160 protein-coding genes, 5 tRNA genes, 1 rRNA gene and 1 pseudogene are annotated in these 192,023 nt (G+C 63.5%); 63 read left to right on the top strand and 104 right to left on the bottom strand.

From position 1 onward, the window contains the following. Nucleotides 1-120: 120 nt before the first annotated feature. Nucleotides 121-232: ribosomal RNA gene (gene rrf / locus BMY67_RS00005) — 5S ribosomal RNA — on the top strand. Between the two features lie 247 nt (nt 233-479). Here rrf and BMY67_RS00010 read toward each other — a convergent pair. Both BMY67_RS00010 and hemW read right to left on the bottom strand, forming a co-directional pair. Further along, nucleotides 480-1,013, bottom strand: a complete 534-nt coding sequence (locus BMY67_RS00010; RefSeq protein WP_092767106.1) for a hypothetical protein — start codon at nt 1,011-1,013, stop codon at nt 480-482. A 95-nt stretch (nt 1,014-1,108) separates the two neighbouring features. Beyond that, the gene (hemW, locus tag BMY67_RS00015; RefSeq protein WP_092767108.1) at nt 1,109-2,245 is read right to left on the bottom strand and encodes a radical SAM family heme chaperone HemW; all 1,137 of its coding nucleotides are present in this window, start codon (nt 2,243-2,245) and stop codon (nt 1,109-1,111) included. Between the two features lie 242 nt (nt 2,246-2,487). Between hemW and BMY67_RS00020 the strand changes: the two genes are divergently transcribed. Continuing rightward, complete coding sequence (locus BMY67_RS00020; protein ID WP_092767110.1) at nt 2,488-4,359, top strand: BamA/TamA family outer membrane protein; 1,872 nt, start codon at nt 2,488-2,490, stop codon at nt 4,357-4,359. A 64-nt stretch (nt 4,360-4,423) separates the two neighbouring features. Here BMY67_RS00020 and BMY67_RS00025 read toward each other — a convergent pair whose 3' ends face one another. Continuing rightward, nucleotides 4,424-5,581, bottom strand: a complete 1,158-nt coding sequence (locus BMY67_RS00025) for an alpha/beta hydrolase (protein ID WP_245744811.1) — start codon at nt 5,579-5,581, stop codon at nt 4,424-4,426. Nucleotides 5,582-5,811: 230 nt separating this feature from the next. Between BMY67_RS00025 and BMY67_RS00030 the strand changes: the two genes are divergently transcribed. Further along, nucleotides 5,812-5,884: transfer RNA gene (locus tag BMY67_RS00030), tRNA-Met, on the top strand. Between the two features lie 161 nt (nt 5,885-6,045). Here the strand turns inward: BMY67_RS00030 and BMY67_RS00035 are convergent. Next, complete coding sequence (locus BMY67_RS00035) at nt 6,046-6,528, bottom strand: GAF domain-containing protein (protein WP_092767112.1); 483 nt, start codon at nt 6,526-6,528, stop codon at nt 6,046-6,048. A 304-nt stretch (nt 6,529-6,832) separates the two neighbouring features. On the opposite strand from BMY67_RS00035, the gene BMY67_RS00040 reads away from it, so the two are divergent. Beyond that, nucleotides 6,833-7,360, top strand: coding sequence for a dihydrofolate reductase family protein (locus BMY67_RS00040; RefSeq protein WP_092769504.1), 528 nt, complete (start codon nt 6,833-6,835; stop codon nt 7,358-7,360). A gap of 66 nt (nt 7,361-7,426) precedes the next feature. Then, nucleotides 7,427-8,362, top strand: coding sequence for a carboxypeptidase-like regulatory domain-containing protein (locus BMY67_RS00045; RefSeq protein ID WP_092767114.1), 936 nt, complete (start codon nt 7,427-7,429; stop codon nt 8,360-8,362). A 70-nt stretch (nt 8,363-8,432) separates the two neighbouring features. Here the strand turns inward: BMY67_RS00045 and BMY67_RS00050 are convergent, their stop codons facing one another. The 4 genes from BMY67_RS00050 to BMY67_RS00065 all read right to left on the bottom strand — a co-directional run bounded on the left by BMY67_RS00050 (nt 8,433) and on the right by BMY67_RS00065 (nt 13,002). Further along, nucleotides 8,433-9,113 (bottom strand): phosphatidylserine decarboxylase family protein, encoded by a 681-nt coding sequence (locus BMY67_RS00050; RefSeq protein ID WP_092767116.1) that lies wholly within the window; start codon nt 9,111-9,113, stop codon nt 8,433-8,435. Between the two features lie 311 nt (nt 9,114-9,424). Further along, nucleotides 9,425-10,720, bottom strand: a complete 1,296-nt coding sequence (locus tag BMY67_RS00055) for a Glu/Leu/Phe/Val family dehydrogenase (RefSeq protein WP_092767118.1) — start codon at nt 10,718-10,720, stop codon at nt 9,425-9,427. Nucleotides 10,721-10,856: 136 nt separating this feature from the next. Next, nucleotides 10,857-11,765: a phosphatidate cytidylyltransferase gene (locus tag BMY67_RS00060; protein WP_143069636.1), complete on the bottom strand. Its 909-nt coding sequence runs from the start codon at nt 11,763-11,765 to the stop codon at nt 10,857-10,859. Between the two features lie 187 nt (nt 11,766-11,952). Beyond that, nucleotides 11,953-13,002: a CPBP family intramembrane glutamic endopeptidase gene (locus tag BMY67_RS00065; RefSeq protein WP_092767122.1), complete on the bottom strand. Its 1,050-nt coding sequence runs from the start codon at nt 13,000-13,002 to the stop codon at nt 11,953-11,955. A 158-nt stretch (nt 13,003-13,160) separates the two neighbouring features. Here BMY67_RS00065 and dusB point away from each other — a divergent pair, with 158 nt between their 5' ends. Together dusB and BMY67_RS00075 are read left to right on the top strand one after the other, a co-directional pair. Then, nucleotides 13,161-14,150 (top strand): tRNA dihydrouridine synthase DusB, encoded by a 990-nt coding sequence (gene dusB / locus BMY67_RS00070; protein WP_092767124.1) that lies wholly within the window; start codon nt 13,161-13,163, stop codon nt 14,148-14,150. Between the two features lie 159 nt (nt 14,151-14,309). Next, nucleotides 14,310-15,266, top strand: a complete 957-nt coding sequence (locus BMY67_RS00075) for a DMT family transporter (protein ID WP_092767126.1) — start codon at nt 14,310-14,312, stop codon at nt 15,264-15,266. Nucleotides 15,267-15,275: 9 nt separating this feature from the next. On the opposite strand, the gene BMY67_RS00080 is transcribed toward BMY67_RS00075, so the two are convergent. From BMY67_RS00080 to BMY67_RS00100, 5 genes are all read right to left on the bottom strand, one after another. After that, nucleotides 15,276-15,860: a hypothetical protein gene (locus BMY67_RS00080; RefSeq protein WP_143069637.1), complete on the bottom strand. Its 585-nt coding sequence runs from the start codon at nt 15,858-15,860 to the stop codon at nt 15,276-15,278. Nucleotides 15,861-15,905: 45 nt separating this feature from the next. Then, entirely contained in the window at nt 15,906-16,493 is a 588-nt protein-coding gene (locus tag BMY67_RS00085) for a hypothetical protein (protein WP_092767130.1), read from the bottom strand. Nucleotides 16,494-16,694: 201 nt separating this feature from the next. Beyond that, nucleotides 16,695-18,974 carry a M3 family metallopeptidase gene (locus tag BMY67_RS00090; RefSeq protein WP_245744812.1) on the bottom strand — a complete coding sequence of 760 codons (2,280 nt, stop codon included), beginning with the start codon at nt 18,972-18,974 and terminating at the stop codon, nt 16,695-16,697. A 527-nt stretch (nt 18,975-19,501) separates the two neighbouring features. Then, on the bottom strand, nt 19,502-25,066 hold the full coding sequence (locus tag BMY67_RS00095; RefSeq protein ID WP_092767134.1) for a DUF3320 domain-containing protein: 5,565 nt from the start codon (nt 25,064-25,066) through the stop codon (nt 19,502-19,504). A 153-nt stretch (nt 25,067-25,219) separates the two neighbouring features. Further along, nucleotides 25,220-26,887 (bottom strand): amino acid permease, encoded by a 1,668-nt coding sequence (locus tag BMY67_RS00100; protein WP_092767136.1) that lies wholly within the window; start codon nt 26,885-26,887, stop codon nt 25,220-25,222. Between the two features lie 278 nt (nt 26,888-27,165). On the opposite strand from BMY67_RS00100, the gene BMY67_RS00105 reads away from it, so the two are divergent. The 5 genes from BMY67_RS00105 (at nt 27,166) to BMY67_RS00125 (ending at nt 31,253) form a co-directional block, all read left to right on the top strand. After that, nucleotides 27,166-27,882: a carboxypeptidase-like regulatory domain-containing protein gene (locus BMY67_RS00105; RefSeq protein WP_143069638.1), complete on the top strand. Its 717-nt coding sequence runs from the start codon at nt 27,166-27,168 to the stop codon at nt 27,880-27,882. Between the two features lie 82 nt (nt 27,883-27,964). Continuing rightward, nucleotides 27,965-28,699 (top strand): peptidase associated/transthyretin-like domain-containing protein, encoded by a 735-nt coding sequence (locus tag BMY67_RS00110; RefSeq protein ID WP_092767139.1) that lies wholly within the window; start codon nt 27,965-27,967, stop codon nt 28,697-28,699. Between the two features lie 231 nt (nt 28,700-28,930). After that, complete coding sequence (locus BMY67_RS19525) at nt 28,931-29,641, top strand: carboxypeptidase-like regulatory domain-containing protein (RefSeq protein ID WP_092767141.1); 711 nt, start codon at nt 28,931-28,933, stop codon at nt 29,639-29,641. 32 nt (nt 29,642-29,673) lie between these two features. Next, complete coding sequence (locus BMY67_RS00120; protein WP_143069639.1) at nt 29,674-30,138, top strand: carboxypeptidase-like regulatory domain-containing protein; 465 nt, start codon at nt 29,674-29,676, stop codon at nt 30,136-30,138. Nucleotides 30,139-30,188: 50 nt separating this feature from the next. Further along, a complete protein-coding gene (locus BMY67_RS00125) occupies nt 30,189-31,253 on the top strand; it encodes a lipocalin family protein (RefSeq protein WP_092767145.1) in 1,065 nt (354 codons plus the stop codon). A gap of 140 nt (nt 31,254-31,393) precedes the next feature. Here BMY67_RS00125 and BMY67_RS00130 read toward each other — a convergent pair whose 3' ends face one another. Beyond that, on the bottom strand, nt 31,394-32,587 hold the full coding sequence (locus BMY67_RS00130; RefSeq protein ID WP_177189626.1) for an ATP-binding protein: 1,194 nt from the start codon (nt 32,585-32,587) through the stop codon (nt 31,394-31,396). Between the two features lie 261 nt (nt 32,588-32,848). On the opposite strand from BMY67_RS00130, the gene hemA reads away from it, so the two are divergent. After that, on the top strand, nt 32,849-34,120 hold the full coding sequence (hemA, locus tag BMY67_RS00135; protein WP_092767148.1) for a glutamyl-tRNA reductase: 1,272 nt from the start codon (nt 32,849-32,851) through the stop codon (nt 34,118-34,120). Nucleotides 34,121-34,297: 177 nt separating this feature from the next. Here hemA and BMY67_RS00140 read toward each other — a convergent pair whose 3' ends face one another. After that, nucleotides 34,298-34,606, bottom strand: a complete 309-nt coding sequence (locus BMY67_RS00140) for an ArsR/SmtB family transcription factor (protein WP_019948990.1) — start codon at nt 34,604-34,606, stop codon at nt 34,298-34,300. Between the two features lie 230 nt (nt 34,607-34,836). On the opposite strand from BMY67_RS00140, the gene BMY67_RS00145 reads away from it, so the two are divergent. Both BMY67_RS00145 and BMY67_RS00150 read left to right on the top strand, forming a co-directional pair. Beyond that, on the top strand, nt 34,837-36,066 hold the full coding sequence (locus BMY67_RS00145; RefSeq protein WP_092767150.1) for a Glu/Leu/Phe/Val dehydrogenase dimerization domain-containing protein: 1,230 nt from the start codon (nt 34,837-34,839) through the stop codon (nt 36,064-36,066). A 162-nt stretch (nt 36,067-36,228) separates the two neighbouring features. Then, nucleotides 36,229-37,395 carry a mechanosensitive ion channel family protein gene (locus tag BMY67_RS00150; protein ID WP_092767152.1) on the top strand — a complete coding sequence of 389 codons (1,167 nt, stop codon included), beginning with the start codon at nt 36,229-36,231 and terminating at the stop codon, nt 37,393-37,395. Between the two features lie 289 nt (nt 37,396-37,684). Here BMY67_RS00150 and BMY67_RS00155 read toward each other — a convergent pair whose 3' ends face one another. Next, nucleotides 37,685-38,584: a TerB family tellurite resistance protein gene (locus tag BMY67_RS00155; protein ID WP_092767154.1), complete on the bottom strand. Its 900-nt coding sequence runs from the start codon at nt 38,582-38,584 to the stop codon at nt 37,685-37,687. A 168-nt stretch (nt 38,585-38,752) separates the two neighbouring features. Beyond that, entirely contained in the window at nt 38,753-41,257 is a 2,505-nt protein-coding gene (locus BMY67_RS00160) for an AsmA-like C-terminal region-containing protein (RefSeq protein WP_177189627.1), read from the bottom strand. Between the two features lie 163 nt (nt 41,258-41,420). Here BMY67_RS00160 and BMY67_RS00165 point away from each other — a divergent pair. The 4 genes from BMY67_RS00165 to BMY67_RS00180 all read left to right on the top strand — a co-directional run bounded on the left by BMY67_RS00165 (nt 41,421) and on the right by BMY67_RS00180 (nt 44,624). Beyond that, a tRNA-Val gene (locus BMY67_RS00165) sits at nt 41,421-41,498 on the top strand. A 23-nt stretch (nt 41,499-41,521) separates the two neighbouring features. After that, nucleotides 41,522-41,596 (top strand) — tRNA-Val (locus tag BMY67_RS00170). A 72-nt stretch (nt 41,597-41,668) separates the two neighbouring features. Then, nucleotides 41,669-43,354, top strand: a complete 1,686-nt coding sequence (locus tag BMY67_RS00175) for a glycosyltransferase family protein (protein WP_092767158.1) — start codon at nt 41,669-41,671, stop codon at nt 43,352-43,354. A gap of 97 nt (nt 43,355-43,451) precedes the next feature. Then, nucleotides 43,452-44,624: a GNAT family N-acetyltransferase gene (locus BMY67_RS00180; RefSeq protein ID WP_092767160.1), complete on the top strand. Its 1,173-nt coding sequence runs from the start codon at nt 43,452-43,454 to the stop codon at nt 44,622-44,624. A 122-nt stretch (nt 44,625-44,746) separates the two neighbouring features. On the opposite strand, the gene coaE is transcribed toward BMY67_RS00180, so the two are convergent. The 9 genes from coaE to BMY67_RS00225 form a co-directional block, all read right to left on the bottom strand. Beyond that, nucleotides 44,747-45,349 (bottom strand): dephospho-CoA kinase, encoded by a 603-nt coding sequence (coaE, locus tag BMY67_RS00185; RefSeq protein WP_092767162.1) that lies wholly within the window; start codon nt 45,347-45,349, stop codon nt 44,747-44,749. 36 nt (nt 45,350-45,385) lie between these two features. Further along, nucleotides 45,386-46,630: a hypothetical protein gene (locus BMY67_RS00190; protein WP_092767164.1), complete on the bottom strand. Its 1,245-nt coding sequence runs from the start codon at nt 46,628-46,630 to the stop codon at nt 45,386-45,388. 554 nt (nt 46,631-47,184) lie between these two features. Further along, entirely contained in the window at nt 47,185-48,147 is a 963-nt protein-coding gene (locus BMY67_RS00195) for a YbbR-like domain-containing protein (RefSeq protein WP_143069641.1), read from the bottom strand. Between the two features lie 153 nt (nt 48,148-48,300). Further along, nucleotides 48,301-48,621, bottom strand: coding sequence for a preprotein translocase subunit YajC (gene yajC / locus BMY67_RS00200; RefSeq protein WP_092767168.1), 321 nt, complete (start codon nt 48,619-48,621; stop codon nt 48,301-48,303). 56 nt (nt 48,622-48,677) lie between these two features. Continuing rightward, the gene (locus BMY67_RS00205) at nt 48,678-49,208 is read right to left on the bottom strand and encodes a DUF1573 domain-containing protein (protein WP_092767170.1); all 531 of its coding nucleotides are present in this window, start codon (nt 49,206-49,208) and stop codon (nt 48,678-48,680) included. Nucleotides 49,209-49,329: 121 nt separating this feature from the next. After that, a complete protein-coding gene (locus BMY67_RS00210) occupies nt 49,330-50,340 on the bottom strand; it encodes an isocitrate/isopropylmalate dehydrogenase family protein (protein ID WP_092767172.1) in 1,011 nt (336 codons plus the stop codon). A gap of 211 nt (nt 50,341-50,551) precedes the next feature. Continuing rightward, nucleotides 50,552-50,863, bottom strand: a complete 312-nt coding sequence (locus BMY67_RS00215) for a YtxH domain-containing protein (RefSeq protein ID WP_092767174.1) — start codon at nt 50,861-50,863, stop codon at nt 50,552-50,554. Between the two features lie 254 nt (nt 50,864-51,117). Beyond that, nucleotides 51,118-52,302, bottom strand: coding sequence for a transcription antitermination factor NusB (gene nusB / locus BMY67_RS00220; protein WP_092767176.1), 1,185 nt, complete (start codon nt 52,300-52,302; stop codon nt 51,118-51,120). Nucleotides 52,303-52,398: 96 nt separating this feature from the next. Continuing rightward, nucleotides 52,399-53,490, bottom strand: a complete 1,092-nt coding sequence (locus BMY67_RS00225; protein WP_092767178.1) for a Glu/Leu/Phe/Val dehydrogenase dimerization domain-containing protein — start codon at nt 53,488-53,490, stop codon at nt 52,399-52,401. 387 nt (nt 53,491-53,877) lie between these two features. On the opposite strand from BMY67_RS00225, the gene BMY67_RS00230 reads away from it, so the two are divergent. Further along, entirely contained in the window at nt 53,878-55,662 is a 1,785-nt protein-coding gene (locus BMY67_RS00230) for an ABC transporter ATP-binding protein (protein ID WP_092767180.1), read from the top strand. A 94-nt stretch (nt 55,663-55,756) separates the two neighbouring features. On the opposite strand, the gene BMY67_RS00235 is transcribed toward BMY67_RS00230, so the two are convergent. Next, on the bottom strand, nt 55,757-56,149 hold the full coding sequence (locus tag BMY67_RS00235; RefSeq protein ID WP_092767182.1) for a T9SS type A sorting domain-containing protein: 393 nt from the start codon (nt 56,147-56,149) through the stop codon (nt 55,757-55,759). Between the two features lie 287 nt (nt 56,150-56,436). Here BMY67_RS00235 and BMY67_RS00240 point away from each other — a divergent pair. Further along, nucleotides 56,437-56,510: transfer RNA gene (locus BMY67_RS00240), tRNA-Pro, on the top strand. Between the two features lie 53 nt (nt 56,511-56,563). Continuing rightward, nucleotides 56,564-56,637, top strand: a tRNA-Pro gene (locus BMY67_RS00245). Nucleotides 56,638-57,010: 373 nt separating this feature from the next. Here BMY67_RS00245 and BMY67_RS00250 read toward each other — a convergent pair. The 6 genes from BMY67_RS00250 to BMY67_RS00275 form a co-directional block, all read right to left on the bottom strand. Beyond that, a complete protein-coding gene (locus tag BMY67_RS00250; protein ID WP_143069642.1) occupies nt 57,011-58,579 on the bottom strand; it encodes a hypothetical protein in 1,569 nt (522 codons plus the stop codon). A gap of 341 nt (nt 58,580-58,920) precedes the next feature. Continuing rightward, the gene (locus BMY67_RS00255) at nt 58,921-59,445 is read right to left on the bottom strand and encodes a hypothetical protein (RefSeq protein WP_092767186.1); all 525 of its coding nucleotides are present in this window, start codon (nt 59,443-59,445) and stop codon (nt 58,921-58,923) included. A gap of 132 nt (nt 59,446-59,577) precedes the next feature. Beyond that, a complete protein-coding gene (locus BMY67_RS00260; protein ID WP_092767187.1) occupies nt 59,578-61,338 on the bottom strand; it encodes an ABC transporter ATP-binding protein in 1,761 nt (586 codons plus the stop codon). 207 nt (nt 61,339-61,545) lie between these two features. Further along, entirely contained in the window at nt 61,546-62,334 is a 789-nt protein-coding gene (truA, locus tag BMY67_RS00265; protein ID WP_092767190.1) for a tRNA pseudouridine(38-40) synthase TruA, read from the bottom strand. A 151-nt stretch (nt 62,335-62,485) separates the two neighbouring features. Next, nucleotides 62,486-63,028, bottom strand: coding sequence for a GNAT family N-acetyltransferase (locus BMY67_RS00270; RefSeq protein ID WP_092767191.1), 543 nt, complete (start codon nt 63,026-63,028; stop codon nt 62,486-62,488). Nucleotides 63,029-63,181: 153 nt separating this feature from the next. Continuing rightward, entirely contained in the window at nt 63,182-64,381 is a 1,200-nt protein-coding gene (locus BMY67_RS00275) for a thiolase family protein (RefSeq protein WP_092767193.1), read from the bottom strand. A gap of 90 nt (nt 64,382-64,471) precedes the next feature. Here BMY67_RS00275 and BMY67_RS00280 point away from each other — a divergent pair, with 90 nt between their 5' ends. Beyond that, a complete protein-coding gene (locus BMY67_RS00280; RefSeq protein ID WP_092767195.1) occupies nt 64,472-64,954 on the top strand; it encodes a DUF4293 domain-containing protein in 483 nt (160 codons plus the stop codon). 37 nt (nt 64,955-64,991) lie between these two features. Here BMY67_RS00280 and BMY67_RS00285 read toward each other — a convergent pair whose 3' ends face one another. From BMY67_RS00285 to fumC, 7 genes are all read right to left on the bottom strand, one after another. Then, the gene (locus BMY67_RS00285; protein WP_245744813.1) at nt 64,992-65,492 is read right to left on the bottom strand and encodes a porin family protein; all 501 of its coding nucleotides are present in this window, start codon (nt 65,490-65,492) and stop codon (nt 64,992-64,994) included. Between the two features lie 320 nt (nt 65,493-65,812). Then, nucleotides 65,813-66,442, bottom strand: coding sequence for a thioredoxin family protein (locus BMY67_RS00290; RefSeq protein ID WP_092767198.1), 630 nt, complete (start codon nt 66,440-66,442; stop codon nt 65,813-65,815). A gap of 147 nt (nt 66,443-66,589) precedes the next feature. Further along, entirely contained in the window at nt 66,590-67,093 is a 504-nt protein-coding gene (locus tag BMY67_RS00295; RefSeq protein WP_092767200.1) for a DinB family protein, read from the bottom strand. Between the two features lie 128 nt (nt 67,094-67,221). Then, nucleotides 67,222-67,695 carry a DUF6970 domain-containing protein gene (locus tag BMY67_RS00300; protein ID WP_245744814.1) on the bottom strand — a complete coding sequence of 158 codons (474 nt, stop codon included), beginning with the start codon at nt 67,693-67,695 and terminating at the stop codon, nt 67,222-67,224. Nucleotides 67,696-67,807: 112 nt separating this feature from the next. Continuing rightward, the gene (locus BMY67_RS00305; protein WP_092767202.1) at nt 67,808-68,215 is read right to left on the bottom strand and encodes a diacylglycerol kinase family protein; all 408 of its coding nucleotides are present in this window, start codon (nt 68,213-68,215) and stop codon (nt 67,808-67,810) included. Further along, nucleotides 68,199-68,795: a GNAT family N-acetyltransferase gene (locus BMY67_RS00310; protein ID WP_092767204.1), complete on the bottom strand. Its 597-nt coding sequence runs from the start codon at nt 68,793-68,795 to the stop codon at nt 68,199-68,201. Before BMY67_RS00310 ends, BMY67_RS00305 begins: the two co-directional genes overlap by 17 nt. 119 nt (nt 68,796-68,914) lie before the next feature. After that, complete coding sequence (fumC, locus tag BMY67_RS00315) at nt 68,915-70,312, bottom strand: class II fumarate hydratase (RefSeq protein WP_092767206.1); 1,398 nt, start codon at nt 70,310-70,312, stop codon at nt 68,915-68,917. Nucleotides 70,313-70,525: 213 nt separating this feature from the next. On the opposite strand from fumC, the gene BMY67_RS00320 reads away from it, so the two are divergent. After that, nucleotides 70,526-70,825 carry a hypothetical protein gene (locus BMY67_RS00320; protein WP_092767207.1) on the top strand — a complete coding sequence of 100 codons (300 nt, stop codon included), beginning with the start codon at nt 70,526-70,528 and terminating at the stop codon, nt 70,823-70,825. Between the two features lie 109 nt (nt 70,826-70,934). On the opposite strand, the gene BMY67_RS00325 is transcribed toward BMY67_RS00320, so the two are convergent. From BMY67_RS00325 to radA, 4 genes are all read right to left on the bottom strand, one after another. Continuing rightward, entirely contained in the window at nt 70,935-72,320 is a 1,386-nt protein-coding gene (locus BMY67_RS00325; protein ID WP_092767209.1) for a TonB family protein, read from the bottom strand. Then, a complete protein-coding gene (locus BMY67_RS00330) occupies nt 72,307-72,945 on the bottom strand; it encodes an RNA polymerase sigma factor (RefSeq protein ID WP_092767210.1) in 639 nt (212 codons plus the stop codon). Before BMY67_RS00330 ends, BMY67_RS00325 begins: the two co-directional genes overlap by 14 nt. Before the next feature lie 127 nt (nt 72,946-73,072). Next, nucleotides 73,073-74,527 (bottom strand): TlpA family protein disulfide reductase, encoded by a 1,455-nt coding sequence (locus tag BMY67_RS00335; protein WP_092767212.1) that lies wholly within the window; start codon nt 74,525-74,527, stop codon nt 73,073-73,075. A 271-nt stretch (nt 74,528-74,798) separates the two neighbouring features. Further along, complete coding sequence (gene radA / locus BMY67_RS00340) at nt 74,799-76,187, bottom strand: DNA repair protein RadA (protein ID WP_092767214.1); 1,389 nt, start codon at nt 76,185-76,187, stop codon at nt 74,799-74,801. A gap of 657 nt (nt 76,188-76,844) precedes the next feature. Between radA and BMY67_RS00345 the strand changes: the two genes are divergently transcribed. From BMY67_RS00345 to BMY67_RS00380, 8 genes are all read left to right on the top strand, one after another. Next, on the top strand, nt 76,845-77,624 hold the full coding sequence (locus tag BMY67_RS00345; protein ID WP_245744815.1) for a metallophosphoesterase family protein: 780 nt from the start codon (nt 76,845-76,847) through the stop codon (nt 77,622-77,624). Beyond that, nucleotides 77,624-78,292 (top strand): hypothetical protein, encoded by a 669-nt coding sequence (locus BMY67_RS00350; RefSeq protein WP_092767218.1) that lies wholly within the window; start codon nt 77,624-77,626, stop codon nt 78,290-78,292. Before BMY67_RS00345 ends, BMY67_RS00350 begins: the two co-directional genes overlap by 1 nt. Nucleotides 78,293-78,346: 54 nt before the next feature. Further along, nucleotides 78,347-78,802 (top strand): SRPBCC family protein, encoded by a 456-nt coding sequence (locus BMY67_RS00355; RefSeq protein WP_092767220.1) that lies wholly within the window; start codon nt 78,347-78,349, stop codon nt 78,800-78,802. Nucleotides 78,803-78,897: 95 nt separating this feature from the next. Next, nucleotides 78,898-79,440: a hypothetical protein gene (locus BMY67_RS00360; RefSeq protein ID WP_143069643.1), complete on the top strand. Its 543-nt coding sequence runs from the start codon at nt 78,898-78,900 to the stop codon at nt 79,438-79,440. Nucleotides 79,441-79,589: 149 nt separating this feature from the next. Further along, the gene (locus BMY67_RS00365; RefSeq protein WP_092767223.1) at nt 79,590-80,777 is read left to right on the top strand and encodes a class I SAM-dependent rRNA methyltransferase; all 1,188 of its coding nucleotides are present in this window, start codon (nt 79,590-79,592) and stop codon (nt 80,775-80,777) included. 241 nt (nt 80,778-81,018) lie between these two features. Next, nucleotides 81,019-82,488 (top strand): 1-hydroxycarotenoid 3,4-desaturase CrtD, encoded by a 1,470-nt coding sequence (gene crtD, locus BMY67_RS00370; RefSeq protein WP_092767225.1) that lies wholly within the window; start codon nt 81,019-81,021, stop codon nt 82,486-82,488. 101 nt (nt 82,489-82,589) lie between these two features. Continuing rightward, nucleotides 82,590-83,282, top strand: a complete 693-nt coding sequence (locus BMY67_RS00375; protein WP_092767227.1) for a carotenoid biosynthesis protein — start codon at nt 82,590-82,592, stop codon at nt 83,280-83,282. A 54-nt stretch (nt 83,283-83,336) separates the two neighbouring features. Next, complete coding sequence (locus BMY67_RS00380) at nt 83,337-83,948, top strand: TetR/AcrR family transcriptional regulator (protein ID WP_143069644.1); 612 nt, start codon at nt 83,337-83,339, stop codon at nt 83,946-83,948. A 94-nt stretch (nt 83,949-84,042) separates the two neighbouring features. On the opposite strand, the gene rpiB is transcribed toward BMY67_RS00380, so the two are convergent. The 3 genes from rpiB to BMY67_RS00395 all read right to left on the bottom strand — a co-directional run bounded on the left by rpiB (nt 84,043) and on the right by BMY67_RS00395 (nt 86,913). Further along, nucleotides 84,043-84,471 (bottom strand): ribose 5-phosphate isomerase B, encoded by a 429-nt coding sequence (rpiB, locus tag BMY67_RS00385; protein WP_092767231.1) that lies wholly within the window; start codon nt 84,469-84,471, stop codon nt 84,043-84,045. Nucleotides 84,472-84,576: 105 nt separating this feature from the next. Next, nucleotides 84,577-85,437, bottom strand: coding sequence for a twin-arginine translocase subunit TatC (gene tatC, locus BMY67_RS00390; protein ID WP_317040314.1), 861 nt, complete (start codon nt 85,435-85,437; stop codon nt 84,577-84,579). 183 nt (nt 85,438-85,620) lie between these two features. Beyond that, on the bottom strand, nt 85,621-86,913 hold the full coding sequence (locus BMY67_RS00395; protein ID WP_092767236.1) for a serine hydroxymethyltransferase: 1,293 nt from the start codon (nt 86,911-86,913) through the stop codon (nt 85,621-85,623). A 162-nt stretch (nt 86,914-87,075) separates the two neighbouring features. Between BMY67_RS00395 and BMY67_RS00400 the strand changes: the two genes are divergently transcribed. Both BMY67_RS00400 and BMY67_RS18710 read left to right on the top strand, forming a co-directional pair. Next, complete coding sequence (locus BMY67_RS00400) at nt 87,076-87,579, top strand: hypothetical protein (RefSeq protein ID WP_143069645.1); 504 nt, start codon at nt 87,076-87,078, stop codon at nt 87,577-87,579. A gap of 82 nt (nt 87,580-87,661) precedes the next feature. Next, entirely contained in the window at nt 87,662-88,462 is an 801-nt protein-coding gene (locus BMY67_RS18710) for a hypothetical protein (RefSeq protein WP_143069646.1), read from the top strand. Nucleotides 88,463-88,502: 40 nt separating this feature from the next. On the opposite strand, the gene BMY67_RS00410 is transcribed toward BMY67_RS18710, so the two are convergent. The 3 genes from BMY67_RS00410 to BMY67_RS00420 form a co-directional block, all read right to left on the bottom strand. Beyond that, nucleotides 88,503-89,201, bottom strand: a complete 699-nt coding sequence (locus BMY67_RS00410; protein WP_092767240.1) for a metallophosphoesterase family protein — start codon at nt 89,199-89,201, stop codon at nt 88,503-88,505. 118 nt (nt 89,202-89,319) lie between these two features. Then, nucleotides 89,320-89,547, bottom strand: a complete 228-nt coding sequence (locus tag BMY67_RS00415) for a hypothetical protein (RefSeq protein WP_092767242.1) — start codon at nt 89,545-89,547, stop codon at nt 89,320-89,322. A gap of 82 nt (nt 89,548-89,629) precedes the next feature. Beyond that, a complete protein-coding gene (locus tag BMY67_RS00420) occupies nt 89,630-90,130 on the bottom strand; it encodes a hypothetical protein (RefSeq protein WP_092767244.1) in 501 nt (166 codons plus the stop codon). A gap of 139 nt (nt 90,131-90,269) precedes the next feature. On the opposite strand from BMY67_RS00420, the gene BMY67_RS00425 reads away from it, so the two are divergent. Then, nucleotides 90,270-90,848: an NADAR family protein gene (locus BMY67_RS00425; RefSeq protein WP_092767246.1), complete on the top strand. Its 579-nt coding sequence runs from the start codon at nt 90,270-90,272 to the stop codon at nt 90,846-90,848. 163 nt (nt 90,849-91,011) lie between these two features. Here the strand turns inward: BMY67_RS00425 and BMY67_RS00430 are convergent, their stop codons facing one another. Next, nucleotides 91,012-92,484, bottom strand: coding sequence for a hypothetical protein (locus tag BMY67_RS00430; RefSeq protein WP_092767248.1), 1,473 nt, complete (start codon nt 92,482-92,484; stop codon nt 91,012-91,014). Between the two features lie 189 nt (nt 92,485-92,673). On the opposite strand from BMY67_RS00430, the gene BMY67_RS00435 reads away from it, so the two are divergent. The 6 genes from BMY67_RS00435 (at nt 92,674) to BMY67_RS00460 (ending at nt 97,268) form a co-directional block, all read left to right on the top strand. After that, nucleotides 92,674-92,928 (top strand): 4a-hydroxytetrahydrobiopterin dehydratase, encoded by a 255-nt coding sequence (locus BMY67_RS00435; protein WP_092769508.1) that lies wholly within the window; start codon nt 92,674-92,676, stop codon nt 92,926-92,928. A 179-nt stretch (nt 92,929-93,107) separates the two neighbouring features. Continuing rightward, nucleotides 93,108-93,872, top strand: coding sequence for a 16S rRNA (cytidine(1402)-2'-O)-methyltransferase (gene rsmI, locus BMY67_RS00440; RefSeq protein WP_092767250.1), 765 nt, complete (start codon nt 93,108-93,110; stop codon nt 93,870-93,872). Beyond that, nucleotides 93,862-95,553: an apolipoprotein N-acyltransferase gene (gene lnt, locus BMY67_RS00445; protein ID WP_092767252.1), complete on the top strand. Its 1,692-nt coding sequence runs from the start codon at nt 93,862-93,864 to the stop codon at nt 95,551-95,553. The genes rsmI and lnt overlap by 11 nt, the downstream gene beginning before the upstream one ends. Nucleotides 95,554-95,706: 153 nt before the next feature. After that, nucleotides 95,707-96,525 (top strand): inositol monophosphatase family protein, encoded by an 819-nt coding sequence (locus BMY67_RS00450; protein ID WP_092767254.1) that lies wholly within the window; start codon nt 95,707-95,709, stop codon nt 96,523-96,525. A gap of 62 nt (nt 96,526-96,587) precedes the next feature. Continuing rightward, entirely contained in the window at nt 96,588-96,791 is a 204-nt protein-coding gene (locus BMY67_RS18715; RefSeq protein WP_143069647.1) for a FeoB-associated Cys-rich membrane protein, read from the top strand. A 132-nt stretch (nt 96,792-96,923) separates the two neighbouring features. Next, nucleotides 96,924-97,268 (top strand): hypothetical protein, encoded by a 345-nt coding sequence (locus BMY67_RS00460; RefSeq protein ID WP_092767256.1) that lies wholly within the window; start codon nt 96,924-96,926, stop codon nt 97,266-97,268. Between the two features lie 68 nt (nt 97,269-97,336). Here BMY67_RS00460 and BMY67_RS00465 read toward each other — a convergent pair whose 3' ends face one another. Together BMY67_RS00465 and BMY67_RS00470 are read right to left on the bottom strand one after the other, a co-directional pair. Then, a complete protein-coding gene (locus BMY67_RS00465) occupies nt 97,337-98,227 on the bottom strand; it encodes a mechanosensitive ion channel family protein (protein WP_092767258.1) in 891 nt (296 codons plus the stop codon). A 112-nt stretch (nt 98,228-98,339) separates the two neighbouring features. Beyond that, nucleotides 98,340-99,362 (bottom strand): SPASM domain-containing protein, encoded by a 1,023-nt coding sequence (locus BMY67_RS00470; protein WP_092767260.1) that lies wholly within the window; start codon nt 99,360-99,362, stop codon nt 98,340-98,342. A gap of 321 nt (nt 99,363-99,683) precedes the next feature. Between BMY67_RS00470 and BMY67_RS00475 the strand changes: the two are divergent. Further along, a pseudogene (locus tag BMY67_RS00475) lies at nt 99,684-101,651 on the top strand (YfbK domain-containing protein). Nucleotides 101,652-102,030: 379 nt separating this feature from the next. Here the strand turns inward: BMY67_RS00475 and BMY67_RS00480 are convergent. Next, the gene (locus tag BMY67_RS00480) at nt 102,031-102,780 is read right to left on the bottom strand and encodes a porin family protein (protein ID WP_092767262.1); all 750 of its coding nucleotides are present in this window, start codon (nt 102,778-102,780) and stop codon (nt 102,031-102,033) included. A gap of 319 nt (nt 102,781-103,099) precedes the next feature. On the opposite strand from BMY67_RS00480, the gene BMY67_RS00485 reads away from it, so the two are divergent. After that, nucleotides 103,100-104,191, top strand: a complete 1,092-nt coding sequence (locus BMY67_RS00485) for a chorismate mutase (protein WP_092767263.1) — start codon at nt 103,100-103,102, stop codon at nt 104,189-104,191. A gap of 47 nt (nt 104,192-104,238) precedes the next feature. Here the strand turns inward: BMY67_RS00485 and BMY67_RS00490 are convergent, their stop codons facing one another. Next, the gene (locus BMY67_RS00490) at nt 104,239-105,498 is read right to left on the bottom strand and encodes a tetratricopeptide repeat protein (protein WP_092767265.1); all 1,260 of its coding nucleotides are present in this window, start codon (nt 105,496-105,498) and stop codon (nt 104,239-104,241) included. A gap of 157 nt (nt 105,499-105,655) precedes the next feature. Between BMY67_RS00490 and BMY67_RS00495 the strand changes: the two genes are divergently transcribed. After that, nucleotides 105,656-107,029, top strand: a complete 1,374-nt coding sequence (locus BMY67_RS00495; protein ID WP_092767267.1) for a lysophospholipid acyltransferase family protein — start codon at nt 105,656-105,658, stop codon at nt 107,027-107,029. A gap of 14 nt (nt 107,030-107,043) precedes the next feature. Here the strand turns inward: BMY67_RS00495 and BMY67_RS00500 are convergent, their stop codons facing one another. The 5 genes from BMY67_RS00500 to BMY67_RS00515 all read right to left on the bottom strand — a co-directional run bounded on the left by BMY67_RS00500 (nt 107,044) and on the right by BMY67_RS00515 (nt 110,074). Beyond that, the gene (locus BMY67_RS00500) at nt 107,044-107,337 is read right to left on the bottom strand and encodes a hypothetical protein (protein WP_092767269.1); all 294 of its coding nucleotides are present in this window, start codon (nt 107,335-107,337) and stop codon (nt 107,044-107,046) included. A gap of 230 nt (nt 107,338-107,567) precedes the next feature. Further along, complete coding sequence (locus tag BMY67_RS00505; protein WP_092767274.1) at nt 107,568-107,828, bottom strand: hypothetical protein; 261 nt, start codon at nt 107,826-107,828, stop codon at nt 107,568-107,570. 140 nt (nt 107,829-107,968) lie between these two features. After that, entirely contained in the window at nt 107,969-108,109 is a 141-nt protein-coding gene (locus BMY67_RS19225; protein WP_177189628.1) for a hypothetical protein, read from the bottom strand. Between the two features lie 83 nt (nt 108,110-108,192). Continuing rightward, on the bottom strand, nt 108,193-109,389 hold the full coding sequence (locus BMY67_RS00510; RefSeq protein WP_092767276.1) for a S1 family peptidase: 1,197 nt from the start codon (nt 109,387-109,389) through the stop codon (nt 108,193-108,195). A gap of 103 nt (nt 109,390-109,492) precedes the next feature. Continuing rightward, complete coding sequence (locus tag BMY67_RS00515) at nt 109,493-110,074, bottom strand: RNA polymerase sigma factor (RefSeq protein ID WP_092767278.1); 582 nt, start codon at nt 110,072-110,074, stop codon at nt 109,493-109,495. Nucleotides 110,075-110,208: 134 nt separating this feature from the next. Between BMY67_RS00515 and BMY67_RS00520 the strand changes: the two genes are divergently transcribed. Further along, nucleotides 110,209-110,451 carry a hypothetical protein gene (locus BMY67_RS00520; RefSeq protein ID WP_092767280.1) on the top strand — a complete coding sequence of 81 codons (243 nt, stop codon included), beginning with the start codon at nt 110,209-110,211 and terminating at the stop codon, nt 110,449-110,451. A 174-nt stretch (nt 110,452-110,625) separates the two neighbouring features. On the opposite strand, the gene BMY67_RS00525 is transcribed toward BMY67_RS00520, so the two are convergent. From BMY67_RS00525 to BMY67_RS19230, 18 genes are all read right to left on the bottom strand, one after another. After that, nucleotides 110,626-112,437 carry a hypothetical protein gene (locus BMY67_RS00525; protein WP_092767282.1) on the bottom strand — a complete coding sequence of 604 codons (1,812 nt, stop codon included), beginning with the start codon at nt 112,435-112,437 and terminating at the stop codon, nt 110,626-110,628. Nucleotides 112,438-112,532: 95 nt separating this feature from the next. Beyond that, a complete protein-coding gene (locus BMY67_RS00530; RefSeq protein ID WP_092767284.1) occupies nt 112,533-114,842 on the bottom strand; it encodes a hypothetical protein in 2,310 nt (769 codons plus the stop codon). Continuing rightward, nucleotides 114,839-116,425: a BatA domain-containing protein gene (locus BMY67_RS00535; RefSeq protein WP_092767286.1), complete on the bottom strand. Its 1,587-nt coding sequence runs from the start codon at nt 116,423-116,425 to the stop codon at nt 114,839-114,841. The genes BMY67_RS00530 and BMY67_RS00535 overlap by 4 nt, the downstream gene beginning before the upstream one ends. Before the next feature lie 178 nt (nt 116,426-116,603). Further along, complete coding sequence (locus tag BMY67_RS19680; RefSeq protein WP_092767288.1) at nt 116,604-117,479, bottom strand: DUF58 domain-containing protein; 876 nt, start codon at nt 117,477-117,479, stop codon at nt 116,604-116,606. Between the two features lie 128 nt (nt 117,480-117,607). Next, complete coding sequence (locus BMY67_RS00545; protein WP_092767290.1) at nt 117,608-118,585, bottom strand: AAA family ATPase; 978 nt, start codon at nt 118,583-118,585, stop codon at nt 117,608-117,610. A gap of 45 nt (nt 118,586-118,630) precedes the next feature. Continuing rightward, complete coding sequence (locus tag BMY67_RS00550) at nt 118,631-119,257, bottom strand: DUF4159 domain-containing protein (protein ID WP_092767292.1); 627 nt, start codon at nt 119,255-119,257, stop codon at nt 118,631-118,633. Between the two features lie 187 nt (nt 119,258-119,444). After that, a complete protein-coding gene (locus BMY67_RS00555) occupies nt 119,445-119,861 on the bottom strand; it encodes a hypothetical protein (protein WP_092767294.1) in 417 nt (138 codons plus the stop codon). Further along, nucleotides 119,861-121,201, bottom strand: a complete 1,341-nt coding sequence (locus tag BMY67_RS00560; protein ID WP_092767296.1) for a phosphatase PAP2/dual specificity phosphatase family protein — start codon at nt 121,199-121,201, stop codon at nt 119,861-119,863. Before BMY67_RS00560 ends, BMY67_RS00555 begins: the two co-directional genes overlap by 1 nt. Nucleotides 121,202-121,325: 124 nt before the next feature. Further along, on the bottom strand, nt 121,326-123,161 hold the full coding sequence (locus BMY67_RS00565; protein ID WP_092767297.1) for a bifunctional alpha/beta hydrolase/class I SAM-dependent methyltransferase: 1,836 nt from the start codon (nt 123,159-123,161) through the stop codon (nt 121,326-121,328). Between the two features lie 166 nt (nt 123,162-123,327). Beyond that, nucleotides 123,328-124,083: a lysophospholipid acyltransferase family protein gene (locus BMY67_RS00570; protein WP_245744817.1), complete on the bottom strand. Its 756-nt coding sequence runs from the start codon at nt 124,081-124,083 to the stop codon at nt 123,328-123,330. 171 nt (nt 124,084-124,254) lie between these two features. Further along, a complete protein-coding gene (locus BMY67_RS00575; protein ID WP_092767299.1) occupies nt 124,255-125,187 on the bottom strand; it encodes a phosphatidate cytidylyltransferase in 933 nt (310 codons plus the stop codon). A 172-nt stretch (nt 125,188-125,359) separates the two neighbouring features. Then, nucleotides 125,360-125,956 carry a CDP-alcohol phosphatidyltransferase family protein gene (locus BMY67_RS00580; RefSeq protein ID WP_092767301.1) on the bottom strand — a complete coding sequence of 199 codons (597 nt, stop codon included), beginning with the start codon at nt 125,954-125,956 and terminating at the stop codon, nt 125,360-125,362. Nucleotides 125,957-126,262: 306 nt separating this feature from the next. Beyond that, nucleotides 126,263-127,588 (bottom strand): TldD/PmbA family protein, encoded by a 1,326-nt coding sequence (locus tag BMY67_RS00585; protein WP_092767303.1) that lies wholly within the window; start codon nt 127,586-127,588, stop codon nt 126,263-126,265. A gap of 191 nt (nt 127,589-127,779) precedes the next feature. After that, on the bottom strand, nt 127,780-129,429 hold the full coding sequence (locus BMY67_RS00590) for a TldD/PmbA family protein (protein ID WP_092767305.1): 1,650 nt from the start codon (nt 129,427-129,429) through the stop codon (nt 127,780-127,782). A 175-nt stretch (nt 129,430-129,604) separates the two neighbouring features. Then, nucleotides 129,605-130,939 (bottom strand): TldD/PmbA family protein, encoded by a 1,335-nt coding sequence (locus BMY67_RS00595; RefSeq protein WP_092767307.1) that lies wholly within the window; start codon nt 130,937-130,939, stop codon nt 129,605-129,607. Between the two features lie 101 nt (nt 130,940-131,040). Beyond that, the gene (locus tag BMY67_RS00600; protein WP_092767309.1) at nt 131,041-132,690 is read right to left on the bottom strand and encodes a TldD/PmbA family protein; all 1,650 of its coding nucleotides are present in this window, start codon (nt 132,688-132,690) and stop codon (nt 131,041-131,043) included. Between the two features lie 197 nt (nt 132,691-132,887). After that, nucleotides 132,888-133,919, bottom strand: coding sequence for a 5-methylcytosine restriction system specificity protein McrC (locus tag BMY67_RS00605; RefSeq protein WP_092767311.1), 1,032 nt, complete (start codon nt 133,917-133,919; stop codon nt 132,888-132,890). A 110-nt stretch (nt 133,920-134,029) separates the two neighbouring features. After that, complete coding sequence (locus BMY67_RS19230; protein ID WP_177189629.1) at nt 134,030-135,385, bottom strand: AAA family ATPase; 1,356 nt, start codon at nt 135,383-135,385, stop codon at nt 134,030-134,032. A gap of 219 nt (nt 135,386-135,604) precedes the next feature. Between BMY67_RS19230 and BMY67_RS00615 the strand changes: the two genes are divergently transcribed. Further along, nucleotides 135,605-136,993, top strand: a complete 1,389-nt coding sequence (locus BMY67_RS00615) for a thioredoxin domain-containing protein (protein WP_143069648.1) — start codon at nt 135,605-135,607, stop codon at nt 136,991-136,993. Between the two features lie 6 nt (nt 136,994-136,999). On the opposite strand, the gene BMY67_RS00620 is transcribed toward BMY67_RS00615, so the two are convergent. Further along, the gene (locus BMY67_RS00620; protein ID WP_092767315.1) at nt 137,000-139,108 is read right to left on the bottom strand and encodes a sigma-54-dependent Fis family transcriptional regulator; all 2,109 of its coding nucleotides are present in this window, start codon (nt 139,106-139,108) and stop codon (nt 137,000-137,002) included. A gap of 216 nt (nt 139,109-139,324) precedes the next feature. Between BMY67_RS00620 and BMY67_RS00625 the strand changes: the two genes are divergently transcribed. The 3 genes from BMY67_RS00625 to BMY67_RS00635 all read left to right on the top strand — a co-directional run bounded on the left by BMY67_RS00625 (nt 139,325) and on the right by BMY67_RS00635 (nt 142,480). After that, nucleotides 139,325-140,659 carry a TolC family protein gene (locus BMY67_RS00625; protein ID WP_092767317.1) on the top strand — a complete coding sequence of 445 codons (1,335 nt, stop codon included), beginning with the start codon at nt 139,325-139,327 and terminating at the stop codon, nt 140,657-140,659. Nucleotides 140,660-140,819: 160 nt separating this feature from the next. Then, a complete protein-coding gene (locus BMY67_RS00630; protein WP_092767319.1) occupies nt 140,820-141,236 on the top strand; it encodes a universal stress protein in 417 nt (138 codons plus the stop codon). 146 nt (nt 141,237-141,382) lie between these two features. Next, the gene (locus BMY67_RS00635; RefSeq protein ID WP_092767321.1) at nt 141,383-142,480 is read left to right on the top strand and encodes an HlyD family secretion protein; all 1,098 of its coding nucleotides are present in this window, start codon (nt 141,383-141,385) and stop codon (nt 142,478-142,480) included. A gap of 138 nt (nt 142,481-142,618) precedes the next feature. On the opposite strand, the gene BMY67_RS00640 is transcribed toward BMY67_RS00635, so the two are convergent. After that, nucleotides 142,619-143,002 carry a four helix bundle protein gene (locus BMY67_RS00640; protein WP_092767323.1) on the bottom strand — a complete coding sequence of 128 codons (384 nt, stop codon included), beginning with the start codon at nt 143,000-143,002 and terminating at the stop codon, nt 142,619-142,621. Between the two features lie 87 nt (nt 143,003-143,089). Between BMY67_RS00640 and BMY67_RS00645 the strand changes: the two genes are divergently transcribed. Together BMY67_RS00645 and BMY67_RS00650 are read left to right on the top strand one after the other, a co-directional pair. Continuing rightward, nucleotides 143,090-144,658, top strand: coding sequence for a DHA2 family efflux MFS transporter permease subunit (locus BMY67_RS00645; RefSeq protein WP_092767325.1), 1,569 nt, complete (start codon nt 143,090-143,092; stop codon nt 144,656-144,658). 200 nt (nt 144,659-144,858) lie between these two features. Further along, nucleotides 144,859-145,296: a BLUF domain-containing protein gene (locus BMY67_RS00650; protein WP_092767327.1), complete on the top strand. Its 438-nt coding sequence runs from the start codon at nt 144,859-144,861 to the stop codon at nt 145,294-145,296. 189 nt (nt 145,297-145,485) lie between these two features. Here the strand turns inward: BMY67_RS00650 and BMY67_RS00655 are convergent, their stop codons facing one another. From BMY67_RS00655 to BMY67_RS00665, 3 genes are all read right to left on the bottom strand, one after another. Next, on the bottom strand, nt 145,486-146,523 hold the full coding sequence (locus BMY67_RS00655; protein ID WP_177189630.1) for a hypothetical protein: 1,038 nt from the start codon (nt 146,521-146,523) through the stop codon (nt 145,486-145,488). A 289-nt stretch (nt 146,524-146,812) separates the two neighbouring features. After that, nucleotides 146,813-148,561 carry a TonB family protein gene (locus BMY67_RS00660; protein WP_092767328.1) on the bottom strand — a complete coding sequence of 583 codons (1,749 nt, stop codon included), beginning with the start codon at nt 148,559-148,561 and terminating at the stop codon, nt 146,813-146,815. Next, nucleotides 148,512-148,949, bottom strand: coding sequence for a BlaI/MecI/CopY family transcriptional regulator (locus BMY67_RS00665; RefSeq protein WP_092767331.1), 438 nt, complete (start codon nt 148,947-148,949; stop codon nt 148,512-148,514). The genes BMY67_RS00660 and BMY67_RS00665 overlap by 50 nt, the downstream gene beginning before the upstream one ends. 236 nt (nt 148,950-149,185) lie before the next feature. Between BMY67_RS00665 and BMY67_RS00670 the strand changes: the two genes are divergently transcribed. After that, nucleotides 149,186-150,439, top strand: coding sequence for an alpha/beta hydrolase family protein (locus tag BMY67_RS00670; protein WP_092767333.1), 1,254 nt, complete (start codon nt 149,186-149,188; stop codon nt 150,437-150,439). Nucleotides 150,440-150,542: 103 nt separating this feature from the next. On the opposite strand, the gene BMY67_RS00675 is transcribed toward BMY67_RS00670, so the two are convergent. The 7 genes from BMY67_RS00675 to BMY67_RS00705 form a co-directional block, all read right to left on the bottom strand. Then, the gene (locus BMY67_RS00675) at nt 150,543-150,887 is read right to left on the bottom strand and encodes a hypothetical protein (RefSeq protein WP_092767335.1); all 345 of its coding nucleotides are present in this window, start codon (nt 150,885-150,887) and stop codon (nt 150,543-150,545) included. A 162-nt stretch (nt 150,888-151,049) separates the two neighbouring features. Beyond that, nucleotides 151,050-153,545 carry a penicillin acylase family protein gene (locus BMY67_RS00680; RefSeq protein WP_092767337.1) on the bottom strand — a complete coding sequence of 832 codons (2,496 nt, stop codon included), beginning with the start codon at nt 153,543-153,545 and terminating at the stop codon, nt 151,050-151,052. Between the two features lie 201 nt (nt 153,546-153,746). Further along, nucleotides 153,747-154,325 (bottom strand): acyloxyacyl hydrolase, encoded by a 579-nt coding sequence (locus BMY67_RS00685; RefSeq protein ID WP_092767339.1) that lies wholly within the window; start codon nt 154,323-154,325, stop codon nt 153,747-153,749. 149 nt (nt 154,326-154,474) lie between these two features. Next, nucleotides 154,475-155,914, bottom strand: a complete 1,440-nt coding sequence (locus BMY67_RS00690) for a TolC family protein (RefSeq protein WP_092767341.1) — start codon at nt 155,912-155,914, stop codon at nt 154,475-154,477. Continuing rightward, the gene (locus BMY67_RS00695) at nt 155,907-159,104 is read right to left on the bottom strand and encodes an efflux RND transporter permease subunit (RefSeq protein WP_092767343.1); all 3,198 of its coding nucleotides are present in this window, start codon (nt 159,102-159,104) and stop codon (nt 155,907-155,909) included. Before BMY67_RS00695 ends, BMY67_RS00690 begins: the two co-directional genes overlap by 8 nt. A gap of 84 nt (nt 159,105-159,188) precedes the next feature. Continuing rightward, nucleotides 159,189-160,271: an efflux RND transporter periplasmic adaptor subunit gene (locus BMY67_RS00700; protein ID WP_092767345.1), complete on the bottom strand. Its 1,083-nt coding sequence runs from the start codon at nt 160,269-160,271 to the stop codon at nt 159,189-159,191. 399 nt (nt 160,272-160,670) lie between these two features. Further along, on the bottom strand, nt 160,671-161,486 hold the full coding sequence (locus BMY67_RS00705) for a septal ring lytic transglycosylase RlpA family protein (protein ID WP_092767346.1): 816 nt from the start codon (nt 161,484-161,486) through the stop codon (nt 160,671-160,673). Nucleotides 161,487-162,027: 541 nt separating this feature from the next. Here BMY67_RS00705 and BMY67_RS00710 point away from each other — a divergent pair. Together BMY67_RS00710 and BMY67_RS00715 are read left to right on the top strand one after the other, a co-directional pair. Then, a complete protein-coding gene (locus BMY67_RS00710; protein ID WP_092767348.1) occupies nt 162,028-162,942 on the top strand; it encodes a DUF72 domain-containing protein in 915 nt (304 codons plus the stop codon). 174 nt (nt 162,943-163,116) lie between these two features. After that, nucleotides 163,117-164,142: an Atu2307/SP_0267 family LLM class monooxygenase gene (locus BMY67_RS00715; RefSeq protein ID WP_092767350.1), complete on the top strand. Its 1,026-nt coding sequence runs from the start codon at nt 163,117-163,119 to the stop codon at nt 164,140-164,142. 97 nt (nt 164,143-164,239) lie between these two features. Here the strand turns inward: BMY67_RS00715 and BMY67_RS18720 are convergent, their stop codons facing one another. Beyond that, nucleotides 164,240-164,590: a hypothetical protein gene (locus BMY67_RS18720; RefSeq protein ID WP_143069649.1), complete on the bottom strand. Its 351-nt coding sequence runs from the start codon at nt 164,588-164,590 to the stop codon at nt 164,240-164,242. Then, nucleotides 164,587-164,733 (bottom strand): hypothetical protein, encoded by a 147-nt coding sequence (locus BMY67_RS18725; protein WP_177189631.1) that lies wholly within the window; start codon nt 164,731-164,733, stop codon nt 164,587-164,589. The genes BMY67_RS18720 and BMY67_RS18725 overlap by 4 nt, the downstream gene beginning before the upstream one ends. A 169-nt stretch (nt 164,734-164,902) precedes the next feature. On the opposite strand from BMY67_RS18725, the gene BMY67_RS00725 reads away from it, so the two are divergent. Next, nucleotides 164,903-166,996 carry a matrixin family metalloprotease gene (locus tag BMY67_RS00725; RefSeq protein WP_177189632.1) on the top strand — a complete coding sequence of 698 codons (2,094 nt, stop codon included), beginning with the start codon at nt 164,903-164,905 and terminating at the stop codon, nt 166,994-166,996. Between the two features lie 119 nt (nt 166,997-167,115). On the opposite strand, the gene BMY67_RS00730 is transcribed toward BMY67_RS00725, so the two are convergent. Further along, on the bottom strand, nt 167,116-168,063 hold the full coding sequence (locus tag BMY67_RS00730; protein ID WP_092767356.1) for a 3-oxoacyl-ACP synthase III family protein: 948 nt from the start codon (nt 168,061-168,063) through the stop codon (nt 167,116-167,118). A gap of 160 nt (nt 168,064-168,223) precedes the next feature. On the opposite strand from BMY67_RS00730, the gene BMY67_RS00735 reads away from it, so the two are divergent. Then, nucleotides 168,224-168,814, top strand: coding sequence for a hypothetical protein (locus BMY67_RS00735; protein ID WP_092767358.1), 591 nt, complete (start codon nt 168,224-168,226; stop codon nt 168,812-168,814). A gap of 51 nt (nt 168,815-168,865) precedes the next feature. Here BMY67_RS00735 and BMY67_RS00740 read toward each other — a convergent pair whose 3' ends face one another. From BMY67_RS00740 to BMY67_RS00750, 3 genes are all read right to left on the bottom strand, one after another. After that, a complete protein-coding gene (locus tag BMY67_RS00740) occupies nt 168,866-170,152 on the bottom strand; it encodes a hypothetical protein (protein WP_092767360.1) in 1,287 nt (428 codons plus the stop codon). A 164-nt stretch (nt 170,153-170,316) separates the two neighbouring features. Further along, nucleotides 170,317-171,033: a head GIN domain-containing protein gene (locus BMY67_RS00745; RefSeq protein ID WP_092767362.1), complete on the bottom strand. Its 717-nt coding sequence runs from the start codon at nt 171,031-171,033 to the stop codon at nt 170,317-170,319. A gap of 118 nt (nt 171,034-171,151) precedes the next feature. After that, nucleotides 171,152-173,203: a M13 family metallopeptidase gene (locus tag BMY67_RS00750; protein WP_092769515.1), complete on the bottom strand. Its 2,052-nt coding sequence runs from the start codon at nt 173,201-173,203 to the stop codon at nt 171,152-171,154. Nucleotides 173,204-173,341: 138 nt separating this feature from the next. Here BMY67_RS00750 and BMY67_RS00755 point away from each other — a divergent pair, with 138 nt between their 5' ends. Then, entirely contained in the window at nt 173,342-173,770 is a 429-nt protein-coding gene (locus tag BMY67_RS00755; RefSeq protein WP_092767364.1) for a hypothetical protein, read from the top strand. A gap of 190 nt (nt 173,771-173,960) precedes the next feature. Further along, on the top strand, nt 173,961-174,368 hold the full coding sequence (arfB, locus tag BMY67_RS00760) for an alternative ribosome rescue aminoacyl-tRNA hydrolase ArfB (RefSeq protein ID WP_092767366.1): 408 nt from the start codon (nt 173,961-173,963) through the stop codon (nt 174,366-174,368). Between the two features lie 516 nt (nt 174,369-174,884). Here arfB and BMY67_RS00770 read toward each other — a convergent pair. After that, the gene (locus tag BMY67_RS00770) at nt 174,885-175,247 is read right to left on the bottom strand and encodes a hypothetical protein (protein WP_092767370.1); all 363 of its coding nucleotides are present in this window, start codon (nt 175,245-175,247) and stop codon (nt 174,885-174,887) included. Between the two features lie 174 nt (nt 175,248-175,421). After that, entirely contained in the window at nt 175,422-176,807 is a 1,386-nt protein-coding gene (gene mgtE / locus BMY67_RS00775; RefSeq protein WP_092767372.1) for a magnesium transporter, read from the bottom strand. 325 nt (nt 176,808-177,132) lie between these two features. Here mgtE and BMY67_RS00780 point away from each other — a divergent pair, with 325 nt between their 5' ends. From BMY67_RS00780 to BMY67_RS00790, 3 genes are all read left to right on the top strand, one after another. Continuing rightward, complete coding sequence (locus tag BMY67_RS00780; protein ID WP_177189633.1) at nt 177,133-177,951, top strand: cyanophycinase; 819 nt, start codon at nt 177,133-177,135, stop codon at nt 177,949-177,951. Between the two features lie 174 nt (nt 177,952-178,125). Continuing rightward, complete coding sequence (locus BMY67_RS00785; protein ID WP_092767376.1) at nt 178,126-179,373, top strand: OmpP1/FadL family transporter; 1,248 nt, start codon at nt 178,126-178,128, stop codon at nt 179,371-179,373. Nucleotides 179,374-179,400: 27 nt separating this feature from the next. Further along, complete coding sequence (locus BMY67_RS00790) at nt 179,401-180,825, top strand: SGNH/GDSL hydrolase family protein (protein WP_218144586.1); 1,425 nt, start codon at nt 179,401-179,403, stop codon at nt 180,823-180,825. Between the two features lie 76 nt (nt 180,826-180,901). Here the strand turns inward: BMY67_RS00790 and BMY67_RS00795 are convergent, their stop codons facing one another. The 3 genes from BMY67_RS00795 to polA form a co-directional block, all read right to left on the bottom strand. Then, nucleotides 180,902-181,933 carry a YpdA family putative bacillithiol disulfide reductase gene (locus tag BMY67_RS00795; RefSeq protein WP_092767380.1) on the bottom strand — a complete coding sequence of 344 codons (1,032 nt, stop codon included), beginning with the start codon at nt 181,931-181,933 and terminating at the stop codon, nt 180,902-180,904. A 31-nt stretch (nt 181,934-181,964) separates the two neighbouring features. Then, complete coding sequence (locus tag BMY67_RS00800) at nt 181,965-182,396, bottom strand: DoxX family protein (RefSeq protein ID WP_092767381.1); 432 nt, start codon at nt 182,394-182,396, stop codon at nt 181,965-181,967. 836 nt (nt 182,397-183,232) lie between these two features. Further along, a complete protein-coding gene (polA, locus tag BMY67_RS00805; protein WP_092767383.1) occupies nt 183,233-186,151 on the bottom strand; it encodes a DNA polymerase I in 2,919 nt (972 codons plus the stop codon). A gap of 241 nt (nt 186,152-186,392) precedes the next feature. Between polA and BMY67_RS00810 the strand changes: the two genes are divergently transcribed. Together BMY67_RS00810 and BMY67_RS00815 are read left to right on the top strand one after the other, a co-directional pair. Next, nucleotides 186,393-186,920, top strand: a complete 528-nt coding sequence (locus tag BMY67_RS00810; RefSeq protein ID WP_092767385.1) for a DUF1684 domain-containing protein — start codon at nt 186,393-186,395, stop codon at nt 186,918-186,920. Between the two features lie 74 nt (nt 186,921-186,994). Then, on the top strand, nt 186,995-187,585 hold the full coding sequence (locus BMY67_RS00815) for a ferritin-like domain-containing protein (RefSeq protein WP_092767386.1): 591 nt from the start codon (nt 186,995-186,997) through the stop codon (nt 187,583-187,585). A gap of 159 nt (nt 187,586-187,744) precedes the next feature. Here the strand turns inward: BMY67_RS00815 and BMY67_RS00820 are convergent, their stop codons facing one another. From BMY67_RS00820 to BMY67_RS00830, 3 genes are all read right to left on the bottom strand, one after another. Then, on the bottom strand, nt 187,745-190,195 hold the full coding sequence (locus BMY67_RS00820; protein ID WP_143069651.1) for a hypothetical protein: 2,451 nt from the start codon (nt 190,193-190,195) through the stop codon (nt 187,745-187,747). Between the two features lie 18 nt (nt 190,196-190,213). Continuing rightward, a complete protein-coding gene (locus BMY67_RS00825) occupies nt 190,214-191,416 on the bottom strand; it encodes a DUF4249 domain-containing protein (protein WP_245744819.1) in 1,203 nt (400 codons plus the stop codon). Between the two features lie 67 nt (nt 191,417-191,483). Next, nucleotides 191,484-192,023: DUF4249 family protein (locus BMY67_RS00830; RefSeq protein WP_143069712.1), on the bottom strand; the 540-nt coding region annotated here is incomplete at its 5' end.

Below are 192,023 nucleotides of genomic sequence, written 5' to 3' on the forward strand. Positions count from 1 at the left end.
TACTAAGGGCTCGAACACTTCTGTAGCAAATAAGCTCACCGCTTGCTTTTTCTTTCACTCTGCCTCTATGTCGAATTTCACAGCTGTTGTGTGCGAACACGCATAACACGCTGAATTGATAATGGTGGCTTTAGCCCGGGTGTTCACCTCTTCCCATTCCGAACAGAGTCGTTAAGCCCCGGAGCGCCTATGGTACTGCCTTCATCGGTGGGAGAGTCGGTCGCCGCCAACCTTATCAAGCTTGCTGCCCCGCAGCGTCCTGTGCCCGCAAGGCAGAAGGATGCGCGGGGCAGCTCGCGTTTACGGCCAGGCCAACGGTAACAGGAGTGCCAACCGGCACCGGGCTATCGCCTCTGTCTGGTCTGATGCCAAAAGGCCCGCATCCTCCCATGAGGAAGCGGGCCTTTCTCGTTTATGGGTTTTATTAGCTTCGAAACGAATGTAACTTCTCGCCTGACTTCCTGCGAGAAGTCGTCTGACTATACTACTCGCAGGAAGACGTCTTCCAGATAGAAGATATTATGCGGGAGGTCGGCTTCGTACTCAGCCGCCTCTTCCTCCTCCTGATCTTCCTCCACCTGTATATCGAAAGGCTGCTCCTCTTCCTCTTCGCCAAACAGATCATCGGCCGGATAGGTGCAGGAGAGCTTCAGGGCGACGTTTGGCAGCGAGATGGGCGACTTGTCTTCGGTGGTGTATTCGAGCAGGCAGGGCCAGTCCTGAACCGTGGCCAAGGCCTCGGCAACGTCTTCCTGTAGCATGGCCGAGCGGGGGCCCGCCAGGCGTAGGAGCCGGTCGAGCTGCTGGAAGGGCAGGCCGAGGTGGAAGAAGTGCGCATCCCCGTCGAAATCAGTCGTTGCCCAGATGGTCACGTCATCAGAGTTATCGAAAACGATGGCGGTCAGGTGGACGTGTTCGATAAAGAAATCCGTGTCGTCGGCCAGCGCATCAATCAGTCGTCTCATCGTTTTGGGGTTGGCGGAAAGGAGCAGCCGGGCGTTGTTGCCGGTCATTGCTTTCAAAGAAATAACAAAAGACGCAAAGCGGTGCTACCAGCTACCCGGAATATCCGGGCAGAGCGTTCCAGGCCTCGCCAACGTGTGCGTTATCAGGCCGCCTGAAACAACTCCAGCGTGATATGGTCGGCCAGGAGTTTGCCGGCATCGGTCAGCCGCAGCCAGCCATCCAGCAGCGTTGCCATACCCGTCGTCTGGAGCTGGGCCAGGTAGGTGGCTTGGGTTGCCGGAAGGTCGATGCCCAACTGGTCGCGTAGCTTGGTCAGGTTGCAGCCCTGGGCGGTGCGCAGGCTGGTCATGAGGTACTCGTTGGCCTGGTCCAGCGGGCTCAGTACCTCTACGGTGGCCGGCACGAGACCTTCTTCGAGCACGGCGGCAACGTAGCGCGGGTTGTTAGCCAGCGTGGCATGGCGGCTGTGGCCATTGAAGGAGTGGGCGCTGGGGCCCAGGCCCAGGTAGGGCACGCCGGCCCAGTAGGCCGAGTTGTGGCGCGACTCGCGGCCGGGCCGGCAGAAGTTGCTGATTTCGTACTGCTCGTAGCCGTGGCGGGCCATTTCGGCCAGCAGCAGCTCAAACTGCCGGGCCACGAACTCATCGGGTGGCGGCCGGAACTGACCTTTGCGCAACTGCCGGCCAAATACGGTGTCGGGCTCGATGGTGAGGGCGTAGCAGGACAGGTGCGGTACCTGGAGCGCGAAGGCCGCCGCCATATCGGCCTGCCAGATGCGGTGGTCGGGCGCGGGTACGCCGTATATCAAGTCCACCGATATGTTCTCGAAGCCCGCTTCCTGGGCCCGCCGCACGGCCTCGCCCGACTCCTGGGCCGAGTGGGCCCGGTTCATGAGGCGCAGGTGGGGCTCGTGGAAGCTTTGCAGGCCGATGCTGAGCCGGTTGATGGGAGAGGCCGCCAGCTCGCGCACTTTGGCGGGCGTCAGGTCGTCGGGATTGGCTTCGAGCGTGATTTCGGCATCGGCGGCCACCGAGAACCGGGCGTTGATAGCCGTGAGCAGCTGGTCCAGCTCGGTTGCCGTAAGCAGCGAGGGCGTACCGCCACCGAAGTAAATGGTTTCAATAACTGCGCCCGGCTCCAGGTAAGCGGCCCGCAGCTCCATTTCGGCTACCAGCGCATCCACCAAACGACTCTTCAGGCCCATGCTGGTGCTGAAGTGAAAGTCGCAGTAGTGGCAGGCCTGCTTACAGAAAGGAATATGGAGGTAGATGCCGGACAAAGGAAATGGCTGTAGCTGGGGCACGGAACGTGAGTCCGTAGCGCAAGACTTGGAGATAGGAAGCAGGGATACCACATCGGAACCCTACTGACTGGAGCTCTTTACGGTAACCGGTGGGCGGCTACTCGCCCGACAGAGGAGGGCAACAGAAGGCTACGGACTAAAGTCTGTGCCCCAGCCTTTCGTTCACGAAAACTACCTTCGGGAAATTAAATGCCGCGGTTCGCGTTGCACTGGCACAAATGTACGTCCGCATCCTCGCTTTCTGGTGTTTGTTGCTGAGTCCGGCCGGCTGGGCAGTGGCGCAGGGCAGCACGCCACTGAACCCGGCTGCTCCGCCCGTCTCGGCCGTGCCAGCCGTGTCGCTGCCGCCCGATTCGGCTGGTAAGGTCCTGCCAGCCCCACCTCGCCCGGGGCGGCCCGTGGTGCTGCGCCTCCAAACGGAGGCTGCCGACCAGGCTACCCTGCGGCCCTACCGCTACCGCCGGCAGCTGCCCGATTCACTGGCCGCGTTGCGTGAGGTGCGTACGCTGGTGCTGGCGTTGCAGGCCGATGCCTACCTCACGGCCTCGGCCGATGAACTGCGTTGGTCCCCGGCCGCCGACACGCTGCAGGTACGCGTGTACGTGGGCGAGCAGTTTCGCTGGGCCCGGCTGCGTAATGGCAACCTCGGCGACGCACTGCTGGTGCGGGCCGGCTTCCGCGAGAAGCTCTATCAGCAGCAGCCGCTACGGCCCCAGGAGTGGGTGAAGTTCCAGGAAAACGTGCTGCGGGAAGCCGAAAACCAGGGCTACCCTTTCGCTACCGTTGGCCTCGATTCGCTGGCGCTGCGCGGAGCAGACATCGAGGGCCGGGTGGTACTGCGCCGGGGGCCAGCCATTGTGTTCGACTCTATCCAGATTGTCGGCCAGACCAAAACCAAGGCCCGCTTCCTGAGCCGCTATTTGCAAATAGAACCCGGCGAGCCATTCAGCCAGCAGCGCCTGCTGGAAGCCGACCGCCGCCTGCGCCAGCTGCCTTACCTACAGGTGAAGGCGGCGCCCGAAGTGCGGTTTGCCCGGGGCCGGGCGCGGGTATATTTCCTGCTCGACGACCGCACGGCCAACCAGTTTGATGCCATTGTGGGCGTGCTGCCCAACCCTAACCCCGGCCTGGGCCAGAAGAAAGTGCAGATAACCGGCGACGTAACGCTCAACCTGCGCAATATCGGGGGCGGGGGCAAGGGGCTGGGCGTGCAGTGGCGCAAGCTCGATGCCACCTCCCAGCTGCTCGATGCCCAGTACCTGCACCCCACGTTTTTTGGCACTCCGCTCGAAGTCAGCGCCTCGTTCAATCTGCTCAAGCAGGCAGAACTGTTCCTGACGACCCGGCCGCGTCTTCAGGTGGCCTACCCCACGGCCCGAGCGGGGCGACTGGCCGTGTTCTTTGAGCAGCGCAATTCCCGCCTGCTCAACCAGAATTCCAGCCTTCAGCAAGCCGGCCGCCTGCCCGATAACATCGACTCGCGCTTCGCCTCCTACGGCCTCGACTACACCTGGAACACGCTCGACGACCCTTATTTCCCGCGGCGGGGTTTGCTGCTGAGCGGACAGGCAGCCATCGGTACGAAGCGCCTCAGTCCCAACTCCGATGTGAAGCCCGAGTTTTACGACGGCCTGGCCCTGCGCACCCGGCAGGTGAGCCTGGGCCTGCGGGCCGAGCGCTACTTCCGGCTGGGCCGGGCCGGGGTGCTGCTCACGCGGCTGCGGGGCGAGGCCTTGCTTAACGACCGGCTGTTTCTCAACGACCTGTTCCGGCTGGGCGGGCTGGCCACGCTACGCGGCTTCAACGAGTTGAATTTCTACGCCAGCCAGTACGCGGTGGGCACGGCCGAGTTCCGCCAGTTCACCGGCCCCGACATCTACCTGTTCGTATTTGCCGACCAGGCCTACCTGCGCCGCGACCTGCCTAACGACCCCTACCCGCGCGACACGCCAACCGGCCTGGGAGCGGGCCTGAGCTTTCGGACCGGCGCGGGCCAGTTTCAGTTCGTGTACGCGCTGGGCCGCAGCGAGCAGCAGCGCTTCGGCCTGAGTTCGGGCAAGATTCACTTCGGCATCACCAGCCGGTTCTAGCCCATAAAAAGAGCGGCCATCCTACCAAGGACGGCCGCTCTTTTCAGGAACGCTAAGAAGGAGGTTATTTCAGCGCCTTTTTCAGCTCGTTGGCAGCCAGGTCTTCGGCTTCGCGGGCCTGGGGCACTACGGCGCCCATCCCGAAGAATTCGTGCGTTACATCCGGGTAGAGCTGGTAGGTAACGGGTACCCCGGCGGCTTTCATGTTGTCGGCCAGCGTTTTGCCCTCGCTCATCAGCGGGTCTATGCCAGCACCGATGATGGTGGCGGGCGGCAGGTTCTTTAGGTCGGCGTGTACCAGGTCAATCATCGGGCTCTTGCCATCGGCGGGGCTGCGCAGGTAGTATTTGAAGAACCAGGCCATGAAATCCTTATAGAGTGGCTTGGACTTGGTATGCTGCTGATAGGAGGGCGTGTTCAGGTCGTAGCCCGCAATCGGGAAAATGAGCACCTGGTGCTTGGGAGCCTGCACGTTTTTGTCGCGGGCCATCATGCTCACGGCGGCAGCCAGGTTGCCGCCGGCACTCTCGCCGGCCACGGCTATGCGCTTGGGGTCGCCGTTGAAGGAGCCCGCGTTCTTCAGCACCCACTGGTAGGCCGTAAACGAGTCGTTGTGGGCCATCGGGAATTTGTTTTCGGGGGCCTGGCGGTAGGCTACCGAGGCCACGATGGCGCCGGTTTTGGCCGCCAGGGCACGGGCCGAGGCGTCGTACGTGTCGAGGTTGGCAATGACCCAGCCGCCGCCGTGGTAGTACACCACCACCGGCAGCGTACCGGTTGCGCCGGCCGGCGTATAAAGCCGCACTTTCAGGCCGGGAGCGGCCATTTTGCTCATGGTGTCTACGTCGGCATAGGGCGCCGGAATGTTGTATTTCTGCATCACGGCCATCAGCGCATCCTTGAAGGAAGGCGCCTTGCGGACTTCGGCCGGGGTGAGCTTATCGGGCGGGGTGGGGCCGCTGAGGCTGTCGAGCTTCTCAATTACGGCCAGCATCTCGGGGGCGATGTTGGGAGCCCAGGCCGGTGCCGGACCGGTGGGCTTTACGGCAGCCGTGGTGCCGTTGGTGGCGGACATGGTGCCGGCCGCCGTGGCTACCGAGTCGTTGGCCGGACTGGTGGTGGCCGTTTCGGCCGTTTGGTTGGTGTTGCAGGCGGCCAGCAGGCCCAGGCCGGCCAGCAGGGCCGGCACCTGGCGCCACCGCAGAACAGAAGAAGTGAGCATATTTAGAAGAATGAGTAGGGGAAAAAGATGAAATGCTTAACGCAGCGGCTTCATTTGGGTGACACTTATTCCCGAATTGTGTACGCCACCACTTCCGTCAGCCACCTATTGGCTCGGAGGTTGATAAATTTTATAGCTGATAATCAGGCCCGAAACCTTATTGCAGGGCAAAATTCAGTCGCCAATAGCTTGTTTGTCGAAAACGTGTGTACATTTGCATCACCAAACAGTGCGGGGTGGAGCAGTTGGTAGCTCGTTGGGCTCATAACCCAAAGGTCACTGGTTCGAGTCCAGTCCCCGCTACCTAAAAGGGCGTTTCCGTATCGGAGACGCCCTTTTCTTTTGTCCACTACAGTAACTAGCACGTTGCAGAAGCTGCTGCTATAGGTGCCGAAACTACAACGGGCCGCAACCGAACGTTTCGGTTGCAGCCCGTTGGGCAGTAAGCAACTTCGGATGATACCCTAGAACCAGGTGGCCACCAGCTGCGCCAGCTCTTCCAGGTAGCGCTGGTCGGTGGTGTCGAAGTCGTTGAGCTGGTCGCTGTCGACATCGAGCACGGCGACTACCTGGCCCGCTTTGAGGATGGGCACTACGATTTCAGATTTGGAGGCGGAGCTACAGGCAATGTGGCCGGGGAACTGCTCCACATCGGGCACGAGCAGCGTGGCGGCCTGGGCCCAGCTGGCGCCGCACACGCCCTTGCCATGCCGGATGCGGGTGCAGGCAATAGGCCCTTGGAAGGGCCCGAGTACCAGCTCGTCGTCTTTCACCAAATAAAACCCTACCCAGAAAAAGCCGAAGGCCTGGCGCAGGGCGGCGGCGGCGTTGGCCAGGTTGGCCACCAGGTCGGGTTCGCCGGTGGTCAGGGCAGTTAGCTGGGGCAACAGCTGGCGGTACTGGTCGGCTTTGCTGAGGGTGGTATCGAGCTGGAGTTCTTCGGCCATGTGCGAGGAAGCGGAAAGTAAAAGGTGGGCCGGGGGCCGGCCAGGCACCGGTTCGGTGCCGGCGCAAAGATACGGCACGCCGCTCCGGGCGCCGCTTGCCGGGGCAGCTACTACCAAATCTCAGCTGAAAAATGGAAATTAGCCTAACGGTTAACGCTGATCCGGTGGGTTGGGCCGTTCCGATGCCGAAAATTTACGGCCCACCAGCCGCCCGGCCCGTATCAGCTACCACTCCGGCCCCATGGCCGCCGAACCGCTCTTTACCTGCTTCTCGCTCCCACCCACAACCAAATCCCATCCCCGCATGCGCAAAGTTGTACTCTACATTGCCACCAGCCTCGACGGCTACATTGCCTCGCCCGATGGCCTGGTGGAATGGCTGCCCACTGCCGGCCACGACTACGGCTACACCGAGTTTCTGGCCAGCGCCGACTCTACCCTGCTCGGCCGCGCCACCTACGAGCAGGTGCTCGATTCCGGCCCCTGGCCCTATGCCAGCCTCACCAACTACGTGTTCAGCCGCCGGCCGCCGGCCGTAACGCCCCATGCCTCGGTGCAGTTTGTCAGCGACGAGCCGGTGGAATTTGTGCGCGCCCTGCGCCAGCAGCCCGGCCGCACTATCTGGCTGATCGGGGGCAGTACGCTGGCCTCGCCGCTGCTCACGGCCGGGTTGGTAGATGAGCTGATGCTGCTGGTGCTGCCTCGGGTGCTGGGGTCGGGCATCCCGCTCTGGCGCCACCAGGCGCAGCCTCAGACGCTGCAGATGCTGCGCACCCAAACCTGGCCCGACGGCACGGTACTGCTGCATTATAAGCTGCCCAAGAAAGATTGATTCCGAACCAGCCGCATTGACGGTAAAACCGGCTAGCTTCACGGCTCCAGCCGGTTTTTCGTTTCTATGTCTCTCCGTTTACACGCTTTATTTGCGGCCGCTCTGCTCACGGCCCTGGCCCATCCGCTGCACGCTCAACGCACCCTCACCGGCACCGTGCAGGACCCGCAAGGCGCCGCCGTGCCCTTCGCCGTGCTGGAGCTGCCCACCCACAAACTGGGCGTGCAAGCCGACGATGAGGGCCGCTTTTCGCTGCCGCTGCCCGCCGGCCTAGCGCCCACCGACTCGCTGACTGTTTCGGCGCTGGGTTACGAGCGGCGCCGCGTGCTGGTGCCGGTCGGAGCTACAGTTGCGTTGCAGCTGGCCGCGTTGCCCGTGTCGTTGAACGAGGTAGTAGTGCGGCCGGGCGCGGCCGAGTGGGTAGGGTTTGAGAGTGAACCGAAAGACTTTGGTTACGGACAGAATGGTTTGTCAAAGGAAAAAAACACCGGCTGGCAAATAGCACGACTGTGCCAGCCAACTACCAACGGTTACTTGGTGGCTGCCCGCTTTTTCGTAAAGCCAGGAATTCACTGCGGCAAAACAGGAGTGCGGGCCCCTTTTCGAGTGCGGGTGTACGCTGCCGATGGGCCGAATGGCAGTCCGGGTACCGACTTGCTGTTCACCACTGTGCTGGCAGCTGCTCCTCAGAAAGGATGGGTAACGGTAGACTTGAACCGTTACGGCATAGAATTCCCGCAACGGGGCGTGTACGTGGCGATGGAGTGGGTGTACACCTCCGATGAATTTCTCTGCTCCTACACTTACACAACGCCCGATTCGCGGCAGAAAAAGGAGGGTTTTTCTTATGGCCAGTCGTTGGCTGCGCAATGGGTACCGGAGGCGCAAGCCCGCACATGGTATTACACCATTAAGTACGGTTGGCGAAAGTTTGACAGTCGCGACCCAACCGGCCAGCAAAGAGTGGGCGACGCTGCTATCCAAGCCCGGTTCCAACCCTAATTACTCCAAAATAACAGCGGCGGCCCCAAATAGGGAACCGCCGCTGTTGCTAGTAGATGCCGCTAAATGCCTAAAACAGGGTTGGCGGCGGGGTTTTGAGTTGGGCAATGACGGTCTGGCCGCCTTTTACCTTCTCGCCAATCTGCACTTTTACTTCGGTGTCGAGAGGTACGAAAATGTCGACCCGCGAGCCGAACTTGATAAAGCCGAACTCCTCGCCCTGGCTGACCTCGTCGCCCTCGTTCACGTACCATACAATGCGGCGGGCCATGGCGCCGGCAATCTGGCGGAACAGCACCAGCGGCCCGGCTTCTGACTCTACCACTACCGTGGTGCGCTCGTTCTTGGTGCTGCTTTTGGGGTGCCAGGCCACCAGGTAGTTGCCGGGGTGGTACTTGAAGTAGCGCACGATGCCCGAAATAGGGTTGCGGGTGATGTGCACGTTGATCGGCGACATGAAGATGCTGATCTGCATGCGCATATCGTCGAAGTATTCGGGCTCCATCACGTTCTCAATGACCACTACCTTGCCGTCGGCCGGAGCAATAATCAGGTCTTCGTGGGTGAAGAGGCGGCGGGCCGGGCTGCGGAAAAATTGCAGCAGAATCAGGAACATGATAACTGAGATGCCGGCGAATACCTTGTTGAAACCGCCGTTTTCGGCGTTGTAGCGGAACAACAGCAGGTTCACGACCAGCAGGGCCAGCAGCGTAAAAAACAGAATCCGTCGACCTTCCTTATGGATTTTCATAAATCACTGATTTGCGCTGATTGGCCTGATTCAGGTGGCTCATAGCCAGCTCATGAACGGGCTGCTGGAGCTTTGCGCGGGTTACTGCTTACGTTGAGTTAGCTGATTTCGATGGTAGAATAGCGCTCAAGCAGCCAAGCTACACAAAGATAGCCCGAACCAGCGGCCCGGGCTATCGGAAAGCAAATATAGGCGTGTAAGGTGAGATGGTGAGGTGGTGAGTTGATGTTCAGAGGGCCTGATTGCGCCACGTGCGCCGCCAGGCTCTCTGAACGTCAACTCCCCATCTCACCACCTCACTGGTTCACCGCTTAGTAGCCGCCGCGGAACTTGTAGGTCTGGGCTACCTTATCGATGGCCACGATGTAGGCGGCGATGCGCATGGGCACGTCGTACTTGCGGCTCGTCTGGTACACCTTCTCGAAGGCATCGTTCATGATGCGGTCGGCGCGCTCGGTCACCATTTTCTCGCTCCACTTGAAGCCCTGCTTGTTCTGCACCCACTCGAAGTAGGACACGGTTACGCCGCCCGAGTTGGCCAGAATGTCGGGCACCACCATAATGCCCTTCTCGTTGATGATGGGGTCGGCCGAAGCGGCCGTGGGGCCGTTGGCGCCTTCCACAATCAGCTTAGCCTTGATGTTATGGGCGTTGTGCTCGGTGATAACGTCCTCGACGGCGGCCGGCACGAGCACGTCCACGTCGGTCGTGAGCAGGTCGTCGGCGTTTTCGAGCATCGTGGCGCCCTGGAAACCGTCGAGGCGGCCGGCGTGGGCGTTCTTGTAGGCAATGGCTTCGTCGATGTCGATGCCGTTGTCGTTCCAGTAAGCGCCGCTCACGTCGGAAAGGCCCTTGATTTTCACGCCCTTCTCGCTCAGCAGCTTAGCCGCCCACGAGCCCACGTTGCCAAAGCCCTGTACCGCCGCCGACACCGTGTGCGGGTCGAGGTTGAGGGTTTTGAGGGCCGCCAGGGCCGCTACCATTACGCCGCGACCGGTGGCCTCGGTGCGGCCCAGCGAGCCGCCCATCACCAGCGGCTTGCCCGTTACCACGGCCGGCGAGGTGCCGCCCACCGTCTTCGAGAACTCGTCCATCAGCCAGGCCATCTCGCGCGGACCGGTGCCCATGTCGGGGGCCGGAATGTCGCGGTCGGGGCCGAAAACGTCCTTCATGGCCAGCGTATAGCCGCGGGTGAGGCGCTCAATTTCGCCGGCGCTCATGGTGGTGGGCTCGCAGATAATGCCGCCCTTGGCGCCGCCGTACGGGATGTCCACCACGGCGCACTTCCAGGTCATCCAGGCCGCCAGGGCCTTCACCTCGTCGAGGTGCACGTTTTTGTCGTAGCGGATGCCGCCTTTGCTGGGGCCCAGAATGGTGTTGTGAATCACGCGGTAGCCCTCGAACACGCGCACCTTGCCGTTGTCCATCGTGACGGGGATGTGCACGATGACCTGCTTGTCGGCGGCCTTGAGCACTTCGTACGTTTCTTCGTCGAGGCCGAGAATTTCGGCCGCCACGTTGAAGCGCGACATCATCGATTCGAGCGGGTTTTCGGCATCAACGCGGGGAGCCGGCTCTTTGTACTTGTAGACCGTGGTAGCAGCCATACGGGGTGGGGGTTGGGTGGGGGAAATGAGGGAGCGGCTCCGCAAAAAACGGCGCCGCGGGTGGAATTCAAGGGCAAAGGTAGGCCTTTCCTTTGGAGTGCGGAAGGCAGCGGCAAAGCCGGATTTCGCCCGCCGCCTACGACCCGAAAACCAGTTTCAGCACGGCCAGCACGGGCAGGATGAACAGGAAGGCATCGAACCGGTCGAGCAGGCCGCCGTGGCCGGGCATGATGCGGCCCGAATCCTTCACGCCCACGCTGCGCTTGAGCATGGATTCGGCCAAATCGCCCAGCGGGCCTAATACGGCCACCACGCCGGCTACCACCAGACGGTAGGGCAGCGAGAGTTCGGGCAGCAGCCAGCCCAGGGCCGCACCCACCAGCAGCGTGAATACGAAGCCTCCAATGGCGCCCTCCCAGGTTTTGCCGGGCGAGATTTTGGGCGCCAGCTTGTGCTTGCCCATTGTTTTACCGGCCGCGTAGGCCCCGATATCGGACGCCCAGACCAGAAACAGCAGCGCAAATACCCGGCGGTAATCGTAGCCGCCCGGCCCGCTGAAAGCCAGCAGCGTGAGCAGGCTCATGGGCAGGCTCACGTAGAGCAGCCCAAGCAGGGCCACACCCACGTTGGAAAACGGCGCGAAAGGCTGGTTGGCGCGGGGCCAGGAGTACATTTCGCGCAGAATCAGCAGCACCGGCAGCAGCACAATCAGGCCCACGGCCGCGTTGCGCAGGTAGCCCAGGTCGGCCTCGGCCAGCGGCACGGCCTGGTTGGTCAGCGTCCGGAACTCGGTGAGGGCGGCCACGCTGGCAAACAGCAGCAGGCTGATGGCCACGCCCAGCATGGCCGCCGGCTTGTAGCCGGCCTGGCGCATCATGCGGTAAAACTCGACCAGCATGCGCGCCTGCACCACGGCGAAAAGCAGGGCAAAGGTCCAGGCGCTGAACCACACGCTGCCCAGCAGCAGCACGGCCCCCAGCACCCCGAAAATTATGCGCTGGCTCAGGTTGGACATCGGGGCTTTGGCGGCGGCGGGCTCAGACAACGTTTTGTAGGCTATTAGCGGACAGCCGTTAGCTGTTCGCTTTGGTGAAATGGAAAGGCGAATGCCAGTATGCGGGGCAACGGCCGGCGGCTCAATCTCCGCACAAAATCCGAAACCTGGCAGGCATTACCGGCGAAAACAGGATTTCAGCCCGAAAGCTAACCGCTAGCAGTGCTCGGCTAACAGCTTAAGAACGGGTTGTATCTACGCCGTCGTGGCTGAGGGTGCGGGCGGGCGGCAGGGGCGTATCGGTATCCTGCACCACGGTTACGCCGCGGCGGCCCAGCGTGTGCATGCGCGTGGGCGGGCCGTCGGCGAAGGGGCGCTGCATGCGCTGGTAGAGGTACCAGAGCAGCAGCGCGCTCAGCAGCAGCGAGGCCAGCACCCAGGGCCAGGGCAGGGCCTCGGTCGAGTCGGGGTCGAAATCGGTGGCCGACCACTCGCGCTGCTGGGCATAGAGCAGCACCAGCTGGAAAGCGTTCTGGGCAAAATGGGCCGCCATCGGTACCAGAATATTACCGCTCCACTCGTATAAGTAGCCCAGCAGCAGCCCCAGCACAAAGCGCGGGAAAAAGCCCAGAAACTGGAAGTGAATGGCGCTGAAAATGGCCGCCGCCAGCCACACGCCCACGTGCCGCGAGCTCGCCCACTGCACGAGGTTGCGCTGAATCACGCCCCTGAAAAACAGCTCCTCGGCTACGGCCGGCACCACGGCAATCACCAGCAGCGCCACCACAAACCGGGCCGGCGACGAGAAGCGGGTGAGGTACTTGATGGTGTTCTGGGCCGTGGCTTCGGCCTGGCGGGCCAGCTCTTCCCAGTGGGCCAGCGCCGCGGGCAGGTGCAGCTTGGCGTTCCACGAAATCAGCACCGACATGGCCGGCAGGCTGGCTACGATGAGCACGGCGGCCAGCAGCAGCCAGCCCAGCGGCACGCGGTGGCGGGGCGCGAAGTAGTCGGGCAGCTCGTAACCCGTGAGCTTGGCCAGCGCCACGGCCGCCCCGCCGAAGCCGCCGAGCAGCAGCAGGCCCTGGCTGAGCATCGAAATCTGCCAGCCGTTGGCGTAGTTGCTGGGCTGCTGCTGCACGTTGCCCAGCGCCGCCAGCCCCACGCCGTAAAACAGGTTGCTGATAATGGCAATCAGCAGCATGCTCAGGCAGGCCGTGGCAATGAGCAGCACCAGCAGCAGCGCCAGGTTGGCCAGCGGGTGCAGCCGGCTCGAAACGAAACCTTTCATGTCGGGGACGGGGTTGGTTGAAAAGCTCGGGCTCCAGCCCTTAATAATCGTAAATTTGCGCAAAATACCAGCGCCGGCGCCAAACCGGCCCGGCGGCTGGTTTTCTTTCCGAAAAAAAGCTAACAGCCAACCGCTACTAGCTATCAGCTCAATAAGAAGTGGTCCACATTCGCAACATTGCCCTGCCCGATTTCCCGCTCTTGCTCGCGCCCATGGAGGACGTGTCGGACCCGCCGTTCCGGGCCGTTTGCAAGCAGGGCGGGGCCGATCTGATGTACACCGAGTTCATCTCGTCGGAGGGCCTGATCCGGGCCGCCGCCAAAAGCCGCCAGAAGCTCGACGTGTTCGACTACGAGCGGCCCATCGGCATCCAGCTCTTCGGCTCCGACGTGGCCACGATGGGCGAGTGCGCCCGCCTGAGCACCGAGGCCGGCCCCGACCTGATTGACATCAACTACGGCTGCCCCGTGAAGCAGGTGGCCTGCCGCGGCGCCGGCGCCGCCCTGCTGCGCGACATCCCCAAAATGGTGGAAATGACGGCCGCCGTGGTGCGGGCCACCCACCTGCCGGTAACCGTGAAAACCCGCCTGGGCTGGGACGAGAGCACCAAAAACGTGGAGGAAGTGGCCGAGCGCCTCCAGGACGTGGGCATCGAGGCCCTCACGGTGCACGGCCGCACCCGCGTGCAGATGTACAAGGGCGAGGCCGACTGGCGGCTGATTGCGGCCATCAAGAACAACCCGCGCATCAAAATCCCCATCTTCGGCAACGGCGACATCGACTCGGCCCAGAAAGCCGTGGAGTACAAAAACCGCTACGGCGTCGATGGCATCATGATTGGCCGCGCCGCCATCGGCTACCCCTGGATTTTTCGGGAGGTGAAGCACTACGTGGCCACCGGCGAGCTGCTGGCCCCGCCCACCGTGGAGGAGCGGGTGCAGGCCTGCCGCATGCACTTCGAGAAAAGCCTGGAGTGGAAAGGCCCCCGGGCCGGCGTGTTCGAGATGCGCCGCCACTACGCCCAGTACTTCCGCGGCCTCGAAGGGGCCCGCCAGTGGCGCAGCCGCCTCGTCGATACCAACGACCCGCTGGAAATCCACCACATCCTCGACGAAATCAGCGCCGCCGAGCCGGTGCTGGTGGGGTAGCGTGTTGCGTTGTAAAAGAACGTCATGCTGAGCTTGCCGAAGCATCTCGCGTGCTGATGTTGCAGTGGTAATTCAACATCAGCGCGCGAGATGCTTCGGCAAGCTCAGCATGACGTTCTTTTAATCTTATTTATTCCCACATCTGCCTTTTTCACCTCAATGCCTACCACGCCTGCCGCTGCCGCCCCTACTGCCCCGCCCGTTGCCGCCGTGGCCCCGCCGGCCCCCACGGCCACGGCCTGGGTGCTGCTGCTGGTGCTGGCCGGCATCTGGGGCACGTCGTTTATTCTGATGAAGAAGGGACTGGTGGTGTTTTCGGCTTTGGAACTGGGCGCCACGCGGGTGAGCGTGGCGGCGCTGCTACTGCTGCCGTTTGCCCTGCGCCACCTGGGGCGGGTGAGCCGGGAGAAAATCAAGTGGCTGCTGCTGAGCGGGGTGGTGGGCACGCTGCTGCCAGCGTTTCTGTTTGCCTACGCCGAAACCCGGCTGGCCTCGGGCCTGGCGGGCGTGCTCAACGCCCTCACGGCCGTGTTTACGCTGGTGGTGGGGGCCGCCTTTTTCGGGCAGAAGCTCACTGGCCTGCGGGTGCTGGGCATTGCGCTGGGCCTAGCGGGCACGCTGGTACTGATGCTGCTGGGTGGCAGCGCGGCGGCTGGTACGGCTCCGGCCGGGGGCAGCGGCAACGCCTGGTACGGCTTGTTCATCGTGGCCGCTACGCTGGGCTACGGTGTGAGCGTGAACGTGATTAAGCGCCACCTGAGCGACATTCCGGCCCTGGCCGTTACGGGGCTGCTGCTGCTGTTCATCGGCGGGCCGGCGCTGGCGTTTCTGCTGGTGGGCACCGATTTTCTGGGCAAGCTGGCCACCGTGCCCGGCGCCTGGACGGCCTTCGGCTACATTGCCCTGCTGGCCACTATGAGCACGGCCGTGGCCATGGTGCTGTTCAACCGCCTCATCCAAACCTCCACCGCCCTGTTTGCCGCCTCCAACACCTACCTGATTCCGGTAGTAGCCCTGGCCTGGGGCGTGCTCGATGGCGAAGAATTCAACATCTGGCACCTGCTGGGGATGGTCATTATTCTGGTAAGCGTCGCTATTATCCACCGGGCCAAGTAGGCCGGATGCTCAGTCTTCAGCTGGCTGTTGAATTTCCACGGAGTTGAAAAACCGCAGCCGTTCTGCTTCTTTAAAGTCACCAGATTGGCGTAGTGGCAGGAAATGCAACTGATACACAGCTTTTCCCACGGTTAGCATATGTGTATACTTTATAATCGGAATACCCTCGGGGTTTTCCTCTCGGTACTTCACCGTAATACGGTCAAAACCATTCTGCTGAACTACTGACTGTTCCAGAAGGATACTGCTTGCCTGATTCATCATCAGCGGAATAGCTCGGCTGAGATAATACGATTTACGGACTTCCGGATCCGGAGAAAAAGGTGGCTCTCTCAGCATCGGAATCCTGATAACTACATATACCGCGCTGGTATCCTCCAGCCTGTACACTTGCGTGTCTTCCACCAGATCATCCTGTTTCCGCTGCGGATGAAGGGTCGCCATGATATCCGGTGCACTTATTTCCTGAGGTTGAGCAGGTAGCTGCACGAGCAATTGATCGTCTACTTTCAGAGTAGTCCACGGAGTTTCAGGCACACGGGGGCGGCAGCCATTGCATAACAGAAGAACAATCAGCCAGTAGGTATATCTCATGTAGGCTACTTACAGTGGCTCCAATAATACATATTGTTCACACATTCACTCATTCACATACGGCCACGCGTGGAACCGCTCCGGCAAACCCAGGCGGGCGGGGTGGGCGGTCAGGTAGGCCAGCACGCGCCGTAGCTCGGCTTCATCCTGAATCGGCAGCTCGTGGGAGCCGCCGGGGTGCCAGAAGTCGGCCTCGGGCGGGAGCTGGCCGCGTAGCAGCCGGCGGGCCTGGGCGGCGGTGCGCTGGTGCAGCAGTTCGATGGTTTTGTAGAGCGACAGGCCCGCTTCGGCCGGTAGCACCAGCACGGCGTGCAGGTGGTTGGGCAGCAGCACGAAGCCTGGCACCCGCAGCCCCTGCTCCTCCAGCATCAGCAGCTCGCCGGCCACCAACTCGGCCAGCTTCTCGCGGCCCAGGTAGTCGGGCCCCACGGTATGGGCGTCGAGCAAGGCATCGAAGGCGGCGAAGAACTGCTTTTCGGCCCGGCGACCGGCCGCGGCGGGGTCGGGGGCGGTGCGGGCCTCGGTTTGAGCGGCCACGCGCCGGGCCTGCAACTCGCGGCCGGCGCGGGCGGGCACCGAGCCGGCCAGGCGCATGGTTAGCAGGACGGTTTCGGCGGTGTCGAAGTCGGGCATGAGCGAGTTGAGGCTAAAAACTAGCTCCCCTCCTTGGAAAGGAGGGGTTGGGGGTGGTTGATGCCGCTGAAACGGTTGCTAAAAAATAGCAACTAATTATCGTTCAGACGTAAATCAACCACCCCCAACCCCTCCTTTCCAAGGAGGGGAGCTAGCTTTTTAGCTCTTAGCAGCGCTGTCAGCGGCCGAGCCGTTCAGCCGTTATTTCCGCTTGCCGTTTTTGATTTTCACCTTGACTTTTTCCGGCTGTGCCGCTGCCGGAGCAACTGGCGTGGCGGGCGTCGCGGCCGGGGCTGCCGTCGTCATCGGGAAGCCGCGCTGCTTCATCAGGGCATCGATTTTCGGGTCGCGGCCGCGGAAGGCGCGGTAGCCGGCGGCGGGGTCGATGGTGTTACCGACGCGGAACACGTTCTGGCGTAGTCGCTCGCCCACGGCTTTGTCGTAGGCCCCGCCGGCCTCGGTGAAGGCGCTGAAGGCGTCGGCGGCCAGCACCACCGACCACAGGTAGGAGTAGTAGCCGGCCGAGTAGCCATCGGAGGAGAAAATGTGGTTGAACTGGGGCGTGCGGTGGCGCATCACCAGCTCGGAGGGCATGCCCAGCTGGGCCAGGGTTTCGCGCTCGAACTTGTCGGGGTCGATTTTCTGGTCGCCGGCCAGGTGCAGCTTCATATCGATAAGGGCGCTGGCCAGAAACTCGGTGGTGGCGAAACCCTCGTTGAAGGTGCTGGCCTTGTTGATGCGGTCGACCAGGGCCTGCGGGATGGGCTTGCCGGTTTGGTAGTGCAGGGCGAAGCGGTTGAGCACCTCGGGCGTGGGCAGCCAGTTTTCGAGCACCTGCGAGGGGAACTCCACGTAGTCGCGCACGACGCTGGTGCCCGAGAGAGTGGGGTACGTCACGTTGCTCGACAGCCCGTGCAGGGCGTGGCCGAACTCGTGGAACAGAGTAGTGGCATCCGACCACGAAATGAGCACCGGCTCGCCGGGCTTGCCCTTCACGAAGTTGGAGTTGTTCGACACGATGGTGGTTACCTCCCGGCCGTCCATGCGCTCCTGGTTGCGGTAGGCATTCATCCAGGCCCCCGATTTCTTGCCGGGGCGGGCGTAGGGGTCGAAGTACCAGAGACCCACCTGCTGGCCGGTGGTTTTGTCGTTCACCTGCCACACCCGCACGTCGGGGTGGAATACGGGCACGTCGGTGACGGGCTGGAAGCTGAAGTTGAATAGTTCGCCGGCCATCCAGAACATGCCCTCGCGCATTTTATCGAGCTGCAAATACTGCTTCACCTCGTTCTGGTCGAGGTCGTAGCGCTCCTTGCGCACCTTCTCGGCGTAGTAGGCATAGTCCCAGGGCTCAATCTTGAAATCGGCCGGGGCACCCTCTTTTTTGGCTAGGGCCAGCATGTCGGCCACTTCCTCCTTCACGCGGGCCACGGCCGGGGTCCAGACCTGCTCCATGAGCTGCATGGCGGCCTCGGGCGTTTTGGCCATCGTGTTGTCGAGGCGCAAATGGGCGTGGGTTTCGTAGCCCAGCAGCTTGGCCCGCTCGGCCCGCAGTTGCAGTATCTGGGTGATGATGGCGTTGTTGTCGTGGGCCCCACCGTTGTCGCCGCGGTTGGTGAACATGCGCCAGGCCTTCTCGCGGAGCGCCCGCTGGTCGGAGTAGGTCAGGAACGGGTCGACGCTGGAGCGGGTGTTAGTGATGACGCCGGCCGCGGCCACTTTGCGCGAATCGGCAGCGGCTTTGGCCCCGTCGCGCAGCGAGGCGGGCAAGCCGCTCATATCCTGCTCGGTTTTGAGCACCAGCATTTCATTGGCTTCATCGGCCAGCACGTTCTGCGAGAAGTTGTTGAACAGGCCCGCCAGCTGCTGATTTATCTCTGAAAGCCGGGCTTTGGCCGGGGCGTCGAGCTTGGCGCCGGCCCGCACGAAGGCCTTGTAGCGCACCTCCGTCAGCCGCTGCTGCTCAGGCGTGAGGTTGCTGGTCGTCATGCCGTTGTACACCGCCTCAATGCGCTTGAACAGGGCCGCGTTCTGGGTTATCTGGTCGCTGAAGGCGGCCAGCTTGGGGGCCATTTCGGCCTGCACGGCCGCGAACTTGGCGTCGTTGAGCGAGGTGCCCCAGATCCCGTACACCGTCCCGACCCGATCGAGGGCGCTGCCGCTGCGCTCCATGGCCGCGATGGTGTTCTCGAAGGTAGGCGCGGCGGGGTTGTTGGCGATGCGGGCAATTTCGGCCAGGTTGTCCACCATCGCCACTTCCAGCGCGGGCTTGAAATCGGCCACTTTCACCTTGTCGAAAGGCGGAACGCCGCCGTGGGGGCCACTCCAGGGCTGGAGCAGCGGCATCGGAGAGTTTTGGCCGACCATCATTTTGGTAGCAGTTGAAGGTTGCGCCTGCGCCCCCGAAAAGGTAGCGCCGGCCAGGCCCAGGCCCGCCAGCAGCGGCAACATGGGCAGGGAAACAGAAAAGAATTGGCTCATGAACAAGAAGTCAGATAAGGTGGGATGCGGGCGAAGATACGCCGTAGCGCCGCCCCGCATGTGGCACGGACTTCAGTCCGTAGCCCGCCCCGTTGCGCGGGGCCGTTTCCTCTTATGGTTTTTAGCGGGGGTATAATTGAAGGCCTGAACCACCTGTTTAGTTCACCGCTTCACCTTGCCAAAGGGTGCCATTAGCCTGTAGCGCGAAGCTTCCGCTTCGCGTTTCGTTGCTATTATCATCACAAAGTGAAATGCGAGCACGGTGTAGAGACGCAACAGTTGGAGTCTCGTCGTTGCTGATGTTGTTAGGAAGCACATTCCCGGCCGTTCAACGACGAGACTCCAACTGTTGCGTCTCTACACCGTGCTCGCATTTCACTTTGCGACGAGTATAACTGCCACACGCTGTCGTGCAACGAAACGCGAAGCGGAAGCTTCGCGCTACAGGCATACGGCCCGCTTTCGTGCAGCCAGCCCCACTCCCCTCGCGGGCGGGCTACGGACTGAAGTCCGTGCCACACTTATCGTCAACTGCTTGGTTTCAGTACGCCGTTCTGCTCTTCCAGCTCGCCGCTTGCCAGCAGGGCGGTTAGGGCGGGCTCCAGCTGCTGGCGCATGTCGTCGCTGAGGCGGGTGAAGCCTAGCAGGCGCACGGCGGGCAGGAATACGGTTTCGCGGGGTAGCGCGAAGCTTTGCGCCACTACGGTGCGCAGGGCCACGGCCAGCTCCTCGGGGGCTACGAAGGGCAGCTTGCGCGAAATGGCGGGTAGCTGGCTTCGGTCGCGCAGGGGCGGCTGCTGCATGGTGGGGGTCCAGAGGAAGTCGCCCTCCCGGCGCAGGTAGTGCAGGTTTTGGGCCAGCAGGGCGGCGTCGCGGCCCACTTTGCGCAGGCGCGCGCCCACCTGGGTGGCCCCGCTGGCCTGGGCCAGCCGCCGGGTGGCCTCCTCGATATGCACCGGACTTTCCACCAGCACCACCAGGTTCAGCCAGTTGGCCACCTGGCCCAGGCTGTACTGGTGCAGCTCCTGCTGGCGGATGGCGTCGGGCAGCCGGGCCACCTGGTAAGGCTGCACGGCGGGGTTGGTGTGCGGCGCGGCGGGCTCCTCGCGCTCCAGCGGCGCGGTTTCGTCCAGGAGTTCCTGTTCGGCCAGCCCGGCCAATTCATCCGGCTCCGGCTCGTCGGGGGCGTCGAGGGCGGTTAGGCGGCGGGCTTCCTCGATGGCGGCCACGGCGCGGTCGGTTTCGCGCGCGGGGTCGCGAAACCAGTCGGTGCTCCAGATGCGGTGCAGGCGCCAGCCCACGGCTTCGAGCACCTGCTGGCGCAGCCGGTCCCGGTCGCGGGCCGAGCGGGCGCTGTGGTACATGGCCCCGTCGCACTCGATGCCCAGCACGTAGCGACCCGGCTGGTCGGGGTCGACCACGGCCAAATCGATGTAAAAGCCCTGGCTGCCGATTTGGGGGCGCACCTGGTAGCCGCGGGCCGTGAGGGCGCGGTGCACCGCCTCCTCGAAGGGCGAATCCATCGCGCGGCCGGTTTCCTCGTTCTGGTTGAGGCGGCCGTGCTGGGCGAAGCCGAGAAAGGTTTTGAGCGTCGCCACGCCCTTGGCCTGGGTGCGGCTCAAATCCAGGTCGTCGGCCGTAAGGTTGGTGAACACCTCGCAGCGCTGCTTGGCCCGGGTGATGAGCACGTTGAGCCGTCGCTCGCCGCCCTCGCCGTTCAGCGGTCCGAAGCTCATCGACAGGTAACCGTCCTTGGTGCGGCCGTAGCCGATGCTGATGAGAATCACGTCGCGCTCGTCGCCCTGCACGTTTTCCAGGTTCTTGATGAAGAAGGGCTCGTGGCGGTGGGCGGCGAAAAAGGCTTCGGTTTCGGGGTGCTGGCGGCGCACCACTTCCAGCGCGTCCTGGATGGCCTGGCGCTGCACCGTGCTGAACGCTACCACGCCCAGCGTGAGCCGGGGCGTGGTGCGGGCATGATGCAGCACGGCGGCGGCCACCGCGGCCGCTTCGAGCGGATTGGTACGGCTGGTGCCCCGCTCGTAGTAGGTTTCGGGCAGGTGGTGGTACACCAGCCCCAGCTGCCCCCGCCCGCCCGGACTCGGGAAAATCACCAGCCGGTCCTCGTAAAACAAGTGATTGGACGCCGCAATCAGCGACTGATGCAGGCTGCGGTAGTGCCAGCGCAGCATGCGTTCGGGCATCTGGCGGGCCTTGCACAGCTCCAGAATGCTCTGGATGTCGGCCGTGACGTTGTCCTCGTCGGCGGCCTCGCCGGTGCCGGTCAGCGAGTCGAAGAACGAGGTGGGCGGCAGCTGCTTGGAGTCGCCGACCACCACCAGTTGCTTGCCCCGCGCCACGGCCCCCAGCGCATCCACGGGCTTTACCTGGCTGGCCTCATCGAACACCACCAAATCGAACTCCAACGCCTCGGGCGGCAGAAAGCTGGCCACCGACAGCGGCGACATCATAAACACCGGCTTGATGGCCTGCACCACCCGCCCGGCTTTCTGCATGAGCTGGCGAATGGGCAGGTGGTTTTTCTTTTTGGCAAACTCGTTTTTGATGATGGCCATTTGCCCGCTGGCGGTGGGCAAGTGGGGGTTGGGCAGGCTGTCGTAGTGCTGCGTCATGGCGCGGGTGCGGTTGTGCAGCAGGCTGGCCTGGTCGGCGGCCCGGAACCGGGCGGCGGCATCCTCGTGGCCGGCCCGCTCGAACTGCGGCAGCGCCGGAAACTGCGTGTAGGCCAGCCGTTGCAGGTATTCCAGCCAGGTCTGGCGCACGGCGGCCGTCAGGTGCCGGGCGGCTTCGGGCCAGGTTTCGGCCAGCAGCGGCAGCTCGGGCCGACCTTCGGCGCGCACGGCGGCAGCCACGTTGTTCCACTCCAGCGCCAGCTGCAAAGCCGGCAAATCGGCGGCCCAGGCGGCGAGCAATTCGGCCTGGGCCGCCAGCGGCTGGGCGGCCAACGGACCAGCGTCGCCAAACCGCCGCGCCTCGTCCAGCGCCAGGGCCGCCACCACGGCCGCTACGGCGCGCTGCTGCGCCTCCAAGGCGGCTTCTGTGGCGCTGGCGGCCGCCGTCAGCGTGGCCGGCCGGGGCGCAGCCTGCACCCAATTCCGCAGGGCAACCGCCTGCTCATCAAAAGCCAACCCCTCCCAGCCAGCCGCCAGCCCGAACAACGACTCTGCCGCAGGCAGCGCCTCCATAATGGCCTCACGCAGCTGCCCGAACTGCCGGAGCGCGGCGGCGCAGGCTGCTACTAGGGCCGCTACGTCGTCGGCGCGGGGCGTGGCAGCCACCCAGGCTTCCAGGGCCGCGGCCTGGGCGGCGAAGGTTTCTGTGGCTAGCTCGGCGGGCAGGCCGGGGCTGGCGGGGGCAACAGCTTGCAGCGCCTGCTGGAGCGCGTATTGCTGCCGGGGTAAGGAGGTCCGGAGCGCGGCCAGCGGCTGGGTAAGAGCGGTGGCGGGCTTGTTGGCGGCCAGGTAGGACAGCAGCTCGGCAGGCAGCTGCTCGTGGGCGAGCAACTGGTGCGTCAGGGTGAGGTAGTCGGCGGCGTGCAGCAGGGCGGGCCAATCTGAATGCTCCATGCGCCAGCCCGGCCCGAACAACCTGCTGGCTTGCAGGCTGAACTTCTTGAGCACCTGCTGGTGACCAGCTTCCTCGTGGATGGCATCAATAACCACAATCAGCTCGGCCGACGTGGGGAGCGGGCCGCGCCACAGCTGCTTGAGGCGCTTGCGGGCCCGGCGGTAGTCGCCGCTCAGCCAACGCCACCACTTGGGGCCGGTGGTTTCCAGCACGGCGCGTTCGGCGGTCAGGTTCTGGCCCCAGGCCTCGGGCAGCAGCGCGCCATCATGCGCGGCGTGCAGGCTTAGTATGGCCGTGCCCGCCTCGTAGGCAGCCGGCAGCGGACTATCGGGTTGCCGCCAGAAAGCATCTTTTACGGCCACCCCTGCCAGGGAAGGGGCCTGCGCGGCATGTTCGGCCACCGGCACCAGCGCCGCTGCTGCCGCCGCATCGGCCGGGATGTACAAGTCCAGCTGGAGCGCGAGCGTGGCGGCGGCGGCCTGGGCGGCGGCCACGGCGGCGGCGGCCTCGCCCGAGTGGGCCGTCAGCGCCTCGGCGTGCGCCCATTGGGCCTGGGCCAGCAGCGTTTCGGCGGCGTGGTGGTCGGTCGGGGCGGGCAGTTGCAGCAGCCCGGCCACCGCCAGTGCCGCCGTTTGCAGGGCCTCGACGGTACCTGCGACCCCCGGCTGATGGGCAGCTTCGGCCTCGCGCAACGCCTGGGCCGCCAGGGGGCGCAGGGCCTGCACGGCGGCGGAATCGGGCGGTGGCGGGGCGTGCCAGAGGGCGGCCTCGGCGGTGGCGGCGCGGGTTAGTTCTTCTACGGCCTGGCGAGCGGTGGCCAGCTGGGTTCGCAGGGCTTCCTGTTCGGCGGGCAGCAGTAGCGTCAGGTTGGAGCCCCAGAACAGCAGCTGGGGCGGCGGTCCGTTGCGGGCCAGGGTAGCCTGTAGGCGGCCGGCCAGGGCCTCGGCGCGGGTGGCATCGGCATCGGTCCAGGTGGCTATATCGGGGAAAGCGGGCCGGGGCAGGGGCGCGGGGCCCACCTGCTCGCGCAGGGCCAGCAGCTCGCCCGCCACCTGCTGGGCCGTGCGGCGGCTGTGGCCCAGCGGCGCGTTGGCGGCCAGCGCGTAGTCATTGAGCTGGGCGCGCAGGGGCGGCAGCTGGGCAATCTGGGCGTCGAGGGTCGAGGAGGCGGCGGGCCGGCCCAGGGCCAAGGTGTGGCGCAGTTCGTCGTGCAGGGCTTTTTTGTTGGCCTTGTTGCTGTGCAGCTCCAGGCAGGCGTCGCCCAGGCCCAGCGCGTCGAGGCGGCGCTTCACCACTTCCAGGGCCGCCATCTTCTCGGCCACGAACAGCACCTTCTTGCCCGCCCCAATGGCCTCGGCCAGCAGGTTGGCAATAGTCTGCGACTTGCCCGTGCCGGGCGGGCCCTGCACCACGAGGTTGCGGCCCTCCTGCACGGCCAGCAGCGCCAGCAGCTGCGAGGAGTCGGCATCGAGCACCTGGTGCAGCTCGTGGGCGGGGCTTTCGGTGTCGAGAAAGGCCTGCTCGCCCACGCTGGGCGGGGCGTCGGTGAAGCCGGTTTCCTGGTCGAGCAGGGCCCGGATGGCGGGGTGGGCCAGCAGCGCCGGGGTGCCGTCGGCCGCGCTGGGCCAGGTGGCCGGGTCCAGGTCGCGGTAGAGCATCAGCTTGCTGAACGAGAAGAAGCTCAGGGCCATTGCGTCGGCCGCCACGGCCCAGCGGCCGCGGCTGGCCAGGGCGGCCCGCACGGCGGCGAAGTAGTCGGCCAGCGGCTGGTTGTCGGGGTCGGGCAGGGGCAGGGCAATGCCGAAATCGGCCTTCAGCCGGGCCTGCAGGCTCAGGTTGCCCTCCACTTCGGCGCCCGAATACGTGAGCTTGAACCGCTCGGCTACCGTGCCGCGCTCCAGCACCACCGGCACCAGCACCAGCGGGGCCTGCCGGGCCTCGGCGCTGCTTTCCGACTCGTACCAGCTCAGCTGCCCCAGCGCCAGGTATAGAATATTGACGCCCGTTTCTTCCAGGCTGGTGCGGGCCGTGTAGTAGGTGTTGAGCAGCCGGGTTTCCAGGCGGGCCAGCGGCTCGGCCGTTTGCAGCCTGTTGTCGGTAAGCAAAACCCGCTGCTCGGCCTCCGAAAGGGCCACTGGCAGGTGTTCCTCCAGGTACTGCTCCAGCGTCGGCACCGGGCCGGCCGGGGCGTTGGCAGCACCTGTCGGGCCAGATGTGTTGGCGTCGGCTGTTACTTCAGCTACGCCGGCCACCTCCGCGAATTGGGCTCCCGGAGCCTCTCCAGCCGCGCCAGGGGGCGTTTCCCGAGCGGGCTCGGGGGCGGCGGTGAAGTACATGGTTTTGCCCTGCCGTACCAATATGTCGAGCACCTGCGCCGACTCTTCGCGCACCACGGCTACGCCCTGGGCCTTGGAAAGCCGGAAGTTGAGCAGCGGGTTGCGCAAACCAAGGTCGAGCAGCTCCTGGCGGGAAGCTTCGAGGCGGGCGGCAAGAGTAAGGGTGGGCATAAGAGTGGAATAATCCGGGCCAATATGGCCCGGACTTCAGTCCGCAGCCCAAAGAATAGGCGGAAATAAAGGGTCTTCAACTACCGCTGCTCGGCGTCGGGGAGAAGCTGCGGAAAGGACTGCAGATTGAAGTCAAGACTACAGATACGTCCCCTACGCGTGCTTTAGCCGCAGTTTGGAGTGCTTGTAGCCGTAGTTGAAATACAGGGCCAGGCCAATCACCAGCCAGCCGAAGAACAGCAGCCAGTTGTTCACGCCCAGCTGCGTCATCAGGTATAGGTTGATAAGCAGGCCCAGGGTGGGCAGCAAGCTCAGGCGCTTGCGGAACGAGAGCCACGACAGGCCCAGGCAGAAAACGAAGAACACCAGCATCGGAATGTAGTGGCGGCCTTCCTCATAGCCGCTGCCCAGGGCCTTGGTAAACTCGCGGATACCTTCCTGATTGTAGGTCAATACCAGCCCCCCGCAGATGGCCAGCGTGAGCGGCACCAGGAACTGCCCATTGATATACGGCACCTTGAAACGGGCGTCGGAAGTGCCATAGGGGTCGATGATGAGGATGCCGCCGCACACCAGCGCAAAGGCGAACAGCGTGCCGATGCTGGTCAGGTCAATCACCAAATCCATGTTCAGCAGCAGCGCCGGAATGCCCACAAACAGGCCCGTAACGATGGTGCTGAACGAGGGCGTGCGGAACCGCGGGTGCACCCGGGCAAACACCGGCGGCAGCAGTCCGTCGCGGCTCATGGCCATCCAGATGCGGGGCTGGCCAATCTGGAACACGAGCAGCACCGAGGCCATGGCAAACACAGCCGATACGGCCACAATGCCTCCCAGCCACCGCGCACCCACTTTATTGAACACGTAAGCCAGCGGGTCGCCCACGGCCAGCTCCTTGTAGTTCACCATGCCGGTGAGCACCAGCGTGATAATCACGTAGAGGATGGTGCAGATGATGAGGGCGTAAATCATGGCCCGGGGCAGGTCGCGCTGGGGGTTCTTGCACTCCTCGGCCGTCGTCGAAATGGCGTCGAAGCCGATGTAGGCGAAGAACACCGCCGATACCCCCTTAAGCACCCCGCCGATGCCGTTGGGCGCGAAGGGGCTCCAGTTTTCGGGCTGAATGTAGAAGGCTCCCACCAGAATCACCACGGCCACTACCACCAGTTTGAGGCCCACGAGGATGTTGGAGGCGTTTTTCGATTCCTTGATGCCCACGTACACCAGCATCGTAATGGCGAGCGTGATGAGGCCGGCGGGCAGGTCGATAACCAGGCGCAGGCCGCCGGGCAGCTCGGGCGCGGTGTTCCAGGCGTTGTAGCCCGTGAGCTGCGAGGCGGTGGCCTCCGCCAGGGGCTTGCCGGCCTGCATGAGGGCCAGCACTTCCTCGTAATGCTTGTGGGCGCTCTGCATGCCCATGGTCAGCCAGATGGGAATGTGCAGCCCCACGCCGTCCATGAGGCCGGTAAAGTAATCCGACCACGAAATGGCTACCACGATGTTGCCCACCGCGTATTCCATAATCAGGGCCCAGCCGATAATCCAGGCCGCCAGCTCGCCGAACGAGGCGTAGGCGTAGGTGTAGGCCGAGCCCGATACCGGGATGGTGGCCGCGAACTGGGCGTAGCACAGGGCCGAAAAGGCGCAGGCAATGGCCGTGAACACGAACAGCAGCGACACGGCCGGGCCGCCGTCGTGGGCGGCGTTGCCAATGGTGCTGAAAATACCCGCCCCGATAACGGCCGCAATGCCCAGCGACGTCAGGTCGCGGACGGTGAGGTGACGCTCCAGGCCGTGGGCGCCGGGGGTGGGGCCGGTCATGTCGGAGTCGGCCGGTGGGTTTACTAGAAGGTCCGAAACGGTTTTACGACGGAACAACCCGGTGAGGCGGGAGGGAGGTAGTGGGTTTGACAACGGAGCGGAGAACAGGTTTAGAGGGCAAAAGATACAGAAATCTGCTTTCAGTGTCCGGTTGCCGGCTGCCGGTTATCAGCTTGCTGCGTGGGCGGTCCTGGCAATCAGGCGCCGCCAACTGCCAACCGGCTACCTGCAACCGTCAAATATTCTTATACTTACTTCCTCCTTTAATCCTCTCGACCATGTCTGGTTTCTCCGTTCCAAATCCCTGCCCCCAGCCCTGGGCTACTATGTCGCCTACCGCCGCCGGCCGCTTTTGCGGGCAGTGCCAGCACGAAGTCGTGGACTTTTCTGCGATGAGCGAGGCGCAGGTGCACGCCTGGCTGGCCCGGCCGGAAGGGGGCAGCGTCTGTGGCCTTTTCCGGGCCGGGCAGTTTGCGCCCCCGGTACTGGCGGGCACTGCGCTGGCGGCCGCCCCGCCGCGCTGGCGGCGCTGGCTGCTTACGGGCCTGGCGCTGCTCAGCCTCAAGCCCCTGCTCAGTTCCTGCCAGAGTGCCCAACCCGCCGCTACCGCTACCACCGGCCCCCTGGAGCAGGCCGACGAGCTGGCGGCCGCGCCGCAGGGGCAGGTAACCATCCGCGGCCGGGTGCTCGATGATTCTACCGGCCTGGCCGTGGCGGGCGCCGAAATCTTCATTACCGATACGCCCTACGGGGCCACCACCGACGAGCAGGGCAACTTCAGCTTTACCATGAAGCAGCAGTGGGCCCCGGTGCAAAACGGTTTGGTAAACCTGCGCGTGGCGGCCAGCCCGTTCGTATTCGTGCCCCAGGCGCTGCGCGTGGCCGTGAGCCCGGCCCCGGCCCCATTAACGGTGCGGCTGAAGTCGCAGCCCGGCCGGGGAATGATTATGGGCAAAGTAATGGGCCACGAGCCGCCGCAAAAGCCGCCGCTGTAGCAACGGCCGCTCCTTTTACCGCTGCAGTCTGCTGCCGGGGCGGTGTTTTTTTGCCCTACTGCCCACCCAATGTGCTTCCGCCATGGCCGTTTTCGTTCCCAAGCCGTGCGTCCGGCCCTGGGCCACCATGGCGCCCACCGCCGCCGGCCGCTTCTGCGGGCAGTGCGAGCGGGAAGTCGTGGATTTTTCTGCGATGAGCGAAGCCCAGGTGCGGGCCTGGCTGGCGCAGCCGGGAGCGGGGCGGGTCTGCGGCCTTTTTCGGGCCGGGCATGCCGCTTCGGCGCCGGTGCCACGCTGGCGGCGCTGGCTGCTTACGGGCCTGGCGCTGCTCAGCCTCAAGCCCCTGCTCAGTTCCTGCCAGAGCGCCCCACCCGAATCGGCCGCTACCAGCCGGGCAGCGCCAATCCCCGCCGGGTCGGCCACTGTTCAGGCTTCGGCGGCAAATGCTACGGCGGCCCCGGCCGCGCAGGATACGGTGGTCGTTCGGGGCCAAGTGCTCGATGGGGCCGGTAGCCGGGTTGTGGCGGGGGCCGAGCTATTCATCGGCGACACGCCCTACGGCACCGTAACCGACGGGCAGGGCAACTTCCGCCTGACGCTGCGCCGGCAGTGGGACCCGGTGCGCGACGGGCAGCTGCGGCTGCGGATTCAGGGAGACGTTTTCGCGTTCGAGCCGTTCGAACTACAGGTGCCCCTCACGCCGGCCCCGCCGCCGCTCACGCTACGGCTCCAATCGGTGGCCGACCGGGGCTACATCATGGGGGAGCCGGTCTTTTCGGACCCACCCATTCCGCCACCGCTGCAACCGCCGCTCTAAACCGGAAATAGGTTTTAAGGTAGATAGATACATATATAGTAGAAGATTAATAAAGGCTTTATATAGGCAAATTGTTTGTCAGTCAATGGCTTATAAGAAAGTGGGTCAGCCAACAAGCGTACATAGGCAGCCCGGCCTTTCGCCCCCGGCCAAATTTCTGGCCTTGGCTGGTATGGAATCCGGGGCGGGCGGGCATCGGGTTAGCATACGTTCACTTCAAGCGGCTGCCCGATGTCCCGTTCCCTAACCGTCTCCGTTCCTCAGCCCTGCCACGAAAACTGGGCCGCCATGACGCCCGCCACTCAGGGCCGCCACTGCGCCGCCTGCGCCAAAACAGTAGTCGATTTCAGCCGCATGACCGATGCGGAGGTGGTTGCCCATCTGAGCCAGGCCAGCAGCAAAACCTGCGGCCGTTTCCGGCCCGAGCAGCTGCGCCGCCCGCTGCAAGTGGCTCCGCAGGCCTCCGCCGCAAACCGGTGGGTTGCGGCCACGCTGGCCGTGCTGGGAGTGGGTACTGGCCTGCCCGCCCTGGCCCAGCTGCCGCGCCCCCAAACCCTGACGCAGCAAACCCTGACGATGGGAATAGTGGCTGCCCGGCCACAGCCCGAGTTGCCGTTTCGGGTGGTGCAGGGCCGCGTAGCCGATGCCGATGGGCAGGGCCTGCCGGGGGTAACGGTGCTGGTGGAAGGCACCCGGCACGGTACCTCAACCCGGGCCGATGGCACGTACGAGCTGAACATGCCAGCTGAGAGCAACAACGCCCGGCTGGTATTTTCGAGTATCGGCTTCGAAACGGTTGTTGAGCCGATAAGCCAAACGGGAAACGTTGTGCTCAGTGCTTCCTGCGACCGGCTCACGGGCGAAGTGGTAGTAACAAGGTCGAGCCGCTGGTACACGCCCCGCGGCCTCTGGCAGCGCCTGACGCGGCCGTTCCGGTGGTAGTAAGCCGGCCAGGAAACCAGTAATTCAACCTTATGCTCACCCATTCAGATAATACGTGCATGCTCACCAACATGCTGCCAGCCAGTTTATTGCTGGGTGGATTGCTGCTGTATGGCGCGGGTGCTGCCGCCCAGCAGCCAACGGCGCCGCTACCGGCTACCGTGCCCGCCTACGAGCCCCCACCCGGCAAGCCTTACTTCACGCAGCCAGCCGAGGCCGGCGCGGCCGCCGTTACCGCAGGGCTGGTTGTAGATAACGAGACGGGCCAGCCCCTGGCCGGTGTTACCTGCTGGATTCGCGGAACCCGGCTGGCCGTTTTCACTGACTGCAATGGGCGCTACCGGCTGCCGGTGCCGGCCCGCTACCTCTCGCGTCGAGGGCAGGTAAAGATTACGCTGTCGTCTATCGGTTTTATGGGGCAGGCGCTGCGGCTCGATGCCCGGCTAACTGAGCAACCGGTGGTGCGGCTGCTGCCCGATACGCGGCCGCTGTACTGATAAAGGCTTTTTTCAAACCTTTCAACGCCCGAAACCCTTATGGCAGCAGTATGAAAAACCTGCTGTTAGCCTCCCTGATTCTGTTATTTGCCGCTTCCGGCTGTGCCCTCAAGCCTACCCGCCAGCACGATGTGTTCAACGAACGGGCCGAACTGCCCCGCGAGGAAGCCGCCCACGAGCGCAACTCCCTGGAGTGGTGGTACTTCACCGGCCACCTGCGCGACAAGGCCACCGGCGAGACGTTCGGCGTCGAGTACGTGTTCTTCCACTTCAACATCAACGGCAAGCGCGACTGGCAGATGGTGAACTTCGCCCTCACCGACCCCCAGCAGAAGCAGTTTCGCTACGACTACAAGGTAACGCGCCTGCCCGGGTTGCTGCCCGCCACGCTGCCCCTGAACCTGAGCGCCCGCAAAAAGAACGAGACCTGGACCCTGACCGGCCAGGAGGGCCGCTACCACCTGCGCGGCCGCATGGCCGAGCACGCCGGCCAGGCCATCGACCTGACGACCACGCCCGCCAAGCCCGTGCTGCTGCACAACGGCACCGGCTACGAAAACTACGGCGACGTGGCCCGCGCCGGCTACTACAGCTATCCGCGCCTGGCCACCACCGGCACCCTCGAAATCGACGGTAAAGTGCGCCAGGTAGAAGGCGAGCTATGGTACGACCGGCAGTGGAACGGCACCTCGGTAATGGGCAAAAACATTGGCTGGGACTGGTTTTCGGTGCAGCTCGACGAGCCCCGCACCGAGCTGATGGCCTACCAGCTCTTCGACCGGAAATCGGACCTGGTGGTGAGCGGCGGCACCCACTACGGCCCCGACCTGAACAGCCAGCACCTGAACGCCGCCGACTTTCAGCTGGAGGTGCTCGACTACTGGACCAGTCCGCATACCAAACTCCGCTACCCCAACAAGTGGCGCCTGCGCGTGCCCAGCCAGGGCTACGACCTCACCATCACCCCCGTTATGCCCGACCAGGAGCTAACCCTCAAGCTCATCGCCGGCCTCAAAATGCACTACTGGGAAGGCATGTGCCGCGTCGAAGGCACCCACCACGGCCAGCCCGTAAAAGGCAACAGCTACGTGGAAATTACGAACAGGGGGAAATGAGTTGTCAGTTGTCAGTTGCCAGTTGTCAGGCCGTTCTTCTGCTAAGGAACGGCCTGACAACTGGCAACTGACAACTGATAACTGACAACTGACAACTGACAACTGGCAACTGGCAACTGGCAACTGACAACTGATACCACTCACCCATTCAGAATTACCCGGAACGTGGTGCCGCGGCCGGGCTCGCTCCACTTTACAAATAAGCGGCCCTTGTGGTAGTTCTCGATGATGCGCTTGGCCAGGGCCAGGCCCAGGCCCCAGCCGCGCTTTTTGGTGGTGTAGCCAGGCAGAAACACGCGTTGCATCCGGCTTTTAGAAATGCCCTTGCCCGTGTCGGTAATATCGATGGCAATCTGGTCTTTGTTGCCGCGCACCGGCCGCCGCAGGTGCAGCGTGATGCTGCCGCGGCCATCCATGGCGTCCACGGCATTCTTGCAGATGTTCTCAATTACCCAGTCGAACAGCGGCACGTTCACCTGAGCGGGCGTATCGGTGGGCAGGTCGGTTTTTACCTCGAAGCTGACCTTGCGCGAAACCCGGCTTTGCAGGTAGCTGATGGCGTTTTCCGTTACGCGCAGGATGTTTTCATCCTTGAGCACCGGTACCGAGCCGATGTTGCTGAACCGCTCGGTAATGATTTCGAGCCGCCGGATATCCTTGCCCAGCTCCTCCACAATGGGCTCGTCCTTAAACCGTTCCGAGTCGCGCAGATACTGCTGCCAGCCGACCAGGCTGCTGAGCGGCGTGCCCAGCTGATGGGCCGTTTCCTTGGCCAGGCCCACCCACACCCGGTTCTGCTCGGCCCGCCGCGAGTAGCTGAACGCGAAGTAGGCAATAACGGCCAGGCAGCCGATAATGGCCAGCTGCACCAGCGGGTACAGCCGTAGCTGGGTCAGCAAATCCGACTCCTTATAATATAGAAAGTTGCGCAGGCCGGCTCCTATTTTTATCTCGATGGGCGGGTGCTGCTCCCGCATCTGGTTGATTTGGTCGCGCAGAAACCGGGTCGTTTTTTCCTCGCTCGCGCCCTCGGGCACATGCACGTTGCGGGCATCGATGATGTTGTCGTCGCCGTCGGTGATGATGACGGGGATGGTTTTGTTGGCTTCGATGATTTCGTCGTAGAGAAACGACAGGTTCGACTCCTCCTCGGTGTTGATGATGTAGCGCTGGGTTTCGGCGTAGAGGTCGATTTGCTGCTGCTCGCGCTCGGAGAGACGCTGCACCAGCAGGTTGGTGTAGATAACGGTGGCGGCCCCAATCAGCAGGGCCACGGCCACGATAACGAGCTTGATGCGCGACTTCTGGTCGTAGATGGCAATGGTTGGGAGCACGGCGGTCGGCAAAACGGCAGATGGAGACCTCCGATACGGCGGCCCCGGCCCCGAAGATACGGCCCCGGCCAAAGTCAGGCCGCCCGGCCCGGAAAGATGATTTTCGTCAAGCGGCGCTGGCCCGAAACCGCGTTGGTGGCATTTCGTGCGGGTTTCGCCCACAATAGTAGTTTGCCCCGAACCACTGGCCCTTATTAGCTGTTTTTCCCCCAGCAATTTGTATGTAATTTTGCCCCCTGCTATCTGTTCTGGCTTTTTGCTATGTCCCATCCCTTTCAAGCCGTCAGCCTCTCGTTCAAAAAAGCGCCGCTTGCGATTCGCGAGCTGATTGCGCTGGATGAGGCCGACTGCCGGCGCCTGCTGCAAACCCTGCACCACGAGCTCGACCTGACGGACCTGCTGGTGCTGAGCACCTGCAACCGCACGGAAGTGTACTATTCGGCCGACCACGACCAGAGTGCCGCCGTTATCGAGGCCCTGGCCAGTCTGAAAAACCTGCCCGCCGTTGCCGAGTTCGTTCCTTACTTCGACGTATTCAGCGGCTCGCTCGACGCCGTGCGCCATCTGTTTGAGGTGGCCATGGGCCTCGAAGCGCAGGTAGTAGGCGATTTGCAGATCAGCAACCAGGTAAAGCAGGCCTACCAGTGGTCGGCCGATGCCGATGCGGCCGGCCCGTTTCTGCACCGGCTGCTGCACACCGTGTTCTTCACCAACAAGCGCGTGCAGCAGGAAACGGCCTTCCGCGACGGCGCCGCCTCTACCTCGTACGCCACGCTGGAGCTGGTGGAAGAGCTGACCGCCGACGTAGCCAACCCCCGGGTGCTGATTGTGGGCCTGGGCGAAATCGGGGCCGATGTGTGCCGCCACTTCGGCGACAGCAAGCTGTTCTCCAACGTCACCATCTGTAACCGCACCCGCGGCAAGGCCGAGGCGCTGGCCGAAGAGTGCGGCCTGCAGCTGCTCGATTTCGAAAACCTGGCCGAGGGCCTCAAGGAAGCCGACGTCATCATCAGCAGCATTGCCCGGCCCGAGCCGTTCTTCAGCAAGGCCCTGGTGGCCAACCTGGAGGTGCTCAGCTACAAGTTCTTCATCGATTTGTCGGTGCCGCGCAGCATTGCGCCCGACGTGGAGCAGGTGCCCGGCGTGCTGGTGTATAACATCGATACCATCCATAGCAAGGCCTCGGCGGCGCTGGAGCGCCGGCTGGCATCGGTGCCGCAGGTGCGGGCCATTATCGAGGAAAGCATCGAGAGCCTGCGCGACTGGACCAAGGAAATGATGGTGTCGCCCACCATTCAGAAGCTGAAAAACGCGCTGGAGCAAATCCGCCTCGAAGAGCTGGACCGCTATAACAAAAAGAAAATCAGCCCCGAAGAAGCCAAGCGCCTCGACGACATCACCCGCTCGCTGATGCAGAAAATCCTCAAGCAGCCCGTGCTGCAGCTCAAGGCCGCCTGCAAGCGCGGCGAGGCCGACCAGCTCATCGACACGCTCACCGACCTGTTCGACCTGGAGCGCCAGCCGGCTTTCTGATAAGAGCGGCAAGCCGCCAGCTTCAAGCGACAAGCTTACGTTCGGGAGAGTGGTTTAACTACAAAAAAGCCCTGCATTCAATTGAATGCAGGGCTTTTCTCATTTAGGCCAGCTTCAGGCGGCTGGCTAATTGAACATCCGCTTGAAGCTTGTAGCTGGCGGCTGGCAGCTCAAAACCTAAATCGACTCGCAGCACTCTTCGAGGGAGTCGATGACGTCGAGCAGTTTAGGGATGGAGAGCGAGTAGTAGATTTTGGTTCCTACTTTCAGCGACGAGAGAATGCCGCGGTCTTTGAGGGTGATGAGGTGCTGGGAGGCAATGGCCTGGGGCAGGTCGAGGGAGCGGTAAATCTCCGTGACAGTCATTTTATCCTCTTTGCCCAGCAGGTCTACAATGGCCAGCCGCTTGGGGTGGGCCAGCACCTTCAGGATAGCGGCGGCTTTATCAACTTTTTTCGATTCGACTCGGGCAAGTAATGGCTTCATTTCAGCAATGCAAGGGTGGTATTACGGAACGGTGAGCGGGAATAGGGCTAATACGATATTCGGGCCCTGCAAAGTTCCTTTTCCCGGAAAGCTGTACCTCGGAATATGGGGCAAGCCCGACACTAGCGGGCGGGGCGGCAGCGCGGCCCCGCCCGCGGCCTTATGGCCCCTGCCGGCCGGGTGCCTACCTTTGCAGCCCAAACCCCTTCTCACCCCACCCCCTTTGCTTGATGAAAGACCTGCTGGCCAAGTTTGAAAATAAACGCCCCGAAATCGTATTTGAGTGGCAGGATGCCGAAACCGAAGCCGAGGGCTGGGTTGTAATCAACTCGCTGCGCGGCGGGGCGGCCGGCGGCGGCACCCGCATGCGCCTGGGCCTCGATAAGCGCGAGGTGGAAAGCCTGGCCAAAACCATGGAAGTGAAGTTCACGGTGTCGGGCCCGGCCATCGGCGGGGCCAAATCGGGCATCAACTTCGACCCCCGCGACCCGCGCAAGCGCGGCGTGCTGGAGCGCTGGTACAAGGCCGTGTTTCCGCTCCTCAAAAACTACTACGGCACCGGCGGCGACCTGAACGTGGACGAAATCCACGAGGTCATCCCCATCACCGAAGACTACGGCCTCTGGCACCCTCAGGAAGGCGTGGTAAACGGCTACTACCAGGCCACCGAGCCCCAGAAAATCCAGAAGCTGGGCCAGTTGCGCCAGGGCGTGGTGAAGGTGCTCGAAGACGTGGCCTACTCGCCCGACCTGCGCCGTAAGTACACCGTGGCCGACCTGATAACCGGCTACGGCGTGGCCGAGGCCGTGCGCCACTACTACGCGCTGTGGGGCGGCGGCTCGGTGGCGGGCAAGCGGGCCATTATCCAGGGCTGGGGCAACGTGGGGGCCGCGGCGGCCTACTACCTGGCCAGCCAGGGTGCGCGCATCACCGGCATCATCGACCGGGCCGGCGGGCTGCTGAGCAACGAAGGCTTCGGGCTGGAAGAAATCCGCCAGCTGATGCTCAACCGCCAGGGCAACGAGCTGACGGCCGACAACCGGCTGTCGTTCGAGGAAATCAACGAGCAGATCTGGCATAGCGGGGCCGAAATATTCGTGCCTGCCGCGGCCTCCCGCCTCGTTACCAAGGCCCAGGTAGAAGCCCTGGCCGCTAATGGCCTCGAAGTCATTTCGTGCGGCGCCAATGTGCCCTTCCAGGACCCCGAAATCTTCTTCGGCCCCACCGGCGAGTTTGCCGATGCCCGCGTGAGTGTCATCCCCGACTTCATTGCCAACTGCGGCATGGCCCGCGTGTTTGCTTACCTGATGGAGTCGGACGCCGAAATCACCGACCAGGCCATTTTCGAGGATACTTCGCGCATCATCCGGGCGGCGCTGGAGCGCACCCGCGCCCAGAGCGAGGAGCGCACCGGCCTGGCCCAGAAGTCGTTCGAAATGGCCCTGCGCCAGCTGGTGTAGCCCCACGGCCCGGTTGCGCGGCCCGGTAGTTGCGGCCGGCCGGCGCATAACGCGAAGCGGGACTTTGCGTTAGATAATGCTTACAAGCCGTCTGCTTGCTGCCCGCCGGGGCAGTTGGTGGCCGGCTTGTTTGTTGCCCCTTTTTCTCTTTTACCCGCGCATATGGCTCTTTCCGAAATCCTGCACTACCACTTTTTCGGCATCGAAGTGCAGGAATACCTGACGGCCGCCGCCATTCTGCTGGCCGGCTTCGTGTTCAAAAACCTGGTGTCGCGCCTGCTGACGAAGGTGATGTTCCGGTTTTTTAAGCGGGTGGGCGAGGGCGTAACCGAGGAGCAGTTTCACGAGCTGCTCATCAAGCCCATCAGCCTCGTCATCTTCTTCATCACCATCTTCATCGCCTACAGCGTGCTGGATATTCCGGTGCGCACCTCCGAGCTGGGCCACAACACGCCCTGGTTTGCGGTGCTGGCCTTCCGGGTGTACCAGATTGCCCTTATAGCGGGCGTCACCTGGATTTTCCTGCGCATGATTGACCTGGCGGTGCTCGTGTTCATGAAGCGGGCCCTGCGCGACCCCTCGCGGCTCACCAACCAGCTCGTGCCCTTCGCCCGCGACCTGATCAAGCTGTTTGTGGGCATCATTGCCTTTCTGGTGGTGCTGGGCCGGGTGTTTAGTATTGATGTGACGGCCCTGGTGGGCGGCCTGGGCATTGGCGGCCTGGCTGTGGCTTTTGCCGCCAAGGAAAGCCTCGAAAACCTGCTGGCCTCGTTCACCATCTTCCTCGACCGGCCTTTCGAAGTGGGCGATTTGGTGAGCGTGGGCGATTTGACGGGCTCGGTGGAAAAAATCGGCTTCCGCAGCACCCGGCTGCGCACCGTAGAGAAAAGCTACGTGACGGTGCCCAACAAGTCGATGATTGACAAGCCGCTCGACAACCTTTCGCGCCGCACTTCCCGCCGGGTGTTCTTCATGATGTCGCTCACCCAGCTGACCTCCAGCGCCCAGCTGCACCGCATCATCGAGCTGGTGCGCCAGGCCATCCTCTCGCACTCCCTCATCGACCCCGATGTGCAGGTGAAATTCACCTCCCTTACCTCCAACTCGAAGGATGTGCGGGTGCAGTACTACGTGAAAACCGACAGCTACGACGAGTACCTCGATGTCATGGAGGAAATCAATTTCCGCATCGTGTCGGCCGTAGAGGAGGTTGGCGCCCACTTCGTGGATACCACCATGACCCGCCTGGCGGCTGGCGGCTCCGAGGGTAGCACCAACCTGCCCAAGAGCCTCCAGCAGCAGGGCGGCCAGTCCATTGCTTCCTCCTGAGCCGTTGGTTCAAAAGAACCCAACTCAATAAAAGAAGGGCGCCGCACTCAACCGAGTGCGGCGCCCTTTGCGTTTTTTCAGCTAACAGCTAACAGCTAACAGCTAACAGCTAACAGCTAACAGCTAACAGCTAACAGAACTGACAAGCTAAATTGGTAGGCAGAACGTCATTCAGAGCGCAGCGAAGAATCTCGCCTGAATTCGTCCAACGTCTGTTCGAGCGAGATTCTTCGCTCCGCTCTGAATGACGTTCTGCCTACCAACTTAATCTGTCAGTTCAGCTAACAGCCTAGCGTCCGCCACCGAGCAGACCGCCGAGCAGGCTGCCCATGCCGCCGCTCATCAGGCCGCCCAGGCCACCGCCGCCGCTGCTGCGGGGCTGCGAGTTGGGCTGGCCACCGAGGCCACCCAGCACCGACATCAGGGAGCCCAGCCCACCGCTGCCGGTGTGGGTGCCCTGCTGCGGATAGTTGCCGTACTGCTCCTGCTGCTGGTTGCCGCCGCCCATTACGCCGCTTAGCAGGCCGCCACCGAGCAGGCCGCCGAGCAGGCCGCCCATGCCGCTCTGGGCCGCACCGCCGAGCAGGCCGCCCATGCTGCCACCCAGCATGCCGCCGCCGCCACCGCTGCTCTGGCCCCGGCCGCCCATTACTTTCGAAATCACCATCGGGGCCACAATGCCGAGCAGGCCGGCCATCAGGGCGTTTTTAGGAATGCCGGCGCTTTCAAGCTTGTCGCCGATGCCACCCAAAAAGCTCTGCTTGGCCGGGTCGCTGGCGTCGTGGGGCACGTTGGCGGCCTGGTCGACCACCTGCTCCAGGGCCTGCTGCTGCTGCTGGTTGATGCCCAGGTACTGCGAAATCTTGTTTACCATTTCCTCCTCGGTGTTCGAGTAGGCGCCATCGGCGCGGGCGAAGCTGATGAGGTCGGTGACGAGCGAGAAGCGCAGGTCGCTGCTGCGCAAGGCGTCGAGGTTGTTCTTTACGGTCTGGTTGTTAGCATCTTTGGCCGCGCCCAGCACCTGCTGGGTGGCCGCGCCGCTGAGGCCGGCCTGGTGGGCGAGCTGCTGCAGAAATTCGATTTCGGGAGCCGAAGCCTCGCGGTCGGCCGAAGCCAGGCTGGCAATAACACTCAGATAAGCCGCTTTTTCCTGGTCGGAGTAGTTCTGGAGTAGTTGCGAATCGTTCATGGTTGAAGTAAAAAGGGTGGGAGAAACATCTTCAGCTCCCTTAACGCGGCATCGAAGCGGAGGTTGGCCCCGCACCCGAACAAGTGCCCTGAAACTGCGCCTGCCGCCGTTACCCGCCGTGCAGCAGGGGCCGGCCGGGCGCGGGCATGCTTGGCGGGCGGGGCGGGCTCAGAACTCGAAAAAGTCGCCCGGCTGGGGTTCGGCGGGCTTCCTGGCGGGTTTCTTCAGCTCCCACGAGTGCCGGGCCCTGGGCGTGGCCGGCGCTACGGCCTCAGCCGGGGCGGCTGGTCCCGGCCCGCTTGCGGGGCTGCGGCCCGGGCCCGGGCGGGTCGGCAGGCCAGTTTCGTAGCGCACCGTGAAGTTGCTTTCGGTGCCCCTGATGCCCAGGCGCAGCGTGGGGCCATCGGCCCGGGCGGCGGCGCGCGGCAGCAGGCCCGGCAGCAGCGGAATGCGCAGGTGGTAGTCGAGCTGCTGGTCGAAGGTGTGGGTGCCGGTAACGCGCAGCAGGGCCGCGGCCCGCACGTTGGAGCGGATTTCCATCTCCGGAATGTACACCGTGCGGCTCTGGATGTAGAAGTCGTTGTGCAGCTCGGCGAAGCGCAAATGGCGCAGCGTAGCCCGGTCGGCCACCAGGCTCAGCTTCTGCAGGGGCTCGAAATTGAGCAGCTCGCCCTGCCGCACGGTGGCCTTCACTTGGGCCTCCAGCCGGTCGGTGAGCGGGCGCAGCTGCCCATCGAAGTACGTGTCCGACTCGGCCGAAGCCGTGAGCGTGCCCCGCAGGTGGCGGCTGGTGAGAAAGTGCTGGCCAAAATCCTCGAACACGTAAAACAGGCTGTCGAGCCGTACCTGCTGGCAGCTGGCCACGGTGCGGGCTTTCAGCAGCTGGGGCTGGCGGGCGTCCACGGTGCCGCGCACGCTCAGCTGGCCCCCGGCCGCCGCCAGCCGCAGCCCCGGCGAGCTGAACACCTGGTTCTGGAGCCGCAGCGTGCCGCGCAGCTGCCGGCCCCGCAGCCGCCGGTAGCGCACCTGCCGGGCCTGCAGGCCCACATCGAGCACCAGCCGCGCCGGTACGTGCAGGCCGCCGGCCGGGGCCGCTGGGCCGCCCCCGCGTTTGCTGCCCGCCGGCTGGTAGGCGTACAGCAACTGGTTGAAATCGAGCAGCTGCGAAGCCACCGTAGCCTCGATGCGCAGCGGCTGGCCCGGCCCCAGCGCCCAGCCGGTGGCGTTGCGCACGGTGCCCCGGCCCCGGAAGTCGGAGTTGCCGAGGCGGCCCTGCAGGCGGCTCACGGCCACGTCGGCCCCGCGCAGTTCCAGTTGCCCGGTCAGGCCGCTGAAGGGCTGGCGGAAGTCGCGCAGCTGCAGCGTAACACCGCGCAGCGCCAGCTCGCCGCGCGCCTGCCGGGCCGTGGGCCGCTGCCGGAGCACAGTCAGCGGCCCGTTCAGCAACAGGTGCAGCCTGGCCGCCCCGGCTCCCGAGCGCACGGCCGCCACCGGAAAGAACTTCAGCGCCCGGGCCACGTCCAGCTCGGCCTGCAACTCCAGCTGCAGCGTGGGCTGCACCAGGTTTTCGAGCCGCAGACTGCCGCCGAACGGCCGGCCCGCCAGCTGCCCGCGCACCTGCTCCAGCGTGAGCACCGCCGTGGCAGCCGACTGGCCCGTGCCATTGCTGAACCGGCCCGTCAGGCTCACGCCGTCCACCTGCTGGCGGTATTCGGGGTGGAAGAAAGCGGCCTGCCGGCAACCGAAACGCACATCGACGGCCGGGTAGTGCTGCTCCGACCACTCGCCGCGCACGGTGCCTTCAAAATACACCTGCCCCCGGCTGCGGTAGCCGGCCAGCCGCCGCGTCAGGCGGGGTGGCAGCAGCGCCAGCACGGCCTGCACATCGGCCTGGCGGGCGGCGGCCTGCAGATTGAGCCGGGGGGCCTGGGCATAATCGATAGTGCCCGAAACGGAGTAGGTGGCCGGCCCCACGCCAATAGTCGAAGGCTGGATGCTGACCCGCTGTCCGGCCCGGTCGACGTCGAGCAGTACGTTCAGCTTCACGTCTTTCGCCCGGAAGTAGTCGTCGGAGCCCAGCCGTACCGTTTCGATGCGGGCCGGGCCGGTGGTGGTTACTTCTACCTGCGGGCCATTCAGGCGCACGGTGGCCCGTAAATCGGGCGTTTGCAGGGCGAAGAACTGCTGGCGGGCCGCATCGGTGTAGGTGGCCCGCACGCGCTCCAGCCGGATGCCGCGCAGCTCCAGCGCGAAAGGCTGCTCATCGGCGGCGGTGGTATCGGGCCGGAGCACGAGGTAGTTGGGCTGGCCGGTGGCGTCGCGGCGCAGGTGCAGCTGGCCATCGGCCAGCGTAAGACGGCGGATGCGGTAGTGGCCGCGCAGCAGGTCGGTGGCGTCGAAGGCGCAGTAGAGGCGGCGGGCCCGCAGCAGCCGGGTGGTATCGGCGGGCAACGAGCCCTGCATCACCACGTCGTGCAGCGTGATGGAAAGGCGCGGAAACTGGTCGAGCACCGACACATCGAGGCGGCTGGCGCGCACGGGCACGGCCAGGTGCTGGTTGAGGGCCACCACGAAGCGGCCAATCAGCCAGTCCTGGCCCAGCCACAGCCCTAAACTGGCCGCGCCGAGTAGGCCCAGCAGCGTCAGCCCTATTATTTTCAGTATTCTACCCACCAGCACGCCTTCGTTTTTAGCACCGAAATTTCTGACTGGCAAGCCTTTCCCTGTTGGGAGGCCTGCGTCCGAAAAATTTCTTCACCCAAAGATGGGGGAAAGTGTTGCGTTTTCAGAAACGAGCCCCCATCTTTGCCATCCCAAACGACGGGAAACGCCCATCGGGAGATTAGCTCAGCTGGTTCAGAGCATCTGCCTTACAAGCAGAGGGTCACTGGTTCGAACCCAGTATCTCCCACCATTTTTGCAGTACGCGTACCCCCCGGGAGATTAGCTCAGCTGGTTCAGAGCATCTGCCTTACAAGCAGAGGGTCACTGGTTCGAACCCAGTATCTCCCACACACGAAAAGGACTGCCGCTTGCGGCGGTCCTTTTTTGTTTTGGCCCGGCTTTCCGGTTTCTTCGCGCTGCATGTTTCGCTTAAAAGCTACATCTGCCCCACCTTCGCTGCCCCTGGCCGAAAAGCCGGAACGGGGCCGCCGGCTGGCCGAACTGCTGTTTTTCGGGTTGCTGCTGGGGCTGGGGCTACTATTGGTGGGCGACTATGGCGTGTCGTGGGATGAGGCCAACAACCACCTCAACGGCCTCGTCAACCTGAAATACCTGGTTAGCCTGCTGCCCGTGGGCGAGGGGTTGCGCCAGCACCCCACCTTCGCCACCACGCCCGACATCCGCGACTTTCCCGACGCCCACCACGGGCCGCTGTTTGAAATGGCGGCTGTCGTCGTCAATTACCTGTTCACCGACCACGACTCGCGCTCCTACTTTTTGGTGCGCCATTCGATGGTGTTCGGGGTGTTTGTGCTGGGCGTGTGGGCAGTGTACCAGCTGGGCCGGCGCTGGCTGGGCAGCTGGCGCTGGGGGTTATTGGCGGCCAGCCTGCTGGTGGCCTCGCCCCGGTTTTTTGCCGAGGCTTTCTACAACGGCAAGGACATCGTGTTCATGGCCTGTTTTGCGCTGGCCATGCATACGCTGCTACGGCTGCTGGCGCGCCCCACGCCAGCAAGGGCCATCACGCACGGGCTGGCCATAGCCCTGGCGGCCGGTATCCGGGTGCAGGGCCTGCAGCAGCTGCTGTTCACGGCGCTAGCCCTGGCCCTGACGGCCGCCGGCGGGGGCTTCCGGCAGCCGCCCGGCGCCCGGCCGGCCTATGGGCGGCTGGGCGTGCTGGCAACGCTGACGGCGCTGGCGGGACTGGTGAGTATCTGGCCGTATCTGTGGGTGCACTCTGTGCCGAAACTGCTCAACGTCAGTGCCCATGCCATGCACTACCCGTGGAAGTTCACCAACCTCTACTTAGGGCAGTTCTACAAAGCCGCTGAGGTTCCCTGGCACTACGTACCGGTGTGGCTGCTGGTAACAACGCCGGTGGCTTACCTGCTGGCGGCGGCCCTGGGGCTGGGTGCCGCCGGCTGGCGCTGGGCGCAGGCCATGGTCCGGCGGGCGTGGCCGGCCGGGCCCGGGCCCGCGCTCGATGCGCTGCTGGTGGTTTGGCTGCTGGGGCCAATGATAGTAGTGGTGTTGATGCGTGCTTCCATCTATGATGGCTGGCGGCACCTGTACTTCGTGTACCCGGCGCTGCTGCTGCTGGCCGCCAGGGGCGTGCAGCTGGTGTGGCAATGGCGGCAGCGGGGGGTGGGGCGGCCGCTGGCTTTGGTCGGGCTGGCTGTTTTTGGATTGGCCACGGCCCACACGGCCTGGCGCATGGTGCGCATGCACCCGTTCCAGAACCTGTACTTTAGCTTTCTGAGTGCTCCGGCGGCCGAGCGGCTGTTCGAGCGCGACTACTGGGGCCTCTCGTACCGGCGGGGGCTGGAGTGGCTGCTGGCCCACCAAAGCCAGGGGCCGTTACGCATCAATGTTACCTGGCCCAGCTACCACCCGCTCTACAACAACACGCTTATGCTGCCTCCCGCCCAGCGAGGCCGCATCCACTATGTGCCGCTGGCCGAGGCCGACTACTACATCAGCGCCTACCGCTGGCACCCGCAGCCCTACCCCGATAGCGTAGGCACCGAAATATATACGCTGCGGGTGGAAGGCATTAAAACGCTGAGCATCTTCCGGCGGCCCCGCGCGGGAGCCGGCAGCCGTTAGCCGGCAGTTTTCGTTCAACTGCTCACTACCTGCTTTCTTTGAATTTCAATCACTCTGCGCTAGAAGCCAACGGCTGCTAGCCAGCTGCTTATCACACATGGCCTTACTCGAAGTTAATAGCCCGGCGCTTATTCGCCAGTTCCTCGACCTGCCGGCCCGGCTCTACCAGAACCAGCCCAACTGGATTTCGCCCCTCGACCCGGAAATCGAGGCCGTGTTCGACCCGGCCAAAAACACGCTGCTGGCCCGCGGGGAGGCCATCCGCTGGGTGCTCACCAACGCTGCCGGTACGGTGGTGGGCCGGGTGGCGGCCTTCATCAACCGCGACGCCGAGCAGCCCGACCCCACGCTGCCGGTGGGCGGTATGGGCTTTTTTGAGTGCGAAGACGACCAGGCGGCGGCCAACGAACTGTTTGAGGCTGCCCGGCGCTGGCTGGCGGCCCGCGGCATGCAGGCCATGGACGGTCCCATCAATTTCGGCGAGCGGGACCGGTTCTGGGGGCTGCTGACGGAAGGCTTTACCGAGCCCAACTACGGCATGTTTTTCCACCAGCCTTACTACCAGCAACTGTTCGAGCGGTACGGCTTCGAGCTGTTTTTCCGTCAGTACACCTGCTACCGCGAGGTTGATACGCCGCTGCACCCGGCCTTCTCGCGGGCCTTCGATACGTATGCGCAGCAGTACCCGGCTTTCCAGTTCCGGCACGCCGATAAGCGCGACGCCGAAAAGCTGGCCCACGATTTCCACCACGTATACAACCTGGCCTGGGCCAACCACAGCGGCATAAACCCCATGAGCCTGGACAAAGCCCGCGAGCTGGTGAAGCAGATGCAGCCCGTGCTCGACGAACGCCTGCTTTGGTTTGCTTACCATAACGACGAGCCCATTGCCTTTTTCGTGAGCCTGCCCGAGCTGAACCAGATGTTCAAGCATGTGAGCCGCCGGTTTGGGCTCTTGGCCAAGCTGCACTTTCTCTGGGAGAAGCGCAAATACCAGCAGCGCCGCGACAAAAAGCTGTTCGGCGTTATCTTCGGCGTGGTACCCGAGTGGCAGGGCAAGGGCATCGAAAGCGCCCTGATGGTGCACGCCCGCGCCGAGTTTATGCGCGCCGGCTACCGCGAAATCGAGATGAACTGGATTGGCGACTTCAACCCCCGCATGCTGGCTGTTACCCGCTCCATCGGGGCGCGCATCTACAAAACCCACGTCACCTACCGCTACCTGTTCGACCGCGAGCGGCCCTTTGAGCGCAGCCCGATTATCAGGTAGTTTCCTGTATAAACCTCTCTGGCATTCAGAGCGCAGCGAAGAATCCCGCGGGCCATAGTAATCATACTATCGGGGTTGCTTCGGCCCGCGAGATTCTTCGCTGCGCTCTGAATGACGATTCTCTACTTCGCCAGCGCCTTCAACTCCGCATCCAGCTGCACTACCTGCGGGATGAGCAGGTGCTCGTCGTCGTTGCGCACCACGTAATCGGCGCGGGCCAGCTTTTCTTCCTCTCTGAGCTGCTTGCCGATGATGGTCAGGATGTCCTGCGTGCTGCGGTGCGGGTCGCGGAGCAGCACCCGCTGCTGGCGTAGGGCCTGCGGGGCAAATACGGTGATGATGCGGTCGAGCTGCTGGTAAGCGCCCGATTCGTAGAGCAGCGCCGCCTCCTTGAGCACGTAGGCGTGGCCCTCCGCCTGGCGGGCGGCGGCCCAGTCGGCGAAGTCGCGGCCCACGTGGGGGTGCACCAGGGCGTTGAGGCGGGCCAGCCGGGCGGGGTCAGGAAAGGCGACGCGGGCCAGGTAGGCGCGGTCGAGGCGGCCGGCGGCGTCGAAGGTTTCGGGGCCGAACGCTTCAGTCAGCTCCTGGCGCAGCTGCGGGTCGTGGGCCATTACCCACTTGGCGCGGCTGTCGGAGTCGTAGAGCGGTGTGCCCAGCACGCCAAACAGTCGGCTCACAATACTCTTGCCCGAGCCGATACCCCCCGTAATTCCGATTTTGAGCATCTGCCTGATGGTTAGTGAGCGAGGTTGGATAGTAGGCTAAGGCTGAGCGGCCGGCGGAATCTGTCCGGCCAGCTGCCGGAAAAAGGGCATCCCATGCCGCTGGGCAAAAGTATCGATATAGCCGCGGAGCTCCTGCTGCTCGGCCGCGGTGGCCGCAAAATGCAGCTCCACGAGCCAGAGGTGGACCTGGTAATAATCGAGCAGCCAGCTGTGGGTGTCGAGCATAAACAGGGCCCGCAGCCGCGTGGGGCGGTGTACGGCGCGGCCGGTGCGGTGGGCGGCTACTGCCTCGAAGGCGTAGAGCAGTTCGCTGTACACGTTGTTTTCGAGCGCGGCCACGGCGGGTACTTCGGCCCGGGTGGCGGCCACCCAGTCGCCTAACGCCTCGTACTGTCCGGTCAGGAACAGGGCCTCGGCCACCAGGAAATGAAAGCCCGCCGGAAACAGGTTGTAGAAGGCGGGCAAATCGGCCACCGGAGCTACCGGGCGGGCGGCGTGGGCAGTGGCCTGCTGCCGCAGCCGGCTTAGGAGCGCAGGGGGCAGCGGCTGCCGGGGCGCCGCATGCTGAGCGGCCACCAGCTCGGCGAAGGCCCGGCGGCCGTGCGGAAAGGCGTGGCAGTCGGCGGGCAGCGGCAGGGCCAGCAGGTGCGCCAGCCGCGGTTGCCAGGCCGGTTCATCCTGGGCCAGAAACTCGCCCAGAAACAGCGTGCAGTGCCCGAAAAGCTGGGCCTCGGGCGTGGTTTTGTGCTGCAGATACGCGCCCAGCACCTGGCCGTAGGCCCCGTTCAGGTAAGCCAGATCCACGAACGACTCGACGTAGTATTCCTGCCCGGCCGGGTGCGCGGCCAGCCGCAGGGCCAGCGCCGGGGCCGGGGCCGTGGGGGTGGCCGGCCGCGTGATGCGGCCCAGAAAATAGCCCAGCAGCAGGCGCTCGGGGTAAGCCAGCTGCTGCATGGCCAGCAGCTCCGGAATATCGGTGGGGTGGTTGGCCCCGGCCTTGGCCTGCTGGCTCAGGGCCTGCCCGAAAGCCGCGAAATCGGGGTGGCCGGCATAGCGGGCCAGCGTGTCGAGCGTGTGCAGGTGGTAGCCGCCTTCGTTCTCAACCAGACCGAAAAAGCGGCGCAACGTGCTGGGGCTAAGCCGCCGGCCACCCATGGCCGGCGCCTGGCGCAGTTCGGCTTCGAGGGCGTCGCAGTGGCTGGGGTAGCGTAGCGGCTGCCCGAAGCGGGCCGCAACGGCCGCCTGCAGGGCAGCATGAACGGGTGGGAGTAAGCGGGGCACGGAGGAGCAAAGCGGATTCGGATTCTAAAGAAAAGAAATTTTTGGCCTTTGCGGATGCGCTGGCGGAACCGGATTTTTGTATTCGACAGACACGCGGAGGCCGCTACCAGACTGGCGCCCGGCGGTTCTGTTCTTGCGTTTTTAAAAGAACCCATACCACCGCGTAAGGCCACGTGAAGCCCACTTGCACCAACCGAAATCAGTGCCCTATGAAATGCCCCCACTGCGACCGAGAAAATACTTATTCCGGGAACACCTGTTCGCACTGCGGCACCCGCAACCACGACAACAGCAATACCCCGGAAGGATTCCAGAGTCAGCTCCATACCGTTAAGCCCGGGAAGGACTGCGTTAAGCCGAAGCGGGCGTTTTTCAGCTAGCCCGGTAACGCTTCGGAGTGCCGGTGTAGGGGGCAGGCTGAGCGTTTTAGTAGCTTTATACCAGTGAATAAGTTAAGCTAGTGAAGCCCCGCAGGGGAGCCGGGTTGGCAACAACCCAGGCTCTGCTGCGGGGCTTTGGCGTTCAACGGGGCTTCCCGGTAAGCCGCTAGCGCGCTACTCGCTCTGCACCCGCACGCCGCGGGTAAGCACCAGGTAGCCGCGTACCTGGGGCGGCTTGCGCGACAGGAAGGGGCGCAGCACCGAATCGGTGGGGCTCACGAACTGGCCGTAGTGCAGCTGCACCCGCAGCTGGTCGGGGCGGAAGGCGGCCGTGTCTTCGGGGAAAAACTGCAGCCGCACCCGCACCGTGGCCGGCGAGAGGCGGAAGCGGCGGCCGGCGGGCGCATCGAGCAGCTCGGGCACTACATCGACGGGCAGCGTGACGACGGGGCGGCGCACGAGGCGCACGCGCACATCGGTTACATCAGACTGCACTTGGTCGGGGCCGCCGATGGGCACGCGCACGTCGCCGTCGGTGGAGCCGGCCGGGGCCTGGGGCAGGTGCACGGGGTAGGGGTCGGGCAGAGAGTTGACTTTGCTGGCGGGCCCGGTGAAGGTTACTGCGTTGGGCTCGAAGCGGGCCTCGTAGGGCAGCGCGGCGCCGTCGGTGGCGGGGCTCAGGGCCAGGGGCAGACGGCGGCTCACCAGCTGGTCAAGATCCACCCACAGCGTGTCCGAAACCAGGTAGTTGAGCTGGAGCCCATCCATGGCCTGCTGCAGGGCGGGGCGCAGGGCGCTGGCCGTGAGGTAGCGGGTGGCGGGGCCGCGCAATACCACTTCGGCGGGGCGCACTTCGAGCGGCAACTGGCCCCGCAGCAGCTTCCAGCCCCGGCCGGTTACGTTTACCGCTACTTCCTGGGGCAGCGGCTGCACCGGCACAAAGCGGGCGTCGTCGTAGCGGCACAGCAGCGGATAGGTGATGCGGGTGGTGTAGGTTTTGTTGAGCGCGTTGAGCAGCCAGAACGTACTGGCCACCAGAAAACACGCCAGCACGGCCCGCCAATAGCTGCGCTCCTGCCCGAAAAACGGACTCACGAACCAGCGGAGCAGACGGGTACTGGGGCGGACAGACGACACAGGGCGGCAGCTGAAAAAGAGGAAGGGAAGACGGCAGGGCCGGCGTAAAAACCAGAATTCCGGCCTCCGGTTGTGCCCGAAGCCGGAATTCCGGAATTCACAAGATACTACAAGCGCCGCATTGGCGCGCCGCCGCGGGCGGAAGCTGCCGCATTATTCGGCCGCCACTGCCGTCTTGCTGACTACCTCGCGGGCAATGGCGGCGCGGTCGAAGCGCAGGCGCACGGCCTTGTCTACTTCCACCGTCACCGACTCCTCGCTTAGCTCCACAATTTTGCCGTGCAGCCCCCCGATGGTTACCACGTGGGAACCCTTGGCCAGGCTGGCGCGGAAGTTTTTGGCGGCGGCGGTGCGCTTCTGCTGGGGCCGAATCATGAAAAAGTAAACCACCCCGGCCATGGCAACCAGGGGCAGGTATTGGATAAGGCCGCCCGCACCGGCGGCGGGGGCTTGCAGCAAAAGAGAAGCGAACATGGACGAAGGTTTCAGCGGTGAAGGGGCGGGTTTGGCAGGGCCCAGGGCCCGGCAGGCTACTGGCGGTAAGGGCCTTGCTGGCCGTCGGGCAGGATGTTGGTCTTAATCGTCACTTTCGTGATGCTGGGCTGAGTGTTAGCCTGGATGGCCACTTCCTTCATCTGCATGCCCGATTTGCCGTGCGCGTCGAACTGCACATCGATGGAGCCTTTGCCACCGGGAGCAATGGGCTCTTTGGTCCAGTTAGGCGTGGTACAACCGCACGACGCGGTGGCATTTTCGATGATGAGCGGCGACTTACCGGTGTTGGTGAACTCGAACGTCGTCTTCACCACCGAGTTAGGCTGAATGTCGCCAAAGTCGTGGTCGGCTTTCGCGAAGCTCATGACCGGGGCGTTGGGGTTAGGGGCCTCGGTTTCGCCCGTTACGTTGGGGTTATCGATGAGTGGGGCGGCCGTGGCCATGGCGTTGGCATCAGCCGCGGCGGCATTCATGCCCTCGGTACCTACGTCGCCCTTGTTGTTGTTGCAGGCGCCCAGCAGCAGCGCACCGGAAAGCAGCAAAGAGGAAAATACGGGGAATTTCATAGTCAGTTGAAAATCAAAATGGGAAACCAGACAATGGCGCTTGAAAGACAAAGATAAGCGCCTTTGAGTTGCAGGTTATGGGGAGCGTGGCACGGACTGAGGGCCGTGCCACATTTCGGCACTACTTTCCCAGGTTAGCAATAATGGCCTGGGTGAACTCGCTGGTCGAGGCCGAGCCGCCCAGGTCGCCGGTGCACTTGCTCTTGTCCTGGAGCGTCAGGTTGAGGGCCTGCTCAATCTGGTCGGCCTTGTCGTGCTGGCCGAGGTGGTGCAGCATCATCAGGGCCGAGCGGAGCAGGGCCGTGGGGTTGGCTTTGTTCTGGCCAGCAATGTCGGGGGCCGAGCCGTGCACGGCTTCAAAAATGGCCATATCGTCGCCGATGTTGGCGCCGGCTACCACGCCCAGGCCGCCCACCAGGCCGGCGCACAGGTCGGACAGAATGTCGCCGAACAGGTTGGAGGTCACAATCACGTCGAACTGCTCGGGCCGCATCACCAGCTGCATGCACATGTTGTCGATGATTTTATCCTCGTACTGCACCTGCGGAAACTCGCGGCTGGCGTCCTGGCAGGCTTCGAGCATGATGGTACCGGCCATTTTGAGGATGTTGGCCTTGTGGGCCAGCGTTACCTTTTTGCGGCCGTGCTTGGCAGCGTAGGCAAAGGCGGCCCGGCAGATTTTGCGGGCGCCCTCGCGGGTAATGCGGTTGAACGAGTCGGCAATGCCCAGCTTCTCGTCGTACACTTCCAGGCCCGAGTACAGGCCCTCGGTGTTTTCGCGGAACAGCACCAGGTCGATGCCCGAGTCGGCGTAGCGCGAGGCAATGCCGGCGGTGGTTTTGGCCGGCCGCACGTTCTGGTAGAGGTCGTACTTCTGGCGCAGGCTCACGTTGATGCTGCGGAAACCCTTGCCCACGGGCGTGGTAATGGGGCCCTTGAGGGCCACCCGGTTTTTCTCCAGCGAATCGAGCAGGGCCTGCGGAATCAGCTCGCCCGAGGCATCAAACGTAGTCTGGCCCGCGTTCTGCTCCTCCCACTGCACCGGCACCTCGGCGGCGGCGAAAATGGCGGTTACTGCTTTCGTGATTTCGGGACCAATACCGTCGCCGGGAATGAGGGTGATGAGCTGCATTACGTTGAAAAGTTGATGGTTTGATAAGCTGCCGGGCCTGCGCGGGGGCGGGTTCCGGGAACGTTTCCGCAAAGGTACCGATACCGCAGCGGAGCGGGCAACGAAAAGTGCCGGAGCCCCGACAGTTACGTCAGTTCCCCGGCACTTTTCTCAGTAAAAGCAATAAAAAAGGCCGCGGGCGCCCGGCGTAGCGTACCGGGGCCCGCGCTCGTTACAGGGTTTTGCGGGAATTAATCTGGTCGATGAGCTGGTCGACGTCGCCCAGCAATTGCTCGGCCTTGCTCTTGGCATCCTGAATTACGCGCTGGCCCTCGCTCTTGGCCGAGCTGGGCCCCTGGTCGGAGCGGCTCGTCACGAGGTTTTCGGTGAGGTCGGCCAGGGTTTCGCGGTACTTTTCGAGCTGGTAGCTGAGCCAGCTACGCGTTTCGCGGCCCTTTTCGGGGGCGTACAACAGGCCAACTACGGCCCCGGTGAGGGCGCCGCCGGCAAAGCAGAGAATACCAGTAGTGGTTTTGCTACCCATGGGAGAGGTGAGTACGGGAAGGTGAGAGGTAAAGCGTATCAGACACAAGTACGGGAAAACAGCCCGTTAAGATACCCGAAGGTGAAACGGTGAGCTGGTGAGCCGGTGAGGTGGTGAGATGGTGAGGTAGTGAGATGGTGAGCTGGTGAGGTGGTGAGGTGACGTTCGAAAGGCCTACTGGCGCCACTTGCGCAATTAGGCCCCTGGAACATCAACTCACCACCTCACCATCTCACCACCTCACCATCTCACCGCTACTGGTTGTCCAGCAGGCCCCGGCCCGATTTGCGGATGGCGCCGCTGGCCGTCAGGTCCTGGGCCAGCTTGTCGAGGATGCCGTTGACGAACTGCTTGCTTTTGGGCGTGCTGTAGTTCTTGCTGATTTCGATGTACTCGTTGATGGTCACCTTCACCGGAATGGCCCGGAACAGGTGCATCTCGCAGAGCGCCATTTTCAGCAGAATCTTGTCCGTCAGGGCCACGCGGTCCACGTCCCAGTTCTGCGACGAGTCGGCAATGAGCTTCTCGTACTGCGCGTCGTCGGCCAGCGTCTGCTGGTAGAGGCTCTCGGCAAACTCCTTGTCCTCGGCCCAGTTCGCCGATAGCGACATGAGCACCAGGTTTTCGTCGGCCGCCTCGTCGAGCATCTTCACGGTTTTCATCACCAGGTTTTTCACCACCGAGCGGTTTTCCTCCCAGTTCTGGTCGTCTTCCTCGATGTACTCGGGCAGGGCCGTGCCCTTGAACACGAACTCCTTGTAGAGGTGCTTGAGCATTTCCTGGTCGTCGGCGTAGGAACCGGCCGGGGCGGCCAGGTAGCTCAGCAGATCCGGGTCCTGCTTTATCTCGTTGCGCCAGGCGGTCCGCAGCGCGTCCAGCTCGGGCTGGCCGTGCCACTTCTGGTTGCGCCGGATGGTGAGCTCCTGAAGTTGCAGGTTCTCCATGAGCTTGGCCAGGGCCTGGTTTTCCAGCAGCCGGGTGGTATCGAGCGGGGGCTCGGGGGCCGCCGTCAGCCGCCGCGAGTCGCGGCCCTTCTCCTGCTCCAGCACCTGCAACAGCGCCCCCGGAATATTGAGCAGGTGCAGGTACTGGTCGTGGATGGCTTCGGCCCCGCTCACCAGCTGACCGGCGTAGTACACCTTATCCTTGGCCACGGCCTTCTGGTAGAACTTGATGGCCTCCGTCACCGCCTCGTTCACATCGGCATCGTCGGTTGGCTCCGGCGTTTCGCCCGATTTGTGCCAGTCCTTGAAGATAACCTCGGCCAGCTTGCGCTGGCCTTGCAGCTTCTTCCGGTCGGGGGCCTCGGCTGCCGTCAAATCGGGCACGAAGGCCTCCGCAATCCGCTCAAGAGCCAGAGAATAATCGGACCCGACGGCCTGATGGTAGGCGTACAGGGCCTGCATGACCTTGATGCGGAGCGTGCGACGGTTGAGCATTGGGTTGAGTTGTCAGTTGCCAGTTGTCAGTTGCCAGTTGTCAGTTGCCGTTGACCAAACAGCCTGGCAACTGACAACTGATAACTGACAACTCAATTAGTAAGTGGATTTTACCTTGCCGATGGCGGCGATGCGCTCCTCGGCCTGGCGGGTGGCGGCGGCCTGCGGGTGGCTGCCTTCCTGCTCGGCCTTGGCCAGCACCTGGGTGGTGATGTCGTAGATTTTCTCGGTCTGGATGAGGGCCGCCTCGCGGTTGCCGCCCACTACCTCCGAGTACACGTTGATGAGGCCGCCGGCGTTGATGAGGAAGTCGGGGGCGTACACGATGCCGCGGCTGACCAGCTCGGGCCCGTGGATGTTCTCATCGGCCAGCTGGTTGTTGGCGCAGCCCGCTACCACCTGGCACTTGAGGCGCGGAATGGTGTCGGAGTTGAGCGTGGCACCCAGGGCGCAGGGCGAGTAGATGTCCACGTCCTGGTCGTAGATGTCGTTGAGGCCTACCAGCTGAGCACCGAAACGGTTGGCCGCGGCCAGGGCGCGGTCTTCGTAGTAGTCGCTCACCAGCAGTTGGGCGCCTTCCTTCTGCAGGTATTCGAGCAGGTAGGTGCCCACGTGGCCCATGCCCTGCACGGCAATGCGCTTGCCCTCCAGCGAGTCGGAGCCGAAAGCGCGCTTGGCGGCGGCCTTCATGCCCATGTAGGTGCCGTAAGCGGTTACGGGGGAGGGGTCGCCGCTGCCGCCCATGCTCTCGGGCAGACCCGACACGTGCTTGGTTTCCATCCGGATGAACTCCATGTCGCGGGTGGTCATGTTCACGTCTTCGGCCGTAATGTACTTGCCGTTGAGGTTCTGCACGAAGCGGCCGAATTTGCGCAGCAGCGCCTCGGTTTTCATCGTGGCCGCGTCGCCGATAATCACCGCCTTGCCCCCGCCCAGGTTCAGGCCCGAAATGGCCGCCTTGTAGGTCATGCCGCGCGAGAGGCGCAGTACGTCGTGCAGGGCCTCGGCGTCGGAGGCGTAGTGCCACATGCGGGTGCCGCCCAACGCGGGGCCGAGCACGGTGTTGTGGATGCCGATAATGGCCTTCAGACCCGTCTCGTGGTCGTGGCAGTACACTACCTGCTCGTGCTGGAACTCGGCAATCTGCCCGAAAATGGAGACTTCGGATACTACTTGCGTTTCAACCATAACGTGGGGGAGGTGGAAAATGGGTGGGTGGGAAGGGTGGGATTGGCGTACCTTCGCGGCGGCCGCGGCCCGCTGCTCAGGCGCGGAATCCGTTAAACGACGGGCAACGGCTTTCGGCTGTTTTCCCTTCGTGCAATGAACGCCCCGCGTGGCTCCGGCCGGCTGCCCCGCAATTCGGGTGCAAAAGTACGCCGATTTATGCTAGTGGAAAGGTAAGGGCACAACATTTCGCGCCGCCTCGTCGCCAGGCCCGTATCGGTTTGGGGCGCCGGCAACAACAGGGCGCAGAATGTGGCGTCTCTTCGCGTTCAGCCAACGGGTTGAAACCCTTTCGGCGCTTTTTAACTTTCTAACTTCCCCAGTCTCAAAACTTATCAACTTCGCCTGGTGCCCGCACTTACCGCTACCAACAAATACCTGCTACGCTACAAATGGCACTTCCTCGGGGGCGTGCTGTTCGTGGGCCTGAGCACGCTGCTGGCCATTTTTCCGGCCCAGATTGTGCGCTACGCCTTCGATTTAGTGGGCGAAGGTATCGACCTCTACCACCTCTACGGCGGCACCCGCGCCCAAACGCAGGTGTACGAGCTGTTTGGCCGCAACGTGCTGCTCTACGGGGTGCTGATTCTGCTCATGGCCCTGCTACGGGGCGTTTTTCTGTTTTTCATGCGCCAGACGCTCATCGTGATGAGCCGGCTGGTGGAGAACGACCAGAAAAACGAAATCTACCAGCACTACCAGAGCCTGCCGCTGAGCTTCTACCGCCGCCACAGCACCGGCGACCTAATGTCGCGCATCTCCGAAGATGTGGGCCGGGTGCGCATGTACATCGGGCCGGCCATCATGTACTTCCTGCAACTCGTGCTGCTGTTCGTGCTCATCGTGCCGCTCATGCTTATGGTGAACGTGAAGCTGACGCTCTACACGCTGCTGCCGCTGCCGGTGCTCAGTATCAGCATCTTCTACGTCAACAACATCATCCAGCGCAAGTCCGACGAAATTCAACGCTCCCTGTCGGGCATGACTACTTTCGTGCAGGAGGCCTTTTCGGGCATCCGGGTTATCAAGTCGTTTGTGCGCGAGCAGGATTCGCACCGGCAGTTCACGGCGGCCTCCAACGAGTACAAAGAAAAGTCGCTGAGTTTGAACTTCGTTAACTCGCTGTTTTTCCCCTTGATTCTGTTTCTGGTAGGCCTGAGCACGATTATCACCGTGTGGGTGGGCGGCCAGGAGGTTATCCGGGGCACCATCACCACCGGTAGCATTGCCGAGTTCCTGATTTACGTGAACCTGCTCACCTGGCCCGTTACGGCCCTGGGCTGGACGAGTTCCTTGGTGCAGCGGGCCGAGGCCTCTCAGGCCCGCATCAACGAGTTCATGGACCAGAAAACCGACATCGTCTCGCGCCAGAACATCGAGCTCGACATCAAGGGCGACATCAGCTTCGAGCACGTCTCGTTCACCTACCCCGACACCGGCATCCAGGCCCTGCGCGACGTGTCGTTCCGCATCCGGCCGGGCCAGACGCTGGCCGTTATCGGCAACACCGGCTCGGGCAAAAGCACTGTGGCGGCCCTGCTCTCGCGCCTGTACGACGTCACCGAAGGCAGCATTTCAGTTGATGGCGTGGATGTGCGCGACCTGGCCCTGACGTCCTTGCGCAGCCAGATTGGCTACGTGCCCCAGGACGTATTCCTGTTCTCCGACTCCATCCGCAACAACATCAACTTCGGCCTCGACCAGCCCGATGAAGAAAGGATGCTGCAAGCCGCCCGCGACGCCAATGTGTACAACAACATCATCGACTTCCCGCAGGGCTTCGACACCAAGCTCGGCGAGCGGGGTATTACGCTTTCGGGCGGTCAGAAGCAGCGCGTCAGCATTGCCCGCGCCCTGGTCAAGGAGCCTAAAATCCTGATTCTGGACGACGCCCTCTCGGCCGTGGATACCGACACTGAAAACGCCATTCTGGGAGCTTTGCAGCGCATCATGCACAACCGCACCAGCCTCATCATCAGCCACCGCGTCAGCTCCGTCAAGCTGGCCGACGAAATCCTGGTGCTCGACGACGGCCAGATTGTGCAGCACGGCACCCACGAGGCCCTCATGCGCGACGAGCAGGGCCTCTACCGCGCCCTCTACGAGCGGCAGCTCCAGAGTGAGGAAGCATGAGGTGTAAGTCAAGGAGAAAAAGTAAAAGCCGTTAAACGATACCACTTGGCTCGTTTAACGGCTTTTACTTTTTCCCCTTGACTTACACCTTAGGCTACTGGCCCAGAATCACGCGCTTCATGCCGCGCCGCTCGCCGGCCACGCAGGTCACGATATAGGCGCCGCGGGGCAGGTTGGCCACGTTCAGCACCACCGATGATTCGCCGCCCAGCAGCACGTCGCGGGTGATGACGGGCCGTCCGTCGGTGCCGTTGACCTCGATGCGGGTGGGGCCGTTGGCGTCGGTGCGCACGGTCAGGGCGTTGGTTACGGGGTTGTGGTCGAGCCGCAGCTTCAGCGCCTCGGTATGGGCCGCGGGCGTCTCCATTTTAGCCGTAATGAGGGCGGGCGGGGCCGCGGCTGCCTTGGCGGCCGGGGCCTGGGCGCGCGCTAAAGTGCCAACTGCCAGCAACGCCAGCAGGCAAACCAGGAAAGTAGAGGTTTTCATAGACAGGCAAAAAACGAAGTACAATACTAGGTTAGGGACAGGGAAGGTACGATAAACGACCTCGCTACTGGTTCCACTGGCCCAAAAATAAGCCGTTGTTTGTCGGCAAGAAGCGCGCCAAACCGGATTTTATCTGCCTGGGCGCAGCTTACCCGAAAGAGCCAACGGGCAAGAAAACAGTTGCATAGCTCCCCAAAGCGTTTGGCGGGCCGGGCTGCCTGCAAGAAAAACCACGGGTATGCTTGCGTTATACCGCTTGGGTAGCGTACATTTGCATCATCATTCATCGGGGTGTAGCGTAGCCTGGTATCGCGCCAGCATGGGGTGCTGGAGGTCGTAGGTTCGAATCCTGCCACTCCGACGACGAATGTTTTTCGATTAAGCCTCCGGGAACCCCACCCGGAGGCTTTTTTTCGGGGTGTAGCGTAGCCCGGTATCGCGCCTGCTTTGGGAGCAGGAGGCCGCAGGTTCGAATCCTGCCACCCCGACTTCGTAGTACTCTCTCTTTCAAACTGCCCGCTGGACCTTGGTTCGGCGGGCAGTTTGGCGTTTGATGGGGTTACGCCCTCTAAGCCTTATCTGGTTTCGTTGAAACAGCTATTTGCCAGTGAAAAGCAACTGCGGAACAGGTTGCCCAGCGAACATGGCTTGGTAAGTCTCTAGCCTGCTGCGACGCTTCCTGCAAAAGTCACTTATTGTTTCCTCAGGCCGCCGCTACACATACACCGTAGGCAACTTTGCCTGGCCATCCCCAGATGCACGCGCGTAACGCCGAAAATGGCTGTAGCCTTCTGTTCGCTCACATTACCTGCTGTCTGCGTCAGAAGCAATTATGACGGATTCACCCGCATAATAAACCGCTTACCGTCTTGGCACCTCGCGCCGGCCCTTGCAAACTGGGCACATCTCGTACGAAGTGTAGCTGCCGCCCGCGGTAGTGGTAGTGGTGGCAACATTGGTATATCGCCCGTTGACTACTTGCACGCCCGTAGTTGTTTTGGAAGAGCCGGGCGAATAGCCTGACTTCGCAGAGTAGCCCATTCCATCGCACTTGGGGCAGGGCATAAAGTTTTTGGCATGCGCTGCCGTATTCGCCGCTACTTCCTGTTTGTAGGCGGCGGCGGCACGTACATTGTTCTGCCAAGCCTGTTCACGGGCGCGTAGGATGTTCTGGTATGCAGTCGCTTCAGCATCAACCTGCTGCCTGTATTTCTTCGCGAAGGCAAGAGCGCCGGCCTCATCCGTTAGCATAGCCATGCGCGTACCGTCCGTTATGCTGTATAAGGCAATCGTCCAGTTGCCGTCCACATTTTGGCGGGCTACTGTATACATATCCCATTGCGCTATCAGTTGTAAGTAGGCTACGCCAGCCGGCAGAATGTAGCGGCTCACTTCGACGCCGTTTTCCGGGCGGAGCGTAATAACGCTTACTATCCCCTTCGTGTCGGTTTGGTGAAATACTAGATTGCCATAATTATCGAACCGCTGAAACTCTCTCCCCTGCTCATCCGCGCCTATTCTCCACAGCTCCTTTCCTTCGGTAGTTACCACGGCCTGCGGCGTACCCTGCTGGTCTTTAAACGGCAGCACGTTGACGTATACTACATCGCCGAAAGGCGAGGGCGTTGCCAGCATCTTGTAATAGTCAATCTGCTCTACTCCGTAGGGCAACGTAGCGAGGTGGGTGGCTTTGCCGGTTGCCAGGTTGTAGCGAGCAATATGGTAGTCGTAAAACTGACAATGCCTGCGCTCTTTTTGGAGCGCCCGTAGCTCTTTTACTGAATATTTTGTCTTCTCCTTGATCCAGTTTTTACTCCCGCAATATTCCTGTCGGAAGCAGACAATTGCTTCGCCAGGATGCTGAATGTCCGGCGCAACCCCTACCAGACCAGCGGGCTCCAACCTTCCGCCATTATCAAAATCGCGCGGCACGGGCAGAGCCGTTTTCTCCACCGAGAGGTCTAGTAGCGTTGTAGTCTGCCGGTATTTCCCGGCTTTCAGCGAATCCAGCAGCGGGCCATTGGGCACCCGTTCGCCACTAGCAAGCTCTACCGCTTCCGATGCTTGCCGCATTCCGTTCTTGGAAAGAAAAAGGTACTTGCCATCGTCTGTAATAAAAAGAGGTTGCGCCGAAAACCGTTGGGAAAACACACCGTTTTTATCCTCTTTACCACTACCGGACTGATAGCGGTAGATAAGTGTGCCTTCGGGTAGTTTCCAGACTTTCGCCTCCCGCATCGTACTGGCCAGCAGGTACTGGCCGTCGTCGGAAATATCCATCCGTATCCCCGAAGTCTGCTCGCCTGCAAAGGCCACCGGCAGCGGGCCAGATTCATTGGGGGGAGCTACTGCCGTAATAATTTGCGCTCGTAACGAGCCGCAGCAGACGGGAATAACAATGGCGGCGAGGATACATGTTAGGCTGCGCATAACCAATGTGTTATGATCATTGAATATGTGAATGTAGTTTATTTTTAGCGTGGATGCTAGGCGCTTTTAGCTGACTGACCTGATACTTGCGAAAGCACGAAATGTGGTGTTGCCCACCATCGGGCTTTCGGTTGAAACAGGGTTAGTGGTTAGCTTGATAATGTTCTGGCTGGGTAAGGCGAATACAAAGCACCATATTTTCTGCTGTTATCTAAGAGGTGAGCATGGGGTCCTTTACTTGAGGTCTCTGGTAAAGGACCCCATGCTCAACTACCCACGCCAAAGGGCCCTTCCGAAAGCTTCGGAAGGGCCCTTTGGCGTTTAGAAATAACTCAAAAAGCCTACTTCACCACCGCGAAAACTTCCGGCTCGCCCTGGTCGGGGAAGTGCTCCAGATAGAGATGCGTAAGCGTGAGTTTCTGGTCTTCGGCGGCGGCTTTGATGCCGGAGTAGAGCTTGTCGGGGGCCACGAGGTAGCTGGCCTGGATGCGGGCGTGCAGCACGCGCTGGCCAGCGGGGAAGGTGCGGTAGGAGTAGCCCTCGGGCAGCGTTTGCGAGGTGGTATCGGCCACGAGCACGCCCACGAACACGCGAGCCGAGTCGCGGGTGCTCTCGGGGCTGTTGTAGAAGATGTTGCCGAAGTCGCCGCGCAGCTTGCCCGACTTGCGCGCGTTGTAGGCCTCGCGGGTCAGGTCGCCAAAGGCCTCATCCTGGGCCGGGCCGGCGTAGTAGCGGCCGGCCAGAAAATAGGGCCGGGTGGTGGTTTCGAGCGTAACGGTAGCGCCCTTAAGGCCGCCCATCTGCCAGTAGACCACCGCGAAGCCAACAGTGAGCAGTAAGGCCAGTGCAAGGAAAATCCGATTCATAGGGTTTTTGAGCTGTTAGCTTTTAGCTGAGAGCTATTAGCTTATGTTCAGGAAACAGAGGAGTTCTTTCGATAATTGATTTCGCCGGGACGAAAGCTGACCGCTATCAGCTAAAAGCTAACAGCTCAAAAATCAAGCATACTGCATCTGATACAAATTGGCGTAGAAGCCCTGGTGGCGCAGCAGCTCCTCGTGGGTGCCCGACTCCTTGATTTCGCCCTTGTCGAGCACGATGATTTTATCGGCCTTCTGGATAGTGCTCAAACGGTGGGCAATCACGAGGCTGGTGCGCCCCTGCATGAGCTTCTCGATGGCCTCCTGTATCAGCTCCTCCGTCTCCGAATCGACCGACGAGGTGGCTTCGTCCAGAATGATGATGCGGGGCTGATACACCATGGCCCGCACGAAGCTGATGAGCTGGCGCTGGCCCACCGACAGCGTGGCCCCGCGCTCCATCACGGCGTAGTCGAGGCCACCGGGCAGGCGCTCGATGAAGCGGCGGGCACCCACCAAATCGGCGGCTTCCCAGATCTGGGCGTCGGTGATGTCGGTTTTGCCCAGCGTGATGTTGTCGCGGATGGTGCCGGCAAACAGGAACACGTCCTGGAGCACCACGCCGATGTGGCGGCGCAGGTCCTTGAGGTCGTAGTCGCGCAGGTCGTGGCCGTCGATGTTGATGGTGCCTTGGTTGATTTCGTAGAAGCGGCTGAGCAGGTTGATGATGCTGGTTTTGCCCGCCCCGGTGGCGCCCACGAAGGCAAACGTCTGGCCCGCTTTGATGTCGAAGTTCACGTCGCGCAGCACCCAGTCCTCGTCGTTGTAGGCAAACCAGACGTGCTCGAACTGCACGTCGCCGCGCAGCTGCTCGGGAATGTAGGTGCCGTTGTCGGCCATCAACTCCTTGCTGTCGAGCAGCTTGAGGAGGCGCTCGGTGCTTACCAAACCCAGTTGCAGGGTATTGAAACGGTCGGCAATCTGGCGGATGGGCCGGAAGAACAGGGCATTGTACATGATAAAGGCGATGAGCGCGCCCTTGGAAATAGTGCCCTCAATCTGGCCCTGGGCGGCGTACCACACCAGCAGGCCCACGCCGGCGGCGGCCAGCACCTCGGCCACCGGGAAGTAGATGCTGTAGTAAAGCACCGAGCGGATGTTGGCGCGGGTGTGCTCCTGGTTTATCTTCTCAAACTTGCGAAACTCGCGCTCCTCGTTGTTGAAAATCTGCACCACGTTCATGCCCGTCAGGTGCTCCTGGACGAAGGAGTTGAGGCTGGCCACGGCCGTGCGCACCTCCTGGAACGACTGCTTGATTTTCTCCTTGAACACGTAGGTGCTGATGAGCAGCGGTGGAATCACCGACAGGCTAATCAGCGTCAGCCGCCAGTCGATATAAAACATGAAGCTCACGATAAACACGAGCTGCAGAATGTCGCCAATCATGGCCGCCAGGCCCTCGCTGAACACGTCCGACAGCGTTTCGACATCAGAAATGTTGCGCGTGACGAGCTGGCCGATGGGGGTGCGGTCGAAGAACTTGAGCCGCAAATCCAGAATGTGCTGGTAAAGGTCGACGCGGATGTCGCGCACGATGTACTGGCCCAGCCAGCCACCGAAATAGGTTTGCAGGTAACTGACAATGGCGTGGCCTACCAGCAGCACCAGCAGCAGCCCAAACATCTGGTTCAGCCCGTTCACATCGCCCTGCTCGATGCTCACATCAACCATGCGCTGAATCAGGAAGGGCCGTAGCGTACCCAGCGCCGCGGTGGCGATGGTAAGGAAAATCAGGAAATAAAAGACGCGTCGGTAGGGGCGCACATACTTCATCAGCCGGCTCAGAACCTGCCAGTCGAATACGTTGCCGGTTTTAGTGGCGGGTTTAGCTTGCTCCATTCGGTTTTTCTACGGGAATGCAAAGGTAACCCCAAGAAGGAGCTAGAAGTTAGAAGCCAGGAGTTAGAAGAGCAAACCAGCTGTCATCCTCCATCTGGCGTCCGCACAGCGAAGGACCTTACCACTTAGTAACGAACCGTTGTTACATGATAAGGTCCTTCGCTGCGCGGACGCCAGATGGAGGATGACAGCTGGTTTTTTCCGCCTCTACGCTTTAAAATACGGCAGCCCTGCCGGCAGCAGCGCCGCATCCACCAGCTCGGCGGGGTACTCGACGCGGCACAGAAACAGACCGCCGGCCAAGGCCGCGCCGCTGGCGTGCACCCGGCTCAGGCTCCGGAAAATCTCGCCGAACTCGGCCGGACTCATTTTGCCGCGGCCCACGCTCAGCAGCGTGCCCACCACCAGCCGCACCATGCCGCGCACGAAGCGGTTGGCCCGGATGCGGAACACCAGTCCGCCCGGCTCCAGGTGCCAGCCGGCCTCGAAACAGGTGCAGTTGTAGTGCTTTTCGGCGCCTTTTACTTTCGAAAAGCTGGTGAAATCGTGGGTGCCCACCAGCATAGCGGCGGCCTCGTTCATGGCGGCCAGGTCGGGGGCGCGGTCGAGGTAGAGGCTGAAGCGGGTGGCGAAAGGGTCGGGCAGTAGGCGCACGTGGTATTCGTAGGTGCGGGCGCGGGCGGCAAAGCGGGCGTGGGCGTCGGGCGGCACCGGGTGCAGCACCTGCCCCCGGATGCCTACCGGCAGCGCCCGGTTGAGGCGGTAGAGCAGCGTGGGCAAGTCGAGGCCGTCGGGCAGGTCGGCATCAAAATGAGCCACCTGGTGGCTGGCGTGCACGCCCGAATCGGTGCGGCCGCTGCCCAGGCAGTACACCGGCTGGCGCAACACCTGGCTTAGGCAGCGGTCCAGCTCCTGCTGCACGGTCGTCACGCCCGGCTGCATCTGCCAGCCGTGGTAGTCGGTGCCGTCGTAGGCCAGGTGCAGGAAGTAGCGCATTTTTTTGAGCTGATAGCCATTAGCTGCTAGCTTATAGCTGTTGGCATGTAGCGCGAAGCTCCAGCTTCGCGTTTCGTTGAACGGAATCGTAACAAAGTCAGCAACGAACGCGAAGCTGGAGCTTCGCGCTACATGCTAATAGCTCAAAATCCTAGACGACCAGCGCGTAGAGCAGTGAATCCAGGGTCTGGTCGTCCTTTACCACGCTGTGGCGCATGCGTCCCTCCAACTCGTAGCCGGCCTTTTCTAGCACCCGGGCCGAGGCGGGGTTGGTGGCAAAAACCACCGCGTAGAGCCGACAGACATCGAAATGGGCCAGCACGTAGGCCGAAGTAGCGCGCACGGTGGCCGTGGCCAGGCCGCGGCCCCAATGGTCAGGCGTGAGCCAATAGCCGATTTCGGCCGAGCGGCGGCGTACGTCGGTTTTGAAGTGCACGCCCACGCTGCCCACCGGCTCGCCATCGACCTCGATGGCCAGAAACAGGTCGCGGGTGCTGTCGGCCACCAGGCATAGGAAAAATTCCGCGTCGCCGGCCGAGTAGGGGTACGGAAACGTGTCGCGCAGGTGGCGGGCCACCCGCTCGTCGTTGGCGTGGCGGGCCAGGGCGGGGGCATCGGCAAACGTCCAGGGCCGCAGCCGCGCCCCGTTGGTGTCGGGCAGCTCCAGCGTCGGGCTCAGCAGCGGGTCGGGCATGGGTTAGGAGGGGAGTGGAGGCTGTAGCGCGAAAATCTGTTTCGCGACGAGCGGAGCGAGTATCCTCGTGCCTGCAACGTCAGCTTACGTGGAGGAAATCGCTCCGCTCGTCGCGAAACGGATTTTCGCGCTACAGACGCTCAAATTTCCACACTACATCTTCTCGTAGATAATAGCCGCGCCCTGGCCCACGCCCACGCACATAGTGGCCAGGCCGTAGCGCACGTTGTCGCGGCGCTGCATCTCGTGCAGTAGTGTGGCCGTGATGCGGGCGCCGCTGGCCCCCAGCGGGTGGCCGATGGCAATGGAGCCGCCATTCACGTTCACCTTGGCCGGGTCGATGCCCAGCTCGCGCATGGAGGCCAGAGCCTGGGCGGCGAAGGCTTCGTTGAGTTCGAACAGGTCGATATCGTCGATGCTCAGGCCGGCGCGCTCCAGCACCTTGCGGGTGGCCGAAATGGGCCCAATGCCCATGTAGGCGGGGTCGACGCCGGTAACGGCCGAGGCCACCACCCGGGCCATGGGCTTGAGGTCGTACTTCTTGAGGGCCTCCTCGCTCACCAGCAGCAGGGCGGCGGCGCCGTCGTTGATGCCGGCCGAGTTGCCGGCCGTTACGCTGCCATCCACCTGGAAAGCCGGCCGCAGCGTGCCCAGCTTTTCGAGGGTCGAGAGGCGCGGGTGCTCATCCTGGTCGAAGAGGGCGGCGTGGCCCTTGGGGTTGGGAATGAACACGGGCACGATTTCGTTGCGGAAGCGGCCTTTTTCGAGGGCCCGCTGGTATTTGCGCTGCGAGTCGAAGGCAAACTGGTCCTGGTCGGCGCGGCTCACGTTGTACTGGCGGGCCACGTTTTCGGCCGTTTCGCCCATGGCGTAGGGGTGGTGCAGCTTCGAGAGCTTGGGGTTGACGAAGCGCCAGCCCAGCGTGGTATCGTGGGCCGTAAAGTCGCGGTCGAAGGCGGCCGTCGACTTGGCCATCACGAAGGGGGCGCGGGTCATGCTTTCGGTGCCGCCGGCCAGGTACACGTCGCCCTCGCCGGCCCGGATGGCCCGCGAGGCGTCCATGATACTTTGCAGGCCCGAGGCGCAGAGGCGGTTGACGGTAGTGCCGGGCACGGTAACGGGCAGGCCGGCCAGCAGCGCGGCCATGCGGCCCACGTTGCGGTTGTCTTCGCCGGCCTGGTTGGCGGCGCCCAGAATCACGTCCTCAATGGCGGTGGGGTCGAGCGTGGGGTTGCGGCGCAGCAGCTCACGCAGTACGTGGGCGGCCATATCGTCGGGGCGGACGCTGCTGAGGGCGCCGCCAAATTTACCAATGGGGGTGCGGACGGCGTCCACGATATAGGCGGTAGGCATGGGGGAGAATCCGGTTTTTCTGGTCGCAGTTGGCTACTTTTGTCGTCCCGCAGGGGCGTTTTTAGTCAGCCGAACCGTCAATTCACAAAGATGATACAAAGAATTCAAAGCGTATTTCTGCTTTTGCTGGCCCTGTCCATGCTCAGCGTATTGGTGGTGCCCATCTGGAGCAAAGCCGACCCCGCCAGCCAGGGCACGGCCCTGCTGACGGCCTTTACGCTGAGCTTTACCAGTGCCGCGCCGGGCGGCAGCACCCTGGGCGCCACCAACACCTGGGCCATTGCGGCGCTGGCCGTGGCTTCGGCGGCCGTGGCCCTGTTTTCCATCTTTCAGTTCCGCAACCGCTTCAACCAGCTCAAGCTGGGCATGCTCAACTTCCTGCTGATTGTGGGCACCATCGGGGCCAATTTCTATTATTCCAGCCAGGGCGAGCAGCTGCTCAACATCAAGCTCATCGGCACCTACCAGGCCGGTTTCTACCTGCCCACGCTGGCCCTGATGCTCAACCTGCTGGCCAGCCGCTTCATCCGCCGCGACGAGCGCCTGGTGCGCAGCATGGACCGGCTGCGCTAAGCTGCTGCTGACAATCGACCAATATCCTGAATCCACCTTATTCTGCGGGTGGCGCCGGAGGTTGAGCACTCAGGCCAAACAGCACGCCGGCTGTCAGCGTGATGCCTTTGTTGCGCAACGTGTAGTCTTTGCCTCCGTAGCTGCGCTCGAAAAAGTCGCGGGAGTCGGCCGAATACCGAAAGTTCAGGTAGTAGCTGCGCTGGGGCTGCTGCCAGGCAAGCCCCGCCCCAACGGCGGGGGCCAGAATAAGCGGGTTGGTTCCGTACTTGTTGCCACCCGCGTAATACTGGGGGTTTATGCGCCGGCTGTTCAGGCCCAGATTCAGCACGCCGCCGCCCTGCGCATATACCGCCAAGGCTCCGGCAATGGGTAACTGAACGTGGAGCAGAACCGGCACCTGCACATAGTTGATGACGATGGGGTCTTCATCGTAGAAGCCGGCTCCGGTAAGCTGGCCGCCTTTGCGCACGTAGTTCAGTTCCTGCTGCAGCCACAGCGCTTTGTAAAGTTGCTGCCGCGCCACCAAGCCGAGAGTCACACTCTGTAGCGGATGGTTTTTTGGGTTCAGGCCATTATAACCGCCGCTTGCCCGCTGCATAGTGAAATCTACTTCCGTGCCTGATAGTTGGTGGCGGCTGTATCCAAGATGAGCTCCGAGAAACTGCGTGGCCGGAGAAGCGGAGACTGGCGCACTTTGGGCCTGCGAAGTTTGGTGTCCGAAAGCCAGTACGAGGGTTATCGCAGGGACAAATAGAGCGAGGCGCATACCGGGTCAGGCAGTAATAGGGAGAAACAGAAGTGGTCGTGAACAGCTAAAGCTAACCGATTCTTAGCTATCCACGGCCACTTTTATTCCGCCTACAGGCCGCGCACCAGCGTCAGCAGTTCGTGCTGGATGGCCTGGGTTTTATTGTGGGCGTACCAGCTGTGGACTTTCTCGGCCATCTGGTCGTGGTCGACGCCGGCGGCCTTCAGCTCCAGCACCAGGTCCTGGGCTTCGGCGGGGCGGGGGCCCCAGTTGGTTACTTCGGTGCGGGTATCGGGATGCAGCACCAGCAGCTTCGGAATGGCGCGGCCGCCGTTGGTGAGGTAGTGGTCCATGATGTCCAGGTTCTCATCGCGCAGCAGGTAATAGGTGCGGATGCGGCCCTGGCTGGCCTGGGCTACCTTTTCGAACACCGGCACTATTTGCGAGGCGTCGCCGCACCAGCCTTCGGTGATAATCACCCAGGCATACTCGTGCTCCAGCGCCGCCAGGGCCTGCTGCAGCTCGGGCAGCAACTCCGTTTTCTTGTCGAGGCGCTGCATGCGCTGGATGTTGAGCCTGGCGTAGGCCGTCAGCTCGGGCGACTGGTCTTCGCCGGTCGTCAGGCCCTGGGCCATGCGCTCCTCGATAAGCTGGCGGTACTGGGCGTAGGTATAGGCGGCGGCAAGGCGCTCGGCGCTGAGTACGGGCGGCTGGGCCGGAATGGGCGGGGTGGTCGTCATGGCAGGTATGGGGGTGGAAACTACGGGGCGGCCAATGCAGCCCTGTTCTTCAACAAACGCAAAACCCTTCCGGTTGGCTGCCTTAGCTGCCCGGAAGGGTTTTGCGCTTAGCGGCCGGCCGCTACCAGACAGCAGCGGCCAACGCCCTTACAGGCTGGGCACATCGGCCGCGGCCGCCTTGGCCGACAGCTCGCGGCAGTAGGTAATGAAATCGGTGTTGATGGGTTCCAGACCGGCGTTGCGCAGCTCCTTGGCCACCTGGCCGCGGTGGTAGTTGCCGTGGATGGGCATGTGCGTCAGGATATCGGAAACCTGGCTCGTGAAACCGTCGCCGGCCGAGTTGGTGTAGGTGATGAGGCGGTTCAGCTCGGCATCGTCGGCCTGCTGAGTGTACTGGTGAAAGCGTTCCGAGGTCTGCTCGTGCCAGTGGTGCAAACCAGCCAGATCGTGCTCCTGCCACACTTTCACGGGGCTGGACGTGCCCGTGAGGCGGGCCAGCCAGATCGACTGGGCGTTGAGCGCGTGGCTGTAGATGCGCAGGCCGCCGGCGGGCAGCGTGGCGCCCTGGGCCACAAGGCTGTCGAGGTGGCCGAGCAGGGTTTCGTTGGCCCACACGTTGTAGGCGCCGAGCTTCTCGATGGTGTTAATCATGTTACAGACGTAAGATTTGAGACGGTAGCAGTGAAACCCGGACGCCGGAGGCAGGCGCGGCGTTCAGGATAACGCAAAACTACATCATCTAACTTCTCGCCTCCCGGTTCGCCCTTCTATAGGCAAAGCTACCGGGGGTCTTCCCAGATAAGCTTTTCCTCGGTTCGTTTTTCGGTGAAGTCGCTACACTGGCCGTCGCCGCGGCCGGTCAGGCCGCCATCGGGGTGGCAGATCAGCTTGCCGTCGGCGGCGTACAGGTTGCTGAACTGGTCGCAGCAGCCGGCCGTTTCGTAGTACACGGTGGCGCCGCGGTAGATGTAGCTGTAGATATGAATGGGCGGGTTGGCCTTTTTGGCCGCGAAGTGGGCCTTGATCTTCTCTTCGAGCCAGGCGGGACGCTTGGCCGTGCTGAAGGCCGGCTCGGGGTTGGGCGTGGGCTCGATGGTGTTGGCGCTGGTGGGCGCGGGCGTCGAAACCCCGTTGGCGTTGCCCGACTGCGGCGGGTCGGTGGGCGTGGTAACCGCCACGCCGCGCTGGCAGGAGGTGGTGGTAATAAACAACGCTGCCGCCAGACCGGCCGTCAAAAGAAAGGAAGTTTGCATACGAGCAGGGAGTGGCAGAAAAGCGTCTCTCACCAGCAACTGCCGGAAAGCTGCAGCGCACCCCGGGCATGGTACGAAGCCCCGCCGTAGTTCGTTGGCTGGAGCTGTAATCCTAGCTTCTGAAAAAATACGGGCCGAACACCAGCCCGCCCACAGCCAGCGCGGCCAGGGCCACCACCAGCACGGCGCCGGCGGCTACATCTTTGGCGCGGCCCGCCAGCGGGTGGTACTCCGGCGACACCAGATCAACTACCGCCTCGATGGCCGTGTTCAGCAGCTCGGCGCCCCACACTGCACCCACGCTCAGGGCCACGGCGGCCCATTCCCAGCGTTGCAGCCCGCAGTACAGTCCCAGCCCGAGCACGGCGGCCGTAGCGGCGGCATGAAACCACAGATGCACCTCGGTGCGCAATGCCGCCCCCACGCCCCGCACCGCGTGGCCAAAACTGGCGGCCCGGCGCTGCAGCAGCGTTGTCGGGCGCCCAGCGCCGGCCGGGGGCAGCTTAGATCCGGTCGTCATCGGTCTGGCGGAACACACGGGCCCGCAGCTCGTTCCAGTCGGCGCGGATGATGCTGAAAACCACCGTGTCGCGCCGGATGCCGCCCTGGGTGTAGCGGTGGCTGCGCAGCGTGCCTTCCTCGGTGGCTCCCAGCCGGCGCATGGCCTCGCGCGACTTGGCGTTGCGGGCGTCGGTTTCCAGCTCCACCCGCTCGCAGCCCAGCTCCTCGAAGGCGTGGCGCAGCAGCAGGTATTTGCAGGCCCGGTTCAGGCCGGTGCGCTGGAACTCGGTGCCCAGCCAGGTGTAGCCGATGCTGATGCGGGCCTCCTCGGGGTGCACGTTATAGAAGCTGGTGCTGCCGGCTACCAGCCCGGTTTGCTTATCGATGATGAGAAAGGGGTAGCGCAGGCCCCGCTCGCGGCCTTCCAGGGCTTGGGCAATGTAGGCGGCCAGCCCGATGGTGTCGTCGGCGCGGGTGAGGGTGTAGGTCCACAACTCGGGGTCGGCGGCTACGGGCAGCAGGGGCTCGTGGTCGGCTGTCGTCAGGGGCTGCAGCCGGGCCCGGTCGTTTTCCAGAATGATGTCTTGGGAAAAATCCATAGCAGCAATTTACGGATAAGCCCCAAAAAGTAAGCCGCCGCCCCCAGGCGGGGCGGCGGCTTATTGCCGGATAACCGGATAGTCAGAAAGTAAGCGGACAGCTAGCCGCTCATCAGAACCTACCGGCCCACCATTTCCTCGGGCTTCATCCAGGCGTCGAAATCCTCGGCGGTGATGTAGCCTAATTTAATGGCGGTTTCCTTCAGGGTCGAGCCGTTTTTGTGAGCCGTCTGGGCAATTTCGGCGGCTTTGTAGTAGCCGATGTGGGGGTTGAGGGCCGTTACCAGCATCAGGCTGCTGTCTACGTGCTTCTTGATGTTGGCCTTGAGGGGCTCAATGCCCACAGCGCACTTGTCGTTGAAGCTCACGCAGGCGTCGCCGATGAGGCGGGCCGAGTGCAGGAAATTGTATATCATCATCGGCTTGAACACGTTCAGCTCGAAGTGGCCGTTCATGCCGCCGATGTTGATGGCCACATCGTTGCCCATTACCTGGGCGGCCACCATCGTCAGGGCCTCGCACTGGGTGGGGTTCACCTTGCCGGGCATGATGCTGGAGCCGGGCTCGTTATCGGGGATGTGCAGCTCGCCGATGCCGGCGCGCGGGCCCGAAGCCAGCAGGCGAATATCGTTGGCTATCTTCATCAGCGAAGCGGCCACGGTTTTCAGCGCGCCGTGGGCCTCCACGATGGCGTCGTGGGCGGCCAGGGCCTCAAACTTGTTTTCGGCCGTGATGAAGGGCAGGCCGGTGAGCTGGGCAATGTGCCGGGCCACGTTCTCGGAGTAGCCTTTGGGCGTGTTGATGCCGGTGCCCACGGCTGTGCCGCCCAGGGCCAGCTCGCTCAGGTGGGCCAGCGTGTTGTTGATGGCGCGCAGGCCGTGGTCGAGCTGGCTGACGTAGCCTGAAAACTCCTGGCCCACGGTCAGCGGCGTGGCATCCATGAGGTGGGTGCGGCCGATTTTGACGATGTCCATGAACTCCTCGCTCTTGGCTTTCAGCGTGTCGCGCAGCTTCTCGATGCCGGGAATGGTGAGCTCCATCAGCATTTTGTAGGCCGCAATGTGCATGGCCGTCGGGAAGGTGTCGTTGGAGCTCTGGCTCTTGTTTACGTCGTCGTTGGGGGCCAGGGCCTTCTTCTCGTCCGTCAGCTGGCCGCCCTGCAGCACGTGGCCGCGGTAGGCAATCACCTCGTTCACGTTCATGTTGCTCTGGGTGCCCGAGCCGGTCTGCCACACCACCAGCGGGAACTGGTCGTCGAGCTTGCCTTCCAGGATTTCATCGGCCACGCGGCCAATCAGCTGGGCCTTGTCGGCATCGAGTACGCCGGCCTCCTGGTTGGTGAGGGCGGCGGCCTTCTTGAGGTAGGCGAAGGCGCGGATGATTTCCTTGGGCATCCGGTTGATGTCCTGGGCAATCTGGAAGTTGTCGATGCTGCGCTGGGTCTGGGCGCCGTAGTAGGCGTCGGCCGGCACCTGCACGGTGCCCATCGTGTCTTTTTCCTGGCGGAACTGGGTCATAATCAGCAGTAGAAAGGTAGTTGATGAAGGGGAAGCCCTGCGGCAAAAGTACGCAGCCCGGCGCGAGCCGCCCAAAAACGCCCGCTTAAGCTGCCGGACCTGCCCGCCGGCTCGCAAAAAAGAGCCGACCATCCGCGCTTCGGTCCCGTAGAAGTGCAGGGTGCAGGGCCGCTCCGGACCCGGACCCGTTTTTCTATCCCAACGACTATTTCCATGAAAAAGACCTTCGAAGACGAATCTGACGCCCTGGCCACGCCCGGCAACCAGCCCACCACCGACCAGCCATCGGCCACCACGCCTCCCCACACCGAAAACAAGGAGGCGCCCAAGAACCACCCCAGCGGCAGCGCCTCCAACTCCGGTTCCGATGAGAGCACGCCCGTGCCCACCGAGGGCAACGGCACTCCCGACTACAGCCACGTGCAGGTGAAAACCGAGCCCGAGCTGCCCACGCCCGACAAAGCCGGCGGCAGCGCCACTGCCCCCGAAAGCGGCGGCGGCTACAGTGGGTAGCGGGTTTTAAGTCAAGGATAAAAGTAAGAAGCTAAAGCCGTTGAACGAGCCGAGTAGGTTCATTCAACGGCTTTGGCTTTTTACTTTTATCCTTGGCTTCAAGCTTCCGTTACTTCTTCTCCAGCGAAAACGGCACGTTAAGCTCGACCTTGCGGGCCATGCGGCGGTTGTTCTGCACTCCTGGAAACCAGGCGGGGCCGTCCTTGAGCAAACGGATGGCTTCCTCGTCGCACTCGGGCGTGAGGCGCCGCACTACTTTAATATCGGAGAGCCTACCATCGGCCTGCACCACAAACTGCAGCCGCACTGTTCCTTGCTGACTCCGTTCGCGGGCCTTCTCAGGGTAGTCGAGGCTGTCGAGCAGGTATTGGCGGAAGGCGGGGTAACCTCCGGCCGGCAACGGCCCAATGCTCGGTAGGCTGGGTGGTGCCTCGCGCCGGACAACGACTACTTCGCTTAGCTGCTTGTGGTCGGGAACTAAGGCTAGCGTAAAAGTAGAGTCGGTGGGTCGCAGAAAGCGGGTTTGAGTGGAATATCCAATGGCGCTAACGGAAAACTGGGATGTATTTATACCCGGTTTGAGCGAAAAGTACCCTTCTGAGTTTGTGCTAACTCCATTCGATGCGCCAGGAATTGAAATGGTAGCACCCGGCACTGGCTGGCCGGCCGTATCCACAATGCGGCCCTGCACTGTACGGCCTGCTCCAGCTACCGAGGGCTGAGTTGTCGCCGCTCGGTAAGAGCGGGCCGTTTCCTTTTGCTCCGCAGTGCGGCGTCTAGTGGCCATCGGTTCGGTAGCGGCTGGTGGGGCGCTGGTAGTTGCGTAAGAGGCTGGCGATGCCGCATCGGCAGACGCCTTGCTTGCAACGCCATCCACGCTTGCCTCCTCGGCCGCAACCGGCGCATAAGCTACATCGGTGCTATTTGCTTGAACCACTGGGCGTGTTGCCGATACCTTACCGGTTGCACCTTGGGCGGCCGGCGGAATTGGCTGGGCCGGCGGCAGTACCAGGGCTACTTCAGGCTCCGGGGCCGCTGCCATCTCCTGGGCCGATTCAGCAGCCAAAAGCGGCGTGGTGCTGATACGCCGGGTGTTTTCGGCCGTCTGTGATGTGCGGGCTGCTATTTCGGGCCGGTTAGATGGTCGTAGCACCAGCCAGGCTACTGCGCCGAGCGTGAGCAGCAACATGGCCGCTGCTGCCATTGACCGCCACCACAGGGGACGCACCACCGCTCCGGCCGGGGCTTCATCAGCCAACTCGGCCACGCGGGTGCGCAGGCGCTGGCGTAGTTCGGTCAGGCTGGTATCGGTGACGGGAGCGGGCTGCATTTCCAGGCCTTCGAGCACCTCGGCGCATTGTTCGCATTCCAGCGTGTGGGCTTCCACCCCGTGCTCCTGAAGCGCGCTCAGCTCGCCGGCCACGTACCGGCGCAGCAGCTCCGTCGGCAGGTGCCGGGAAGGTGAGTCGGGAGTGAAGTCGTCAGGACGAAGCATTGGGGCTGGGGCTGGCTTGCAGGTGGCGGCGAAGGTTGCGTTTGCCGTTCTGGAGGTGGCTTTTTACGGCCTTCAGGTCGAGGCCGGTGAGGGCGGCCACTTCGCGGTAGCTTTTCTTTTCGAGGTAAAACAGCTCCAGGCACTGGCGCTGGTCGGGGGGCAGTTCGGCGAGGGTGCTTTCGAGGCGCTGGAGCTGCTGCTCGTGCTCCTCGGCTTCGGCGGCTTCCCCGGCGCTATCCTCCTGATGCCGGGCCGCGGCCGATTCCATACCGGCGGCGTCGGGAAAGTGCACGACCAGCGCCCCGCCGGCCGCGGGGCCGGCCCGCTGCCGGGCCCGCAGCTGCATCAGGCAGTGGTTGCGGGCCGTGGCGTGCAGCCAGGCCGGAAAATTCTCCACCTCGTGGCGCCGCAGCTTTTCCACCAGCTGCTCAAACAATTGCATCACGGCATCCTGGGCATCGGCCTCATCGCGCAGGTAGCGGCGGGCCACGGCCAGCACGGCCGTCATGTGCCGCTCGTAGAGGGTGCCCACGTCGTGCACATCGCCCAGGGCGCGGTAGCGCGTCAGCAGCGCCGCATCAGTCGGCGGCTCGGCGGCAGGGGGCGCAGGGCGGCGGAAGAACATGCGGGAAGGTAGAAAATAGAAGCTAGAAGTCAGGAGCTAGAAGTTAGAATGATAAGCTGTCGTCCCGTCTTGGAATGACAACTCCTATTCTATCTTCTAGCTCCTGACTCCGGGCTTCCCAAAAAAGCTACTTCTTTTCCAGCGTGCTGCTGTAGGTGTTGGCTTTGCCAAACGACTCCTTGATTTCGTCGACGGCGGCGCGGCTGCTCATGCGCTTGGGGCGGGTGTTGAGGAAGGTACCGTCTTCGGCCAGCAGGAAATAGGTGGGCACATCCTGCACGCCGTAGGAGCGGGCCACGGCCGAGCGCAGCCCCCCGGCAGCCCGCAGGTGCGTGCCGGGCAGCCTTTTGCTGACGACCAGTTGCTTCCAGGCACCCTCATTCTCGTCAAGCGCCACGTTCAGAAACACGATGTTCTTGCCCTCGAAGCGCTTGGCCAGGTCGGCGGCGTAGGGCAGGTCGCGCAGGGCCAGGCCGCTGGTGGTGCGCCAGAAGTTGAGGTACACCAGCTTGCCCGCAAACTGCCGCAGGCTGGTCGTGTCGCCGTTGGTCGAAATCAGCCGGAAATTGGGGGCCGGGGCCCCGATGGCAAAGGCCTTGTGCAGCTCGAAATCGGCCTTCAATACCGGGTAGTACTGGTTGGCTTTGTCGACGGCGCGGTACTGTTCGAGCATGGCGGCCGACTGCTTGATGTGGCCGAAGCGGAACGACTCCTTCAGGATGCGGCCCATTACAACGGGCTTGATGGCGCCACCCAGGCGCTGGCCGGCCAGCTCGTAGCACACCTGGTAGAAATCGGGGTCGGTGCGCTGCTTGCCGCTGCTCGTGGCCAGGTAGTGGATGTAGTTGAGCAGAAACTCCTGGTAAAGCCCGTTGCTGATGGCGGCGGGGTTCTCAATCAGAGTTTTATCGTTGAGGAAATCGTAGTAGGTGGGCGACATTTTAAGCCGGCCCTCGGTGGCCACCACCTGCTCGCGCAGGTCCTGGAACGTGAGCCGGTCGTTGGCGTAGCTGTAGGTGATGCGGGCCCGCACAAAGTCCTTGAAGGCCTGGCTCAGGCCATCGGCGTTGCTTTCCAGAAACTTCAGCTCCTCCTTGCGGCGGTACTCCAGAAACGACAGGAACGGCGCCTCATAGAACATGATGTTGTCGGGCAGCACCTGGAAGCCTTCGTTCTCCACGAATTTGTCTTCCATCTCGGCCAGAAACGTGTTGGCATCGGCTCCGCGACCCTTGTAGCGGACACTGCCCGCCAGATCAGTACTCTTGAAGCGTACATCGAGCTGGTTGCCGGGCTCCAGGAACAGCTCCGTCACGTCGTCGTCGTACACCAGTTCGGCCCGGGTGGGGCCCTTCAGCGCCAGCGCCAGCCGGAACTCGCCCTTGCTGTCGAGGCGGGCATACGTGATTTGCTCCTGCGCCTCCAACGGGTTTTCGCGCACCGATATGGCCACCGTGTCGCTGCTGAGGCGGCCACTTACTTTGCCCGTCAGCACTGCCGTGCCCTGGGCGTGGCCCAGTAGCGGCGTCAGTAGCAGGCCAACCCAAACCATAATCGGAAGAAGCGAAAAGCGAAGCGTCATCGGGCGGGAGCAAGGGAAGGATTTACCAGCGGCCAGCCCCGGAGAAGAGGATAGTTGGGTCGCGGTAAAAGTCAATTTCAGATTCGAAGATACGTTGGAATAAACCACAACAGCCAACAGCAGCCAGCAGTTTTTTTGGCAATTTGGGCAAAAGAGACAAAGTTTTATACGCTCTTCGCCCGCGGCGGTACCACCTCCGGAAAATATAGGACTTTTACGGCTTGGCTGCAGTTATGTCGGTTGCAAATTGTCGCGGCCGCCCCGGGCTGGCTTAGCCGAACAAGCCCGTCAATACCTCATCGAGCCGGCCCGCGGGGTGCACCCGGATGCCGTAGCGGGCCAGATCGAGGCCCTTGGCGTTGAACTGCGAAATGTACATTTCCGCAAAGCCCAGCTTTTCGGCCTCGCCCAGGCGCTGGTCGAGGCGGCTCACGGCCCTTATTTCCCCACTCAAACCTACCTCCGCCGCCAGGCAGATTTCGCCCCGGATGGGCACGTCGTTCAGCGAGCTGACCACGGCCGCGCACACGGCTAAGTCCAAGGCCGGGTCTTCGAGGCGCAGGCCGCCGGCAATGTTTAGAAACACGTCGTGCTGGCCCAAACGCAGGCCGCTGCGCTTCTCCAGCACGGCCAGCAGCATCTGCAGGCGCTTGCCGTCGAAGCCGGTGGCCGAGCGCTGGGGCGTGCCGTAGGTGGCCGGAGTCACCAGGGCCTGCACCTCCACCAGCAGCGGCCGGTTGCCCTCCAGTGTAGCCCCAATGGCCAGCCCGCTCAGGATTTCGCTGCGCTGCGAAAGCAGGATTTCGCTGGGGTTGCTCACCTGCCGCAGCCCGGCGCCCTGCATCTCGTAAATACCCAATTCCGACGTCGAGCCGAAGCGGTTTTTTACGGTGCGCAGAATGCGGTAGGTCAGGTGCCGGTCGCCCTCGAACTGCAGCACAGTATCGACCATGTGCTCCAGAATTTTGGGGCCGGCAATGGAGCCGTCTTTGGTGATGTGGCCGATGAGCAGCACCGGTACGCCGGTATCCTTGGCGTACTTGAGCAGCTCGGCGGTGCACTCGCGCACCTGGCTCACCGAGCCCGCCCCCGACTCGACGAGCGTGCTGTGCAGCGTCTGGATGGAGTCGACCACCACCACGTTGGGCTGGAGCTGGTCGATCTGGCGGAAGATGTTCTGGGTGTTGGTTTCGGTGAGGATGTAGAGGCCGGGCTGCTGGCGGCCCAGGCGCTCGGCCCGCATTTTTATCTGCTGCTCGCTTTCCTCGCCGCTCACATAGAGCACGCGCAGGCCGTTGAGCTGCATGGCAATCTGGAGCATGAGGGTGCTTTTGCCGATGCCCGGCTCGCCGCCAATGAGCACCAGCGAGCCGGGCACCAATCCGCCGCCCAGCACCCGGTTCAGCTCGTCGTCGTGGGTGTTGAGGCGCGACTCCTCCTCGAAGATAATCTCGCCCAGCGGCTTGGGCCTGGCGGCTTTGGAGGTGCCGCCCACCGACGAGGAAGCCTTCCAGGCGTTGGCAGCCGTATCGGGAACGGTTTTCTCGACCACTTCCTCCACGTAGGTGTTCCACTCGCCGCAGCTGGGGCAGCGGCCAATCCATTTGGCCGACTGCGCGCCGCAGTTCTGGCAGAAGTACAGGGTTTTTATTTTGGCCATGCCGGCAGGTAAATCAGAGAAGAGAAAACTAATAAATGCGGCATAAAGCCAAAAAGTTTGGCAATAAACATCTTTCCCACGAAGCCCCGCGCCGGCGGCGGCCAGAATTGCGGCCTTGCTCTCCTAGACAAGTGAAAAAGTGAGGTGAGACAGCACTGCATACTGTTGAAAGCTAGGAGTTTGCAGTAGTCGGATGAAGGCTGATTCGGTAGCGCAACGCCGCTCGCTACGCCCGGCATGCTGGCGGTCGGCCGGGGCTTGACCGATTGCCCCGACCGGCTCGCTGAGGAGGGCGGTGCGGCCGGCCAGCACCGCCCTCAGGGCCCGGTTGGCCCCGCACCAGGGCAGGGGCAGAGATGGAATCAGGGAGGAGGAGAAAAATTTTATCTGGAAACTCAGATTGTCTTCAGATTGACTTCAGCTTTGGTTTTGCCCGGCCAGCTTGTTCTAAACAGACTTTGGACAGGAAACGCGGCGACCCGAAAGAGGTTTGGCGAGGTCTGCAAGGGGTTTTTGGGCCAACAAACCCGCCTCTCAACTGGTATAAATGGCTTCCGCTCAGCACCCGTTTTTCTCGCTGCCCGGAAAGTATATAATCCGAGTAGCATGTTTTCTTTTTCCTCTTCCCCCCTCCTGCGGAGCGCACTAATCGGGGCTTTGGCCGCTGGCTTGAGCGCCTGCGAGCTGGTGGAATACAGTCCCAACGACCACCGCGCCCCCGCCGATCAGAAAGACCTGACGGCCAAAAACCTGGCCCGCCTGGCCGCCACGCCACTGCCGCCCGGCGATTCGCTGCGCTTTGTGTTCACCGGCGACTCGCAGCGTTTCTACGACCAGGGCGAAGACTTGGTGCGCAGCGTCAATCAGCAGCCCGGCATCCAGTTTATGCTGGTGAGCGGCGACATTTCCGACTTCGGGCTGGGCCGCGAGATGCAGTGGGTCGACAATGAGCTGCGCCGGCTGAAGGTGCCCTACCTGACCGTTATCGGCAACCACGACCAGGTGGCCAACGGCCGCGAGGCCTACCAGGAAATATTCGGGCCGCTGAACTACTCCTTTGTGTTCGGCGACACGAAGTTTGTGCTGGTTGACACCAACAGCCGCGAGTACAACTTCAACGGCCGCGTGCCCGACGTGCCCTGGCTGCGCGGGCAGCTGGCCGACCCGAACGGCGCCCGCCGCACGGTGGTTGTCAGCCACGTACCGCCGCAGGATAATGATTTCGACCCCACCCTGCGCGCCGATTACGCGGCGGCCCTGCGTGAAACCCCCAACCTGGTGTTCGAAATGAACGGCCACCGCCACGACTACAGCGTGGGCCAGCCCTTCGACGACGGCGTTACCTACGTCAACTCCTACTCCTTCGAGAAGCGCAACTACCTCGTCGTCACGGTCTGGGGCGATAAGCAGTTCCGGCTCAAACAAATTTCCTTCTGATGGCTGCCTCTCTGCTTCTGGCGGCGCTGCTGTCCGCCGCTGCCCCATCGGCCGCCCCCTGGCCCAATGGGCCCGACCCCTCCGATTCTGTTCGGGTAGCCACCGAAACCCTGGCCACCACCGGCCCGGCCGCACCGGCGCCGGCCCGAACCATGCGCTACCAGCCGCGCCACCTGCTGCTGCAAACCGGCGGCGGCCTGGGCATGCTGAGCGTGGGCGGCGGCCTGAGCTTCGCCCACCGCCACCTCGACGTGGACGGGCTGCTGGGCTACGTGCCGGCCGAGCACGCGGGCACGGCCCTCACCATTGCCTCGGTGAAGCTGAAATATGCTCCCTGGGAGCTGCCGCTGGGCTCCAAGCTGGCCCTGCAGCCGCTGGCGGTGGGCGTGTACGGCAGCTATACCTTCGGGCTGCGCAACCCCGGCAAGCCCGACCAGTACCCCAACGACTACTACTGGTTTTCGCGCACCATGCGCTACGGTCCGGTGCTGGGCAGCAGCCTGAGCTACGCGCTGCCCGCCGCGGCCAGTGGCCGGGCCCGTCGCCTCACGACCTACTACGAACTGGCCACCAACGACCTGTATGCCATCAGCTACTACCAGAACCACCGCGCCCTCTCGCTGCCCGACATTGCCACGCTGGCCCTGGGCCTGAAGCTGGAGTTTTAGCCACGGCGGGGAGCCCCGCCAAAACCCGCACCCGGTTTCGGGGGTTAGCCTGCCATGAATCTGTACCTGCGCACCCACGTCGAAGCCGCGCCCGCCGAGGTGTGGCGGGGCTTTACCCGCGAGCTGTTTCTGGCCCTGGCCCCGCCGTTTCCGCCCTTCCGGCTGCTGCGCTTCGATGGCTGCCAGCGCGGCGACGAGGTGCACCTGGAGCTGGGCGCCGGTCCGTTGCGTCAGCGCTGGACTTCGCTCATCACTGATAACGGCATCACGGCCAATGGCACCTACTACTTTGTGGATGAGGGCGAGCAACTGCCCGCGCCGTTGCGCTACTGGCAGCACCGCCACCTGATGCAGCCCGCGCCCAGCGGCGGTACTTACATCGTGGAAGACCTGGAATACCGCACCGGCTCGGAGCTGCTCGACCGGCTGCTGTGGCCGGCCGTGTGGGCCCAGTTTGCCTGGCGGCGGCCCATTTACCGGCGCTGGTTCGGGTCGGCCGCGGGCCAATAACGGGGGCGCCGGGGGCCGTTGGGCAGCGCGGGCGGGCGGGTTGCCGTATAGGGCCCGGCGGCCCGCGTATCTTGCCGCTTCTCAGCCCAATGCCCATGCCTGTTTTTACTGCCTTCACCCGCCGTTTCCTTTTTTCCTGCTCCGCCGCAACGGGCCTGCTGCTGGGGGCCGCCGGTTGCCGTAGCGCTCAGTCGGCCTACCAGTTCCGGCCCGCGCCCACGGTAGCCGCTGCGTCGCAACGGCCCGCTCCGGCCCAGGCGCTACCGGCTGCCGCGCCCGCGTCGGCGGCCGTGAAGGCTTTGCCGGCCGCTGTGGCCCGGCCGGTGGCTTCCCATGCCGCGCGCCGGCCCGTCCGAAGAACTGCGGGGGCTGTTCCGGCGCGGCTGGCCCGGTCGTTTTCGGCGGCGGCCCAACCCACCTACGCGGCCGTTGTGCGGCCCGGCCGGCGCGGCGCCACCGATGGGGCACAGGCCGTGGCCGAAGTGGGCCTGGGTACCACGGTGCTGGGCGTGCTGGGGCTGATAGTGGGTCCGATTTCGCTCGTTGGCCTGCTGATTTGGGGCGGCCCGGTGTGGGCCGTTCTGCTGGGCCTGTCGGCGCTGGCGGTGCTGGTGGCCTACATCGACCCGTTTCGGTAGGAGTGGAGGCGTGGGCGGGCGTACCTTTACGCTTTCGTTTCGACAGAAAAGCTCGCTGGCCAACCGCCGCGCGGTTCTCTTGAAGAAAGACCAATTCAATCTTACACGAAAGCTAACAGCTAGCCGCTGATAGCTAACAGCTCAGAAATATGGCCACCATTACGCTCAAACCCGGAAAAGACCAGTCGCTACGCCGCCGCCACCCCTGGGTGTTTTCGGGCGCCATTGGCCGGATGGAGGGCGAAGTGACCGAAGGGGCGCCCGTAACGGTGCGCGCCGCGGGCGGCGAGGTGCTGGGCGTGGGCCACTACGCCCCCGGCTCGATTGCCGTGCGCCTGCTCGATTTCGGCCCCGATGCCCGCCTGCCCGACGCCGGGTTCTGGGAAAACCGCCTGCGCAACGCCTACCAGCTGCGCCAGGGCCTGGGCCTGACCGGCACCGGCAGCACCGACGTCTACCGTCTCACCCACGCCGAGGGCGACGGCGTGCCCGGCCTCATCATCGACGTGTACGGCGACACGGCTGTAGTGCAGACGCACAGCGCGGGCATGTACCAAGCACGCCCCCTGATTGCCGCCGCTTTGCAGGCCGTTATTCCGGGTCTGCGGGCCATTTATGATAAGAGCGCCGAAACCGTGCCCGCCAAGGCCGCACCGGGCGCCCAGAACGGCTACCTGCTGGGCGAAAGCAACGGCCAGGAGCACGTGGTGCAGGAAAACGGCCACCCGTTCGCCGTTGACTGGGAGACGGGCCAGAAAACCGGTTTCTTCATCGACCAGCGCGACAACCGCAGCCTGCTGGCCCGCTACGCGCCCGGCCGCCGGGTGCTCAACACGTTCTGCTACACCGGCGGCTTCAGCTCCTACGCCCTGCAGGCCGGCGCCGAGCTGGTGCATTCCGTCGATTCGAGCAAGCGGGCCATCGAGCTGACTGAGCGCAACGCCGCCCTCACGGGTCTGGCCCACAAGCACGAGGCCTTTGCCGAGGATGTGTTCAGCTTTATGAAGCAGCACCGCGACGAACAGTACGACCTCATCGTGCTCGACCCTCCTGCCTTCGCCAAGCACCTCTCGGCCCGCCACAATGCCCTGATGGGCTACAAGCGCCTCAACGCGGCCGGCATCAGCCAGATTGCGCCGGGCGGATTGCTGTTCACCTTCAGCTGCTCGCAGGTCGTGTCGCCCGAGCTGTTCGAGGGCGCGGTGCTGGCCGCCGCCATCGAGGCCGGCCGCCCCGCCCGCATCCTGCACCGCCTCACCCAGCCCGCCGACCACCCCGTGAGCCTGTTCCACCCCGAAGGCGCCTACCTGAAAGGGCTGGTGCTGGCCGTGGAATAGTTTTTAGCTGTGAACTGTGAGCTGTGAACTGTAAGCTGTGAACTGTAAGCTTTGGGGGTGACACTGCACGGCTGCCTCGGTGCTGCTTTCCGGTGATTTTCGCAGGAAAGCAGCCGGGCCTAAACCGAACGAGCCGTAACGTGTTTGCAGGTGAGTTGCTTTCGGGCAGCGTACTCCAGTTGCTCGCTCTCTTGGAGTTTGCAAAATTCGCCAGCACAAAAAAGCTAACAGCTCAAACCAAATGACTCCATCCACTGCCATCATCGGGGCGGGCATCGGCGGCATTGCCACGGCCGTGCGGCTGGCCGTGGCGGGCCACCGCGTGGTGGTGTTTGAGGCCCAGGAAAGCTTCGGTGGCAAAATGCACCAGCTGGAACTGCCCGGCGGCTACCGCTTCGACGGCGGCCCCTCGCTTTTCACGCTGCCCCACCTCGTCGACGAGCTGTTCCGGCTGGCCGGCCGCCGGCCCGAAGACTACTTCCGCTACCAGCGCCTCGACCCGATTACCGAGTACTTTTTCGCCGACGGCACCCGCCTTACGGCCTGGGCCGACGAGGAGAAGTTTGCCCGCGAAGTGGAAGCCAAACTGGGCACCCCGGCCGCCGACGTGCGCGCTTTCCTGGCCCGCAGCGGCCGGGCCTACGACGCCACGGCGGGCACGTTTCTGCAAAAAAGCCTCCACAAGGCCGGGACCTACCTCAGCTCCGAAGTGCTGAAAGCCCTGGCCGCGCTGCCCCAGCTCGGCCTTACCAGCACCATGCACCAGCGCCACGAAGCTGCCTTTGCCGACCCGCGGCTGGTGCAACTCTTCGACCGGTTTGCCACCTACAACGGCTCCGACCCCTACCAGGCCCCGGCCACGCTGAGCATGATTCCGCACCTGGAGCACGGTATTGGGGCGTTTTACCCTGAGGGCGGCATCTATGCCATTGCCCAAAGCCTGGTGCGGCTGGCCCAGGAGTTGGGCGTGGAGTTCCGCTACCACGAGCCGGTGCGCGAAATCCTGGTTGAAAACGGCCGCGTAACCGGCCTGCGCACCGACCAGGGCCCTTACCAGTTCGGGCAGGTGGTGAGCAACATGGATGTGGTGCCTACCTACCGCCATTTGCTGCCCGCGCAGCCCGCGCCCGAGCGCACGCTCAGCCAGCCCCGCTCGTCGTCGGCCCTGATTTTTTACTGGGGCATCGCCCGCCGCTTTCCCGAGCTGGGTGTGCACAACATCTTCTTTTCCGAAGACTACCAGCGCGAGTTCGAAGCCATCTTCCAGGATAAAACCATCAGCCCCGACCCCACGGTGTACGTCAACATCACCAGCGGCCACACGCCCACCGACGCGCCCGCGGGCCACGAAAACTGGTTTGTGATGGTGAACGTGCCCCACGACCAGGGCCAGGACTGGCCGGCGCTGGTGGCCCGGACCCGCGCGGCCGTAATCAGCCGCGTGAACCGTGCGCTGGGCACCGACATCGGGCCGCTCATCCGGGCCGAGCACGTGTGGGACCCGCCGGGTATTGCCGAGCGCACGTCCTCGTTTGGCGGGGCGCTGTACGGCAGCTCCAGCAACAACGCGCTGGCCGCCTTTCTGCGCCACCCCAATTTTTCGCGGCAGTTGAAAGGGCTGTACTTTTGCGGCGGCTCGGTGCATCCCGGCGGCGGTATCCCGCTCTGCCTGCTCTCGGCCCACATCGTGTCCGATTTAATTAAAGAGTAAAAGTGAAAAATGGCCGCTGAGACTTTTCGGCCGGTTTGGGGGCGTTGAACGATTCGCCCCGGCTTTTCACGTTTGATCTTTGGTTTTTAATTCATCACCCAATGCCCGAATCTACCCAACAACATCCTGCGGCGGCTCCGGTAGCCAGTACCCGCGCCGAGCGGCAGCAACGGCGGTTGCGCTGGGCCCAGGGGGTGCTGCTGCTGTTCCACGTCACGGGTTTTGTGGGGCTGGCGTTTTCCGAGAGCCCCGAATTCTTCCTGCGCTTCATGCCCCTCACGCTGCTGCTCACGGTGGGGCTGCTGCTGGCTTTCCAGCCCCGGCGCACGCCGGCGTTCTGGAGCTTTTGCGTGCTAATAGCCGTTATGGGCTTCTTCGTGGAAGTAGTTGGCATCCGCACGGGCCTCCTGTTTGGGCACTACCAGTATGGCGCCTCGCTGGGCATTAAGTGGCTGGGCGTGCCGCTGCTTATTGGCGTTAACTGGATTATTGTAACCTATTCGGCGGGTATCCTGGCCACCTACCTGCCCCTGCCCGATTTTGGGCGGGCAATTGTAGCGGCCCTGCTCATGGTTGGGCTCGATGTTTGCATCGAGCCGGTGGCCGTGCAGTACGATTTCTGGAGCTGGCAGTACGACGTTATTCCGCTGCTGAATTTCAAGGGCTGGTTTGTGGTGAGCCTGATTTTCCAGGTATATTTCAACCGGACCGACTTTAAAAAACGCAATGCGCTGGCGCCGTTTGTGTACCTGGTGCAGCTGCTGTTTTTCTTTGGTCTGGGCATGTTGCTCTGATGCGAGCAAGCGGCACCAGCCAGTTGTTTTTCAGCTAGCGCTTACCCACCTGATATGGAGCAAACTATACGTAAACAACTTCTCGAGCGCGCTGCCGAGCTGTTTAGGCAGGTGGGCGTGCGCCTGCCCCACGAGGAGCAGCTGGCGGCCGCCCTCGACTGCACGCCCGCTGAGTTCCGGCAAACCTTCGGCTCAAAGGAAAAGCTGCTGTACGCTATAACCGAGAGCAACCTGGTGCGCCAGCGGCAGGAGCACGCCGAGCTGTTTGCCAACCTCGATACGCCCGCCGAGTGCCTGGTGGGCCTGCTGCGCTACAGCCTCAACGAGCTGCGCCAGGCCCCCAACTACGACTACCACATTATGCGGACGCAGTTCCCGCGGTCGTGGCAGCTTATCTGCGACCATCTGCGCGACTACACCGGCGCGCTGCTCGTGCGCCTGCTGCAGGGCGGCATCAGCCAGGGCCAGTTCCGCGCCAGCCTCGATGCCCGTCTGATTGCCCACATCATCCTGGCGCAGTTCAGCCTGGTGCTCAACGAGGAGCTTTTCCCGCCCGACCAGGTCGATGTGTCGGAGGTGTACCGCAACATCTTTGCGCCCTACGTGCGTGGCCTCTGCACCCCCGCCGGCCTGCACGCCGTCACCAGCCACTTCGAGCGGCTTTGATAGAAAGCTGATTTAGCGAGAAAGAACGGTCATTCTGAGCGAAGGCGCAGCCGCAGTCGAAGAATGACCGTTCTTTCTCGCTAAATCAGCTCACCTAGCAGGCAATCTTGGCTACCCGGTTTTGGTGGCGGCCGCCTTCGAAGGCGGTGTTGAGGAACTGGCTGGCAATGGCGCGGGCCGTTTCCTCGCTCACGAAGCGGGCCGGAATGCAGATAACGTTGGCGTTGTTGTGCTGGCGGGCCAGCGTGGCCAGCTCGGGCTCCCAGGCAATGGCCGCCCGGATGCCCTGGTGCTTGTTGGCCGTGATGCACACGCCGTTGGCCGAGCCGCACAGCAGCAAACCCAGCTCGAACTCGCCTTTCTCGACGGCCGTAGCCAGTGGGTGCACGTAGTCGGGGTAGTCTACCGAGTCGGCCGAGTGGGTGCCGAAGTCCTGCACCTCGTAGCCGTTGTCGCGCAGCCACTGTAGCAGCATTTGCTTGTACTCGAAGCCTGCATGGTCGGAGCCGATGGCTAGTTTCATAGGATGTTTTTTTTAAGGAGCTTCCAGCCACAAGCTGCAAGCTGCAAGCGGATGTTGAACGTCAGCTTGTAGCCTGTAGCCTGTAGCTTGCGGCTGGCAGCTCGTTTATTCCGCCACGCCCTGGTTTTCGGCCAGCTGGGTGTTGAGGGCGGCGGTGCGGTTGCGCGTAACTACGCGGGCAATGTTGATGCTCACCTCGTAGAGCAGAATAATCGGAATGGTCACTATTATCTGCGAAGTGACTTCGGGCGGCGTGATGATGGCCGCAATAATGAGCACTACCACAATGGCGTGCTTACGGTACACGCGCATGATGTCGGGCGTAATCAGGCCCGCTTTGGCCAGGAAGAACACAATCATCGGCAGTTCGAACACGAAGGCGCACGACAGGCTCATGGTCGTGAGCGTGCTCAGGTAGCTCTGCATGTCAATCTGGTTCTCGATGCTGGCATCCACCACGTAGCCGGCCAGGAACTGAATGCTCATGGGGGCGGCAATGTAGTAGCCGAACAGCAGGCCCATAATGAAGAGCACCGACACGAAAAACACGGCGCCGCGCGAGTTCTGGCGCTCGTGCGGGTACAGGCCCGGCTCGATGAAGCGCCACAGCTCCCAGAACAAGTACGGAAAGCCCAGCACGATGCCCACGATAAAGCTCGTGCTGATGTGCATGGTCAGCTGCCCGCTCATCTCGCGGTTCTGAATGACGAACCCGATTTTATCGATGCACAGGCCCGGGGCGTGCAGCAGCGCGGCCGCCTTGCACGACATCTGGTAAGTCCAGAAATCGGGCCGCGACGGGCCCAGCATCAGGTCGTGGAACAGGAAATCCTTGGCAAAGAAGGCCCCGAGGGAAAACACCACCACGGCAATGGCGGCCCGGATAACGTGCCAACGCAGCGCCTCCAGGTGGTCGATAAACGACATTTCCTGCTGGTCGCCCAGCATGGGTTGAGTTGCAGACACTGTGGGAAATGAGTGAATAGGTGAATGAGCGAATGAGTGACCCGGCGAAGGAGTGAATAACTGATTCGGTGAAGGAATGAGAACAAACGAAATTACGGGCAGTTGGGGTTTGCCAGGCTAATTCGGGCGACTCATTCCTGCCATCACCGACGCACTCATTCACTCCTTCGCCGGGTCACTCCTTCAGCTGAAGAGCGGGTATTGCTGCATCCATTCGTTGATTTCGCCGCGCACTTTGGCCAGGCGGGCGTCGTCGGCGTTGTGGGTCAGGGCCTCGTCAATAAACTCCACGATGCGCACCATGTCGGGCTCGCGCAAGCCGCGCGTCGTTACGGCGGCCGAGCCAATGCGCATGCCCGAGGTCACGAAGGGCGACTTATCGTCGAAGGGCACCATATTTTTGTTGATGGTAATGTCGGCCTTTACGAGCGTGTTTTCGGCGAGCTTGCCGGTCAGGCCCTTGCTGCGCAGGTCAATCAGCATCAGGTGGTTGTCGGTGCCGCCCGAAATCAGCTCGTAGCCGCGCTCCACGAAGGCGCCGGCCAGGGCCTGGGCATTGGCTACTACCTGGCGGGTGTAGTCGGCGTAGGTGTCGGTGAGGGCTTCGCCGAAGGCCACGGCCTTGGCCCCGATAACGTGCTCCAGCGGGCCACCCTGGGTGCCGGGGAATACGCCCGAGTCGAGCAGCGCCGACATCATGCGGGTTTCGCCCTTGGGTGTTTTCAGGCCGAAGGGGTTTTCGAAATCCTGGCCCATCATAATCAGGCCGCCGCGGGGGCCGCGCAGGGTTTTGTGGGTGGTAGTAGTTACGATGTGGCAGTGCTGGAACGGGTTGTTGAGCAGACCCTTGGCAATCAGGCCCGAGGGGTGCGAAATGTCGGCCAGCAGCAGAGCGCCCACTTCGTCGGCAGCTTCGCGCAGGGCCTGGTAGTCCCAGTCGCGCGAGTAGGCCGAGGCTCCGCAGATGATGAGCTTGGGCTTTTCGCGGCGGGCCGTTTCCTTTACCTTCTGAAAATCGATGAGGCCGGTTTCCTTCTCGACGCCATAGAAGCTGGGCTGGTAAAGCTTGCCCGAGAAGTTCACGGGCGAGCCGTGCGTAAGGTGGCCGCCGTGGCTGAGGTCGAAGCCCAGAATTTTGTCGCCGGGGTTGAGGATGGCCAGCATCACGGCCGCGTTGGCCTGAGCGCCGGAGTGCGGCTGCACGTTCACCCACGCCACCCCAAACAGCTCCTTGGCCCGGTCGATGGCCAGCTGCTCAATCTGGTCCACGATTTCGCAGCCGCCGTAGTAGCGTTTGCCGGGCAGGCCCTCGGCGTATTTGTTGGTCAGGATGGAGCCCTGGGCCCGCATTACCTGCTCCGAAACATAGTTTTCGGAGGCAATGAGTTCAATGCCGTGGGTTTGGCGGACTTTCTCCTGTTTGATGAGGTCGAAAACGGCGGTATCGGGGGCGAGGACGCGAGCTTGAGTTTCCATATCTTCAAAGGTAAGAGAAAGGTGAGATAGTGAGAGGGTGAAATAGTGAGTTTGACGTTCCAGAAACCTTATAGCGCCGTTTGCGCCGACAGGCTGTTGGAACGTCAAACTCACCATTTCACCCTCTCACTATCTCACCTTTAGCCTTATCTTGCCCTTCCTATGGATACACCCCAGCAACTTGCCGAAGTCCTGACCAGTCTTCGGATGGGCAATCAGTCGTTTCTGGTGCAGTTCTACGAGCAGAACCGGACCCTGTTTGCGCGCTGGGCGCGCCGGCAGCACCAGCTGGAGGCCCCCGCCGCCCACGAGCTGCTGCGCGTTGTGCTGGTCGAGTTCTACGACCAGGTAGCCGACGGCCGCCTGACCAAGGTGCCCGAAAACCTGCGCGCCTACGTGTATGGCCTGGCCGACGAGCAGATGCGCGCCGCCCGCACCACGGCCCGGCTGCCGGCCCACGAAAACGGGCGCCGCCAGCAGCTGCTGGCCCTGTTCCGCACCATGGGCCTCGACTGCCAGAAGATGCTGATGTATTTTTATTTTCGGGGCTACCACTTCGAGAAAATGGCCGGCAAGATGGGCTTTGCCAATGCCAACGTGGCCCGCATGCAGAAATCGAGCTGCCTGCGCAAACTCTACGAGCTGCGCCTGCGCGCCGCTGCCTAGCGCCCTGGCTCCGGGCTTCTGCGTAGCTTAGCTGCGGCGTGCCCCGCGTCCGTTTTACCCGCCCGCTGCTATTTCTGCCCTTATGCCCCTGCCCGCCCCCGACCTGCGACCCTACCTGGAAGAGCTGGAACGCTTTGCCGACGGCCAGCTGAGCGCCGCCGAGCAGGAGGCCTTCGAAACCCGGCTCGAAACCGACCCCGCCCTTTACCAGGCCTACCAGCAGTACGAGCAGCTCACGGCCGACCTGCGCTGGGTGGCGGGCCACGAAACCCTGTACCAGCGCCTGCTGGCCCTCGACCTGCGCCTCGACCAGCGCCAGCTGGCCCTGTCGCGGGTGCGGCGGCGCCAGCACCAGCAGCAGCGCCGCTGGGGCGTGGGCGTGGCGGCTGTCCTGCTGGCGCTGCTGGGCCTGTGGCTGCTGTGGCGCCCCACTGCCCCCTCGGCCGCCGACACCTGGAGCCGCTACTATCAGCCCGAAGCCGGCCTGTCTGATTCGGTGGTGGGGGAGGGGCAGCGGCCGCTGCTGGCCGAAGCCATGCGCCTCTACCGCGAAGGGCAGTATCCGCCGGCGCTGCAGGCACTGCAGCGCATTCCCAGCAATGCCATCGGCCAGGACACGCTCACGTACTACAACGGTATTTTCCTGCTGAGCCAGGACGACCCCGAGCAGATTCAGGCGGCCCAGCCGTTTCTGCGGCGGGTAGCCACGCAGGCCGGTTCGCCGCTGGCGGGCCGGGCGCGCTACCACCTGGGCATGGCCTACTGGCGCAACCAGCAGACCACGGCCGCCCGCAACACTTTGCGCGCCGTGTCCAACGACCCGCGCAACCCGTACCAGGAGGCCGCCCGCCGCGTGCTGCGCTCCGATGCGCTCAAAGAGTAAGCGTTAAGAGTGGGTTTGCAGCAGGCGTGGCGCCGTGTGCTTACCGCTTCGCAATCGGGTAGTCCGGTTCAATATTGGCTTGCAGCGTCAGCTCGTGGGTGTCGAGGTTGAAGGCGGCCAGGTGGCGCAGCTCGGGATTGTGGCGGTACACGCAGCCGGTGTCGAGGCAAACGGACCCGGGGTGCTGGGCCAGGCGGCGCTGCACCTCCGTGTAGGGCGTGGGCACGTGGCCGTGCACCAGCCGGCGGCCCTGCAGGCGTGAGGCATCCAACACAAACTCCTTGATGTTAAGCATGCTGTGCCAGTCGCGGCGCATTTCGGCCGCCGGCTGGCGGAAGTCGTAGCCGGCGTGGACCAGGGTCCAGCCGGGTATATCAAACTGGCAGGGCAGCTCGCGCAACCAGCGCCGGTGGGCCTGGGGCAGCAGCTGCGGACGGTCGATGCCGAAGCTGCGTAGCGTGAGCTGCCGTTCGGGCTCGGTAAGCCAGCTACGGTCGGCGTGGCCGTCGGCGGCATCGAGCAGCTCCTGGTCGTGGTTGCCGCGCAGGCAGACAACCTGGTATCCCTGCGCGGGCAGCGCCATCAGGTAATCGAGCACGCCGCGGCTATCGGGGCCCTTGTTCACGTAGTCGCCCAAGAAGTACAGCTCGTCGGCCGGGCGCAGCGGCAGCCGCTCCTGCAGTAGCTTACGCAACGTCAGCAGGCAGCCATGAATATCGGTGAGGGCGTAGCGGGCCATAGTTTCGGGCTGAGGGCTTGGCAGCGGAAGTATAACGCAGGGAAAAGGAGTGGCCAAAAACCGAACGAGCACCCAGTTGCGTGAGTGCTCGTTCGGTTTTTAGTTCGCGACCAGTGGCTTAGCTGTAAGCCGGCTTGTCGATGTCGGGCTTGTCGTAGTTGCGGTTGGGGTTGTTCACCAGGAAGGGCGGAATCTCGTCCAGTCCGTCCTCCGTGTACTCGTCGGCAAGGTCTTTCTGATCATCGCCGGTAGCGAGGGGCTTGCTGTTGGGGTCGGCTTTGCGCTGGCCCTGGCCGGCCGGGTCACCACTGTGCTCCGGCGACTGCTGGTTGCTTTTATCAGACATAATGAAAGGGGTTAATTGGCTGGTTGCTAGCAGTCACTGGTTTTGCACTGCCAATGGCCGCCAGCGAACAGCTGTTAAAAAATTACTGGTCGATGGCCGTGTCCTGGGCTTCGTAGTCGGTGAGGTCGGCGTTGGTGCCCTGGCTGGCGAGCTTGGCATTGGAGGGCGGATTGGCCTCCATCTGGCCCATGCCCACACGTGAATCGGGGTCTTCCATCTCGTCGGGGCCTTTGCGGGCATCATCGCCATCGAGTTCGTCAACGGGCCGGCGGGGCTGCTGCGAGAGCCGGCGCTCGGCGGGCATATCCTGGTTGGGGCGGTCGGGACGGCCCTCCTCGGTGGTACGCATGTTATCGTGCGGGGGGGCGGTCTTGTCCTCGTTCTGGTTCATCGACACGGCCGTGATGCCGTCGGAGCTGTCGGTGCCGAAACCCTGCTTACCATCGCGGTTGCCGAAGCCGCCGCGGGCATCCTCGTTCTTGGGCGGGTCGGCGCCGGGCACAATGTGGCCGGCCTCCATTTCCTGCTTCGAGGTATCGTCGTTGATGACGCGCACGGGGCGGTCGTTGGAGTCGGTAGCCATATTCAGTTTGGATTGAGGTGGACTGGGGGCGTTTGGTAAAGTGTACTGTGGATTGCGGGTTTGGGTTTAGCTTTGAGTTGGCTGTCGGTTCCCGGGCGGCGCTGCTTTTGCCTAACAAACCACTGACCAGCAACCATTTATGGCAGCCGCCCCACTACCGCCTATCCGTTCCGTCGAAACCCTGCTGTGCCGGCTCGAAGCCGGTGAGACGCCCAAGTACCTGTTTTTCTGGGGGCACACGCCGGCCGATAAAAGCCGCGTCGGCAAAGAGTGCTTCAGCCAGTGGTACCCCGTCCCCTTTACCGTCGACGGCGACACGTACCCCACGGCCGAGCACTACATGATGGCCGAAAAAGCCCGCTTGTTCGGCGACGAAACCACCCGCCAAGCCATCCTAAAGGCGGCCCATCCCAATGACGCTAAAAAACTGGGCCGCCGCATCGTGCCCTTCGAGGAGAACCGTTGGCTGGCGGCCCGCTTCGAGGTGGTAGTGCGCGGCAACGCGGCCAAATTCGGCCAGCATCCGGAGCTGCAGAAGTTTCTGCTCGGCACCGGCAACCGCGTGCTGGTAGAAGCCAGCCCCGTAGATGCCATCTGGGGCATTGGACTGGCCCACGACAGCCCCCAGGCTGCCCACCCCGAAACGTGGTGCGGCCTCAACCTGCTGGGCTTTGCGCTGATGCAGGTGCGGGAAAAGCTGAGCATGCCGGCCGGCTAAAACCAGCCAGCTCGATCAAGTTCAACTGCTATAGCCTTTCGTTCCGCCCGGCAGTGGATGGTAAGGCCGTGATAGAACGCCGGGGGGAGCGGGAAAACGAAAAGCGGGATGCAACTCTGAGCGTCGCATCCCGCTTCAAACGGGGAGTAGGAAAGAGGCTGACCTAACGATAAAAGAGTCGCTGCTCCTTGGTTATATTCCAGTACTGCAGCATCCGGGCCGCTTCGCCCGATACGTTGGGGTCGGTGATGAGGCCCCAGTTCATAATGGAGCAGTCGGCTTCCAGGTGTACTACCGGCTCTTCGGAGCGAGCAATCGTGCGCAGGGCTTCTACCTCGCAGTTATTGGCGCGCAGGTCCGCCACATCCGCGAAAGAATACAGCGCGGTGAGAGCCAGCAGGACCGGAATGTACAAGCGGTTGAAACGGGGCGGCCCATGGTGGAGCAAATACAGCGTACTTACCCCAAAAATGTACATCAGGGCCAGCGTAATCGGGATAATGGTGTCGCGCCGGACAATGTTGGGGCGGTAGGCACGATAACCACCGAGGGGCAGCAGGGCCAGGTAAATGGCCCCCAGCACGAACAGCCACAGGGCAACGCGCAGCATCGTACGAGTCGAGCTATTCGGGGTGCTGGCTTTCAGGAGCAGCAGGTTCACCAGCACGGCCGCCAACAGTACCGGGAATCCCAGCTGGCTGTTAAACTCGATGGGGATACCTGCCCAAAGCTTCTCGTATATTTCCCAAACTGTGAATTCCCGCACGTTCTCGATATTGAACGTGCCGATATAGAGCGAGTAAGTGCAGGCGAATAGCAGAAATACCAATTGGCCGATCATGCCACGGTAAGGGCCGTGCCAGAGGCGCTGAAAAAAACCGCCGGGGATACCTGCGGAGTTCTTGTAGGCCAGATAGCTTATCCTGAGCAGTAGGGGCGCCCCAAACACGGCGGTTGCGGCCGGGCCAATGGCCCCGTTGAGCGCCACTACCAGCGCCAGCAGGGGCAGGGCTACGTGCCAGGCTGTGCTTATCGGCTTGGCCGGATTACGAAACAAGGCCCCGTAGAAAGGCAGAAAATAGATCAGCAGCAGCAGCAGCGGAAGTGCGTAGAAAAGGCAGTAGGTAATAGAGTAGTCGATAATTCCCATTTGCGACATGTAGCCCGCGGTCTGAAAAAAGGGCGTAACCAGGAGGGCCGCCAGCAGGAAATTCCGGCTGTTGAGCTGGTAGCTGCAACTGATGTAATAGGCGAGCAGCGCAATGAAACCGGCCTGAATGAGGGTTTTGGCAATGGCACAAGCCATGTACGTGCTGTAGATAGGGTCCACGAAATGCTGCAGAAACAGCGGCATGTGGCGCATGTACAGGTACAGGGTTTTGAGGGCAAAGTAGCGGTTTGGAGCAGCGTACTCCTGCCCATCCAGCAGGGCCGATAAGCCGAACGGGTCGTTGAGGGCCTGGATGATGTTGGGGCGGGGCAGCGCAATGGATATCATGTCGCCATCGTGTATGGCGTTCAGGTGCTCCACATACGAATAGCTCAAATCGGCTAGCAGCGGAATAAGCAGCAGCCAATGCGCGTGCCGCCAGAATTGCTGCCAGCCGGTGCGGGTTGGGGATAAGGTATTTGCCATTCGTATAAAGGAAGCGGCCGGACCGCTGAAAAGGGCGGCCGGAAAGGACCGGCCACCGCGCATGTCGCAAAGCTACTAAGCAACCCTATACAAATAAGGCTTTGCGGAAGAAACGGCGCGGTTGCTGAAGTTGAAGCGGTTTACCCCGCCACGCGCTACCTTGCAGCACTACCAATGCTGCCCTTTGCCATGTGGATCGAACAGGATAACGCCCTCTGCAATATGTTTCGTTTTAAAGACTTCAAGGTAGCTTTCAGCTTCATGAGCGACGTGGCCGAGGAGGCCGAGTTCCAGGACCACCATCCCTGGTGGAGCAACGAGTACAACACCGTCAGCTTCCGCCTGCGCACCCACGACGCGGGCAACACCATCACCGCCAAAGACCGGAAACTAGCTGCCGCCATCGATAAGCTGGCCGCCGAGTACGGCGGCGAGGAAGCTTGATTCAGTTGTCAGTTGCCAGTTGTCAGTTGCCAGTATGGAGTTGCTGAACAGATTCTCAACTGACAACTGACAACTGACAACTGGCAACTGGCAACTGGCAACTGGCAACTGGCAACTGACAACTGACAACTCCATACTGGCAACCGGCAACTGGCAACTGATAAACTACCTTTGTGGCTATGTCGGAACCTACGCCTACGCTGCTTTACCTGGTGCCCACGCCTATTGGCAACCTGGAGGATATCACCCTGCGCGCCATCCGGATACTGGGCGAGGTGGATCTGGTGCTGGCCGAAGACACCCGCACCAGCGGCCGCCTGCTGCAACACCTGGCGCTGAAGAAGCCCCTGCTCAGCTACCACCTGCACAACGAGCACCAGCAGGTGCCGCGGCTGCTGGAGCGGCTGGCCAAGGGCGAAACCATGGCCCTGGTGTCCGACGCCGGTACGCCGGGCATCTCCGACCCCGGTTTTCTGCTGGTGCGCGAATGCCTGGCCCGCGGCGTTAAAGTCGAGTGTTTGCCGGGGGCTACGGCCTTGGTACCGGCGCTGCTCAAGTCGGGCTTCGGGGCCGAGCGGTTTACGTTCGAGGGGTTCCTGCCAGTCAAAAAAGGCCGGCAGACGCGTTTGCAGGAACTGGTGCCCGAAACCCGCACCATGATTTTCTACGAGTCGCCGCACCGGATTGTGAAGACGCTGGAGCAGCTGGCCGACGTGCTGGGTCCCGAGCGGCCCGCCTCGGTAAGCCGCGAGCTGACCAAGCTGTTCGAGGAAACCGTAACGGCCCCGCTGGCCGAGCTGGCCCGGAACTTCGCCGCCCGCCCCTCCATTAAGGGCGAAATTGTGCTGGTGGTGCAGGGCCGCCCCTACGAGCGCCCCGCCAAAGCCGACCGTTACAAAAAGTACGACGATAACGACGACCAGACCGAAGACGATGTCGAATAACGCAACCCTGCCCCAGCCCGTTACGGCCCCCCCGGCGGCCAAAGGCTGGGCTTACTGGCTGCCGAGCTTGCTGGCGCTGCTGAGCGCCACGCTGCTGTGGGCCGGCTGGCCGGTGAACCCCGCCCCGCTGGCGTTGCTGCTGCTGGTGGCCTGGGTGCCCTACCTGCTGCTGGAGCAACACCTGACCCGCCAGGGAGCCAGCGGCTGGAAGGTGTGGCGCTACGGCTACCTCACCCTGATGCTCTGGAACCTGTTCACCACCTACTGGGTAAGCTTCAGCACGCTGGGCGGCGGTATTGCGGCCGTCGTTTGCAATGCCCTGATGATGAGCGCGGCGCTGGCGGCCTTTTATCACACCAAAAAACGGTTTGGCCCGACGCTGGGCTACCTCTCGCTACCCATTTACTGGATTGCCTTCGAGCAGCTGCACCTGCACTGGTTTCTCACCTGGCCCTGGCTTACACTCGGCAACGGCTTTGCCACCGCCAACCAGTGGGTGCAGTGGTACGAGTATACCGGTTTCCTGGGCGGCTCACTCTGGATCTGGGCGGTGAATCTGCTCGTGTTCTGGGCGTGGTTCGGGGGAGAGAAAGCCGCGCCGCCGTGGTCATTTGGGCCGGCGCGCTGGCGGTGGGTGGCTCCGGTGCTGGCAGTAGTCATTCCCGTGAGTATTTCGCTGGGCATTGGTCGCAACTACCAGGAGAAAGGACCGGAGGCCGAAGTAGTGGTGGTGCAGCCCAACCTCGACCCGTTTCTGGAGAAGTTTGAGGGCGCGCCCAACTTTGTGCCCTACGATCAGCAGCTGGCGCGGATGATGACGCTGACCGAGCAGCAGCTGACGCCCCAAACGCGCCTCGTGCTCTGGCCCGAAACCAGCCTCGATGAAACCTACTTCGAAAGCAACATCGAAACCTACCCGCGCATCAGGCAGCTCCGGCAGTGGCTGGGTACCCACCCCGACATCGACCTGGTAACCGGCCTGACCACGGTAGGCCAGTACGGCCCTGATAAAGCGCAGGCCAGCCCTACTGCTCGTTTCCGGGACGATATGGGGTACTACGACCTGTTCAATGCGGCCCTGCACCTGGGGCGCCCTACCGATCCGGCCGCGTTCTACCACAAAAGCCGCCTCGTGCCGGGCGTGGAAGGCGTGCCGCCCTGGCTGTCGATGTTCGTGATTGACCTGGGCGGCTCGGCCGGTGGCCTCGGCTCACAGCCCGAGCGCGCCGTGTTCGAGGCGGCCGCCGCGCCGGCTTTGCGAGTGGCCCCGGTTATTTGCTACGAGTCGGTGTACGGCGACTTTGTGGCCGATTACGTGACCAAGGGGGCCACGCTCATCGGCATCATCACCAACGACGGCTGGTGGAGCGACTCGCCGGGGCATAAGCAGCACCTGCAGTACGCCACGCTCCGGGCCATCGAAACCCGCCGCGACGTGGCCCGCTCGGCCAATACCGGCATTTCGGGCTTCATCAACCAGAAGGGCGAAATCACGCAGCAGTCGGGCTGGTGGGTGCCGGCCGCGTTGCGCGGCACCGTGCATCTCAACACCGAGCTCACCTTCTACGTCCGCTACGGCGAGCTGATTGGCATCAGCTGCCAGGTGCTGGCCGTGCTACTGCTGATCGGCACCGTCGCGGCGGCCGTGCTGGGGCGTAAGCGGGCGGTTGAGGCTGCGTAAGGAATGAAAAGAACGTCATGCAGAGCGGAGCGAAGCATCTCGCGTGCTGACATTGAAATACTCCTGCAACATCAGCACGCGAGATGCTTCGCTCCGCTCAGCATGACGTTCTTTCCTAAGCATTACCAATCAAGCCCTACGCACCACATCATCATGGATTACAACGAAATCAGCTTTCAGCTTGCGGCCGTGGCGCGGCGCGCCGGGGGCTTTATCCGCCAGGAATCGGCCACGTTCAACCGCAGCCACATCGAGAATAAGGGCACCCACGACCTGGTTTCGTACGTGGACAAGGAAACCGAGAAGCTGCTGGTGGCCGGCCTGCGCGAGGTGCTGCCCGAGGCCGGCTTCATCACCGAAGAAGGCACCGAGGGCGCCGATCGGGCCGAGGAGTACAACTGGATTATCGACCCGCTCGATGGCACCACCAACTTCGTGCACGGCCTGCCGGTGTACTGCGTGAGCGTGGGCCTGATTCGGGGGGGCGAGCTGGTGGCCGGCGTGGTGTACGAGGTGGTGCGCGACGAGTGCTTCCGGGCCGCCAAGGGTGCCGGGGCCTTCTGCAACGAGCAACCCATCCACGTGTCCGAGGTGCCCGACCTCGACTCGTCGCTCATCGCCACTGGCTTCCCCTACACCGATTTCGGCCTCATGGACGACTACCTGAAGGTGCTGGGCGCCTTCATGCGCGGCTCGCACGGGGTGCGCCGGGTGGGCTCAGCCGCCGCCGATCTGGCCTACGTGGCCGCCGGCCGCTTCGAGGGGTTCTTCGAGTTCAACCTCAACTCCTACGACGTGGCGGCCGGTATTCTGCTGGTGCGCGAGGCCGGCGGCCGCGTCACCGAGTTTCTGCAGGACGGCGACCCGCTGTTCGGCCGCGAGGTGGTGGCCAGCAACGGCCTGGTCCACGGCGAGATGCAGGCGCTGATAGGGCAGGTGTGGCGGGAACAGGGAGCCGGTATTAGCGGTTAGCTAGAACGAAACCGGTTGCCATCCGGTATTGCCCTTCACTAAGTTCCTAACTCCTAAAAATCATGTGGTTACAATATCTCATTATTGCGCTGCTCTTTGCCGCGGCGGCATTCTACGTGGGGCGCATCTTCTGGCAGGCGTTTGATAAGCGCCAGAGCGGCTGCGCCAAGGGCTGCGGCAGCGCCTGCTCGGCCTTCGATGTAGACCGGCTACAGCGCACGATTGACCTGGCCGAGCAACGGCAGAAAGCCGGCAACCAAGGTTAAAACCGCTTTTCTGGACTCGGGTATAACCTGCCCCCGTACCGGCTACGTATAGCCCGGCACGGGGGCAGCATTGTTAGCGACCCGCGTTATTCCTTTCCCGCACTCCCCTCCCTAACACCTAATCCCCTAGTCATGCAAGACAACGAAAAAGAGCGCAGCCTCGTGAATGTGGAAAGCAAGCTGGTCGCCGACGGCTTCACGGCCGATTTCCGGGTAACCGACGGCAAGCTCTACCCGCTCAGCGACGATAACAAGGCCCGCGGCTACATGCCCGAGGAGGTAACCATCGTCGATTTCTACCGCTTCGAGGGCGAAAGCAACCCCGACGATATGTCGATTCTCTATGCCATCGAAACCGCCGACGGCGTGAAGGGCACCATCGCCACCGCCTACGGCACCTACGGCGACACGAGCGTCGATGAGTTTCTCAAAACGGTAGAAGACCTGGGCAAGGACCTCGATAAGAAGCACAAGTAACCGGCCTTCGGGTCGTTTGCGCAACCTGCACCGTGCGTCCCGAATTCGTTCGGGGCGCATGGTGTCGTTTAGTCCGGCCGCGGGCTGCCCGGCGCCGGTGGCCCGGGGCTAATGTTGAGCGTCTGGATAGGGTAGGGAATCGGGATGTTGGCCTGGTCGAGGGCCCGCTTAACGCGCAGGATGGCCTCGCTTTTGGCACTCACGTAGTCTACATCGCGGCGGTATGGAATCCAGAAGCGCAGGGTGAAGTTGATGGCGCTGGGGCCGAACTCGGTGAACATCACCTCCAGCGGCAGGTGTACCAGCCGGTTCGGAAAATCCTGCATGCAAGCCTCTACCAGGCTGCGCACCTGCTCCAGCCGGGCATCGTAGGCCACGCGGCACTCAATATCGACGCGTCGCTGGGTGGTAACGGTGAAGTTGATAACCGGCGCCTCGAACACCTTGCGGTTGGGCACCCGCACCAGTTCGCCCGTTACCTGCCGCAGGTTGAGGGTGCGCAGGTTGATGCTCTCGATGGTGCCGAAATACGTGTCGGTCTGGATAAGGTCGCCGACCATAAACGGCCGCTGCACCGCAATGATGATGCCGCTGATGAAGTTGGCCGCAATGTCCTGAAAGGCAAAGCCCAGGGCCAGCCCCACAATGCCCACGCCGGCCAACAGCGAGGTCACGGTTTTGTCGAGGCTCAGTACCTCCAGCATGAAGAAAATGCCAATCAGCAGCACGCCCGCGTGCACCATGGTGGCAATGAGGTTGTTGAGCGTGACGCTGGGCGAGATGCGCGGCAGGATGCGCACAACCAGCCGGCGCACCATTTTGGCCACGAAGTAGGTGGCTACCAGAATCAGCAGCGCAATGAGCAGGTTGGGCAGCAGCAGAATCAGGCCCTGCACCCAGCGCGTGAGCTTTTCGGAGAGTAGGGTGAAAGCGCGTTGAAACTCAGTCGAGCCAATCATAGATAGAGCAGAAACCGGGAAAAAATAGCTGTGGGCTGATGTTCAACGTCAGCAACGACGAGACGCGAAGGGTCGCGTCTCTACGACGCTTCAATTTAACCCGATCAGCTGCTTAGCCCCACACCTTGGTACCTTCCGAGCAGTTGCGGCACATCTCAATCTGGTAGCGGCCCTTGAGCAGCGAGGCGCGGAACTGCCGGTACTTGGGCCCGTGCCAGAGTTGGCGGAACGTCTGCGTTTGCAGGTCGCCGAGGCGGTATTCGGCGTCTTTGTCGAAGCAGCAGGGCACCACCAGGCCGTCCCAGGTTATCACGCAGGAGTGCCACATCTTCCAGCAGTGGTTGAGCAGCTTGTTTTTCAGGCTCCAGGTACCGTCGCCCTGGTTTTCGTAGCGCGAGTAGTAGTCGATGGTCGGGATGAGGGGCGAGCCGTTGTGGTGGTCGTAAATCTGGGCCGTTTTAAACCACACGTCGTCCACGCCCAGCTCGCGGGCCAGCGTGCGGGCCTCGTCCAGCTGGTGCTCGTTGGGGCGCACCACCAGAAACTGGAACACGATGCGCGGCGTGCTCGATTTTAGCTGCTTGCGCCACTTCACCACGTTGCGGGTGCCCTCCAGCACCTTGTCAATTTTGCCACCCACGCGGTACTGCTGATAGACCTCCTGGGTGGTGCCGTCGAGCGAGATGATGAGCCGGTCGAGGCCACTTTCCACGGTGCGGCGGGCGTTGGTATCGTTGAGGTAGTGGGCGTTGGTGCTGGTGGCGGTATAAATGCCCTTACCGGCCGCGTACTTCACCAGATCGAGGAAGTTGGGGTGCAGGTAGGGCTCACCTTGGAAGTAGAAAATTAAATACCAGAGCCGGGAGGCCACCTCGTCGATGGTCTTGCGGAACAGCTCGTCGGGCAGCATGCCGGTGGGCCGCGTGAAAGAGCGCAGGCCGCTGGGGCACTCGGGGCAGCGCAGGTTGCAGCTGGTGGTGGGCTCGAAGCTGAGCGCCACCGGCAGCCCCCAGTGCCGGGCCTTGCCGGTGGCCTTGCTCAGCAGGTAGCCGCCCACCACCTGGGCCCCGTTCCAGAGGCGGCGCGGGGTGGCTTTGGACAGGAAGTTAAGCGAATCGGTGAGCAGGGAAGGCATAGGCAAAGGTACCCACAGGAAGCCGATAGCTAATCTAGGTAGAGCTAGCAACTAGCTCCCCTCCTTGGAAAGGAGGGGCTGGGGGTGGTTGGCATCCGTTGAACAGCAGCTAGAAGCTAGAGCTAACCATCGTTCAGGCAGCATCAACCACCCCCAACCCCTCCTTTCCAAGGAGGGGAGCTAATTGCTTGCGCTGGTCCGCAATTTGGATTAGCTATCGGCTTTTTTTTAAGAATCTCGTGTGGAATCCTCTGCCACCTTGCATCAAAGAACCAGAACCCGGCCGGTTCCCTGTGGTTTCACCCTCTATTCTTTCTGCTGATGCACCGCTTCCTCTACCTCGCGCTGGCGGCCGGGCTCCTGCCCGCCGACCGCGCCCTGGCCCAAACGGCCGCCGCTCCTGCCGCTACCGTGGCCCCGGCCGCCTACACCGTAACCGGCCGCGTTACCGACCGCGCCACCGGCCAGGGCCTGCCCGGTGTCACGGTACTTGTCAAGGGCACTTCCGTTGGCGTCAGCACGAATTCCGATGGCACCTACCAGATTGAGGTGCCGCAATCGGCTACAGTGCTGGTATTTAGCTCGATTGGCTTTAATTCCAAAGAAGTAGCGCTGAACGGGCAGAAGGTGGTTGATGCCGCACTAGCCACTGATTCGAAAGGCCTGAGTGAAGTGGTGGTAACCGGCCGCGTTGGCCGCCGCGCCTCGCCCCGGATTCGCGGGTCGGTTTCCGCGGTGTCGAAGGGCGAAAGGGCCCGGCCTCAAGCTTCCCCCGTCGCCGATGCGGCCGGCTACAACTCGTCGGCTACCCCAATCTACATGTCCTCGCCGCCGCCCCGGCCCGAGCCCGGCGCGGGCGACACCTACGCCCGCGTGACCGAAAACGGCTTCCGTTCGGCCCGCAACGAGCCCCTGAGCACCTTTAGCATCGACGTGGACGCCGCCAGCTACAGCAACGTGCGCCGCTTTTTGCAGCAGGGCCAGCTGCCGCCGCCCGAGGCCGTGCGGGTCGAAGAGATGCTCAACTATTTCCAGTACGACTACCCCCAGCCCGCCGCCTCGGCCGCTGAGCCCTTCCGCGTGATTACCGAGCAGGCCCAGTGCCCCTGGAACCCCGCCCACCAGCTGGTGCAGGTGGCCCTCCAGGCCCGCAAAGTGGCCACCGATAAGCTCCCGCCCGCCAACCTGGTCTTTCTGGTCGATGTGTCGGGCTCGATGGAGGGCGCCGACCGGCTCGGGCTGGTGCAGCAGGGCCTGAAACTACTGACGCAGGAGCTGCGCGCGCAGGATAAAGTGTCGCTGGTGGTGTACGCCGGCGCGGCCGGCACCGTGCTGCCCCCCACCGCCGGCTCCGACAAGGCCACCATTCTGCGGGCCATTGACAACCTGAGCGCCGGCGGCAGCACGGCCGGCGGCGCGGGCCTGCGCCTGGCCTACAACGTGGCCCGCCAAAACTTCAACCCCCAGGGCAACAACCGCGTCATTCTGTGCAGCGACGGCGACTTTAACGTGGGCGAGCAGAGCGACCAGGCCATGGAACGCCTCATTGTGCAGCAGCGCGAAGCGGGGGTGTTCCTGACGGTGCTGGGCGTGGGCCGCGGCAACTACCAGGACCAGAAGATGGAGCTGCTGGCCGACAAGGGCAATGGCAACTACGCCTACCTCGACAACCTCGACGAGGCGCGTCGGGTGCTGGTTAGCCAGTTCGGCGGCACCTTGTTCACGCTCGCCCAGGATGTGAAGCTGCAAGTCGAGTTCAACCCGGCCCGGGTGCGCGAGTACCGCCTCGTGGGCTACGAAAACCGCCTGCTGGCCGCCGAAGATTTCAACAACGACCGCAAAGATGCCGGCGAGCTGGGCTCGGGCCACACCGTTACGGCCCTCTACGAAATTGTGCCCGTCGGCGCGCCGGCCACCGTCGATGCCCTTAAGTATTAGCCCGCGCCGGCCACGCGCCCGGCCCTGGCTTCGGCCGAGCTGCTGACGGTGAAGCTGCGCTACAAGGAGCCGCGCGGCACCGTAAGCCGCCTGCTGGCGCTACCGCTCACGGGCGTAGCCCGGCCCCTGGCCCAGGCCAGCGAAAACCTGCGCTTCGCCGCCGCCGTGGCCCAGTTTGGCATGCTGCTGCGCCAGAGCGAGCACCGCGGCACCGCCACCTACGACGCCACCGCCCGCCTCGCCGAGGGCGCCCGCCGCTTCGACCCCGAAGGCTACCGCGCCGAGCTGGTGCGCCTCGTGCGCCTGGCCGAAGGCCTGCAGCCAGCCCCCGTAGTGGTAGGTGCACGGTAAAACCGAAAAGCGCCGCCGGCTTTCATCCCGCACATGGCGAAGGTTGAAGGCCGGCGGCGCCGATAGTCAAAATAAATGCTGCTTCGGGCCGTTAGCGTGCAACCTAACGAGGCCGGCCGGGGCTCCTGCTTTCAGCAGCCTGGCCCGTTATCAGCCCTCAGCGGCCGGCTCAAACCCTATTTCCGAAGGTGGTCCGCCTCACTCACGGGCGGCGGACGCAGCGGGTTGCAGCTCCTGCGCCATTCACGCCGCCGGGCCGCCTTCGGTTTATTATTTAGTGAGGCCGTAACGCGAACTTTGTAGTTCGCGGGTTGAACGATGGATTAGTTGCCGTTCAACCCGCGAACTACAAAGTTCGCGTTACGGCCCTACTGCCGCGCTAGAACGAGTAGTTGAGCGAGGCTTTGATGACGCGGTTGTAGGCGTCGAAGTTGTTGTTTTTGTCGAGCGAGGACAGGCCGTAGTCGTAGCCGGCGCTTACGCCGAAACCACTCTGCGTCTGGTAGCCCAGGCCGCCTACTACGGCGAAATCTACGGTCCGGAGCTGGTCTTTCACGTCGAAATCGTTGTTGTAGGCCGAGAAACCGAAGGCGCTGGCCTTCACGCGGGCCTTGCCCGAGAGCATTACCGACGCCTGCGGGCCGGCATACACGTAGAGGCCGTCGGTAATGTAGGCCTTGGCCAGCACCGGAATATCGAGGTACGCCAGGCGGGCGGTGCCCTCAAGCTTGGCGTTGATGAACTTGAACTGCTCGAACGGAATCGTACCGTTCAGCTTGGTGCCCTTCTCCGAATAGCCCAAACCGGGCTCGATGGCGAAGCGTGAACCCAGCGGAATGGTAGCGTAGAGGCCGGCATAGAAGCCCGGTTTCATCTCCTTGGTAAGCGCCCCGCTGGCCAGGTCCGTCAGGTCGGTAAAGCTCTTAACGGCGTCGCCCGAGAGGTCGGCCACGTTCAGGCCGGCCCGTACGCCGAACTTTATGCCCTCAGTAGCCGACGACGACGACGACGAATAGGTTGGCGCGGGGCGTGCCGGGGCGCGGCGGGTCTGGGCTTCGGAAGCCGTGGCAAAACCGGAAACGAGCAGGGCAGCGGCGGCAAGGCGCCCGAGGAGTTGGTTGGTACGCATAATCTGGAAAGGTTTCGGAAGGAAGTTGGGCCCGGCGCAAAGCAGAACGGTGGCCGGTATAAGGGCCGCTTGGCAAAACCGTGCCAGTTTGTGCCCGAAGCCCGCCTTGCTGAAATCCGGCTGGGCCAGTACCCCGCCAACCTTTTGATTGTGAGCGCCCCGACCGGCCCGGGCAACCACCACCGCCCCGGCGCGGCAGCCCGGGCCGGCCGGGGCGGTTTTGTCAGGGGCCGAAACCAGGGGCCGGGCTGGCTGTTTTACCCGGCGGCGCCTTTGGTGCGCTATCTTGCCCCCCGCTATTTACCTGCCCCGTTCTGCAATGCCCTACGCCTCCACTGCCGCCCAGCTAGCCGTTACCAGCCACTTCCCCGGCAAAAAGCCCCTCCTTATTTCCGGGCCCTGCTCGGCCGAAACCGAGGAGCAGCTGCTGGCTACCTGCACCCAGCTGGCCGCTACCGGCCGGGTCGATATGCTGCGGGCCGGCATCTGGAAGCCGCGCACCAAGCCGGGCATGTTCGAGGGCATTGGCAAGCCCGGGCTGCCCTGGCTGCAGAAAGCCCGCGAGCTGACGGGCCTGCCCACCACCGTGGAAGTGGCCACGCCCCAGCACGTGGAGGATGCGCTGGCCTACGATGTAGACGTGCTCTGGATTGGCGCCCGCACCACGGTAAACCCGTTTTCGGTGCAGGCGCTGGCCGATGCGCTGCGTGGCGTGAAGGTGCCGGTGTTCATCAAAAACCCGGTGCACCCCGACCTGGAGCTGTGGCTGGGCGCAGTTGAGCGCCTGGCCCAGGCCGGCGTGGCCGACATCGGCCTAATTCATCGGGGCTTCGCCAGCTATGGCAACACCGAGTACCGCAACGCGCCCATGTGGCACCTGCCCATCGAGATGAAGCGCCGCCTGCCCGAGCTGCCGCTCATCTGCGACCCCAGCCACATCTGCGGTAACCGCACCGGCCTGGCCGCCGTGGCCCAGCAGTCCATCGACCTCGACTTCGACGGCCTGATGCTCGAATCGCACATCGACCCCGACAATGCCTGGTCCGACGCCAAGCAGCAGGTGACGCCCCAGCGGCTGGCCGAGCTGCTCGACTCGCTGACCTGGCGCCAGCATACGTCGACCGAGCAGGAATTCCTCGACAAGCTGGCCCAGCTGCGCACCCAAATCGACCAGCTCGACGACGAGATTCTGCACCTGCTGGGCCGCCGCATGCAGGTGTCGGAAAGCATCGGCCGCTACAAAAAGGAAAACAACATCACCATTCTGCAGGCCCGGCGCTGGAACGAAATCATGGAGCGCGGCCTGCGCAAAGGCGACCAGCTGGGCCTCACCGACAGCTTCATCCGCCACTACTTCGACGCCGTGCACCTCGAATCCATCAACCGCCAAAACAGCGTAATGAATACGTAAGCTGGTGAAATGGTGGGGGTGAATCTGCCGTTCAGCAGGCCTGAGCGCTACTTCTTTACGGCCCCTTTTACCGGCTGGGCAGGCTTCTTTTTTGGCTGATTGGACTGCTTGCCGGAAGTGGTCGTGGTCCCCGATTCAGGCTTCTCGACTTTGGCAGCTGAGGTGGGTTCGCCGGATGTTTTTGCGTCTGCTTTAGACGTTTTGGGCTTGCCGGCCGCGGCAGCTTTCTTCGGGCCTTCACCTTTCCCGGGCTTGCCTTTAGCCGGCTCGCCCTTCGAAGGCTGGGACTTGCCGGGGGCCGCTGGCTGCGGTTCGACCGGTGGCGCTTCCTGCTGCGCGGCCTCGTCTTCCACCTCATCCGGCTCGATAGGCGGCGCCGGAACGGCCTCGGCAGGTGGGGCGGCCCGGGTGGTATCGGCGGCGGCCGGGGCGGCCGGAAGGGGCGCTTCGGCCGGGGCTGCGGACTTGGTCTGCCGGATTCGCTCCTCAATTTCCTTCAGCAGGAAGCCGGCGTCGTCCTTGCGATGAGCATCGGGAAAATACTGCTGGGCGAGCCGGGCCTGGTCGCGGGCCTTCTCCAATTCCCGTAGTTCCAGCAGCACAAAGGCCATGTTCAGGTGCACAATGGGGTTGTGCGGGCGCAGCGCCAACGACCGCTCGAAAGGCGCCAGACTGGCCTGAAACCGCCCCAGCCGCTGGTAGGCGTAGCCCAGGGCAAAGTAGGAGAGGTAATCGCCCTGGCCGTGGGCGTGGGCCTCCTGGTACTCGGTAATGGTGCGCAGAAACACCTCATCTTCGCCGAGGCCGTCCTCGGCGCAGTCGCACTGCTGCACGGTGTAGTAGTAGTCGCCGAGGGCCCGGGCGAGGCGGTAGTTATCGGGGTAGCGGCGTTGGAGCCGTTCGAGCACCTGCCGCACCGCAAACCGGTAGCGCAGGCTGTCGTGGCCCAGCTGGCGCAGGCTGTCGGGAGCCAGGTCGAGCAGTTTCAGGTCGCGGAAAGCGAAGCGCCGAAGCTGCTCGGTGTTGGTGTAATAGCGCAGGGCTAAGTCAGCCTTCTCGATGACCACATTCGGGTCGGTGTTGCGCGGGTCGAGCCGGGCCAGCAGCCGCCAGGCGCTGTCGTAGCGGCGCTCCAGCACCAGCTGCCGGGCCTGCCGCAGCATGGCCGCCGGGATAGGAGCGCGGCCGGCTGGCGCGTCGGCCCCGAGCGTATCGGGCGGGGCAGTCTGGGCCTGGGCCGCCGCTGGGCGCAGCAGGCCGCCGGCGCACAGCAGCAGGAGCAGAGAAAGCAGCAGCGAACGGTTCATGAACCGTAAAGATGCGCGACCCTGCGCAAACTACCGTCCGCGGCTTCCGAAAAGTCGGAATCCGGCGCATTGTGGTTTGGTCGCCGCTGCTGCCAGTGCCAACTAGGCCCCGGAACCGGCCAGTAGTTTCCGCCGAAAATCTGCTTTTCTTGTAGCTATGCTTTTCTACACCGTCATGAAGCCCCTGGTACAGGTGGCGCTGCGCGTTTTCTTCCGCCGCCTCGAAGTGCGCCACCGCGAGCGGCTGCACGGGGCCGGCCCGCTGCTCATCGCCAGCAACCACCCCAACACGCTCATGGACCCGCTGGTGGCGGCCGTCAACCGGCGCCAGCCCATTGCGTTTCTGGCCAAAAGCACGTTTTTCCAGAATCCGATTCTGCGGGCCATTATGGAGTCGGGCAACTCCATCCCCATCTACCGCCGCCAGGACCTCGAAACCGGCGCCGAAACCCTCAGCCCGGCCCAGCTTGAAGCCCAGAACGAAAAGGCGTTCGGGCGGTGCTACGATTACTTCGACCGGGGCGGCACCATCATGATCTTCCCCGAGGGTACCAGCGTATCGGAGCGGCGGCTGCGGCCGCTGAAAACCGGGGCGGCCCGCATTGCGCTCGGGGCCGAAGCCCGCCGCGACTTCCAGCTGGGGCTGCGCATTCTGCCCTTCGGCATCAACTACTTCGACCCCCAGCGCTTCCGCTCCGACGTGTTCATCAACCCGGCCGAGCCCATCCGGGTGGCCGATTACGCCGAGCAGTACCGCCAGAACCCGGAAGCCGCCGCCGAGGCCCTCACCGAAGAAATCCGCACCCGCCTGGAGCACCGCCTGATTATTACGGTGTCGGATGAGGAAGATGAGCTGATAACCCAGGTCGAGCGCACCTTCGGCCAGCACCTGATTCAGGACGATGAGGAAACCCTCTACGACAACTTTTTGCTCAGCCGCACGCTGCTAAAGGCCAGCCGCTATTTCGCGCAGCACGAACCGGCCCGCCTGGCCGAGCTACGCCAGCGCCTGCACGCCTACCTGCAGCAACTCGACGATATGCACCTCACCGACGACGCTCTGGCAGCCCGCGGCCCCGCCAGCACCCGCACCCGCCGGGCTTTGGTGGCCTCGGCCCGCCTGCTGCTGGGTTTGCCGGTGTATCTGTACGGCTTGGTCAATAATTATCTGCCCTACATTATTCCGTCGTGGGTGGCACGCCGGGCCACCAGCGAGGCCGAGTTCGTGGCCCCCATCATGCTCACGGTGGGCATGCTTACGTTCACCGGCTTCTACCTGGGCCAGACGGCGCTGGTCCACCACTTCACCCAGGACTGGCGCTGGACGCTGCTGTATCAGCTGAGCTTGCCGCTGTCGGGGTTTTATGCGCTGGGCTACGCCGGCACGCTGCACGAGCGGCTGCTGCGGCTGCGGGCCCTGCGGCTGTTTGGCAGCCAGCGCCCCGCTATGGAGGGCCTGCTGCGCCAGCGCGCCACGCTGCTGCGGCTATTGCGCGAGGCCCGCGAAACCTACCTGGAGCGCGGCGGCTGAGCTGCCGCCCGGCGCTACAGCAAGCCTGCGCCGGTTTTCTTGGCGGGTTCCTCCCGCAACAGCTCGTTGTGCAGCATGGCCTCGGCGTAAGGCGTGAGCTTCTTCTTCCTTAGCGCGCGCCGCTGCTGCCAGGTTGGTTTGCTGTTGGCCTTTGTCCCCAGCGATGCGGTCTGGGCGTTGCCGGCCGACCGGCCCGCAGCGGGTTTAGGGCCGCTTTCGGTAGCTGGACGGGTGGCCTGTTGCGCGCGGGCGGGGGTTGCCAGCGCGGCCGTTCCGGCCAGCAGCAGCAGCGATACAAATAGTTTCATGGCAGAGAAGGCGTAATAAACGGACGGGCTGTCGGTACCAGAGGAAGGGTCCGGCAGCTTGCGCAGCTGGTGCCTTCTATATCAGAAGCAATTTTTTATGTTGCCAGTGCAATTATAAGGATAAATTATTATTGGTAAAACTACATTGCGAAATGAACCTGAAAAAGCCCCTTCCCATTGGAAAGAGGCTTGATTTCTAAGCCGGGCCGAGGCCCATGAGAGGAGTGCGACTATTCGTTGTCGTTGTCCTGCATGGCTTCGGCCGTTTTCGATACGGCAATAACTGCCACGCTGGCCAGCACGGCAATGCCTACAATAATCTGGACGGGAGTGAAGCGCTGGGAGATTTTGCGCAACAGCGAGCTGCTGTGCTTTACCATGTCTTCGAAGTGCTCCTGCTCGCCCCGGAACACGTGGTAACCGCTTTGCAGGGCGTTGATGATGTCTTCGGGTAGAATTTTTTCTACTTCGGTGGAGAGTTGGTCGCTCATAGGAAAATGGTAGAATCAGCTGGAAAGAAAGTCGAAGGCTGCCCGGGCGGGCCGCCTTCGGATCTGTACGCACATCGGCCGATTTTGATACCTGCTGACGCAAAGAATCCACTACCGACGAGCTTACGCAGGTGGCACGGCTACTCCACGGCCAGCAGCAGACTGCTGCTGCGCCGGCCCCCGCGCACCTGGCAATAGTAGTCCCCGGCCGCCAGCCCGCTTAAATCGAGCGGCAACTGGCGCGGGCCGGCCGCCACGGTGCGGTCGAGGGCGGGGCGCACTTCGCGGCATCTGCAGTTAAGTGCACAAAAAAGCCCTACTGCCGGAGCAGTAGGGCGAAATCATTCGGAGAGTTATTAAACCCTTATTCGTACACTTTTACTACGAACACATAATCCTGCAGTTTGCGGATTTGCTGAGGGCGGGTGGTTCCGCCGAGCTGGTTGTAGCGCGGCAGGTTGTAAGGCCGGCCCGCGCCGGCGGCGCTCAGCGAATCGACCAGCCGCATCAGGTACGACGATTTGGTGGCGAAGGCGGCGCTCTGCACGTCCATCTGCCGGCCGCTCACCACGCCAATCAGGTTGCCGCGGTCATCAAGCAACGGGCCGCCCGAGTTGCCGGGGTTCACCGGAATGCTCACCTGGTAGAAGCCCGTGTCGCCTTCAAAACCCGAGCGGGCGCTCAGCGAGCCATCGTTGAATACGAGGTCTTCGCGGGGGTAACCGAGGGTGTACACCTTCTCGCCTAAATCCGACTGGCCCCGCTTGAAAGCGTAAGGCAGGCGGCCAAAACCGGTGAAGTCCTTGTCGGTGATTTGCAGAATAGCCAGGTCGTGGGCCACATCGGTAAACACCGGCTCGGCACGGAAACGCTGGCGGGCGCGGTTCTCAATCAGCAGCGAATCGGCCCCCTGGATAACGTGGTAGCTGGTTACGAGGTAACCATCGGAGGTCAGGGCGAAGCCCGTACCGCTGAACTTGCCGGGGTTGACGCGCTCAGTTGGCGCGGCCGCATCAATCTGGGTAATCGCGCGGTTCATGCTGCGCTGGTCGCGCTTGATGCGCTCCACTTCGCGGCGCAGCATGGTGTAGCCGTAGCGCGAAGAGGTGCTTTGCTGCGACGTGCGGTACATTTCCAGGCCCAGCAGGGTGGTGAACACGGCCAGCACGGCCACAGCGGCGGCCACCATCATGGTAGCGCGGTGGCCCTGCCAGAAGGCGCGCAGCTTCTGCTCGGTGCGCGAAATGCGCAGCATGGGCCGCGGGGCCTGGCCGGTGGCAAACTGCTCGCCCCGCTCGTCCTGCTCGGCCACTTTGGCCAAGTCAAGCCGCGGCGTGTGCTCGGCCACCATATCGGCATGGATGGCCGAGAGGCGCCGGCGCAGTGCCTGGCGCCGCCCGTAGGCCGTAAGCGTGCCGGTCAGCTCCTCGAACTCCTGCAGGCGCTGGGCCAGCGCGGGGTCGGCCGCGAGGCGGTGCTCCAGGGCCGTCCGTTCCGCATCGCCCAGCCCGCCGGCGCGGTAGGCTTCGAATAAGGCGTAGTAGTCGGCTTCGGTTTTCATTTTATAGTGCTTAGTTGTCAGGGCTTCGTGGCTCGTTGCTAGTGCTTAGGCTGTTCATTAAACTGTCAGAACGGCCTAAGCTGTAGCAACCAGATACTAAGCCCTAATTCGATTCCTGGTACTGATTGAAAAAGAGCTTTTTCAGGCGGACCAGGCACTTGTATTTCTGGTTTTTGGCGTTGTCGGCGTTGGTGTAGCCGAAATCGTCGGTGAGCTGCTGCATCGACTTATCGAGCAGGTAAAATCCTTCGAGCAGCGAACGGCAGGGTTCCCCCACCAGGTCGAGCGCCTGGGCCATGGTGCCCAGCTGCCGTTCCTTTTCCTCGGCCTGCTCCAGGTCGGCCTCGGCGCCGGTTTCGAGGAAGGGCTCGTGGTCGTCGAGGCGGCCGCTGAAGCGGGTTTTCTCGGCGAGCCGCTTGAGCCACAGGCGGCGGCATACGGCGTAGAGGTAGGTTTTGATCTGGCAGCTGAGCTCCAGGGAGCCTTCGCGAACCTTCTCGTAAAATACCATCACGCCCTCCTGGTACACATCCTTGGCTTCGTCGTCGGTGCCGCTGTTTTGCAGCACGTAGTTCGAAATCATGGGGAAGTGCAGCCGGTAGAGCTGCGCCAGCGCCCGGTCGTCGTCGCGGCGGATGGCCGCCACGAACTCCTCATCGGTGTAGGAAGGTTGTCCCTTACCCATTCGCTTTCTTGCTTAATACGTGGAGAGGGGTTGGGTAACCCGCCAAAAATTTATTTTTCGGCGGTGGGTTACCATTGGTGGTTTTACGGATGAACCACGTTTTTCGGACCATCCATTTCCAACCAACCCCCAACATGAAAAATTTCCTGAAAGCTTCGGCCCTGGTAGCCGTTTTCGCCGCCACCCTCACTTCGTGCGAGCAGAAGGCTGCTGAAACCACCACCGCCACCGAAACCACCACCATGGACGCCACCACGACTCCCATGGATACGACGGTAACGACGACCGAAGTTGCTCCGGTAACCACCGAAACTGCTCCCGCTACCACCACGGAGGCTACCTCGACTACCACTACCACCACCCAGGAGGTGAAGTAGTACGTGCCGGCCGGCCTCGCCGGTTTGCCACAGCAGCCCGGGTTCCGCAACAGCGGGGCCCGGGCTGTTTTTTTGGCCGAAGCGGCCCGTAAGATAAGGCCCAACCAGCCGAACTGCCTCAGCCGCGCTACCGGCTTCTGACTGTCAGGCGCATAGCGGACTGATGGTCTGGCGCTACAGCTTTTCTTCGAGCCACAGCAGCCCCGCGCCCACCAGAAACAGGGCGTAGCCCCACCAGCGGGGCCAGGTTTCGTGCCCGGCAGTGGTGGGCGGCGCATCGGCTGCGGCCGCCGCGGCAACTCCTGGTGTGGTCGTGGCAGCCTGGGCCGCGGCCAGCTGCCAGCGCGGCTGTTCGGGCCCTCGCCATTGGCCTGGGGCATACACGTAGAACCAGTGCCGGGCCGCGCCTACCCGGGCCTCGTGCCAGCCGGCCGTGGCGGGCCAGTAGGTGGCGCTGCTCCATTCGGGCACCCGGGCATCGGGCCGGCGGGCAGCGGCCACGGTTGCGCCGTTGGGGCCGGCAAGGGTGAGCGGGCCGGCCGTGGCGCCCGCAATGCGCAGCTCCAGCGGGGTGTTGGGGCGGGGCCAGTGGCTGAGCAGCGCGATGCTGAGCGCGGCGGGCCGGGGTGGGCGGGCGGCCCCGAGCAGGCAACTCCAGTAGGCCCCATACACGGCCGGCTGCCCACGCAACTGCCACGGAAACGTTTCGGTAATGGTGCTGACTACCACCGCGCCCAGCCCCAGCCGCCGCGCCGCCGCCACGAGTTGCCCACCGGAGCCACTGCTGATGAGCGGGCGCAGGTTGGTAGCGGGGCGCAGGGTGGCCGGTACCAGGGCCGTGGCTCCGGCCGGGGCCGCCGGCCAGCGCAAGGGCTGGGCCGTAGCCGCGGCGGCGGCCGGGCGGGCCTGTAGCCCAAAGGCCGCGCCGCCGGGCAGCTGCCGGGGTAGCGTGGGCGCGTCGGCCAGCAGCAGCAGGCCGGCGGTGCCGTTGGCCACGGCCGTGCGCAAAGCCGCCGTTTCGGACCCGCCGAGGCTGGCCAGCGTGGCGGCATCGGTTATCACCACATCGAAGCGGGCGAGCAGGGCGGGGCTGAGGCTGCCGAGGGCCGGCGGGTTGGGCAGGTTGAGAAATTCGGTCTGGGTAAGGCCCCGGCTCAGGCCGGTGCGCAGGGCCACGGCGTACTGGCGGCCGGCCAGGTAATCTTTCAGAAACCGCAGCTCGAACGAAGGCGTGGCGGCCAGCAGCAACACCCGGAGCGGTTCGGGCGCCTGCACCTCTATCGGCACCGGCTCGCGCACCAGCGCCCGGCCGCTGCTGCGGGCTTCCAGCGCATATACTGCCCGGCCCGCGGCCCGCGGCGTAAAACTCAGCCGAAATGCCCCCGTGCCGCCCGGCAGCCGCGCGGAGTCGCGCACGGTGCCGGCGGCCCGCAGCCGCAGCCATACCGGCCCGGCCTGGGCCGCCGCGAACGAGCCGCTTACCACCCATGCTTCGCCCAGCGTGGGCCGGGCGTCCCAGGTTGCCTGCCGGAAGCCAGCGGCCGGCGCATCGGCGTGGGGGTGCAGCTCCAGACCTGCCAGCGCGGGTACATCGGCGGCGGGCAGGCCCCGGCCCAGCACGTGCAGGCGGCGCAGGCCCGGCAGCTTGGCCCGAATGGCGCTGGCGTTGCGGAAAACGGGCGTATCGGCGGAGAGGGCGGCGGTAGTTTCGGTTGGGGCAAAGCGCCACACCGGCGTGCCCGTCCCCAGGCTGGAGAGCAGCGCGGCCAGCGTATCGGACGAGTAGCCGGGCGTGAGCAGCACGGCCGTGGCGGCTCCCGGGGCAGCCGCCGGCCGGCTGCGGCTGGGCGGCAGAGCGGCCAGGGCCAGTCCGGCCGCGGCCAGCAGCCCGGCCGCCACGCGCAGCCCCCGCCGCCGCGTATCGGACCGGCGCAGGGCCAGCACCGTGAGCAGCACGGCTAGCAGCAGGGGGAGCAGGTAGAGCATTTTTTAGTGCCTGGAGCTTAGTTAGTGGTGCTTAGAACCCAATGGTTACTGCTTGAAATCGGGCGCTTTATTATGGTTTTGCCTGTCACTTTCAATCAGTTCAGCAGATCGAAATAGCGGCGGGTGAGCTGGGTTTTGGGAGCAGAACGGGCAGTGGGAGCGGGCGGAGGAACGGGCAGCAAGTCGGTGAGGGCGCGCTCCAGCGGCGCCAGGCCTGGCTGGGCAACCGGCTGGCCGGCCCGGAGGCTGGCGGTGGTTTCGCGCAGGTGGCGCAGGGCCGCCAGGTAGCGACCGGGCGTTTGCAAAGCGGCGCGCGCCAGCTCGGGGCCCACCTGCTCGAGGGCGGCAGCCGCGCCGGCGGGCGGCGGCCCGGAGCCCCGCAGCTGCCGCACCACCGCCAGGGCGGCCCGTAACGTGGGCTGGGCCGGCGGCGCCTCTAATTGGCGCTGGCGGCGCGGGGCGCTGGCGCCGGCCAGGTCGCCGGTGAGGCGGGTGGTGGCCTCGGGCATGGGCGGGGGCGTGAAGCCGGCCTTTTTTACGTAGGCCCGCGTCTGCTGCTGCACCTGCTTGAGCAGCCGCAGGGCGCGGTACTCGAAGGGCAGCGCCTCGCGCAGCTGCCCGGTGCGCAGCCGCAGCTCCGACTCCCACATCTGGGCCAGCACGGCTTGCAGCTTGGCCTTCACGGCGGGCTCCAGAAAATCGGCCGTTTCCGAATCGTCGTGGCGGTGCATGTAGGGCTCCATCAGCTCGGCCGTGCGGGCCTCGGCGGCCGACTGTCCGGCCGGGGCGGGCAGGCCGTGGCTGTGGTCGTGGCCGTCGCCTTCGTGGTGCTCCTCGGCGGCGGGGGCGGCGGGTTCGGGCGTGGTGTGGTCTTCGGCTACCACCGAACCCAGGCCGGGCGGGTCGGCGGGGCGGCTGGCCTGGTCGGCCTCATCGGGCCGCGTGGCGCCGCCAATCTGCTCGTCGGTTTCCTCGCCCAAAAACTTGCCGTAGCGCATGCGCAGCAGCTTCTGGTCGACGCCGATGCTGTTGGCGCGCTCCTGCACGGTGGCGGCGGGCAGCCCGCGCTGCTCGGCCAGCAGCTTCTCGGTGTCGATGATAATCTGGCGCTGGCTGCGGAAGTAGGCCGGGGCCGTATTCACGCCCAGCGAGGCATCGAGGCCACTGCTTTGCACCGTGGTGTCTTCCCACTGCACCAGGTAGGTATCGGAGCGCGTGAGCTGCTGGCGGTTGTCCCAGGCTTGCAGGTAGAAGTAGACCTCGTCGCCGTAGCTCAGGCCCAGGGCCCGCAGGTTGAGCACCGGGCGCAGCGTGGCGGCGGTGGGCTGGCCGCCCAGCCCGGCGCTCAGCTCGGTTACCACCTCGGTAAACTTCACGGCCTCGCCCTGGCCCTGGGCCACGGTGGCCACCAGCCGGGCCCGGCTCAGGCCGTAGTCGTCCCTGAGCTGGGCCTCGATGGCCACCCGCGGCGGCTGGCCAAACTCCACCAGCGTGTAGGCTTTGGGGTGAATCAGGCGGATAACCGGGGCCTGGTCGGGTACTACTTCAATGGAGTAGTCATCGGAAACCTGCCCGCCCAGCCGCAGCCGGTAGAGGGCCGAAGCCGTCAGGAGCTCCTCCCGCTCGAAAGCCAGCGAATCGCCCGGCACCGGCCGCAACGGCAGCTTGCGGGCGCCCAGCTCCAGCACTGGTAGGGTTTTCGAGGGCTGGCTCAGGCGCACCTGCCAGCGCACCTGGCTGCCGGCCGGGCAGCGGAACGAGCCCGACTCCGGCGCAAAAGCAGCCTGGCGGGTGTAGGCCGGCGGCTGCACCCGCAACCGGGTTTCGATAATGCGCGGGGCCGCGGCCGGTTGGGCCGGCGTTTCCTGAAAGCGGAGGGCGACGGGTGCGCCGCCCGCTGGTGCTGGCGTAGTGGCGGAACCAGGGCGTTGCCACCAAACCAGGGCCGCCAGCAGCAGCAAAGCCGCCGCCCCAACCAGGGCGGGCCGGAAATTTACGGGCAGCAGTGGCCCGGCCGCCGCCAGGCTAGGCAGCCGCTGTTGCAGGCGCTGCTGTTGCAGGCGCTCCAGCAGGTTCAGCTCCGACGCGGGACGCAGCAAAAGGGCAGCGCTGTCCTCCAGCGGAGGATGCTGCCGGTTGAGGCGGCGGGCCGTGGCGGCGGGCGACTCGTGCCAGATGCGCCAGCCCGCCCAACCTGCCAGCAGCAGCAGGGCCAGCGCTACCCCCGCCATGAAATAGCCGGCGCCCGGCCAGGCCAGGGCCACCGTCAGGAGCAAGCCGGCCGCGGCCAGCCCGGGCAGCAGCAAGGTCAGCGTGCGGCGGCGGGCCCGGCTCTGGCCAGCGGCCCGCACCAGCCCGGCCGGGGCGGCAGTTTCGGTAGTAACGGCGGCAGCTGCGGGGCTCATGCGGACTGGCGTTGGGCAGTGGACGGTTCAGAAGAAGGCACCGCAGCCGGCGCGGCGCGGTTGCGGCGGGCGGCCAGCAGCCGTTCCAGCCCAAACAGCAGCCCCGCCGCCAGCACCAGCCAGGGCGCCAGCGGCCGGCGTGGCGCGGTTGGTTCCAGGCCTTTGGCCTCGGTGGCTACCGGCCCACGCAGCTGGCTCATAGGTAGCTGACGGGAATCGGGCTGGAAGGCGGTGGGAGCGGGGGGCAGCAACAGGGACAGCAGCAGCGCGGGCAGCTCGGGACTGTCGGCCAGGGTGCTCCAGGCGGCATCGAGGCGGGTGTGCAGGCGGTAGCGGCCGGATGGCTGCCAGCTTAGCAGCGGCCGGCCCGCCGCGGTGGTCCACACCGGCACGGCGCCCGGTTGGGCAGCCGTATCGAGACGGGAAATGGCGCTGATTTCGAGGCTGGCGGCGGGCTGAAATTCGGTGGCGAAAGGCTTCGTGGCCGAGGCCGCTTCCTGCCAGACGCGCACCGATGCGTCGGTGGCCCAGCGGGCGGGTAGCGGGGCGTCGCGCAGCCAGAACAGCCAGTCGAGTGAGTCAGTGGGTACGGCTTCCGAAGTGGAAACCACCAGCCGGGGCGGCAGTGGCAGGGTGGGGGCTACGGCCCGCAGGGCGGCGCTCAGCACCCGGGCCGAGGCGGCGTGGGCGGCATCGTGGCTCATGTGCCAGCGCGGCGCCCGGCGCAGCAGCGGCAGGGTGCGGCGGCGGCCGTTTTCGGTTACCAGCAGCTCGGTCTGGCTGGCCAGCCTGATTTCCGCCCCGCCCCAACGGCCACCCAGCAGCTGCCCCTGGGCCGGCCGCCGTACGCGCACTTTCTGGTAAGCCACTGCTGACTCCGAACCGGCTGCCATCAGGATAGCCAGGCTATCGGGGTGCGTAACCCAGGCCGCCACGGGCCAGCGGCTCGAATCGGGCGGGGGCAGCGGCAGCCAGCGCACGGTGGCGGGCAGGGCCGGGCGGGTGCCCTGAAACGAGGCCACGCTCAGCGGCGCGACTACCACCAGCGGCCGGCCGGGCAACGAATCGGCGGCCAGCTGCACGGTGTTCCAGAGGTTGGGCGCGGCCGCAAAAACGGTATCGACCAGAAGCTGCCTCGGAGCCCGCTCCGTGGTGTCGCCGAGGCCCAGCGCCGCCCAGGGCCGGGGCGTACTGACGGGCCGGGTGTCGGCGAGTTGGCGCAGTTCGTAGCCGCGTAGCCGCAGCGAATCCAGCATCGGCCGGAGTGGACCGAGGGCTGCGGCCGTTATGCCGGGGGCCAGCAGCACCTGCCCGCGGGCAGGCGGCACGGGCAGTAGTTGCAGGGGCTCGGCCACGGCCAGCGCCAGCAAGCCCAGCACGGCGGCCCGCAGCAGAAACAGCAGCAGCTGCTCGGGCCTGATGTTGCGCAGGCGCTGGTTGGCGGCCGCTTCCAGCCACCGCACGCTGCCCACCCGCACCACCCGGCCCGGCCGGCGGTTCCAGAGGTAAATGGCCAGCGGCACGGCCAGCCCCAGCAGGGCCAGCCAGCCAGCGGCGGCGTGGGTGAAAAGGATTGGCGGCAAGGATTTAAGCTACAAGTTGCAAGCCGCAAGCTACAAGCTCCGGGAAACGAAGCAACTGCCTACGACGGTAGAAATTCAATAACGGAAAAAATGCGAGGGTACAGACGCGAATCAGGGCCGCTAGTTGCGGCGGCTCGTACCGCTCCGTCGCGCAACAGAGTTGACTAGTACAATGGCCTTACGCCCCGCGGGCCCGCCGGCGCAGAAACTCGCGCAGTGCATCGGTAAACGGGTCGGCGGTATTTAGCAGCTGGTAGTCGAAGCCCAGGGTGCGGGCGCGGCGGGCGGTGGCCTGCAACCAGGGTTGCAGCTGCTGCTGCCAGGCGCGGCGCTGCTGGCCGGCATCGAGCTGGAGCTGCTGGCCGGTTTCGAGGTCCTCAAACGTCACGGCCCCGCGAAACGTGAATTCCAGCTCGTTGCGGGCCATCAGGTGCAGCACCAGCACCTCGCCCGCGGCGGCGCGCAGCCGCGTCAGCAGCCGCTCAACTTCGCCGTTTTCCTCGTACCAGTCGGTTACGCAAATGGTGAGGGCGGGCTGGCGGCGGGCGGTGAGGGGCGCGAGCGTGGCGGTGTCGGGGAATTGGCCGGTGGCGTCGGTGGTTGCGAGGGCGTGGTAGAGGCGGGGCAGCTGGCGGGCGTCGGCGCGGGGCGGCAGGTGGCGCAGGCCGCCGGGATGCAGCACCGTCAGGGCCACAGCGTCGCCCTGCTGGGTGGCTACGTAGGCCAGCGCGGCGCACAGCAGGCGCCCGTATTCAAGCTTGCTTAGGCCATTGTCGTCGCGGTGGTTCATGCTGGCCGTGGCGTCGAGCACCAGATGCACCGTCAGGCTGGTATCCACTTCCGATTCGCGCAGGTAGTAACGGTCGGAGCGGGCCGCGAGGCGCCAGTCGAGGCGGCGCAAATCGTCGCCGGGCTGGTAGGGGCGGTACTGGCTGAACTCCATGCCCGCGCCCTTGCGCCGGCTCAGGTGGGCGCCGTGCAGCAGGCCCTCGGCGGCCATGCGGGCGGCCAGCGGCAGGTTGTGCAGGGCGTGCAGGTGTTCGGGCGTCAGCATAAAAGTTTCACGCAGTGTCTCGGGGTGGACAACGCAGTGTCTCGGGGTGGACAACGCAGTGTCTCGGGGTGGCCGTTGAACGACACTGCGAGACACCGCGTCATCCACCCCGAGACACTGCGTGAAATTTATATAGATACGTCGCGTAACAGCGCCGCTACCGCATCATCCGTGGTCAAACCTTCCGCTTCAGCATTAAAATTGAGCAGGATGCGGTGGCGCAGCACGGCCGGCGCCAGCGCCCGCACATCCTCCTGCGTAGCGGCGAAGCGGCCCTGCAACAGGGCGCGGGCCTTGGCGCACAACACCAGGGCCTGGCCGGCGCGCGGACCGGCGCCCCAGCGGCCGTAATCCTGGATAAACTTGACCTGCGAGGTGGCCGGCCGGGTGGCCCGCACCAGCCGGTTCACCTGCTGTACCAGCTCCTCACTGATGCTCACCTGCCGGGTCAGTAGTTGCAGCTGGCGCACATCGTCGCCGCTGAGGATGGGCTGCACTTCGGGGCGGGCGGTGCCGGTGGTGCCCGTCAGTACGGCCAGCTCCTCGGCTTCGGTGGGGTAGCCGATGCGCACGTAGAGCAGGAACCGGTCGAGCTGAGCCTCGGGCAGCGGGTAGGTGCCGCTCTGCTCGATGGGGTTCTGGGTGGCCAGCAGAAAGAACGGCTGGGGCAGCGCGTGCTCCTGGCCGGCGTAGGTGACGTGGCCTTCCTGCATGGCTTCGAGCAGCGCGGCCTGGGTTTTGGGCGGCGTGCGGTTGATTTCGTCGGCCAAAACCAGGCTGGCGAAAATGGGGCCGGGGTTGAACTTGAACGAGCGGTGGCCGGTGCCGTGGTCTTCCTCCAGAATCTCGGTGCCCAGAATGTCGGTGGGCATGAGGTCGGGCGTGAACTGGATGCGGCGGAAGGGCAAATCGGTGGCCTGGGCCAGCGTGCGCACGAGCAGGGTTTTAGCCAGCCCCGGCACGCCCTCCAGCAGCGCGTGGCCGCCGGCCAGCAGGGCCACCAGCACTTCTTCCAGCACCGGCTGCTGGCCCACAATCACCTTCCCGATTTCAGCTTTCAGCAGCGGAATTTTAGCCAGCAGGCGCGTTACGTCTTGTTCGGTCATGGTAAGAAACTAGGAAGGGCTTAGGGGTGAAGCAGGGCGGCGGCGTCAGGCCGTGAGGGCGTAGAGGATGATGTTGACGCCGAATTTGGTGTTGTCTACGGCCAGAAAGCGCTTGTTGCGGAAGTCGTAGTCCCACTCGCAGCCGTAGTCTTTGTTGGAGTAGAGCACCCGTAGGCGGCCATCTATTTCGATGCCTTTGAGGTAGTCGTGCACCAGGTCGTCGCCCCAGCCGTTGAGCTCGAAGCCGGTGTTGGGCGGGCCCTCCGGAAACTGAAAAAACTGCGAGTAAATCGGGTGCGACTTCGGCAGCTTCTTCAGCGCCCCGGCCCCGAAGCACACCCGCATCTGCTCCTCGAACGAGCGCGCAAACAGCCCGTCGATATCGTGGTTGCAGTCGTCGACGAACACGAAGCCGCCGCCGCGCACGTACTGCTCGAAATTCTTCTTTTCGGCGGCCGAAAACTGCACCAGCCGGTGGCCCGAGAGGTAGCAGAACGGGTAGCGAAACAGCTCTTCCGAATCGAGGGCCACCACTTTCTCCTTGGGCGCCACCGGCACCTTGGTGTACTGCACCAGCGAGTGCAGCAGGTTGGCCGGCATGCGCTCATCCACCGCGTCCCAGTCGCCCGACTGGTACTTGAGGCGCACGAAGGTGAAGGCGGCAGCGGGCATAGTTGGTTTTGTGGGCTAATAGCTTTCAGCTCTCAGCCGTTAGCTTTTGTCCTGGTTTCTATCTGAGCCGGGAAAAATAGCCGGGTGGTGGAGGCGGACGTGGTTTAGCAAAGCAATAATACGGAGCACAGGTCAAGGAAACGCGGCCGGCCCCGGAGTTGCATCAGCGGCGGGCTTTTCTGCTGGTTTAGCGGCCCCAGATCAGCAGCGCCCCCACGGCCAGCAGCTGCGCCGCCACCACCAGCGCCTGCCGCCGTACCAGCTGCCGGGCCCCGCGCCAACGGCTGGCGGGCGTGCGGGCCGGCGAGACGGCCCGGCCCAGAAACCCGGCCAGCGCCGCATCGAAACCGGGAGCGGCTTCGGGTTGCTTGTGTAGCAGGGCGAAGAACTCGGCATCGAGGGCCACGCGCCAGGCATAGTACTTGGCCAGCGCGGCCAGCAGCAGGGCCACTACCAGCCCAAAGGCCGCGCCCGGTGCCAGCGGCAGCAGTGCCCGCCCCAGCGTGGCCAGCAGCAATACCGATGAGGCCCGGTCGAGCACTCGGCCGGCCCGCAAAAAGCCCTGGGTTACGCGGTAAAGCATAGCGTCTTCGGGGGCGGACATCAGCTTAGGGCAGGTTGAGGTTCGGCTGCCAAGGTAGCCTGATAGTCGGTCAGCACCGCCAGATGCCGCTTGGTAAGGTGGACCTGGGGCCGGGCGGCCTGTAGTTGCGCCACGGCCTCGGCCGGGGTGGCGGCGCGGCCGGTGGCCAGCAGCCAGGCTGCCACTACCAGGGCGCTCCGCGAGTAGCCCAGGGCGCAATGCACCAGCACCGGCCGGTGCGGCCACAGCCTATGCAGGGCCGCTACGGCTTGCTGCAATTCTTCTAAAGAAGGCAGCACCAAATCCAGCAGCGGTACGCTGTGGTGGGAACGGGCGCGGGCCGCGGGGCTCAGGTTGAACTCGGCCGTGAGGTCGAGCACCGCGCCGTAGTTGGGTTCGGGCCAGTCGGTGCGGCCGGGGGCGCGGCCCAGCCAGAGGCCGGGCAGCACCTCGGCGGCAGGAGCCTGCCGGCGGGTGAACAGGCGCGAGGAAACCCAGGCTCCCAGCCGGTAGGGGGCCAGCAGCAACCCGGCGGCGAAGCTCAGGCGGCCGTCGTGCTTCTGAAACACTGAGGTGCCCAACCCGGCGTAGGCCAGGCTCACGAGCAGCAGCGCTCCGGCCGGCCACAACAGCAGCCAGCCCCAGCCGCCCAGGGCAGTAGCCGCCGCCAGTAACAAGGCCGCGCCCAGCCCATAACCCGCCGCTAGCTTGCGGCGCCAGGGCCGGTCGGCGGGGGCGTGCACCGGCCGCCAGGCCCGGGGGGCATCCGGGAACAGATAGAGGCACACCACGCCCACCGCCGCGCCGGCTACGCCATCAATGAAATGGTGCTGGTAGGTGGTAAAAACCGACAGTGCAATCAACCCGAACCACACCGCCAGCAGCCCCCGTAACAGCCCGCGCGTATGGCGCCAGTACACCAGCCCCACCAGCAGCGCCAGGCTCACGTGCAGCGAGGGCGCCTGGTTGTAGGGCTTGTCGAATCCGGCCAGCACCTCGAACAGCCAGCCGTTGAACCCCGCCACGGCCGGCCGCACAAGGCTGAACTGTAGCGGAAACAGCAGAAACCCCAGCACCGACAAGGCACTGGCGCTCAGCAGCCGCTTGGCGTGGGTGTCCAGCTCGGCGCGGGTGGCGCACAGGAAAAGCGAGCCGGCATAGAAGGCATCGAGCGACATGTAGGGAGCTATGGTCCAGGCCCAGAACGGAATGTGGTGTTCCCAACTGAACACCAGCGAACCAACGTGGCCCAACTGGCCCGTCCACCAATTGGCCAAGCCGTAAGAGACGAAGAAGAACGGCCCCAGCAGCAGCAGCCACCCCAGCGCCCGCAGCCAAGGACGGTTTTGGAAGAAGTGCATAGACAGTTTTGCGTTGGTTCCCGCAGAGGAGCGCAGCGGGTTTCGCAGAGGAGCGCAGTGAATTTCCTCCGCATACCTCTGCGAAGCCCGCTGCGCTCCTCTGCGGAAAAGATATTGGGGCCTACTACTCTATCGAAACCGCGGCTTCCGCCGCCTCAATGAGCACCGCCGCCGCGCTGCCCGTGCGCCGGGCGATGGACACCGTGAAGATGCCCCACTGGTCGGTGAGCTGGTCGAGCTTCTCGAAGCCGGCCTGGGCTACCAGCTCGTCCATTTCGGCCTGCACGCGGCGGCGCATCACCCAGGCCCCGTTGTCGCGGTGGCTGGTGAGCGAGCGGGCAATCATTTCCAGCTGGGGGTGCCAGGGCTGGTTGGTGTAGAGCAGGTAACCGCCCGGCTCCACAGCTTCGGCTAGTCCGGCAAGTGAGTTGGACACCAGCGCGTTATCAGCAAATAGCTCGTAGAGGCCCGATACGATGGCCAGCGTGGGCCGGGGCTCTAAAGCCGCCAAATCAGCCGCGTCGAAGGCGTCGCCCTGCTGAAACTGGGCGATGCTGGCCAGGCCCTGCTCGGCAATCAGGCGGCGGCCGTCGGCCACGTTGGCGGGGCTGTAGTCGCGCAGCAGGATGTGCTCGACCTGGCCGGGGTGCCGGGCGGCGGCGGCCAGGGCGTAGCGGCCGTGGCCGGCGGCAATATCGAGCAGGCGCACGGGCTGGCCGGCAGCTTGCAGCAGCCCGATTGCCCGACCAATCAACTGTTCCAGGTGCGCCCGGCGGATGCGGATGCCGCGCCAGCCGATACTGTCGAGAAACACGCCGTCCACGATGCGGCCAATGGGCGTGAGGCCCTGGCGGCGGTTCTGGTACACGTAATCGAGGGTGCTGCCCGAATCGAAGCCGGTGGCCAGGCCGTTTTTAATTCCCTTGGAGAACCGGCCGCCCACCTTAATCCAGAACCGACCCAGGGCCCAGTACAGCCGGGCCAGGGCCGAGCTGGCGGGCTGGGTCAGCTGGTCGAACTCGATTTTGGTGAAGCCCTGGCGGTGAGCATCGAGCAGGGCCAGGGGCCGGGCGGGGGCTTCGGCGAAAACCCGCTCGATAAACTTACGGGCCAGCGCGATGGGCTTGGCGCGGTCCAGCTCGCCTAGCGTGTCGTGGCGGAAGCCGGAAAAGCGGTGAATTTCCTTGATGGGGCTGCTCAGATTGCCAAAAAAGCGGTCTTGGGGCTCCTCGTACACCACCTGGTCGTCGCCCGAAATCAGGATTTGGGCGGGTACGTGAATGGCGGCGGCATCGGCCACCACGCGCTGCCCAGCGTCGGCCACATCGAGCAGAATGTTGGCCGCGATGGGGCGGGTAATCAACGAATCGGCCGCGTAGGTGGCCAGGCGGGCGGGGTCCTGGGTGAGCTGGGTGGGCTTCACGTACGACTTCACGAAGTAGTTGCCGCGCACCACGTACAGCAGCCGAAGCCCCGCCAGGGCCCCCGGCACTAGCAGGTTGATTTTGAACGCCGGGGCCGCCAGCACCATGCCGCGCAGCCGGGGCGCGTAGTCGTGCACCCAGGTGACCAGCGTCACGGCCCCGAAGCTCTGGCCCACGGCTACGATGTTCTCTATTGCAATGCCGTGGGTCTGGCCGATGTGGCGCATAAACTCATCCACGTCCTTCACCAGCACGCCGTAGTTTTCGGCCGCCCCCCGCTCACCATCTGACCGGCCCAATCCGCGGGCATCCCAGGCAAAGAAATCGAAGCCCGGCAGGTTGAACTCGTCGGCCAAATGGGCCATGCGCCCCCCGTGCTCGTGGCCCCGGTGAAACAGCACCACGGCCCGGCGGGGCTCTTTGGATGCTTCGGCAACTTCGGTGGCCGGCCAGTGCCGGTAAAACAGCTCGGCGTTATCAAACGAAGAAAAACGGCGCTCCTCGCAGGGGCGGGCGGTGGCGTAAGTGGGTTGCATGGCTGTTAGGGTGATGAGGTGATGGGGTGATAGGGTGAGGAGGTGAGGAAGGAAAGAACGTGTCATGCTGAGCGGAGCGGAGCGGAGTCGAAGCATCTCTACCGCAGTGGTAATACTGTCGCCTGCAACGAAGCAGCAGAGATACTTCGACTCCGCTCCGCTACGCTCAGCATGACTCGTTCTTTGCCAGCTCGTTCTCCGCTGGTTCGTTCTTTGCCGGCTCGTTCAAACCTTCTTCAACCAGGCAATCGTCCTGCTCTGGCGGTGGCGCTACCTTGCCGCGCAGGTGCTCAAAGTGCCCGCGCAGCGACGCCATAAAAGTGTACTTGTCGGGCAGCAGCGGGATGGGGTGGCCCACGGCTACTTTCACCTGGAAGGGCACGGGCACCGTCTGGCCGCGGGGTAGCGCCCGGCCCAGCCCGTGCATGAATACCGGCACGATGGGCACCTCGGGGAAGCGCTGGGCCAGGTGCCAGATGCCGGGCTTGAGCTCGGCCAGCTGCTCGGGCTGGCCGCGGGTGCCTTCGGGGAAGATGAGCAGGATTTGACCGGCTTCCAGGGCCCGGTAGCATTCTTCGAGCGGGTCGGCTTCGCCCTGCTGGGCCCCGCCGCGCACAATCGGCAGGATGCCCACGAAGTTGCGGGCCAGCCACTCAAACCACTTCACCTTGCAGAAGTAGTCGGCGGCGGCGGCCGGCCGCACCCGCGGCACGCTCAGGAAGGGAAACAATGCGAGCAAGACCATGAAATCGAGGTGGCTGTTGTGGTTGGCTACCACAATGGCCGGCCCCTGGGCGGGCAGCCGCTCCCGGTGCCGCACCCGCAACCCCAGCCCCAGCAGCACCAATGGGTAGGCCACGAACAGCATAAACAGCCACCGCAACACCGCCTGACCAGCTTTGAGGAAGGGATTGGTGGGCATTTGGTTGAGGAACGAGGAGTTAGGATTGGGATACCATCTGTCATTCTGAGCAGCGCGAAGAATCTCGCGTGCAATGGTAACATTACTAAATGGTTACCTTAATATCAGAATATACTTTGGCACGCGAGATTCTTCGCGCTGCTCAGAATGACAGACGGTTTTCTAGCTTCTTTAATAATAGAAGTAATAAATGAAGTGGAAGAACAGCGGCGCGGTGTAGGTAAGGGAATCCAGCCGGTCGAGGGCGCCGCCGTGGCCGGGCAGCAGGCGACCGGAGTCTTTCACGCCGATGTCGCGCTTGATGGCGGAGATAACCACGTCGCCGGTGAAGCCGCAGAGGCTGATGAGCAGGCCCGCCAGCACCGCATCGAGGGGGCTGAACGGCGTGAGCCAGGGCGCCAGCAGCCAGGCCAGCAGCGTGGTCGTGAGCACGCCGCCCAGCAGGCCTTCGAGGGTTTTATGGGGGCTTATGCGGGGCGCGATGGCGCGGCGACCAAGCAGCTTGCCCCACAGGAATTGCGCCACGTCGTTGAGCTGGGTGAGCACGAGCAGGTAGAACACCAGCATCTCGCCGCGCACCGGGCCGTGGGTTCCGGCGTGTTCGGGCAGGGCCAGCAAATAGGCCAGGTGGCTGATGCTGAACACGGTGGTCATCAGGCCCCAGTGCAGGGTGCCGGCGGCCCGCAGAAATCCCCGGGTTTCGCCGGCCACCACCATGCGCAAAGGCAGCAGCAGAAACACGTACACCGGAATAAAGATGATGAACATGCCGTACCAGGCCATGTGCACCCACAGATACTGCACCGGAATGGCCAGGTAAGCCAGCAGCAGCGTGGGGTTGTCGGCGGGCCGGGTGGGTACCAGCGACACGAATTCCTTGAAGCCCAGATAGCTCACGAAAGCCGTCAGGCCCAGCGCCACCAGCGGGTCGAAGCTCAGGGCCAGAAACAGCAGCCCCGCCAGCCACCACCAGGTCTGAATGCGCAGCCGCACCGACGTATAGCTACGCGCCGGATACCGCCGAATCAGCAGCGCCGTAACGGCCGAGGCCACCACCAGCAGCGCCAGAATTCCCCCGAAAGCATACGCCAGAACGCCGTGCATATTTGTGGTGATGAGGTAAGGGAGTGAGAAGTGAGAAGCGAGAGGAACGTCATTCAGAGCGAAACGAAGAATCTCGCTAGGAGCCGACAGTGTGTCGTTTCGATGTCAGCACGCGAGATTCTTCGCTTCGCTCTGAATGACGTTCCTCCACTGACAATTGACAACTGACACCTTACCCCAACGCCTTGCGGGCGCGGTTGAAACAGGTGAGCAGCAGCAGCAGCGCCAGAAACCCGAAGAGGTAGTTGAGGTAGGGCCCCACCGGCAGCCCCAGGCCCACGGCCAGCGCCAGGGCGCCGAATACCACAGCCCGGTCACTCTTGCCGGCGGGGCCCTCGTAGCGGCGTTCCGTGCCCACCACCTGGCCCAGCACACCCACGAATTCGGTGAGCACGGCCAGCACCACCACCAGGCCCACCAGGGCCGCCGACGCGCCCGGCAGCAGGGCGAAGGGCGCGTACAGGGCCGCATCGGACACCACGTCGCCGGTTTCGTTGAGGATGGCGCCCAGGCGGCTTTGCTGGTTGAACTCGCGGGCCAGGAGCCCATCAATGGCGTTGAGGGCCATGCGCAGCAGCAGAAACGCGGGCAGCAGCCCCCAGGCCCAGCGGCTGCCGGGGGCCAGCCACAGCCAGCCGCCGTAGGCCACCGAAGCTGCCGCGGCCGCCACCGTTACGGCGTTGGCCGATATGCCGACGCGGTGCAGGCCAGCCAGCACTGGCCGCAGCAACTGCTGAAAAAGGGGCTTGAGTTGGTAGATAGAAGGCATGGCGGAAGATAGAAAACCCAGCGCCGCTTGCACGGCGGCCAGGTGAGAAGGCTGTGCAAAAGTGCCGCAACGCCAGTCCGCACGCAAAGCAGAAAGGTTGTAGCGCAGACTTCTGGAATATGGATTCAATCCGATAAAAACATGCTATCCATTGTCTGTCACCAGAAAACAAAGGACTCTATCAGACTTTACAGCAATACTTTCGGCGAGATTATAAAGCCCTCATTGCCGGCCGATAACCAGAAAGCCCATCCGGCAGCTTGCCAGATGGGCTTTCGAACTATGAAATCAAGTCGCCCCCGGAGTTTATACCGCGTCCGATAAGCTCGTAAACGTGAAGTCGCGGATTTTGAGCGGGGGCACCAGGTTGCCGCCGATGCGCACCGGGCGGCCGATGGCCTCCACGTTGTTGAGCATGATAACCGGCGACTCGTTGAAGCGGAAGTTCTTGATGGGGAACTTGATCTGGCCGTTTTCGATGTAGAACGTGCCGTCGCGCGTGAGGCCGGTGTAGAGCAGCGTCTGGGGGTCCACGTCGCGGATGTACCAGAGGCGGGTGACCAGGATGCCCTTGGCGGTGCCTTTGATCAGGTCCTGCACGCTTTGGGTGCCGCCTTCCATAATCCAGTTGCCGGGGAAGGCCGTGGCGGGCTTGCCGCTTTTCTGGCCCCAGTAGCGCGAGTAGTAGAGGTTGGACACCTTCCCCTTGTCCACCCAGGTCATGCGCTTCACTGGCAGGCCTTCGCCATCGAACACGCCGCTGGGCACCTCGGCATTCAACGGGTCGGAGTAGATGGTGATGCGCTCATCGAAGAGCTTCTCGCCCACTTTATTTCCGCCGCCTTTTTTGCTGAGGAACGAGCGGCCCTCGTCGGCCTCGCGGGCCCCGAGGCTGTACATGAGGTTGTTGAGCAGCCCCTCATCCGAAGCCAGCGCGGCGGGCTCCAGAATGACGGTATACTTGCCGGGCTCCAGGGCCTTGGCGTTGCGCGAGCCGGCGGCTTTGTCGGCCGCCAGCTGGGTCAGGTTTTTGGCGTTGAATTTGGCCGCGTCGGTGTAGTCGGCCGTGGCGTAGCCCGAGCCGGTGCCGTCGGGCGTGCGCACCGTGATGCTGAAATCGACGTTCGTGCTCTGCTGGTAGGCCTCCAGGCCCTTGTTGTTGCGCAGGGCCCGGAAGTAGGCGCCGTCTTCGAGGTAGCCGGCGGCCGTCAGGCCCTTGGCGGCGCACAGTGCGATACTGTCGCCGGCCGCCTGGGCCCGGAAATCGGGGGTGATGGCGGCGGTGCTGGCGGCGTAGGCCGTGGGCGTGAGGTACTGCTGGGGCCCGAGCAGGGGCATGTACTCGGCATCTTCGGGGGCGAGGCGCGCAATTTCTTCGGCCCGCTGCACGCAGCGGCGCAGCGTGGCATCGTCGAACTCGTTGCAGGTGGCCACGCCCGAGCGTTTGCCGAAGCGCGACTCCACGGCCAGGCTCACGTTGTCGGTGGCCCCGGCCGTGCTCACCGAGTTGCGGGCGTAGCGCACGTTGCCGGTGGTGCGCCCGCTCAGGCTGGCCTGGCACTCATCAGCTTTGCTGAAGCTCAGCACCTTCTTCAGGATGCCCTGGGCTTCGTCTTTGGAAAGAATAGCCATGTATTGCTATGTTGATGTGTGGACGCTCCGTTTTGGCGTACGCCTCACCCCCTAGCCCCCTCTCCGAAAAAGGAGAGGGGGGACTAGCTTTTAGATTTCTAGAACTAAACTGGTCAGAGCAAGCTAGAATCTAGTCTCCCTCTCCTTTTTCGGAGAGGGGGTTAGGGGGTGAGGCGCAACGCCAGAACAGCTTAAATTTTCCGGGCAGTATTGATGACGTTCACGTTGTTGAAGCGCGTAGTGGCCGAGCCGTGGCTGACGGCCGAGCTCTGGCTGGGCTGGCCTTTGCCGTCGTTGAAGAAGCCCGCCAGCCGGTAGTCCGACTGGTCGCAGGAGCCGGCGCAGGAGTTCCAGAACTCCAGCGTGTTGGTCTGGTAGGCCACGTCTTCGAGCATTTCGGTGATTTTGCCTTTCTCGATGGCATAGAACACCTGGCCCCCGAACTGGGAGTTGTAGCGCTGCTGGTCGATGGAGAACGAGCCGTTGCCGGCAATGTAGATGCCCTTATCCACCCCCTTCACCAGCTCATCGACGCTCATTTTGGAGGTGCCGGGCTTGAGGCTGATGTTGGGCATGCGCTGGAACTGCACATCCTGCCACGACTGGGAGTAGCAGCAGCCATCCGATTCCTTCTGACCCACAATCAGGGCCTGGTCGCGGATTTTCTGGTAGTCCACCAGCTTGCCCTCGTCAATAATTTTCCACTCCTTGGTTTTCACGCCCTCATCATCCCAGCCCACGGCGCCCAGCGAGTAGGGCTGAAGCTTGTCGGCCATGATGTTTACCTGCTTCGAGCCGTAGGGCTGGCCCTTGGCCTTCCACTCCAGCGTAGCGAAGGAGGTGCCGGCGTAGTTGGCCTCGTAACCCAGCACCCGGTCGAGCTCCGTGGGGTGGCCCACGCTCTCGTGGATGGTCAGGCCCAGGTGGTGCGGGTCGAGCACGAGGTCGTATTTGCCGGGCACCACCGATTTGCAGGTGAGCTTCTGCTTGGCCTGCTTGGCGGCGCGGGCAGCGTCTTCGAGCATGTCGTAGCTGTTCTTGTAGCCAATCACGTCGGAGCCCTGGGGGCCGGCCACCTTGTCTTCGGCTTTGGCGCTGAGGTACTCGTAGCCCATGCCCATCGGCGCACTCAGGGCCGAGCGCGAGCGGAATTTGCCACTGCCGCGGTCCACCACCGTCACGCCGAACGTGGGGAAGATGCGGTGAATATCCTGGTCGATGTAGGAGCCGTCGGTGCTGGCGAAGTACTTCTGCTCGTTCACGGCAAACAGCACCGAATTCACGAACGAGGCGCCGTTGCTCAGGGCCGCGGCGTTGGTGGCCAGCAGCAAATCCACCTTGTCTTTAATCGGCACCTCGAAGGCGTTGATTTTGATGGGCGCCTTCCACGAAACCTCCCCGAAGCCCTTTTGCGGGGCCAGCTGCACCTGTTCTTTCTGCACCTTGCTGTTGGCCTTGGCAATCTGCACGGCCAGCTGGGCGGCCTTGGCAATGCCCGCGTCGGTTACGGTATTGGTGGCCGCGAAGCCCCAGGTGCCGTTGGCAATCACGCGCACGCCCACCCCAAAGCTTTCGGAGCTGACGATGTTCTGCACCTGCTTTTCGCGGGTGAACACGCCCTGGTTGAGGTAGCGCCCGATGCGCACGTCGGCGTAGGAGGCGCCGGCCGCGCGGGCGGCGTTCAGGGCCACATCGGCCAGGCGCTTTTTGGCGGCCACATCCAGGCCCGGCTCCAGCAGGCGCATGGGGTCCACAAGGTCGCCGGCAAAGCCGGGAATAACGGGCAGCCACAGGGCGCCGGCAGCCAGGCCCGTCAGGCCCACAAAGTCACGTCTCTTCATAAATCACAGATGTTGCAGATGGAAAAGATTACACAGATTCGTTCAAGTACAGATGAGGCAGCCGAATCACAGATGGTGCAGATGATGGGATAACGCAGATTCGTTCTGCTGAACGTTCCTTGCACTGTCACCCGAACGAATCTGCGTTATCCCATCATCCGCACCATCTGTGATTTTAGACGGCGTCCGACAGGCTGGTGAAGGTGAAGTCGCGGATTTTGAGCGGGGGCACGAGGTTGCCGCCCACGCGCACGGGCTTGCCGATGGCTTCGAGGTTGTTGAGCATGATAATCGGGCTCTCGTTGAAGCGGAAGTTCTTCACCGGGAACTTGATTTGGCCGTTTTCGATGTAGAACGTGCCGTCGCGGGTCAGGCCGGTATAAAGCAGCGTCTGGGGGTCGACGGGGCGGATATACCACAGGCGCGTGACCAGGATGCCCTTTTGGGTGCTCTTAATCAGGTCCTGCACGCTTTGGGTGCCGCCTTCCATAATCCAGCCGCCGGGGCGCGGAATGTCGGGAATGCCGGCTTTTTGGGCCCAGAAGCGCGAGGAGTAGAGGTTTTTCACTACGCCCTTTTCAATCCAGGTCATCTTCTGCTGGGGCCGGCCGTCGCCCGAGAAAACCAGGTCGGGCACCTCGGCGTTGGCGGGGTCGGAGTAGATGGTCACGCGCTCATCGAAGAGCTTCTCGCCCTTGCGGTTGCCGCCGCCTTTTTTGCTCAGGAACGAGCGGCCTTCGTCGGCGTTGCGGGCGTCGAGGGCGCTCATCAGCGCCTGCATCAGCGAGGCATCGGTGTTGGCTACCAGCGCGGCGGGCTCCAGAATGACGGTGTACTTGCCCGGCTCCAGGGCCTTGGCATTGCGCGAGCCGGCGGCCTTATCGGCCGCAATGCGGGTCAGGGTTTTAGCGTCGAACTTGCTGGCGTCGTTGTAGTCAGCCGTGGCGTAGCCCGAGCCGGTGCCGTCGGGCGTGCGCACCGTGATGCTGAACTCCAGGCCCGATTGCTGCTGGTAAGCCTCCAGGCCCTTGCTGTTGCGCTTGGCCACAAAGCCCGCCGAATCGTTGAGGAAGGCCGCCGAACTGAGCTTGCGCTCCTCGCACACGGCCATGCTGTTGCCCACCTGGGCGGCGCGGTAGTCGGGCGTGATGTCGGCCGTGGCCTTGGCGAAGCTGGCCGTGGCGGGCAGATACTTCTGGGGCCCGAGCAGGGGCATGTACTCGGGGCTTTCGGGGGCGAGGCGGGCAATTTCCTCGGCCCGCTGCACGCAGGTGCGCAGCGTGGCGTCGTCGAACTGGTTGCAGGTAGCCACGCCCGAGCGTTTGCCGAAACGGGCTTCCACCGCCAGGCTCACGTTGTCAATGCCGCCGCTGGTGCTGATGGCGTTGCGCGCCGAGCGCACGTTGCCGCCCGACTGCCCGCTAAGCGTGGCTTCGCACTCGTCGGCTTTACTGAAGCCGAGCACTTTCTTAAGGATTGCCTGGGCTTCGGTCTGGGAAAGAATGGCCATGTTTTTAGTTATCTAAGCTGTTAGCTGATGGCTATTAGCTATTAGCTTTTCGCTGGGCTTCCTGCACGGAAGCTGACAGCTAACAGCTAATAGCTAACAGCTTAAATTTTCCGGGCGGTGTTGATGACGTTCACGTTGTTGAAGCGCGTGGTGGCCGAGCCGTGGCTCACGGCCGACACCTGGCTGGGCTGGCCCTTGCCGTCGAAGAAGGAGCCGAACAGGCGGTAGTCCGACTCGTCGCAGATGGCCGCGCAGGAGTTCCAGAACTCCAGCGTGTTGGTCTGGTAGGCCACGTCTTCGAGCATGCCCGATATTTTGCCCTTGTCGATGGCGTAGAACACCTGGCCGCCGAACTGGGAGTTGTAGCGCTGCTGGTCAATCGAAAACGAGCCGCGGCCGGCAATGTAAATGCCCTTGTCCACCTTGCTAATCATCTCATCAACGCTCAACTTGCTGGTGCCGGGCTTGAGGCTGATGTTGGGCATGCGCTGGAACTGCACCGTGCTCCACGAGTCGGCGTAGCAACAGCCGTCCGAGTGCTTCTGGTTGACGATGTGGGCCTGGTCGCGGATTTTCTGGTAGTCCACCAGCTTGCCCTGGTCGATAATGTTCCACTCCTTGGTCGGCACGCCCTCGTCATCCCAGCCTACGGCGCCCAGTGAGTTGGGCTGCCGCTTGTCGGCCACGATGTTCACCAGCTTCGAGCCGTAGGGCTGACCCTTGGCGCGCCAGTCGAGGGTGGCAAACGAGGTGCCGGCGTAGTTGGCCTCGTAGCCCAGCACCCGGTCGAGCTCGGTAGGGTGGCCGACTGATTCGTGGATGGTCAGGCCCAAGTGGTTGGGGTCGAGCACGAGGTCGTACTTGCCGGCCGTTACCGATTTGCAGGTGAGTTTCTCCTTGGCCTGTTTGGCGGCCAAAGCGGCATCGGCCAGCATGTCGAAGCTGTTGCGGTAGCCGATGAGGCCGGTGCCGGCCGGGCCGGCAATGCGGTCGGCGGCCTTGGGTTGCAGGTACTCGTAGCCCATGCCCATGGGGGCGCTCAGGGCGTCGCGCGAGCGGAATTTGCCGCTGCCCCGGTCGATGGCCGTCACCGAGAAGTTGGGCCAAATGCGGTGGATATCCTGGTCGATGTAGGAGCCGTCGGTGGAGGCAAAATACTTCTGCTCGTTCACCTGAAACAGCACTGAATTCACGAACGACGCGCCATTATCCAGGGCGGCGGCGTTGGTGGCCAGCAGCAGGTCTACCTTGTCTTTCACCGGCACCTCGAAGGCGTTTACCTGAATCGGCGTCTTCCAGCTCACCACGCCCTGGCCGGGCTGGGCGGCCAGCTGCACGGGCTCTTTCTGCACCTTGCTGTTGGCCTTGGCAATCTGCACGGCCAGCTGGGCGGCTTTGGCCAGGCCGGCCTCCGTCACGGTGTTGGTGGAGGCAAAGCCCCAGGTGCCGTTGGCCAGCACCCGCACACCGGCCCCGAAACTCTCGCCGCTGGCAATGTTCTGCACCTGCTTCTCGCGGGTGAAAACGCTCTGGTTGAGGTAGCGCCCGATGCGCACATCAGCATAAGAGGCGCCGGCCGATTTGGCGGTGTTCAGGGCCGCGTCGGCCAGGCGTTTTTTAGCGGCTACGTCGAGGCCGGGCTCCAGCAGGCGGGCGGGGTCTACGAGCGAGCCGCCCAGGCCCGGCACGGCCGGCAGCCACAGGGCCCCAGCGGCCAGGCTCGTCAGGCCCACAAAGTCACGTCGTTTCAAATCAGATGGATTTTGGGTGAAGGGAGGAAGGAATTCGGCAAGAAGGTACGGCCTTCGTTGCATTTGTTGCAACCCACAGACAAAAATCCCGTAGCCGGGCTGCATTTAGATTGAAGTCAAGGAGAAAAAGTAAAAAGTCAAAGAATAGGCCCGGCGTGAGTACTCGGCAACTTTGACTTTTGCTGCTTGACTTCCAATTACGCCACCAGCGCCAGCAAATCGGCCGCAATACCTTCCCAGGGCTGATTCAGGTCGATGGTGACGACGCGCACGGGGTGGCCGCCAAGGGTGTAGCGCAAATCCACGGCCTGGGCCGCGGCGGGATAGAGCAGGATGCCTTCGAGAAGCTGGCCGGGGCGGGCGGGCTGGTTTTGCAGGTAGGCGTAGAGCTGGTAGAGGTGGGGCGAAATCAGCCGGGCCTGGTCGTGGTGGCGCCGGAGGGCGGCGGCGTAGTACTTGGTGTCGAGGATGATTTTGCGGGTTGGGCTTTCCAGGCTCGTATCGGTAATCATGGCCGGCAGCAGGGCCAGGGCCTCGGGCGTTGCGGCCGCCGCCTGCCAGGCAATGGTTTCCGAGCTCACCCGAAACTGCCGCTGCTCCAGCCGGTAAAAGTTGCGCACGAACTGCTCGAACAGCCGGGCCATCAGCGCCTCATCGCGCCGAAAGTCGCGGAACCGGACCGGGCCCCCGGCGTCGGGCGCGGGCAGGGCACTCAGGTGCAGCAACTCGCACACGTTCAGCAGAAACCCGCCCAGCCCGCCCGGCCGCAACCGCCGCACGGCCCGTAGGCCGGCGCTGCTCAGCGGCACGGCCGCCACCGCCGCCGGAAACCGCCGCAGCACCAGCCGAATCTGCTGGCGCTGCTCAGTCGGCAGGGCCCGGCTCCGGCTCAATTGCTGCAAGGTGCCCCGCAGCAGCCCGGCCAGCGGCGTGTCGGGGCTCAACTCATCAAAAGCGCACACGGCCCGGCCCCGGCGCGGCAAATCCTGGCTAAGCGTGGGCGTGAGCAGCACCCGGCCCCGCAACTCCGGCAATTCCTCCACCCGCTCAGTATAGGCCAGCAGTAGGCCCTGGCGCAGCAGCCGGCGCGTACCGCTCAGCAGCACCTGGGCCAGCAGCGGCAGCGGCCGTTTGAACTCGCTGCCGCGCACCGCCCGCAACTCCGCTTCCTCAGGCAGCCGGTTCCAGGCATAGCACAGCAGGTAATACAGGTTCTGAATGGGAATCATGGTCGGAGCTGTAACGCGAAAATCTGTTTCGCGACGAGCGGAGCGAGTAGGAGCGTTGAACGTGCTTGTGCGAGATACTCGCTTCGCTCGTCGCGAAATAGATTTTCGCGTTACAACCCGGCCAGCAGCTTCTTTTTCTGCTGAGCCGCTTTAGCCGGTTGGTCAAGCCAATAGTCATCCAGCAGCGGCCCGATTTCCTGCTCCAGAATCAGCCGCAGCCACTCGGGGACTTCGGCCGGGTTGGTGGGAGGCTGGCAGAAGTAGCTGTGGCCCACGCAGAAATCGGGGCCCAGTTCGGGGTCGTCAGCAATGGTTTGGTTGAGGGCCGTGAGGCGGGTGGTGAGGAGGCTGATGAGGTCGGCCGGCACGCCCTGGGCCGCCAGCAGGGCCCGCAGGGGCTCGCCGAATTCAGGGCGCAGGCTCACGAAGGCGAAGCGGCGGCGCAGGGCGTAATCCAGCGGGGCCAGGCTACGGTCGGCCAGGTTCATGGTGCCAATGACGAACACGTTTTCGGGCACGAAAAAGGGCGGGCTGCCGGCCGGGGCGTAGGGCAGGCGCACGGCGTGGGCGGGGCCGCGCTTGTCGGCTTCCAGCAGCAGCAGCAACTCGCCGAAAATACGGGCCACGTTGCCCCGGTTCAGCTCGTCAATCAGCAAAAAATACGGCCGCTCGGGCTCCAGGGAAGCGCGGCGGCAAAACTCGACCAGCAGCCCGTCGCGCAGCCGGAAGCCGCCCTGGCTGTCGGGCCGGAAACCCTGCACGAAATCCTCGTAGCTGTAGCTGGGGTGAAACTGCACCAGCTCGATGCGGGCCGCGTCAGTAGTGCCCAGCGCCAGCCAGGCCAGCCGCCGCGCCAGAAAGGTTTTGCCCGTGCCCGGCGGCCCCTGTAGCAGCAGGTTGCGCCGCCGCGCCAGGGCCGCCCGCGCAGCTGTCAGTTCCTCATCCGATAAAAACAGCTCGGCCCGCGCCATTTCCAGAGTATAAGGGGTGGGCGCCGGCCGCTCATAGGCCGCCGTGGGCTCGGCGGCGGTTAGCGCTTCATCAGTTTCTGAAGCGGCAACGGCTTCCGCCGTAGGTTTGGCGCGCGTTTTTTTAGCGGCCGTGGCCTCGCGGGGCGAGCCGGTGTAGAGGTCCTCCAGCTGCTGTTGGGCCGTTACATCGCCGTCGAGCAGCGGCGAGTTTTCGAGGGTGGGGCGCTTGGTGGCAATGGTAAAATCCAGCGCTTCCAGGGCCTGGTTGGTTGGCTCGCCGGCCCGCAGCGGCAAAGTTGCTGCGGGCTGCCCGCTGGCCAGCTGAAAAGCCAGCTGCAGCACCGGTCGGGGCGGGTAGCGGCGGCCCTTGTATACCAGATCGTACACGGTGCTGGGCGGCAGCGGCTGGCCCTGGCGCTCAATCAAGCGCAAGGCCCGCAGGATATGGTCGCGGGTGAGCTGGGTGGGAGCGAACGGGGTGGCGGAATCGGGCATGCAGGAGGAAAGATACACGCAAAACAATGTTGCCAGAGCTTTCAGTTGCCTGCTTCGCAGGAATAGATGGAAGCAGGGCAGCAGTGCGTAACCCTACGAATGGAACCCTGTGGGGCTGGCCTCAGCCGGTCTGAAACAACCAACGCCGGCCTCAGAAGAATACTTTGCGTAGTTTCGACAGTCTTCAGCTACCCCCTTATCTCCTGCTTAATTCTACTGATGCCTACTGTACTGGTCCGCTATCTGCTGGTGGCACTTTGCTTGCTGGCCACCGCCCCGGCCGCCACCGCCCAGGAGCTTACGTTTGAGAAAGATTCGCTGGGCCAGGTGTTGCAGCGGGCCGCCCGGCTGCAAAAGCCGGTCTTTCTGCTGCTCACCATGTCGCCCCCGCCCAGCGCCGCCAAGCTCAGCCCGCAGGAAGCCGTGCGGGTGTATGGCACCTCCCTGAACGATCCGGCGGTGGTGAAAGCCCTGCAGCCCGACTTTCTGGTGGTGCGGGCTTTCAACAACACTCCGGCGGGGCAGCGCTTGGCCCGCCGCTACCACGTGAGCACCTTCCCGACCTACCTCTACCTGCACCCCGATGGCACCGTGCTGCACCGCAGCTTCAGCAACGTGCGCGACCCGCAGCGTTACCTGGCCGATATCGAAACGTTTCGGCAGAAGCTGGCCAGCCCCGATAACCTGAGCAGCCTGGAAAAGCGCTACACCCAGGGCGAGCGAAGCGCCGCGTTTTTGCGCCAGTACCTGCAGGCCCGCCGCAGCGTCGGCGCTACCGTCAGCCCGGAATTGCTGGATGAATACGTGCGGGAGCTGCCGGTAAAAGCCTTCGACCAGTTCGCGGAAGTGGTGTTTGTGCACGAATACGGCCCCGTGCTGAACAGCCGCGCCTACAACGCCGCCCGGCTCAATAAGCGCCTCGTCGACAGCCTGTATACCACGCTGCCCCTGCCCCGGCGCGTGGCTATCAACAATGCTATTATCGCCAACTCCATGCAGGCCGCTATTGGCCGCCGCGACGTGCAACTGGCTACCCAGACGGCCGGTTTCGCCAGTGCCTCCTGGAACTCTTCGTCCGACCGGCAGCGGGCAAGCCAAGCCTACAGCCGCAATATGCTGCGCTACTACAAAGCCGTGGGCGACACGGCCCGCTACCTGCCTTTGCTCGTCAGTTACTACGAGCAGCACTACATGGCCACGCCCGCCGACACCATCCGCCGCCAGCGCACCCCGAAAAATCCTTTCACCACCCCCACCCCCTACACCAACCTGGCGCGCCCCGATTCGACGATGAAGATGGTAGCCGTATCCCGCTCCGGGGGCGACGTGTATGCTATGGAGCTGAACAATGGGGCCTGGGAGGTGTACATCTCCGGCACGCGCCGCACCGCCTACCTGGCCCAAGCCATGCGCTGGAGTCAGCGCACCATCGACCTCGACCCGCGCGCCGGCTACTACGACACGCTGGCCCACTTGCTGTATGCCCTGCGCCTGAATGCCGAGGCCGAGGCCACGCAGCAGAAGGCCGTTGCCCAGGCCAAAAAGGAAGGTCAGCCGGTAGCTGCCTACCAGGAGGTACTGCGCAAAATCAAGTCCCGGACGCTGTAGCAGGCCTTACTCCACTACCTGGTGCTCGCGCCGGATGCCCAGCTTTTTCATGCGGGCTTCCAGGGTTTTGGGGTTGATATCGAGCAGCACGGCGGCGCCTTGGGGGCCGCTCACGCGGCCGCCGGTGCGGTGCAGGGCCGCCAGAATATGGTCGCGCTCCTGCACTTTCAGGGTTTTGAGCGGGCCGCCCGCTTCGGTTGGGGTAGCGGGGGTGGCGGGCGCGGCGGGGCCGGCGGCGAAACCCTGAAACTCCAGAAACTGGCCCTGACTGACGATGACGGCCTGCTCGACCACGTGCTCCAGCTCGCGCACGTTGCCCGGCCAGCTGTACTGGCGCAGGGCCCGCAAATCCCGCTCGCGCAGGCGGCGCACGGGTTTGCCCATCTGCCTGGTGAAGCGCTCCAGGAAGTGGCGCAGCAGCGGCTCCACGTCTTCGGGCCGCTCGCGCAGGGCCGGCAGGCGCACCTCAAACACGTTGAGGCGGTAGTAGAGGTCGGCGCGGAAGCGGCCGGCGGCCACCTCCTGCTCCAGCACCCGGTTGGTGGCGGCCACCACGCGCACGTCGGTGGCAATCACGCGGCGGCCACCCAGGCGCTCAAACTCCTTTTCCTGGAGCACCCGCAGCAGCTTGGCCTGCAAATCGAGCGGCAGCTCGCCCACTTCGTCCAGGAAAATCGTGCCCCGGTCGGCCAGCTCGAACTTGCCGATGCGCCGCTCCACGGCCCCGGTAAAGGCGCCCTTCTCGTGGCCGAACAGCTCGCTTTCGATGAGCTGAGCAGGCAGCGCGGCGCAATTTACCTTGATGAGGGCCCGCTCGCGGCGGGGCGAGAGCTGGTGCAGGGCGCGGGCCACCAGTTCCTTGCCGGTACCGGTTTCGCCGGTTATGAGCACCGTGGTGTCGGTGGGCGCTACCTGGGCCAGGCGGGTGTATACCTGCTGCATCACGGCGCTGCCGCCCACAAAATCGTCGAGGCGGGCGGCGGCGGCAGTGTTTATTTCGTCGATAAGGTACGTTCTTTCCCGCTCCAGCTGGGCGCGCAAAGCGTCAATCTGCTCGAAAGCCAGCACGTTTTGCAGCGCCAGCCGAATCTGGGGCAGCAGCGTCTGCATCAGCTCCAGGTGCTCCTCCGTGAAGGCCTGGGGCTCGCCGCTGGCCAGAATCAGGGCCGTGGGCGATTCGTTGGCCGCATCGAGCGGGGTGCACAGCAGCGAGCGGGTACCGTAGTTGGCCTCGATGTAGGCCAGCAGCGTGTAGCGCCGGGCCAGCTCCTGAAACGCCGCGCCCCCGTATACGCCGGGCCGGACGAATACTTCGGCCAGGGCCTGCTGGGCCTGGGCGGCATCGGGCAGGCCGTCGTAGCGCCTTTCTTCGGGCGGGGCGAAGGAGCCGTCGGGCTGCTTGCGGAATTCGACCAGCGTGCGCACCGCCGAGTCAGCCTCGCGCACCCGCAGCCCGAAATAGTCGCAGGGCACCACCCAGTTGATTTCGACGGCAATCGTCCGGAACAGCTCCTCCCGCTCCTTGATATGCAACAGCGCGTTGCTCAGGGCCAGCTGCATGGTTTTCTCCTGCTCGCGGTGGGCAATATCCTCGAAGGCCAGCGTGTTGGTCACGGCCACGGCCACCAGGCTCCCGATTTTTTCGAGCAGGTCGGTATCCATTTCCGAAAACTCGGGCCGTCGCCGCGCCACCATCGACAGCAGCCCGATGAGCCGGCCGCCGGTGCGCAGGGGCACGGCCGTCAGGTAGCGCATATCAGCCTCAAACAGCCCCTGGAAGGGCTGGAAATCGGGGTAGTCGCGCAGCAGCGCGGCCAGCTCGAACTGCTGCAAACGGGGCGAGCGGATGAACCGCTCGATGGGCGTGTTCTCGATGCTGGAGCGGGCCGGGCGGGCGGCGGTGGGGCCGGTGGGCAGCAGTACGTCGCCCAGGTAGTCGCGCAAAAACACGCGGCGGTACTGGTGCTCGGCATCGAGGGTGATAATGGTGATGGCGTCGAAAGGGAAGATGAGGCGGAGCTTCTCGGTGACGCTACGAAACAGGTCCTCCTTGTTGCGGGTGGTGGCAATGGCTTCGTTGAGGCGCAGCAGCAGCGAGTCGTCCTGGTCGGGCATTGAGCTTGTTTTTCCTGAAATATCGGGAGCAAAGATGAGGAATTGCTGAAATAGCAGGATTTTGTTTGGGTGCCCGGAGGAGTATGTTGAGTGTCGGTAGGGAAAAATTAGATATTTTATGATTGAAATACAGGAGCTTACGATTTTTCAGGATGTCGGCTCCGGCGCTGGCACAACTTTCGGATAGGGCGCCGCACGACCAAGCCGCCGTACTCTATGCTTTTCCGACCAACCTATACTGCCCCACTGCTGGCCCTGGGCCTGCTGCTGACGGCCGGCGCGGCCCGCGCCCAGCAGGGCCCGGTAATTTCCGACTCGCTCAGCCTCGACGGCACCATCCGCTCGGTGCTCGATGCCAACCCGGCCATTACCACGCTCGAAGAGGAGCTGAATGCCGCCACCAGCCGCGTCACCCAGACCCAGGGCAGCTTTCTGCCCCAGGTAACGGGCACGGCCACCTACACCCGCATCGACCCGGTGGTGAAGCTACAGCTGGCTCCCGAGTCGCCGGCTTTCCAGCTGGCGCCCAACAACAACTACGATGTGCACATCACGGCCCAGTACGGGCTCGTTGATTTCGGCAAGCGCGCCGCCACTTACAACCTGGCCGAAAGCCGCCGCGCTACCGCCGCCGACCAGATTGCCGTAACGCGCCGCGACCTGGCTTACTCGGCGGCCCAGAGCTACTATAATATCCTGTTCGTGCGCGAGAGCATCCGGGTGCAGGACGCCCAGATTGCCTCGTTGCAGCGCCACCAGAACGACATGCAGAAGCGGGTGGAAGCGGGCGTAAGCACCAGTTTCGACGTCACGACGACCCAGGTGCGCATCACCCAGGCCCGCAACACCCGCATCGATCTGGTGAACCAGCTCCAGAACCAGCAGGTGCAGCTGGCCCGGCTGCTGCACAAGCCCGACTACGCCAACGTGCCCGTGCGGGGCCGCTTCGAGTACCAGCCCCAGCCCGTAGACGTGAGCGGCGCCCTGGCGCAGGCCCTGGCCAACCGCCCCGAAATCAAGCTGGCCCGCGACGCCGAGCAGACGGCCAACCTCAACCTCAGGCTCATCGAGCGCAGCAACATGCCGCTGCTGGGCGTGGGCGCGCAGGTGGGCGGCAAAAACGGCTACCAGCCCAACCTCGACAAGTTCCGGCCCAATTCGGTGGGTGTGGTGCAGCTCTCGGTGCCGATTTACGACGGCAACAAGAACAAGAACCAGCGGGTGGAAGCCGCCGCCAACATCCGCGGCGCCCAGGCCCGCATCCAGGACACGGAGGAGCAAATCCGGGCCGATGTGCGCCAGGCGGCCAACAACCTCAACTCCAACGCCGAGCGCTACGACAACTCGCTCCAGCAGATTGCCCAGGCCACCGACGCGCTCAACCGCGCCCAGGGCCGCTACCGCTACGGCGTGGGCAACAACCTCGACGTGCTCGACGCCGAAACCCAGCTGCTCCAGGCCCGCCTGGCCCGCCTGCAGGCCATCTACAACTACACCCTTGGCCAGTACCAGCTCAAGCGCGCCACGGGCGAGGCTATCTGGGATAAATGAGGTCCAGAAAGAAAAGAACGTCATTCTGAGCAGCGCGAAGAATCTCGCAGGCCAAAGTAATTCCCCTATCAAAAGTTAGCATTGCCCGCGAGATTCTTCGCGCTGCTCAGAATGACGTTCTTTTTTGTCACCAAACCGCCAAACCACTCATTCACTGCCCATGACCATTCTGTGCCCGATTGACTTTTCGGCTGTTACGGAGGAGCTGGTGGCCTGCGCGGCGGCGCTGGCGGCCGGCGCGGGGGCCGAGCTGCGGCTGCTGCACGTGCTGGAAGCCGGGGGCGGGTCGTTGCCCGATTTGCAGCTGGCCCACGAGCTGGCCCGCCACCGCGAGGCCGCCCGCCAGGCCGGTGCCCGCGTAACAACGGCCGTCGCGCAGGGCGAAGCCGCCGCCGAAATAGTGGCCGAAGCCCGGCTGCATCCGGCCGACATGCTCGTTATCGGGGCGCACGGCCAGACGGGACACGCGCGCTTCCTGATGGGCAGCACCGCCGAAACCGTTGTCCGCACCGCGCCCTGCATCACGCTGCTCGTGAAACCGGGCAGCTCCCAACAGGCCCTGCGCCCCACGGGGTGAGTGAGCGACTCGGTGAATGAGTGAGCAATGTTTTGCCTCATTCGGTCACCCAGTAACTCATTTCTCTCTCTTCTTTCTCAACTACACTCATTCGCCGAGTCACTCATTCACTTATTCACCGAGTCACTCATTCACTCATTCACGAAATGGCAACTCCTCTTCAGCACGACCCGGCCGTAACGCCCCATTCCACTGCTCCCGAGCCGGTGGCGGAAGAACCAAAGGGCTCTAAGCGCCCCATTATCCTGGTTATTCTGGCCCTGGCGCTGCTGGTGGGCGGCTACTTCGGCTGGCAGCGCTACCAGTTCAGCCTCGCCCACGAAGAAACCGACGATGCCCAGGTAGAAGGCGACGTATACCCGATTATTCCGCGCGTGAGCGGCCCCGTGCTCGACGTGAAGGTGGCCGACAACCAGCGCGTGAAAAAGGGCGACGTGCTGGTAACCGTTGACGCGGCCGACTACCAGCAGCGCGTAAATGCCGCCGAAGCGGCCCTGGCCGCCGCCCGGGCCAACGTGGTGGCCGCCCGCGCCGGCGTGGGTACGGCCCAGGCCAACGTGAGCAGCGCCCGCGCCGCCATCGGCGTGAGTGCCGCCACCCGCGCCCGCCTCGAAAAAGACCTCAAGCGCAGCAAGTTTCTGCGCCAGCAGGATATTATTCCGCAGAGCGAGTACGATGCCGTGCAGGCCAGCCTGAGCTCGACCAGCGCCCAGCGCGCCACCGCCGAGCAGCAGGTGCTGGTGGCCCAGCAGCAGGTAGCCGCCGCCCAGCAGCAGATTGCCGTGGCTGAAGCCGTAGTAAAGCAGCGCCAGGCCGACCTCGAAAACGCCCAGCTCCAGCTTAGCTACGCCACCATCACGGCCCCCGTCGATGGCGTGGTGAGCCGCAAAAACGTGCAGCCCGGCCAGAACATCGGCCCCGGCCAGCAGCTCATGGGCCTGGTGGCCTCGGGCAACACCTGGGTAATTGCCAACTTCAAGGAAACCCAGCTCGAAAACATGCGCGTGGGCCAGCCCGTCACCATCGAGGTAGATGCCTATCCCAACGAGGAGTTTGCCGGCGAAGTCCAGTCGCTCTCGGCCGCTACCGGCGCCCGCTTCGCCCTGCTGCCCCCCGACAATGCCTCAGGCAACTTCGTGAAAGTGGTGCAGCGCATCCCCATCAAAATCACGCTCACCAAAACCGACCCCGAACACCCCCTGCGCGCCGGCATGAGCGTGCGGGCGATAGTGAAGGTGAAATAGTGAGATGGTGAAATGGTGAGTTGATGTTCTTGGGACCTAGCGGCGCGAAATGCGCGGCTTGCCCTGACGGTTCAAAGCCGTAAAGCCACGCCGTTAGGCCCCAAGAACATCAACTCACCATTTCACCATCTCACTATTTCATCTCTCCCTGGGCTTTGCTTTTTTGCGGGCGGTGGCCAGTACGGCCAGGATTTCGGTGTATTCGTTTTCGAGGCTTTGCAGGCGGGGCTTGGGCATAATGCCGGCGTCGCCGAGCAACTCCAGCCAGAACAATGTTTCGTCGGCTTCCTCGACGCAGATGCACAGCTTGGCGTACCATTCGGCCGGCGAGCGGCCCCGGCAGGCGGCCCGAAAGTTGGCGGCCACCGAAGTAGCTGCCCGGAGCAGTTGCTTGCCCAGCACGGCCGCCTCCCCGGAGCGCGGCAGTTGCTGAAACAGCCGAATCACGCGCAACGACGCCTCCTTGGTTCGGGCCCGATAAGTTTCATTAAAGGAACTGGACGCTAATGTCTCCTCGATCATAAAACACGTGACTGGCTGAGTCCTATTTGTCCATCAGGCAAATAAGAACATAAAACTCACCATTTCACCAACTCACCAACTCACCTTATGGAAACCGGCGCTCGAAAGTGGATTATTGTCATTACCGTGGTGTTGTGCGCGCTGCTGGAGCTGATTGATACCAGTATTGTGAACGTGGCCCTCACCCAGATGATGGGCAACCTGTCGGCCACGCTTTCGGAGGTGAGCTGGGTAATTGCTTCGTATGCCATTGCCAACGTGATTGTGGTGCCCATGACCGGCTTTCTGTCGGAGCAGTTCGGGCGGCGCAACTACTTCGGCTTCTCGGTTATCCTGTTCACGCTGGCTTCCATTGCCTGCGGGCAGAGCACCAACATCTGGGAGCTGGTGGCCTTCCGCTTTATTCAGGGCGTGGGCGGCGGGGCCCTCATGGCTACGTCGCAGTCTATTCTGATAGATACTTTCCCGCCCAAGCAATTGGCCCTGGGGCAGGCGCTGTTTGGTATGGGCGTTATCATCGGGCCCACCATCGGGCCCACGCTGGGCGGCTACATCGTGGATAACTACGACTGGCCCTGGATTTTCTACGTGAACGTGCCGGTGGGCATCCTGGCCACCATCTTCACCTTCCTGTTCATCAAAGACCCCGAATCCATTGCCAACGCCATCCCGCGGCCTCTGCGGCAGCTCGACTGGGCCGGTATTTTCCTGCTGATTCTGGGCGTGGGCTCGTTGCAGTTCGTGCTCGAAAAAGGCGAGTCGGAAGACTGGTTTGAGTCGGGCATGATTGTGCTGTTTACGCTGTTTTCCGTCGTCGGCATCATCGGCTTTATCTGGCGCGAGCTGACGGCCAAAAATCCCATCGTCGACCTGCGGGTGCTCACGCGCAGCCGCAACCTGGCGCTGGGGGCTATCCTGTCGTTTGTGCTGGGCTTCGGGCTGTTTGCCTCGGTGTTCATCTTCCCCATCTTCACCCAGCGGATTCTGGGCTTCACGGCCGCCCAAACGGGCTACCTGCTGCTGCCGGGCGCTTTGCTTTCGGGCTTTATGATGCCCGTGATTGGCAAGGCCCTGCAGGCGGGCGTGCCGCAGAAATATATGCTGCCCTTCGGCTTCGGCATCTTCTTTCTGTTCACCTTCTGGATGAGCCAGAAAATCACCGGCTCGGCCGGCGAAAACGACTTCTACTGGCCTCTGATGCTGCGCGGCCTGGGCTTGGCACTGCTGTTTCTGCCGGTTACTACCATGTCGTTGCAGGGGTTGCGGGGCAAGGATGGCGCCCAGGCCGCGGGCCTCACGGGCATGCTGCGCCAGCTCGGCGGCTCGTTCGGGGTGGCCATTGTGGGCACCTATCTGGAGCGCAACATTGCCTACAACCGGGTGGCGCTGCTGCCCAATATTTCGCTTTACGACCCCGAAACCCAGCAGCGCATCCAGGCTTACGCCCAGAACTTTATGAGCAAGGGCTTCACGATGGAGCAGGCCAAGCTCCAGGCCTACAAAGTGCTCGATTTCGCCCTGATGAAGGAGGCCTCGCTGCTCACCTATGCCCAGACGTTTACCATGCTGGGCCTGTTTTTTCTGGCCTGCATCCCCATGCTCATCCTCATCAAACGCGTGCACAACGCCGGCCCCATCGACCTGAATGCGCACTAATCCGGGCCAAGCTCTGGCCCGGGCGGCCGTTGCCCGAATGGCCGCGGCTGCCCGGGTTGAAGCAAGACAGGTTCATCCAGAGCTATATAAATAAAATTATATATTTTTATAGCACAAGTCTTTGAATAACCGGGCGCTTGGCCAGTCGTGACCAGCTCTGCCCGAATTTCCTGCCGAAAGAAGCCGTTGACCGCCCGACCATGTACCACTTGGTTTACACGAGTACCGCCACTATGGCTTTCAGCATTGCCGAGTTGCAGCAGTTTCTGGTGTGGTGGCGGGCCAACAACGAGCAGCTGGGAGTAACCGGCCTGCTACTCTACAGCAACGAGGGCGACATTATCCAGGTGCTGGAGGGCGGGCAGCCGCAGGTAGAGGGGCTCTTTGCCGTTATCGAGCACGATTCACGGCACCGCAACGTCATCAAGCTGGCCGCCGGCCCCATCGAGCAACGGCTGTTCGGCGAGTGGGCCATGGGCTTCCGGATGCTGAATTCGGCCGCCTTCCACTCCCTGGCCGGCTACACCGACCCCGCCGCCCCCACCTTTCTGCCCGCTGCCCCCGTTGGCGCCGATAGCGACCTGCTGTACCTGCTGCGCGAGTTTGCCAACGCCCACCCCCAGGAGCTACCGCGCTGAAAGCACGACCACCGCAAAAACAAACGCCCCTGACGCCATATTGGCATCAGGGGCGTTTGTTTTTAGCCGGCGGCGGGCTACGCGAATGGCCGCTTACCCAGCGGTAGCTTAGGTGCTTTGCCTTAGGCGGGCGCCGTTAGCGCTGGCTGGGCCTCGGCTCATCAGCTTACAACCGCGCCCGGCTCGCTGCTATTGGTACTGCACGTACAGCGGCGAAGGTTTGAGGGCAATAACCTCTTCGGGCGTCATGATGTGATGGGGCTTGGGACGGGCGTCGTACTCGTAGAACAGCTTAAAGCCGGTGTACTGCACGGGCTCGTTCACGATGTAGTGCTGGTAAGAGTCTTTTTTGAGCGTGGGGTCGCCGTGGCCATCCATGTGCATCACTACCTGCACGCGCGGGTCGAGCTTGATGTTTTTGTAGTTGCTCACCATTTTGCGGGTGAAGCGGTGGACCGTCAGCACCTTGGGCGGCAGCTTGTTCTCGCTCACGATGCGCGCCAGGAAGTTGATGGTGAAGTTGATGTCCTTGGCATCGAGCGTACCGATTTTCTGGTTGGGGCGCACGCCGGGCATGGTGGCCAGCGAAAACTCGGGGTCGATGCCCAGGTGCACGATGGGGTCTTTGAGGTATTCCTCCAGCTTGGGCAGCTCGACTTGCAGGGTGCTGTGGCCCGGCTGCACATCGAGAAACACGATGTAGTTGTTCTCCTTGCCCCAGTTGATTACCTCCTCAATAGTGGCCTTGGAGTTCATCAGGCGCCACTTACCGTCTTTGCCGGCCGTGCCCTGGGCCGTAATGGTTACGTTGTGGATGGCGCCCTGCACGGGACGGCTAGGGTCGGCAGCCTGCCATTCGCCCAGCACTTTCTTCAGCTTGCGGAACATCTGGTCTTTGGGCTCGCGGCCCAGAATACCCATGCCCTTCGAGCGGATGTTGCCGTAGAACGCCACGATGCGGTGGCCGGGCAGAATAGCACCCGGCAGCACCCCGCTCACCTTGGCTATGCTGTCGGCCATGAGCGAGTCGCGGCGCATGGCCAGCCGCTTGAGCTGGGTCGAATCCAGCGGGGCGGGCTGTTGCACCGTGTCGGCGGCCATGGTGGCCTTCTCCGAGTCGGTGGCCGAGCGCGAGCCGCAGCCGGGCAGCGTGGTGAGGGTGAAGGCGAGGCCCAGGGAGGCCAGCGCGGGGGCCGTCAGGCGGGTAAGCGTCGAGAGGTAAGCCACTAAAACAACGGGGATTGAAGGCGAATGGAACCACGAAGGTGCGGCTTTTGCGGCTGACTTTCAACTTCATTCCAACTTCACATTCGCCAGGCTATAACCAAAACGCCGCCCGCAGTGTAGCGAGCGACGTTTCGGGCATGTTGAATGATTAGGGGCTATTTAGCTGAAAGCGTAATAGGTATAGTGAAATACACTGGCACTGCCTGCCCATTCTGGAGTCCGGGCGTCCAGTTGCCCGACAGGTTGCGCACCGCTTTTAGAGTGACCCTGGCAGTCTATCGGGTTATTTTTAAAAGATTGTAGGGGCATACTTGTCCGCATTTTTTTGCACCTCAACGGCCTGGATTTTACTATCAGCCCCCACAATGAGATGTATGTAGCTCCGGCTGTTTTTCCTCGTCGCCCGCGCAGCGGGCGTATTATTGGTTTTTCTAATTTGATCAGAGATAAGTTGCGCAGAATAAGTGTCGCCCGGCTGGAGGTTTGGGGCGGGCTGGGAGCCAGGTATATGGAAAGTAATGTAACTAACTCGTCCGGGCTGCTCCATTGGCCGGGTATCCGCGTCTGGCGCGTCGCCGGAACTGGGCCGGGCCGTTGGCGGCGGCAGTGACGGCAATGGCGAGGCGGCATCTGTAAAACCCTCGTTCGCGAACGTAATAGGTATGGTGAAATACACCGGCACCGGCTGCCCATTCTGACGGCCGGGCGTCCATTTGCCGGGCAGGTTGCGCACGGCATTCAGGGCCGCCTCATCAAGCTGTTGGGCTAGCTCTTTGGAAACCTTGGGATTATCTTTTCCGGCGCCCTTCTGCACCTCGGCAGAACTGATTTTACCATCGGCGCCCACCACGAACTTTACGAAGGCCCGCCCCTCTACCTTAGCCGCCAGCGCGGCGGGCGGGTACTTAACCAGCTTTCCGATATCGCCTAATAACTGCTCCTGGCCGCCCTCATACATCGGCATCTGCTCCACATAACTGTAGGGGTCGCCCGGCTTGTGCCGCGCGGCCTCGACCGTTGAAGCGGCGGAAACCAGCGCGGGCGGTGGTGGGGGCGGAATTGCGTTTTCAACTTCTTTTTCGCAGGCCAACAGGCCTAGTAGCAGGCCGGCGCTCAGGGGCAGCGGCAGCCAGCGTTTCCAGCGGCGAAGGGGGGCGGAGGTCGTCAGCATGCGAATACGGGTTAAGGTGAAAGAGGAATTGAAGGAGTGCGCCAGGGGCAGATCGGGACCGAAGCGGCCCAGCGCCAGCCGGGCCAGCAGGGCCGGGTAGGCCGCCGGGCCGGCGGCTTCGGAACCGGCCACGGGGCTACCGGCACCCACTTGTACTGCCGCCGCGTCGGCCAGAAACTCGTGAAGCTGGGCCAGGGCCGGCGGCAGCAGGTGCGCGAACGGCACCGGCCAGAGCAGCGCCCGGGCTACTTCGAGCAGCAGCCGCTGCCGGGTGTGGTGGCCGCGCACGTGGGCCAGCTCGTGGGCCAGTACGGCGCGGGCCTCGGCAGGCGCGAGTGGGGCGGTTTCATCCCAGAACACCAACCGCCCAAACGAGCTGATGGGCCGCTGCCCGCCGGTGCGCACCAGCACGTAGTCCGGGTGGGTTTCGCGGGGCAGGTGGCGGGTGCTACGGTGCAGGTGCAGTAGCTGCACTGCCAGCCGCAGCAGTAGCAGCGCCGCGCCCGTTGCGTATAGCCCCAGCAGCCACGGCAGCGGCCCGGCTGCGGGCCCTTCGCTCAGCTCGCGCACCGCTACGGCCGGCAGCAGCCCTCCGCTTAGCAGCCCGGCGTTGCCGGGGGCCGCCGCTGGCAGCCAATTGCTTAGCCAGCCGGCCAGCCCCGGCCCCGCGGCCGAAAGCAGCGGCGGCGCCAGCAGCGCCACCCAGGGCAGCAGGAGCAAAAAGCGGCAATTGAAGCCGAAGAACCGCTCCTGCCGCAGCCCGTAGCGGTAGAGCAGCCAGCCCGCACCCAGCAGCAGTGTACTTTGCAGGGCCCAGCTAAGCAGGCCGATTGTCGTGGTCGGGAGCAGTAGGGTCAGCGGGGGCATCGGGCGGGTCGTTAGGGGTGGCGGTTTGGGCGTGGCGCAGCAGCTCTTCCAGCTGGGCGGCATCCAGGTTTTCTTCCCGGGCAAAAAACGACACCAGCCGGCTGAACGAGCCCCCGAAGTAGCCGCCCAGCAGCTTGCCCAGCGAAAAGCGCCGGTACTCGTCGCGGGCTACCAGGGCGTGGTAGCGGTGGGTGCGCCCGAAGGCCTCGTGGCCCACGAAGCCCTTCTGGGCCAGAATGCGGATGATGGTGGATACCGTGGTGACGGCCGGCCGGGGTTCGGGCAGCGCGGGCACCACGTCTTTCACGAAGCAGGGGCCGCGCTGCCAGAGCACCTGCATCACCTGCTCTTCGGCGCGGGTCAGTTCGGGGAAAGCGGGGTCGGGCATCGGGTCGTGGTTGGTTTTTGACTGTTCGTTTTTTCGGGGCTGGCGGCCCGGGTCCGTTACCCGGATGGGCTGGCAGCTGCCGGTGAATCAAATTTAAACTAAATTTTTAGTTATACAACTAATGTTTTGGCTGAAAACGAAAAATGCTTCCGCGCCGCCCTGCCGGAACACCGGGCCGACGGGGCGCGTTGGGTAGATTCGCTGACCAAACAATCTGCCTGATAAGTTGCCTGCCTGTGTTGAATTCGCTGCTTACCCGTTTTTTCGCTTCCCGTTTTTCCGCATCCGGCCGGGTGCTGGCCCTGCTGTGGCTGACGATGCTGGGCGTTGCGCCCGGCTGCAACAGCAGCTCGCCGGAGCCTGCGGTTGCCAATCCGCCCACGGTTCCGCCACCGCCGGTAGCTCCGCCCGCACCGGTGCTGGTGGGCAGCAGCCTCATCGGCGAGTACACCCCGGCTCAGCTGGCGGCCCGGGTTTCGGATATTCCGCTGGTGGGCACGCTGGCCCGGTATTCGGTGCGCGTGTACCGCCTCACCTACACCACCCAAAACACCGATGGCCATCCGGTAACGGCCTCGGGCGCGGTGCTGGTGCCGGTGGCCCCGGCGGCGGTGCCGGTTATCAGCTACCAGCACGGCACGCTGCAACCCGACGAGGAAACCCGGGCCCCCTCGTACTACAGTAGCCGCAGCGAAATCTGGTCGGCCGTGTCGGTGCTGGCCGCTACCGGCTACGTGGTATCGGCCCCCGACTATATCGGCTACGGCGCTTCCAGGGCCCTGCCGCACCCCTACGAGCACGGCGCCTCGCTGGCCTCGGCCTCGGCCGATATGCTGCGGGCCACCCGCGAGTTCTGCGCTCAGCAGAAAATCAGCGTCAACCAGAAAAACTTCCTGCTCGGCTACTCGGAGGGCGGCTACGCCACCCTGGCGCTGCACAAGTTGCTGGAGGAAAAGTACGCCGCCACGCTGCCTGTAACGGCCAGCGCGCCCGGCGCCGGGGCCTACCACAAGTCGGCCTTCGCCCGGTACATTATGCGCTCTACGGAGCCACTGAATTTCCTGAGCACCTACGTGTGGGTGCTGCGCACCTACGACCGGGTGTATCAGCTAAACCGCCCCTTCGGCTACTACTACCAGGAGCCCTACGCCACCCGCCTGCAAGCCGATCCGTTCAGCCCGGTACCCCAGCAAGCCGCCCAACTGTTCGCCCCCACGTTCCGCCAGGCCGTGCTCACCGATTCCGACCCGGCCCTGACGGCCACGCTCACGGCCAACGACGTGTACGACTGGCAGCCGAAAGCCCCCCTGGCCCTGTTCCACGGCACCGCCGATGATTACGTGCCCTTCTTCAACTCGCAGGATGCCTACAACGCCATGCGCGCCCGCGGCGCTGCTAACGTCGAGCTACGGCCCATCCAGGGCGGCACCCACTTCAGCGCCGCCCCCGTGTACACGCTGCAAGCCTACGCCTTCATCTCGCAGTTTTAGGCAGGCGAGCTGGTGGGGAGGTGAACTGGTGAGTTGCCGTTCTGGGGCCTAACTGCGCCACTTGCGCCGACGGGCCTTTGGAACGACAACTCACCCCTCCTCACTATCTCCCCTTCAGCCACGCCCCACTTAGAGCTGCTAAGCCACCTGCCAGCCCGGCCAGCAAGCCGCTCAGCAGCACCAGCAACCCGGAGTTGCCGCCCAGCGGTAGCAGCGTGGCCACGCGGCCGGCCAGCAGGCCCGCGCCGTGCAGGTTGAGCCAGGCGGCGGGCAGCCACCAGCTTAGGCCCACGCCCAGCAGCCCAGCCCAGAATGCCGCCCCGGCCGAGGTGCCCCGCCACGCGGCCAGCCCCAGGCACAGCGGCAGCACTACCCACCACGGCAGCAGCAGCTGGGTCAGGCTGGCCAGCACGAAAATCAGCAGGAAGAGAAAGAGGAAGGGTTTCATAGGAATTAGGCGGGCCAGCTTTTTCGGTTCCCTGGGGCTGAAGCCCTGGGCTGGTTAGCGGGTTGTTGAAGGCGAAAGAAAGGATAGGGAAAGCGGCTGTTTCTGCTCCGTAACCCAAGGCTTTAGCCTTGGAAAATCGGGTGGCAAGGGCGTTGGGCCGGGCTACTTCTCCAGCCGCCAGGCGGCTTGCAGGCGGGGGTGGTTTTCGTCGGCGGCCTGCAGGAATACCAGTTCGTCGAGTTGGCCGGTGCGCCAGCTTTCGAGCATGTCGTCGTAGTACACCGAGGCAGGGTTGCCGCTCTGGCCGCCGGGGAAGATGCCGTAGGCACGCACCGGCGCGGCCAAATCCACGACCATGCGCCAGGAGGGGCCGTTGCGCGGGCCGGTGGCGTTTACGCTGCCGGGGCTGCCGCCGCACCACACGTCGGTGTGGCCGAAGCCGGGCAGCTGGGCCAGGTGGTTGATGTCGGTGCTCTTTTGGTTGGCCCAGGCCCATTGGGGGCCCATTGGGCCGAATTTGCGGGTGAGGGAGTCGAGAGCGAACCGGAATGAGGCGGCCAGCAAGTCGGGGGCGGTTTCCTTTGGCGGGGTACGCCGGTCGTCGAGCCAGGGGCTGGCGGGTTCACTAAGCAGTAGGTGGTTGGTCCGGTCGCGGGCCGGGAAGCGCATTTCGAGGCCGGTGGCCTGCTTGCCGAAATCGTCCTCCCACAGCCGCCGCAAGAGGTCCTGGTACCACAGCTCGAACAGGGTGGCCGCCACGGCATCGGGGCCGTAGTGGTAATCCCAGCGAGCCAGCAGGCGGCGGGCGGCCGTTTCGGGCGCGGCCGGCGTGGTAGCAGCAGCAGTGGCCGCCGCAGTTGGGCCAGCAGACGAAGCAGCAGAAACAGCCGGCAGATTCGCCAGCATCCAGGGCAGCATCAGTTGCGCGTTCAGGCCCAAATCGTCGTTCTGCAAAACCCGGAGCGTATCGGCGGTGGCGCGGCGCATGTGGCTTAGCTGCTGGTTGATGCGGTGGGCCCGGTCCCAGGGCGCGTAGTCCCAGCCCAGATAATACGGGTAGCCGGGCCCGGCCGAATGCTGGTTGGCCGACGACACGTAGCCGCGGGCCGGATTCAGCACCCGCGGGGTCTGGCTCATGGGTATCCAGCCCGGCCAGTCTTGGCGCGGGTCGGAGCCGTCGAGGATGAACTTGCCCTGCTCGGCGTACTTGAGCGGGAAGCGGCCGTTGGGCCGGATGGCCACGTCGCCCGTGCGGCTGGCGAAGATGAAGTTCTGGGCCGGCGAGGCGTAGGTGCGCAGGGCCCGGTCGTAATCTTGGTAGTTGCGGGCGTGGTTGAGCTTCACGAAGGCCAGCACCTCGTTGGCGCCGGCCGCGTCGTGGGCGGTCCAGCGCAGGGCGTGGCGGATGGGGGTTTGCTGGTTGAAGACCTTTTCCTCGTGGTCGTACACCACCGGGCCGTGGTGGGTGTAGAGGACGGTATCGAGGCGGTCGGGCCGGCCGCGCACGGCAATGCGCTCCACTACCCGGCGCACCGGCTTCCAGCGCCCATCGTGCCAGTACTCGCGGCGGTCGGCGTCCTTGAATTTCAGCTGGTACCAGTCGAGCACGTCGCCGCCCACGTTGGTTACGCCCCAGGCCACGTCGGCATTAAAGCCGATAATAACGGCCGGCGCGCCCGGAATCGTCACACCGTACACGTTCTGGCCCGGCCCATGCAGCTGCACCTGGTACCAGATGCTGGGCAGGTTGAGCTGCAAATGCGGGTCGTTGGCCAGCAGCGGCCGGCCCGAGGCCGTGCGCGAGCCCGCCAGGGCAAAGTTGTTGGAGCCCAGCTCGGCATCGGGCTCCCGGCTGGGCACGAGGCCCGACACGGCAGCGGCAAACGGCGCGGGTACGGGCGGCACCGGCAGGGGCCGGAAATCCAGCGGCGTGCCCTCCGGCACTACTGGGTCGGCGCGGAAGGGGAAGTCGGGGAACAGGTCGCGGGTGACCTCAGGGCCGTATTTGCTCAGGATGTTGCTCAGGCGCAAATCGTCGGAGCGGCCGCTCAGGTCCCAGGCCATGAGCTTGAGCAGCAGGGCGCACTTGAGCGGCTGCCACGGCTCGGGCGCGTAGTCGAGTAGCTTGTACTCAAACGGGTACTCCTTCGGGCTCAGCTGGCCGATGTAGGCATTCACGCCCGCCGAGTACGACTCCAGCACCAGCCGGGTGGTGTCGTTTTTGAGCATCTCGCGCAACGAGTTTTCGGCCCCGAACGGCAGGCCCATGCGGCGCTGAAACCGGTCGTACTCCAGCGCCCGCTCGCCCACCACTTCCGAGATGCGGCCGGCCGCCACGCGGGTCATGAACTCCATCTGCCAGAGCCGGTCGCGGGCCGTGAGGTAGCCCTGGGCGTAGTAGAGGTCGTGGTCGTTTTCGGCGAAGATGTGGGGCACCCGCCGGTCGTCGAACCGCACCCGCACGGGCTGGTGCAGGCCGGGCAGGTGCAGGGTTTGCTGGGTAGGGAAGTCGGCGGCCGTTTCGCCGTTCTGCCAGAAGCCCTGGTAGGGGCTCAGCAGCCGGGCCACGGGCGGCACGTCGCCCTGTTTGGTATTTAGTACCCAGGCCAGCACAACGGCCGAGAGCAGGGCCAACACAGGTTTCAGCCAACGCAGCATAAGCAATCCGGGATTTCGCGGAGCCGGAAGGTAGTAAATGCCGGGCGTTGTTGCAGTTGAAAGAGCGAGTTACGCTATAAACCACAAAGCTCCGGTAGAGTGGTACCAGCCGTTGAACGGCTGGTACCACTCTACCGGAGCTTTTACAGGTCATGGGCAATGGATGCGTGCCGGAGCAGGCCGCATCAGCCTACTCCTGCACTAGTTGCGGGGCAGGTAGATGCGAAAGCCCAGGTTGAGGGAGAGGGCGCCGTTGCCGGAGTTGTAGTTGCCGCTGGTGCGCCGGTAGGCCAGCAGGCCCTCCAGGCCCACGGCTGGCGTGATGAAGTAGGAGTAACCCAGCCCGGCACTGGCCGCAAAATGTACGTCGGTGCTGGAGTAATTTGTTCCGCTAAAATCAGTTTTAGCGCGCGCACTGGTAAGCAGGCCGCCGGCGCTGAGTTCACCAAAGAGCCGGTGCTTGCTTTCCGAGGGCAGGTAATAGCGCAGCCAGGGCAGCACGCCCACGCTCAGGGTGCGGTTATTTACCTCGCCGTAGCCGCTACTGCTGAAGCGCTGGTAGCCGATTGGCACCGCAGCCCCCAGGGCCAGATTATCAGCCAGGAATACGCCCGCCGTCGGAATCAGCGTCCCGGAAAAGCTCTTGATCGGTCCGGACTTCTGATACGTGAAGTTGCCACCGCTCAGACCCAGCACGCGGGTGCCCTGGGTGGTTTGGGCCTGGGCCGCACTACCGGCCAGCAAGGTGGCTGCCAGCAGCGGCAGAAATAGAATTTTCATCGGTAAAATAAGCTAGTAAGTAGTGGAAAGATGCGCGAATAACGGCCTTTAAAAACGAAAATTGCCCCGCCCAAACCGTTGCAGCGGGTAGGCGGGGCAATTCGAGAGGCACTGGGCAGGAAGCCGGGAGTGATACCGCTCTTTTTCCCTTAGTTCCAGCCGCCGCCCAGGGCGCGGTACACGCCAACCTGGGCGTTGAGCTGCTTCATCTTCAGCTCAATCAGGTCGTATTTGGCTTCCAGGGCGTCGCGCTGGGTGAAGAGCACCTCGGTGTACTCGGCGCGGGCCGAGCGGAACAGGCTGTTGGAAATGGTAACCGACTGGTTGAGCGAGGTCACGGCGCGGGCCTTTTCGTCGTAGCTCTGGCCCAGGTTGCGCAGGCTGGCCAGCTGGTTGCTTACTTCTACGTAGGCATTCAGCACGGTGCGCTCGTAGTTGTAGGCGGTCTGAATCTGGGCCGCGTTGGCGCTGCTGTACACCGATTTGATACCGTTACGGTTGATGAGCGGGGCCATCAGGTCGCCGGCCGCCGAGAACAGCAGCGACTGGGGCGTGGTGAACAGCAGGCCCGGCTTGAAGGCCTCGAAGCCGGCCGAACCGGTGATGCGCAGCGCCGGGTAGAAGGCGGCGCGGGCCACCTGCACATCGAGGTTGGAAGCCAGCAGGCGCTGCTCGGCCTGCCGGATATCGGGGCGGTTCTGCAGCAGCTGGGCCGGTACGCCGGCGCGCACCAGCCGGGGCGGCGCCAGCGCATTGAACGAGGAGTCGTTGCGGGCTACCGGCTGGGGGTAGCGCCCCACCAGGAAGTTGATGCGGTTCTCGGTTTCGACGATCTGCTGCTGGATGGTGAACTGGTTGCTGAGCGTGTTGTGCAGCTGGGCCTCGAAGCGCTGCACGGCCAGCTCGGTCACCCGCGCCGACTCCTTCTGCAGCTTCACCAGCTCCAGAGCGTTGCGCTGAATCTCGATGTTCTGGCGCGTAATGGCCAGCTGGCTATCCAGGGCCAGCAGCTCGTAGTACGAGGTGGCTACTTCGGCAATCAGGTTGGTGACGGTGAAGTTCCGGCCTTCCACGCTGGCCAGGTAGCGCAATGCCGCCGCCTTGCGGGCGTTGCGCAGCCGGTGCCAGATGTCCACTTCCCAGCTCGCAAACGCCCCAAGCTGGTGGTTGGCCAGCGGCTCGGGGTTAACGTGGTCTTCCCGGATTCTGACCTGCTCCTCAGTGGCCCCGCGCAGCGTGTAGCGGCCGGGCCGGTCCACGTCGGAGCGCACGCCCACGCCCAGAAACGGCATATACTCGCCCTTGCGGATCTGGATTTCGTTTTTCGAAATCTGGATTTCCTGCAGCGCAATGTTCAGCTCCTGGTTGTTGCGCAGGGCCGTATCGATGAGGGCCGTGAGGTTAGGGTCGGTGAAAAACTCCTTCCAGCGCAGCTGGGCGGTGTTGGTACTGTCGGCCAGTGGGGTGCCGTAGTTGGCCGGCACCGCGTGGCTGGCCGTGCGGGGCACAATGCCCGGCGTAACGCAGCCCGCCAGGGCCACCGCGCAGGCGGCGGCCCCCAAAAAGTTATACAGGCTCTTCTTACGCATGAGTGGCAACTTGTTCTTCTTCGATTACGGTTACGTGGGGCTCGAATTCGGAGAGCGGGTTCTCGTTTTCGTCCTGGATGAGCTTGCGGCCGGCGGCCATGGTCCCGAAGATGTAGTACAGCCCGGGCACGATAATTACGCCGAACACGGTGCCGAACAGCATACCGCCCAAAGCGGCCGTACCGATGGTGCGGTTGCCGATGGCGCCCGCGCCGGTGGCCAGCACCAGCGGAATCAGGCCGGCAATGAAGGCGAAGGACGTCATCAGAATCGGGCGGAAACGGACCTTGGCACCCTCAATAGCGGCGGCGCGCACGCTCATGCCTTCCTCGTGCTTCTGCACCGCGAATTCGACAATCAGTACCGCGTTCTTGCCCAGCAAACCCACCAGCATCACCAGCCCCACCTGGGCGTAGATGTTGTTGGCCAGGCCCATCACCTTGATCAGCAGGAAGGCCCCGAAGATGCCCGCCGGCAGGCTGAGCACCACCGCCAGCGGCAGCAGGAAGCTTTCATACTGGGCGGCCAGCACCAGATACACGAAGCCGAGCACGATGATGAAGATGATGACGGCCTCGTTGCCGCGGCCCACTTCGTCCTTGCTCAGGCCGCCCCAGTCGATGTCGTAGCCGCGGGGCAGGGTTTTCTTGGCCACTTCCTGCACCGCCTTAATGGCCTCGCCCGAGCTGAAACCAGCGGCGGCGTCGCCCCGAATGGAGGCCGTGGTGTACATATTGTAGCGGTTGATTTCGTTGGCGCCCTGGCTCTTCTTGATTTTCATGAAGGCCGAAAACGGTACCATGTCGCCCTTGTCGTTCTTCACCCACATGTTCAGGATGTCCTTGGGCAGGCGGCGGTATTCGGGCGAAGCCTGCACGTACACCTTGAAGAAGCGCTGGTACTTGATAAAGCCCAGCTCGTAGGTCGAGCCAATCATGATGCTGAGCGTGTTCATGGCGTTGCCGATGCTCACGCCCTTCTGCATAGCCAGCTGGTTGTCAATCTGTAGCTCGTACTGGGGGTAGTTGGCCGAGTAGAACGTGAACAGGCCCGATAACTCCTTGCGCTTGCGCAAGTCCTTCATGAACTGGTCGTTGACCTGTTCCAGGCTCTTGTAGTCGCCGGTGTTGGTTTTATCGAGCAGCTGCAGCTGAAAACCGCCCGCCGCGCCGTAGCCCGGCACCGCCGGCGGCTCAAAAAACTCGATGGTCGCGCCCGGAATCTGCTTGGCTTTTTCCTCCAGCGCTAGCACAATGTCGTGGATGGATTCCTTACGCTCATTCCAGGGCTTGAGGTCGATCAGGCAGGTGCCGGCGTTGGAGCCGCGGCCCTCGGTGAGCACCTCGTAGCCGGCCAGCGTGGAAATGCTGGCAATGCCGGGCACGTCTTTGGCCAGCTGCTGCAGCTCCTGCGAAATGGCGTTGGTGCGCTCCAGCGTCGAGCCGGGCGGGGTCTGGATAATGGCGTACAGCAGGCCCTGGTCTTCGCTCGGAATGAAGCCCGAAGGCAGGGTGGTGGAGATGCCGAAGATGCCGAAGCCGAAAGCCGCCAGCACCAGGAACGTCACCACCCGACGGTCGACCACTTTCTCCAGGAAGCCCACGTACACGCCCGTCAGGCGTTCGAAGCCGCGGTTGAACCAGTCGATGAACCGGTTGATCGGCGACTTGGAGCGGGGCTGGCCGTGGTTGTTCTTCAGAATCATGGCGCACAGCACCGGCGTGAGCGTGAGGGCCACAATACCCGAAATGACAATGGCGGAGGCCATCGTAATCGAGAACTGCCGGTAGAAAATGCCCACCGGACCGCTCATGAAGGCAACCGGCACGAACACGGCCGTCATCAGAATGGTAATGGCAATAATGGCTCCGCTGATTTCGCCGATTACTTCCTTCACCGCCCCAAAGGGCGAGAGGTGCTTTTCTTCCATCTTGGCGTGCACCGCTTCCACCACCACAATGGCGTCGTCGACTACAATACCGATGGCCAGCACCAGCGCGAACAGGGTAATCATGTTAATCGTGAGCCCGAACGCCTGCATGGCCATAAAGGCGCCAATCAGCGATACGGGCACGGCCAGAATCGGAATCAGCGTCGAGCGCCAGTCGCCCAGGAACAGGAACACCACCAGCGCCACCAGAATAAAGGCGTCGCGCAGCGTGTGCACCACGTTTTCGATGGAGGCGTCGAGGAAGTTCGACACGTCGTAGCTGATTTTGTAGTCCATGCCGGGGGGCATGGTTTTCTTCAACTCCTCCAGCTTGGCCTTCACCTCGGTAATCACGTCTTTGGCGTTGGAGCCATAGGTTTGCTTGAGCACAATGGCCGCCGAAGGGTAGCCGTCGAGGTTGGAGTAAATGTCGTAGAACTCGGAGCCCAGCGACACATCGGCCACGTCCTTGAGGTGCAGGATTTCGCCGTCGGGGTTGGCCTTCAGAATCACGTTCTTGTACTGCTCCACATCATTAAAGCGGCCCTGGTAGGTAAGCACGTACTCCAGCGCCTGCGACTGGCCCCCGTCGGAGCGGCCGATGCGGCCCGGCGAGCCAATCACGCTCTGGTCATCGAGGGCCTTCATTACATCGTCGGCCGAGATGTTGTAGGCCCGCATGCGGTCGGGCTTGAGCCAGATGCGCATGGCGTACTGGCGGCTGCCCAGAATGGAGGCCCGCCCGATGCCGTTGATGCGCTGAATTTCGGGCAGCATGTTCACGCCGGCATAGTTGAAGAGGAACTTCATGTCGGTGTTCTTGTCCTTGCTGTACAAGTTCACATACATGAGCATGTTGGGCACCACGCGGTTCACAATCACGCCCTCGCGCTGCACCAGCACCGGCAGGCGGTTGATAACCTGCGCAATGCGGGTGTTCACGTTCACCACGGCCTGGTCGGGGTCGGTGCCCAGGTTGAACACAATCTGAATATTGGCTTCGCCCGCACTCACGGCGTCGGCGGTCATGTACTTCATGCCCGGCACGCCGTTTACGGCCTGCTCCAAGGGTATCAGCACCGATTCGGTGAGCACCTTGGCGCTGGCGCCGGGGTAGGCCACGCTCACCATTACCATGGGCGGCGAAATCTCCGGAAACTGCGAGGTGGGCAGCGTATTCATGGCCAGCATCCCCAGAAAGACGATGACAATGGAAATGACGATGGCAAAAACCGGCCGTCGAATGAATTTACTGAACATAGGTTTGCGCTTGTTTTAAACTAAAAGGCAAAGTCATCCTGAGCCAGGCGAATTCGCCTGGCTCAGGATGAGACTGTTCTGCTGTTATTCCGAGTGGGTGCCCAGGTTGGCAATTACCTGCTTGGGCGCCTCGTAAGTGAACTCGATTTTGTCGCCGTCCTTCACTTTGCGGATGCCTTCGAGCATGAACTTGTCGGTGGGCTTGAGGCCGCTCTTCACGATGTAGAGGTCGGGCATCTCCGAGGCGATGGTGATTTCGCGCTGGTGCACCACGTTCTTGCTGTCGAGCACGTACACATACTTCTTTTCCAGCACCTCGTAGGTGGCTTTCTGCGGGATGATGATGGCGTGCTTGAGCGGTACGGTCATCAGCACGCTGCCCGTTTCGCCGCTCCGGAGCAGGCCTTCGGGGTTGGGGAAGGTGGCCCGGAAGGCGATGTTGCCGGTTTCGTTGTTGAAGTCAGCCTCGATGGTCTGCACCACGCCGGGGTACTTGAACTGCTCGTTGTTGGCCATCAGCAGGTTCACGTGCGTCTGGTTGTCGGATTTGGCGTTGGTCTTGTAGGACAGATACTCGGCCTCGGGCACGTTGAAGTACACCCACATCTTGCTGTTGTCGGAAAGCGTCGTCAGCAAATCACCCTCATCCACCAGGCTGCCCTGCCGCACCTCGAAATGGTCCATGATGCCATCGAAGGGCGCCTTGATAGTGGTAAACGACAGGTGCGTTTTGGCCAACGATACCTCGGCCTGGGCCTTGCCCACCTTAGCGGCGGCCAGGGCCAGCTCGCTCTTCGATACCACGTTGTTGTCGGCCAAGCGCTTGGTGTTCTGGTACTCGATGCCCACGTAGTTGGCCTCAGCCTCCGAGCGTTTCAGCTCAGCCTGGTACATGAGGGGCATAATCTGGAACATCAGCTGGCCCTTCTGCACTGTCTGCCCTTCATCCACGTAGATTTTCTGCAGATACCCTTTCTCCAGCGCCCGCATCTCGATGTGCTGGATGGCATGAATCTGGGCCACGTACTCTTTCGTGATAATGGTGTCTTCCAGCATGGGGCTGGTCACCAAGTATTTTACAGCTTCTTCCTTGGCTTCTTCGTGCTTGGTACAGCTGGTGCCGCAGCACAGGGCGCCGAAGCCAAGCAAAACGAGGTATTTCTTCATGAACGGTTAGCTACTACGGTTGCTGATGAGGTGATGCGGCTAGCGGCCCGCACTCGGCAGCGGCAAGCCACTGAAAGCTAGCCCGCTACTGTCCGGCCCGGAATCTGAATCAGAGAAAAATCCAGTTGCTGCCCGACGGCTTCGGGCATTAAACGGCACAAAACAAGCACTGGCTTCATGAAGCGGATGTGAAGCCCCCAACCCGTTACCTCTAAAAATTATTTTTTTTAGCAGTGATTATCAGCCCGTTTCCTGCCCGCCGGCCTGGTGGCCCGAAGCCCGGAAAGCCCGTCGCGCCGCCTCCCGGAAGGGAAGCGGCGCGACGGGCTTTGAGCGCAGCAGCAGGTGCTGGCAGCTGTTGAGGTTTGGGCCGGGCAGTGATGCCCTAGCAGGGGTGCCCTACAGGTTTTCGGTCTGGCGCACCAGGCTGGCCACGCCGGCTTTGGCCAGGCGCAGGCGTACGGCGTTGGCTTCGGCAGCGGTGGCAAAGCGGCCTACCACCACGCGGTTGAGGGTTTTGCCCTGGGCCGAAGCGCCGGTGAGCGTGGTAATAAACAGCGCTGGCTCCAGGCCCTGAATCTTGTCCATTACGGCGCGGGCGTTACGCACGTCGCCGAAAGTGCCGGCCTGCACTACGAAGGAAGCCGTGGGCTCGGCCCGCAGGGCTACGTCGGTGGCCTCGGTGGTGCCGGGCACAATGTTGGTATGCAGGGCGGCCAGTTCGATGGGGTCGGCAGCCAGGGCCTGCAGGTCGTCGGGGGCGTCGGTGGGGCCCAGGGGCGTGGTGGCGGGCACCACTTCGGCCACTACTGATACGGCGCCGTGCGTGACGATGCCCAGCGGGCGGGCCGCTACTTCGGCCAGATCGAGGATGCGCTGGTGCCGGAACGGGCCGCGGTCGGAAACGCGCACCACCACCGATTCGCCGGTTTCGGGGTTCGATACCCGTAACCGGGTGCCGAAGGGCAGGGTTTTGTGGGCGCAGGTGTACTGGTTGCGGTCGAACCGCTCGCCGCTGCTGGTGCGGCGGCCCTGGAATTCGCGGCCGTACCAGGAGGCCCGGCCCCGCAGAATAGTGCTCTTTTTGGCGGTAGTGGCAGCTTTTTCGTCGTCCGTCGGGCGGGCGGTTGCGGCCGGGGCCGATTGCAGCGTCAGCAGGGCCGTCAGGCCAACTAGCAGCAGGCTTGATACATACCGTCGGTAGAGCACTTTCATCCGGGAACCAGTTGGTGAGTGCGACAAATCTAGAAGGGTCAACCAAAGCAGCGCTTACATACCAAATCGGGGCCGGGTAGGCTGAGTTCGATAATTGACCTTTTCTTATAATTCTTGTATTTAAATTATTTAAGATAAGCTGGCCAAATACGCGTTTGTGTTTAGTTGATACGCATTTTGCACTCTTTTTAGATGATAGGAGCGTTGCCGGAGAAATGCGACTATCCGCCGGAGAAAAAATTCGGGCCTCCCGTCACCAAAGCCGTTAGCAAGCCGGTTGCAAAAGTCAAAGAAATTAGTTAAGAGCAGTAGGCAGCTGCCAGGGGTAAGTTGCCGGCAATAAGGAACGTCATGCAGAGCGCAGCCGAAGCATCCCTGCCGTCATGCTAATCCTGTCGACTGCAACGAGCGGTAAAGATGCTTCGACGCCGCTCCGCTACTGGCTCTGTGCGCCACATGCTCCGCATGACGTTCCCACCGGCAACCGGCAATCAACAACCGGCAACTACTCCTGGCAACGCACAACTGATTACCTTCGGGGATGGATTTTGGCCGTCTTTCCGACCTGCGCTACGTTGATTTCCGGCTGCCCGCCGACCACCCCGAAACGGCCGTTGTGCTGGCCCGGGCCCTGCCCACGCAGCCCGCCCCGCCGGCCGTGTACGTGGGCTGCCCCATCTGGACCAACAAGGCCTGGCTGGGGTCGTACTTCCCGCTGGGCATCAAAGATGCTGATTATCTGCACCATTATGCCCGGCAGTTCAACAGCATCGAGCTCAACACCACTCACTACCGCATCCCCGACGCGCCCACCGTGCGCAAGTGGCGCGAGGCGGTACCCGCGTCGTTCCGGTTCTGCCCCAAAATCCCCCAGATTATCAGCCACGACCGGGCCTTGTACAACGCCGACGACCTGACAACGAGCTTCTGCCGGGCCTTGGAGGGGCTGGGCCCCACGCTGGGCCACGCCTTTCTGCAGCTGCCGCCCACCTTCGGCCCCGAGCACCTGCGGCGGCTGGAGCGCTACCTGGTCGATTTCCCGGCTTTCGTGCCGCTGGCCGTGGAGCTGCGCCACCCCGGCTGGTTTTCCGATGCGGGCCTGCTGGCCAGCATCACGGCCATGCTCGAAGCCCTGAACAAGCCGCTGGTGATAAGCGACGTGGCCGGCCGCCGCGACGCGCTGCACCAGCGCCTGACTACGCCCACCGCCTTCGTGCGCCTCAACGGCCACGGCCTCATCGACTCCGATTTCCGCCGCGCCGACGACTGGGCCGCCCGCATTGCTGGCTGGCTCGAAGCGGGCTTGCACACGGCCTACGTCTTCATCCACCAGAAAGACATTCTGCATTCGCCGCTCTGGGCCGAGCATTTCCTGCGCCGCCTGCACGAGCTCACCGGTATGGCGGTGCAGCCGCCCCGCGTAATTCCGCAGCCGGTGCAGGGCAGTTTGTTCTAAGCGGGATGACAAGACGCATCTATGCGTCTTGGCATTGAACGGTATTGTTGAAGGGCTCTAGCCGCGCAATTCGCTTGTTTTATTTAACACGCAGTTCCACAGACCGTTTAACTACGCCATTCAACGCCAAGACGCAAAGACGCGTCTCTATAACCCCTCAAAAGCACAAAAAATATGGAAATCGGTATTGACTCCTTCGCCATGAACCTGCTTGATAGCGGCACCGACGCGCCCATTGATGGGACTAAGGCCGTTAGCCAACTGCTCGACCGGATTGTGCGGGCTGATGAGGTGGGCCTCGATATTTTCGGGCTGGGCGAGCACCACCGATCCGAATACCTCGACTCGGCCCCGGCCGTGCTGCTGGCCGCCGCAGCCGCCCGCACCAAGCGCATCCGGCTTACCAGCGCCGTTACGGTGCTGTCGGCCGCCGACCCGGTGCGCGTGTTTCAGCAATACGCCACGCTGGATTTGATTTCGCAGGGCCGGGCCGAAATGGTGGTCGGCCGGGGCTCCTCGATTGAGGCGTTTCCGCTGTTCGGCTTCGATCTGGACGATTACGACGAGCTGTTTGCCGAGAAGCTGGGCCTGCTACTGCAAGTGCGCGAGCAGGAGAAGGTGCGCTGGCAGGGCAAGTTCCGGCCGGCCCTCACCGGGCAGGGCGTGTACCCGCGCCCCATGCAGGCGAAAATCCCGATCTGGCTGGGCGTGGGCGGCACCCCCGAGTCGTTTGTGCGGGCCGGCACGCTGGGCTTGCCGCTGATGGTAGCCATTATCGGCGGCGATACCCACCGCTTCCGGCCTTTAATTGATTTGTACCGCGAGGCTGGCCGCCGGGCCGGATTCACGCCCGAGCAGCTGCCAGTGGGCTTGCACTCGCTGGGCTACGTGGCCGAAACCAGCGCCCAGGCCGCCGACGAGGCGTTTCCCGGCTACGCCCACACCTTCAGCAAGCGGGCCCGCGAGCGGGGCGGCCCCGCTATTACGCGCCCCCAGTTTGATGCCCAGCTTGGCCCCCTGGGGGCCCTGCTCATTGGCAGTCCGGAGGAAGTAGCGGCCAAGATACTCCGCCACTCTGAGGCGCTGGGGGGCATTTCGCGGGTGACCTTCCAGATGGATATTGCCGCCGTGGGCCATGAGAGGCTGCTGGCCGCCATCGAGCTACTCGGTACCCGCGTGGCGCCGTTGGTGCGCGCCTAGCTGTTTCGGGCCTCGGTCAGAGAAAAGCGCCCCACTCCCCGGTATAAGCCGGGAGTTGGGGCGCTTTCTTGTGCTGGTGGAATGCCGGCGGTGGGGGCTACTTGTTGGCCAGGCTGAGTTTTACGCCCAGCTCGAAGCCCAGGCCCAGCTCGCGCCGGGAGGTGCCCATTGTGTAGCAGGCCATGCGCGGGTTGGCCAGTCCGCCGCCGATGTAGGCGTCGAGCAGGCCGCGGCTGCCCAGGCGCCGCTGCACGCCCCACTGCAGCGTGAGGCTACTGTAATCGTAGACCAAGTGCTGCTTGTCTAGGAGGTATAGCGGGTGGGGTTGAGGTAGTTGTTGAGTTGCAGCGCCACGCAGGGCCCCTACGTGGCGGCCCTTGGCCTGGCGCTGCTGCCGGTGGTAATAGTGGCGGATACCGGCATCTATGCTTACGCCCCGAAGGTTCAAGCCTTCGCGGCGGCCGGATCCATCGGGGCCTCGGCGGGTGCGGGCGCCGGGGTGGTGGGCACCTGCTGGGCAGCAACCGGGGCAGTGGTAATGAGTAAAGCGGCTGCGGTCAGGCCAGCGGCGGGCAGCAAGGGGATACGCATAAAAACAGGGCCCGATAAGAAGATTCAACCTCAGGAGTTCGGCCCGGCAATGAGAAGTTGCATCCGGCGGTGGCCAGTTTGTCTGCAGTGCCCCGGGCCGGGTAGTGAAGCGGTGAAATACAGTATCTTGAAGCCGGGCCGGCCGGCCTGTTTCCGCACGTATTCCCGTATGAAGTTTCCTGTCCTGTCTCTGCCGTTGCTGCTACTGGTTCTGCCGCTGGCCGCCCAAACGATGCCGCCGCCCGCCAACCCGGTTCCCGCCCCGGATACCCACTGCCTGCTCGTGCCCCTGGCGCCCGCCCAGCGGGCCACCCGCGCCAGCCGCATTGTGGAGGCCCTGGTAACCAGCAGCCAGGGTCTGCGGGCCATCAACGGCCGGCTCTACACCCGCCACCAGCTGCGGGTATTCCGCCAGCTGAAAGGCCCCGCCGACTCGGTGCTGACGGTGTTTACCGAGGGCGGCACGCTGGGTATGCGCCGCGAGGTGCTCACCAACACGCTGCAGCTGGTCCCCGGCGAGCAGGGCATCTTCTTTCTGGAACCCGCCGCCGGGCCTGCCGGGGCCGGCTGGCAGGTGTACGGCAGCCAGCAGGGCTTTATCCGCTACGAGCTGGCCGACCTGACCGCCGCCGAGCCTTTCCGCCGCTACCGCAGCCCCGAGCAGGCCCTGGCCGCCGTGCCCGTTGCCGCCGCGCCCCGGCTGGTGCAGCTTAACCCGGCCCTGGCTGCCGCCCGGCTCCGGCTGGCTGGCTCGGCAGAGGCGGCCCGGCCCCAGGCCGTGCTTATCAGTGGGCTGAGCCCACTCAGCCTGTCGGCCGGCACCGGCGCGGTGCTCACCATCACGGGCAGCGGTTTCGGCAGCAGCCGGGGCACGGGCAGCGTGGAGTTCCGCAACGCCGACGACGGCGGCAGCACCTTCACCAAAGCCAACGACGACGATTACCTGACCTGGACCGACACCCGGATTCAGGTACGGGTGCCGGCCCTGAGCGCCACCGGCAACCCCGCCGGCAGCGGCCCGGTTCGCGTAACGCCGGCCGGCGCCGGCCAGCTGCCGGTAGCCAGTTCGCAGATCCTGACCGTGGTGTTTGCCGCTACCAACGTGCGCGACACCAAAACCAACCAGCGGGCCGTGCCCGCCCACCGCGACCTCGATGGCATGGGCGGTCTTACATTCCGCTTCGAGCCGGGCTTTGCGGCCAACCCCGCCGCCACTGCGGCCTGGCAGCGGGCCCTGAACAGCTGGCGCTGCCAGACCGGCATTAACTGGCAGCTGGGCCCGCCGCGCACCACCTCGGGCGTGGCCGACGACGGCATAAATTCGGTGGGCTTTGATACCGGTACCCCGCTGCCGGCCGGGGTGCTGGGCCGCACTACCAGCTACTACGAGGGCTGCTACCGCCCCGATGGCTCCGTGGCTTTCTATGTGCACGAGGTGGATACGGAGTACGATGACGCCGCCGACTGGCAGTTCGGGCCCGCCGCGCCGGTTGGTGCGCAGCTCGATTTTGAGTCGGTGGCGGTACACGAGCTGGGGCACGCCCAGCAGCTTTCCCACCTGATCCGGCCCACGGCTATTATGCACTATGCCATTGCCCGCGGGCAGCGCAGCCGCACGCTAAGCCTCAGCAGCGACGTGGCCGGGGGGCGCTACGTGCTGCGCACCCGCAGCTTCGGGCCCGACGTATGCGGCCCTCCAGCCATGCTGCCCGCGCCCCTGCTAAGCCAGCAGGCTACGCTGGCCGCCGGCAACACCAGCGTGGAGTGGGCCACCCGCGACGAGTGCAATGTGACGGGTTTTCTGCTGGAGCGCGCCCCGCTGGATACCACTGCCGGCTGGCAGCGCGTGGCCGAAGCAGCCGCCGGAGCCACTGCGTACCGTGCCCTCGACCCCGCGCCGCTGCCCGGCCTGAGCTACTACCGCCTGCGGGTAAGGCGCCCCGACGGCTCGTTGGATGCAGCCCGGGTACTGCTGGTAAGCGACGTGGCCGGCGCCCAAACGAGTCTTACCGTGTTTCCTAATCCGCTGGCAAGCGGCGAGCCGGCGCTGCGCCTGCAGTACGGGGCCGGCCCTGCCGCCGGCTCCCTCACGTTGCGCATTTACGATACCGTGGGCCGCTCCCTCGGGAGCCGCCGCCTCGACTACACGGCCGGCCTGAACCTGCTCCGCCTGGCCGTTCCCGGCCTGCGCCCCGGCCTCTACCTGCTGCGCTGGACCGACTCGAACGGCCCCAAAGGCACCACCCGGCTGGCAGTAGAATAGGTGATTTGGTGAGATGGTGAAATGGTGAACTGCCGTTCCAGGGGCCTGATTGCGCCATTTGCGCCGCCAGGCCCCCGGAACGTCAGCTCACCATTTCACCATCTCACCAAATCACCATCTCACCGCTCCAGCAGCATGGCGCCGTAGGAGTAGCCGCCGCCGAAAACCGTTACCACTACCTGGTTGCCGGGGCGCAGCTCGGGCCAGGTGGAGGCCAGGGCAATGGCGGCACCCGCGCAGCCGGTGTTGCCCAGGTCCTCAATGTTGGACACGGCCCGCTCCTCGGGCAGGCCCAACTGCTGGAGCACGTTTTTGGTGATGCGTAGGTTGGCCTGGTGCGGAATCAGGTAGGTCAGCTCCTCGACTGATACAGCGTTGCGGGCCAGGATTTCCTGCGTTACCCGGGTCATGTAGGTGCAGGCGTGGATGAACACGTCCTTGCCGTAGGGCATCACAATACCGCGCTCCACGGGCTTGAGCGTCACCGACTCGTCGGCCTTGCCGATGTTGCCGGCCCCGCCGGTGCGGATGTCGCGCACCCGCAGGTCGGTGGGGGCGAGGCGCTCCTTGGAAATCAGCAGGGCCGCCGCGCCGTCGCCCCAGAGGTGGCCGGCTACGGTATCGTCTTCGTTGTTGTAGGCCGTGTTGTGCTCGCTCACAATCACCAGTGCCCGGCGGGCTTTGCCCATGGCAAAGTAGCCCTCCACAATCTCAATGGCGTTCAGCAGCGACGAGCAGGCCGAGGAAATACTCACGACCGGAATATCGGACACGTCGATTTCGCGCTGCACGGCGTGGGCCACCGTGTAAATGGTGTCGTGGGGCGTGTAGGTGCCGGCCACAATCAGGTCTACGTCGGGGGCGGCGAAGTCGGAAGTCTGGGCCAGCACCCGGCGCGTGGCCTCAATGGCCATGGTATTGGTGTTTTCGCCGGGCGACGCTTTGCGCCGCGCCCGAATACCGGTGCGCTCCGTTATCCACTCGTTGGACAGACCGTTGAGGCGGGTGAAATGGGCGTTGTCGATGACGTCGGCGGGCAGGTAGGCCGCGACCTGATGAATATACACGGGTGGGTGGAGCGGTAGAGGGGGGGCGAAAAAATAAGGCTGCAAGGTACGCGGTTTGAGCAGAGCACTACGTTATTGCGCCTTACCGACGTACTTTGTACCTCGCTGGTTGCCTCAACGTGTCGCCCCGCGCTGGGTTCAACTACCCATTCATAAGATTATGACCTTTCCGTATTTTGCCTGCCCGGCCAGCCGCCGCGCCGGCGTATTTGCCGGCCTGCTACTAACGGCCGCCGCCACACTGACCCCAGCGGCCGCCCACGCCCAGAAGTATATCACCGCCGCCGGCCTGCGCCTGGGCGGAGGCCAGTACGGTCTCACAGTACAGCAGAAAATCCTTCCCAAAGCCACGCTCGAAGGCCTGGCGCTGGCCAGCTCGCGCGAAATAAGCGCTACGGTACTGGCCGAGCGTCACTTCGGCATCCTGGGCCCCAGCCTCAACTACTACCTCGGCGCCGGCGGCCACCTCGGCCACCACAAAGACGACGGCACGTTCGGCGGTTTCGATGCCATCATCGGCGCCGAATACAAAGTGGCCTTCGTGCCACTGGTGCTCAGCGTCGACTTCAAGCCCACGGTCGAAATCAACTCCGCCGACTGGGCGCGCTTTCCCACGGCCTTCTCCGTGCGCTACATTATCATCAAGGAGAAAACCAGCTTCCTGGGCGGCATCTTCGATGGCAAAGACAAGAAAAAGTCTAAACCTAAAAAGAAGGAGAAAGGCAAAGGCGGCGGGCTGTTCGATTTTTAAAGTAGCAAGGGCTGCGTACCCGGGGCGCGCCGGCCCTGAGCAATTGGCCTACTATTCCTTAGCTAGCGTGGGGTAGAAGACCAGTTGGTTATCGCCCTGCAGCCAGGTGATGCCCTGCTGGCAGGGATGCAGTTGGCGCACGGCCTTACTGGCCAGCGGGTGCCACGCGGCGCCATCGGTACGGGTTTCCAGCACTTCGCCGGTGGCCGTCAGCAAGTAGCCGGTAGCGGCGCCCGGCACAAACGCCACCTGCTCGAAGCTGCTGAACGGCGGAACCGTTACGGGCTGCCACTGCCCACCCCGGAAGCGCAGCAGCCGCTTAGTGGGCAGCGCGGTGTATACCAGCCTGTGGTTGCGCAACTGCGGCTTTCGCCCGGCCATGGTCACCCAGATTTCGCCCGTGCGCGCCTGCGAAAGCGACTCCACATCAACCGTATCGGGCGTGTTGATTAGCCGGGTGGGCGACTGCAAGCTGGCAGGCAGCACGTAGATGTTGCCCGGCGTGCCACTCATCACACCGTTGGGGAGAGTGGGCATTCGTTCGCTGCCAAACACATAAAGGGCCGAATCCAGGGCCGACACCAGCAGGCCGGTAATGCCCCGGCTTACGCCAATCGTGTAGGGCCGCTGCTTGGAATTGTTGGCCAGTTGGGGCGTGCGCGTGGCATCGGTACCGTAAATAAAAATGTCGCCGTCGCCGTGCAACGCAATAGGGCCCTCCTGCTCGTTGGCGTAGGTGCCAACCAAAAAATTACGGCCCATGGGGGCCAGGGCCGTCGGGTAGAAGTTGGTGGGCAACTGCTGCGTTTCCCAGTTGCTGCCATGGTCGTCGGTAAGCGCGATAAAGGACTTCTGGCCCTTATTGGGGAGGTAGATATGGGGACTTGCCTGAGTACCCAAAGGGTTGTGGGTGAGTAGCATGGTGTGGGGCGAGCCGGGGTCGGGGGTACGGTACTGCTGCCAGCCGGTACACGAAACCAGCAGGCCCCCGCACAGCAGTAGCATGCCTAAACCGAAAAAAAACGACCGGACCAGCGGCCGGTGCTGCCCTCGCCAGGCCAGCCACAGCAGCAGAGCCAGTGGCAGGGCCGCCGCCCCAACGGCCCCCTGGCGCACCGGCGGCTCCGGAGCTTGCGAAACTCCCACCAGCGCCCCATGGGCCGGGTTGCGGAAGTAGAAATGCGAAACGCTGAACTGCGGGGGCGTGGCCACCAGCGTAGTGCGCTCACCCGTAAAACGATACAGCTGCCCCGCCTGGGTGAGGACGTAACCGGAAGAATCGGTTAAAAACTGGAAGTCCTTTAGGGGCGGAAGATCAGGAAACGTAAAAGTTCGCATGGTAGCAATAAGGGTTTCGGCAAAGGCTTATTCAGATGATGGAAGGGCCGCTTTATGTCTGGTTTAAACGATGCTATATCAATCGTAAAGCCTGCATCCGAAGCTGCAGCAGTGCGGCTTCGGATGCAGGCTTTATGGTTCAAAGGGCTGCAATTCGGGATTTTCTACAGCTTGTGTACCCGGCCGCTGCCGGCCGTGGAGCTGCTCACGCGGGGGTTGCCGCGCACGTACACGCTGCCCGAGCCGGCCAGGCGGGCGTCGAGGGTTTCGGTGGCCTGCACCCGGCAGCTGCCCGAGCCGGCTACGCGCACGTTGCAGGTTTTGCTTTGCAGCTGGTCGGCCTGCACGCCGCCCGAGCCGCTGATGCTGATTTGCTGACTCGCCACGCTGCCGCCGCCCACTTTCAGGCTGCCCGAACCCGACACCGACGAACTGAGCTCATCGGCCGTTACGCCAGCCAATTGCAGGCTGCCCGAACCCGCCACGGCCAGCCGCAGCTTGCCGGCCCGGATGGGGTCGGCGGCCCGCAGGCTGCCCGAACCGCCCACCGACAGCGCCGTGACGGTGGGCGCGGTAACGTAGATGGTTACTTTGCTGCGGAAGCTGTAGGAGTTGATCAGGCGGTTTTCCCGCTTGGTATTGATGCGCAGCTGGCCGTCTTCAACGATGGTTTCGAGGTGGGCCAGATCCTCAGCGTCGCCCTCTACTTCCACCTTCTGGGGGCTGCCCTGGCGGAAGATAACCTGCATCGGGCCGCCCAGGCCCACGGCGGTGAAGGGCGCTACGGTGCGCGTTTCGCGGGTGCTGGCGGCAAAGCTCTGGAAGGTGGTCAGCAGCAGGGCCAGCAGCAGACCGGGCAGCAGAAAACGAAGGCTTTTCATGGCGTAAGGGGGTAAGGTGGAAGGCTTGCAGGGGTAGATGCGGCGCCGCGGGCAGCCGTTGCCCGGCCCCGAAAAAAGCGCGCCGGCTGTACTGGTCGGCCGGCGCGTTATTTTCGAATTACCAGATTTTCACACGCGCCGAATCGGGCCGGTAGAACTTGTCGCCGGGCTGCACATCGAAGGCCTCGTAGAAGGCCGGCACGTCGGCGAAGGGGCCGTTGATGCGGTACTGGGCCGGCGAATGCACGTCGGTGAGCAGGGCCTGGGCCAGGTTTTCCTGGCGCTGGTGCACCTGCCAGCCCAGGGCGTAGCCTAAAAAGTAGCGCTGTACCGGCGTGAGGCCTCCAATTTTCTCGCCCTTCTTGTACTGCTCGGTTTTCTTGAACGCATCGAGCCCGATGACGATGCCACCCAGATCGGCAATGTTTTCGCCGGCCGTGGCCTTGCCGTTGATGTGCAGCGAGTCGAGGGCCTGGTAGCCGTTGAACTGGCGCACAATGCCGCGCACGCGCTGGTCGAAGGCCTGGCGGTCGGCCTTGGTCCACCAGCTGCGCAGGTTGCCCTTGTCATCGAACTGGCTGCCCTCGTCGTCGAAGCCGTGGGTGAGCTCGTGGCCGATGGTGCTGGCCCCGGCGTAGCCGTAGATGATGGCGTCGTCGGCGTCGGCATCCAGCAACCCCGGGATGGAGAAGATGGCGGCCGGCAGCACAATTTCGTTGTTGCTGGGGTTGTAGTAGGCGTTGTAGGTCTGGGGCGTCATGCCCCACTCGGTGCGGTCGACGGGCTGGCCGAGCTTGCGGGCCTCGTAGCGGTAGCGCCACTCGTTGGCCCGCATCACGTTGGCGGCGTACGAGTCGCGCTTGATTTCCAGCGACGAGTAGTCTTTCCACTTATCAGGGTAGCCCACCTTGCGGCTGATTTTGCCCAGCTTCACCAGCGCCTTCTGCTTGGTCGAGTCGCTCATCCAGTCCAGCGCCCCGATATGCTCGCGGAACGAGGCCATGATGTTTTCGGTGAGCTTTTCGTAGCGCTGCTTGGTTTCGGGCGTGAAGTACTCCTTTACGAATTGCTGGCCCAGCACCTCGCCCAGGGCATTTTCCTCGGCATCGAGCACCCGCTTCCAGCGCGGGCGCTGCTCGGTGGCCCCGCGCAGCACGGTGCCATAGAAACGGAAGTTTTCCTGGTCGAAATCGTGGCTCAGGGTGGGGGCGTAGGTGTGCACCAGCTGCCACTGCAGGTAGGCCTGCCAGTCGGCGAGCGGGGCGGTGCGCAGCAGGCGGCCGGCTTCGCGGTAGAACTCGGGCTGGCCCACAATCACGGTGTCGGCCTTGGCATAGGCCATTTCGGCCAGCCAGGGCTTCCAATTGAGGCCGGGCGTGAGGTTGTCGAGCTGGGACAGCGACATCTTGTTGTAGTTGGCGTAGGGGTCGCGCAGGGCTTCGAGCTTGCGCGAAACGCCGGCCAGCCTGGTTTCCAGCCCCAGCACCCGCTTCGTGCTGGCCTGGGCCGTGGCGGCATCCTGGCCCAGCAGCGCAAACATCCTGTTCAGGTGCTTCTCGTATTCCTGGCGGATGTTGGCCGTGCGCGCATCCTTGTTGAAGTAGTAGTCGCGGTTGGGCAGCCCGAGGCCCGCCTGCCAGAGCTGCAGGGCCATTTTGTCGCTGTTCTTGGCATCCTGGCCCACGTAGGGGCCGATGAGCGCATTCACGCCCAGCAGCTGCAGCCGCGCAATGGCCGACTGCACCCCCGTCACGGTGCTGATGTTGGCGATGCGCGTCAGCTCGGGCTGCAGCGGCGCCAGGCCCTGCTTGTTCACCGTGGCGCTGTCCATGCCCGTGGCCCAGAAATCACCGATTTTCTGCTCCGTCGAGCCGGGGGCCGCGTTGGCCCGGGCCGCGTCTTCGTTGAGCTTGCGCAGCCGGGCATAGATTTCGTTCTGCACTTCCTTGCCAATGCCCCAGCTGCTTTCCGAAGCCGGAATGGCGTGCTGCTTGAACCAGGCGCCGTTGGCGTAGTTGTAGAAGTCGTCGCCGGGCCGCACGGTGGTATCGAGGTTGGCGCTCAGCAAGTCGGGCCTGGCCGCGCCGGTTTTGGTGTTGGGGCCGCAGGCGGCCACGGCCAGCCCCAGCAGCGGGGCCGCCAGCAGGCCCGGACGAAAAAAGTGCTTCATATTTTTCGTTGTTTGTTTTTCGTTGCGCGTTGTTTGTTTGCCGGGGAAAGGTAACAGGAACGAGCGGCTAATCAAGCCCTTCCAAAAAACGCAACCCTGGGCCCGGAAAACCGAATAGCCCACCATCAAAAACGCAACGTGAATCATCTGCTGCTGCTCAACTTCGGCCTGTCTGCCTACCTCACCGGCCTTATCTGGACGGTGCAGCTCGTGCATTACCCCGGCTTTGCCCGGGTAGAACCGGCGCAGTTCGCGCAGTTTCACCGCGAGCATTCCACCCGCATGAGTTGGGTGGTGATGGCGCCCATGCTGCTGGAGCTGGGTGCGGCCGGCTGGCTGGCCTGGCAGGGCGCGGCCCTGAGTCCGGCCGCCCGCTGGGGCCAGCTGGCGCTGGTGCTGCTGGCCTGGGCCAGCACCTTTCTGCTCAGCGTGCCCTTCCACAACCGCCTCGGCCGCGACGGCTACAACTACATCAGCATCGACGGCCTGGTACGCACCAACTGGCCCCGCACCCTCGCCTGGACTGCCCGTGCCGGGTTGCTGGGCTGGCTGTTGTGGGAAATATGAGCGGTGTGGTGCCACCACTCTTTTCAGTCGTGGTACCACTATCGTTGCTGATGCCAGGCGTTACTGTTCAACGATAGTGGTGCCACGACTTCAGCAGTCGTGGCACCACATCCGCCTTCACCACCGGCCCACATCCGCTCAATATTTCTCACATTTACCACATTCCCGCACATTTCTCACGTTCACCCCCATGCTCCCTGCCGCCGCCGATTTTCTGCCCGAACTCCAGTTCCAGACCAGCCGCAGCAGCGGGCCGGGCGGCCAGAACGTAAACAAAGTGGAAAGCCGCGTGGAGCTGCGCTTCCGCGTGGCCGACTCGCAGCTGCTCTCCGACGAGCAGAAGCAGACGCTGCTCCAGAAGCTGGCCTCGCGCCTCACCCAGGAAGGCGAGCTGCTGGTAACGGCCCAGGAAGACCGCAGCCAGCTGCGCAACCGCGAAACGGCGCTGCTCAAGTTTCATCAGCTGCTCACCAGAGCCCTGCACCGCCCCAAAACCCGCCGCCCCACCAAGCCCGGCAAAGGCGCCGTGCGCAAGCGCTTGGAATCCAAGAAAAAGCATGGCGACAAAAAGGTGAACCGGGGCCGGGTGGATTTTTAGCGAGTCTAACAAAAAGACCGTTTATGAATGGGGACCAATGAAAGCATTAGCGATAATGCTGGGCCTCATACTGCTCTTTTCGCCTCTGGGAATTGTCTTTCTTTTTCTACTCGTAGGTTGGGGGCCTTATATGGCTGTTGGCTTAATATACATGCTGTTGCCAGCACTCCTGTACCGAAGGCTTCGTAATCTTCCCCTGTTCGCTGCCGCCCCACGCCAAACAGTTTTCCATTGGTGGACTTGGAGTGCCTACGTTGGAATGGCGCTCATGCTTGTGGGTATAGTGCTAGCGAAGAGGTGCTTAGGTGTGGAAACCAATGTAAAAGAGTTTCTCGCGCAAGGTTTCTGGCTATGGCTGCCACCCATGATTGTGGCTTTGATACCAGCATGGCTTCGGTACCGCGCCGCTATCAAATAACCAATTCCAAAAAACTGTTTTCTCTATAAATAGGGAAGCCCCCTACCGCTACCACGAAAGGCGCAACCGGGGGCTCTAATCTGCAACAGAATGCCAGCCTACACCCGCTGGAAGTGCGAGGCTTGGCGCAGCGTCCGCTCGGAGCCCGAGTTGGGGTCGTTGTAGGTGTAGTCGCCGACTTCGACCGACAGCTTTTTGCCGATGAGCTGCTTGGTATCCAGGTCCTGGCCAGCTTTGGGCTCGATGCCGACTGTTTCGTAGAGGCCCATAATAACGGGGCGGCCGGCGTCGGAGAGGTAGAAGCGCTGCAGTACGAAGCCCTCGTCGTTTTCCATGCGGGCGGCGAAGTACGGGATGCCCTGGTTTTCGCTCTGGCCTTCTTCGATGGCCGTAATTTCGACCGTGTGGCGGCCGTCGGACAGGAAGCCTTTCTCCTGGCCTTTTTCAACTGGAATTTTCATAAGATCAATGCTGGATGGTTTCTGCATTGCTAACGAAAATAGGCTCAGGAAAGTTAGCTAATTTTTATAGCAGCAACCAGGGTAAGCTATTAGCGGCTAGCTGTTAGCTGATAGCCTGCGTTCTGCAAAAAAAAGCTGTTGGCTATCAGCTAAAAGCTAGCAGCCCAAAAGAGCCTACAGCAAGGTGCCGCGCAGCACCATCGTAGCCACCGTGAAGTAAATAATCAGGCCCGTTACGTCGACCAGCGTGGCCACAAACGGGGCCGACGAAGTGGCGGGGTCGAGGCCCACGCGCTTGAGCAGCAGCGGCAGCATAGCCCCCGATAGTGCCCCCCATAGCACAATAAACAGCAGCGACACGCCCACCGTTACAGCAATCAGCGCCCAGTAGGGACCGAAGTAGCCGGGGTTGATGTACTTGGCCCACAGAATGATACGCATCGATCCTACTACGCCCAACACGGCACCCAGCATCAGGCCCGCCAGCAACTCGCGGCGCATAATCAGCCACCAGTCGCCAAGGCGGAACTCGCCCAGGCTCAGGGCCCGGATGATGAGCGTGGTGGCCTGCGAGCCGGCGTTGCCGCCCGCCGAAATAATGAGTGGAATGAACAGGGCCAGCACGGCGGCCTTCTGCAAATCGTCCTCGAAGTGGTGCATGGCCGAGGTGGTCAGCATCTCACCCAGCAGCAGAATCACGAGCCAGCCGCCGCGCTTTTTCACCATCCGGAAGATGGAAATATCGAGGTAGGGCTCGTCCAGGGCTTCCGAGCCGCCCAGCTTCTGAATGTCTTCGGTATCCTCTTCTTCGCGGATGTTGAGGATGTCGTCAATCGTGACGATGCCGAACAGCACGCCCTCGCTGTTGATAACCGGCAGGGCCACCCGGTCGTTGCGCCGGAAGTCGTCGATGGCGTCTTCCTGGTCCTGCATGGTATTCAGGGCCACGAAGCGGCGGTTGAGCAGCTCGCTGACCGGCGTTTTAGGGTCGGCCAGCAGCAGGTCGCGGATAATTACGTCGTCGATGAGCCGGCCCCGCTCGTCGGTTACGTACAGCACGTTCAGCGTTTCCGACTGCCCGCCGTGGCGGCGGATGTAGTCGAGCACCTGCTGCACCGTCCAATGTTCGCGAATGGCAATGTAGTTGGGCGTCATCAGCCGGCCCACCGACGACTCGGGGTAGCCCAGCAGCTCCAGCGTAATTTTGCGCTCGGGCTCCGAAAGCCGCTGAATCAGCTCGCGCACCAAATCGTCGGGCAGAAATTCGAGCAGCGCCGTGCGGTCGTCGGGCGACATCTCGTTGAGAATGTCCGACATCTTGTCCTGGCTGAGGTTGGCCAGAAAGTGCTTCTGAATATCGAGGCTCAGGTACTCGAACACCTCAGTGGCCAGCTGCAGGGGCAGCAGCCGGAAGATAATGAGCTGCTCGCGTTCCTCTTCCTCCTCCAGCAGCTCCACCACTTCGCTGGGCTCGAAGCGTTTGAGGGCTTCCTTGAGCTTAAAGAACTCGCCTTCCTGAATCAGGGACGTAATGTGTTCGAGGGTCGGGTGCTGATTCATGAACTAAGAGGAAGAAGCAGTTTTTCGCTAGGCAGAAGGCATTTATGACAGGGCCGAACCGGCGCGCAAAAGTACGGCTTTCCGCACCTAATCGGTTCAGCGAAACCCAACTTTCTGCCGCCCCAACGGCGGCCCGCCAGTCGGGCCAGCCCTGCGCCGGAAGCCAGTTTTACGTTGGCCGACGCCCCGGTGCCGCCCGGCCCCGCCCGGTTTGCGTGGCCGCCGGCCCGGCCGAATGGCCGGAGCGGTGGCCGCCGTAATGGCCGTTGGGCTTGCCGAATCCAATGGGGGGTGTACTTTTGGAACTCGCTCCCGCCGCTCTGCCATGCCCCAAACGCCCGCCGCCTTCCCTCTCGGCACGCTCGTCGCCCTTGGCGGCGGCGACGACGACGCCATGCTGGCCCTGCTCGGCGAGCTGCTGCCGACTCCCGAAACGCCGGTCGAAATAGTAACGGCCGCCTCCTGGCGCAACGCGGCCATGACCGGCGCGGCCTACGAGCGGTCGTTCCGCGAGCTGGGCTGCCCGGCCGCCCGCTACCTGCCCATCAGCGAGCATCAGTCGGCCGACGCGCCGGCCACCCTGCGCCGCCTGGCCCGGGCGGGCCTCGTGTTTTTCTCGGGCGGCGACCAGGAGCGCCTGCTGGAGCTGCTGGCCGGCACCGAGTTTGCCCGCCAGCTGCAGCAGCGCTTCCAGCACGACGCCGCCTTTATCGTGGCCGGAACCAGCGCCGGGGCTGCGGCCCTGCCCGAGCAGATGATTATCGACGGCTACGGCTGGCGCTCCTTGCGCAAAGGCGGCATCAAAACCGGCGCGGGCCTCAACCTGCTGCCGCGCCTGTTCATCGACCAGCATTTTGCCGAGCGCGGCCGCTTCGGGCGGCTGGCCCACGCGCTGCTGGCCCACCCCGCCTGCCTGGGCCTGGGCCTGTCGGAAGAAACCGGCCTGATTATCCGCGGTGGCCGGCACGCCACCGTGTTCGGCGACGGCGTGGCCACCGTGCTGGATGCGCGCGCGCTGCACGGTACCAACCTGGGCCGCATTGGGCGGGGCGAGCCCGTAAGCTGCCAAGACCTGCGCCTGCACCTGCTGGTAGCGGGCCAGCAGCTCGACCTGACTACCTGCGAAATCCGCAATTCGGCTTGAGGCGCCGCGGCTTGGCTTATTGCCGGTTCCGTGCACATTTGCCGGCTGCTTAGTCAGCACTCACCCACCCCGGTAAGGCGCAGTATAAATTTGTTCGGCTTGCCGACTAACCAATGTGTTTTTCCTTACATTTAGGGCGGTAAGCCCCAGAATTTCCACTTTTTCACCTTTTGTATGAAATTTAAGTCTCTACTTCTTGCAGGAAGTGCGCTGCTCACGGCTACCGCGGCTTCGGCGGGCGGCTACCAGGTAACCCTGGCCGGCATCAAAAACAACGGCATGGGTGGCGTCGGCGTGGGCTTGTCCCTCGACCAGGCCGCCATGTTCTATAACCCCGGCGCCCTGGCCATGGTGCGCGACCGGGGCGTGCAGATTGGTGCCAACTTCACGTTTGCCCGCAACTCGTTTGTGGCGGAAGGCAGCAACCAGCAGCGCGAACTGCGCAACAGCGTGGTTACGCCGGTGAGCCTGTTTGCCGGTTTCGGCCCGCAGGAAGGCAAGTTCCGGGCGGGCATTGCCGTGTACACGCCCTTCGGCAGCAAGCTGCAGTACGCCGATGGCTGGGAAGGCCGCACGGCTCTGACTGACATCGACCTGAAGTCGGTGTTCGTGCAGCCCACCGTCAGCTACGCCATTACCGACCAGCTGAGCATCGGGGCCGGCCTGGTAGTGCTGGCTTACGGCGCCGTGAACCTGCAGCGCGACGTGCCGCTGCCTGACTCGTACGGCCATATCGAGCTCGACGGCAAGGCCGAAACCAAGCTGGGCTTCAATGCCGGTATTTTCTTCAAGCCTTCCGAAAAGCTGAGCGTAGGTATCAACTACCGCTCGAAGATTGATGCCCAGGTAAAGGACGGCGACGTAACCTTTACCAACATTCCGGCTACTTTCCAGCCTCGTTTCCTGGCCACCAAGTTCTCGGCTACGTTGCCCCTGATTGCCACTACCAGCATCGGCTTCGGCATTATGCCCACCGAAAACCTGACCATCGGCCTCGATGCCAGCCTGGCCAACTGGAGCGCCTACAAAACCCTGCGCTTCGAATTCGACCAGGATATCAACGGCTCGAAAGTGAGCGAGTCGCGTCGGGAATACCAGGACGCCCTCACGTTCCGCCTGGGTGCCCAGTACAAGCTCACCAGCGGCCTGGTAGTGCGCGCCGGCGGCTCGTATGATGAGAGCCCGGTGAAGGAAGGTTTCGTAACGCCTGAAACGCCCGACAACGACCGTCTCAGCGGTACCATCGGTGCCTCCTACAACTTCGGCAAGCTCGGCGTAGACCTTTCGGCCCAGTACGTCGGCATCAAGAAGCGCACCCAGACCCAGCAGGAGCTGGTGACCAATGGCACCACCGACCGGATTGCCGGCACCTACAAGACCAACATCGTGATTCCCGGCATCGGCCTGAATTACACCTTCTAGTTCTAACCGCGACTCACTCCTGATTCCATGAATACTACTTTATTTCGCAAATCTGCGCCGATGCTGGCCCTGCTGGGCCTCGGCCTGAGCGCCTGCCAGCCCGACCTGGAGAAAGACTTCAAGCCCAGCAGCGGCACGGCCGACTTCTCCAACTACATTGCCGTGGGCAACTCGCTGACGGCCGGTTACTCCGACGGTGGTTTGTATCTGGACGGCCAGCAGCAGTCGTACCCAGCCCTGCTGGCGGAGCAGTTCGCTACGGCTGGTGGCGGCGAGTTCGTGCAGCCGCTGTTCGGTGCGGGCCAGGAAAACGGCTCGGGCTACATTCGGTTGGTTAACATCGTAAACGGGGCTCCCGTGACGGCCAACGTAACCGACAAGCTGGCCCTGCGGGCTGGTTCGGCCCCCGGCAAACCGCTTTACACCAAGTACACCGACAAAATCAACAACCTCGGTGTACCGGGCATTCGCCTGTCGGATATCGAAACGCCTGGCTACGGCAGCGTGCAGGGCAACCCCTTCTTCGAGCGGATTACGCCCGATGCGCAGGCTGGCCAGACGTACTTGGCGCGGGTAGCGGCTTCCAATCCTACCTTCTTCACCAACTGGCTGGGCAACAACGACGTGCTGGGCTACGCCACGGCCGGCGGCGCGGCCAACTCCCTCACTCCGCTGGCTGATTTCACCAGCAAGAATTCGAAGCTGATTGACGCCCTGACTGCCAACGGCGCCAAAGGCGTGGTCGTTACCATTCCTGACGTAACGACGATTCCGTTCTTCACCACCGTGGGCCCCAGCTTCCGCACTACCCTGGAAGGGCTGAAAGTGCCTGGCCTGGTGATTCAGACGGGTTCTGCCCCTGGCGGACCTACTACGGCCAACCGCAAGCAGATTACTACTGCCGACATCAAGGCCGTAGATGGCACCGGCCGGCAGTTGTTTACGTTGATTTCTTCTCCTTTCCTGGGGCTGCTGAACACCAAAACGGGTCGCCCATGGCGCTACGTGTATGGCCAGAGCGGCCAGCCTGCCGCGGGTTTCCCGCTGTTTCTGGCGGCCTACGGCATTGATACCACGGCTGCCTTCGGCGTGTCGGCCGGCAACCCCATCCCCAGCCTGTTTGTGCTCGACGACGTAGAGCAGGCCGCGGTGAAGAAAGCCACGACGGATTTCAATGCGGCCATTACCGCCAAAGCTGCGTCTAAGGAGCTGGCTGTATTCGATGCCAACGCCTTCTTCTCTAAAGTGGCCACCAATGGCCTCGTAGTGAACGGCATAAACAACACGGCCGGCTTCGTGAGTGGTAACCTGTTCTCGCTCGACGGCGTGCACCCTACGCCCCGCGGCTACGCTGTTGTGGCCAACGAGATAATCAAGGTTATCAACTCGGCCTACCAGGCTAAAGTGCCGGCGGTAAACCCGAGCGACTACCGGGGCGTGAAATTCCCGTAACCAGCCGAACTTCTGACGACCAAAAAGCGCCCGCCTCGATTGAGGCGGGTGCTTTTTTTGTCGAGCCGTGTTCAACTCAGCGGTTCCCCAGCTGTACGGGCTGCAGTACCTCGGGCAGATTGGGGGCCGGCGCACCGGCCAGGCGGGCGGCAATGAGCTGGGCGTGGTAGCGGCCGTTTTCGATAAACCAGCGGCTGGTGTTGCGGCCGCCGCACACGGTGCCGGCCAGGTACAGGCCCGGGCGGTTGGTTTCCAGCGTGTCGGCGTCGTGCGCGGGCGTCTGGGCCGCGTCGGTGCCGCACGCAATGCCCAGGGCCGCCAGAAACGAGAAATCGGGGTGGTAGCCGGTGAGGGCGTATACGAACTGCGCCGGGAGCGTGCGCGGCCCCTCGGGCGTGGCCACCTCCACGGCGCCGGGCGTAATACGGGTAGCGGTGCTGTTGAATAGGGCCCCGATGCGGCCTTCGTTGATGCGGTTGACGAGGTCGGGCCGGATCCAGTACTTAACCGAATCGGGAATATCGGGGCCGCGCACGAGCAGGGTGGGGCGGGCGCCGGCCCGTAGCAGCTGCAGCGCGGCTTTGGCGGCCGAGTTTTTGGCTCCTATAATCACCACGTCCTGTTCGGCGTGGGCATAGGGCTCCTTGTAGTAGTGCGACACGTGGGGCAGGTTTTCGCCCGGCACGTTCAGGTAGTTGGGCAGGTCGTAGAAGCCGGTGGCCACAATCACGTAGCGGGTGCGCAGGCGGCCCTTATCGGTAACGAGGGTGAAGCGGCCCTGCTCACCTTCCAGCCCGATCACCCGCTCGTAGAGGCGCAGCGTCAGGTTTTCGGCCTGGGCCACGCGGCGGTAGTAGTCGAGCGCGTCCTCGCGCAGGGGCTTATAGTGCAGCGTCGTCATGGGGTAGCCCCCGATTTCGAGCAGCTCGGGCGTCGAGAAGAACTCCATGTTGGTAGGATAGCCCACCAGCGAGTTCACCAGCGCGCCCTTGTCGAGCACCACGGCGCTCAGGCCCCGCCGCTGCACTTCCAGCGCGCAGGCCAGCCCCACCGGTCCGGCCCCGATTACGGCCACATCGAAGCGGGATTCAGTTTCAGAAGCATTCATGCAGGGTAAACGGGCGGCGGTGGCGTTCTGTTTAAAGCGGCCGCCGGGCCAGCAGGGCCTTTAGCGCCCCGGTGCTCCACAGCGCCCAGCCAATCAGCACGGGCTGAAAGAACAGGCGGCCCAGGCGCTTGGCGTCGGTATCGAGGCCGAAAGCTGACAGGTGGTGCGTGTACTGGTGGATATTACCCGGAAACACGGCCGCGTAGAACAGTCCCAGCCCCAGGCCCATGCGTACCCGGTTACGGCCCTTCAGCGCCAGCAGCCCCAGGCCCAACCCGATTTCGACCACGCCCGAAGCCAGCACGGTCGTGTCTTTATCGAGCGGAATAAAATCGGGTACCTGGGCCTGAAACTCCTGGCGCTGGAAGGTGAGGTGGCCGGTGCCGGCCACGACCATAAAAGTGCCCAGCAGCCCGCGGGCTACGTTTTGCAGGGTGGTGGTGTGGGGTGCTTTCGATGCCATAAGAAGGGGCCGGGATAGGGCCGGCTCCGGGCTATACGGCCCATTGGCCGGCCAAGATGCTGATTGTAGGCTTCCTGCTAGTTGGAATTGAACCCACCTCCGCTTGGCTGAACGGTGAATTGGAGCATTTTAGAGTGAGATACCTGTCTTTTGGTACCCAAGCAACTATTGCGGCACCAGCATGGTCAGACGGGTAATTGATTTCACTCTTTCACTCATCAGCGCTTATGAAAACCCCCATCCATGCCGTTGCGCCCTTGTTTCTACTGGTTCTGCTCGGCTCCTGCTCTAAAGAGAAAGCCGAGCCTACTGGTCTCAACGATACGAAGTGGCGACTAACTGCCCAGACCCGAGAGCAATACTCGAAGGGGGGCTCCCCATGGCGCAGCCATAATGGTTCTGGATGTTTAGGGCTGAATACCCTTACGTTCGCTGCCTCCGGCCAAGTACTTTGGACGCGGGAGACAGGGAGTTGTTCTCCCTATTATGATGTCTATGGTAAAATGCGAGGGAATGTGTGGGGGCAGTGGAAACTAAACGATTCACCCTCCCAACTACGGATTACCCCCGATAGCAAATTGCTTTTTCCGGCTAACTATAATGCGCTACCGGTAACAATAAACTCATATTGGACAGATGAACCGTACGAAGTTGTAGAACTGAACGCCACTACGCTTATACTGAGTAGAACCCATACGTTTCCGCAGGATTCAGTTTACATTTCAAAAGATACGTTCACCCGGGTAGCAGAGTAAGCAATCAAAGACGGCAAAATAATCTTGTCGTAGTTGATGAGTCGCGCAGCCAACAAGCCAAATGCGGTTGCAAAGCCCTGCCTAATGTGCCTGCAGCCAGTTCTCGCCGGTGCCTACTTCCACCTCCAGGGGCACGCCGTGGGGCAGGAGTAGCGCGGTGGCCATCAGTTCCTTTATTTTGGGCGTGATGTAGGCTACTTCTTCGCGCACGGCGTCGAACACCAGTTCGTCGTGGACCTGCAGAATCATGCGGGTGCCGAGCTTTTCCTGCACCAGCCACTCGTGGATGTTGATCATGGCCTTCTTGATGATGTCGGCCGCGGTGCCCTGGATGGGGGCGTTGATGGCGTTGCGCTCGGTGTAGCCGCGCAGCGTGGCGTTGCGCGAGTTGATGTCGCGCAGGTAGCGGCGGCGGCCGAGCAGCGTTTCGGCGTACTCCAGCTCGCGGGCCCGGTTGATGCTCTCGTCCATGTACTGCTTCACCGACGGAAACTCCTCGAAGTAGGTCTCGATGATATCAACCGCTTCCTTACGGCCGATGCCGATACGCTGGGCCAGCCCGAAGGCCGAAATGCCGTAGATGATGCCGAAATTGACCGTTTTGGCCTTGCGCCGCATCTCACCATCCACCTCGCTCAGCGGCACTTTGAACACCTTGCTGGCCGTGCTGGTATGAATATCCTGGCCCAGCCGGAAGGCCTCAATCATCGTTTTGTCGCCCGCGAAGTCGGCCATGATGCGCAGTTCCACCTGCGAGTAGTCGGCCGCCAGCAGCAGGTGGCCGGCGTCGCGGGGCACGAAGGCCTTGCGGATTTCGCGGCCCTTCTCGGTGCGGATGGGAATGTTCTGCAGGTTGGGATTGGTGCTCGATAGGCGCCCGGTGGCCGTAACGGCCTGGTTGAAGCTGGTATGCACCCGCCCGTCGAGCTCGCACACCAGCTGGGGCAGGGCCTCAACGTAGGTGGAGCGCAGCTTGCTGAGCTGGCGGTACTCCAGAATCAGGCCCGCGATGGGCGCGTCGGCGGCCAGCTGGCTCAGGATTTCCTCGCCGGTGGCGTACTGGCCGGTTTTGGTTTTCTTGATTTTCTTGCCGCCCAGGTCCATTTTATCGAACAGGATTTCGCCGAGCTGCTTGGGCGAGCCGATGTTGAACTCCTCGCCGGCCTCCTGGTAAATCTGGCCTTCCAGCTCCGTGATGTAGCCCTGCAACTCGGCCGAATACTCGCCCATGGCCACCGAATCAATCTTCACGCCCTCGTATTCGATGGCCGCCAGCACCGGCACCAGCGGGTTTTCCACCTCGTTGAGCAAATCCAGTAGCCCCACTTCTTTTAGCAGCGGCTCGAATACGTGCTTGAGTTGCAGCGTCACGTCGGCATCTTCGCAGGCGTAGTCGGCCACCTCGGCGGGCGGCAGGTCGGCCATGGTTTTCTGGTTTTTGCCCTTGGCGCCGATGAGGGCCGTGATGGGCACCGGCGTGTAGTGCAGGTAAGTTTCGGCCAGCACATCCATGCCGTGGCGCATGTCGGGCTCCAGCAGGTAGTGGGCCAGCATGGTATCAAACAGCGGCCCCCGAATCTCGACGCCGTAATGCTTGAGAATGGTGAGGTCGTACTTGATGTTCTGGCCCACTTTTACAATGCCTTCGGCATCAAAAAACGGCCGAAACTCGTCCACCAGGGCCTGGGCGGCTGCCTCGCTATCCTGGGGCACGGGCACGTAGTAGGCCTCGCCGGGCAGCCAGCAGAACGAGAGGCCCACGAGCCGCGAGGTCATGGTGTCGAGGCCGGTGGTTTCGGTGTCGAAGCTGACTTCGGTTTGCAGCAGCAGGAACTCCAGCAGCTCGGCCCGCAGCTCGGGCGTGTCCATCAAATGGTACTGGTGCGCCACGTCCTCCAGCGTGCGGCGGGGGCCGGCGGGCGCGCCCACCTGGCCGGTGCGGCCCTCCTCGGCCCCGATAGCCACGGCCGCATCCGAGGACGCGCCGAACAGGCTGCCCTGGCCGGCGGCGGCCACTGAGGGCCGCCGGGCCCCGCGCGGGGTGGGGGTGCCGCCGTTGGTCACGCCGGCCGCGCTGCCGGCTCCGTCGCCGAGGACGCGGGCGGCCAGCTGGCGGAATTCCAGCTCGTCGAACAGGCGGCGCAGCTCCTCAATATCGGGCTGGTCGAGGATGAGTTTATCGGCCTCAAACTCAATGGGGACGTTTAAATGAATGGTAGCCAGCTCCTTGCTCATGAGGCCCTGCTCGGCAAACTCGCGCACGTTCTGCTGCTGCTTGCCCTTGAGCTTGTCCACGTTAGCAATCAGGCCCTCCACCGAGCCGTACTCTTGAATCAGCTTTTTGGCCGTTTTCTCACCGATGCCCGGAATGCCCGGGATGTTGTCGGAAGCGTCGCCCTGCAGGCCCAGAATATCAATTACCTGCTCCACGCGCTCAATCTCGAAGCGTTGCAGTACGTGGGCCACGTCGAGGATTTCGGCGGCGTTGCCCATGAAGGCCGGCCGGTAGATTTTCACGCACTCGGTTACCAGCTGGCAGTAATCCTTGTCGGGCGTCATCATGTACACCTCGCCAAAGCCCTGCTGCTCGGCCCGGCCGGCCAGCGTGCCAATCACGTCGTCGGCCTCATAGCCTTCCACCATCAGAATGGGAATGTGAAAGGCTTTGATAATCTGCTTGATGTAGGGAATGGCCAGGCCGATATCCTCGGGCATGGCCTGGCGCTGGGCTTTGTAGTCGGCAAACTGCTCGTGCCGAAACGTCTTCTTGGCCGCGTCAAACGCCACCCCGATGTGGGTGGGTTTTTCCTTTTGCAGCACCTCCACCAGCGTGTTGGTAAAGCCCAGAATGGCCCCGGTGTTCAGGCCCTTGGAGTTCACCCGCGGGTTCTTGCTGAAAGCGAAGTGGGCGCGGTAAATCAGGGCGAAGGCGTCGAGCAGGAACAGCTTGCGGACGGGAGCAACGGGGGCAACAGCAGTGGTTTCGGCGGAGTCGGTCATAGGATAGCGAAGGTACGCAGGGCGAGGCGAGATGGGAAAGCCCCTGGGCGGCAGCGGGCGGGCGGGCCGTATCTTGGCCCCGGTGCCGACGCCTTGCGGCGCCTTCTCTCTACTATTTTCGATGCCAATGGTTTGCCGACTGTTTTATTTGCTGGCCGCGGGGCTGCTGCTGCTGACGGCCGCGCCGCTACCAGCCCAGCCCACTGCCCAACGGCCCGGCCCTACCGAGCATGCCCGCTAGGTGGCTGTTTTCCAGCAGGAGTTGAACGCCGAGTTCACCGACCCGGCCCGCAGCCCGCTGTCGGCCAAAGAGCGGCGGGCCTTTGCCGGGCTGCCCTTCTACCCGCCCGATTACGCGGTGTGCGTGCTGGCCCGCTTCGTGCCCGACTCGCTGGGGCCGGTTTTCGCCATGCCTACCAGCACGGCCAGCCGGCCGCTATACCGCCGGTATGGCGAACTGCAGTTCGAGCTGAACGGCCAGCCGCAGCGGCTGCAGGTGTATCAGGGCCTGGATCTGCTGGCCAACCCCGCCTACCGCGACTACCTGTTCGTGCCCTTCACCGACCGCACCAACGGCCGCGGCTCCTACGGCGGCGGCCGCTACCTCGACCTGCGCCGCGGCCAGATCCGGGGCGGACAGGTGGTACTCGATTTCAACAAGGCCTACAACCCCTCGTGCGCCTACGCCGCGGGCTACGCCTGCCCCGTACCGCCGCCCGAAAACCGGCTGCCCGTGGCCGTGGAAGCGGGCGTCCGGCACCAGCAGTAGGCCGCCGACCGTCTGATTGCTAACTAAGTGGCCCGGTTTGGCGTAAGGCAGGTGAACCTAATCTTACTTTCCTTATGAAATCTTCCCAAACTGATTCCAACAACGAGCCCAAAACCAAAGCCAAGTCGTCCGGCATGCTGGGCAAGCTAGTGGGCGGCGCCTTGCTGGCGCTGGGCGTGAGCTACCTGGTAAACAAAACCCAGGGCAAAAAAACCGCTGTGTCCGACGACGAAACCGGTACGCTGCAGGAGCTGCTGCTGTTCGTGAACGACCGGATTGCCGGCTATAAGCGGGCCGTGGATGAAAGCAAGGATGCTGAGCTGACCGGCTACTACAAGCAGCTCGTAAGCCAGAGCCAGCAGTTTGCCAACCAGCTCAACCAGCACCTGCGCCAGCTGGGCGGCGGCCGCGAAACAGGCACCACGCTCAAAGGCAAGCTCTACCGCCGCTGGATGGACGCCAAAGCCACCGTCACCGGCTCCGACGAAAAAGCCATCCTGGCCGCCAACGTGTATGGTGAAGAGTGGGCCCTTAAAGCCTACCAGGATGCCCTCGACAGCCAGAGCCTGACCGGCCAGCTGCGCCAGGAAGTGGAGCGCCAGTTCGAAAAGTCGCAGCAGACCTACGACAAGCTCAAGAAGCTCGAAGGCAAGCAGTCGGCCTAGAGTTGCGCTATCCGCTGCCAGTTAGCGGCCGCTAGCTTCTCTGCCAAGTAAACCGCGGCCCGCATAACTCCTGATTGGAGTTGCGCGGGCCGCGGTTTTTTACGCTTGCACCATTCTGCTAATCTAAAAGCTGCTGGCCGACAGCCACTAACCAACGGATCAGAGGGCGGGCTGCACCTCGAAGGTACTGCGGCTGCTGCCGGCCGCGCCGGTGGCATCGAGGCCTTGCACTTCTATCAGATAGCGGCCGGGCTGGTCGCCGGTGAAAAACTCCAGCGGCTGCGGCGCCGTGCCGGAGCCGGCCACGGTTACGGCCGGGTTCCAGTACAGCAGCTCGCGCATATCGGGGCGGCGGCTGCGCTGCTGCTCGGGCGTATCGTAGCGCGGGGCATAAAACTCGCGCTTCTCCTGCAGGCCCTCGTACTCCTGAATCAGCACCCGCGGGTCGAGCTGGAAACCTTCGAGGTTGCCCTTGTAGGTCCGGAAGCTCACGATGCCGTCGTAGGCCGCCTCGCCCTGAAAGTAGCGGCTGTTCACCACATCGAGCCGCTGCACCTTGAGCGGATTCATGGCCATAATCTTGTTGACATTGAACACCGGCACGCCGTCGAGCAACACCAGAGGATTTTCCTGAAACAGGCTCTTACTGATGTTGTCCATGGTCATCAGGTGAAAGCCGTCGTTGCGAATGCGCACTATTACGCCCGGCACGTACTCGCGCAGCACTTCTTCGAATACCTTGAACCGGGTGTAGGAGTCGAGCGGGTAAGTGGCATCGGGGCGGCCGTAAAACGGCACGCTGTCGGTCGGCATCACCCGGTACCGGTCGTACTTGCGGCCCGCAAACACGGTTTGCACCTGGGCCTGCAGGTGGCGGCGGGCATAATCGGTCCGGAAGCGGGTCGTCAGGTCGAAGGCGGGCGGCGTGGGCAGGGTCGCAAACTGCTCCGAGTAGGGGTCGAGCAGCGTGATGCGAGCGGTGCTGTCCTGGCGCGGATCGGTTTGCAGCATCACCGTCTGGGGGCCGTAGAGGTTACCGGGCTCGAAACGCAGCAACCCGTTGGCGTCGCTGTAGTCGGTATAGAGGCGCACTACCCGACTCGGCGACGAGAAGTAGGTGGTCAACCCAGCGCGGGGCTCTTCACTGTTGGCACGAGTCAGGCGGGCCTGCACCACGGGGCCGTACAGTTCAGGCTGGAAGGCTGGTGGGCCCGCCGCGGGCCGCAGCACATCGGCCCAGGTAAAGCGGCTCCAGCCCTGCACCAGCAGCAGCTCGTCGGTAGCCGCTTCCGCTTCGGGGCCAGTAGCCGCAAAATAGTAGCCGGGGTTCTCTACCGATCCGCGCAGCTCCGAGGTCAGGCCCAGGTACTGGTCGATGGTCGGGTTGGTGGCGGCGCTAAGCGAATCGAGGCGGTACACAGCTACTGAGAGGCTGGCGGGGCCGGCCGCATTGGTGGCGGCTACATTCAGGCTCACCTTCGCGCGGGGCGAATAGCGCGGCTGGTCGGGCCGGGCCGTGAGGGCCAGGCCGTGCCGGGGGCGCTGAAAAAACAGCCGCTCGGCCAGGGGCTGGCGCGCTTCGCTGAACAGCGTAAAGCGCGACACGCCATCGGGCAGCTCGCGCTGATTAACAACCAGCTCTGCCCGACCATTCTGCAGGCGCAGCGGGCGGGCCAGCGCGGCCTGCTGGCGGGCGTGGGCCAGCAGCAGCACCGTTTCGGGCTGGCCGGGCGTGCTCTGCACCGTCAGCAGAAGCTGGCCGGGGCTGGCCGCCGGGGCCAGGCTCAGCACGTAGCCCTGCTCGCGCACGGCCGGCAGCCGGCTCGTAAAGGCTTGCGGGCGCGGCTGGCCCGGCCCGGCCGCCCGGTTGATAACGGCTGAGTAGGCACCTGCGCCGGTAGCGGGCGTAAACTCGAAGCTGCCCATGCCGCCACGGCGGGTGCTGAAATTGGCTACTGCCGTACCCTGGGCGTCGAGCACGGTACCGGTGGCTGCCACTGCGCGGCCGCGCTTGTCGGTTACCTTGAACGCTACTTTACTCCGCAGCCCGCGCACCAGTTCGCCCCCTTCCGGGAAAAAGCGGGCTTCCAGCGCGGCCGAATCGGGGGCTGGTACCGCGCCCGAAGCCGCAAAGGTGTTCACGACCGTAACGGTGCCGTGGAAGAAAGCCTGAGGACCGAAGTTGCGCATCCAGCGGGTGTAGGCCCGCACCGTGTAGCGGCCCGACGGCAGCGACGCGGGCAGCAGAAACGTGCCCTGCCCGGTAGCCTCGCGCAACGGTACTTTGCCCCGCAGCACCGGCCGGCGGCCGGCATCCAGCACTTCCACGTAGGCCACACTGCTCAGGGCCTGCGGCCGCCCCTGGGGGCCGCCAGTGGCGTACAGCTTAAACCACATGGTTTCGCCACTCAGGTACAGCGGCCGGTCGAAGTGCAGAAACAGCTCTTCGCGGGGCAGCTGCCGGGCATGGCGAGCCAGCTGGCCGGTGAGGCCGCCGAGCGAATCGAGCGGCGCCTGCGCGGCGGCAGCGGTGGCCAAACCCAGCAGCCCGGCCAGCAGCAGTCCGCCGGTACGATGAAGGGGAAACGGGAAACGAGGAAGACAAAGCATAGCGAGATCTAATAGATTCTACCAGAAGGAGGGACGGCTGGCCGTGCCGCGGGTCCGGCAGTCGATACAGTCAACCGACTTGGCCCAGAAACCTTGCCCCGGCACCCGCGTAATCGGGATGTAGGAGGGGTCTGCGAAGGCTGCGAATAAAATGGCGGCTATTTCATCGGCAGTGGGTGGCGGGTCGCCCGCGTAGGGGTTCACGATATCGGGCGGCATGCAGTCCTCGTAGCCCGTGAGCGGAACAGTACCAGCAGGCAATTCTCCGCGGCCCACAAAGATGCGTTTTTCGCTGACCGAGTGCGCGCCCACAAAACCGAGGGCGGGCAGGCCATCGCCGCCCTCGTCGAGGTTGCGCACGTTGCCCGTGAGCTGGCTGGGCTGGGCGTCGAAGAGCGAGCCGATGTTCTCGCTGTTCTTGGCCAGCAGCTGCCAGTAGTCGTACTCTTCGCGGGTAAGGGCCTGCTGGCGCACGCGCAGGCTGTAGCGGCTGAAGAGACGGTTGGAGTTGAGTGGCAGTACGCGCAGGCGGAAGTCGCGCACCCGGTCCTGGCTCAGGCCCGCCGTCTGGCTTATTACAATCTTCGGCGACTGCTCGCTACCCCAGCACTTAGCCGGGTAAGGGTAGGGAGAAGCAATTTCCCCAATCCGCCCCTTGCCGGGCCCGGTGCTGTAGAACTGGATATCGGGCCGATAGATAGGGATAATTTCCCAGGTTTCGTCGTACTCCCAGCGGTAGAACTGGCTGGTGCCGGTCGGGTCCTGGGTGCTGAGGTAAAAGTTGAAGCCTGAGTCCTGGGCCTTCCACTGCAACTCATCGATGGGTGGCGTGCGCTTAACGGGCACGAAGTCGGAGGCGTACTGCTGACCCTTGGCCGTGCTGATGCGCAGGCGGCAGAGCGCGCCGGCGGGCAGCGTGAGCGGGGCACCGGTATAGGAGCCGGGCGCGGTTTCGGTCAGCGCGTAGCTGGGCCCGTTCTGCAACTCGATCAGCAGCTTGGCCTTGGCTTCGGGCGGTGGGGTGGTTTTGGTGGCCAGCGAAATGGTGCGCGAGAGGCGGATGGCGGTGGGCCCATCGGCGTTGATAAAGCCCTCGACCACGAGCAGGTTCGGTGGCGCATTGATCACATCGGGCGCGTACGGCTCCACGCAGCCCGCCAACCCTGTTACGAGCGCCAGCAGCGTCAGCCATTGCCTGCAAGGTCGTAAGAGCGTTTTCACAGAGGGGGATAGGTAGTTCATGTATATGGAGCAGCACCGGGTGGCGTAAGCAGTCAGGGGGCCGCTGCTACCAGAAAGCAGGCCGCACCGTAGTGCCGCGGGTACGGCAGTCGACGCAGTCGCGGGAAAGGACTAAAACACGGCATGGGTCCTGCATGAATGGGAAAAAGTTGCCATCATGAAAGGCAGCGTAAAAAATTTGTGATTTCTCCAGTGCTGAACTTGGCGGTTTACAAAGGTCAATTTTGACAGGCGGATCGCAGGCTTCGTAGCCGTTGAGCGGGTTGCTGCCGGCGGGCAGCTCGGTGCGGTCGACGAAGATGCGCTTTTCGCTGACCGAGTGCGCGCCCACAAAGCCGAGGGCGGGCAGTCCGCCGCTGCCCTCGTCGAGGCTGCGCACGTTGCCCGTGAGCTGGCTGGGCTGGGCGTCGAAGAGCGTACCGATGTTCTCGCTGTTCTTGGCCAGCAGCTGCCAGTAGTCGTACTCTTCGCGCGTGAGCACCTGCTGGCGCACGCGCAGGCTGTAGCGGCTGAAGAGGCGGTTGGAGTTGAGCGGCAGCACGCGCAGGCGGAAGTCGCGCACGCGGTCCTGGCTCAGGCCCGCCGT

Source organism: Hymenobacter actinosclerus (genome assembly GCF_900111515.1).
Taxonomy (GTDB): Bacteria; Bacteroidota; Bacteroidia; order Cytophagales; family Hymenobacteraceae; genus Hymenobacter; species Hymenobacter actinosclerus.

What these genes read in the sequence shown, in the direction of transcription:
- BMY67_RS19680 (WP_092767288.1), bottom strand. Translation starts at nt 117,479, where the DNA reads ATGCTGACGCCCGAACACCTGCACGCCCTGCACAACCTGCCGCTGGCC.
- BMY67_RS00590 (WP_092767305.1), bottom strand. Translation starts at nt 129,429, where the DNA reads ATGAAGAGACGTGACTTTGTGGGCCTGACGGGCCTGGCTGCCGGCGCC.
- BMY67_RS00325 (WP_092767209.1), bottom strand. Translation starts at nt 72,320, where the DNA reads ATGCTTCGTCCTGACGACTTCACTCCCGACTCACCTTCCCGGCACCTG.
- BMY67_RS00025 (WP_245744811.1), bottom strand. Translation starts at nt 5,581, where the DNA reads ATGCTCACTTCTTCTGTTCTGCGGTGGCGCCAGGTGCCGGCCCTGCTG.
- BMY67_RS00450 (WP_092767254.1), top strand. Translation starts at nt 95,707, where the DNA reads ATGGATTACAACGAAATCAGCTTTCAGCTTGCGGCCGTGGCGCGGCGC.
- BMY67_RS00210 (WP_092767172.1), bottom strand. Translation starts at nt 50,340, where the DNA reads ATGCAGCTCATCACCCTCATTCCCGGCGACGGTATTGGTCCCGAAATC.
- BMY67_RS00155 (WP_092767154.1), bottom strand. Translation starts at nt 38,584, where the DNA reads ATGAACGATTCGCAACTACTCCAGAACTACTCCGACCAGGAAAAAGCG.
- BMY67_RS00740 (WP_092767360.1), bottom strand. Translation starts at nt 170,152, where the DNA reads ATGCGAACTTTTACGTTTCCTGATCTTCCGCCCCTAAAGGACTTCCAG.
- BMY67_RS00785 (WP_092767376.1), top strand. Translation starts at nt 178,126, where the DNA reads ATGAAATTTAAGTCTCTACTTCTTGCAGGAAGTGCGCTGCTCACGGCT.
- BMY67_RS00700 (WP_092767345.1), bottom strand. Translation starts at nt 160,271, where the DNA reads ATGAAGAAATACCTCGTTTTGCTTGGCTTCGGCGCCCTGTGCTGCGGC.
- truA (WP_092767190.1), bottom strand. Translation starts at nt 62,334, where the DNA reads ATGCGCTACTTCCTGCACCTGGCCTACGACGGCACCGACTACCACGGC.
- BMY67_RS00555 (WP_092767294.1), bottom strand. Translation starts at nt 119,861, where the DNA reads ATGTCCGCCCCCGAAGACGCTATGCTTTACCGCGTAACCCAGGGCTTT.
- BMY67_RS00620 (WP_092767315.1), bottom strand. Translation starts at nt 139,108, where the DNA reads ATGCCCGACCAGGACGACTCGCTGCTGCTGCGCCTCAACGAAGCCATT.
- BMY67_RS00095 (WP_092767134.1), bottom strand. Translation starts at nt 25,066, where the DNA reads ATGCCCACCCTTACTCTTGCCGCCCGCCTCGAAGCTTCCCGCCAGGAG.
- BMY67_RS00175 (WP_092767158.1), top strand. Translation starts at nt 41,669, where the DNA reads ATGTTTCGCTTAAAAGCTACATCTGCCCCACCTTCGCTGCCCCTGGCC.
- BMY67_RS00360 (WP_143069643.1), top strand. Translation starts at nt 78,898, where the DNA reads ATGCCTGTTTTTACTGCCTTCACCCGCCGTTTCCTTTTTTCCTGCTCC.
- BMY67_RS00225 (WP_092767178.1), bottom strand. Translation starts at nt 53,490, where the DNA reads ATGGTTGAAACGCAAGTAGTATCCGAAGTCTCCATTTTCGGGCAGATT.
- rpiB (WP_092767231.1), bottom strand. Translation starts at nt 84,471, where the DNA reads ATGAAACTAGCCATCGGCTCCGACCATGCAGGCTTCGAGTACAAGCAA.
- BMY67_RS00480 (WP_092767262.1), bottom strand. Translation starts at nt 102,780, where the DNA reads ATGCGTACCAACCAACTCCTCGGGCGCCTTGCCGCCGCTGCCCTGCTC.
- BMY67_RS00795 (WP_092767380.1), bottom strand. Translation starts at nt 181,933, where the DNA reads ATGAATGCTTCTGAAACTGAATCCCGCTTCGATGTGGCCGTAATCGGG.
- BMY67_RS00790 (WP_218144586.1), top strand. Translation starts at nt 179,401, where the DNA reads ATGAATACTACTTTATTTCGCAAATCTGCGCCGATGCTGGCCCTGCTG.
- BMY67_RS00615 (WP_143069648.1), top strand. Translation starts at nt 135,605, where the DNA reads ATGCCTACTGTACTGGTCCGCTATCTGCTGGTGGCACTTTGCTTGCTG.
- lnt (WP_092767252.1), top strand. Translation starts at nt 93,862, where the DNA reads ATGTCGAATAACGCAACCCTGCCCCAGCCCGTTACGGCCCCCCCGGCG.
- radA (WP_092767214.1), bottom strand. Translation starts at nt 76,187, where the DNA reads ATGGCCAAAATAAAAACCCTGTACTTCTGCCAGAACTGCGGCGCGCAG.
- BMY67_RS00645 (WP_092767325.1), top strand. Translation starts at nt 143,090, where the DNA reads ATGGAAACCGGCGCTCGAAAGTGGATTATTGTCATTACCGTGGTGTTG.
- BMY67_RS00690 (WP_092767341.1), bottom strand. Translation starts at nt 155,914, where the DNA reads ATGCGTAAGAAGAGCCTGTATAACTTTTTGGGGGCCGCCGCCTGCGCG.
- BMY67_RS00180 (WP_092767160.1), top strand. Translation starts at nt 43,452, where the DNA reads ATGGCCTTACTCGAAGTTAATAGCCCGGCGCTTATTCGCCAGTTCCTC.
- BMY67_RS00635 (WP_092767321.1), top strand. Translation starts at nt 141,383, where the DNA reads ATGGCAACTCCTCTTCAGCACGACCCGGCCGTAACGCCCCATTCCACT.
- nusB (WP_092767176.1), bottom strand. Translation starts at nt 52,302, where the DNA reads ATGCTCAACCGTCGCACGCTCCGCATCAAGGTCATGCAGGCCCTGTAC.
- BMY67_RS00380 (WP_143069644.1), top strand. Translation starts at nt 83,337, where the DNA reads ATGGAGCAAACTATACGTAAACAACTTCTCGAGCGCGCTGCCGAGCTG.
- rsmI (WP_092767250.1), top strand. Translation starts at nt 93,108, where the DNA reads ATGTCGGAACCTACGCCTACGCTGCTTTACCTGGTGCCCACGCCTATT.
- BMY67_RS00365 (WP_092767223.1), top strand. Translation starts at nt 79,590, where the DNA reads ATGGCCACCATTACGCTCAAACCCGGAAAAGACCAGTCGCTACGCCGC.
- BMY67_RS00045 (WP_092767114.1), top strand. Translation starts at nt 7,427, where the DNA reads ATGTCTCTCCGTTTACACGCTTTATTTGCGGCCGCTCTGCTCACGGCC.
- BMY67_RS00725 (WP_177189632.1), top strand. Translation starts at nt 164,903, where the DNA reads ATGAAGTTTCCTGTCCTGTCTCTGCCGTTGCTGCTACTGGTTCTGCCG.
- BMY67_RS00660 (WP_092767328.1), bottom strand. Translation starts at nt 148,561, where the DNA reads ATGCCCCCGCTGACCCTACTGCTCCCGACCACGACAATCGGCCTGCTT.
- fumC (WP_092767206.1), bottom strand. Translation starts at nt 70,312, where the DNA reads ATGACCCAGTTCCGCCAGGAAAAAGACACGATGGGCACCGTGCAGGTG.
- BMY67_RS00090 (WP_245744812.1), bottom strand. Translation starts at nt 18,974, where the DNA reads ATGAGCCAATTCTTTTCTGTTTCCCTGCCCATGTTGCCGCTGCTGGCG.
- BMY67_RS00050 (WP_092767116.1), bottom strand. Translation starts at nt 9,113, where the DNA reads ATGAAAATCCATAAGGAAGGTCGACGGATTCTGTTTTTTACGCTGCTG.
- BMY67_RS00235 (WP_092767182.1), bottom strand. Translation starts at nt 56,149, where the DNA reads ATGAAAACCTCTACTTTCCTGGTTTGCCTGCTGGCGTTGCTGGCAGTT.
- BMY67_RS00675 (WP_092767335.1), bottom strand. Translation starts at nt 150,887, where the DNA reads ATGAAACCCTTCCTCTTTCTCTTCCTGCTGATTTTCGTGCTGGCCAGC.
- BMY67_RS00695 (WP_092767343.1), bottom strand. Translation starts at nt 159,104, where the DNA reads ATGTTCAGTAAATTCATTCGACGGCCGGTTTTTGCCATCGTCATTTCC.
- BMY67_RS00495 (WP_092767267.1), top strand. Translation starts at nt 105,656, where the DNA reads ATGCTTTTCTACACCGTCATGAAGCCCCTGGTACAGGTGGCGCTGCGC.
- BMY67_RS00055 (WP_092767118.1), bottom strand. Translation starts at nt 10,720, where the DNA reads ATGGCTGCTACCACGGTCTACAAGTACAAAGAGCCGGCTCCCCGCGTT.
- BMY67_RS00625 (WP_092767317.1), top strand. Translation starts at nt 139,325, where the DNA reads ATGCTTTTCCGACCAACCTATACTGCCCCACTGCTGGCCCTGGGCCTG.
- polA (WP_092767383.1), bottom strand. Translation starts at nt 186,151, where the DNA reads ATGACCGACTCCGCCGAAACCACTGCTGTTGCCCCCGTTGCTCCCGTC.
- BMY67_RS00550 (WP_092767292.1), bottom strand. Translation starts at nt 119,257, where the DNA reads ATGCCCGCTGCCGCCTTCACCTTCGTGCGCCTCAAGTACCAGTCGGGC.
- BMY67_RS00290 (WP_092767198.1), bottom strand. Translation starts at nt 66,442, where the DNA reads ATGACGACCACCCCGCCCATTCCGGCCCAGCCGCCCGTACTCAGCGCC.
- BMY67_RS00140 (WP_019948990.1), bottom strand. Translation starts at nt 34,606, where the DNA reads ATGAAGCCATTACTTGCCCGAGTCGAATCGAAAAAAGTTGATAAAGCC.
- BMY67_RS00075 (WP_092767126.1), top strand. Translation starts at nt 14,310, where the DNA reads ATGCCTACCACGCCTGCCGCTGCCGCCCCTACTGCCCCGCCCGTTGCC.
- BMY67_RS00510 (WP_092767276.1), bottom strand. Translation starts at nt 109,389, where the DNA reads ATGAAAACCGAAGCCGACTACTACGCCTTATTCGAAGCCTACCGCGCC.
- BMY67_RS18715 (WP_143069647.1), top strand. Translation starts at nt 96,588, where the DNA reads ATGTGGTTACAATATCTCATTATTGCGCTGCTCTTTGCCGCGGCGGCA.
- BMY67_RS00545 (WP_092767290.1), bottom strand. Translation starts at nt 118,585, where the DNA reads ATGACCGAACAAGACGTAACGCGCCTGCTGGCTAAAATTCCGCTGCTG.
- BMY67_RS00330 (WP_092767210.1), bottom strand. Translation starts at nt 72,945, where the DNA reads ATGTTCTTCCGCCGCCCTGCGCCCCCTGCCGCCGAGCCGCCGACTGAT.
- BMY67_RS00270 (WP_092767191.1), bottom strand. Translation starts at nt 63,028, where the DNA reads ATGCCCGACCCGCTGCTGAGCCCGACGCTGGAGCTGCCCGACACCAAC.
- BMY67_RS18725 (WP_177189631.1), bottom strand. Translation starts at nt 164,733, where the DNA reads ATGCGTATCCCCTTGCTGCCCGCCGCTGGCCTGACCGCAGCCGCTTTA.
- BMY67_RS00515 (WP_092767278.1), bottom strand. Translation starts at nt 110,074, where the DNA reads ATGGGTAAGGGACAACCTTCCTACACCGATGAGGAGTTCGTGGCGGCC.
- BMY67_RS00420 (WP_092767244.1), bottom strand. Translation starts at nt 90,130, where the DNA reads ATGGCTACCGACTCCAACGACCGCCCCGTGCGCGTCATCAACGACGAT.
- BMY67_RS00250 (WP_143069642.1), bottom strand. Translation starts at nt 58,579, where the DNA reads ATGCGCAGCCTAACATGTATCCTCGCCGCCATTGTTATTCCCGTCTGC.
- BMY67_RS00150 (WP_092767152.1), top strand. Translation starts at nt 36,229, where the DNA reads ATGGCTCTTTCCGAAATCCTGCACTACCACTTTTTCGGCATCGAAGTG.
- BMY67_RS00010 (WP_092767106.1), bottom strand. Translation starts at nt 1,013, where the DNA reads ATGACCGGCAACAACGCCCGGCTGCTCCTTTCCGCCAACCCCAAAACG.
- BMY67_RS00800 (WP_092767381.1), bottom strand. Translation starts at nt 182,396, where the DNA reads ATGGCATCGAAAGCACCCCACACCACCACCCTGCAAAACGTAGCCCGC.
- BMY67_RS00020 (WP_092767110.1), top strand. Translation starts at nt 2,488, where the DNA reads ATGTACGTCCGCATCCTCGCTTTCTGGTGTTTGTTGCTGAGTCCGGCC.
- BMY67_RS00505 (WP_092767274.1), bottom strand. Translation starts at nt 107,828, where the DNA reads ATGAGCGACCAACTCTCCACCGAAGTAGAAAAAATTCTACCCGAAGAC.
- BMY67_RS00260 (WP_092767187.1), bottom strand. Translation starts at nt 61,338, where the DNA reads ATGGAGCAAGCTAAACCCGCCACTAAAACCGGCAACGTATTCGACTGG.
- BMY67_RS00415 (WP_092767242.1), bottom strand. Translation starts at nt 89,547, where the DNA reads ATGTCTGATAAAAGCAACCAGCAGTCGCCGGAGCACAGTGGTGACCCG.
- crtD (WP_092767225.1), top strand. Translation starts at nt 81,019, where the DNA reads ATGACTCCATCCACTGCCATCATCGGGGCGGGCATCGGCGGCATTGCC.
- BMY67_RS00570 (WP_245744817.1), bottom strand. Translation starts at nt 124,083, where the DNA reads ATGCCCACCAATCCCTTCCTCAAAGCTGGTCAGGCGGTGTTGCGGTGG.
- BMY67_RS00205 (WP_092767170.1), bottom strand. Translation starts at nt 49,208, where the DNA reads ATGAAATTCCCCGTATTTTCCTCTTTGCTGCTTTCCGGTGCGCTGCTG.
- BMY67_RS00710 (WP_092767348.1), top strand. Translation starts at nt 162,028, where the DNA reads ATGGATTTTGGCCGTCTTTCCGACCTGCGCTACGTTGATTTCCGGCTG.
- hemA (WP_092767148.1), top strand. Translation starts at nt 32,849, where the DNA reads ATGTCCCATCCCTTTCAAGCCGTCAGCCTCTCGTTCAAAAAAGCGCCG.
- BMY67_RS00310 (WP_092767204.1), bottom strand. Translation starts at nt 68,795, where the DNA reads ATGGATTTTTCCCAAGACATCATTCTGGAAAACGACCGGGCCCGGCTG.
- BMY67_RS00395 (WP_092767236.1), bottom strand. Translation starts at nt 86,913, where the DNA reads ATGGAAACTCAAGCTCGCGTCCTCGCCCCCGATACCGCCGTTTTCGAC.
- BMY67_RS00280 (WP_092767195.1), top strand. Translation starts at nt 64,472, where the DNA reads ATGATACAAAGAATTCAAAGCGTATTTCTGCTTTTGCTGGCCCTGTCC.
- coaE (WP_092767162.1), bottom strand. Translation starts at nt 45,349, where the DNA reads ATGCTCAAAATCGGAATTACGGGGGGTATCGGCTCGGGCAAGAGTATT.
- BMY67_RS00215 (WP_092767174.1), bottom strand. Translation starts at nt 50,863, where the DNA reads ATGGGTAGCAAAACCACTACTGGTATTCTCTGCTTTGCCGGCGGCGCC.
- BMY67_RS00465 (WP_092767258.1), bottom strand. Translation starts at nt 98,227, where the DNA reads ATGATTGGCTCGACTGAGTTTCAACGCGCTTTCACCCTACTCTCCGAA.
- BMY67_RS00605 (WP_092767311.1), bottom strand. Translation starts at nt 133,919, where the DNA reads ATGATTCCCATTCAGAACCTGTATTACCTGCTGTGCTATGCCTGGAAC.
- BMY67_RS00065 (WP_092767122.1), bottom strand. Translation starts at nt 13,002, where the DNA reads ATGAAAGGTTTCGTTTCGAGCCGGCTGCACCCGCTGGCCAACCTGGCG.
- BMY67_RS00305 (WP_092767202.1), bottom strand. Translation starts at nt 68,215, where the DNA reads ATGACGACCGGATCTAAGCTGCCCCCGGCCGGCGCTGGGCGCCCGACA.
- BMY67_RS18710 (WP_143069646.1), top strand. Translation starts at nt 87,662, where the DNA reads ATGCCCCTGCCCGCCCCCGACCTGCGACCCTACCTGGAAGAGCTGGAA.
- BMY67_RS00085 (WP_092767130.1), bottom strand. Translation starts at nt 16,493, where the DNA reads ATGCCCGACTTCGACACCGCCGAAACCGTCCTGCTAACCATGCGCCTG.
- BMY67_RS00640 (WP_092767323.1), bottom strand. Translation starts at nt 143,002, where the DNA reads ATGATCGAGGAGACATTAGCGTCCAGTTCCTTTAATGAAACTTATCGG.
- BMY67_RS00105 (WP_143069638.1), top strand. Translation starts at nt 27,166, where the DNA reads ATGTCTGGTTTCTCCGTTCCAAATCCCTGCCCCCAGCCCTGGGCTACT.
- BMY67_RS00530 (WP_092767284.1), bottom strand. Translation starts at nt 114,842, where the DNA reads ATGAGCCCCGCAGCTGCCGCCGTTACTACCGAAACTGCCGCCCCGGCC.
- BMY67_RS00435 (WP_092769508.1), top strand. Translation starts at nt 92,674, where the DNA reads ATGTGGATCGAACAGGATAACGCCCTCTGCAATATGTTTCGTTTTAAA.
- BMY67_RS00685 (WP_092767339.1), bottom strand. Translation starts at nt 154,325, where the DNA reads ATGAAAATTCTATTTCTGCCGCTGCTGGCAGCCACCTTGCTGGCCGGT.
- BMY67_RS00470 (WP_092767260.1), bottom strand. Translation starts at nt 99,362, where the DNA reads ATGCCTTCCCTGCTCACCGATTCGCTTAACTTCCTGTCCAAAGCCACC.
- BMY67_RS00375 (WP_092767227.1), top strand. Translation starts at nt 82,590, where the DNA reads ATGCCCGAATCTACCCAACAACATCCTGCGGCGGCTCCGGTAGCCAGT.
- BMY67_RS00295 (WP_092767200.1), bottom strand. Translation starts at nt 67,093, where the DNA reads ATGATTAACACCATCGAGAAGCTCGGCGCCTACAACGTGTGGGCCAAC.
- BMY67_RS00490 (WP_092767265.1), bottom strand. Translation starts at nt 105,498, where the DNA reads ATGAACCGTTCGCTGCTGCTTTCTCTGCTCCTGCTGCTGTGCGCCGGC.
- BMY67_RS00500 (WP_092767269.1), bottom strand. Translation starts at nt 107,337, where the DNA reads ATGAAACTATTTGTATCGCTGCTGCTGCTGGCCGGAACGGCCGCGCTG.
- BMY67_RS00525 (WP_092767282.1), bottom strand. Translation starts at nt 112,437, where the DNA reads ATGCTCTACCTGCTCCCCCTGCTGCTAGCCGTGCTGCTCACGGTGCTG.
- BMY67_RS19230 (WP_177189629.1), bottom strand. Translation starts at nt 135,385, where the DNA reads ATGCCCGATTCCGCCACCCCGTTCGCTCCCACCCAGCTCACCCGCGAC.
- BMY67_RS00430 (WP_092767248.1), bottom strand. Translation starts at nt 92,484, where the DNA reads ATGGCAAATACCTTATCCCCAACCCGCACCGGCTGGCAGCAATTCTGG.
- BMY67_RS00275 (WP_092767193.1), bottom strand. Translation starts at nt 64,381, where the DNA reads ATGCCTACCGCCTATATCGTGGACGCCGTCCGCACCCCCATTGGTAAA.
- BMY67_RS00410 (WP_092767240.1), bottom strand. Translation starts at nt 89,201, where the DNA reads ATGGCCCGCTACGCCCTCACCGATATTCATGGCTGCCTGCTGACGTTG.
- BMY67_RS00820 (WP_143069651.1), bottom strand. Translation starts at nt 190,195, where the DNA reads ATGCTTTGTCTTCCTCGTTTCCCGTTTCCCCTTCATCGTACCGGCGGA.
- BMY67_RS00680 (WP_092767337.1), bottom strand. Translation starts at nt 153,545, where the DNA reads ATGCTGCGTTGGCTGAAACCTGTGTTGGCCCTGCTCTCGGCCGTTGTG.
- BMY67_RS00520 (WP_092767280.1), top strand. Translation starts at nt 110,209, where the DNA reads ATGAAAAATTTCCTGAAAGCTTCGGCCCTGGTAGCCGTTTTCGCCGCC.
- BMY67_RS00320 (WP_092767207.1), top strand. Translation starts at nt 70,526, where the DNA reads ATGAAAAAGACCTTCGAAGACGAATCTGACGCCCTGGCCACGCCCGGC.
- BMY67_RS00355 (WP_092767220.1), top strand. Translation starts at nt 78,347, where the DNA reads ATGAATCTGTACCTGCGCACCCACGTCGAAGCCGCGCCCGCCGAGGTG.
- BMY67_RS00080 (WP_143069637.1), bottom strand. Translation starts at nt 15,860, where the DNA reads ATGAGATATACCTACTGGCTGATTGTTCTTCTGTTATGCAATGGCTGC.
- BMY67_RS00745 (WP_092767362.1), bottom strand. Translation starts at nt 171,033, where the DNA reads ATGAAAAGCCTTCGTTTTCTGCTGCCCGGTCTGCTGCTGGCCCTGCTG.
- BMY67_RS00350 (WP_092767218.1), top strand. Translation starts at nt 77,624, where the DNA reads ATGGCTGCCTCTCTGCTTCTGGCGGCGCTGCTGTCCGCCGCTGCCCCA.
- BMY67_RS00335 (WP_092767212.1), bottom strand. Translation starts at nt 74,527, where the DNA reads ATGACGCTTCGCTTTTCGCTTCTTCCGATTATGGTTTGGGTTGGCCTG.
- arfB (WP_092767366.1), top strand. Translation starts at nt 173,961, where the DNA reads ATGCTCCCTGCCGCCGCCGATTTTCTGCCCGAACTCCAGTTCCAGACC.
- BMY67_RS00035 (WP_092767112.1), bottom strand. Translation starts at nt 6,528, where the DNA reads ATGGCCGAAGAACTCCAGCTCGATACCACCCTCAGCAAAGCCGACCAG.
- BMY67_RS00735 (WP_092767358.1), top strand. Translation starts at nt 168,224, where the DNA reads ATGACCTTTCCGTATTTTGCCTGCCCGGCCAGCCGCCGCGCCGGCGTA.
- BMY67_RS00630 (WP_092767319.1), top strand. Translation starts at nt 140,820, where the DNA reads ATGACCATTCTGTGCCCGATTGACTTTTCGGCTGTTACGGAGGAGCTG.
- BMY67_RS00125 (WP_092767145.1), top strand. Translation starts at nt 30,189, where the DNA reads ATGAAAAACCTGCTGTTAGCCTCCCTGATTCTGTTATTTGCCGCTTCC.
- BMY67_RS00425 (WP_092767246.1), top strand. Translation starts at nt 90,270, where the DNA reads ATGGCAGCCGCCCCACTACCGCCTATCCGTTCCGTCGAAACCCTGCTG.
- BMY67_RS00485 (WP_092767263.1), top strand. Translation starts at nt 103,100, where the DNA reads ATGCCCTACGCCTCCACTGCCGCCCAGCTAGCCGTTACCAGCCACTTC.
- BMY67_RS00255 (WP_092767186.1), bottom strand. Translation starts at nt 59,445, where the DNA reads ATGAATCGGATTTTCCTTGCACTGGCCTTACTGCTCACTGTTGGCTTC.
- BMY67_RS00300 (WP_245744814.1), bottom strand. Translation starts at nt 67,695, where the DNA reads ATGCAAACTTCCTTTCTTTTGACGGCCGGTCTGGCGGCAGCGTTGTTT.
- BMY67_RS00460 (WP_092767256.1), top strand. Translation starts at nt 96,924, where the DNA reads ATGCAAGACAACGAAAAAGAGCGCAGCCTCGTGAATGTGGAAAGCAAG.
- BMY67_RS00665 (WP_092767331.1), bottom strand. Translation starts at nt 148,949, where the DNA reads ATGCCCGACCCCGCTTTCCCCGAACTGACCCGCGCCGAAGAGCAGGTG.
- BMY67_RS00565 (WP_092767297.1), bottom strand. Translation starts at nt 123,161, where the DNA reads ATGCAACCCACTTACGCCACCGCCCGCCCCTGCGAGGAGCGCCGTTTT.
- BMY67_RS00705 (WP_092767346.1), bottom strand. Translation starts at nt 161,486, where the DNA reads ATGAAAGTGCTCTACCGACGGTATGTATCAAGCCTGCTGCTAGTTGGC.
- BMY67_RS00650 (WP_092767327.1), top strand. Translation starts at nt 144,859, where the DNA reads ATGTACCACTTGGTTTACACGAGTACCGCCACTATGGCTTTCAGCATT.
- BMY67_RS00770 (WP_092767370.1), bottom strand. Translation starts at nt 175,247, where the DNA reads ATGAAAATTCCAGTTGAAAAAGGCCAGGAGAAAGGCTTCCTGTCCGAC.
- BMY67_RS00575 (WP_092767299.1), bottom strand. Translation starts at nt 125,187, where the DNA reads ATGCACGGCGTTCTGGCGTATGCTTTCGGGGGAATTCTGGCGCTGCTG.
- BMY67_RS00400 (WP_143069645.1), top strand. Translation starts at nt 87,076, where the DNA reads ATGGATACACCCCAGCAACTTGCCGAAGTCCTGACCAGTCTTCGGATG.
- BMY67_RS00110 (WP_092767139.1), top strand. Translation starts at nt 27,965, where the DNA reads ATGGCCGTTTTCGTTCCCAAGCCGTGCGTCCGGCCCTGGGCCACCATG.
- BMY67_RS00715 (WP_092767350.1), top strand. Translation starts at nt 163,117, where the DNA reads ATGGAAATCGGTATTGACTCCTTCGCCATGAACCTGCTTGATAGCGGC.
- BMY67_RS00100 (WP_092767136.1), bottom strand. Translation starts at nt 26,887, where the DNA reads ATGACCGGCCCCACCCCCGGCGCCCACGGCCTGGAGCGTCACCTCACC.
- BMY67_RS00585 (WP_092767303.1), bottom strand. Translation starts at nt 127,588, where the DNA reads ATGGCTATTCTTTCCAAAGACGAAGCCCAGGGCATCCTGAAGAAGGTG.
- BMY67_RS00580 (WP_092767301.1), bottom strand. Translation starts at nt 125,956, where the DNA reads ATGCCTTCTATCTACCAACTCAAGCCCCTTTTTCAGCAGTTGCTGCGG.
- mgtE (WP_092767372.1), bottom strand. Translation starts at nt 176,807, where the DNA reads ATGAATCAGCACCCGACCCTCGAACACATTACGTCCCTGATTCAGGAA.
- BMY67_RS00145 (WP_092767150.1), top strand. Translation starts at nt 34,837, where the DNA reads ATGAAAGACCTGCTGGCCAAGTTTGAAAATAAACGCCCCGAAATCGTA.
- BMY67_RS00040 (WP_092769504.1), top strand. Translation starts at nt 6,833, where the DNA reads ATGCGCAAAGTTGTACTCTACATTGCCACCAGCCTCGACGGCTACATT.
- BMY67_RS00780 (WP_177189633.1), top strand. Translation starts at nt 177,133, where the DNA reads ATGCCCCAAACGCCCGCCGCCTTCCCTCTCGGCACGCTCGTCGCCCTT.
- BMY67_RS19525 (WP_092767141.1), top strand. Translation starts at nt 28,931, where the DNA reads ATGTCCCGTTCCCTAACCGTCTCCGTTCCTCAGCCCTGCCACGAAAAC.
- yajC (WP_092767168.1), bottom strand. Translation starts at nt 48,621, where the DNA reads ATGTTCGCTTCTCTTTTGCTGCAAGCCCCCGCCGCCGGTGCGGGCGGC.
- BMY67_RS00750 (WP_092769515.1), bottom strand. Translation starts at nt 173,203, where the DNA reads ATGAAGCACTTTTTTCGTCCGGGCCTGCTGGCGGCCCCGCTGCTGGGG.
- BMY67_RS00595 (WP_092767307.1), bottom strand. Translation starts at nt 130,939, where the DNA reads ATGGCCATTCTTTCCCAGACCGAAGCCCAGGCAATCCTTAAGAAAGTG.
- BMY67_RS00120 (WP_143069639.1), top strand. Translation starts at nt 29,674, where the DNA reads ATGCTCACCCATTCAGATAATACGTGCATGCTCACCAACATGCTGCCA.
- BMY67_RS00815 (WP_092767386.1), top strand. Translation starts at nt 186,995, where the DNA reads ATGAAATCTTCCCAAACTGATTCCAACAACGAGCCCAAAACCAAAGCC.
- BMY67_RS00560 (WP_092767296.1), bottom strand. Translation starts at nt 121,201, where the DNA reads ATGCACTTCTTCCAAAACCGTCCTTGGCTGCGGGCGCTGGGGTGGCTG.